The organism is Pedobacter sp. MC2016-24 (genome assembly GCF_015223055.1).
Taxonomy (GTDB): domain Bacteria; phylum Bacteroidota; class Bacteroidia; order Sphingobacteriales; family Sphingobacteriaceae; genus Pedobacter.
This window is the reverse complement of sequence record NZ_JADFBX010000011.1, coordinates 1-164,145: the sequence shown is the minus strand read 5'-3', so window position 1 is coordinate 164,145 and position 164,145 is coordinate 1. Positions and strand designations below refer to the sequence as shown.

At 42.4% G+C, this 164,145-nt stretch carries 130 protein-coding genes and 1 tRNA gene; 83 read left to right on the top strand and 48 right to left on the bottom strand.

Annotated features, from left to right (window positions below; all coding sequences use genetic code 11):
- Positions 1–162 precede the first annotated feature (162 nt).
- The 4 genes from hepB (at position 163) to IM797_RS21225 (ending at position 6,033) form a co-directional block, all read left to right on the top strand.
- Positions 163–2,478: a heparin/heparin-sulfate lyase HepB gene (hepB, locus tag IM797_RS21240; RefSeq protein ID WP_194129200.1), complete on the top strand. Its 2,316-nt coding sequence runs from the start codon at positions 163–165 to the stop codon at positions 2,476–2,478.
- Between the two features lie 229 nt (positions 2,479–2,707).
- Positions 2,708–3,304: a Crp/Fnr family transcriptional regulator gene (locus IM797_RS21235; protein WP_194129199.1), complete on the top strand. Its 597-nt coding sequence runs from the start codon at positions 2,708–2,710 to the stop codon at positions 3,302–3,304.
- Between the two features lie 95 nt (positions 3,305–3,399).
- Positions 3,400–4,206 carry a sterol desaturase family protein gene (locus IM797_RS21230; RefSeq protein WP_194129198.1) on the top strand — a complete coding sequence of 269 codons (807 nt, stop codon included), beginning with the start codon at positions 3,400–3,402 and terminating at the stop codon, positions 4,204–4,206.
- 72 nt (positions 4,207–4,278) lie between these two features.
- The gene (locus IM797_RS21225) at positions 4,279–6,033 is read left to right on the top strand and encodes a tetratricopeptide repeat protein (protein WP_194129197.1); all 1,755 of its coding nucleotides are present in this window, start codon (positions 4,279–4,281) and stop codon (positions 6,031–6,033) included.
- Here the strand turns inward: IM797_RS21225 and IM797_RS21220 are convergent.
- Both IM797_RS21220 and IM797_RS21215 read right to left on the bottom strand, forming a co-directional pair.
- The gene (locus IM797_RS21220; RefSeq protein ID WP_194129196.1) at positions 6,030–7,148 is read right to left on the bottom strand and encodes an FAD-dependent monooxygenase; all 1,119 of its coding nucleotides are present in this window, start codon (positions 7,146–7,148) and stop codon (positions 6,030–6,032) included. The genes IM797_RS21225 and IM797_RS21220 overlap by 4 nt on opposite strands.
- Positions 7,149–7,227: 79 nt before the next feature.
- Positions 7,228–8,100 (bottom strand): AraC family transcriptional regulator, encoded by an 873-nt coding sequence (locus tag IM797_RS21215; protein ID WP_194129195.1) that lies wholly within the window; start codon positions 8,098–8,100, stop codon positions 7,228–7,230.
- A gap of 183 nt (positions 8,101–8,283) precedes the next feature.
- Here IM797_RS21215 and IM797_RS21210 point away from each other — a divergent pair, with 183 nt between their 5' ends.
- From IM797_RS21210 to mgtE, 3 genes are all read left to right on the top strand, one after another.
- Positions 8,284–8,868, top strand: a complete 585-nt coding sequence (locus IM797_RS21210) for a DUF4136 domain-containing protein (RefSeq protein ID WP_194129194.1) — start codon at positions 8,284–8,286, stop codon at positions 8,866–8,868.
- Between the two features lie 151 nt (positions 8,869–9,019).
- Positions 9,020–10,789: an ATP-binding protein gene (locus IM797_RS21205; protein ID WP_194129193.1), complete on the top strand. Its 1,770-nt coding sequence runs from the start codon at positions 9,020–9,022 to the stop codon at positions 10,787–10,789.
- Between the two features lie 197 nt (positions 10,790–10,986).
- On the top strand, positions 10,987–12,360 hold the full coding sequence (gene mgtE, locus IM797_RS21200) for a magnesium transporter (protein WP_194129192.1): 1,374 nt from the start codon (positions 10,987–10,989) through the stop codon (positions 12,358–12,360).
- Positions 12,361–12,425: 65 nt separating this feature from the next.
- On the opposite strand, the gene ychF is transcribed toward mgtE, so the two are convergent.
- A complete protein-coding gene (gene ychF, locus IM797_RS21195) occupies positions 12,426–13,520 on the bottom strand; it encodes a redox-regulated ATPase YchF (protein WP_194129191.1) in 1,095 nt (364 codons plus the stop codon).
- A gap of 97 nt (positions 13,521–13,617) precedes the next feature.
- On the opposite strand from ychF, the gene IM797_RS21190 reads away from it, so the two are divergent.
- Complete coding sequence (locus tag IM797_RS21190) at positions 13,618–14,082, top strand: hypothetical protein (protein ID WP_194129190.1); 465 nt, start codon at positions 13,618–13,620, stop codon at positions 14,080–14,082.
- A 2-nt stretch (positions 14,083–14,084) separates the two neighbouring features.
- Here IM797_RS21190 and IM797_RS21185 read toward each other — a convergent pair whose 3' ends face one another.
- On the bottom strand, positions 14,085–14,777 hold the full coding sequence (locus tag IM797_RS21185; RefSeq protein WP_228099016.1) for an SRPBCC family protein: 693 nt from the start codon (positions 14,775–14,777) through the stop codon (positions 14,085–14,087).
- On the bottom strand, positions 14,774–15,022 hold the full coding sequence (locus tag IM797_RS21180) for a hypothetical protein (protein WP_194129189.1): 249 nt from the start codon (positions 15,020–15,022) through the stop codon (positions 14,774–14,776). Before IM797_RS21180 ends, IM797_RS21185 begins: the two co-directional genes overlap by 4 nt.
- Positions 15,023–15,194: 172 nt before the next feature.
- On the opposite strand from IM797_RS21180, the gene IM797_RS21175 reads away from it, so the two are divergent.
- Positions 15,195–15,941 carry a phosphatase PAP2 family protein gene (locus IM797_RS21175; protein WP_370583107.1) on the top strand — a complete coding sequence of 249 codons (747 nt, stop codon included), beginning with the start codon at positions 15,195–15,197 and terminating at the stop codon, positions 15,939–15,941.
- Here the strand turns inward: IM797_RS21175 and IM797_RS21170 are convergent.
- From IM797_RS21170 to IM797_RS21145, 6 genes are all read right to left on the bottom strand, one after another.
- Positions 15,938–19,075, bottom strand: a complete 3,138-nt coding sequence (locus IM797_RS21170) for an efflux RND transporter permease subunit (protein WP_194129188.1) — start codon at positions 19,073–19,075, stop codon at positions 15,938–15,940. The genes IM797_RS21175 and IM797_RS21170 overlap by 4 nt on opposite strands.
- 27 nt (positions 19,076–19,102) lie before the next feature.
- Positions 19,103–20,200, bottom strand: coding sequence for an efflux RND transporter periplasmic adaptor subunit (locus tag IM797_RS21165; protein WP_194129187.1), 1,098 nt, complete (start codon positions 20,198–20,200; stop codon positions 19,103–19,105).
- A 7-nt stretch (positions 20,201–20,207) separates the two neighbouring features.
- Positions 20,208–21,449, bottom strand: coding sequence for a TolC family protein (locus tag IM797_RS21160; RefSeq protein ID WP_228099014.1), 1,242 nt, complete (start codon positions 21,447–21,449; stop codon positions 20,208–20,210).
- Positions 21,450–21,568: 119 nt separating this feature from the next.
- Positions 21,569–22,927 (bottom strand): HAMP domain-containing sensor histidine kinase, encoded by a 1,359-nt coding sequence (locus IM797_RS21155; protein WP_194129185.1) that lies wholly within the window; start codon positions 22,925–22,927, stop codon positions 21,569–21,571.
- 7 nt (positions 22,928–22,934) lie between these two features.
- Positions 22,935–23,624, bottom strand: a complete 690-nt coding sequence (locus IM797_RS21150; RefSeq protein WP_194129184.1) for a response regulator transcription factor — start codon at positions 23,622–23,624, stop codon at positions 22,935–22,937.
- Positions 23,625–23,837: 213 nt separating this feature from the next.
- Positions 23,838–24,068: a hypothetical protein gene (locus IM797_RS21145; RefSeq protein ID WP_194129183.1), complete on the bottom strand. Its 231-nt coding sequence runs from the start codon at positions 24,066–24,068 to the stop codon at positions 23,838–23,840.
- Between the two features lie 167 nt (positions 24,069–24,235).
- Between IM797_RS21145 and IM797_RS21140 the strand changes: the two genes are divergently transcribed.
- The 13 genes from IM797_RS21140 to IM797_RS21080 all read left to right on the top strand — a co-directional run bounded on the left by IM797_RS21140 (position 24,236) and on the right by IM797_RS21080 (position 42,131).
- Positions 24,236–24,586 (top strand): hypothetical protein, encoded by a 351-nt coding sequence (locus tag IM797_RS21140; protein ID WP_194129182.1) that lies wholly within the window; start codon positions 24,236–24,238, stop codon positions 24,584–24,586.
- A 126-nt stretch (positions 24,587–24,712) separates the two neighbouring features.
- Entirely contained in the window at positions 24,713–26,950 is a 2,238-nt protein-coding gene (locus IM797_RS21135; protein ID WP_194129181.1) for a TonB-dependent receptor, read from the top strand.
- Between the two features lie 28 nt (positions 26,951–26,978).
- Positions 26,979–27,893: a DUF4625 domain-containing protein gene (locus tag IM797_RS21130; RefSeq protein ID WP_194129180.1), complete on the top strand. Its 915-nt coding sequence runs from the start codon at positions 26,979–26,981 to the stop codon at positions 27,891–27,893.
- Position 27,894: 1 nt separating this feature from the next.
- Positions 27,895–28,371 (top strand): DUF4625 domain-containing protein, encoded by a 477-nt coding sequence (locus tag IM797_RS21125; protein WP_194129179.1) that lies wholly within the window; start codon positions 27,895–27,897, stop codon positions 28,369–28,371.
- 113 nt (positions 28,372–28,484) lie between these two features.
- Positions 28,485–29,861: a hypothetical protein gene (locus IM797_RS21120; RefSeq protein WP_194129178.1), complete on the top strand. Its 1,377-nt coding sequence runs from the start codon at positions 28,485–28,487 to the stop codon at positions 29,859–29,861.
- 64 nt (positions 29,862–29,925) lie between these two features.
- Positions 29,926–31,254 (top strand): putative sensor domain DACNV-containing protein, encoded by a 1,329-nt coding sequence (locus tag IM797_RS21115; RefSeq protein ID WP_194129177.1) that lies wholly within the window; start codon positions 29,926–29,928, stop codon positions 31,252–31,254.
- A 72-nt stretch (positions 31,255–31,326) separates the two neighbouring features.
- Complete coding sequence (locus tag IM797_RS21110) at positions 31,327–31,920, top strand: RNA polymerase sigma factor (protein WP_194129176.1); 594 nt, start codon at positions 31,327–31,329, stop codon at positions 31,918–31,920.
- Positions 31,921–31,991: 71 nt separating this feature from the next.
- Entirely contained in the window at positions 31,992–33,152 is a 1,161-nt protein-coding gene (locus IM797_RS21105) for a FecR family protein (protein ID WP_194129175.1), read from the top strand.
- Positions 33,153–33,477: 325 nt separating this feature from the next.
- Positions 33,478–36,915: a TonB-dependent receptor gene (locus IM797_RS21100; RefSeq protein WP_194129174.1), complete on the top strand. Its 3,438-nt coding sequence runs from the start codon at positions 33,478–33,480 to the stop codon at positions 36,913–36,915.
- Positions 36,916–36,941: 26 nt separating this feature from the next.
- On the top strand, positions 36,942–38,384 hold the full coding sequence (locus tag IM797_RS21095; protein WP_194129173.1) for a RagB/SusD family nutrient uptake outer membrane protein: 1,443 nt from the start codon (positions 36,942–36,944) through the stop codon (positions 38,382–38,384).
- Between the two features lie 7 nt (positions 38,385–38,391).
- Positions 38,392–39,534, top strand: a complete 1,143-nt coding sequence (locus tag IM797_RS21090) for a TlpA disulfide reductase family protein (RefSeq protein ID WP_194129172.1) — start codon at positions 38,392–38,394, stop codon at positions 39,532–39,534.
- A gap of 488 nt (positions 39,535–40,022) precedes the next feature.
- Positions 40,023–40,469 (top strand): KTSC domain-containing protein, encoded by a 447-nt coding sequence (locus IM797_RS21085; RefSeq protein ID WP_194129171.1) that lies wholly within the window; start codon positions 40,023–40,025, stop codon positions 40,467–40,469.
- Between the two features lie 87 nt (positions 40,470–40,556).
- On the top strand, positions 40,557–42,131 hold the full coding sequence (locus IM797_RS21080) for a glycoside hydrolase family 10 protein (protein ID WP_228099013.1): 1,575 nt from the start codon (positions 40,557–40,559) through the stop codon (positions 42,129–42,131).
- Between the two features lie 73 nt (positions 42,132–42,204).
- Here the strand turns inward: IM797_RS21080 and IM797_RS21075 are convergent, their stop codons facing one another.
- Positions 42,205–42,672: an Lrp/AsnC family transcriptional regulator gene (locus tag IM797_RS21075; RefSeq protein WP_194129170.1), complete on the bottom strand. Its 468-nt coding sequence runs from the start codon at positions 42,670–42,672 to the stop codon at positions 42,205–42,207.
- 154 nt (positions 42,673–42,826) lie between these two features.
- Between IM797_RS21075 and IM797_RS21070 the strand changes: the two genes are divergently transcribed.
- The 6 genes from IM797_RS21070 (at position 42,827) to IM797_RS21045 (ending at position 49,926) form a co-directional block, all read left to right on the top strand.
- Positions 42,827–43,687 carry an RNA polymerase sigma factor RpoD/SigA gene (locus tag IM797_RS21070; protein WP_194129169.1) on the top strand — a complete coding sequence of 287 codons (861 nt, stop codon included), beginning with the start codon at positions 42,827–42,829 and terminating at the stop codon, positions 43,685–43,687.
- Positions 43,688–43,783: 96 nt separating this feature from the next.
- Positions 43,784–44,389 carry a TetR/AcrR family transcriptional regulator gene (locus tag IM797_RS21065; protein ID WP_194129168.1) on the top strand — a complete coding sequence of 202 codons (606 nt, stop codon included), beginning with the start codon at positions 43,784–43,786 and terminating at the stop codon, positions 44,387–44,389.
- Positions 44,390–44,438: 49 nt separating this feature from the next.
- Positions 44,439–44,873 (top strand): DoxX family protein, encoded by a 435-nt coding sequence (locus IM797_RS21060; RefSeq protein ID WP_228099009.1) that lies wholly within the window; start codon positions 44,439–44,441, stop codon positions 44,871–44,873.
- Positions 44,874–44,907: 34 nt separating this feature from the next.
- Positions 44,908–45,507 (top strand): hypothetical protein, encoded by a 600-nt coding sequence (locus tag IM797_RS21055; RefSeq protein ID WP_194129167.1) that lies wholly within the window; start codon positions 44,908–44,910, stop codon positions 45,505–45,507.
- Positions 45,508–45,638: 131 nt separating this feature from the next.
- Positions 45,639–48,089: a PIG-L family deacetylase gene (locus tag IM797_RS21050; RefSeq protein WP_194129166.1), complete on the top strand. Its 2,451-nt coding sequence runs from the start codon at positions 45,639–45,641 to the stop codon at positions 48,087–48,089.
- Between the two features lie 136 nt (positions 48,090–48,225).
- Complete coding sequence (locus IM797_RS21045; RefSeq protein ID WP_194129165.1) at positions 48,226–49,926, top strand: sodium:solute symporter; 1,701 nt, start codon at positions 48,226–48,228, stop codon at positions 49,924–49,926.
- Between the two features lie 54 nt (positions 49,927–49,980).
- Here the strand turns inward: IM797_RS21045 and IM797_RS21040 are convergent, their stop codons facing one another.
- Positions 49,981–50,829, bottom strand: coding sequence for a DUF2911 domain-containing protein (locus IM797_RS21040; RefSeq protein WP_194129164.1), 849 nt, complete (start codon positions 50,827–50,829; stop codon positions 49,981–49,983).
- Between the two features lie 115 nt (positions 50,830–50,944).
- Between IM797_RS21040 and IM797_RS21035 the strand changes: the two genes are divergently transcribed.
- Positions 50,945–53,512 (top strand): M1 family aminopeptidase, encoded by a 2,568-nt coding sequence (locus IM797_RS21035; RefSeq protein ID WP_194129163.1) that lies wholly within the window; start codon positions 50,945–50,947, stop codon positions 53,510–53,512.
- Position 53,513: 1 nt separating this feature from the next.
- On the opposite strand, the gene IM797_RS21030 is transcribed toward IM797_RS21035, so the two are convergent.
- Complete coding sequence (locus IM797_RS21030) at positions 53,514–54,317, bottom strand: hypothetical protein (RefSeq protein WP_194129162.1); 804 nt, start codon at positions 54,315–54,317, stop codon at positions 53,514–53,516.
- 329 nt (positions 54,318–54,646) lie between these two features.
- Here IM797_RS21030 and IM797_RS21025 point away from each other — a divergent pair, with 329 nt between their 5' ends.
- From IM797_RS21025 to IM797_RS20955, 15 genes are all read left to right on the top strand, one after another.
- Positions 54,647–55,975 (top strand): cytochrome ubiquinol oxidase subunit I, encoded by a 1,329-nt coding sequence (locus IM797_RS21025; RefSeq protein WP_194129161.1) that lies wholly within the window; start codon positions 54,647–54,649, stop codon positions 55,973–55,975.
- A gap of 4 nt (positions 55,976–55,979) precedes the next feature.
- Positions 55,980–57,002 carry a cytochrome d ubiquinol oxidase subunit II gene (locus tag IM797_RS21020; protein WP_194129160.1) on the top strand — a complete coding sequence of 341 codons (1,023 nt, stop codon included), beginning with the start codon at positions 55,980–55,982 and terminating at the stop codon, positions 57,000–57,002.
- Positions 57,003–57,234: 232 nt separating this feature from the next.
- Positions 57,235–58,128, top strand: coding sequence for a hypothetical protein (locus IM797_RS21015; protein WP_194129159.1), 894 nt, complete (start codon positions 57,235–57,237; stop codon positions 58,126–58,128).
- 96 nt (positions 58,129–58,224) lie between these two features.
- Positions 58,225–61,044: an outer membrane beta-barrel protein gene (locus IM797_RS21010; RefSeq protein WP_194129158.1), complete on the top strand. Its 2,820-nt coding sequence runs from the start codon at positions 58,225–58,227 to the stop codon at positions 61,042–61,044.
- A gap of 173 nt (positions 61,045–61,217) precedes the next feature.
- Positions 61,218–61,811 carry an RNA polymerase sigma factor gene (locus tag IM797_RS21005; protein WP_194129157.1) on the top strand — a complete coding sequence of 198 codons (594 nt, stop codon included), beginning with the start codon at positions 61,218–61,220 and terminating at the stop codon, positions 61,809–61,811.
- A 65-nt stretch (positions 61,812–61,876) separates the two neighbouring features.
- On the top strand, positions 61,877–63,079 hold the full coding sequence (locus IM797_RS21000) for a FecR family protein (protein WP_194129156.1): 1,203 nt from the start codon (positions 61,877–61,879) through the stop codon (positions 63,077–63,079).
- Positions 63,080–63,274: 195 nt separating this feature from the next.
- On the top strand, positions 63,275–66,787 hold the full coding sequence (locus IM797_RS20995) for a SusC/RagA family TonB-linked outer membrane protein (protein WP_194129155.1): 3,513 nt from the start codon (positions 63,275–63,277) through the stop codon (positions 66,785–66,787).
- Positions 66,788–66,798: 11 nt separating this feature from the next.
- Positions 66,799–68,256, top strand: coding sequence for a RagB/SusD family nutrient uptake outer membrane protein (locus tag IM797_RS20990; RefSeq protein ID WP_194129154.1), 1,458 nt, complete (start codon positions 66,799–66,801; stop codon positions 68,254–68,256).
- Between the two features lie 22 nt (positions 68,257–68,278).
- Entirely contained in the window at positions 68,279–69,199 is a 921-nt protein-coding gene (locus IM797_RS20985) for a hypothetical protein (RefSeq protein ID WP_194129153.1), read from the top strand.
- Between the two features lie 66 nt (positions 69,200–69,265).
- Positions 69,266–70,396 (top strand): redoxin domain-containing protein, encoded by a 1,131-nt coding sequence (locus tag IM797_RS20980; protein ID WP_194129152.1) that lies wholly within the window; start codon positions 69,266–69,268, stop codon positions 70,394–70,396.
- 59 nt (positions 70,397–70,455) lie between these two features.
- Entirely contained in the window at positions 70,456–71,121 is a 666-nt protein-coding gene (locus tag IM797_RS20975; RefSeq protein ID WP_228099007.1) for an RNA polymerase sigma factor, read from the top strand.
- Between the two features lie 80 nt (positions 71,122–71,201).
- A complete protein-coding gene (locus tag IM797_RS20970) occupies positions 71,202–72,377 on the top strand; it encodes a FecR family protein (protein WP_194129151.1) in 1,176 nt (391 codons plus the stop codon).
- A gap of 237 nt (positions 72,378–72,614) precedes the next feature.
- Positions 72,615–76,049 carry a TonB-dependent receptor gene (locus IM797_RS20965; RefSeq protein ID WP_194129150.1) on the top strand — a complete coding sequence of 1,145 codons (3,435 nt, stop codon included), beginning with the start codon at positions 72,615–72,617 and terminating at the stop codon, positions 76,047–76,049.
- A gap of 1 nt (position 76,050) precedes the next feature.
- A complete protein-coding gene (locus IM797_RS20960) occupies positions 76,051–77,448 on the top strand; it encodes a RagB/SusD family nutrient uptake outer membrane protein (RefSeq protein ID WP_194129149.1) in 1,398 nt (465 codons plus the stop codon).
- Entirely contained in the window at positions 77,441–78,640 is a 1,200-nt protein-coding gene (locus IM797_RS20955; protein WP_194129148.1) for a thioredoxin family protein, read from the top strand. The genes IM797_RS20960 and IM797_RS20955 overlap by 8 nt, the downstream gene beginning before the upstream one ends.
- A gap of 67 nt (positions 78,641–78,707) precedes the next feature.
- Here IM797_RS20955 and IM797_RS20950 read toward each other — a convergent pair whose 3' ends face one another.
- Together IM797_RS20950 and IM797_RS20945 are read right to left on the bottom strand one after the other, a co-directional pair.
- Positions 78,708–79,037, bottom strand: a complete 330-nt coding sequence (locus tag IM797_RS20950) for a DUF3276 family protein (protein WP_194129202.1) — start codon at positions 79,035–79,037, stop codon at positions 78,708–78,710.
- A 77-nt stretch (positions 79,038–79,114) separates the two neighbouring features.
- Positions 79,115–80,908, bottom strand: a complete 1,794-nt coding sequence (locus tag IM797_RS20945; protein WP_194129147.1) for an ABC transporter ATP-binding protein — start codon at positions 80,906–80,908, stop codon at positions 79,115–79,117.
- A 109-nt stretch (positions 80,909–81,017) separates the two neighbouring features.
- Here IM797_RS20945 and IM797_RS20940 point away from each other — a divergent pair, with 109 nt between their 5' ends.
- From IM797_RS20940 to IM797_RS20900, 9 genes are all read left to right on the top strand, one after another.
- Positions 81,018–82,106: a Glu/Leu/Phe/Val dehydrogenase gene (locus IM797_RS20940; RefSeq protein ID WP_194129146.1), complete on the top strand. Its 1,089-nt coding sequence runs from the start codon at positions 81,018–81,020 to the stop codon at positions 82,104–82,106.
- Positions 82,107–82,139: 33 nt separating this feature from the next.
- A complete protein-coding gene (gene nusB / locus IM797_RS20935) occupies positions 82,140–83,090 on the top strand; it encodes a transcription antitermination factor NusB (RefSeq protein WP_194129145.1) in 951 nt (316 codons plus the stop codon).
- Between the two features lie 4 nt (positions 83,091–83,094).
- Positions 83,095–83,556 carry a DUF1573 domain-containing protein gene (locus tag IM797_RS20930; protein ID WP_194129144.1) on the top strand — a complete coding sequence of 154 codons (462 nt, stop codon included), beginning with the start codon at positions 83,095–83,097 and terminating at the stop codon, positions 83,554–83,556.
- Between the two features lie 20 nt (positions 83,557–83,576).
- Positions 83,577–83,909 (top strand): preprotein translocase subunit YajC, encoded by a 333-nt coding sequence (yajC, locus tag IM797_RS20925; protein WP_194129143.1) that lies wholly within the window; start codon positions 83,577–83,579, stop codon positions 83,907–83,909.
- 101 nt (positions 83,910–84,010) lie between these two features.
- Positions 84,011–84,958, top strand: a complete 948-nt coding sequence (locus IM797_RS20920; protein ID WP_194129142.1) for a YbbR-like domain-containing protein — start codon at positions 84,011–84,013, stop codon at positions 84,956–84,958.
- Positions 84,958–85,554 carry a dephospho-CoA kinase gene (coaE, locus tag IM797_RS20915; RefSeq protein WP_194129141.1) on the top strand — a complete coding sequence of 199 codons (597 nt, stop codon included), beginning with the start codon at positions 84,958–84,960 and terminating at the stop codon, positions 85,552–85,554. The genes IM797_RS20920 and coaE overlap by 1 nt, the downstream gene beginning before the upstream one ends.
- Positions 85,551–86,492 (top strand): MBL fold metallo-hydrolase, encoded by a 942-nt coding sequence (locus IM797_RS20910; RefSeq protein WP_194129140.1) that lies wholly within the window; start codon positions 85,551–85,553, stop codon positions 86,490–86,492. Before coaE ends, IM797_RS20910 begins: the two co-directional genes overlap by 4 nt.
- Complete coding sequence (locus IM797_RS20905; protein WP_194129139.1) at positions 86,492–86,665, top strand: DUF5522 domain-containing protein; 174 nt, start codon at positions 86,492–86,494, stop codon at positions 86,663–86,665. Before IM797_RS20910 ends, IM797_RS20905 begins: the two co-directional genes overlap by 1 nt.
- The gene (locus tag IM797_RS20900) at positions 86,662–87,114 is read left to right on the top strand and encodes a MarR family winged helix-turn-helix transcriptional regulator (RefSeq protein WP_370583106.1); all 453 of its coding nucleotides are present in this window, start codon (positions 86,662–86,664) and stop codon (positions 87,112–87,114) included. Before IM797_RS20905 ends, IM797_RS20900 begins: the two co-directional genes overlap by 4 nt.
- Here IM797_RS20900 and IM797_RS20895 read toward each other — a convergent pair.
- The 3 genes from IM797_RS20895 to IM797_RS20885 are packed head-to-tail and all read right to left on the bottom strand — an operon-like array spanning position 87,111 to position 89,142.
- Positions 87,111–87,851, bottom strand: coding sequence for a ZIP family metal transporter (locus IM797_RS20895; RefSeq protein ID WP_194129138.1), 741 nt, complete (start codon positions 87,849–87,851; stop codon positions 87,111–87,113). The genes IM797_RS20900 and IM797_RS20895 overlap by 4 nt on opposite strands.
- Positions 87,851–88,414, bottom strand: coding sequence for a phosphatase PAP2 family protein (locus tag IM797_RS20890; RefSeq protein ID WP_194129137.1), 564 nt, complete (start codon positions 88,412–88,414; stop codon positions 87,851–87,853). Before IM797_RS20890 ends, IM797_RS20895 begins: the two co-directional genes overlap by 1 nt.
- Complete coding sequence (locus IM797_RS20885; protein WP_194129136.1) at positions 88,411–89,142, bottom strand: bifunctional 2-polyprenyl-6-hydroxyphenol methylase/3-demethylubiquinol 3-O-methyltransferase UbiG; 732 nt, start codon at positions 89,140–89,142, stop codon at positions 88,411–88,413. The genes IM797_RS20890 and IM797_RS20885 overlap by 4 nt, the downstream gene beginning before the upstream one ends.
- A 175-nt stretch (positions 89,143–89,317) precedes the next feature.
- Here IM797_RS20885 and glmM point away from each other — a divergent pair, with 175 nt between their 5' ends.
- Positions 89,318–90,706 carry a phosphoglucosamine mutase gene (glmM, locus tag IM797_RS20880; RefSeq protein WP_194129135.1) on the top strand — a complete coding sequence of 463 codons (1,389 nt, stop codon included), beginning with the start codon at positions 89,318–89,320 and terminating at the stop codon, positions 90,704–90,706.
- 22 nt (positions 90,707–90,728) lie between these two features.
- Entirely contained in the window at positions 90,729–91,877 is a 1,149-nt protein-coding gene (locus tag IM797_RS20875) for a cysteine desulfurase family protein (protein ID WP_194129134.1), read from the top strand.
- A 36-nt stretch (positions 91,878–91,913) separates the two neighbouring features.
- Here IM797_RS20875 and accD read toward each other — a convergent pair whose 3' ends face one another.
- The gene (accD, locus tag IM797_RS20870; protein WP_194129133.1) at positions 91,914–92,759 is read right to left on the bottom strand and encodes an acetyl-CoA carboxylase, carboxyltransferase subunit beta; all 846 of its coding nucleotides are present in this window, start codon (positions 92,757–92,759) and stop codon (positions 91,914–91,916) included.
- A gap of 128 nt (positions 92,760–92,887) precedes the next feature.
- On the opposite strand from accD, the gene fbaA reads away from it, so the two are divergent.
- Positions 92,888–93,967, top strand: a complete 1,080-nt coding sequence (gene fbaA / locus IM797_RS20865) for a class II fructose-bisphosphate aldolase (RefSeq protein ID WP_194129132.1) — start codon at positions 92,888–92,890, stop codon at positions 93,965–93,967.
- A 70-nt stretch (positions 93,968–94,037) separates the two neighbouring features.
- Positions 94,038–94,466 (top strand): GNAT family N-acetyltransferase, encoded by a 429-nt coding sequence (locus IM797_RS20860; protein WP_194129131.1) that lies wholly within the window; start codon positions 94,038–94,040, stop codon positions 94,464–94,466.
- Positions 94,467–94,472: 6 nt separating this feature from the next.
- Here IM797_RS20860 and IM797_RS20855 read toward each other — a convergent pair whose 3' ends face one another.
- From IM797_RS20855 to IM797_RS20830, 6 genes are all read right to left on the bottom strand, one after another.
- The gene (locus tag IM797_RS20855) at positions 94,473–95,348 is read right to left on the bottom strand and encodes a hydroxymethylglutaryl-CoA lyase (protein ID WP_194129130.1); all 876 of its coding nucleotides are present in this window, start codon (positions 95,346–95,348) and stop codon (positions 94,473–94,475) included.
- The gene (locus IM797_RS20850; protein ID WP_194129129.1) at positions 95,326–96,651 is read right to left on the bottom strand and encodes an NAD(P)/FAD-dependent oxidoreductase; all 1,326 of its coding nucleotides are present in this window, start codon (positions 96,649–96,651) and stop codon (positions 95,326–95,328) included. Before IM797_RS20850 ends, IM797_RS20855 begins: the two co-directional genes overlap by 23 nt.
- Before the next feature lie 106 nt (positions 96,652–96,757).
- The gene (gene secDF / locus IM797_RS20845) at positions 96,758–99,733 is read right to left on the bottom strand and encodes a protein translocase subunit SecDF (RefSeq protein ID WP_194129128.1); all 2,976 of its coding nucleotides are present in this window, start codon (positions 99,731–99,733) and stop codon (positions 96,758–96,760) included.
- Positions 99,734–99,847: 114 nt separating this feature from the next.
- The gene (locus IM797_RS20840) at positions 99,848–100,333 is read right to left on the bottom strand and encodes a dihydrofolate reductase (protein WP_194129127.1); all 486 of its coding nucleotides are present in this window, start codon (positions 100,331–100,333) and stop codon (positions 99,848–99,850) included.
- A complete protein-coding gene (locus IM797_RS20835; RefSeq protein WP_194129126.1) occupies positions 100,330–101,124 on the bottom strand; it encodes a thymidylate synthase in 795 nt (264 codons plus the stop codon). Before IM797_RS20835 ends, IM797_RS20840 begins: the two co-directional genes overlap by 4 nt.
- A gap of 86 nt (positions 101,125–101,210) precedes the next feature.
- Positions 101,211–102,017 carry a hypothetical protein gene (locus IM797_RS20830; protein ID WP_194129125.1) on the bottom strand — a complete coding sequence of 269 codons (807 nt, stop codon included), beginning with the start codon at positions 102,015–102,017 and terminating at the stop codon, positions 101,211–101,213.
- Between the two features lie 365 nt (positions 102,018–102,382).
- On the opposite strand from IM797_RS20830, the gene IM797_RS20825 reads away from it, so the two are divergent.
- The 3 genes from IM797_RS20825 to IM797_RS20815 are packed head-to-tail and all read left to right on the top strand — an operon-like array spanning position 102,383 to position 104,560.
- On the top strand, positions 102,383–103,324 hold the full coding sequence (locus tag IM797_RS20825; protein WP_194129124.1) for a hypothetical protein: 942 nt from the start codon (positions 102,383–102,385) through the stop codon (positions 103,322–103,324).
- Positions 103,325–103,329: 5 nt separating this feature from the next.
- Entirely contained in the window at positions 103,330–103,866 is a 537-nt protein-coding gene (locus IM797_RS20820) for an adenylyl-sulfate kinase (protein WP_194129123.1), read from the top strand.
- Position 103,867: 1 nt separating this feature from the next.
- Positions 103,868–104,560: an aspartyl/asparaginyl beta-hydroxylase domain-containing protein gene (locus tag IM797_RS20815; protein ID WP_194129122.1), complete on the top strand. Its 693-nt coding sequence runs from the start codon at positions 103,868–103,870 to the stop codon at positions 104,558–104,560.
- Between the two features lie 22 nt (positions 104,561–104,582).
- Here IM797_RS20815 and IM797_RS20810 read toward each other — a convergent pair whose 3' ends face one another.
- On the bottom strand, positions 104,583–105,104 hold the full coding sequence (locus tag IM797_RS20810) for a hypothetical protein (protein WP_194129121.1): 522 nt from the start codon (positions 105,102–105,104) through the stop codon (positions 104,583–104,585).
- A gap of 86 nt (positions 105,105–105,190) precedes the next feature.
- Between IM797_RS20810 and IM797_RS20805 the strand changes: the two genes are divergently transcribed.
- Complete coding sequence (locus IM797_RS20805) at positions 105,191–106,138, top strand: phytanoyl-CoA dioxygenase family protein (RefSeq protein ID WP_194129120.1); 948 nt, start codon at positions 105,191–105,193, stop codon at positions 106,136–106,138.
- Positions 106,139–106,159: 21 nt separating this feature from the next.
- On the opposite strand, the gene IM797_RS20800 is transcribed toward IM797_RS20805, so the two are convergent.
- Positions 106,160–107,113, bottom strand: coding sequence for a hypothetical protein (locus tag IM797_RS20800; RefSeq protein ID WP_194129119.1), 954 nt, complete (start codon positions 107,111–107,113; stop codon positions 106,160–106,162).
- 274 nt (positions 107,114–107,387) lie between these two features.
- On the opposite strand from IM797_RS20800, the gene IM797_RS20795 reads away from it, so the two are divergent.
- The 5 genes from IM797_RS20795 to IM797_RS20775 are packed head-to-tail and all read left to right on the top strand — an operon-like array spanning position 107,388 to position 111,293.
- On the top strand, positions 107,388–108,506 hold the full coding sequence (locus IM797_RS20795; RefSeq protein WP_194129118.1) for an ABC transporter substrate-binding protein: 1,119 nt from the start codon (positions 107,388–107,390) through the stop codon (positions 108,504–108,506).
- 15 nt (positions 108,507–108,521) lie between these two features.
- Positions 108,522–109,457, top strand: a complete 936-nt coding sequence (locus IM797_RS20790; protein ID WP_194129117.1) for a formyltransferase family protein — start codon at positions 108,522–108,524, stop codon at positions 109,455–109,457.
- Between the two features lie 11 nt (positions 109,458–109,468).
- Positions 109,469–110,065: a phage tail protein gene (locus IM797_RS20785; RefSeq protein WP_194129116.1), complete on the top strand. Its 597-nt coding sequence runs from the start codon at positions 109,469–109,471 to the stop codon at positions 110,063–110,065.
- Positions 110,066–110,080: 15 nt separating this feature from the next.
- Entirely contained in the window at positions 110,081–110,683 is a 603-nt protein-coding gene (locus tag IM797_RS20780; protein WP_194129115.1) for a phage tail protein, read from the top strand.
- 16 nt (positions 110,684–110,699) lie between these two features.
- Positions 110,700–111,293 carry a phage tail protein gene (locus IM797_RS20775; protein ID WP_194129114.1) on the top strand — a complete coding sequence of 198 codons (594 nt, stop codon included), beginning with the start codon at positions 110,700–110,702 and terminating at the stop codon, positions 111,291–111,293.
- On the opposite strand, the gene IM797_RS20770 is transcribed toward IM797_RS20775, so the two are convergent.
- Complete coding sequence (locus IM797_RS20770; RefSeq protein ID WP_194129113.1) at positions 111,294–112,295, bottom strand: hypothetical protein; 1,002 nt, start codon at positions 112,293–112,295, stop codon at positions 111,294–111,296.
- Between the two features lie 68 nt (positions 112,296–112,363).
- Here IM797_RS20770 and IM797_RS20765 point away from each other — a divergent pair, with 68 nt between their 5' ends.
- Together IM797_RS20765 and IM797_RS20760 are read left to right on the top strand one after the other, a co-directional pair.
- The gene (locus tag IM797_RS20765) at positions 112,364–120,091 is read left to right on the top strand and encodes an MBG domain-containing protein (protein WP_194129112.1); all 7,728 of its coding nucleotides are present in this window, start codon (positions 112,364–112,366) and stop codon (positions 120,089–120,091) included.
- Positions 120,092–120,168: 77 nt separating this feature from the next.
- A complete protein-coding gene (locus IM797_RS20760) occupies positions 120,169–121,077 on the top strand; it encodes a PorP/SprF family type IX secretion system membrane protein (RefSeq protein ID WP_194129111.1) in 909 nt (302 codons plus the stop codon).
- Positions 121,078–121,148: 71 nt separating this feature from the next.
- On the opposite strand, the gene IM797_RS20755 is transcribed toward IM797_RS20760, so the two are convergent.
- A complete protein-coding gene (locus IM797_RS20755) occupies positions 121,149–121,952 on the bottom strand; it encodes a hypothetical protein (protein ID WP_194129110.1) in 804 nt (267 codons plus the stop codon).
- 477 nt (positions 121,953–122,429) lie between these two features.
- Between IM797_RS20755 and IM797_RS20750 the strand changes: the two genes are divergently transcribed.
- The 4 genes from IM797_RS20750 to IM797_RS20735 are packed head-to-tail and all read left to right on the top strand — an operon-like array spanning position 122,430 to position 125,971.
- Positions 122,430–123,506, top strand: a complete 1,077-nt coding sequence (locus tag IM797_RS20750; RefSeq protein WP_194129109.1) for a PKD domain-containing protein — start codon at positions 122,430–122,432, stop codon at positions 123,504–123,506.
- Between the two features lie 46 nt (positions 123,507–123,552).
- A complete protein-coding gene (gene ispE / locus IM797_RS20745) occupies positions 123,553–124,356 on the top strand; it encodes a 4-(cytidine 5'-diphospho)-2-C-methyl-D-erythritol kinase (RefSeq protein ID WP_194129108.1) in 804 nt (267 codons plus the stop codon).
- A gap of 26 nt (positions 124,357–124,382) precedes the next feature.
- Positions 124,383–124,799, top strand: coding sequence for an OsmC family protein (locus IM797_RS20740; protein ID WP_194129107.1), 417 nt, complete (start codon positions 124,383–124,385; stop codon positions 124,797–124,799).
- 5 nt (positions 124,800–124,804) lie between these two features.
- Positions 124,805–125,971 (top strand): O-succinylhomoserine sulfhydrylase, encoded by a 1,167-nt coding sequence (locus IM797_RS20735; protein WP_194129106.1) that lies wholly within the window; start codon positions 124,805–124,807, stop codon positions 125,969–125,971.
- A 60-nt stretch (positions 125,972–126,031) separates the two neighbouring features.
- Here IM797_RS20735 and IM797_RS20730 read toward each other — a convergent pair whose 3' ends face one another.
- From IM797_RS20730 to IM797_RS20720, 3 genes are all read right to left on the bottom strand, one after another.
- Positions 126,032–128,533: a PIG-L family deacetylase gene (locus IM797_RS20730; RefSeq protein WP_194129105.1), complete on the bottom strand. Its 2,502-nt coding sequence runs from the start codon at positions 128,531–128,533 to the stop codon at positions 126,032–126,034.
- A 75-nt stretch (positions 128,534–128,608) separates the two neighbouring features.
- Complete coding sequence (locus IM797_RS20725; RefSeq protein ID WP_194129104.1) at positions 128,609–129,988, bottom strand: RagB/SusD family nutrient uptake outer membrane protein; 1,380 nt, start codon at positions 129,986–129,988, stop codon at positions 128,609–128,611.
- Between the two features lie 18 nt (positions 129,989–130,006).
- Complete coding sequence (locus IM797_RS20720; protein ID WP_194129103.1) at positions 130,007–133,312, bottom strand: TonB-dependent receptor; 3,306 nt, start codon at positions 133,310–133,312, stop codon at positions 130,007–130,009.
- Positions 133,313–133,477: 165 nt separating this feature from the next.
- Between IM797_RS20720 and solA the strand changes: the two genes are divergently transcribed.
- Entirely contained in the window at positions 133,478–134,611 is a 1,134-nt protein-coding gene (gene solA, locus IM797_RS20715) for an N-methyl-L-tryptophan oxidase (RefSeq protein ID WP_194129102.1), read from the top strand.
- On the opposite strand, the gene IM797_RS20710 is transcribed toward solA, so the two are convergent.
- Positions 134,601–134,939, bottom strand: coding sequence for a helix-turn-helix domain-containing protein (locus IM797_RS20710; RefSeq protein ID WP_194129101.1), 339 nt, complete (start codon positions 134,937–134,939; stop codon positions 134,601–134,603). The genes solA and IM797_RS20710 overlap by 11 nt on opposite strands.
- A 147-nt stretch (positions 134,940–135,086) precedes the next feature.
- On the opposite strand from IM797_RS20710, the gene IM797_RS20705 reads away from it, so the two are divergent.
- Positions 135,087–136,553, top strand: coding sequence for an APC family permease (locus IM797_RS20705; protein WP_194129100.1), 1,467 nt, complete (start codon positions 135,087–135,089; stop codon positions 136,551–136,553).
- Here the strand turns inward: IM797_RS20705 and IM797_RS20700 are convergent.
- From IM797_RS20700 to tgt, 5 genes are all read right to left on the bottom strand, one after another.
- Positions 136,543–136,824 carry a LapA family protein gene (locus IM797_RS20700; protein ID WP_194129099.1) on the bottom strand — a complete coding sequence of 94 codons (282 nt, stop codon included), beginning with the start codon at positions 136,822–136,824 and terminating at the stop codon, positions 136,543–136,545. The genes IM797_RS20705 and IM797_RS20700 overlap by 11 nt on opposite strands.
- Before the next feature lie 5 nt (positions 136,825–136,829).
- Positions 136,830–139,640, bottom strand: coding sequence for a hypothetical protein (locus IM797_RS20695; RefSeq protein ID WP_194129098.1), 2,811 nt, complete (start codon positions 139,638–139,640; stop codon positions 136,830–136,832).
- Positions 139,641–140,051: 411 nt separating this feature from the next.
- Complete coding sequence (locus tag IM797_RS20690; protein ID WP_194129097.1) at positions 140,052–140,942, bottom strand: DMT family transporter; 891 nt, start codon at positions 140,940–140,942, stop codon at positions 140,052–140,054.
- Positions 140,943–142,046: an LptF/LptG family permease gene (locus IM797_RS20685; protein WP_194129096.1), complete on the bottom strand. Its 1,104-nt coding sequence runs from the start codon at positions 142,044–142,046 to the stop codon at positions 140,943–140,945.
- On the bottom strand, positions 142,047–143,177 hold the full coding sequence (gene tgt / locus IM797_RS20680; protein ID WP_194129095.1) for a tRNA guanosine(34) transglycosylase Tgt: 1,131 nt from the start codon (positions 143,175–143,177) through the stop codon (positions 142,047–142,049).
- Between the two features lie 129 nt (positions 143,178–143,306).
- Between tgt and IM797_RS20675 the strand changes: the two genes are divergently transcribed.
- Together IM797_RS20675 and rsmG are read left to right on the top strand one after the other, a co-directional pair.
- A complete protein-coding gene (locus tag IM797_RS20675) occupies positions 143,307–144,428 on the top strand; it encodes a glycosyltransferase (RefSeq protein WP_194129094.1) in 1,122 nt (373 codons plus the stop codon).
- Positions 144,419–145,051 carry a 16S rRNA (guanine(527)-N(7))-methyltransferase RsmG gene (gene rsmG, locus IM797_RS20670; protein ID WP_194129093.1) on the top strand — a complete coding sequence of 211 codons (633 nt, stop codon included), beginning with the start codon at positions 144,419–144,421 and terminating at the stop codon, positions 145,049–145,051. Before IM797_RS20675 ends, rsmG begins: the two co-directional genes overlap by 10 nt.
- Positions 145,052–145,058: 7 nt before the next feature.
- Here the strand turns inward: rsmG and IM797_RS20665 are convergent, their stop codons facing one another.
- Both IM797_RS20665 and IM797_RS20660 read right to left on the bottom strand, forming a co-directional pair.
- Positions 145,059–146,408 carry a M56 family metallopeptidase gene (locus tag IM797_RS20665; RefSeq protein ID WP_194129092.1) on the bottom strand — a complete coding sequence of 450 codons (1,350 nt, stop codon included), beginning with the start codon at positions 146,406–146,408 and terminating at the stop codon, positions 145,059–145,061.
- Entirely contained in the window at positions 146,405–146,785 is a 381-nt protein-coding gene (locus IM797_RS20660) for a BlaI/MecI/CopY family transcriptional regulator (RefSeq protein WP_194129091.1), read from the bottom strand. The genes IM797_RS20665 and IM797_RS20660 overlap by 4 nt, the downstream gene beginning before the upstream one ends.
- Positions 146,786–146,921: 136 nt before the next feature.
- On the opposite strand from IM797_RS20660, the gene dprA reads away from it, so the two are divergent.
- Both dprA and IM797_RS20650 read left to right on the top strand, forming a co-directional pair.
- On the top strand, positions 146,922–148,013 hold the full coding sequence (gene dprA, locus IM797_RS20655; protein ID WP_194129090.1) for a DNA-processing protein DprA: 1,092 nt from the start codon (positions 146,922–146,924) through the stop codon (positions 148,011–148,013).
- A 151-nt stretch (positions 148,014–148,164) separates the two neighbouring features.
- On the top strand, positions 148,165–149,526 hold the full coding sequence (locus IM797_RS20650; protein ID WP_194129089.1) for a pyridoxal-phosphate dependent enzyme: 1,362 nt from the start codon (positions 148,165–148,167) through the stop codon (positions 149,524–149,526).
- Positions 149,527–149,616: 90 nt separating this feature from the next.
- Here IM797_RS20650 and murA read toward each other — a convergent pair whose 3' ends face one another.
- From murA to IM797_RS20615, 7 genes are all read right to left on the bottom strand, one after another.
- Positions 149,617–150,942, bottom strand: a complete 1,326-nt coding sequence (gene murA / locus IM797_RS20645; protein ID WP_194129088.1) for a UDP-N-acetylglucosamine 1-carboxyvinyltransferase — start codon at positions 150,940–150,942, stop codon at positions 149,617–149,619.
- A gap of 35 nt (positions 150,943–150,977) precedes the next feature.
- Positions 150,978–151,655: a DUF4290 domain-containing protein gene (locus tag IM797_RS20640; protein WP_194129087.1), complete on the bottom strand. Its 678-nt coding sequence runs from the start codon at positions 151,653–151,655 to the stop codon at positions 150,978–150,980.
- A gap of 136 nt (positions 151,656–151,791) precedes the next feature.
- Complete coding sequence (locus tag IM797_RS20635) at positions 151,792–154,104, bottom strand: ATP-dependent helicase (protein WP_194129086.1); 2,313 nt, start codon at positions 154,102–154,104, stop codon at positions 151,792–151,794.
- Between the two features lie 139 nt (positions 154,105–154,243).
- The gene (locus IM797_RS20630) at positions 154,244–155,734 is read right to left on the bottom strand and encodes a PH domain-containing protein (protein WP_194129085.1); all 1,491 of its coding nucleotides are present in this window, start codon (positions 155,732–155,734) and stop codon (positions 154,244–154,246) included.
- Positions 155,734–156,249, bottom strand: coding sequence for a PH domain-containing protein (locus tag IM797_RS20625; protein ID WP_194129084.1), 516 nt, complete (start codon positions 156,247–156,249; stop codon positions 155,734–155,736). Before IM797_RS20625 ends, IM797_RS20630 begins: the two co-directional genes overlap by 1 nt.
- A gap of 66 nt (positions 156,250–156,315) precedes the next feature.
- Positions 156,316–156,984, bottom strand: a complete 669-nt coding sequence (locus IM797_RS20620) for a hypothetical protein (protein ID WP_194129083.1) — start codon at positions 156,982–156,984, stop codon at positions 156,316–156,318.
- A 5-nt stretch (positions 156,985–156,989) separates the two neighbouring features.
- Positions 156,990–158,489, bottom strand: a complete 1,500-nt coding sequence (locus IM797_RS20615) for an acyl-CoA dehydrogenase family protein (RefSeq protein ID WP_194129082.1) — start codon at positions 158,487–158,489, stop codon at positions 156,990–156,992.
- Positions 158,490–158,779: 290 nt separating this feature from the next.
- Between IM797_RS20615 and IM797_RS20610 the strand changes: the two genes are divergently transcribed.
- The 5 genes from IM797_RS20610 (at position 158,780) to IM797_RS20590 (ending at position 164,107) form a co-directional block, all read left to right on the top strand.
- Entirely contained in the window at positions 158,780–160,261 is a 1,482-nt protein-coding gene (locus tag IM797_RS20610; RefSeq protein ID WP_194129081.1) for a hypothetical protein, read from the top strand.
- A gap of 209 nt (positions 160,262–160,470) precedes the next feature.
- Complete coding sequence (locus tag IM797_RS20605) at positions 160,471–161,841, top strand: dipeptidase (protein WP_194129080.1); 1,371 nt, start codon at positions 160,471–160,473, stop codon at positions 161,839–161,841.
- A gap of 140 nt (positions 161,842–161,981) precedes the next feature.
- The gene (locus IM797_RS20600) at positions 161,982–162,920 is read left to right on the top strand and encodes a glycoside hydrolase family 25 protein (protein ID WP_194129079.1); all 939 of its coding nucleotides are present in this window, start codon (positions 161,982–161,984) and stop codon (positions 162,918–162,920) included.
- Between the two features lie 445 nt (positions 162,921–163,365).
- Positions 163,366–163,932, top strand: coding sequence for a hypothetical protein (locus IM797_RS20595; protein ID WP_194129078.1), 567 nt, complete (start codon positions 163,366–163,368; stop codon positions 163,930–163,932).
- Between the two features lie 91 nt (positions 163,933–164,023).
- Positions 164,024–164,107, top strand: a tRNA-Leu gene (locus IM797_RS20590).
- The last annotated feature ends 38 nt before the right edge of the window (positions 164,108–164,145 follow it).

Below are 164,145 nucleotides of genomic sequence, written 5' to 3'. Positions count from 1 at the left end.
GGTCTATTTGCTCATTAAACTGCGGGTACTTTTAAAAATCAATAAATTCATTTCAATTATGTTGAAAATGGAAGCTGAAGTTTAAGGCTACGGCATAATCTTTTTACCTTGAAAATTATCAGGGTAGGACAAAACTACCCGGCCGAGTAAATAAACCAAAATATGAAAAAGCTTTACCTGTATGTTTTTGCTTTTGTTGTGCAACTTTTTGCTTTAACAACAAATGGCTATTCCCAGATCCAGACAGATGTGATTTGGAAAGATGTGGACGGTGTCTCCATGCCGATACCTCCTAAAACGCACCCAAGGTTATACCTTCGCGAACAACAAGTTCCTGATCTGAAGAATAGAATGAATGATCCGGAACTGAAAAAAGTCTGGGCGGATATGATCAGGATGCAGCAAGACTGGAAACCAGCGGATATTCCGGAAGTTAAAGATTTCCGTTTTTATTTTAATCAGAAAGGACTAACGGTGCGGGTTGAAATGATGGCCCTGAATTACCTCATGACCAAAGATCCCAAAATTGGAAGGGAAGCCATCACCTCCATCATCGATACCCTTGAAACGGCAACATTTAAAGAAGCTGGTGACATTTCAAGAGGGATTGGTCTCTTTATGGTAACTGGTGCCATTGTGTACGATTGGTGTTACGACCAGCTGAAACCTGAAGAGAAAACCCGTTTTGTAAAAGCTTTTGTCAGACTGGCTAAAATGCTGGAATGTGGTTATCCACCTGTAAAGGATAAATCTATCGTAGGACACGCTTCGGAATGGATGATCATGCGCGACCTGTTGTCGGTAGGTATTGCCATTTACGATGAGTTTCCGGAGATGTATAACCTGGCTGCCGGCCGATTTTTCAAAGAACACCTGGTGGCCCGAAACTGGTTTTACCCTTCGCACAATTATCACCAGGGGATGTCATACCTCAATGTGAGGTTTACCAATGACCTTTTTGCACTCTGGATTTTAGACCGCATGGGTGCAGGGAACGTGTTTCATCCCGGCCAACAGTTTGTGCTCTACGACATGATTTATAAACGTCGTCCCGATGGACAGATCATGGCCAGCGGCGACGTGGATTATTCCAGGAAAAAGCCAAAATATTATTCATTGCCGGCCATGCTTGCCAGCAGCTATTATAAAGATGAATACCTCAATTATGAATTCCTTAAGGATCCGAATGTGGAACCGCATTGCAAATTATTTGAGTTCTTATGGCGTGATACCAAACTGGGAAGTCGTAAACCCGACGACCTGCCGTTGTCCCGGTATTCCGGATCTCCTTTCGGATGGATGATTGCCCGTACGGGTTGGGGACCTGAAAGCGTGATCGCGGAGATGAAGATCAATGAGTATACCTTTCTCAACCACCAGCATCAGGATGCGGGAGCTTTTCAAATTTATTATAAAGGTCCTTTGGCCATTGATGCCGGTTCATATACAGGTTCTTCTGGCGGGTACAACAGTCCGCACAATAAAAACTTTTTCAAGCGTACCATCGCACACAACAGCTTGCTGGTTTATGATCCCAATGAGACTTTCAATATCTCGGGATATGGTGGGAAAGACCAAACCAAATTTGCAGCCAATGATGGGGGACAGCGTTTACCCGGAGATGGCTGGACTGCTCCGCGTGATCTGAAAGAGATGTTGGCCGGTGATTTTAAAACCGGGAAGGTCCTTGCCCAGGGCTTTGGTACGGATAGTCAGGCTCCGGATTATACCTATCTGAAAGGTGACATCACTGAAGCTTATTCCAAAAAAGTAAAAGAAGTGAAGCGTTCCTTTCTTTTCCTTAACCTCAAGGATGCTAAAGTACCGGCAGCGATGATCGTTTTTGATAAGGTGGTTTCATCCAATCCTGATTTTAAAAAGTTCTGGTTGCTGCACAGCATCGAGGAGCCGGAAATTAAAGGGAACCAGATCACCATAAAACGTACAAAAAATGGGGATAGCGGAATGCTGGTAAACACAGCTTTGCTGCCTGATGCCGCCAATTCCAACATTACATCTATTGGAGGCAAGGGTAAAGATTTCTGGGTATTTGGTACCAATTACACCAATGATCCCAAACCTGGTACCGATGAAGCATTGGAACGCGGGCAATGGCGTGTTGAGATTACACCCAAGAAGGCTGCACCGGAAGACTATTACCTCAATGTGATGCAGATTGCCGACAATACGCAGCAAAAGTTACATGAGGTTAAACGGATTGACGGTGATCAGGTTGTAGGTGTTCAACTTGCAGACCGGGTGGTTACTTTTAGTAAAAATTTAGAAACACTGGATCACCCGTTCAGCTTTACTATAGTTGGAAAAGGGACATTTAAACTCGTAATGACGGACCTTCTACCTGGTACCTGGCAAGTGTTGAAGAATGGCAAGGTATTGTATCCCGCCCTTGTGGCCAAAAGTGAGGATGCTGCCCTTTATTTTGAAGGAACTGAGGGAACATATCGCTTCCTGAGATAACAAAATGGAGTAGTAGCCGGCTCAGCCGGCCTACTGCTCCATTTTGCTGATCGGTTTCAGGATCGCAGACCAGGCACTCGGCCGGATTTGCCCAGGTGCTGGCCCCAGCAAGGCCCCAGCAACGCTCCTTTAAGGCCCCGGCAAGGCCCCAGTAATGACGAGCAAGATACGAGCAGGATGTGACTTTGATTTCCTTTTGTTTATCTTCGCACTGCGAACAAGATAAGGTATGTTAGAATCGATTGATACATTACAACAATTACTATTTGATTTGGCCGGGGTGCTGCCTGCGGATACAGAGCCATTGTTTGCAATGACCAGATGGGTACAGCTTGAGGCCAATGAAACTTATATCCGCAAAGGTGATGCCAGTCGGCGGCTCGCATTTATTGAGCAAGGCATTATGCGCGCGTATCTGATTAAGGATAATGGTGAGGAAGCTACCCTGTTTCTGCGTTGGGAAGGTCAGTTTATTGCCTCGCATGATACCATTATACATCAGCAACCCTCACGTTTTATTTATAAGGCCCTGGAGCCGATTAATTTACTGGAAATAGATTACGGTGTATTGGAAGATATTTTGAAACTGCACCCGGAATACGAACCCTTGCGCAATTTTTTCCTGATGCGTATGCTCGCAGATTCGCTGAAGACAATGGAGTCATTTGTAACCCAGTCTCCAGAAGAACGTTACCGCGAACTGGTAACCGAACAGTTTGATCTGATCAATCGGGTACCTGGAAAATATATTGCCTCTATGCTTGGCATCACACCTGTATCTTTAAGCCGTATCCGAAAACGGATGCATGCAAAAACAAAATCATAATGGAAATTAACTTTTGTTAAGCTGCGAAATTAACTTTTGTTAAGCAGGTCAGCATAAGCTACACGCTATTTTTGAGCCATATATTTTAGATCGTTATGGAAAAAATAATAGAAGAGATTTTCAAGATGTTTAGCATTTCTGCGCTTCGGTATTTTGTACTTGCTGGAATTCCGTTTGCATTGTTTTATATGATGATGCCTTCCAAATTGGGACGCTTTAAAATTCAGCAGAAGCAAGCATCAAAAAAAGATTTTCTACGTGAAGTATGGCATTCCATGCAGAGTAACCTGGTGTTCACCGTTATTGCGGTTGCCATTTTGTTTACACCACTAAAACAGTATACGCGGATTTACGATCACATCAGCGATTTTCCCGCCTGGTACCTGGGTTTCAGCGTGGTGTTGTGTCTCATTATCCACGATACTTATTTTTACTGGATGCATCGTTTGCTGCATCACAAGAAATTGTTTAAGCTGACGCATGTGGTACATCACCAGAGTACCAATCCATCGCCCTGGACTTCCTACAGTTTTCACCTGGCAGAGGCTGTAACTGAGGGGGCCATCTTGCTTGTCATTGCATTTTTAATCCCGGTACATCCGCTGGCCATCGTATTGTTTACCATTTCTGCTTTCATCATCAATGTTTATGGGCATCTTGGCTATGAGATTACGCCAAAATGGTTCCGTCATACCCTGGCATTCGAGGTATTCAACACTTCTGTTCATCACAATTTGCACCACAGTAAATTTAAAGGAAACTATGGATTGTATTTCCGGATCTGGGATCGGATAATGGGTACCGAACACCCGGATTATGTAAAGGAATATGATAAACTACAGCAGCAGCGTTTTGGCGAAGCGCCGAGTGAAGGCTCACTTGTAGCGGTCAAATCAAAATAATCTTTTGCTTGGGGACGATTATGTTTTCGAGATTCCTTATTTTGCGATCAAGTTTACTGAACTTGTATAGCTATGATTACCGATACGCATACCAGGAAGCTCCTGCTTTCCTTAGTTTTTATTTTACTACCCTGTTGTTTAATTGCGAGCATTTTTGAAGGTGGAGAAAAAACAGAGCGGAGGATCATAGAAAACATAGTTAAGCAATACCCGGCGGTTAAAAGTAATGCGGATCTGAAAAGATTACTTCAAGCTGAGCTTGGGAAATTGCCTGGGGACGAAAGCAAGTCGGCAGAAATAATTCACCATGTCTTTACCGCCAATAAAAATGCGGACGACCTGGACCGGCTTAATGACCAGAGTTCTGAGCTGTTTAAAAAAGCCCTGGTAAAGTCCAGGGAATTAAGTCGTACGGACCTTGAAATCTGGGTTTCTATACAGTATGGTTTTTACTTATATACCTATAGAAAATACGAAGATTCCTTTCCATTTTTTATGTACAGTATTAAAACTCTTGATGAAAGAGTTGCCGGAGAAGTCATCCAGCCCTGTGAAACGTATAAAAAAATCGCTTATTTTTTGAATACGGTTGGAGATTATGAAAAGTCGGATGAATATTTACAGCTGGCCAGAAAATATGCAGCGCCAAATGGTACTGAGCTGGCGAGTATCATTGATGTTTTGGGACAAAATTGTGTGAAAAGAAACGATCTGGTCAAAGCTGAGGCATATTTTAAGCAAGCTTTCGCTATTGCCAGAATAAGTAAAGATGAAATACGCTATGCTAAAGTGTTGGGTAATATTGCAGAAATCAAATTTAAACAAGGGCAGTACGACAAGGCTATTGAACTGCTCAATCAGGATATCACAATTTCTAAGCGGCTTTCCAGTACCCAAAATACCATTTATGCCCTGGTTTTACTGGGCAAGGTCTATCTAGCAAAAGGAAATGTTGACGAAGCCAATAGTCAGCTATGGCTTGCTCAGCAGTATGCCCGTTCTAAAACCTATTTCAAAAGCTCTGACTACGAAATCAATTCGCTTATTTTAGAAATAGCCAAATACACCGGCAACGATAAACAAGAACTGATGGCCAGGCGAAACCTGGAGGAGCTAAAAGGGAAGCTGAAAGGTATGGATGGTAGAGAGGTGATCATGAAGATGGGCTGGGAAATCGAAAAAAATAAGTTGAGCCTGAAATTAACAGCAGAGCAAAATAAGCGTCAGCGAGAGTCATATGTCAAAGTCGCTGCATTATTGGGCTGTATGATGTTAATGATTACCATTGGCTTTTTAGTCAAGATTTATAGAAATAAAATAAAGGTTGAAAAAACAGAACATGAAAAGAAGGTGCTTAGCCTTACTTTGGAGAAAGTCAATTCCGAGCAAAGATTAAATGCCAATCATCAGACACTGGAATCTTATAAAGCCTATCTTAAAGAGAAGAACAAACAGATTGAGGAATTAGAATTTGAAATCAGCAAAGCTCGGCAGTCTTCCGCCTCACATTTGGAAACGTATTCTGTCAATATGCAAAACCTACTCGATTCTCATTTGATGAGTAATGCCTCATGGATGGATTTCAAAAGATTTTTTATCCAGGCTTACCCTGACTATTACCAGTTTCTGCTCCGCAATTTTAGTGGATTGACAGATTCTCACCTCCGGATTATATTTCTAACCAAACTGGAAATGGACAATTCAGAAACCGCCCGGATCCTCGGTTTAACTGTAGAAGCCATCAAAAAAGCAAAGCAGAGGCTTAGAAAGAAGTATGGGGATGCATATGATTTGCTTTTTACACAAAATGAAATGGCACAAACTTAAAAACCTTCGGTATTTCGTTTGAGAATCGCTTCTTCTGTTCTTGGAATAAAATTCTCCCGGACATTTAATTCAGCCATGGCCTGAACTTCTTCAATAAAAGGGCGTAGGTTTTTATCGTAATCCTGAAATGCCAGGGTAAAATTGCCTTCGTATTTTTGTAAAGCATCAGCTAAAGCCGCTGCGCCCTCTATAGACAATGATGCGCCCATTCCGGCTGCCGGGGAAGCGCAATAAGCTGCATCGCCGACCAATGCTACCCGGCCTTTAGTCCAGCATGGCATTTTAATCTGACAAAATTTATCAAAGTAAAAGTTGTTTGCTTGCTGTACTTCTTCAAGTAGCTCGATCGTTCGCCAATCCAAACCGGCAAACTGTGCCAATATGATTTCTCTTTGCGCTTTCACATCTCGGTAATCGTAAGGGATTTCTTTTCCGGAATAGAAACAAAAAATAATATCGGTTTTATTGTTGTAGGCATTGAGCGTGATGGCTTTATCGGGGACATTGAACAACTGCATTGTTTTTTGTGGGATGATCAGTTTATTTACAGTGCTAATCGAGAAATAACCTTCCAGAAAATGTGCATACTCACTTTCCTCACCAAACCAGATTTTTCTGACACCGGAATGTGAGCCGTCGCAGCCAAGCAGTAAGTCAAAAGTCCTTTGCTGCCCATGTTTAAAAGAAACCTGGATGTCAGTTGTTGTTTCAGCCAGTGCCACAATGCTGTCGTTGAAAATAAATTCGACCTCATCTTGTAGTGCGTCCAATAAGATGTTCAAAAACTTATCCCGCTCTACTTCAATGTCATCGTCAGGGAGCTCAGTATCTTCTTTTTTTAGGGATATGCTGCCTGCTGTGGTATCGTCTGCATTTTTAAATTCGACCAGCTCTACCTGCAGGCGACTGGCGATCAGCTGCTCATAGATACCCATACGTTTAGCAATGTCTACGGTAGTTCCACGGATGTCAATGGCTGCGCCAGCTATTCTGGGTTCATTCGCAATTTCAATAACAGTTACCTGATAGCCCAATGTGTTCATCCAGTAAGCTGTTGATAATCCGGCTATACTTGCGCCAGAAATGAGTACTTTTTTTTCTTTTAATGTGTTCATGTGAATACGAGTTGAATTACACGACAAAGAAAAGCAGTACCGAAAGAAGAAAAAATGGCAATGCGAGGTAAGTATTGGACTAATCGAGGGTTTTTCTTCTGAAATCCAGGGCAGTCATTCCCGTGTTTTTTACAAAAAACCTGGAAAAATACGGATAATCCTCATAGCCTAATGCCATAGCAATTTCTTTGACAGATTTATCGGAATAATGGAGTAAGCGCTTTGCTTCTAAAACCACGCGTTGCTGAATGTGATGAGAAACGGTATAGCCTGTAGCAGTTTTTACACACTCGTTTAGGTAAGACGTAGAGATGTTTAGTTTTTGGGCGTAGGCCGTAGGGCGCTTATCTTTGGTGAAATCCGACTCCAATATTTCTCTGAAGGTTTTTGTGATCTCGTCAGATCGCGAAGGGGAGTCCAGGGATCTGGTTGATTCTAAATATAGTGAAAGGACTAAGGCCACCAGGGCGTTGCAGCTATCTTTAAGTCGGAAATGATAGAGCTTGTCTTTTTTACGTTCGGCGAATTTTAAACAAAGTGATACCGCTTCTGAGATCATGGCGAATGTTTCTTTCTCTAATGCCAGCGGTTTTGCCGGACTTAGATGATCCAGCAATTCCAGGTACGCTGCATTCAGACTTTCATCGGCCATTGCCAAGCTGCTAACGATCACATCGGCTGATGCCAAGGTTTGATGTACCTGGTTGGGGTGAACATATAGGATTGCGGGAGCAGTAATGGTATGGTGCTGAAAATCAATATCAAGCCTTACTGTTCCGGATTCGAGTAAGAAGAAAGTATGTGCGTCGTGCCGGTGTGATTCGTTTCCTCCTTCAAAGTGTTTTAAAGTGGCTCCATCTAAAGTGCCCAGATTTAATTTTTCTATAGAAATGCTCCTGCCATACAGGTCTAACATGCTATTTACAGGTATGGATAGTTTTTTTCTGGGCATTTGATGTAATTGATAGGCAAGATATTGAATTTTAACTGTTTTGTCCAACGATTAATCCTTTACAGGTTTTAACAGTCAAACAGGTAGATGAGTCACTGAACATCTGGCGACTGGTCATTTTTATCAAATCATTTAAAGGAACAGGCATGGGATTTTTTCTACTTCACACAAATAGAGAAAACAATGAAAAAGCAAATTTTAACAATGCTGGCACTAGTGGCTGTATTGTCGTCGTGCTCCAGCTACAGTTATTATGCTGTTAGCAACAAAAAGTTAACTGCAAATTATCGCACTTACGCCTGGCTTCCTGAGGGTAAATCGAAGGCTTCAAATATTTATGACAATGACATCGCAGCAGATAAAATTGTGGAAGCGGCAAGTACGGAATTGGAAAACAGGGGTTTTAAACTGGACAACAATAAGCCGGATTTGCTGCTGCGGTATACTGCGGTCGTAAATAGGGAAACCAAATCTTACAACGAACCGATGTATTATGATGCACCGGGAAGATTTGTGCCCCGCTTGGGTGTTCACCGTGGACGTGCGTTTTATTATTACGCTTATCGTGACCCTTTCCCGGTATATGTGGGTAGCGAACAGCGCACCCTACGTGTAAAACAAGGCAGTATTATGATTGATTTAATTGACCGAAAAACTTCTAAAGTGATCTGGAGGGGCTGGGCAGAAGGCGAGTTGGATAATCCTGAAAAAGCGATTGCGCAATTGCCTAAGGTGATTGAGCATATATTTAAAAAGCTTCCTGTCTGATCAGGAGGGATCTTTGTTTTTAACTTTAACCAGGATTTGGGATTACCCGGATCCTGGTTTTTTATAACCAGGACTTTCTTGTTCAAAATATAGGAACAGGAATGAACAACACAAAATGCATTGAATTGTGTTGTATGTTAAAACAAACATTATGTTTGACTTCCTGTCTAAACGATATAACGCTATTCTTAAATTAGAGGAAGGCTTGCTCAACAAGGCGAGGATTACTATTTTAATACAACTCCTTACTGCTTTTTCAGTCTTAAGTATCATTTTGTTTGGCGTCTATTATTTCCAGGAACGCAATATTTTACTATTCAGGATCAGTTTATTGATGGTCATGTTCATGGCCGGCCTGGTCATGATCTTTGTACATGTGCCATGGAGAATGGTAGGGCATTACTTTATCTTTTGCCTGACGGTTTTTATTTGGTCGAACCTGCTGATATTGATAGAAGGAATCAACATTGTTACGGTGCAATATGTTTTTATGATTGTATCGGGAGGGTATTATATATTGGGTTTGAGGTGGGGACTTATTTATTCGCTGATTAACACTTTGCCCATCGTATTTCTTTTCTCCTTACAACAGTTTTATGGGGTCGATATTTCGATCATGCACCAGGCTATAAATATATACGCTTATAATTTTTCTATTGTTGTCAATTTTCTGCTGCTGATTTTTATCCATTTCTACTTTTTTAGGGCTTTTAAAAAGACCAGCCGAAAAATGCAGAAGTTAACGTCAAATCTAAAACGTTCTTTAACTACTGCCAGAAAAACTGCAGAAGATAAAACGAACTTCCTGTCTACCATGTCACATGAACTACGGACACCACTAAATGCGGTAATTGGTATGACTAACGTTTTATTGGATGGTGACCCCAGACCTGATCAGAAAGAGAATCTTGAAATCCTGCATTTTTCTGCAGAGAACCTGATGGCAACCATCAATGATATCCTCAGTTTTAACCGGCTTGACGTGGGCATGGAGAAACTAGAATTGACCACTTTTCGCCTGGATACTTTGCTGAGCAATGTTTATGGTGCATTAAAGTTGAGGGCATCGGCAAAAGCCATTAAATTTGACCTGGTCATTGACGATAGCATCAAAGAAATCAATGTCCATGGCGATCAGAGCAGGCTTACGCAAATCTTGTTTAACCTTGTGGGCAATGCGATTAAATTTACCCGGGAAGGTTTCGTTAAGGTTAGGGCCAGTTTGAAGGAAGCAGAGAAGAATTCATTTGTGGTACAGTTTGAGGTAGCTGACTCAGGTATCGGGATACCGGAAAGTCAGATTACAAAAGTCTTTGAACCTTATTATCGTGCATCACACCGTACCAACAGGCAATACCATGGAACCGGACTAGGCCTCAGTATCGCGAGGCGATTGGTTGAACTTCATGGAGGCCGACTGGACATTGACAGTAAGGAAGGTGTTGGAACTACCTTCAATTTTGAAATAAGTTTCACCAGAATGGAAGCTACCGGGAATGAATTTTTAAATGAGACCCTTAATGATAAGGTTGACATTGCTGGCTTACGTATTTTATTTGCAGAAGATGACCTGATCAATGTGATGGTTTTACAAAAAACGCTGTCCAGATGGGGATTAAAGGCTGATGTTGCTGGCAATGGGCAGTTGGCAATAGATGCTGTCCTTGCAAATGATTATGATGTGGTATTTATGGACATCAACATGCCGGTCATGGATGGTTTTGAAGCTTCGAGATTAATCAGGGAAATTGACAATGAACAGAAAAGTGGTATTTACATCATTGCTTTAACCGCATCAATTGGTATTTCTATCGAAATGAACCCTGATTTTCAATATCTCGATGATTTTCTCTTCAAACCTTTCCGGCCTGAGGAGCTGCAAAATAAACTGGAATATGTCGCAACTTTAAAGCATAAATGATTAAAAAGATTTAACGGGCTTAAAATCGGTAACCGAAACCACGCCACAACTCGCTTTGAAGTACAATTCAGGGGCAATCGCTCATTACAGAAACAATTCTCATTTATTAACATAAAAAAGCATGTTTTTAAAAATAAAAAAGCACTTTTGCAAAACTATAATGGAATGAATTAAGATGTAAAAACAAACGCGTATTTATGGAAGAGGAAGTTGTTGAAGAAGTTGTCAAACTCATTGAAGAGAATAATGAAACGCAATTAAAAATTTACCTTGACGATCTAAACATCTCTGATGTTGAACATCTGATAGATGAGCTCCCTCAGTACGCCGTTAAGTTTATTGATACCCTTTCCATTAAGCGTGCCGTAAACGTTTTTCGCATTCTGGATTTTCCAACTCAGGAAAAAATCATTAAGAAATTACCTGGCAACAAACTGGCTGAACTGATCAACTTATTGCCTCCTGATGACCGGACGGCTTTGTTTAGTGAGTTGAAAGGCGATGCCGTTAAAAAACTGATCATTTTACTACCCGCAAAAGACAGAGTTGAAGCACTTTCTTTGCTTGGCTATGAAGAAGATAGTGTTGGCCGCTTGATGACGCCAGACTATGTAGCTGTTAAAAAAGACTGGACGGTAAGCCGGGTATTGGAACACATCAGACGCTATGGTAAGAATTCCGAAACGATTGACGTCGTTTACGTGATCGATAAAGACGGTACTTTGCTGGACGATATCCGGATCCGTGAAGTCCTGCTTGCAGACCCTGAGGCCAAAATAGGAGAACTGACAGACCATCGGCTGATTTCTTTAAAAGTTACCGATCCTCAGGAAGAGGCCATCAATGTATTCAGGATGAACAACAGGGTCGCGCTGCCTGTTGTGGATGACAATAATGTATTGCTGGGTATTGTAACTGTAGATGATATCCTTTGGATTGCCAACGAAGAGTATACGGAGGATATGCATAAAATAGGGGGTACCCAGGCCCTTGATGAGCCCTACCTGGATATGCCTATTTTTGGCTTGTTCCGGCGCAGGATTGGCTGGCTGGTGGTGCTCTTTTTAGGAGAGATGCTGACCGCAACAGCAATGGCGCATTTTGAGGCAGACATTGCCAAAGCCGTCATTTTAGCCATGTTTGTGCCCCTAATCATTTCAAGCGGGGGTAATAGTGGTTCTCAGGCCTCAACACTGATTATCCAGGCCATGGCACTAGGAGAAATTACCATTGGCGACTGGTGGCGGGTGATGCGCAGAGAGATCATATCCGGATTGATGCTTGGTATCGTACTGGGCTCTATTGGGTTTTTAAGAATCTTTGTCTGGACCTTTTTTACCGATATGTATGGACCGCATTGGATGTTGATTGGCGTAACAGTGGGTGTGGCATTAGTCGGTGTTGTCCTATGGGGATCGTTAGCCGGTTCGATGCTGCCTTTACTCCTGAAAAAACTCGGAGCTGACCCTGCAACCTCATCGGCTCCATTTGTAGCCACCCTGGTCGATGTAACGGGCTTAATTATTTACTTCTCGGTTGCAGTTGTATTCCTCACTGGAGTCCTACTCTGATCGCATAAAAAAATCATAGACATAAAAAAAGCGAACCATGTGGTTCGCTTTTTTTATGTCTATGATTAAACGTTGAATCTGAAGTGCATGATGTCTCCATCCTCCACAACATAAGTTTTGCCTTCAACACCTAATTTACCCGCATCTTTGCAAGCATTTTCAGATCCTAAAGTGACAAAATCGATATATTTAATTACTTCCGCACGGATAAACCCTTTTTCAAAATCGGTATGGATTACGCCAGCAGCCTGAGGTGCTGTAAATCCTTTGGTAATGGTCCAGGCTCTAACTTCCTGTACACCGGCAGTAAAGTAGGTATACAGATCTAACAAACGGTATGCTGCAACAATCAGTTTGTTTACGCCTGATTCAGTCAAACCCAGATCGGCCAGGAACTCCTGACGTTCCTCATAACTTTCCAATTCAGCAATTTCAGATTCTATCTTGGCAGAAATCACCAACACTTCCGCATTTTCATTTTTAACCGCTTCTTTAACGCGGTCAACATAAGCGTTGCCATTGATTACTGAATTTTCATCTACGTTACATACGTACAATACCGGTTTTTGAGTTAACAAACCCAGATCTTGAATAAATTCAAAATCTTCAGCAGAAACGGCTGCAGATCTTGCCGACTGTCCGCTTTCCAGATGGGTTTTGATCACACTTAGGATATCGAAAGTCCTTTTTGCTTCTTTATCCGTTTTGGCCATTTTCTCCACTTTCTGGATTCTTTTGGTTACGGTGTCCAGATCTTTCAGTTGCAATTCGGTGTCAATGATCTCTTTATCGCGAATAGGATCCACAGAGCCATCTACGTGGATGACGTTACCGTCATCAAAACAGCGCAACACATGGATAATTGCATTGGTTGCCCTGATGTTGCCTAAAAATTGGTTACCTAAACCTTCACCTTTAGATGCACCTTTCACTAAACCTGCAATATCTACGATTTCAATTGTGTTTGGAACGATACGATTCGGTTTTACCAACTCAGATAATTTGGTTAATCTTTCGTCAGGTACAGTAATTACACCTATATTTGGTTCAATGGTGCAAAAAGGAAAGTTAGCCGCCTGGGCCTTTGCGTTAGATAAACAGTTAAATAGTGTAGATTTTCCAACATTTGGTAAACCAACGATACCACATTGTAATGCCATGTATGATTTTTTTCTTGATTTGGCGCAAAGGTATCAATTTTTTAAAAATATTTTTTATGTTTAAGGTAGTTTAACCCGGTTTGGGATTTTGTGTATTATGGAAAATTTAGAAGAAGAACATTTTGAAGCGCAATTGGTAATTACGGAAGAGATTAGAAGCTATATTTATGAGACAGCAAAATGGACAAAATTTTTGTCAATTGTGGGACTCGTATTTGCTGCTTTTCTGGCTGTTCTTGCTTTAAGTGCCAATGGGATTATGCAGGGCTTAGCTACTGCAGCACCGGGAAATCCTTTAGTACAATTAGGCGCAACATTCCTGACGGTTTATTTTTTAGCCATTTCATTAATTTTGTTTTACCCAAGTTTCCTGATGTTTAAGTATTCAAATGCAGCAAACACCGCGGTATTGTATGCCGACCAGGAGAACTTAACGGTAGCGATGAAAAACATGAAATCTATATTTAAGTTTTGGGGAATCATTGCCATTGTGATTCTGACCTTAAATATATTGAGTGTGGTGCTGACTGTTGTGGCAAAAATTGGTGGCGGAGCCGCCTAACCTCAGTAAGAGGTTAGGGGAACATGTTGTTCAATGACATGTTTAAAGCTCTTGATTTCCTTTTTCAGCATGCTTTCAAAATAGGGATTGAGCAATCTGGCAAGGCCCATTCCCAAGCCTCCTGCAGGGGGGTGGTAGGATAAAACAACCTTTAAGGTTGTGGCGTTGCCGTTTTGTGTTTCTGAAAATTCAACACGGCCTACATGATGGATCAGCGTGCCTGATGCAGAACGCCAACCGATTAACCTTCCCGGTTCATCTTTGACGATTTCTGCTTTCCAGTCCAGTGAAAATAGGTTGCCCATGACATTCGCCTTCCACTTTGACAAGTGCTCATCGATCATTTCTACATTGAGCAAATGTTCAATACTGGCAGGCAGGTTATTTAAATTACGCCAGTAACTATATACTTCTGCGGCGGGTCTGTCGATCACGAATTCGCCTCTGATGTTTACTGCACGGGGTTTACTGCTGTCTATACCCAGTTTTTCATACAGTAAGCAGCGACCGGTAAAGCCACGGTAAGCCATATAGGCACCGTATAAAAAAGGCGCTTTAAAGGGCCTGGTAATTCCTCTTCCAATTAAAAGACCGCCCAAAAGCATAGATACGAGCCGCTCATTCAGACTGATGTTTTCGTAATGTTGCTTTTCGATGGAAAATTTTCCCGAGCGGAGTTTCAGATTTGTATTCATGATTTTGATTTGTTAATGGCTGCACCGATTTCGTCTATACTTTGTTGATCCAGCTCTCCCCACATTTGCTCCCATTTGTTGTGCTCATTGGCCCTGATCTGCGTGATTTTTTCTTCGTCTACAATACAATTGAAAAATTCAGCACCATCCGTAGTCTCGTCTGGATTGACAGTGACCTGTTGTTCAGTTCCATTTATTTTAGCACTAATCTCAAATTTTTGGGAATTTAACTCTAATTCTGCCATGATGTTTTGCTTCTTTAAAACTGGTAAAACAATAATTACGAATGTAAAACACCTGCAAGGGCAATCTGTTTTAAAATACTAGCATGCAGGAAAGGACCACCGGGAAAAATATGCTGAAAATGCTACAGAATTTCTTCAAAATTGTATCTTAGTTTTAATACCGAATTATTTTATGATGAAGAGATTGAAGTGTGTCGTCCTGATTGGCCTGTGTTTACCTTTATTTACGCTTGCCCAAAGGCAGGATTCGTTAAGTACAAAAAAGAATACATTTAAAGTAGCGCCTTTTATCATCCCGGTTGTTTTTCTGGGCTATGGTGCCATGGGGGGCGGAAATAACTTTGTAAATGACCTGGACCTGACTACACGTGCGGAGTTGCAGGAGGATCATCCCTTGTTTTCTGCACATGCAGATAATTATATGCAGTACGCACCTGCAGCAGCAGTTTATGCGTTGAACCTGGCAGGTGTAAAAGGCAAACACAGTTTACTGGATGCAACGGGGATCTATGCCATCTCTTTCAGTTTGATGAAAGCTTCTACATTCGCAGTTAAATCGGCCACCAAACGGCTTCGTCCGGATGGAAGTACCTACAATTCTTTTCCCTCAGGCCATACTGCAACCTCATTTGCTGCAGCAGAATTTTTAAAGCAGGAATATAAAGACATATCCCCCTGGTACGGTTATGCCGGCTATACGGTGGCTACTGCAACAGGGATCATGCGTTTGTATAACAACAGACACTGGGTAAGCGATGTGGTTGCTGGTGCTGGTTTCGGTATCATTTCAACCAAAGTAGCCTACCTGGTATATCCGACGGTAAAAAGATGGATAGCCGGCAAAAGTTCCGCCGACTTTAGCCTGGTACCTACGTATCAGGATAAAGCCATTGGTTTTTCTTTTGCCAGTCGGTTTTAATTGCTGCTATTGAGGATTGCTTTTAGCTGTTTTGCCTTTTTATGGTAAGACCAGTAAAAAACAATCGGATAAACAAATAAGCAGAACAGGGTATTGGTAATCAATCCGCCGATGACCACAATAGCCAAAGGTTTCGAGGCTTCTGAGCCGATTCCGGTGGATAATGCAGCAGGCATTAACCCGATTGCAGCCATCATCGCAGTCATAATGACCGGGCGTAAGCGGGTGGCCACACCATCCCGGATGGCATCAGCGAAAGTCCAGCTTGGATGATGTTTCAGCTCTGCCATATTACTTTTAAACCTGGTAATGAGGATGACCCCGTTCTGAACGCAGATGCCAAATAGTGCAATAAACCCAATACCTGCCGAGATGTTAAAGTTGACTTTCGCAATCAGTAAAGCGAGAATGCCGCCTACCATGGCAAAAGGTACATTGTTTAACACCAGGAGTGAGTCTTTGATATTGCCAAAGAGCACAAAAAGAATGAAGAAAATCAGCAGTAAACTAATCGGAACTGCGGTTGATAACCTGGACGTTGCCCTTTGCTGGTTCTCAAAATCTCCTGCCCATTCCAATTTATATTCTTTAGGAAGCTTAATTTGTTCCTTTACTTTTTGCTGTGCTTCGGCAATGGTACTGCCCATGTCTCTGCCCCGTATGGAGAACTTAATGGCGCCATATCTTTGGTGTTTATCGCGGTAAATGATGCTTGGTCCGGTAATTTTCCGGATGGTTGAGATTTCACTCAACGGAACTTTAGCTCCCGAAAGGGTCGGGATGCGCAGGGCACCAATAGCAGCTTCATCGTTTCTGAAATCTTCAGGATAACGAATCCTGAGGTCGAATTTACGTTCTCCCTCATAAATCTGGGTAGCTGCTTTTCCACCAATCGCCATTTCAATGATCGCATTGGCATCTTCTGTAGTTACGCCGTAAAGGGCCATTTTACTCTGGTTGAGGTTAATTTGTAATTCTGGTTGCCCCAGATTGCGTAAAATACCCAAATCTTCAATGCCGGGGACAGTTTTTAAAATCGCCTCTATTTTTTCTTCTTCCTGTTCGATAAAGCTGAAGTCGTTACCAAACATTTTAACCACAATGGAACCTTTTACCCCCGATACCGCTTCCTCCACGTTATCAGAAATGGGCTGCGAGAAATTCAGACTGATGCCAGGGTAGCCCTTCAGTTTTTGCTGCATCCGTTCTATCAGCTGTTCTTTGGTTTCTTTGCGTTTCCACGTTGATTTTGGATAAATGTCTACCAGGAACTCCATATTGTAAAAACCGGTAGCATCAGTGCCATCATTTGGTCTGCCGGTTTGTGACATCACCTGTTTGACCTCTTCAAAACTTAGGAAGATTTTGCGCATTTCATTGCTCAACTTTTTTGTTTCATTTAAAGAAACACTTAGGGGAGCACTGGCGCGAACATAAATCGAACCTTCGTCCAGCGAAGGCAGGAACTCCGTACCTAAAAATTTGAAACTGAAGAAACCCAGCACTAAAACGACCAGTGCGCCTATAAATACAAATTTTCTTGCTTTAAAGGCTGCATTGAAGGTCCCCATCACACCTTTGGTAAGGTATACCAGAAAGATGTTGTGCTTTTCCTTTACGTTTTTATTGAGCAGCACACTGGCCATTGCAGGTACCAGGGTAAAAGTCAGTAAAAGTGCGCCAAGTAAGGCGAAACTCAAAGTCCAGGCCAATGGCGAGAACATTTTGCCCTCTACCTTTTCGAAGGTGAAAATGGGCATCAGGCCGGTGATGATGATGAGCTTGGCAAAGAAGATTCCTTTTCCGTTTTCCAGACAGGCTTTTTTAATGATACCCAGCTTACTCATCCGGTTAAATTTCTCAGCACCGTTTTTATGCGAACTGTAATCCAGCGCGACAAAAATCCCTTCAACCATAACCACGGCACCGTCAATGATAATCCCGAAATCTATTGCACCCATCGATAGTAGATTTGCCGACATGCCTTTTAACTTTAAACAGATAAAGGCAAATAATAAGGCAAGCGGAATAATTAAGGATACGATTAAGGTGGTCCGCCAATCGGCCATAAATAAGAAGACGATCAGGGTTACAAAAATGATCCCTTCCATCATGTTGTGCATCACCGTTTTTGTAGCAAAATTAACCAGATCCTCGCGGTCATAGAAAGGGCTGATTTTAACATCTCCGGGAAGGATATGCTCATTTACATCCTTGATTTTTTCTTTAAGGGCGCTGATGACTTCGCTTGGATTTTCTCCCTTACGCATCACCACAATCCCTTCAACTACATCCTGATCCCGGTCCCTGCCCACCTGGCCTAAGCGTGGTAAGGCTGATTCTGTAACTTCTGCTATGGTTTTAACATAAACCGGTGTGCCGTTAAAGTTGTCTACCACGATGTTTTTAATCTCGCCAATGTTATTTAAAACACCGATACCACGCACCACGTAGGCTTGTCCGCTTTGTTCAATCACATCACCGCCCACATTGACATTACTTTTGGAAACGGCCTCAAAGAGTTCGGTTGCTGTTACGCCATATTGAAGTGCTTTTTGAGGATCGACGGTAATTTGATAGGTTTTAACTTCGCCACCAAAGCTAACTACATCGGCAATGCCGGGAACCGAAAGCAGCTCCCGCTGAACCACCCAGTCCTGCAGGGTTTTCAATTCCCTGACTGATTTTTGATCACTTTTTAAGGTATACCGGAAGATCTCTCCGGTAGGACCATAGGGCGGCTGTACCTCAGGTTTTGCACCTGAGGGTAAATCGGCCTCATCCAGGTGATTGTTGACCTGTACCCGGGCAAACTGATAATCGACATCATCTTCAAAAGTGATTTTTACGACAGACAGGCCAAATAGGGAAGAAGAGCGGATGCTCGTTCTTTTCTCGGTGGGGTTCATCGCAATTTCCAGCGGTCGGGTTACAAACTTTTCAACCTCCTCGGCGCTGCGGCCCGGCCATTGGGTAATGATGGTGATATTGGTATTGGTCACATCGGGAAAAGCTTCAATAGTGGTATGTTTGAAACTCAGATACCCCGCCAATACAAGAATAAAAGTGGCAAAGAAGATGAAGTATTTATTCTTCAGGGAGAAATTTATGATCGATTTAATGAATTTATTCATTATCGTTGGTCGTTAAAGGTGGAAAATTTAAGGTTTCAGACTGTCGTAAAGAAAAAGCTGTTTTGAAGCTATGACACGGTCGCCCGCCTGAAGTCCGTTACTTACATAGGCCTTGTCTTCAAATTTTCTGCTGATCTCAATTTCCTGAACCCTGATTTTCTTTGCCGGATCAAGTACCAGAACATAATATTTATTGTTATCGAATATCAGGCAGTTGGCATTGACAGAAGGTAAACTGATACCGCTTTTTGTGGCAATCTGTACTGTAGCCATCATGCCCGGTTTCAACAAGTATCCCGGATTTTTAATCACCACCCGTGCATTCATTACCTTGCTGTCATTGTCCAGCATATTGTAGATCTTGCTGATTTTTCCTTTAAAAGATTGATCTGGATAAGATAAGATCGAAAGGATGACATCATCGCCTTCTTTTACCCTGGATATATCACTCTCATAAATGTTGATCATGGCCCATACCTCAGAGAGGTCTGCTACGGTGAATAGGTTCTCGCTGTTGTCTGGTCTCACCTGCATGTTACTGGTTACATTTTTTTCGGTAATGAAACCTGCTAAGGGCGAAGTAAGTGTGTATACTCCGTTTTTACTGCCGCCATTTAGCTTTAAGATTGAACGGCTTCGTTTATCTTCTGCTTGCTTAACCAACAGGTCGTTTTTAGCTTGCTCCAGTTCTAAAGCTGAGGCCAGTCCGCTGTGGTAGAGGTCTTCTGTCAGTTTAGCTTGTCGTTTTGCATTATCGAGTTCCGCCGAGGAGCTGATGGCTTCTTTATCGAAACCAGCCATTTCTGCACTGGTCATCGTAGCCAGTAACTGGCCTTTATGTACTTTATCACCCAATTTTACAGGTGCATTTTGCACATGCCCGCTTACCATTGGATATATTTTAGCCATCTTTTCTTCGTTTGCTGTGATTTTGGCCGAGAAGTTCAGGTCTGTCTGGTTGTTTGCGCCTTTTACGGTATCAATGGCCAATCTTTTGATCAGGGAGTCGGTAATTTCAAACTTTTCATCTTTTGGTGTTTCCTTTACCTGTTCAGCGCAGGAAGATAAAAGAAGAATGGCAGAACAAGCCATTGCTATAGCGGTATTTTTTAATCTATTTTGCATGCGTGCGTTATTTAAAAATGGTCGATCCGGTTACGAAATTGATTTCTTCTTTGGCATTCATACGCTCATATTTAAGCGTATTCATTTGCAGGGTACTGGCTTTATAAGCATCGTAGAAATCAAGGAATTCAATGAGGCTGATGTTTCTGTTCTTGAAATTTTTAACCACCTCTGCAATCAATTTGTCAAAGTCTGCATGGAAGCCTTTGTCAAAACCCTGGTATAGATTTTCGATGCGTAAGGCTGAGGCGTAGCTGTTATACACTTCATTTTCCAACTGTGCATTTTGTTGCTGTACCTGGAGTTTTCCAGCATCAATGGCAATTCTTGCTTTTTTAATCTCACCCTGGTTGCGGTTAAATAGTGGGATGGGCATTTTGATTCCGATACCGGTATAATGATCCGGATAACTGCCTTTCAAGTCATAGCTCAGGCTGAGTTCTACATCAGGTACAGCATTTGCCTTTTGCAATTTCAAATTGTTCTCGGCATATGTCATTCCGGCTTTGGCCAACTGGAGATCTGAGCGATTATTGCGCGCCGAATCCAGCAGGTTGGTATATACCTGTTTGTTCAATTGATAGCTTTGTTCTTCTTCAGGTGATATCGTCAGCAAGAGATTGGCACCAGGATCTATATTGGTCATCAATTTAATCTGCGTTTGCGAATCTTCAATCTCGTTCATTAAACTGCTGTATTCGCCTTGCAGGTTATACAACAATGATTTGATCCGGATGATGTCTTTGACCGCTACATTACCGAGTTTTAACTGTTGCTCATTGGCACTTAGTAACAGCTTAAGCGAGTTGATTTGCTGCTCGTAAACTTTGGCCGACTGCTGGTCATAGTACGTTTTGTAAAAGCTGGCATGCAGACTGAAGCGCAGCGTCCGCATCAAATCGAAATACGCATACGCTGCTAGTTTTACACCTGAATTAGCCAGTTGAATGTTTTTGTTGCGTTTGCCGGCAAGTTTAATCATTTGCGACACAGAGGCCTGGTATTGACCTGTTGCCATGCTGGTGCCCAGAAATTTCCTGGTATCCGGGTTGTATAGCAGGTTCTCGTAATTAATTTCCGGATTGTCAAACAAACGGGCTGTAATCACTTCGGCCCGGGCCTGATCCGTTTGGTATTGCTGGGCAATCAATTGGTAATTGTTTTGAACAAAGCGCTTTTCAGCCTCAGGTAAACTGAGGGTAACTGTAATGCCGGTTTGGGCACTTGCTACATGGGCAGCAAAAGTCAAGGCAAGTACAGTGCAAAAGCAATTTAATTTTAGAGATATGCAGACCATTTGTGTTCTTGTGTTTGGTCAAACCTAGCTCAGTTGAATTAAATGCGAATTAAAGGGCGATTAAAATGAGATTAAAGTTTAGGGAAAACTACCTTGAATGTGGTTCCAAGCCCTTTTTGTGACGCTACAGTGATATTGCCTTTAAACAGGGTGATGATTTTATGCGCCATGTAAAGCCCCATGCCATTGCCGGTCTGATGGTGTGAGGGAGCGGTACTATAGAAGGGTTTGAAGATTTCACTGCGTTCATTTTCGTCAATACCAATACCTTGATCCTGAATGGCGATGCTGATCTCTGAGGGCTTAATGTCAAGTGTACAGGATACCATTTGCTGATTTGAGAATTTGAAAGCATTAGATAAGATATTGTTCAGGGCTATTTGCAACAAAATGGGATTGGCCTGTATACAGAGTTCATGTTCATCGGCGGGTAAATTGCCGGTGTTGACAAACAGGTCACAGTATTCTTTTTCTTTCCATTCTTTTTGTAAAGCCCAGATCAATTCGTCGATGCGAACAGGGCCTAATGGCGCTGATGCAAATTCCAGATCAGCCTGCGCCAGACTCATCAGACCGGTGATGGTATGTTCCATTTTTTCAGCATCTTCTAAAACAGAGAGCAGTGCTTTTTTATAATCGGCCTTTTCCCGCTCCTGCGACAAGCTGATTTCGGCTGCAATGGTCATCCGCGTTACCGGGGTCCTCAATTCATGGGATGCATTGGCAATGAAGGTTTTCTGTAATACGAAAGCCTGTTCCAGGTGTTCCATTAAATTGTTGAAATTTTGTGCAAGCAGGCTGATTTCATCTTTGTTTGTGCCTTCCTGTACACGGAAGTGTAGGTTGCTCGACTTAATCTGCTTCACTTCAGCGATAAACAGGTCCAGAGGCTTTAGTATCCTTTTGGCAATCCAGCGTCCGGATAGGAGCAAGCCAATAAAGATGATGATAAAAATCAGGACCATAATCTTTTGTAGCTTTTCAAGCCGGTAATGGGTGCTTTTGTCTAAAGCCGATGCCAGGATCACAAAGTCTCCCTGGTTGTCTTTATAAAAAATGCCGACCACCTGGCGGTTGCCGTCCCTGAAATTTAATTTCTTGAGTTTTCTGACTTTATCTATGGTTTCGTTGGTCCAGTATTGCTGGTCATCGCCAATAAATGCAGCACTGTTTTTTGAATTGTAAATTCGGATAACTTCGCCATTTAGTTTTTCCAGGTACTGGTTTCTCACTTTATCAAGTGAATCTGCCGAGATTTCATCTGCCTCCAGGTATAATTTAGCAGTCACCATGGTCCTGTCCGTGAGCCGCGCAAAGAAATCGGCTTCCATAAATTTGGCGAACATGAAATAAACTGAACAGAGTACGAGGAGCAGGATAAAGGTACTGATCAGGGTAAAATATAGAGACAGGCGGTCTTTTATTTTCATACCGCCTCTATTTTAAGATATACCCCATTCCAATTTTGGTGTGGATGAGTTTTCGGTTAAACCCTTTCTCAATTTTTTTGCGTAGGAAATTTACGTACACATCAATTACGTTTGTACCGGTGTCAAAGCTAATGTCCCAGGCATTTTCTGCAATGTATTGCCTGGACAATAACCGGTTTGGATTCCGTAAAAATAATTCGAGTAACGTATGCTCTTTCGCGGTAAGTTCAATGATTTTCCCGTCGCGTTTCACTTCTTTGCTATAGGTGTCCATGCTGATGTCGTCAAAGCAGAGCAAGTGATTCGCTACTGGGGGACTACTGGCTGTGTCACTGATTTTTCTCCTGAGTAAAGCTTCTATTCTGGCAAGCAACTCGCGGAAATGGAAAGGCTTTACCAGGTAATCGTCTGCACCGGCATTTAAACCAATTACTTTATCGTCGATAGTGCCCAATGCGGTAAGCATTAATATGGGCACTTCCTGCTGCGATGAACGAATGGCTTTGCAGATTTCGATGCCGTTGAGTCCGGGCATCATGATGTCCAGAATAAGCAGATCGAATTCAGTTTCCCGGAACGTTTGTAAGGCCTGCGTGCCATTGGGAACAATGGTTACGGTATAGCCCTGTTCTTCAAGCCCGGTTTTAATGAGGCTGGCAATTTTAAGGTCGTCTTCTGCTAGTCCGATTTTAAGCATAGTACTACAAATATAACGGAAAAAATAGGCGTTCTCTTCAAAGACTGGAATCTTTTGCCGGAAGAGGCAAGATTCCTGAGGTCTTTTCTGAGAAGCCAATTTTTTCTCCAAACCGGGTGGCCGGGGACAAGGGCCTGGTTTGTTTTAAGGCAAGAACCGTGCTTGTATAGCATGCAGGAGCTTGACCTGGGCAAAGTAAAGATTGTATTTTAATTACCGGTAGGTCACTTCAAACCCACCATATGCGAGCATATCGGCAGTATGTGTTACGGTAAGGTTCAACTTCATTTTTTCAATGAGGGCTTTTGCAAGACTCACATTTCTATGCATGTCGTTGACTCCCCTGATTTCTATTCCTTTAGTCATCATTTTAAATTTACTGGGCTCAAACTTGTCAATGAATTTTTGCAGGTCTGAACTGATTTGAATTTCCGTATGATTCATAGTGTATTGTTTTTATACCTTAATAAGCGCAAAGCTGGTCTTTTGTTTTAAAGTCAGTGTTATGCCAATGGCATGTTTAGGTTATGAAAGGCAGGGCAATGTGTTTTTAAAAATTAATTTCTGTTTGTCTTGATCGTTTAAATAATTAGATGCAACTTTGATGCATTGTGAAAAGCGGTAGAAAATCTTCAGGTATACAGTTACAACGGGCAGGTTCGTTCCTGTTGGTTTGGCTATTCCTTTTTATTTCAGCAGCCCAGGGTTTGCATGCACATGCCGACAGACATGGCGATGAGCATGAACAATGTGGAGACAAAGAGCAATTGCAAGGTTTAGATAAATGTGCAGTTTGCGATTATTATCACCACATTCAAGGCAAACAGATCTTTTCACATCAGCCCGTAATTGTTGTTGTTGCACTGCCCCAAACAAGAACCATCAATACCCGCGTGTTGATTGGGAATTATAAATTCAGTCTGCAGGGCTATACCAATAAAGGCCCGCCATTTGCAGTTTAAGTAAACTGTTCCGCCTCCGGCGTAAATTCTTCTCGTCTTAATTCTTGCTGTGGTATTCTAGATGCTGTTTTTTTACTGCATTCGGCATGTCATACTAATTCTGCTATTCCTGTATTTCAAATTTCAATGAAGAAATTCTATTCCCTCTGCTTTTGCATTTTTTTTATCAGTCCCTTACTTTCTGCACAGACCGGATCACCGGTTACTGATACGCTGATGAACAGAAAGCCGATCTCCAAACAGCTTAAAGAGGTCGTCATCAAAGACAAACGCCTAAAGTTGCGGAAGGAAGAAGAAGCCTTAAATGTAGAAACTGTAAACAGTGATTTTATCAAACGCCATTTGGGTGGCAGTTTGATGCAGTCGCTGGAGCGTTTGCCTGGTATCAAAACCATAGGCATAGGGTCTGGTCAATCTAAACCACTGATCCGCGGGATGGGATTTAACCGGGTAGTGGTGGTGGATAAAGGTCTGAAGCATGAAGGGCAGCAGTGGGGAGCAGATCACGGGCTGGAGATTGACCAGTTTGCTGCTGCAGAAGTAGAGCTGGTTAAAGGTGCGGCTTCATTTCGTTACGGCTCGGATGCCATTGCCGGAGTCATTGACTTGAAACCGCCAGCTTTGCCAATGGTAAATAGTCTGGGCGGTTCGGTAGATCTGATTGGTAAAAGCAACAATAGCCTGTATGGTACTTCTGTAAACCTTTTTGGCCGTACCCGTAATTGGTTCTTTGATTCCCGCTTTACTTACCAGAATTATGGTGATTACAGGGTTCCTGCAGATACGGTATTTGTGTACGACTATGCGGTAAGGTTGCATGAAAGGCAATTGCGAAATACTGCGGGCCGGGAGACTGCCATACATTTTACTTCCGGTTATGTACGGGAAAATTTCAGCACAGTTTTTTACCTGAGTAATGTATATAGCAACAGCGGTTTTTTTGCAAATGCCCACGGTTTGGAACCAAGAAGGGTTGATGTAGACATGCATGACGCTTCAGACCGGGATGTTCAGATGCCCAGTCAGCAGGTTAACCATTTCAAATTGATCAACCGCAGTCAGTATAAACTACCGGGACAGCAACTGGAAATGGAATTGGGGTACCAGCATAATTTCAGACAGGAGTTTAGCCAATACGTAAATCACGGTTATATGCCCCCGGTATTTCCAGATCATCTGGGCATTTCACCAGAATTGGAACGCCAGTTTGACAAAAAGGTTTATAGCCTGAATTTCAGGGATGAAATTTCCATTGGAGCTCATCAGCTGAACCTCGGTATAAATGCCGAACACCAACACAATGCCATTGCCGGCTGGACTTTTCTGGTACCGGCCTTTAATCAAAGTACGGCAGGAATGTTTGTATATGATAAATACAGGCTCAATGAAAAAGTATGGTTACATGCCGCTTTAAGGTATGATTTTGGTCACATCCGCATGTTCAAATATACCGATTGGTTTAATTCTGAGCAGACAATAAACGGCCGGCTCATTTCAGAAAAACTGGTTAGGGCGGATGATTTTAGCAAATCATTTCATAGTGCGGTCTGGTCTTTAGGCTTGAATTACAATCTGGATCAGTTTCAGCTCAAAGCCAATATCGGCAAGAGCTTTAGGATTCCTATTGCCAAAGAGCTGGGAGCCAATGGTGTAAATTATCATTACTTCAGTTATGAACGTGGTAATCCAAAACTGGATCCGGAGCAATCTTACCAGGGCGATCTGAGCTTCGGCTGGACGACGGAGAGGTGGTCTGTGTTACTAAGTCCTTTTTATAATTATTTCCCAAATTACATTTACCTGAACCCGACATCAGAACATGATTATTACTACGGTGCAGGCAATCAGATTTTTCAATATGCACAAAGCAGGGTGGCCCGCTATGGTGCAGAAATGCAAATCAAGCTTAAACTACTGGAAGGCTGGAGTACCAGCTTCCTCGGAGAATATTTACAGGCCAGGCAATTGTCTGGTGATAAAAAAGGCTATACCCTGCCTTTTTCTCCACCAGCATCGGGTTTGTTTAACCTCACCTGGTCGCCGCCCGCTGGCCGGATTTTTAAAGATGCTTACCTGTCTGCAGACTACAGACTCACGGCAAGTCAAAACCAAATCGTGCCTCCTGAAAAGAAAACTCCCGCGTATCAACTGATCAATGTACAGGCCGGAACAAAGATCAAATGCTATAGCCAGCCATTGATGCTCAGTTTGCAGGTGCAGAACCTGATGAATACTGCTTACCTGAACCATACCAGTTTTTACCGTTTGATTGAATTACCCGAATCAGGTCGAAACGTCATCCTGTCGTTAAAAATTCCATTCATCCTGTCTAAAAATAATATATCCGTAAATGAACACCATTAAAAATTTAAACAAAAACAACTCCATTAAAATGAAAACAACAAAATTTATGGCAGCTCTGCTGCTGCTGATTACCATTTTTTCTGCCTGTAAAAAAGACCAGGTAATTGAAGCCAATTCGCCGAAGGCCGAAAATATAGAGATCGGATCGGCGAATAACAAACAGGCGCTCAAAGGGCGTGACTTCCACTTCAATGCAGATGTTCTAGCTGGCGATAAAATTAAAGCCGTGCAGCTTAAAATCGTACAAAAAAGTTCAGAACAGTATACTGCAAACTGGAAGTTAGAGCTGGCATGGGATGAATATATCGGGGCGAAAAATACGAATGTGCATAAGCATTTTACCATTCCTGCTGAAGCTCCCGATGGAAAGTATGATTTCTATTTCATTGTGCTGGATGAAAATGGAACCAAACTGGAACTGAAGGAAGAACTGATTATTAGCGATCCGGCCAATATGCCGGTAGACCCTAAGATTGGCCGGGATATGATTTCCAGAAATGAGACCCTGATTTATTATATGGATACCTGGGTAGAGCAGGAACTGATCTTTAAAAAAGGGGATGAACTGACAGCTCATGCACAGATTAGCGAAATTAAAGGGGATGGAATTCTGTACACCGTACTGATCAGGAAAAGTGCAAATTACTATCCCGAGTCTATTGATAAGCTGGATTTCAGTAAGGCCATTGTGATTTCCAAAGTAGAACATAAGAACCTGCCGGCAGCATCAAAAATCACGACTTTGAAACAGGTGAATGGCGTGTATGGTGGCGAGAAAATTACCATAGGCGCAAGTCTGGATGGTAACGAGCCCGCAGCCAATCCGATAACTGGAGGAAAAGCATGGGAATCCGGAAAATACAACCTGGTTATTCTCTATAAAAATACCAGCTACAATATGAATGTGTTTAAGGTCATCCCGGTTACTATAAATTATCAATAAGATGAAGAAAATAGGTTTATTTTCCTTCGGGTTGTTGTTCGCATTGCTGCTGAGTAATTGCAGTAAAGAAAGTGCAGAGCCCATCGATACGGTTTATCCTGAGATTAATGTCGCTGGACAAAATGCATTTCCAAAACAATGTAGTGTCATCAAAAGAGGGGAGAAATTTGTATTTAAAGCGCTGGTTACTGACAATGTTCAACTGGGCTCATTGAATGTTGATATCCACCATAATTTTGACCACCATACACACAGCACGGAACTGGCAGCATGTGATCTTGCTCCGGTTAAGCAGGCCATAAAACCTTTTTTGCTGATTAAGAATGTCGCGATTCCTAATGGACTAAAGTCTTATGAGGTGAGTACTGAGATTGAGGTTCCTGCTGACGTAGATCCTGGTGATTACCATTTTATGATCAGACTGACTGATCAGGAAGGCTGGCAAACCATTAAAGGATTAAGTATTAAAATCAATTAAATGAATAGGGCGTTTAAATTGCAATGGTGCATTTTGAACGCTCTATTTTCCTGAAACAAGGGTTACCTAAAACTGTTTTCATGTATTAAGCTCCTATAAACGCGACAGCTGATATGAAAAAACAATTCAAGCCTTTATCGTCAATTTCTTTTGTCATTTGTTTACTACTGCTGTTATTGAATGATTTCTACTTCAAAGCTTATTTCCACAATTTTATAACAGGTAAATTATCTGATTTTTCTGGACTGTTTGTGTTTGCTGTTTTTTGGGCCACTTTATTCCCCGGTAAAAAGTTGTTCGTGTTTTTTTCAACAGCTTTATTCTTTATCTATTGGAAAAGTCCTTATTCCGAATCATTCATCAATTTTTTTAGCACGCATTTATTTGCCATTCAACGTGTTGTCGATGTCACTGATCTTATGGCTTTATTGGTGTTGCCTGTTGCCTGGTACATGATGGAACGGCCTTCAAAACAAATTTATCTGAACCCCTGGATTAGCGGGCTGGCTAGTCTTTTTTCATTTTGCGCAACCACAATGCCCAATACCATGCAAAGCTTTGAACAGCCTCAATATGTTTTGTTTAAAGGGGTAAGCAAGATTCCCGACAGCAACAGATACGATTATGATTTGAAGATCTATCCTTTGGATACACTTACTGTTATTGGTGTGACCAGTATCCATATTGGCCCTGAACCCGTAAAGGGAGATGATTTTCAAAAAACGAAGGTGTTAAAAGATTTGGATGTTCTGGTGCAGAATGAACTTGGAAATGACTCCAGCTACACAAAGGCGCAGGGCATCCGGCAATTGCAAATTGCTGGCGAGGGTTATGTAGATCAGCTGATGTTTAAAGACGGCAGACTTCATGGCCAGCTCATCAGAAAATCTAATGCCGGGGAAACCCTGATTGACGGACAATATAAAGATGGGATTGAAGATTCAGTGTGGACGATACGTGATCCCGGCAGTTCAACGGTGACGAAGAAAACCTTTAAAAATGGGGAGACGGTTCAGGTTGAACGTTATCAATCTGATCGATTAATTTCATCGCATAGTGTAAGCACAAGATCTGGGACAATCAATTTTAAATATTTTCAAATTATCCTGCTCTTGTTGATCGGTCTGGGCATGATTGTTCTGATTCGTAGAAATTATAAGAACATTTATCCGGAACAGGTGAAAATGCGCGTTTGGCAAAAGGTCTTGCTATGTTTTTCCTTACCCCTGTGGGTATTTTGCTTAAGTTTCCTCATCACTTTGCTGATTCCGGATCATTTCACTACGGCGTTTAAGTTTGCTGTCGACTTATTTTTCATCTACATATGCACGTTGCCAGTGTTTTTTCTGGTTGTGTTTGGATTTAAAATCAGGAAAAGTATAGATGTATTGTGGTACTGCATTTTATTTGCACTACTTTACGTGACGTTTTGGGAGATTGCCCAGGTTGCGCGATTGAAACAAGGGACTGAAATAAGTACGCGGGGTTAAAAAATCAAACCTTTGAAAAGTTAAATATTAATCGCTCATTTGTGCAGTGTTAAACCACGTTTGGATGATGAAATATTTTACACCTGCAGATCTCGCCACCTTTGTTTATACAGAATTGCAACGTTCGGAAATTACAGATTCCAAGCCAACTGAAAATATTCTAAAACAGCTGTTTAGTACACTTTATTACGCCAGTTTGCAAACTGAAGAATCTGAGCACATCAAGGTTACAGTTACGCTGTTTGATCATCAGAATTTTGAAAGAAAAGAGCTACTCAGTCATGATGCGCCTTGCTTTTTTGCTTTTGAATCTAAAATTCCCCTGACTGTAAAGAACCTGGTTAAATTGTCTAAAGCTGCGGATCCCTGGAGTGCCAGTCTTTCGGTGTATTACGATGAGCAGGAGGAGCTGTTTATTTATGGGATGATTGATCAGACGGTTCATTACCAGAGTTACCTGAATTATGAGGAGGATGATAAACCGCCCTATCCGGGAATCATTCAAACCATGATCAATGGTATCGGAATTTTAAATGTCATGCTGGATTACCATCCGATTGCGACCTTGAACCAGAATTTTCTGGTGAAGCTTTATCCTAACGTTTTTGAATACGGACCCGTATCAGATTTTATCCGTAAAAATACGGCGTATAGCAAAAGTTTTATTGAGCGTAAGGTCAGGCATGAGGTTACTGATCAGGATGCTGAGATTTACAATGAAATTGTTTTTGAATATGTGATTCAGTCCATTAGCAGGATCCTGTTGAAAATTAAAAGTTACAATCATGGTGGTGCAGTGCTGATTACTCAGGATTTTCACACTGATCTTACCATTAAATACCGATTACAATATGATCGGATGGAATCGGCAATATTACATATCCTAAGTACCATTACTGATGATAACTTACTGGAAGATGAGATCAATACCTTAAAGCGAAAAAAGGAAGATGTTCCCTGGGTTTTGCACGAAGAATTTATAGAGAACGAGCTCCGGATCAAAGATAGCTTTCATGAATTGATCGGTGCGGTTCATTTTGTTTCTGCTTTGAGTTGCGTAGATGGCTTGGTACTCATGTCGCCACATCTTGAAGTTAAAGGCTTTGGTGCAGTCATCAATGAGAAAGAATTGCCTGAGTTTGTAGCGGTAAACAGGTCGCCTAAGGTCTCGGCCAACCGTTTAAAGATCGATCCGAAACATTTCGGAACCCGACACCAATCGATGTTTGCTTACTGTTTGAAATATCCGGGAAGTCTAGGATTTGTAGTTTCCCAGGACGGTGAAATCCGCGCCATTAAAAATGTAGACGGAGAGGTGATGATGTGGGAAAACATTAAGGTATATCAGTTTGAGCGTAGTAACAAAATGCCCAAACAGGCGCCAAGAAAATAAACTGAGGACCACGATGCGGAAATAAATAATTAATATTGATTTGCTGTGGTTAAATTTAGGCAGAATTGATACATGAACTTGAATACGTCTTTGCATAATGAACAGGAACTGCTTCGGAAAATTTCGAAGGGTGATCATCATGCTTTTAGGATTATCTATGAAAAGTATCGCAAAAAGGTTTATTCAGTCGCCTTACAAATTTTGAAATCTAACGATCTGGCCGAAGAGGTGATGCAGGAGACCATGTTGAAGTTGTGGCAGGTTGCCGGCACATTAGCTGATGACACGGTGTTGGATGCTTATCTGCGCACAATAACCCGGAACCGAAGTTTCAATATACTCAGGCGCCAGGTACTGGAAGCCAAAGTGGCTGTAGAAATGGGCCGGGACTGGACCGAACTCCATGATGAAACTGCGGAAAAGATTTTGCTGGATGATACCAGGAAAGTATTGGAAGCTGCAATTGAGCAATTGCCGCCTCAACAAAAACTGGTTTATCAATTGTGCCAGCAACAAGGCTTAAAATATGAAGAAGCTGCGCTGCAATTAAACCTGTCGACCTTAACGGTACAATCTTATATGAAGCTTGCCCTACGTTTTGTACGAAAATACGTAAGTCAGCATACGGACATCGCAGCAGTGCTGATCATTTTTAAAATCTTGTAATTTATTTTATTTCCAATACCCCCGAAGTTTCAAATCACGGGTTAATATAAGTATAGGGCATATATTAAATTATGGATAACAGCAGAATTATATTCTTATATCAGCGTTTCAATGACCAGTCGGCCAGTCCGCAGGAGGTTGTCGAATTGCATACTTTATTGGCAGCGGAGAATTCAGAACTGACCATAAAAATGCTGATCGATGAAGCCTGGGACAGGATGGAGGAAGCACATCATGCTGATACCAGCCCTGAGCGGGTAAATGCAATTTTTGAGCGCATCGTAACGAGTCCGCAGTTTAAACCCCGTTTCTGGACAACCTGGAAAAGTATAGCTGCTGCAGCATTATTCTTTTTAACACTTGGAATTTGTTTTTATACCTACCAATATGGCATTAAAGACGATTGGGCTTCCAGTTTGCGCACCGATCATCCTGATATTTTGCCAGGTAAAAATAGGGCAATCCTGACGCTGGGAAATGGCAAGACCATCAATTTAAGTGACGCAAAAAAAGGCCTGGTCATCAATGCTGCACAATTGAACTATAGTGATGGCGCAGCTGTTTTAACCGATGGGCTTGATACAACAATAGAAAAAGCACTGTTGAGCGTGCATACGCCGGTAGGAGGCACGTACCAGGTCTTGTTGGCTGACGGCACGAAAGTCTGGTTAAATGCAGCTTCCGGCCTAAAATTTCCAACAAGTTTTACCGGTAATAAACGTAGCGTTGAATTAAGTGGCGAAGCATATTTTGAGGTAGCTAAGGATGCAAAACACCCATTTGAAGTAGTTTCTAATGAACAAACCCTCGAGGTGTTGGGAACCCATTTCAATTTGAACGCCTATGGCGATGAAGGCCGAACCAGCACGACTTTATTGGAAGGATCTGTAAGGCTGCAGAGCTTGAAAGGCCAGTCTCTGGTACTGAAACCGAATCAACAGGCTATCCTGGCAACAGGAACTTTATCCGCACATCAAGTAGATGGCCTGGAATCCATAGCCTGGAAAGACGGGAAATTTACTTTTGACCGGGAAGATATCCGGAGCATCATGCGTAAAGTAGCCCGTTGGTATAATGTTCAGGTGGTTTATGAAGGAAATCTGGATGGCATCAAACTAACCGGAAGTGTATCCAGATTTGAAAATATCGCTAAGCTGCTTCAGGTATTGGAAAATACGCAGGAAGTGCGTTTTAAAATCGATGGGCGTCGTATCATCGTGAAACCCTCATAAACCTACTGCTACTCACAATTAATTTTTAACCATCAACATAAAAACCAAAACCAACACACATGAAGAAAGATTTACGAAAGAAGTATTGACAAAAAAAGGGAACTCAGATCAGGGAACCTGCATGGCAGGTAAACATATAAAAAACCGTAAAGTGGTTCGAAGCACTTTACGGCTAAAAATTTGAGTTAACCCTTCTGGTAAAACCAGAAAAAAACAATTAGCTATCAACTTATCGTCTTAACCCAAACTGAACAAAAGTATGAATTTAAATGCTTTTAACCTAGGTAAGCCACGCCCGTGGCTTCCGCGAAAATTATTATTGATTATGAAGATGATCATCATGATAATGACCACCTGTTTGTTGCAGGTCAGCGCAGCTGGCTTTGCGCAACGGATCACCTTATCTGCTAAAAATACCGCCATGGCGCAGGTTCTGAAAAAAATCAAAATGCAAAGTGGCCTCGATGTGCTGTATGGCAGCGACTTGCTTGACCAGGTAAAACCGGTTAACGTGGATGTTGTCGATATGCCATTAACAGATGCCCTGGATAAAATTTTTGAAGGCCAGGATCTGACTTATGAACTGAATGAGAAAACAATTGTCATTACCAGGAAAAAGCCCTCGTTATTCGAACGTATTGTTAATGGTTTTAAAGCCATTGACATTAAGGGACATGTAACTGATGAATCGGGCCGTCCGCTTACTTCTGTAAATGTGCGGGTAAAAGGCACTAAAAAGAGCACTGTGACCGGAGAGTATGGTGAATTTATAATCAATGTACCCGATGAAAATGCGGTGCTGATCTTTTCATCGATTGGCTATGGCAGTCGGGAAGTTCCTGTAAAGAACAGCTTACTGGTGATATTGGTTGCAGAAACCAGTAAGCTGAATGAAATGGTGGTTGTAGGGTATGGCAGTACCCGAAGAAAGGATTTGACGGGATCTGTGGCATCAATCAGTATTGATGAGATTAAAAATGTTCCTTTTGCTACAGTCGACCAGGCTTTAAGTGGAAAAGCAGCTGGGGTACAGGTTGTGCAGGCGGATGGTTCTCCGGGTGGGGTTGCTAAAATCCGCATCCGCGGCGGTACTTCATTATTGGGCGGAAATGATCCCCTGTATATCATTGATGGTGTACAAATGCAGATACAGAACCGGTACATTCAAAGTGCTGCTGAAATTGTAAGTCCGGTAGAAGGTTTTGGACTTGACGGTGGCAGTGGTGGCAGTACCATTTCCGGATCTTTTGCTAGAGGTTTAAATAGTCTGGGCGGATTAAATATCAATGATATTGAAAGCATTGACATCCTGAAGGATGCATCGGCAACTGCCATATATGGCTCCAGGGCAGCAAATGGCGTGATTATCATCACCACCAAAAAAGGGAAATTTAATCAGAAAGCAACACTTGATGTGAATTATTATGTTGGGCAAAGTACCGCAGTAAAAGAAAAGCTTCTGGACAGGGACCAATACATCATGATTTTAAAGGAGGCTGCGAAAAACCTGAATGACGCGCGGGCAGCTTATACCCCGCCACGTGCACCAACTGCCCTTGCAAATAACATCCTCAACAATCCCGATTATTTTGGAACAGCAAATACCGATTGGCTTGACCTTGTTTTAAGGAAAAGCATCACCCAGAATGCTGACATTTCACTTCGCGGCGGTGGAGCTGGTTCACGCTATTATACCTCCGTTACCTATAACAAAAATAATGGGGTGGTAAAAGGTACAGACTATACCAGATTAGCGGGGAAATTAAGTCTGGATAATGAGATTAACCGGAAACTCAGATTTAATACCAACCTGGATTACGGCTACAGTAAAAATAACATCACCAATGGCATTTATACCCAGGCCTTATTTGCGCCGCCAACAATTGCAGCTTACAATTCGGATGGCAGTGTCAGGGCAATTACATCTACGGACAATGGCGATTTTGGCTATGAGGGATTTCAGAATCCCATGGGCTTGTTAACCGCAGTAAACCGTGCCAGCAGTTTTACATTGATTGGATCCCTTGCCGGTGAGTACGACATTTTGAAGACACTGAAATTTAGAAGTACAGTCTCTGTCAATTATAACAACTACCGTCAGACAAACTATCAGCCAAGTACAGCATTGATTGCCGCTTCTTTTGGTACGCAACAACTGAAAGGAATTGGTACGGAGTCTCAATCACAGGAATCGAACGTGTTTTATGAAAACACACTGACCTGGAATAAAGAATTCAATAAAGACCACCGGCTAAATGTTCTTGCGGGTACTTCATGGCAAATTAGCAGAAGCAGTTCTTTCTCTGCAAGCGGGCAGGGCTTTCCGGATGATACCTATCTGAATAACCTGTCTTCGGCGGCAACAACGCTTCCCAATACAGGTCTTTCTGCTCAAAACTCACTGCTCAGTTTCTACGCCAGGGCCAATTATGCCATGTTTGATAAGTATATCTTCACGTTTACCGGACGTTCAGATGCTTCATCTAAATTCCCTGAAAAAAATAGGGTGGGATATTTTCCTTCTGGTGGGGTAGCCTGGCGCATTTCGCAGGAAAATTTTCTAAAAGAAATCAAATGGATTGATGAAATCAAAATCAGGGCCAGTGCCGGACGTACAGGAACACAAAATATTGGTGATAATTTATTCTATACGCTGTATTCACCGGTTTCTTATGCCGGACTTAACGGACTTTCTCCCAGTCAGCTGGGCAATGACCAGATTAAATGGGAATCTACTTTACAAAAGGATCTCGGCCTGGAATTTCAGTTCTTTAAATCACGTATTCGTGGAGAATTTGGCTATTATGAAAAATCGACTTCTGGCATATTGTTTCCTGCAACGGTGGCAAGCAGTTCCGGATTTAAAGGTGTTACCGCTAACCTCGCTGATATCAATAACCGGGGATTGGAATTACAGATCGGCGGCGATTTTATCAGGAGTAAGAACTGGCAGTGGTCAGGAACTTTAAATATTTCAGGTAATCGCTCTAAAGTGATGGCCTTGTCTAATGATTTTGCTGACCCTACGAATCCTAAGACTTACAATTACGGAAGTACGGTGCTTAAAGTTGGTGAACCCGTAGGCCTGTTTTATGGGTACACCAATGACGGACTGATCAGAACACAGCAAGAGCTGGATAGCTATAAGGCAAGTTTCCCTAACTGGGCCTCCTATTTCACCTATCTAGGAATTGGCGACACAAAGTATGTCATCGATCCGCAAACCAAATTTATGAAAAGTAGCGTTATCGGACATGCTGAACCTAAGTATTATGGTGGCTATACCAATAGTCTGAGCTTTAAGAATTTTACACTGACTGCGTTGGCAACATTTTCTTATGGTGGTCAGATCTCTTACCTGGCCGACATTCAGAATGCCGATGTTTCGCAGCGGACAAACAAGGGAGTTAGAATTTTAAATAGATGGACACCTGAAAACCAATCCTCGGACAGACCGAGGTTGATACTGGGGCAGGGATATTCCTATGGCACCGCTTCGAGTCAGAATATTTATGATGCTTCCTTCATCAGGTTAAAATCAATGACTTTAAACTATCAGCTTTCCAAAACACTATTGAGCAGATTCAAATTGAACCAGGCCTCTGTATATGTCTCGGCAACCAATTTGTTTACCATTACAAACTATCCCGGAGCAGATCCTGAAACCAGCAATAACCCTTATAGTTTGATTGGCGGATACAATGATTCGGCTGGTTATCCTACAGTTAAACAACTGAGTTTTGGCCTGCGTTTGGGATTTTAATTTGTTAGACCGTAAAATATAAGGAGATGAAAACAAAAATATATCAATATATCGCATACAGTATCCTGATTTTGGCCTTTGGTGCGTGTAAAAAGGAACTTGGTGCCTTACCTAAAAACTCAAAAGTGGATGCCAATACGATCCTGGATCAAGGTACTGCGCAGATTGCCTTAAATGGTGCTTACTACACTTTTGCTAACGCAACGGCACTTAAAACCGGGTGGCAGCAACATCAGGTAGTACCAATGCGTTTGAGTGGATACCTGACTTTCGGTTCTGGCCCCGGATATGAAGATGAAAATAACAATGCCCGGATGCCCAATTATTACTGGGAAGAATCTTATAAAGTGTTGAATGCCGCCAATGGGGTGATTAAAGGAATCAGTGTGCTGGACGATGCGAAGTTTAGTGGCAACAGGAAAAAAGAGATCATTGCCGAAGCAAAATTTTTGCGGGCGTATGCGCACTTCAAATTGCTCAGTTATTTTGCCGAATGGTATAAACCTGAAAGCAGCCAGGGTGTATTGCTTAGAAATGAACTTTCTACGCTGTCAAATATTGTTAAGGCACGCAGTACTGTGAAGGAAAGTTATGATTTTATCATTGCAGACCTGAATGAGGTGATTGCCAATGCGCCCGCAACAAATCAAAGCTTTTATGTGACCAAGTGGGCAGGGATGGCGCTTAAAATGCGGGTGCTGATGTGCAGAGGCGGAAGTGGTGATTATGCCGAAATCATGAGCCTTGCGGATAACATTACACAAAATAGCACTTATGTCCTGGAAGCAAAAGCGGAGGATGTTTTCCATAAAAATGGATTGGCAAGTAAAGAGGTCATTCTTGGCATTACCCCCCAGGCAAATCAGGAAAAAGATTATTATAGCAAAAGTGCGCAATATTGGCCTGGAGCTTCCAGTTTGTATGTGGCAACAACAAATCTAAGGACGCTATTGAATAATGATCCACGGCAGGCATGGATGATTGGCACGGCTAATCCCGGTGTAAATGCACCCAATACATTCTTTTTTACGAAACACATGATTCAAAATACTACACCAACCAAGATTTCTGAAAGTGATTATGTGTTGAGGTTAACGGAAGTCTATTTGTTAAAAGCTGAGGCGATTATCCGATCGGGTGGTAGTCTGACTGATGCCAAAAACCTGGTCCATGTGATCCAAAGTAAAGCAGGCATCACGGCGACGGTAAATAATATGCCTTATCTTGCTATAGAAAATGCATCGACTCCGGACCTATTGCTTTTTGAGTTGTACAAAGAAACGGTAAAAAGTCTCCTTGCAGAAGATGGCATGGAATGGCTTTCGCTTCTTCGTTTGCCAATTACCAGGGTGCAGCAGATTAAGCCAACCATCCTCAGTCAGGTACAATATATACTTCCTGTTCCTTCCTCTGAATTTATATACAATCCAATATTTGGGGATCAGAATACAGGCTATAACAAAAACTAAAAGAAACATGAAACAGACGATAAAAATAAATGCCTTATTGGGGCTTATGGGATTGTTTTGCAATTATGCATCCGCCCAAAACACTGCTGCCTTTAGCATTCAGGGCAAGCTTTACAACGCTACTTCGGGAAAAGTAATGCTGATGAAAGCCAGTGCCGATGGCATAGGCTTCAAAGCCATAGACAGCGCAATCTTAAAAAATGGATCCTTCGAATTGAAAGGAAAAATTGCTGCTCCGGAAATGATGACCTTAAAAGTAAATGGAGGAGATTGGAGTATGCCGGTATTTGTAGAGCAGGGCATACTTAAAGTTACAGCTGATTTAAGCAACCAAAAGCTGAATAAAATTACCGGTTCAGCCAGTCAGGATCAGTACAATACTTATCTTAAGGACCAGCAGCAATTGAAAATGGATCAGGAACTTGCTGTTTTAAGGCAAAAGATCCGGGCCGAGAAAGATCCTGCAAAAATCCAGGAGCTGAAACAGCAAAGCGGTACCCTCGCTTTGGCTAAGAAATCAAGGGAAAAAACATGGTTGAAAACATATGTAGCGGCAAATCCAGCATCGGTAGCATCGGCATATGCTTTTTATAAGTATCATCAGTTTGATTATGAAATGTCTTTGGCTGAAACAGATGAAATCCTGAGTAAACTTACCGGGGAAGCAAAAGCATCTCTTTATTATAAGGTGGTAGAAAAGGAGGTGCTGGCTAAAAAGGCGCTGATGCCTGGTAAGCTGGCCCCTGATTTTAGTTTGTCAACAAAAGAAGGTAATAAAATTGCTTTGTCCTCTTTGAGAGGAAAATATGTATTGATTGATTTTTGGGCAAGCTGGTGTAAGCCTTGTCGCGCTGCCATTCCCCATTGGAAGGAAATCTATCCCAGATACAAAGACAAGGGTTTTGAGATTCTGGCTTTATCCGGTGATCGGAACCATGCCGATTGGATCAAAGCAATGGATGTAGAACAGATGCCCTGGCTTCAGGTGGTTGACGACTTCCCCCCTGGTCAGATGAATTCGGTTGTAGGGGGGATGTATCAGGTTAGTTTCATCCCATTTTATGTTTTACTAGATAAAGAAGGAAAAATCCTGGTTTTTTCCGGTGACAAAAAAGAAGTAGATGCAAAGTTAGCTGAGTTGCTGGACTAAAAACGATGCAGGTAAAACAAAAGGCCGCGTTTCTTTAAGGATCGCGGTTTTTTTGATGTTAAATTTGACCTCTGACGTATTGATTTTGATCCATACCTGGTGATTCTTCTGTCGAAGGTTCAGGCATGCAACTTCTAACAGCGTTGACAAGCCAGTCTGGAACGATATCAGACAATTCATTTAATGGAGTATAGACTGGGTAGTCCGCAATGGCGGGGAATTCTAGATAAATTGACATAGCATTTCTTTTTAATAACAATGACACCTGTGATATAAACATTTGTGACTGTCAAATAGTTTTAAAAAAAGGAGCTGGAACTAATCAGACTCCTGTCAGACAGATAGCGTGGCCCGGCGCCCGTTTTTTAATGTTAATTTATAAATAATTGAAACTTAACGTAATCTGAAGAAAAAATCCAGTATCTTTGCGCAAAATTTTGTGAAACCGTGTAAGGTTTCATGACCTCTAAAAAGAGAATTATACATTAATGAAGAAGATCACTGATTACAGAAAACTATTGGGTGTACAGAAGGATGCCGAATTGAAAGAGTTGAAAACCATATATAGGAATTTAATGAAAGACTGGCACCCTGATAAATTTCAGGATAGTGAGGAAGCAAAGCTGGAAGCAGAAGTGAAAAGTAAAGAGATTATCGAAGCCTATCATTTCCTGGTTAGCATTGCTCCGGAAACCTTAGCCCTTTCCATTGAAGAATATACACAAACTACAGCCACTTGTGGGATTGCAGACTACAATTGGGCAGGATTGGTACTTACTGTACATTTCCTTGATGGAAGTGCTTATGAGTATTTTGGTGTTCCAAAAGCAATCTATGTAAAACTGGTTAATGCGGATTCTCCAGGTCGATTTGCGCGTCGCCATATTTTCACTTCATTCCCTTATAGAAATATAGCTAAACTTCAAACAGCGTAACTGCGTTAGGGATTTTAGTTTTTTTATAGGTTAGCGTAAACAATAGTTCGTAGCTTTGTTTGTATCACACAACAAAACCACAAGATATTGAAATCATTAACCAAAAGTATTAAAAACAGGCTGCCAGCATTGTGCTGCAGTCTGTTTTTGTTTTATTCCTGCGGTACACGTAAGCCGGCTGTTACCAACAATCAAAATGCCATTCCCGGATCGATACCTGCCGCTGTTAGCCCCTATGTTGCTACAACTCCCGGTCAGCCCCAGGCAATGAAAGAGTTTCGTGCAGCCTGGATTGCATCAGTAGCCAATATCAATTGGCCTTCAAAACCCGGTCTCAGCACGGCTGATCAGCAAAAGGAAGCTATCGCCTTACTCGATTTTTTAAAAAATAACAATTTCAATGCCGTTGTTTTTCAGGTGCGGCCACAGGCAGACGCGCTTTATAAAAGTGATTTGGAACCCTGGTCTTATTTTCTGACCGGAACTCAGGGGAAAGCACCTGATCCTTATTATGATCCTTTACAATTCTGGATCGAAGCAGCGCACGACCGGGGACTGGAGCTGCATGTCTGGCTGAATCCATATCGCGCACATCACAGCTCAGGAAAAGTCATCTCTGATCAATCCATTGTTAAAAAGAGACCAGATCTAGTGGTCAAGCTGAAAGATGGCCAGTATTGGATGGATCCATCTAAGAAAGGTACTCAGGATCATGCCTCAGCAGTAGTTCGCGATATCGTCAAACGTTATGATATAGATGGGGTACATTTTGACGATTATTTTTATCCGTATGATTCTTACAATGGCGGAGCTGATTTCCCGGATACAGATAGCTGGACTGCTTACCAAAAATCCGGAGGTAAATTATCGAGAGGTGACTGGCGCAGAGAAAGTGTAAACACTTTTATTGAACGGGTTTATAAAGAGGTCAAGGCCGAAAAAAAATATGTGAAATTTGGTTTAAGTCCGTTTGGAATCTGGAGACCCGGTTTTCCGGCCTCTATTGAAGGGATGGATCAATATTCAACATTGTATGCAGATGCGAGGTTATGGTTAAACAAAGGCTGGATCGATTATTTTACGCCTCAACTGTATTGGAAAATCAATGATATCCGTCAAAGTTTCCCGGTTTTGCTGGGTTGGTGGGCTTCAGAGAATACCATGAACAGGCACCTTTGGCCGGGTATGAATGTTGGCCTGGGTGGTGATGATAAAAATGTAGATGAAATTGTAAATCAGATTATGGTCAGTCGTGGTATGTTGCCAAACAGTATGGGCGCTGTGCATTGGAGTATTGCCGGTTTAACAAAACACGATAAATTGATCAAAGGAATTTTAGAGGGGCCTTATAAACAGGCGGCATTGATTCCGCCAAGTCCATGGCTAGACAATCAGGCGCCAGCAGCACCCCAGGTTAATGCGGAATTGCAGGCAGATCAGGTTAAGATCAGCTGGGACCATACCGATGTGAAGGATGTTTTCAGGTGGGTGATTTATTATCAGTATGGAGATAAATGGAAATATACCATTCTGAATAGAAATGATCGTTTCCTGATGAAGAATGTAAAAGAGGGGAGTTTGAAATTGAATAAGATATCGGTTTCTGCAGTAGATCGGGTAGGTAATGAAGGTTTGCGCAGAGACATTGCCATTAAACTTTAAAGGTCATCAGCGTTAATTATTGAGGTCTCCTGATCCTGTATTCAGGAGACCTCAATAATTAACGCTGTTCTGTTTATAGGGGATAGGCTGTTTCACTTTTGATTTCAGACATCACAAAAAAGCTCTGTACAGTTCCAATGTTACTCAATTGTGCCAGTTTATTTCTTAAGAAACTGTGGTAAGCATCCATGTCAGAGATCACAATTCTTAAAATAAAATCGAAAGCTCCGGTCATGTGGTAACACTCCATCACCTCTGTAAATTTGACCACTTCTTTTTCAAAACCGCTCAGGGCCTGATCAGTATGTTCTTTAAGCTGTACCTGGGAATAGGCAATTAAACTTTTTCCGATTTTTTTACCATCTAATATGGCTACTGAACGTTTGATGTAGCCCTCTGATTTGAGCCGTCGTACCCGCTCGTGTATGGTTGCTGTGGATTTATTCAGCTCGAGTGCAAGCTGTTTATTGCTCAATAACGCATTCTGTTGTAAAAGCTTCAAAATGCCGGTGTCGGTTTTGTCCAGATCTGCTGTATTCATGGTGATATTTGATTTTCGAAATTAATAAAAAAAACTGGGCTTGTTTGTGGTAAAATCCGAATAAATTGTAAATAAAGTAACCTATTTCCGTAAAATATTCGGAAATAGTGGGTATCCGTTGATCTTATTCTCATTTCTTCTGACCTTGCTTTCAATGAGACAATTAAAGATAGAGCAGTCCATTACCAATAGGGACGGAGACTCCATAGAAAAATATCTGGGCGACATTGCAAGAATTGACCTTTTAAGTGTTCAGGAAGAGATTCTGCTAGCTCAAAAAATCCGTAAAGGTGATCAGTCTGCACAAGACAGATTGGTCAAAGGTAATTTGCGTTTTGTCGTTTCTGTGGCTAAAAAGTACCAGAACCAGGGTATGCGTTTATCTGATCTAATTGCTGAGGGAAATCTCGGACTCATTAAAGCTGCGCAGCGTTTTGACGAAACGAAGGGTTTTAAATTCATTTCTTTTGCCGTTTGGTGGATCAGGCAAAGCATCATGATGGCCATAGCCGAACAGAAACGCATGGTCCGTTTACCTGCAAACCAGGTAGGTGGGATTATGCGGATCAATAAAGCTATGGGTGAGCTTGAACAAAAACTGGAGCGTTTACCCAGTCTGCAGGAAGTGAGTGAATTTATTGAGCTACCCGAAGATAAAGTCGTTGATTTTTTACATCATGCACCCATGACCACCTCATTGGATTCTGTGATTGCAGAAGAATCTGGTTTTACACTGGCAGACACACTGGAAGATGGTAACATCGAAAAAACAGACAGTGTCATGCTTCAGGACTCTGTTCTTGTCGATGTAAAACGCCTGATGAGAAAATTGCCGCAAAGAGAAAAGGAAATTCTTTCTTTATTTTTCGGATTGGGAGGTCGTGCAGCAATCAGCTTAGATGAGATTGGTCATCAAATGAACCTGGGTAAAGAGCGTGTGCGACAAATTAAAGATAAGGCCTTAAAATCGCTGAGGGCAGAAAAACCGAAGGCGTATATGATGGAATACATTTAATTCATTGTTGTCTTTAAGTCAGGAAAGCAGAAATAATCCTTAAAAAATAATTTACCCATTACTTTTGTTAACACTGTTAATAAAATTAAATGGAGTATGGGAATTGCTGAAAGAAAAATCAGACAGAGAGAAGAATTTAGGGCAAGTATCCTCGAGGCTGCGTGGTTGCAGGTACTTACAGATGGCTGGCAGTCTCTTTCCATCCGCAAGATCGCCGATGCAATTGAATACAGCGTGCCCGTAATTTACAACCATTTCGAAAATAAAGAAGCCATTTTATTGGAGTTTACCAGGGAAGGCTTTCAAAAATTGGCTGAAACACTGGAGCAGGTAAAAAGCCATCATCGGGAACCCGCCTTGCAGTTGGAGGCCATTGCTAATGCCTACTGGGATTTCGCATTTGATCATAAAGAGTACTACCAATTGATGTTCGGTTTGGGGATTCCTGCATGTGAACGGGTCAATCAAATCGCCGAAATGAAAAGTATGACTACGGTGATGATTTCTACCATAGCGGCAGCTATCGCGGTCAGCAATGACAAACAAGCCAATCTGTTTTTAAAATATCATACCTATCTTTCTATTTTGCATGGACTGGTATCTATCCAGATGATTGAGAAAGCCGGGAAACCGGATGAAGACAAGCGCTTGATCCTCCAGGATGCCATATCGGGATTTATCAAATCATTGCTTGCCAGTTAATTCTTAATTTTGTTATATTTAACCATCTTTACAACCCTAACGAAATCAAATGATGAGAAGACTATTCAATACCAATTTTAATCAGGGAAGCCTTCATTTCGCCGTGCTTATTTTGCGTGTTTCTTTTGCCGTTTTTATGATGGTTCATGGCTACCAAAAATTGCAGACACTGATTGCTGGTGGAGAAATCCAGTTTGGAGACCCTATTGGTGTTGGTCCTTACGCATCTTTGGTGCTGGCTGTTTTTGCTGAATTTGTGTGTTCCATTTTGCTTCTAATTGGCTTGGGTACACGCTTAGCTGTCATTCCTTTGATCATCACCATGGTTGTTGCTGTATTTATTGTTCATGGCGCTGACGGCTTTGACAAAAAGGAAATGGCACTTCATTACCTGGTTGCCTATGTATTCCTGCTGATTTCTGGAAGTGGTAAATACAGCGTGGATCATTTGATCAGTAAGAGTAGCAATAGAAGAAGAAGATAGTCGTTATTATAGCGCATCACCAAATGAAATAGCAATGAAAAAAATCATATTATTTTGCTTAACCGCAATTGTATTACAAAGTTGTGGCGTTAACAGGCAGGCACAGCAGATTAAAGCGCTTGAAAAATGTACCTACCGCATTACTTCTGCTGACAACATTTCTTTGGCCGGAGCCAATGTTAAAAACTTGTTAGACGGGCAGAACATCAACCTTTCCAGTTTGCCGGGCTTGGCATTGGGTTTATTGAGAAGAGACATTCCATTGCGTGCCAAACTGAATCTGGAGATCAAAAATCCAACCAGTAACGCAGCCGCGATCAACGAGTTCGAATATAAAATCTTAATCAATAAAGTAGAATTGGTGAATGGTTTTGTGAACCAAAGTGTCAATGTTGATGCAGGACAATCTACTGTGGTGCCGATTGATATGGTTGCTAACCTGTATCCCTTCATCTCTGATGGTAAGGTCATGGATCAGATCACCGATTTCCTGAAAAGCAGCAAAGGCGGACTAGAGAAAAAGGGCATCCTGACTTTAAAAATCAAGCCAAGCTTTAAGGTTGCAGGTGCATTGGTCAAATACCCTGGATTTATCACGATAGACAAAGAAATCAGCAGCAAAATTCTCCTATAAAAAGAGTAGTATTTTTGCAGTATTGTTACTGAGATAAACAGATTAAAAAATTCAGATTGACGAAATTTCATTAATTTCGGATCATGGTGTCAGCGCAGCAATCGCGCTGAACTTATGATTAAGTTTTTTTTATGAAGTTTAATAAATCGCTGTTCTTTTTTCTGGCTGTTGCCCCCGTTTTTTTAAAAGCTCAAATGATTCCGCAGTTGAATGCTGCTGAGATCAAGCAGGGTTTGGACGGATTAAATGTTGTTGGTAGTGTGCTTTACATGGCTGCACATCCTGACGATGAAAATACCCGTTTGCTTGCCTATCTGGCGAAAGAAAAAAAGGTAAGGACCGGTTACCTGTCCTTAACCCGTGGCGACGGTGGGCAAAACCTGATTGGGAATGAACAAGCTGAACTATTAGGTCTGATACGAACGCAGGAACTATTGGCTGCCCGTAGAATGGACGGTGCTGAACAGTTCTTTACCCGAGCAAATGACTTTGGTTTCTCTAAAAACCCGGAAGAAAGCTTTAAAATCTGGGGTAAGGAACAAATTTTAGCGGATGCCGTTTGGGTCATCCGTAAGTTTCGTCCCGACGTCATCATCACCCGCTTCCCTGAAGATGCCCGTGCAGGTCACGGTCATCACTCCGGATCTGCAATTCTGGCCAGAGAAGCTTTTGTCGCAGCTGCCGATCCGAGACGCTTTCCAGAACAATTGAAATATCTGAAGCCATGGCAGGCCAAAAGAATACTCTGGAATACCTTCAATTTTGGTGGTAACAATACCACTGCAGCAGATCAGCTGAAGCTTGATATCGGTTTGTATAATAATTTACTGGGTAAAGGTTATGGCGAAATTGCCGCGGAAAGCCGTTCCAATCACCGCAGTCAGGGTTTCGGATCTGCCAGGCAACGTGGGCCGGCGCTTGAATATTTTTCTCCCGTAGCTGGTGAGGCAGCGAAATCAGATTTATTTGAAGGAATCGATCTGAGCTGGAACAGGATTAAAGGAGCTGATGGATTGACCCAATTGATCCAGAAAACGGCAGATGATTATCAGGTTTCAAATCCCGCAAAGTCCTTACCTCAATTGCTGAAAGTGCTCACTGCACTGGAAAATGTCAAAGACGAATATTGGAAAGCGGAAAAGACAGAAAAAGTAAAACAACTTATTGTAGCTGCTGCAGGATTGTGGTTTGAGAGTTATGCACCACAAGCTCAATATGCAGTAAACGCGCAGATACCAGTAACCGCTCAGGTATTGATGCGTAAAGGAACCAATGTCGCACTCACCAACGTAAGCCCTTTACAAGCCCCGCTGGAAGCCGCAATCCCTGCGGAAGGGAAGTTGTTAAGCTTTGAAGGGAAAATCAGTTCCGACAAACTTTCGCAACCTTATTGGTTAGCGGAAAAACATCCATTGGGGACCTATACGATCAACGATCCACTGTTGGTCGGTAATCCCGAAAACCCAGAACCTTTGTCTGCAACTTTTACGTTTACAATAGAAGGCAAGGCCATTGAGTTCAAGCGGCCAATTGTCTATAAATATACCGACCAGGTCCGGGGAGAACTTTACGAACCACTGGTTATAGCGCCTCCCGTTACGGCCAGCTTATCAGAAAAGGCATTTTTATTTAAGATTGCTGAAAGTAAGACGATCAGCACCAAATTAAAGAGTTTTAAAGACGATGCAAAAGGCGTACTTGAACCTCAGGTTCCAACAGGATGGAAAGTTGTTCCGCAAAAAGTGGAATTCAATATCGCCAGAAAAGGAGATGAGCAAACACAGGAATTCACCATTACGCCAGATAAAAATGCAGCAGGCGGAACGCTGTCTATGCATGTCCTTGTCGACGGTCAAACTTATGATAAAGGCTTGCGGGTGGTTGCGTATGAACACATCCCTGTACAAACCTTGTTTCCGGCAGCGGAGGCCAGACTGGACCAGGTAGATTTGAAAATGACAGGTAAACACATCGCATATATTGCCGGAGCAGGAGATCTGGTGCCAGAATCTTTGAAACAAATTGGATATGACGTAACCAGTCTGACCGACCTTCAGGTCATCAATACTGATCTCTCAGGCTACGATGCAATTGTTACGGGCGTGAGGTTATACAACGTTAACGATCAGATTAAATACATGCAGCCTAAACTGATGAAATATGTGGAAAACGGCGGGACGTTATTGGTTCAATACAATGTAAATACGCCTTTAAAAATAGACAATATAGGCCCGTACCCATTTAAGTTGAGCAGAGATCGCACTACTGAGGAGGATGCTTTGGTTACCGTTCTTCAGCCTCAAAACCCGGTTTTGAATTACCCCAATAAAATTACCGCCAAAGACTTTGATGGCTGGATACAGGAACGGGGTTTGTATTTCCTTACGGATATAGATTCGCATTACACACCGGTTTTAAGTATGCACGATCAGGGAGATGCAGAAAGGAATGGTTCATTGATTGTCACAAATTATGGTAAAGGCCGATATGTATATACCGGGATTTCCTTCTTCAGGCAACTGCCTGCCGGAGTACCAGGAGCATATCGTTTGTTTGTCAATCTGATTTCTGCACAGAAATAAGGTATAAAAAATAAGAAATGAAAGACCAGCAAGATTTGCCGCCGTTTGTTAAAACCTGGAAACAGTTTTATATTTTATTGATTTGCTGGCTGGTGTTTTTAATCCTGGCGTTTTACCTATTTACCAGATATTTCGGATGAGTGTTATCGATTGGACTGTTTTAATACTGACACTTGTTGTCATTGTGGTATACGGTGTATACAAAAGTCGCGGGGCGCATAACATACAGACCTATTTGCTGGGCAATCAATCCTTGCCCTGGTATCATGTCTGCCTGTCTGTGATGGCCACCCAGGCCAGTGCAATTACCTTTCTGTCTGCGCCAGGCCTGGCTTATTCTTCAGGAATGGGCTTTGTACAGTTTTATCTGGGTTTACCTTTGGCCATGATTGTGTTGTGTATCACCTTTGTGCCCATTTACCATAGGTTAAAGGTTTATACTGCTTATGAATATCTGGAACAACGTTTTGATTTGAAAACCCGTGCTTTAACAGCTTTTCTGTTTCTGATTCAGCGCGGATTGTCAACTGGCATTACCATTTACGCCCCTTCCATTATTTTATCAACCATATTGGATATCAACACGACATACACCACCTTGTTTATCGGTAGCCTGGTGATATTTTATACGGTATATGGAGGGACAAAGGCGGTGTCCTACACGCAAATGCTGCAAATGAGTATCATTTTCTGTGGATTATTCCTTGCCGGAATTATGGTCGTCCATTTACTGCCTTCCGATATTGGTTTTACCAAAGCCATCAGTATTGCTGGTAAAATGGGCAGGACCGATGCGATTGATCTGAAACTAGATTTAAACAACAAATATACCCTTTGGACAGGCTTGATTGGCGGATTTTTCCTCCAGTTGTCTTATTTCGGTACTGATCAGAGTCAGGTTGGCCGATATTTGTCAGGCGCCTCAGTTAGTCAATCGCGCTTAGGCTTATTGATGAATGGCCTGGTTAAAATACCCATGCAATTTTTAATTCTATTGATCGGTGTGCTGGTATTTACCTTTTATCAATACAATAAGCCGCCCATTTTTTTCAATAGTGTTGAATTGAATAAACTGGAAAAAAGCAGTTATTCAACAGCATTTAATGAGATCAAGAAAAACTATAATCAGGCTTTTGAAGAAAAGCAGGTGGAAGTACAACGGATGAATGCGCTTCTTGATCAGAAAGACCAGGCACCGGTGGATCAGCAAAGGTTAGTCTTGCAAGCTGCCGATCAAAAAGAAAAAGCCATCCGGAAACAGGTGACAGATCTGATGGTCAAAAATGATAAAGACGCGAATACGGACGATAACAATTATGTATTTCTGAGTTTTGTCACACAATACCTCCCGAAAGGACTGGTCGGATTACTGATCGCGATCATTTTCCTGGCTTCCATGGGATCAACGGCAAGCGCACTCAACTCCCTGGCTTCAACTACAGTGATCGATATATATAAGCGTCTGATCAAGAAGGATGGCTCAGATCAGCAATACCTGCAGGCTTCCAGACTGGCTACAGTATTCTGGGGTATTGTATGCATTGCAATGGCTTTGTATGCCAGCAAAATTGGCAATCTATTGGAAGCTGTAAATATTCTGGGGTCTTATATTTATGGTACAATCCTGGGGGTTTTCCTGGTCGCGTTTTATGTCAGACATGTGAACGGTCGGGCTGTTTTTTTTGCAGCCATTGCTGCGGAGATTGTCATCGTCATTATGGGGAAGTTGGAGTTTGTCGCTTACTTATGGCTCAACGTAATTGGTTGTGTCCTGGTGGTCCTTTTGGCTATCGGGATTCAGAAGATCCTGGATTTAGCTCCCGTTAAGGCCAAATAAAAAACCGGGTGTCCAATCAGACACCCGGTTTACTATGCGGATTGAAATCCGTAATTATTTTTTAGCCTCGTTCAATAAAGCGGTACATAAGCGTACATATTCCTGGTTTTTAGTTTCTGTAGCCAGTTGCAAGCCTGCAGCAGCTGTTTGAGCAGCGCCAGCTTTGTCGCCCATTTTCAATTGAATACGCCCTTTCCATAACCTGATGTATGGTGCTTTCGGGTTTTCAGCTTCAGCAGCATTTGCCCATTCTAAAGCTTTATTTAAATCTTTGCCATTTTCAAAATAATATTGAGCAGCCTGGAAATAAGGTTTTTTAGCACCTTTCATCGCTTCGTCAATGCCAGCCATTACTTTAGTGTCAACCTCTGTACCCAATGGTACACTTAATGCCGTATTTTCCCACATCAACTGTAATTTAGCAGTAGTTGGATAAACATCGGTAAACTGTATGGTAAAAGTTTCTACTTTATCTTTCAACTTATCCGCTTTTACTTTGATTCTCAATACATCTTCAGCTTCTTTGTACTCATAAGCACCCCATTGTTTGGCACCTTTGTTAAAGATCACTGTCCACTCATCTTTACCTGGAATGGTAAACAAACCATAGTCTCCTGCCGGAATTTCTTTGCCATCAATTTTAATAGGTTCAGTGAAGCTGATGATTGTTGCAGAATTGGCTCCTGTACGCCATACCGTGCCATATGGTTCCATAGCTCCGAAAATTTTACGGCCTTTTACGTTTGGACGAGCGTAACTCAGGGTGATTTTACCCAGGCCAAAGTTCTGAGTAATGGTTTGTGCAGTACTTGCCTGTGGCATTTTCAGACCTTGTGCCTGAATTTCTGTACTTAAAGCCACCGTTAACGCAAGCAGCAATACTGTTTTTAATGTTGATCTCATTTCAAATAAGTTTTGTTAGGCTAAAATACACTTCTCCGGTTGTATTATATATTAAAAAATACCTTTCCTGTAATCTTGACTCGGAAATTAGAAAAATAGGTATAAATTAGTCCCTATGGTAAATTATCGTATACTATCGCTGCTCTTTCTTGGCGTTTTGATGTCATGTTCTACTTTAAAACAGCAAAGTGATCCTGGTCTGGAAGATGGCGTTTCCAGGGAACTCGCGTTATACCGCAAAAATGTACTCAGTGATATCCATTATCATTTAGATTTTGATATCCCTAAAGAACGGGCACAGCCTATACCGACGAAAGAAAGTATCCATTTTAAATTGCGGGAAAATAAATATGGATTACAACTCGATTTTAGAGATCAGTCGGATAAATTAAAAAAGCTCAGCGTAAATGGTGTTGTATGTGCGCTTAAATACGATAAAGAACACATCCTGATTGCAGCTGAAAACCTTAAAAAGGGAACCAATGAGATAGAAATTGAGTTCTTAGCCGGCGAAGGTGCCTTAAACCGAAATGCAGATTATTTATATACACTATTTGTACCCGATCGTGCCAGAACAGTTTTTCCATGCTTTGATCAGCCCGATTTAAAAGCCGTATATACGCTTACTTTAAAAGTTCCTGCCAACTGGGCTGCTATGGCCAATGCAGCTTTAGTAGATTCTTCAATGGTCTCAGATCGCAAAACCTATCGTTTTAAAACCTCTGATACCCTGAGTACCTATTTGTTTTCTTTTGTTGCCGGAAGATTTGACCGCGTTAATGCAAAAGTAGGGAAATGGAATGCCGATTTTCTTTACCGGGAAACGGATACCGCGAAAATCAGGCAAAGTGTGGCTGAAGTTTTTAAAATTCACAGCAATTCCCTGAAATACTTTGAAGATTGGACCTCAATTCCCTATCCATTTCAAAAGTTTGGCTTTGCTGCAATTCCTGATTTCCAATTTGGAGGAATGGAACATGTAGGAGCCATTCAATATAAAGCCTCTTCGTTGTTTCTGGATGGAGGTGCAACAAAAGATCAATTGAATTCCAGAACGAATTTAATCGCACATGAAACTGCACATATGTGGTTTGGCGACCTGGTAACAATGTCATGGTTTACTGATGTATGGATGAAAGAAGTTTTCGCCAATTTCATGGCAGATAAAAGTACAGAGCGTGGAGGGAACCCGGCCGACTTTGATCAGAAATTTTTGATTGACCATTTTCCTGCGGCTTATGCGGTTGATCGCAGTACCGGCGCAAATCCCATCCGCCAGGATTTGGCTAACCTGAAAGATGCCGGAACCATGTATGGCAATATCATTTATCATAAAGCACCCATTATGATGCGGCAACTGGAGCGCCTGATGGGAAAGGAAAAGTTTCAGCAAGGGGTAAGGGAATATTTAAAAAAGTTTGCCAATAGCAATGCCTCCTGGCCAGATTTAATTGCTGTGCTGGATAAATATGCTGATGCAGATTTGCAGCAGTGGAATAAGGTTTGGGTAAACGAAAACGGACGACCGGTGATCGACTATACCTTAGGGAAAAAAGATGGAAAGATCAAAAACTTTAGCATAACCCAGCAAGCGGAGTATGGAAAAGAACGGGTATGGCCCCAGTATGTCGAACTGGCCTTGTATTATCCGGATCATGTAAAAGAATTGACCGTTAATTTAAATGCAGCCAAAGTAGAGGTTAAGGAGTTGCTTGACCAGGAAGTTCCGCTTTATATCCTGTTCAATTCAACAGGACAAGGCTATGGTTTATGGCCGGTAGATTCGGCAATGTTTGATAAGATTTACAGCATAACCAAACCTTTGAACCGAGCTTCTGCATACATATCCCTGTATGAAAACATGCTCAACGGGCGCTCAATTAAACCTCTGGACTTACTTAAGCTTTTTATGGAGGGCACAGCGCAGGAAAAAGACGAGTTGAACCTGAAATTAATCACCAATTATATCGGCTCAATTTATTGGGCGTTCATATCAAAAGATGAACGCCTGGCCATTAATCCTGTTTTGGAAGATAATTTATGGAAGGCAATCCAGCTTCAGGATCTGCCCAACCCTAAAAAAATGTTATTCAAAGCCTATCAGGATGTGTTTTTGAGTAAAGATGCTTATGCCAAACTAAATGACATCTGGAAAAGCCAGAAAGCACTGCCAGGACTGAAGCTTTTTGAAGATGATTATACCGCTTTGGCTTTTGCACTTGCACTCAGGGACGATCAGGATTCCGGAATTCTAAAAGCTCAATTGAACCGGATTACGAATGCAGATCGAAAGAAGCGGTTTGAATTCATTATGCCTGCGGTATCGGCAGATCTAAAGGATAGAGATGCCTTCTTTCAGCGTTTATCGTTGCGCGCCAACCGTGAAAAAGAAGCGAATGTAGGCACCGCGCTATATTACCTTCATCATCCCCTCAGGCAATCTGGATCTGTGAAATATCTCGGCAGCAGCCTGGAAATGCTGGAAGAAATCCAGACCACTGGCGACATATTTTTCCCGCAAAACTGGCTTCAATCTATACTCAGTTTGTATCAAAGTCAGGAGGCTGCGGGAATCGTTCAAACATTTTTAAAAGCAAACCCCGCTTATAATCCAAAACTAAAAGCGAAGATCTTACAAGCTGCAGATCCTCTTTTCAGGGCGCGCAAGCTGTTGGATAATTGATTTAACCCGCTTCAATATAGCTGATCTTGAAGCGTTGGGTCGTTTTATTCTGGCTTACAATCATCTGGATGGGATAGCCCTCCTGGTTGTACTCATACGTGTACGTGGTGTCTTCAACGCTGTTTTTCTGATTTGAAAAATTCAGTAAATTGTTGTTGCTGGAACTGAAAAAATAGTGCTCAAGTGCTATGGAGAAAAGCGCTGCGTAGGGTACGTGCTTATAAATACCGGTCTGCTGATCATAGGTATAGTTTAGTGTATTGTTACCTGTTTGAGCCGTCACCTCAACAACGCTTAGGTTTCCTGTACTGTTGTAAAGTAGGGTAAGCGCTTTAGTGAATTTATTTAAGTCGTCAAAGAATTTTAAATTGTTGATCTGCGCTTTGACATCGTAACCGATATTGATGTCGCCCAGGGGAATGTAGGTCCGGTTGATTGCATCGTAGTCAAATGAAGTACATTGCGTAATCTGTTGTTGTCCATCCTTATGATAATCGATCAGCTTAACCAATGTAGTCTGCTTGTATTTTTCAAGTTTTAACGGTATTTGTGCAGACGTATAGGTAATCAAAATGCGCTCTCCATCTGACCCGTTGATCTCTGTCAGTAATTTTGTCCCTTCTTTATATTTTAGATAAATATGCAATGAGCTGCTTTCAAACTTCACAGGGAGGTAGTTCTTTTTACCCGGACTTTCGTCGGGCGTTTCGATATCGTCTTTTGATTTCGGACGCTTGTTCTTTTTACAAGAGATTAGCGGCAACAATAACATTATAAATACGAGCGCAGTAAGTGTTTTCTTCATGTCTTTTGATTTATTTAAGGTCTGTTATTGTAAATATAATTTAAACTATTTTATTAAAACACTTTTTGTGCTTTTTAATTAAATTTAATATTTTTATAATTAATAATTATTCTTGTAGTGTTTGCCAGCATTTTGACCTTACTTGATTTGTCCGGATGAAAATAATCCGGTTGACGATTCCAAATAAAAAGGATATTCAGAATCTTTCTGTTTAACTGAAATGGGTAATTTATCCCGATAATAATCACTAAAAGATTGAAGCTGAACTGAATTTACGCGTACTTTTGCAGCAGTACTTCTTTAGCTCGCAACGTTTATTAAAATAGATTATGGACGATTTTTTAGCTGCCCGCCTTCAAATGGCCTTTTCTTTAGGCTTTCACATTGTATTTGCCTGTATCGGAATGGTGATGCCATTTTTTATGACTGTAGCCCATTTTTTCTGGCTCAGAACAAAAAATGTAGTATACCGTGACGTAACCAAAGCCTGGAGCAAGGGTGTTGCCATTTTTTTTGCAACCGGGGCAGTCTCGGGTACCGTACTTTCTTTTGAACTCGGGCTCCTCTGGCCCAAATTTATGGAACATGCGGGACCGATTTTCGGGATGCCCTTTTCCTTGGAAGGGACTGCGTTTTTCATTGAAGCCATAGCCTTAGGCTTTTATTTGTATGGCTGGAACAGAATTCATCCCTGGTTTCACTGGGCGACTGGTGTGGTGGTGGGGATTAGTGGCCTGCTTTCCGGCATTCTGGTTGTCGCCGCAAACGCCTGGATGAACAGTCCGGCAGGTTTTGATTATGTCAATGGACAATATTTAAATATAGACCCCATTAAAGCCATGTTTAATGAAGCCTGGTTTTCCCAGTCGTTACACATGTGTGTGGCCGCATTTGTGTCTACAGGTTTTGCCGTAGCCGGTGTTCATGCACTCATGATTTATCGGGGCAGCAATATAGCTTTTCACAGCAAAGCATTTAAGATCGCCGCGATATTTGGTACGGTAGCAGCCTGTCTGCAGCCTTTAAGTGGTGACATTTCTGCAAAAGATGTAGCCAAAAGGCAGCCGGAAAAACTAGCCGCGATGGAGGCTCATTTTCATACCGAACGTTTTGCACCGCTCATTATTGGCGGGATCCCTGACACGGCAAATCAAACTGTCAATTATGCCATAAAAATACCCGGACTACTTAGTTTTATGGCTACAGGTGATTTCAATGGAGAAGTGAAAGGTCTGGATCAGGTACCCAAACAAGATCAACCACCAGTCGCAGTCACCCATTATGCTTTCCAGATTATGGTGGGACTTGGCATGGCTATGGTATTGCTCGCCTTGCTTTATTTCATCGCCCTCTGGAAGAAAAAACAATGGCTAAAAAGCAAATGGTTGCTGAAGTTATTTATTGTGGCTACACCAATGGGGTTCATTGCACTTGAGGCGGGCTGGACGGTGACAGAAGTTGGCCGGCAGCCATGGATTATCCGAGGTGTGATGCGTACGGCAGAAGCCGTAACACCAATGCCGGGGATTGCCTATTCCTTCTACCTCTTTACTGCCGTATACATTTCACTTTCGATTATTGTGAGTTTGTTGTTGTACCGCCAGATCACCATGGTAGGTAAGCTTTATGACTCTTCTGCCGAACCTCTAAAAAAATAGCCTCATGATTTACGTCGTTATCGTTTTCCTTTGGACCGCCATCTTATTGTATATTCTGTTGGGAGGTGCCGATTTTGGTGCAGGAATTATTGAATTGTTAACCTCAAAAGCCAATAAATCCAGAACACGCAAAACCATGTACAATGCCATTGGTCCAATATGGGAAGCCAATCACATGTGGCTGATCATTGCGGTGGTTATTTTGTTTGTTGGTTTTCCTAAAATCTATACTACAGTATCTGTTTACCTGCATATTCCCTTAGTTTGTATGCTCCTGGGCATCATTGCACGTGGCACCGCCTTCGTTTTTAGAAATTATGATGCGGTAAAAGACGACATGCAAAAGATATATACACCCATCTTTGTGTATTCCAGTTTAATTACGCCTTTCTTTTTAGGAATTATTGCTGCCAGTGCGGTATCCGGCCAGATCGATCCACAGGCAAAGGATTTCCTGTCTGCCTATGTTTTTAGCTGGTTAAGCTGGTTTTCTGTAGCCGTTGGGATATTTACAGTGAGCATCTGTGGCTTCCTGGCAACCATTTTTATCATCGGACAAACGCATGAACCTGCAGATAAAGCACACTTTGTCGGAAAAGCAAAACGAACCATCTTCATTGTTATGTTTTGTGGGGCATTGGTTTTTGTAGCTGCATATTTTGAAAACATCCCATTGGGACAGTGGATTTTTGGTGATGCACCCGGGCTTGTGGCCATCATTGCAGCGAGTTTATCTTTATTGGTCATGTTTTATGCCCTGAACCAGGACAAACCGATATTGCTACGACTGCTGGCAGGTTTCCAGGTTACCATGATACTTTTCGCAGCTACATATACCCATTTTCCTGACATTGTATTGCTTAAAAATGGTGCGAATTTATCGCTTTTAACGCACCAGGGACAAGTCAAAACCATCGAGTCGCTGGGTTATGCTTTGCTCATTGGCAGTCTTTTTATTCTTCCAGCGCTGGTCTATCTCATTTACAGTTTTCAAAAGAAAAAGGACGCCTATCCAGATCATTTGTAGGGGTGTCCGTCAGTATTGAATTGTAACAATTTTAACGGTGTTTGCAGTATTGGACACTGCGGATATGCTGTCTTCTGTAACGAAATCAGGGTATTACAGATAAATCGTGAATTTTGTATTTAATTCGCGTCAGATATGTCTTGCAAAAACTTGAACAGGATATTAAACCTAAAGAGTTTTGTTCAGTCATATCAAAAAAAATAACCGAGATCTCAATTTTTTTAAACCAGGTATGAAAACACAACTCTTCAGAATTACACAATATACATTGTTGCTTTCCGGCTTAGCTTTTGGAGCCCAGGCGCAGAAAGTTACCGAATTACAGGAAGTCAGTATCCTGGCACCACACTCCATTAAAATTGATGGAAAGAACTTTGAATGGACTGATGCCAACTTCTCTACAAGTAAACGTACAAATCTGTCTTATATCATCAGTAATGACGATAAGAATTTATACCTGGTCATTAAATCTACTGATGTCATGAACAACTCCAAGATTATGGCTGGCGGAATTACGTTTTCAGTAAATGCTGATGGCAAAAAGAAAGAAAAGGAAAGCATCACTTTAACCTATCCCATTACTGCCCGTCCCAATTTCCGTGGCCAGGGTGGTGGTGGAATGAGACGTATGGGAATGGCGGCAATGGGCGGTGGCGGCGGCCAGCCAAATACCAAACAACGGGACTCCTTCATGACAGCCATGCAAAAAACTCAATTGGCTACCGCGAAAGAAATTAAGCTGAAAGGCTTCAAAAATACAACCGATACCCTGGTGTCAATCTACAACGAATACGGCATCAAAGCTTTTGCGAGCATTGATAAAGACAATGCTTTCTTTTACGAAGTTGGCATTCCATTAGAAGCATTGGGCCTTTCTGTAAATAGTCCGAAAGAATTTGCTTATAACATTAAAGTGAACGGCTTACAAATAGAGGGATTTGATGGTGGCGGTGGCGGCGGCGGCGGTCGTGGTGGATTTGGTGGCGGCGGTGGTCGTGGTGGATTTGGCGGTGGTGGCGGAGGCGGCGGCCGTGGAGGATTCGGTGGCGGCGGCGGAATGGATTTTCAAGCCATGATGAGCCCGACTGATTTTTGGGGAAAATATACATTAGCTAAAGATAAATAGGTTAGAGGTTAACGCTCTTTCTATGGTAATGCGGCAAGCTTAACACACACAGCCAATCATAACATACAAAACACAAAAACGAAACCAAACACACAAATGAATTATTTTTATCAAGTCACGGCCTTGAACTTTAGTCCGGCTTTTAGGTCTAAATATGTCCAGGGACTTAAGTCGGCTGCACTAATTTTGCTTCTTGCATTTCTTTTTTCTGATGCTTCCGCTCAGGAACCTAAAAAAACTACTGCACCACCACTTCCTACCAGACAAATTAGTGGTATCGTAAAAGACAGTACCGACCTGGGTGTGATTGGTGCCACAGTTAGCTTAACTTCCGACAAAGACACGCTAAAAACTTCTACAAATAACGACGGTATTTTTATTTTTAAAGATGTGAAGTCGGCAACCTATACCATTGTTGTACAAAGCATCGGTTACATGAAAACACCGCCCATGCGCTTCAAGCAAAATGACATGGTTCCCCGGATTGTGATGGACCCAATCCTTTTAAAAGAAGAAACCAATACACTGAATACGGTAACCATCAATGGTACCCCTTCCATTACTTATAAGACAGATACTGTTGAATATAAGGCCAGCGACTATGTCGTTAGAAAGAATGCGACAGTAGATGAGCTCCTGAAGAAAATGGAAGGCATGGAAGTCGGTGCCGATGGAAGCCTGGTTCACCAGGGAGAAACCGTGGCCAGGGCTAAACTGAATGGTAAAGAATACCTTGGGGGCGATATCGCAAATGCCATAAAAAACCTTCCCGCAGAGATTGTAGATAAAATTCAGATCGTCGACGATTATGGAGATCAGGCAGCCCGTACCGGAGTTAAGGACGGTGATCCCCAAAAGATATTGAACATCACAACCCGAACGGATAAATCTGTCGGTAATATGGTGAATTTGAATGCAGCCGCGGGCAACAACGAAAGAAAGGAAGCCGGGTTATTTGCTACACGGATTAACGGCAATCAGCAGATGGGGTTAAATGGCAATTACAAAGATGTTGTCAACCTAAACGCACTCAGTGGCTCCACAAAAAATGCAGATGCCAGATTTAGCATCCGGGATAAAATCGGAAAAAAGATAGATTACAATTTGAATTATCAATTTACGGATTCAAAAGGTGACAATCTCAATAAAACCGAATCACTGAGTATTTTAGGAAAAGATAGTACCTTGTTTTCCCGAAGTACAAGCAATTCTTTACAAAAAGCAAAGAATCATGATTTTAAACTGGAGGTTGAAGTAAACCTGGATTCAAGCAATTATCTTAAAGTGATCCCGACATTTAAATACGGGTCTACGGATAACAATAGTACCTCCATGTCAAGTCAGCAGGCGAGTACTAATGTAAAGGGCTTTGATGAGGATCGTAATATTACAAATTCCAATTCAAGAACTGCACCTGAATTTGGTCTTTCTGCTTTCTATCAGCATACTTTTAAAAAATATAGAAGGAATTTTTCGGCACAAATCGATTTGAATAAAAATAGTCAGGACAACGAGCAGAATAGATATAATTTGACCACATATTATCTCAATGGGGATACTACTAAAAACTTGATTAATCAGATCGTGGCACGTAAAAATCTACGTGACAACTATCGTGGAAGTATGACTTATGTGGAGCCTCTTGGCGTCAATACTCAATTTGAGGTCAATGCTCAATTGAATTATAATGGTTATGACAATACCGCGACCACGAGGGACATTTTAGCGAACGGTTTTTCTGGCGTCATCGATTCATTGAGTAACATTTATAATTATTCCTTTACACAAGGGCGGGTTGCCTTGAATTTTAGATATGGAATGGCCAGTACTTCTAAAGTTCGCTTTTCTATTGGTATAACAGGGGTACCGGCTTTATTAAGTGGAACTAAATTAAGTTTGGGAACCACAACAAATCGGAGTAGCTTTAATCTGATCCCTATTGCAAGATTCGAATATAGATGGACAAGGCAACAAAAAATGTCTTTAAATTATTCCGGAAGTGCAGTAGAACCAACTTTTGATCAGATTCAGCCGGTAAAGGATGTGACCAATCCAAATAATCCTGTGATTGGTAACCCCAATTTGCTGGCTACTTTTGTGCATACTTTAAGGGGTGATTACAATAACTATATTGCCAACTCGAAGCTTAATCTCTCTTTAAATGCCAATGGATCTTATACAGAAAATGCAGTAATCAGAAATACAGTAAATGTACCTAATTACACTCCAGGTGTCCCAGCTGGTAGTAAAATTAATGAAACATATTTTTTGAATGTTAGTGGCGTATATCGGTTGACCGGTAATTACAACATCAGTAAGCAGCTCAGCAACAGGAAATATAACTTGCAACTTAACGGTACCGCCAGTTTTAGCCATAATCTGAGTATGAGAGGTGGTTCATTGATTGCTACAGATCTTACCGTTTTAGATCAGCGATTTGGTCCTAAAATCAATCCTGTAGAATGGTTGGAGATCAATACAGATATCGGATATAAAACTGAAAAATCCCGTTCAACATTTAATGCTGTTAACAACAATATCAATACCCTCTCTCTCAATTTAGATGGCCGGGTTTATTTATGGGATGTATGGATGTTGGGGTACAATGGTAGCAAACAGTTCATCAAAGGTATAGTCGGAAATACAAACAATAGCCCATTGGTGATTAACGCCAGTTTGGAGCGTCAGTTGTTTAACCGAAGAGGTCAGATCACCTTCCAGGCATTCGATATCTTAAACCAGAATAATTTCCTGAGGTCAAACCAAGCGGATGATGGCAGTTATACCAATACCTTTGTAAATACGACAAGCCGGTATTTTATGCTTAAACTTAGCATGAGACTACAAAAATGGTCTGGCGCGCAAGGTCGTGGCGGCAGAGGCATTATGCGTAGGGGAGATGGAAGTTTCATGTAAAAGATGCCACTGATTTTATTGACGAAGATCAAAAAACGTTGTTGAAGCAAAGCTTCAACAACGTTTTTTGCATTAAAAACAAGCCCGGAATACTTGTTAGTTAACGGAAAATTTGATGGCATGCCAGTGAATTAAAATTATTTATATATAATTGGTGTAGATTTGAGCGTATCATGACACCAACAGGGACCAGAGAAGAGCAATTGCTATTGACGCAAATTGCTGAAGGCGATGAAAAAGCCTTTGCGGTACTTTTTTATCGTTACCTGCCTGTTCTGCATCCTTACGCGCTTAAGTTTACCAAATCAGAGGCAGCGGCCGAAGAAATCATCCAGGATACTTTTCTGAGGGTATGGCTCAACAGGGAAAAAATCGAAACTGTTGACAATGTAAAAGCCTGGTTGTACAAGTATGCATCCAATGAATGTTTGAATTACCTGAGAAAGCAATTGAAGCAGGTAAAGGCCATTGATCAACTGACTGCCGAACATCCCCTGCAAAGCAATGTAACAACAGATACCATCAACCTCAATGACATCAACCATCTGATTGCCCAGGTGGTGGATAAGCTTCCTGCACAACGCAAAAAAATATACCAGTTGAGTCGTTTGGAAGGTTTGTCCATCCCAGAGATTGCAGCATCACTTGACCTATCGCCCAATACAGTGAAAAATGCACTGGTGATTTCGTTGAAAACCATTCGTACGCACCTGAATAATCACGGTATTGCATTGTCTGTGCTTGCCTATATCGCCTTATTGAAATAAAAGAAAAAAAATGATCAGGCGATAGTCCTAAATCAAATTCCAGGTTTCTTAGTATCAAGAATCTCATGAAAGATAAAATAAACCATTTGCTGCTCAGGTTTGAAGAAGGGGATATGAGCAAAATTGAAACCGAAGAACTGCTGGAGCTCATCGATCAGGCAGAGGCTCAGGTTGGCCTGGCCATTGCTGAAGGCCTGGATCAGCAAATCCCAACAGATCATCTGAAAGCGGGCGAATGGGCCAATGTACTGGAAAAGATTATTTCCGTAGATCGGGTTGTGCCTAAGAAAAAATTGTTCTCCCCTTACTTACGCTGGGTTGCTGCGGCCGCTGTATTTTTAACTGTCGGTCTGGGCTACCATTACCTGCAGCTTGTACATCCCGAAAATACACAGCCTATCCCATATGCAAATGACATCAAACCCGGTAAAAATGATGCGGTCTTAACGCTGGCTGACGGATCTAAAATTTCCCTGACCGATGCCCGGCAAGGAGAACTCATCAAATCAAAAGGAATTAGTATCGTAAAGGCTGCAAACGGACAGCTGATTTATACCATCGATTCTTCTGCACTTAAAACAGGAACGGATCATCCTGAACTGGCTTACAATACCATTAGCACCCCTAAGGGCGGGGAATATCAAATCAATTTGCCCGATGGGACCAAAGTATGGCTCAATGCCGCATCATCGCTTAAGTTCCCCCAAACTTTTGCCAATCTTAATGCGCGTCGTGTTGAGCTTAGCGGCGAAGCGTACTTTGAGGTATTTAAGAATAAAAAACAACCATTTAAGGTGCTTACACCCGGTTTTGGTTCTGGTCGGGAGCAGGAAACTGAAGTGCTGGGGACACATTTTAACATCTCTGCCTATGCAGACGACGCCGAAACGAAAACCACTTTGTTAGAAGGATCTATCCGGGTCAAAGATCCGCAAAAAAGTAATAAACGGGATGCAATTATCCTGGTTCCGGGTCAGCAGGCAATACTGAATAACAATCAGTGGAATACGATCAATGTAGATACCGAAGAAGCGATAGCCTGGAAACGCGGAACTTTCATGTTTGCCAATGCAGATATTGAAACCATCATGCGTAAAATCTCCAGATGGTACAATGTTGAAGTCGTTTACCAGGGTAAAATTTCAGAAAGCAATTACCTCGGTACCGTCTCACGTTTCAGTAAGGTCTCCGACGTACTGGATATATTAGAAGCCACAAAAACAGTTCACTTTAAAATTGAAGGAAGGAGGATCACGGTTATGCCATAAATCTTTACGTATTCAACTGTAATCCAAAATAAAAAGCCAGACCCGACTGCCATCGGATCTGACAGAGGTTTGGGTTACTTAATAATTTGCAGAAACAGTCTATCAACAAACCAAACCAAAACAAATGTAATGAATTTTTACAACCTACTTAGGTGTAAGCTATCCGCTTACGCGCCTAACCAAATATTGCGGGTAATGAAGTTAATCGCCATTATTATGACTGCCTTTTTGTTTCAGGTCAGTGCAAATACGCTAGCTCAGAAAATTACGCTCTCACAAAATAACACCACATTAAACCGGATCTTTAAAGAACTGCAGGGGCAGAGCGGCTATAACTTTGTGTATACCGCCCAAATGCTTGAAGGCACCACACCGGTCAGCGTTAAGCTTAAAAATGCAAGCTTAAAAGAAGCCCTGGATGCCCTGTTTGAAAACCAGCCGCTTACGTATGTCATCAAACAAAATACCGTAGTTGTTCAAAAAAGGACTGATATCGATCAGCCAATACCACCAATTGAAATCAGAGGTACGGTAGTAGACGAAAAAGGCATTGGTTTTCCTGGGGTTAGTGTTAAGCTTAAAGGAAGCAAGATAACGGTAGTCACAGATGCCAACGGTAAGTTTGGCATTACTGTGCCCGATCAGGATGCGGTGTTGGTGTTTTCTTACATTGGTTATAAAGCCAAAGAGCAGACGCTGAATCAAAGCCGGGTATTGAATGTTAAAATGGAGCCAGCAGAAAATGCCCTGAATGATGTGGTGGTTACCGGTTATCAATCCTTGAATAAAAAGACCTTGACGGCTTCCATTACTACAATTCAATTGAAAGATTTACAATCTGTTTATCAGCCCAATATAGACAAGCTATTGCAGGGGCAGGTACCAGGATTAACCGTAATGAGTACATCCGGTGCTCCGGGAGCAATCCCTCAGATCCGGATTCGCGGAACATCTACCATTTCAGGTAACGTACAACCGCTTTGGGTGGTAGATGGGATTATTTTGGATGATGCCGTAAACGCTTCAGTTGATGACATTTTAACCAACCGCAACCTGATTGCTTCCGGTATCGGTGGGATCAATGTAGACGATATCGAATCCATCAATGTGTTGAAAGATGCGGCTGCAACAGCCATTTATGGTACCAAGGCAGCGAATGGGGTAATTGTCATTACCTCTAAAAAGGGTACTTCAGGAAAAACACGAATCAATTACAATAGTGGTTTCTCGCTTTCTGCCCGGCCAAGAATTGAAGATGCTTACATGATGAATGCTAAAGAACGCATCGATGTGAATATGGAAATGATAGGGAAAGGACTGTTAAATGCAAGTTCTCCTAGAACCGGCGAGTATGGTACAGCCACTGATTTTGAAAAATATTTTGTCGATGTGAATGATCGGAAAATCAGTTGGGCAGATTTTGAAAATAAAGTTAAAGGACTGGAAGTCGTAAATACAGATTGGTTTCAACATCTTTTCCGAAATGCCTTCACACAAAGGCACAGCATCAATATATCCGGAGGAAATGAAAGAACTACATTTTATACCTCTGGTAGCTTTATGGATGATAAAGCCACAGCAAAGGGTGTCGGGCAAAAAACATATACCGGATCAATAAAAGTAAATACACGTTTCGGTAACAACATCAGGCTGGGGCTTTCGCTCGATGTAAATGCAAGGGACAACAGTAGTTTTTTTGCGACCGATTCACGGGAAAATCCGTATGAATGGGCAATTTATACTACCCGGGCCCAACCTGCGTTTGACGAAACTGGCGGCTATAGTCATCTTTATTACAATAGTCTGAAGTATAATTTTCTGGAAAACAGGGATCAAAACTGGCGGACTTCCAGGAATTTTGGCATGCGCGGTAATGTCGATTTTGAATGGAAATTGTTAAAGGACCTGACCTATTCAAGTTTGTTTTCCTATGCTAAACAAAATACCACGGATGTAGACATTGCTAAAGAAGACAGCTATTTTGTTCGGGCCAGAAAAAAAGACGTTTATCAGGTTGTAAATTCTTCAGCAGTCTATCTTTGGTTGGATGGCGGTTATCGTAAAGATAAGAACAGCTATAATGGAAGCATCACTTTTAGAAATCAACTGGCCTATAATCCGGTGTTCAATAATGTCCATTACCTGAATGTAATGGCAGGCCAGGAAATTCGAACTTCAAAATTTGAAGACCAGACCACACAAATTTATGGCTATGCCCATGACAGGGGACATCAGCAAATTCCGCAATTTAAGTTAATGGAGTATTTAGGCGTACCACTTTGGAATGAAAATCTAAATGAAACAGCCTCCGTATCCTATTTTGGCGTAGCCAGCTATACGTACGACAATAGGTATTCGGTTAGCTTTAACGCACGTACAGATGGCTCTAACCGTTTTGGTTTGAAAACCAACCAGCTGTTTCAACCACTATGGGCCGTAGGTTTAAACTACCAGATTAAGGAAGAGGCTTTTCTTAGGGACAAAGACTGGTTGAGTTATTTAACCCTGAAGGGATCTTATGGCAGTCAGGGGAACGTGGCAGCCCAGGCTTACTCAGATCTGGTCGCAACAATTGGTAAAATTGATGTGATCAATAAAGAAGGCTATTTGAATATATCTGCGCCGAAAAATCCAAACCTCAAATGGGAAATGAATTATACCACGAATGCTGCTTTAGAGTTCGGTTTCTGGAAACGTAGATTAACAGGTAGTATTGAATATTATAATAAGAAGGCTGTCGATTTGCTGGGCAGCAAAGAGGTTTCACAGGTTACAGGATTTAGTAATATTCAGGTAAACTGGGCCTCGATGAGAAACCGGGGTGTAGAATTCTCCCTGAGTGCTATAAATATAGATTCCAGATCTTTCAGGTGGTCTACCAATGTCAACTTCGGCTATAATAAAAATGAGGTCCTTGAGGTTTACTCCCGACCAGGTGTTGCCGATTTAACCAATGCGCAGCGTTCCAATTACTCTGCGGCAGCAGTGGTTGGTAAGCCGATAAATGGATTGTGGTCTTACCGTTATGCCGGACTCAATGCGGATGGACGCGCTACTTTTTACACCCAGAACGAAGGTAAAACCTTAATTTCTGGAATGAGTAGCGTTGCTGGACTAGCTTATTCCGGAACCACCATGCCGCTGTTACAAGGAGGTTTCACCAATACCTTCTCCTATAAGAAATTCACCTTGTCAACTTTGTTTATCGGAAGTTTCGGTAATGTAATCCGCCTGCGTAACCTGTCAGCCGGTTATGGCCTTGGTTATCCTGATGCTACTCAAAATATGTCAAAAGAGTGGGTATATCGCTGGAGAAAGCCAGGGGATGAATTGACTACAAATATTCCTGTTTTGGAAAAAGACATGTATGACCCCGTTGTGTTTGGTGCAAGTCCGTACAATGGGACCATGTATGATAACAGTGACTTGCGTACCGTGAAGGGCGACTTTGTCAGATTGCAAAATCTTTCATTAAGTTATGATTTCTTCACACCCAGATTACGGGCAAATGGAATTCAGAACATTCGTTTCATGGTGCAGGGTAATAACCTGTACACCTGGAAAAATAGCAAACTTAAAGGCCAGGATCCGGAAGCTACAGGTTCGACCATGAAATACAGCGCAACCAATAATGCAAATGTGTCATTCGGAAATACCTATCTGCCGATTCCACGGTCCTATTCATTAACCTTATCCGTTCAGTTTTAACCATGATAGCCATGAAGAAAATATTGTATGTAAACCTGTTGGCATTGCTGCTGATCACTTTTAGCAGCTGTAAAAAGCTACTTGATATTAAACCGGTGAACAGCATGATGCCGGTTAGTGTGAAAGACTATGAATCACTGCTGATCGGCGCCTACCCGCGCACCGATTATTTTCTAAATACCGATTTAATGACCGACAATGCCTATGTCAATCTTAATTCCGGATCGGAGCCAGGTAAAACGCTTGAACCATGGTTTGTATGGTCCTCCAGTATGCTGGCCGATGGGGTAAAACAAGATCCTTATTGGGGACAACTTTACAAAACCGTATTTTATGCAAATACCATTTTAGATAATTTTTCAAGCAGGACACCTTTGCCTGAAGAAAAGCAGTTGTACGAAGTGGTGAAAGGGGAGGCTCATGCCCTTAGGGCCTACGCTTACTTTTACCTGGTAAATTGGTACGCAGATACCTATACGGCAGAAAATCTGCAAAAGCCAGGTGTGCCTATGCCCTTAACCGCGGTTGATGTCAATGTCAATGCCACAAATAATGTCAGGCAGCCTATCGAGGTGGTTTGGAAACAGATTGTCAAAGATATTGACGATGCATCCAAATTGCTGGCGGGGAAAACAGCAACCAGCAGGTTCAGGTTAAACGCCATGACCCTGCAATTGTTTAAAGCCCGCGTTGCTTTATTTATGGGCGACTACAATACCGCTATTGAGTCGGCCAAGGTGGTCATGGACGCAAGTCCGCTAACAGATCTCAATGGAATTCAAGCCAAAATCGATGAACTGGGAACAACGAGGGCTTTCACCTATGATTTCGGCTTCATTGATACAGATTACAATAAAGAAGTGTTGTTTTTTACTGGTGGCAAGGCAAATAACAACCTCTTTTATTATTCGGGTGCCCCATTTAAGCCGACCGAGGAATTATTGAATTTAACAAAACGCTATGGCGAACTGACGGATTATAGACAATATTTGTTCGATTCATTTGGTGTGCCAAATACTTCTGATGGCGTCACAAAAGGTAAAACAATGTATAAGATGTATGCTACGCAAAGCCGGGATTCTTACTATATCGGAATGAAGGCAAGTGAAGCTTATGTCATTTGTGCCGAAGCTTATGCCCGTACAAATAAACCTGAACTGGCCATCGCCAATCTAAACCTTATCTTACAAAAACGCATTAAAAAAGCCAGTTACGTGCCCTTAAAAAGTGTTGATTTTGCAGATCATGATGCGGTTCTAAAACGGGTTCTGGAAGAACGAAGGATTGAAATGGCTTTTGATGCTGGCCTGCGCTGGTTAGACCTACGCCGTTTGGGCAAGCCGGAGATTCGGCATAACTATAAAAATGGGGTCATTTATACGCTCAAAAAGGACGATCCCAAATACCTGTTGCAAATTCCACCTTCTGAGATCAGTAACAGTCCTGATATGCCCTTAAATCCAAGATAGTTATACCTAAAACAAGATGACCATGAAATTTAAAAACATATATGTGTTAACGCTCTGTTTAGCTGCATTTTTAGCCGCATGTAAAAAAGAGGAGCAGCCTGTTGCCTCAGAGAATCTTAATATTCCCCAGATGTTTGGGCCGGCTGCAGATGCAGATCCAACAGTAAAATCACTCTTCAATCAATATGGATTGTGGATCAGGATGGATTTTAAGGATGTTAAAGAGGTCACGAATGCCATCCTTTATTCAGATGTAAACAACAGGTTCGGTGCTACTAAAATAGATAATGATAAACGTGCCGAGGCAATCACCTTCACACAAAGTTTACTGTCCAATGTGTCTGATCAGTTTAGTAAAAGCTTTTTTCCTTTGGAGTTTTTTTATGTTAAAACCTATAATGGATCCTGGTGGGCGACAGATCTTCAAACCATTGGTCGTAGCAGGATTGTGATCACCTGGCCAAATAAAATGATTGGAGCGCTTCCGGTTGTTGATCCGGCAACACATTATTATAGAGATTCTGTGCTCACAAGGGCAATTTGGTCCAGTTTAGGAACAACGATTACCCCTAAAATGACTGCGCCTGTAGCAGGGTTTGAGTTGGCAGGTAAAGCTTATGATAACGGATTGGCTGTGGATAGAATCACAGATGACTATTATAAAGATTACGACCTGCAGAAGAGAGATGCTGCATACACCGAATTGGCCAACTCAGGTGGATTTATTACCGGGCAAGGTTCCCGTTCTTTCGATTCAGATTTTCCGCAATGGCTTGTCCTGCTCACAACCGAATCTTATCGCAATATCAAAAAGAACTACCTGGATAACAGCCCCAGAAGGGCTAAAAAATATGAAATTCTCATCAAATACTTCAATAGCTACGGTTGGGATATTCAAGCCTCAGGTAACCTGTACAGACAAAAATTAGACTTGTATAAATAATACGCTCCAGGAGTTGTCCGAAAAGCAAATTCGGACAACTCCTTGATTTTAAAATAACAAACACATATGAATAAATTCCTTTTAACATTGCTGTGCGCAGTTCCGGCTTTGGCCAATGCACAGAACGAAGCCTTTAAAATCAATGGCAAAATTGCAAATGCAGGCCCCAAAGCCAAAGTGTATTTAACCTACCGTGCAGCAGGATCTACTGTCAAAGATTCTACCCTCGTAAACCATGGTGCTTTTTCATTTCAGGGTGCTGTACCTAGTCCACTGGCTGCAAAACTAAGTTTTGATCATTCGGGTACCGGTATCAGTCCGGGTACTAAAAATCCGGATGTATTAACCATTTATCTGGACAAGGGAAACGTTAACGTTGCCGCCAAAGATTCCATTAAAAATGCTTTGGTATCCGGATCAAACATCAATACGGAATACCAGAAATACCAAAAATTCATTGCTGCGCCCGAAAAAATCATTACCGATTTGAATGCCGCCTGGGGGGCAGCTACTATGGAGCAAAAGCAAAACGAAGATTTTGTAAAAGGATTTCGCGATAAGCACAAACCTGCTGCGGAAGAGAAAGCCAGATTGCAACAATTGTTTATTGCTGCAAACCCCGACTCTTATTTTAGTTTAATGTCTTTAAAAGACATGTCAGCATACAATATGGATATTGCCAGGGTTGAACCAGCTTTCAATACATTGTCAGAAAGACTTAAAAAGAGTAAAGCAGGTGAGGATTTTGTTAAACTGATGAACATCGCAAAGTCAACAGCTATTGGTGCAATGGCTCCGGATTTTACGCAGAATGATGTAAATGATACACCCGTAAAATTGTCAGACTTCCGTGGAAAGTATGTACTGGTTGATTTCTGGGCTTCCTGGTGTGGTCCCTGCCGCGCTGAAAATCCCAACGTTGTTGCCGCGTATAACAAATTTAAAGACAAAAACTTTAGCGTATTGGGTGTTTCTCTGGATATGCCAGGTAAAAAAGACAATTGGTTAAATGCCATTAAAACAGATGGCCTAACCTGGACACAGGTAAGTGATTTAAAGGGATGGGCAAATGCTGCATCTCAAATGTACGGTGTTAAAGGAATTCCCCAGAACTATTTAATCGGGCCTGATGGTAAGATCATCGCTTCTAACTTAAGAGGCGAAGAGCTGCACAAAAAATTAGCTGAATTGCTATAGTATCATGCGATGCCAATGAAAAGGAAACACTACCGAAAGGTGGTGTTTTTTTATAGGCCTTGAACATCAACTCAGATTCCTGTACTTATGTTATCGATTCCTATTTACTATCTTTGCAGGGGGATTACGGTATGGCATCTAATTATGAATCTACTTCAGACACTGAACTTGTAGACTTGCTCAGGTCTGGAAATCGGTTGGCTTATACCGAAATTTATAATCGATATAAGATTGTGCTGCATACCCATGCCTATAAATGGATGCGTGACCGGGAAGAAGCCAGGGACATGATCCATGAACTTTTTACGTTTTTATGGGACAAACGGGCAGACATCCAATTTAATTCCAATCTCTCAGGTTATCTTTATGTATCCTTGAGGAATAAAATTTTCAATCGGGTATCACGTAAAAAAATAGAATCAGCATACGTCAGCTCTCTGCAAAGTTTCATAGATGAGGGCAACTGCGTCACCGATCACCTGGTACGGGGCAGATTGCTCGCCAAACTGATCGAAAAAGAAATTGCCGCACTGCCCCCTAAAATGCGCGAAGTTTTTGAACTGAGCCGGAAATATAACCTGAGCCATAAAGAAATTGCCGAACAATTGGGTTTATCCGATCAAACAGTAAGAAAACACATTCAGCATGCCCTTAAAATTTTACGTACAAGATTAGGGCTGTATATGTTTTTGGGGCAGATCATGATGGCAAAATATTTCCTGTAAAATTTTTTCATTTTTATTTACCCCATAAGCCCGGGCAGTTTGTCTTCCTGTATATAAGCACCATAGCGTTGCTTTAAATTATGGAAAGGATAGAAGCGAAAACGTTGTTGGCAAAATATGCGGCTGGAAAGTGTACGGAGCAGGAGATGGCTTTATTGGAAAGCTGGCACCTGAGCTATCCGCTTGATGAAGTTGAAAATCTAAGTATCGAAGCGCAAATGGATGATCTCGATCAGGTTTGGGCTTCCCTGCAACAAGAACAACAAGAACAACAACCAGCAAAGCCGGCAAATAAACCGGTTAAGTTATGGCCCAAAATTGCCATTGCAGCCGCTATTGTGCTGATTGGTGGACTTGCCCTGTTTTTCTATCTGCAACAATCAACTCAACAATCAACCAGGTTTGCATCTGATTTACCTCCTGGTAAAAACCATGCTGTATTGACGCTGTCCAACGGACAAAAAATAAGCCTTAGCGACACAACTCATGGATTGATCGCAGCGCAGGCTGGTGTATCCATTACAAAAGCCGAGGATGGAACGATTATTTACCACATCGAGCAGTCTGCCCACATCGCCGCCACACCAGCAGACAAGGCATTGCAGTACAATACCATCGCAACTCCCCGGGGAGGTAAATACCAGTTGAACCTGCCGGATGGGACTAAAGTCTGGCTAAATGCAGCCTCCGTATTAAAATACCCGGTAGTATTTGCGGCAAATGAACGGAGGGTAGAATTAACAGGCGAAGCTTATTTTGAAGTAACTAAAAATAAACACCACCCATTTCATGTTAAAACGGCGCAGCAAGATGTAGCAGTTTTAGGAACACATTTCAATGTAAATGCGTATAGCGATGAAAAAGAAGTTAAAACGACCTTACTGGAAGGCTCGGTTAAAGTAAGTGCCCTGAATACAAAACAGGCAACCGATGTGGTGTTGAAACCTGGTCAACAGGCTGCTTTAACAGCAAGCGGTTTTAATATTGCCAATGTAGACCTGGAAGAAGCAATAAGCTGGAAAAACGGAATGTTTGAATTTAACAACAGCGACTTGACCACCATCATGCGCCAGGCCTCCAGGTGGTATGATGTTGACGTAGTTTATGAAAATGGAATACCTGATGTGACGTTTAGTGGGGCAGTATCCAGAAATGTAAATGCATCAGCTTTTTTAGAGATGTTAAAATACCTGGATGTAAAATTCAGCATAGAAAAGAATGGGAATAACAGGCCTAAGCTTGTTGTTTCTAAATAATACAAATCAATGATAACCTTAAACCAAAACAAATGAAGAGACATTTACACCCAAAGTAACGCGCAAAGGGGTTAATGAATAAAAAACCGGGAAGCGTGTTGAAGCACCCTACCCGGTATAGACTTGGATTGCAGTCCTTGTCGCCGTTCAGTTAACCAGTTTAGCTTATCCCAATCAAAGCCGGGATAAAACATGTAGCAACAACGATTACTATCATCAACCAAACCTTACAAATGTATGTATTTTATTAATACTTCAAATGGTACGGGCAGGCCTGCCTTTGCGCCATATTTTAAACTTTTAAAAGGTGTAACTCAGCGTTTTTTGCTGATGAATACCTTAACCAGGAAACAGATTATTATGAGAATAAATCTCGTGGCTATTTTGATCACCATGTCCTTGATGCAGGCGGCAGCCAGTAGTTTTGGGCAGCTGGTAACCTTGCATAAAAGAGATGCAAGCCTTAATGACGTACTTAAAACCATACGTAATCAAACCAATTATACTTTTTTATACAACAGCGGCCTGCTTAAAAATGCACAGCCCGTATCTGTCAGTTTAGAAAAGGCAACATTGGAAGAGGCCTTAAAAGCTTGCTTTGAAAATCAGAACCTCACTTTTAAGATCATTGAAAAAACAGTCCTGGTTAAAAGAAAGGAGATCGGGTTTTTGGATAAAGTAGCCAGTTACCTGAATGCGATAGTCGTCAAAGGAAAAGTAACGGATGAGGGGGGCGGGCCATTGCCGGGAGCCACTGTACAAGTGAAAGGAACCAATAAAATGGCATTTACCAACAGTAAAGGAGAGTTTACCTTGAATGGCGTGGAAGAGGAATCGGTACTTGTCATTTCGTATGTAGGCTACGCGCCAAAAGAACTTAAGGCCAGAAAGGACCTGGGCGCTGTCGTTTTAAAAATGGCAGACGGTCAGTTGGAGGAAGTCAATGTCGCGGTAGGCTATGGGGCGGTTAGAAAACGCGATTTGACCGGAGCCGTTTCTTTGGTAAATGTAGAAGAGATGCAAAAACAACCTGCATTTAGCCTTGACGTTGCCTTAGCTGGTCGCGCGCCGGGTGTAATGGTGGTCAAATCATCGGGTGCCCCGGGTGCCGATGCTACCATCAGAATTCGTGGCGCATCTTCTGTGTTTGGTGTAAACGAACCTTTATATGTCATTGATGGTGTGCCCATTCAAATCGGACAAGGCAATGGATCGGATACGTACCGAAGTACCAAATCGTTTCAGATTTCTCCGCTGGCGGCGATCAATCCAGAAGACATTGAACGCATCGACATTCTTAAAGACGCTTCAGGAACTGCAATATATGGTTCTAGAGGAGCAAACGGGGTCATTTTAGTCACTACAAAAAAAGGAAAAGGCAAACCTTCACTGACACTCAGTTACCAGGGGATGACGGATCGGTTTGTCAAAGATTTTGACATGCTCACCTCAGATGAACTGTTTCAGGTCGCCTCAACAGCCTATAAAAATGCAGGTACGGTTTTTCCAGCTGATTTTTTACAATATAAAGGGGTGAGTACCGATTGGCGTAAGCTGGTTACCCGCAATAGTTATTCCAGTATGTTGAACCTGGGTTTACGTGGTGGCATTGGCAACGGGCAAACCAATTACGCATTCTCGGCCAGTATGAATAACCAGGCAGGCGTCATCAAACGCAGTAATATTGACCGCTATAACATTCGTGGTAATATCGAGTCGGAAATCGTGAAGACAGTCAAAGCCGGTGCAAATATAAATTACGCCAAAAACATCTCCAATGGTGCATCAAGCACTTATTATTATAACATCGCCAGTTACAGACCTGATATTCCTGTATTTGATGGCAATGGTAAATATGCAACAACCATTGATAGTGTTCAAGGCAATCCGGTAGCGAAATTGCTTTATACCGATAAACTTACCGGAGATAACCTGATGACCTCTTTGTTTGCCGAAGCAAGACCCTTTGAGTTTTTACGTTTAAGGTCTACCATTTCCTACAACCAAACGGACAACATCACGGTAAATTATACACCTGGATTCGATCCTTTCGAAATAAAAAATGGACGAAAAGGAAGCCGTAAAGATAACAACACCAAATTCAGTTCCTTAATTTTCGACAATACAGCTACGGTTGATAAATTCTTTGGAAAGCATTATTTAAATGCGATGATCGGTGCATCTTATACTTCCGATAAGAGTAATTCTACGAATTTAGAATCGGTTAATTTTCCTGATGATTTTGTCTTGAATAACCTGGGTTCTGCCGGCTCTATACAAGGTTATGGATCAGGAGGAAGCGTAAGCGGCTTGGAATCCTATTTTGCGCGCGCCAATTACAATTACAACGGCAAATATTATTTTACCTTTACCGCACGTAGTGATAAGTCGACCAAGTTCGGTCCCAATAACCAATGGGGATTCTTTCCTTCTGGTGCTTTCTCCTGGAGGATTTCAGAAGAACCCTTCCTGAAAAAATACCAATGGATATCGGATTTAAAATTCAGGGCTTCTACAGGTAAAACAGGTGCGGCAAATCTGGGCGATTTCCTTTACCGTACCTTCTTTTCTTCTACCGGTTCCAGCACATCATTCTACAATGGACAAAATGGTGTCATCCTCAATGGCGTGCCCAATCCGAGCATTCGCTGGGAATCAACCACGCAGACAGACATGGGCTTGGATTTCGCCTTTTTTAACAATAAACTTCGCGGAGCTGTGGATGTGTATCGCAAATACACCAGGGATTTGTTGTTGAATGTTGCCATTCCATTTGAAACAGGTGCAAGTACCCAAACCATAAATGTCGGTGACATTTCTAACAAGGGCTTTGAATTTGTAATCGGTGCCGATATCATCAACCAGGGTAAATTTAGATATACAACGGATATCAACTTTAACATGAATGTGGGGCGTTTAGAAAAACTAAATTCGGGGAAAGCTACGGCATTGAACGACTTTAAAGAAGGCGATGTACTGGGTAGCGTATTTGGCTATCGGGTGGCTGGAATTTTTCAGACACAAGACGAGATTAATGCTTTGAACCAGGCTTCTCCAACCAAGCTATATCAGGCAGCTAAAACAGCGCCCGGTGATTTTAAATTCGTGGATGTCAATGGAGACGGTCGTATTTCTGACAGTGATCGCGTGAAGCTGGGCAATGCCGAACCAAAATTCTTTGGCGGATGGAACCATGTGCTTCGTTATGGTGGATTGGAAGGTTCCTTCCTGTTCTATTTTGCCTGTGGTCAGAAACTACAAAATGCACCGAAAGCCAGCGCAGGAATTTATACCACCAATAAAAACTATTACCGGTCGCTCCTGAACGGATGGTCTGAGGATAATAAAAATACAGATCTGCCTAGAAATGTATTCGGAGATCCAAATCAAAATGCACGTACCTCTGATTACTTCATAGAGGACGGCTCCTTCCTGAAACTGAAAAACGTCCAGATCGCTTATTACATCAATCCTGCGAAATGGATGAAACAACAAGTCAACCAGATCAAATTATATGCAGGTGTATCCAATTTATTTATCCTGACCAGGTATGACGGGCCTGACCCGGAGAACAGTACCTCAACGGGTGCCGGACTGATAGCAGGGGGCTATGATTCTGGAATTTATCCTTCAACAAGAACATTCAATTTTGGTTTTAACATTATTTTCTAACATGAAAAAGAGCTATTTATCCTATGCAGTGGCATTTCTTTTTGCCTTATCGCTACAAGCATGTAGCCTGGTCGATGTAACCGATATTACGCCACCTTTCAAATTGAGCGAAGAAAACGTAATTACCGACATTCCATCCGCAAACAAAGTTTTAACGGGTACTTATGCACAATTGCATTCGTTTAGTTTGATTGTTGATCAACCCGGTGTTACGGGTTGCATGGGCTTGAGTTTTGACGTCAGCACCTCAGGCGGCAGTAGCTATCAGCAATTTGCAGACAACGATGTTAAACCTGATAACTCCGTTATTGGCGGTATTTATACCAGCTGGTACTACATCATTAACATGAGCAGTCACATCATCGAAAAGACCAGTGTTTTGACTACAAATGACCCCAGGAAAAATGAAATTATTGCCGAAGCCAGCTTTTTGAGGGCACTGGGTCATTTTTCATTGTTGAGGTTATACGGGCAGTTTTTTGACACCTCTTCTCCGTATGGAATTGTAACCTGGAATGCGCCGGCTAAAGATGTCGTTGCAAAACCCAGGTCTACCGTTAGTGATTCGTATGCTCAGATCGAGCAGGATTTAAAAATCGCGGTAGCAAATGCCCCCCAATATTCCACAGCAAAATTTGCGTCCAGACAAGCGGCCAATATGTTGCTTGCCAAAGTATACCTTTATAAAAAAGACTACGTCCAGGCTGCACAATATGCTGCTGCAACCATCGATCAACGCGGAAATGCAAAGCTGGAAGATAAATTTGCCGATGTGTTTAGCAAATGGTTCAATTCAAAAGAAGCCTTACTGGCGCCCCCTTTTGATGATAAAAATGAGCGTAACAACAAAGCCTTTGCTTTCAGGTCATACGTATTGCCTAAAATGTCTTATTTCAATTCGTTAGCAGGAGATCCAAGACAAACTGTTGTGGTTACTTTTACAACTACCACACCGGTTGCCACCAGGAACGGTAAATTTAGCAATACCACAATTAATGGTCAGGCTTTAACGGCCAATACAGAGTATTACCTAAGATTGTCAGAGGCGTATTTGATTTTAGCCGAAGCTTTAATCAGAACTGGAAATCCTGCTGATTTAGCTAAAGGCAGGGACATGATTAATGTGATCCGCGCCCGCGCTGGTGCAACTTTAATTCTACCTGCTGTGCAGACAAAGGCTGAATTGTTACAAATCGTCCTGAAAGAAAAACTAATGGAACTGGGTTGTGAGAGTGGGGAAGAATGGTACGATCTGGTTCGGTTTATGGTCGAAGGAGACCTCAATATCGCCAGCTATAAACCAAATGTGACCACCAAAACCAAATATATCATTCCCATTCCAATTGCTACTATAAAAGCTGCAAATGGTGTAGTTAAACAAAATCCCGGTTATGAATAGATTAAAATCCGTATTTACCTGTCTTTTCCTGTTTGTGGCCATAGGCTCACATGCACAGGAAGAAATCCAGTTCAACAATTCATGGACTGAAGCAAAAGAAAAAGCAATCCAATCCAGAAAACTCATTTTTATTGATTGTTATACCTCCTGGTGTGCACCATGTAAATGGATGGAAAAAAATGTATTTATCCTGCCTGTCGTTGCCAGATATTACAACGACAACTTTGTGAATTTGAAAGTTGACATGGAAAAAGGCGAGGGGATAGAAATGCGTAAAAAGTATAACGTGCAATCTTTTCCTACCTATTTGTTTGTCAACACCGCAGGCGATATCGTACACCGCACCGCGTCAAGGATGGAAGCCGACGCTTTTCTTGCGGAGGCAAAAAGAGCTGTAGATCCAAAAAGAAATACTGCGGCTTTGAAAGAGCAATACGACAAAGGGACTAGAGACCTGCCTTTTTTATTGGATTATTACCTGGCGCTGGAACGGGCAGATCGCAGTACAGCCGGTCAGCTTAGTGGAGAAATTGTAGCCAAAGTTACTGCGCAGGACTTGAACACTGAACTGGGCTGGAAAATTATCAAATCACTGGCCAGGACTGAAAATGATAAATTGGGCGCGCATTTTATGGCCAACCAGCAAGCTTACAACAATTGGAGTAAGGCCGAAGAAAGGGAACAGCTCAAAGACCGTCTAATTACCAGCACAATGTATGGATTGATCAGGACTGGTGATGAACAGACCTTTTTCGACAAGCTTGCTTATTTTAAGAAATCGGATAACATGGGCCGTAAAAAGCAAGGCGTCATGTTGGAAGCTGATTATTACCTGGAAAAGGGTAGGACTGACGATTATGTAAAATTGACTAGTGCGGCGCTGAAAAATGAATTAAAGGACGATGCAGATAAACTGAGCTTTCTGGCCAGAAGGGCTTCAGGAGGTAAAATGGGTAACGATCAGGCGTCGCCGGCTGTCATGCAGCAGGCTTATCAAATGGCTAAGCGTGCCGTATCGCTAGATCCGGAAGAATACAGCGTCCAGTCTACTTTTGCTTATGTATGCCTGGCGATGAAAAAGAAGTCCGAGGCACTTGCCGCAGCAAAAAAATCGAGAGCACTGGCAAATGCAGAGACCTCTAAAATTCAAAAACTTGCCCAGGAGTTATTGGATAAGGTAGAAGCACTCTAAAATTGTATATACCGACAAAAAAAGCCCCTGATTAAAAATCAGGGGCTTTTCAATATCTTATGTTTAATTAAAACGTGAAATCGTCATTGAGGTTTTTGCTACCAACACCTTCATGGTTTTCCGAATATTCATAGCGTTTTTCTACAACATCCTGGTGGTTCTTGATGTAGTCAACCGTTTCGTTTAATCCTTCAGCAAACTTCTCAAAATCTTCCTTATATAAAAAGATCTTATGCTTTACGAATACACCGTCTTCCAGTCTTTTTTTACTTTCGGTTAGAGTAAGGTAATAGTCTCCTGAACGCGTAGCTTTTACATCGAAAAAATAAGTTCTTTTACCAGCTCTTACTTTCTTAGAAAAAACCTCTTCTCTCTCTTTGTTGTCAAATTCTCCCATGGTTGGATTCATCTTAGTTTTGGTTCGGGTAAATATAAACTATTAATTATTAAACTTCAAAATAGAAATTCAATAGATTATGGGTTTACTGTACTTTCTTCTTCCAGGAGCTGGTTTTGGTACATCTCTGCATAAGCACCATTTAAGCCCATTAACTGCTTGTGATCGCCTTGCTCAATTATTTTCCCATCATCAAGTACCAAAATGATATCTGCATTTTTTATCGTAGAAATCCGGTGCGCAATCAAAATACTGGTGCATCCTTTCATGATCCGGTTCAAATTACCAAGGATTTCTTCTTCAGTTCGCGTGTCTACAGCCGATAAACAGTCGTCAAATATCAGAATCTTAGGCGATTTGATCAATGCACGCGCAATAGATACCCGTTGTTTCTGACCGCCCGAAAGGGTGATTCCACGCTCACCCAGCATCGTTTCAAACTTCAGGTCAAAGTCAATGATGTTGTGATAAACAGCAGCATTTTTGGCCGCCGTAGCTACAGCCTCATCGCTCACCTCATCCAGGCCAAATGCAATGTTATTTTTAATGGTATCAGAAAAAAGAAAAACTTCCTGCGGAACAAAACCAATCTGGTTCCGGTAATTGCTTAAATTAACAGCAGGCAAGGCTTGTCCGTCTATGCTGATCACTCCCGTATCCACATCATACATGCGCATGATCAAATTGGCCAGGGTTGATTTTCCCGAACCCGTACGCCCGATAACCGCTACAAACTGTCCGGCCTTAATGTCAAAACTCACATCTTTCAAAGCCTCAATTCCGGTATCCGGGTAAGTGAAACTTACATTTTTAAACTGGATATCTCCTTGAATTACCGGTTGCTCTGTATTTACCGATACAATTTCAGGTTCCAGTTGTAAAAACTCGTTGATGCGTTTTTGTGAAGCCGAAGCACGCTGGATCAACGTAGTAACCCAGCCCAGCATGGTCACCGGGAAAGTAAGCTGATTCACATAAACAATAAATTCTGCAATGTTACCCGGTGTAATTGAACCCTCAATCACTTGCTTCCCGCCAATGTATACGGTTAGTATGGTGCTCAAGCCAACCAGCAAAAGCATGGTGGGGTAAAATAGTGCCTGAACTTTAACCAGGCCCATCGCGCTATCTTTATAGTTTTGGCTCTGGTCTGCAAAAACATCCCGCGTATGGCCTTCCCGTACGTACGATTTAATTACCCGGATACCTGAAAACCTTTCCTGTACAAAACTGGATAAGGAAGAAAGCTGGTGCTGAATCTGCTCGCTTTTCTGATTAATTAAGGTGTTTACCAGGTAAATGATCACGACCAGCACTGGCAGGGGCAATAGGCACCAGATTGCCAGCGTCGCATTTACTGCAAACATGGCATAAATCACCAGCAAAAATAAAACTGCAGTATTAATGGTATACATGATCGCCGGTCCCACATACATCCTTACCCGGTTCACATCTTCCGTAGCGCGGTTCATCAGGTCGCCGGTGTTGTTGCGGCGGTAAAAACCCAGACTCAATTTCTGATAATGCGCATAAATTTCATTCTTCATGTCGAACTCAATGTGGCGCGACATTAAAATGATGGTCTGCCGCATGAAAAACAGGAAAAGTCCACGCAACAGGTACAGCACCAGGACCAGCATCCCGAAGTAAAATAAGCTGGTGCTAAAGATATCATATACCACCTGGGCACGGTCAAAGCCATGAAAAAGCCTGTAAACCTCAATATTTTCAGTGATCAGGTTAAAGGCATGACCAATAACCTGGGCCGGAATTACGCCAAATATGTTGGAAATCACAACGAAGAAGACCCCGGGGATAATCCACCATTTGTATTTATAGAAATATTTGTTTAAAAACCGGAGGTGTTTCATCGGGAGTAAAGTTAGCCAAACGAAGGTAATTTTTTCAAAGACTTTGGTTAATACAATGTAATTAATGTTTTTTTAGCTAGTTTTGCGACATATCTGATAACAAAATTATATGTCTGGTAATAGTTCTCTTACAAATTCAATTTTAGATCAACTGAGTGCTTCGGGTCACAAGAAAGTAGTTTTTTGTAATGATCCGGATACTGGTTTGAAAGCAATTATTGCCATTCACGATACCACACTTGGGCCTGCATTGGGCGGTACCCGCATGTGGAGTTACGCGACAGAAAGCGAAGCTTTGGAAGATGTACTGCGTTTATCTAGTGCAATGACCTATAAAGCAGCAATCACCGGATTGAATTTGGGCGGGGGTAAAGCAGTCATCATCGGGGATTCCAGAAAAGGAAAATCTGAAGCCATGATGCGCAGCTATGGTCGTTTCATCAAAAACTTAAACGGAGAGTTCATTACAGCTGAGGATGTAGGTACAACCACCAAAGACATGGAGTATATCCGTATGGAAACCACCCATGTTACCGGTGTTCCTGAATCTTTAGGTGGTGCAGGCAATCCAGCGCCAACTACTGCCCAGGGGGTGTTTTTAGGGATCAAAGCTTGTGTAAAAGAAGTCTTTGGAACCGATATGCTGGCCGGCCGTTCTGTAGTGGTACAAGGAATTGGTAACGTTGGTGAGCACCTTGTGGCCCTGCTTAGAGCAGAAAATGTAGAAGTTTACATCAGCGATATCAACGAAGAACGGTTACAACATGTAGCACGTACGTATAAAGCAAAGCCGATCAGTGCCGATAAAATATTTGCCATGGATGCTGATATTTATGCGCCATGTGCTTTAGGAGCAACCGTTAATGACAAAACCATTCACAAAATGAAGTTTGCCATCATTGCCGGTTCAGCGAACAACCAGCTTGCTGATGAAAACATCCACGGACAGCTGTTGCTGGACAAAGGCATCCTGTTTGCTCCAGATTACCTGATCAATGCCGGTGGCTTGATCAGTTGTTACTCAGAACTGACTGGTTTCGGCAGAAAAAGAACCATGCAGCTGACAGAAAATATTTACAATGCAACCCGCGATGTGATCCGGATGTCTAAAAAAGAAAACATCCCAACCGTACAAGCCGCCAACCGCATTGCAGAACAAAGAATCATCGACATCAAAAAAATAAAATCATCATTTTAATCACCAGGTAATTTACCACTCGTTCTTACATTCATGTTAAACAGAAGGCACTTAAGAATTAAAGCTATGCAGAACATTTTCGCATGGCACATGACAGACAAAAGAGATTTAGCCGCTTCCAAGAAAGCGCTAATGAAAAGTATTGATGATGTATACGAAATGTACATCGGCATGCTATCCCTATTGGTTGAGGTTACGGAATACACCAGTATTGACGCAATCGAACGCTCCAACAAACACCTGCCAACAGCAGAAGATCTCAATCCAAATATGAAACTGCTAAACAATAAGTTTGCGGTAACATTAAAGGCCAATCCTGATTTTAGTGCTGCGGTACATAAATACAAGATCAACTGGATGGCAGATCCGGAGTTTGTGAAAGCCATTTTCAATACCCTCAAAGTAACGCCGGAATATGCGGCTTACCTGGCGGATGAAGACAACAGCCTGGAAGGATCCAAAACCATTATCAAATACATTTTCCGCAAAATCATTCTGAAAAGTCACAACATCATTCAGGATTTTGAAGATAAATTTATCAACTGGTCGGTTGATAAAGAAGTAATGCAAGGTATGGTGGCAAAAACCATTAAAAACTTTACCTCTGAAGATCCCTTTAAAAACAAACTGACACCGATTAGCCAGGACTGGGCAGAAGACAGCAAGTTTGTTGAAGACCTGTTTGCGTATACACTGCGCAACAATAAAGAATATCATGAGCTGATCGCTGAGCGGACCAAGAACTGGGAATCTGAGCGTATCGCATTAATGGATACCATTTTAATGAAAATGGCCATCTGTGAACTGATGAACTTCCCTTCAATACCGGTTAAAGTAACCATTAACGAATACCTGGATTTATCAAAAGATTACAGTACACCGAAAAGTAATTCTTTTATTAACGGTATATTGGACAAAATTTTAGGCGATTTGAAAAGAACGGATAGTATCCATAAAATTGGCCGCGGACTTATTGACGAATAAAAATATGAAACGAATTTTTTTAATGGCAACGGTTGCTATAGCCCTTGCTTCCTGTCAGCAAAATGCTGGAAAAAAAGCTGATGCTGTTAGCGACACCACCACAGCGGCAACTGCTGCAACTGCCGCTACCGTTCCTGCTGCTGATGCAGCGGTAATTAGTTTTGAAAAAGACAGTTACAACTTCGGGAATGTGACGCAGGGAGAAAAGGTTTATTACAGCTACAAATTCAAAAACACAGGTAAAAGCCCTTTAATTGTACTCAATGCTACAGCAACTTGTGGTTGTACAGTACCAGAGGTTCCAAAAGAGCCGGTTAAACCAGGTGACGAAGGTGTAATTAAAGTAGTTTTTGACAGCAATGGAAAACAAGGTTTGCAGGATAAAGTAATTACGGTTACTTCAAATGCCAATCCTGCAATTGCCGAATTACATTTAACCGGTGAGGTTAAGGAACAAACGAAATAAAATAACTTATATTCAACAACATGATTTCAACAGTAATTTTACAAGCCGCCGCTGGCGGAAGCAGTATGGTCAGCACATTGATACCCATGGTATTAATTATGGTCGTATTTTATTTCTTTATGATCAGACCACAGGTTAAAAAAGCAAAAGATCATAAAAAACTAGTTGAAGAACTAAAAAAAGGTGATAAAATCGTAACCACAGCAGGTATTCATGGTCGCATTGCCGACATGAACGACACTACGTTCTTAATCGAAGTAGAAGGTGGTACCAAAATCCGTTTTGATAAAACTGCCGTTTCTTTAGAAGCAACTAAAGCTGCAGCACCTAAAATAGACACTACAAAAGCCTAGTTTTCGGATACGCATAAAAAAATGCCTCTTTACATGAATTTGTGGAGAGGCATTTTTTATGCATTTGTGCTTACTGGCATATTATTCGTATTTTTACAGCAATGCCGTTTATTAAACTCACTAAAATAGAGCGGAAGCGATTCCTGGTGATACTGACCTGCTTGCTCGTTGCAATTGCGGCATGGCTGTTTATGGCCCTCGACAATAAGTATGTATATACAGCCAAAACGGTTTTAAAATACAATAACATTCCACAAAAGAAAGCTTTTCATCCTTTGCAGTCCGATACTGTTGATTTACAGGTAGAAGGCTCTGGCTGGCAGCTGCTTTTTGCCAGGCTCAGGATCAATCCCCAGTCCATCGCCATCAGTCTGGAAAAATTAAACAACCGCAACTTCATCCTCTTTTCTGAACAACTGTTTAACGTGAACAGGCAGCTTGAAACCTCTCAGAAAATCATATCGGTGCGGCCAGACACCTTATATTTCGACTTCTCGGAAAAAACCGTGAAACGGGTTCCCGTTCAATTGGTGTCCGACATCAGTTTCATCAAACAATATGGCATTTCTAATCCGGTTGAAATTACGCCAGAATACGTCACCATTTCCGGCCCGGAGCAGGAATTGAAAAAGTTTCAAAACTGGGACACAGATTCCTTAAAATTGGAAAATGTGCAGCGGACAACCAAAACTGTGCTGGCCATGACCCAGAGCAAACTCAAAAACGTAACCATTTTTCCGGCCAGCGTAGAAGTGAAAATACCCGTTGATGAGTTTACCGAAAAAGAACTGGAAATTCCGGTTAAAGTCATCAACAACAGTGCCTACTACAACATCAGGCTTTATCCCAAAAAAGTTAAAATCAACTTTATGGTAGCCCTTTCCAAATACAAAACCGTTAACGAAGATTTCATGGAAGCCGTAGTGGACCTGGACGATTGGAAAATACGCAACCACGGCCAGCTCAATGTTAAAATGACCCGCTTTCCGGAATATTGCAAACTGCTGAGCATCATTCCCGCAAAAATCGATTTTATAATAGAAAAGTAATGCTTAAGATAGGAATTACAGGAGGCATCGGTAGTGGTAAAACTACGGTCTGCAGAATATTTGAAACACTTGGTATTCCGGTCTTTTACGCCGATACCGTAGCCAAACAGATTATGGTGACCGATCCAATCCTGGTTGCTGGTGTAAAACAAGCCTTCGGTGAGGATAGCTATTTGGCCGATGGTACACTCAACAACAAACACATCGCTGGCATTGTATTCAACAATGCCTTAGAACTGGAGAAATTGAATGGTCTGGTACATCCCGCTGTTTTCAGGGCCTTTGATTCCTGGATTCAACAGGTACCTGATACCGTTCCCTATACCCTCAAAGAGGCTGCGCTTTTATTTGAAAGCGATTCCTATAAAATGTGTGACCAGACCGTATTGGTCATTGCACCAATAGAAACGCGCTTACAGCGCGTAATGGCGCGTGATGGTGTCTCTGAAGCACAAGTCAGGGCCCGGATGGATAAACAACTTTCCGACGAGCAAAAAATGAAAATGGCAGATCACCTCATCTACAACAACGAAACCGATTCCTTAATCGCGCAGGTTCTGAAATTGCATCAGCAATTTCTAAACACAACCATATGATATTAGACGACTTTATAATACTGAACAAAACCGGACTGTTTTGCAGCTACGGTGATTTTTACCTCGACCCAAAAGAGCCTGTTAAACATGCCGTAATTTCTCATGCCCATGGCGATCATGCCATTGGAGGCAACTTAAACGTATATTGTACCGAAGCTACCGCCTTGTTCATGAAACACCGCTACCGGAAATTTGCCGGTGGGGAGTTTTTCCTGAAAACCTATCATGAAACTTTCAATTTAAATGGCGTTAAGATCACTTTCATCTCTGCCGGACATATCCTCGGCTCTGCGCAGGTTTTAATGGAGTATGCGGGCGTAAAATACCTGTATACGGGAGATTATAAGTTGCAACCTGACGATACCTGCGAACCGATTGAATTTGCACAGGCCGATGTCCTGATTACAGAGACAACCTTTGCCGATCCTGCTACACAACACCCAGATGCAGAAACCGAGATCTTAAAGCTCAATACCACGCAAACCAATATCATGCTGGGGGCTTATGCTTTGGGTAAATGTCAGCGTTTAATTGCGCTGATCAATGCACATTGTACTGAAAAAAGGATATTGCTGCACCACAGTATGGTTCCTTTCGTTAAAATCTATGAGCAAATGGGAATCAATATGGGCAGGTACGAGGTTTACGATCGTAAAGTCATGAAGAATAACCCCGCCAATATGATCTATATGGTGCCGCCAATGGTCTACAGAAGTTATTTTAAGGCCATTAATGTAATCCGGATCTTTGCTACGGGATGGAAACACCTGCAAAATAACAATGAAATCCAGTTGTATGTATCCGATCATGCCGACTGGAATGACATTTTGCTTACGGTAAAAAATGTAAATCCCAGCCAGGTCTGGACCAATCATGGCGACGGACTGCAGCTGAAAAATCATTTCGAAAAAAGTTTGGTCGTTAAATTGCTAAGCTGATGGAAGAAGGCGTAGACTACTATTTCAACGAAGATGGATTCATGGTTTTTACCAGGGAGTACCATCTGAAACGGGGTTCCTGCTGTAAAAATAAATGTAAACACTGTCCCTGGGGTTATGGACGAAAAAAGCCAGGGGATACAGATAAGGACGATAACAAAGAGAATGGATGATGCAGTTGCAAAAAGAAATTAAAATCTCAGGCTTCGAAAGTGTATTTCAGCAAGCTGTGGTCAATGTGGTGTTTAGCTCGGGCTGGTGCAATGAACAAATCAAACAAATCCTTGCACCCTATGATATTACCAATCAACAATTTAATATATTAAGAATTTTAAGGGGACAACATCCTGTACCAGCTACCATTAACCTGTTGAAATCAAGGATGCTGGATAAAATGTGTGATGCCTCACGTATTGTGGATCGCCTGGTTCAAAAAGGCCTGGTCATCAAAAAAATAAACCCTGCGGATAAGCGTGCAGTAGACATCATCATCAGCAGCAAAGGATTGGAATTGCTGGATCAAATGGACCAGGAGTTAGACTTATCGGCCATGGTATCGGCTAACCTCACTGAAGAAGAAGCCGGGCAATTGAATGAGCTGCTTGATAAAATGCGTGGCTAATGCACATGCACTTCATGGCTGTGTCCGGAAGTATAATAACCAATTAAGGCAATGGCAACACCGGCAATTACCGCAATCATTTTACGCTTGCTCACTTTATGATCTACACCGGATTCAAACAAAATCGTGGTAGAGATGTGTAAGAATATACCGATCACGATACCCATCATTTTGTTGAAATAAGCTTCTACACCACCAATGCTGCCATTGCTGATGCCATAACTCACGCAAAAACCCAATGGCGCCATAATGGCAAATACGCCAATATAAAACAAAATGCTGCTGCGTTTAAAATGACTCTGAAGCAGGATACTGGCCAGTGCAAAGGCGGCTGGAATGTGGTGTAAGGAAATCCCGAAAATTAAAGCGTTGTGCTGATCTTTGGCCAAAGGCATGCCTTCTAAAAAAGCATGCAGACATAAACTGATCATAATTCCATAAGGAAACAAATGCTTGTCGTCGTGCTTATGGATATGCCCGTGTTCCACACCTTCAGAAAATTGCTCCAGAAAAATCTGCAACAGGAAACCAATCAGGATATAAATGCCAATTTCACGGCTGTCTGTACCGCTGTACGCATCCGGAATCAGGTGCAATACGGTGATGGCAAATAAATATGCCCCGCTAAAAGATAAAATTAATTTTAAGAGCTGTGATTTATCACTTTTAACCAGAAAGATGGCCGAACCACCTAAAAAAGCGCTAAAGAATAAAATGAGCAATTTCCAGATTTCCATTATAATTGCGGTTGAAGTGTTTTATATATCCTGGCAGTGATCAAGCCAATTGTCGTGCCCAGTACGGCACCCACCATGGTGTCAATAGGGTAGTGGACCCCTACATAAATTTGAGAAAATGAAATGATGAATGCCCAGAACAGACCAAGGGGTAAAACAGGCTTCCATTTATCGTAAAAAACGAAGATCAGAAAAACAGCAATGGCAAAATGGTTGGTGGCATGTGCTGATGGAAAACTATAGCCACTTCCGCAAGGTACCCGGTGTATGATGTCATGGATCAGTGTTGGTTCGTTACAAGGCCTGAGACGTGCAACCAGGGGCTTGATCACCCTCGACGCGATCAAATCGCCCATGGCAAAAGTGACCAGCAACATGCCGATGATATACCCGCCTTTTTTCTTGTATTCTACGAAACAGAAAACGAAGATAAAAAGGTATAACGGCGACCAGAAAAAACGATTCCGCATCAATGGCAGCAGCCAGTCAAAAAACGGATTAGACAGCCCTCTATGTATTTTTAGAAAGAGTTCAACATCAAATTGCTGTAAGCTTTCGATCATACTTTTTTGCAGATTAAAATTAGCCGGTCAGATTTGATCTCGTCAAATGGCTCCAGTCCGTAACTGCCAAACATAGCCTCGATCCGCAAACCGCTTTTCTCCAGCATCCGTTCAAAATCAGCGCGGCTAAAAGCCTGGACACGCTCTTCAAATGCGAAGCTTTTGTCCCGGTGCTCAAAATTAATGTGCTTGATGATCTTACCCTCCGACACAAATTTATTCAGATGAAACTCTATGCCATCGACCACTTTCGTCTCCTTATGCGTCAGGTTCTTCAGGATTTTCTCTGTATTGAAATAGTCAATGACTACCGTACCATCGTCTTTAATGCTTTTGCGGAATGATTTTAAAGCATTTACATGATCCTTTTCCGTATCAAAATAGCCAAAACTGGTAAACAGGTTCATCGCAATGTCAAAGTAATTGATATAACACAGCTTCCGCATGTCATGTACATAAAAATGCAGGTGTTTTTGCTCAAATTGCTGCGCAAATTTGATACTTTGCTCAGACAGGTCAATCCCGGTTACATCGTATCCCTTCTTATTCAGGTAAATGGAATGACGGCCACGGCCACAGGCAATATCCAGTATTTTGGAATGCGCCGCAGGTTTTAAATAAGCCGATAAATTATCGATTAAGAACTCTGCTTCAGCATCATTACGTTGACTGTATAAAATATGGTAATAAGGAGAATTGAACCAATATTGAAACCATTTGCGCTGCATAAAGCCGGTATTTTGATGTTTAGAAAAAGACAAATATAGTTATTTGCCATGCAACCGACAGGATTATTTAGTTTGTGTGTGAAAAATCTGCCCATCAAATGACATAATGCGTATAAGTTAAGCTAAAGCATTCGCCGATTTTTCTTAATTTTGAAAAAAGAAAAAACTCAGCAACTTGACACTTATAAAATCGATCTCCGGAATTAGAGGCACCATAGGCGGCATTGCCGGCAATGGTTTAACGCCTATTGACATTGTAAAATTTACTGCAGCCTACGGTTCGTGGGTAGTTAACAAAACAAACCTGAAAAAGATTGTACTGGGCCGTGATGCGCGCATTTCTGGTGAAATGGTGAATAACCTGGTCATTGGTACTCTGCAGGGACTTGGCATTGAAGTGATCGACCTTGGTTTATCAACCACGCCAACTGTTGAAATTGCAGTTCCGATGGAAAATGCCGGTGGTGGTATCATTTTAACAGCCAGCCACAATCCAAAACAATGGAATGCCTTAAAATTACTGAACGAGAAAGGCGAATTTATCAGCGATGCAGATGGAAAAGAAGTGCTGGATATTGCAGAGCGTGCGGAGTTTGAATTTGCTGATGTGGATAGTCTGGGTAAAGTAATCAGCAACGATACTTACTTACAAAAACACATTGACATCATCCTGGCCTTACCGCTGGTAGATGTTGAAGCCATTAAAAAGGCGAACTTTAAAATAGCGATCGACTGTGTAAATTCTACCGGTGGTATTTTCGTTCCGGCTTTATTAAGAGCATTGGGTGTAGAAACCGTATATGAATTGTATTGTGAGCCTGATGGCCATTTTCCACATAACCCGGAACCGCTTCCGGAAAACCTGACTGAAATTGCTAAAGTGGTACAGAGCAAGCAGGCAGATCTTGGAATTGTTGTTGATCCGGATGTTGACCGCCTATGCTTCGTTTGCGAAGACGGAGAAATGTTTGGTGAAGAATATACCCTGGTGGCTGTAGCCGATTATATCCTGAAAAATACAACTGGAAATACGGTGTCCAATTTGTCCTCAACCCGTGCATTGCGCGATGTGACTGAACAGGCAGGTGCTGTATACAATGCTTCTGCAGTAGGCGAGGTGAATGTAGTGAATCAAATGAAAGCTACAAATGCAGTGATTGGAGGCGAAGGTAATGGCGGGATCATTTACCCTGAATTACATTACGGCCGTGATGCATTGGTTGGAATCGCTTTGTTTTTAACCCACCTGGCCAAATACGGAAAGTCGATCTCGATCCTGCGCCGCAGTTATCCCGAGTATCACATTTCTAAAAATAAAATTACACTTACCCCGGAAATGGACATCGATGCCCTGCTGATCAAGGTACAGGACAGGTATAAAAACCAGCCCAACAGTACCATTGATGGACTGAAAATCGAATTCGACCAGTCCTGGGTACATTTGCGCCGGTCAAATACAGAACCGATCATCCGCATTTACAGCGAAGCAGGTACAGAAACTGCAGCTGAAAATCTGGCTTCCAAGATCATTTCTGACATCAAAGAAATATTAAAACTGACTTAAAAAAACTAACTAACTTATTAACATGGAACGGGTTTATCTGGATAATGCCGCCACCACGCCTTTAGATCAAGACGTGATGGCGGAGATGGTAAACGTAATGAGCAATTATTACGGAAATCCATCTTCAATTCACGCGCAGGGTCGCGAGGTTCGTACGCTGATTGAAAAAGCAAGAAAAACAGTTGCCGGATTGCTCAATGCTACCCCGGCAGAGGTGTTTTTCACCTCTGGAGGTACAGAGGCCGACAATACTGCCATTCGCTGCGGTATTGCGGCCTATAACATCAAACATGCCATTACCTCTAAAATAGAGCACCATGCAGTAGAGCATACCTTAAATATGCTCTTAAAGCAAGGGGTAATTGATAAGCTCAGTTTTGTGAATATAGACAGCAAAGGCAATGTAGATTACGATCATCTGGAAGAACTGCTGAAAAACAATGAACGTTCATTTGTTTCCTTAATGCATGCCAATAACGAACTTGGTACCTTGACAGATCTGGAAAGGGTGGGTGATCTTTGCGAAACCTATGATGCCATTTACCATTGCGATACCGTACAAACGATGGGCCATTATGTACACGATGTACGTAAACTCAAAGCGCATTTCATTGTATGTGCTGCACATAAATTGCATGGGCCAAAAGGGGTCGGTTTCTTATTTGTGAACCACAACATCAAGATCAGTCCGATGATTTTTGGTGGCGCGCAGGAAAGAAACATGCGTGGCGGTACTGAAAACGTATATGGTATTGTTGGTTTGGCGAAGGCTTTGGAAATTGCCTACGCAGAAATGGAACAGCACCAGAACCACATTCAGGAATTGAAAACCTATATGAAGGAAAAACTTGTGGCAGAAATACCCGGGATTTCTTTTAACGGGGAAACCGATGCCGATAAAAGTTTGTATACCGTACTGAATGTGTCTTTCCCGGAGATGGACATGGCAGATATGTTGTTGTTCAACCTCGACATCAATGGCGTTTCAGCATCTGGTGGCAGTGCCTGTTCTTCCGGCTCAAACATTGGTTCGCATGTGCTTACCGGTATCGGCGCAGATCCAAACCGTCCTTCCATCCGTTTCTCCTTCAGTAAATACAATACCAAAGCAGAATTGGATTACGTAGTAGAGAAAGTAAAAGATATTGTTGAAAAGAATGTAGTGGTTTAACATGATAAAGGCCTGCTCATCGCAGGCCTTTATCATTTAGTTCTTCATCATTTTAAGGAATGAAGCCAGTTTAGCCTTCATCGCCCTGCGGTCTACAATAAAGTCAAGGAAGCCGTGCTCCAAAACAAATTCTGCAGTCTGGAAGCCCTTAGGCAAATCCTTTTTAATCGTTTCTTTAATTACCCTCGGACCAGCAAAACCGATCAATGAGCCCGGCTCAGAGATGTTAATGTCGCCCAGCATGGCATAAGAAGCCGTTACACCACCCGTAGTCGGATCTGTCAGCAAAGAAATATATGGAATTTTAGCCTGGCTCAATAAAGCCAGTTTGGCTGATGTTTTGGCCATCTGCATCAATGAAAATGCAGCTTCCATCATCCGGGCACCGCCAGATTTGGAAATCATCAGGAATGGGATTTTATGTTTAATGCTATAATCAATAGAGCGGGCAATCTTTTCACCAACTACCGAACCCATTGATCCGCCAATGAAATTAAAGTCCATACAGGCAATCACCAGGTCTTCACCTTCAATTTTACCTACACCTGCTCTGATGGCGTCTTTTAAGCCGGTTTTAGCCATGCTCTCTACCAAACGCTCCGTATAAGGTTTGCTGTCTGTAAATTTCAACGGATCACCTGAAGTCAGGTTAGGGAAAAGTTCAGTAAACTTATTGTCGTCAAACAGGACCTCAAAATACTCTTTCGAGCCAACCCTTAAATGATAGTCACAATATTGGCAAACGTATTTATTTTCTACCTGATCGGCGGAGTGTAATGCCTTCTTACAATTCGGACATTTATTCCATAAGCCATCTGGAGCTTCTTTTTTTTCTTCTGTTAGCGTACTAATGCCTTTTTTTTCTCTCTTAAACCAAGCCATGTTATTTCTTGAAAAATGCGAGTACAAAGAAACGAAAAAAAATTAGAACACGTTGCGCTAGTTTGCATAACTTTAATTTGGCCAAATCTATATTTTTCCTAACTTCGGCGTATCTAAAACCAATCATAATGAGTTTAAAAGGCTATAAAGGCGTAATTTACGGAGATGCTGTTCAGGAATTATTTGAACAGGCTAAAAAACATCAGTTCGCATTGCCAGCGGTGAATGTTACAGGTACCAATACCATCAATGCAGTTATGGAAACTGCAAAAGCGGTGAATTCACCAGTGATGATCCAGCTGTCTAACGGTGGTGCTCAGTTCTACGCAGGTAAAACATTAAATAACGATAACTTAAATGCTTGCGTATTGGGCGCAGTTTCTGCAGCCAAGCACGTGCATCTGCTGGCCGAACATTACGGCGTTGCAGTAGTTTTACATACCGACCATGCTGCTAAAAAATTATTGCCATGGATCGACGGATTATTGGATCACGGTGAGAAATTCTTTGCTGAACACGGCAAACCTTTGTTCTCTTCACACATGCTTGACCTTTCTGAGGAGCCAATCGAAGAAAACATGGAGATCTCTGCCAAATATTTAGCCCGTATGGCTAAAATGGGCATGACCATTGAAATTGAATTGGGTGTAACCGGTGGTGAAGAAGATGGTGTAGACAATAGTGATGTGGACAGTTCTAAATTGTATACACAACCTTCTGAAGTAGCTTATGCTTATGAAGAATTGAGTAAAGTGAGCGATAAATTTACAGTTGCTGCCGCATTTGGTAACGTACATGGTGTATACAAACCAGGTAACGTAAAATTGCAACCGGTAATTTTGAAAAACTCGCAGGACTTTATCAAAGAGAAATTTAACCTGACTGCCGAAAAACCAATCAACTTCGTATTCCACGGTGGTTCTGGTTCTTCTCAGGAAGAGATCCGTGAGGCGATTTCTTATGGTGCCATCAAAATGAATATCGATACCGATATGCAATGGGCATTCTGGGAAGGTATCCTGGATTATTATAAAGCGAATGAAGCTTATCTTCAGGGCCAGATCGGTAATCCGGACGGAGAAGATAAACCAAACAAGAAATATTATGATCCACGCGTATGGTTACGTAAAGGCGAAGAACAATTTGTGAAACGCTTAACCCAGGCTTTTGAAGATCTAAACTGCAGAAACGCCAGCGATAAATTGTAATATCCGGATATAAAATATAAAAAGCGCTGCAAGATTGATCTTGTGGCGCTTTTTTTGTTGCATGAAACCTATGGAAACAACACTTCAGGTAAATAAAGTAAGGAATCAGGACGATCTGGAAAAGGCATTTGCAATCCGGAAAATTGTTTTTGTGGATGAACAGCATTGTCCGCCGGAACTGGAATGGGAAAATGAAGAAGAATCCATTCACTTCCTGGCAGAGCTGAACGGGGAGCCCTGCGGCGCCTGCCGCTGGCGTAAAACCGATAAAGGTTACAAACTGGAACGCTTTGCCGTACTTAAAGAGTTCAGAGGTAAAAGGATCGGACAGGCCCTGGTGGCAGCAGCCTTAGCTGATTTGCCCGCAGATGCGCATTACATTTACCTCAATGCACAACTTGATGCCATGCGTCTGTATTCCAGATTTGGCTTTATGGCCGAAGGTGACCAGTTTGAAGAAGCCGGTATCCAGCATTTTAAAATGGTAAAACAAAGCTAAAATACTTTATTGGAATACCTTTGAGGAAAACTGCATGGCTTCCCTGAATTTATTCATATCCAGTCCCAGGTGTTCATCTTTGTGCTCCAGGTAGCCGATCAGGCCCTCTGTGGCCATGTTACCCGTTAAATCATCAGCCGCCATAGGGCAACCGCCAAGGCCCTTTATGGCACTGTCAAATCGTCTGCATCCGCTTTCGTAAGCTGCATTGATCTTTTCAAACCGGGTGTCAGGCCTGCTGTGGAGATGGAGACCAATTTCAACCTGATGAGGATGCCCTTCAAAGCGACTGAGCAGGGGCGGAACAATTTCTTTTATGCTTTCAGGATTGGACATGCCAGTGGTATCTGATAAAGCAAGTATCCGGGCACCCTGATGAACCAGCGCATCCGCCCATTGTTCCACAATTTCAACATTCCATACATCTCCATATGGGTTTCCAAAACCCATGGACAGATAGATCACTGCTTCTTTATCGTGCTGATCACACAATTCCAGCATGCTTTTTACTGTTTCCATGGACTGTGCTATGCTGGAGTTCGTATTGCGCTGTTGAAAGGTTTCTGAGATCGAAAAAGGAAAACCGAGGTAACTGATCTCCGGATGGGCTACAGCCGCCTCAGCACCCCTTAAATTGGCTACAATAGCCAGCAATTTAGATCTGGCATTGTCCAGATCCAGTAATGAAAGCACTTCTGCCGTATCCCGCAATTGCGGAATGGCCTTCGGCGATACGAAACTGCCAAAATCAATGGTGTCGAAGCCAACCTGTAACAGGAGGTTGAGGTAAGCAGCTTTCAGCTCCGTCGGTATAAAATCGTGAATGCCTTGCATGGCATCCCTTGGGCATTCAATCAGTTTAATGGCTTGTTCCGCTTTCATTGGGTACTGCTGTTTGTTTTACGTCTTTAGATCGGTGAAAAGGCCGGATGATTAAACGCGTGCCCCGGTCGTAGCTAAAATAGCTCCATACCCAGTTCACAAATACCACCAGCTTGTTTCTGAAACCAACTAAAGTCATCAAATGTACAAACATCCAGGTAAACCACGCAAATACACCCTGAAATCTAATTTTGTGCAAGTCTACCACCGCCCTGTTGCGGCCTACAGTAGCCATCGCACCTTTATCGAAATATTTGAAGTTTTCCGTAGGCTGTTTCGCGATGATACGGAGCAGGTTTTTGGCCAAAAGTTTTCCCTGTTGGATGGCCGCAGGTGCAACACCGGGGTGCCCGTTTGGAAATTCTTCGGTAATCATGGCAGCCACATCGCCAATGGCGTAAATATTCTGATAGCCGTCTACCAGGTTAATCTCGTTTACTTTTAAGCGGTTGCCCCGCACCACATGTTCTGTATTTAAGCCCTCAATAACTACACCTTTAACGCCGGCCGACCAGATGACGGTAGAGGAGGGGATCTTTTGTTCATCTCCTAAAGTAAGTACCTTACCATCGTAACCCAATACACGCGTATTTTTCATAATGGTTACACCCAGTTCATGTAAAAAATCCGCGGCTTTTTGCTGTGCCTGTGATGACATGGCTGCCAGCAATGCCGGAGAACCTTCTACCAGGTAAATGTTGACATCATTAATCTCCAGGTCAGGATAATCGCTTTTCAATACGTGTTTTTTCAGTTCTGCTAAAGCTCCCGCAGTTTCAACACCTGTGGGGCCACCACCAACCACCACAAAATTCAACAATTCTGCCCGTTGCTGCGCATCTTCTGCAATCTGTGCCGCTTCCAGATTTTGTAAAATTAAACTTCTGAGGTTAAGTGCTTCGGGGATCGACTTCATCGGCATGGCATTGCCTTCAATTTCTGTCTGACCAAAAAAGTTGCTGGTTGATCCGGTAGCAAGTACCAGGTAATCGTATTCAATCGTACCGATCGTAGTTTCAATTACATTTTGTGCTGCCAGTACTTTCTTTACTTCTGTAACCCTGAAAGTCAGGTTTTTCTGACCTTTGAAGATCTTTCTTAAAGGGAAGGCAATGGAGTCTGCTTCCAAACCACCGGTAGCCACCTGGTAAAGTAAAGGCTGGAAAGTATGGTAATTGTGTTTATCTACCATCAATACATCTACAGCCTGGTTGCGTAGTTTTTTTGCCAGCTCAATGCCACCAAATCCACCACCTATAATGACAATTCTGGGTTGGGTACCTTTAGGGAAATGTTGATCCATAATCTTTGGGTTCAATAAGTATCTAACAATATGTAAAACTACTTATAACAACAAAAGGCATCCCAAAAAGGATGCCTTTATTTATCAGATCAATGTAATTCTTGAATTACGCTGTTTTTTTGTCTTTTACTTTAGCTTCACCCAAGTCAAGTACAATTGGAGTAGAGATACATAATGATGAATATGTACCGATGATACGACCAATTAACAAGGCAAAGATAAATCCGCGGATACTTGCACCACCAAAGATGAAGATCACCAACAATACGAAGAATACGGTTAATGAAGTCAGGATGGTACGACTCAATGTACTGTTCAACGCAAAGTTGATCAAAGTTTCTCTTTCTTTTCCATGCAGGTCTTCTTTACCAGACTCGGCCAGTTTCTCACGGATCCTGTCAAATACAACCACCGTTTCAGTCATGGTATAACCCATTACCGTTAAAATCGCCGCGATGAAATCCTGACCAATCTCTAAAGAGAATGGAAGTACACCGTCTAAGATCGTATAGAATGAAAGTACCAATAATACGTCGTGGAACAAGGCGATTACCGCACCTAAACCGTAGTTTAATTTTTTAAACCTCACTACGATATAGATAAACATCACCAGGCAAGAGAACAGGATTGCACCGTAAGCACTGTACAAAATGTCACTCGCAATGATCGGACCTACTTTTTCATTACTTTCAATGGTATATTTTACACCAGTTTTAGTTAAACCTTTGTGTAAAGCATCTTCCACCAATTTATCCGCCTGCGTATCTACATCTGCAATGTGGAAAGTTGTGGTAATTTTTAATTCATTATCTGCACCTGCAGTTTTAACAATGGTTTCAGACTCAGGGAATACATCGGTTAAAGTTGCTCTCACATCTTCAGTCTGCATACCTTTATCAAAGTGAACGATATACGTTCTACCACCTTTAAAGTCGATACCTAAGTTTAAACCACCATGTTTGATATAGAAACCAATACCTAAAACAATGATTGCCGTAGAAATCATGTAATACAATTTACGGTGACCAACAAAGTTGAAGGCAATGTTTTTGAAGGCGTGAATGGTGTATTTATTACCGAAAGTGATGTTTGCTTTTTTGTCTAATAAAGTATCGAACACCAAACGTGAGATCAATACCGCACAGAATAATGAAGATAAGATACCGATACAAAGTGTAGTTGCAAAACCCTGAACAGGACCGCTACCAAATACGTACAGGATCACACCCAATACCAATACCGTAACGTTACTGTCTATGATTGAAGACATGGCGTGTTTAAAACCTTCTTTAATTGCAACCGGAGTTGATTTACCATGGTTCAGTTCTTCCCTTACACGTTCAAAGATCAGGATGTTCGCATCAACCGATAAACCGATTACCAATACGATACCAGCGATACCAGGCAAGGTTAATACAGCACCCAGTGAAACCAGGATACCCATGATGAAGAACAAGTTGATCACCAACGCCAGGTTAGCTACCCAACCCGCTTTGTTGTAATACAGGGCCATGAAGATCAGGATCACTACGAATGCCAATACAAACGACAACAGACCATCGTGAATTGCAGCCTGACCCAATGATGGACCAACCACAAACTCACCAACGATTCTTGCAGGAGCAGGTAATTTACCAGCTTTCAGAATGTTTGCTAAATCTTGTGTGTCGTTGATGGTGAAGTTACCAGTGATCGAAGAACTACCATTAGGAATTTCGTTTTGAACAGTAGGGGCAGAGTAAACGGTATTGTCCAATACAATGGCAATTGCTTTTTTATTGTTTGGATCAGCAGAAGCTTCAGCAGTGATTTTTTTCCATTTTGCAGCACCTTCACCAGTCATAGACATGGTTACTTCCGGTCTGCCTTTCTGGTCAAAATCATGACGGGCATCGCTGATCGCCTCACCACCTAAATCTGGTTTGCCATCAAATGAAGTTACTTTAATTGCATAAAGTTCAAAAACTTTAGCAGTATTGGTTGTACCCAGATCAGCTGGTTTAGAGCTCCACATGAATTTATAGCTCTGTGGAATGATGGCTTTAACCTCTGCTCTTTTGAAAAATGAATTTACTTTAGCGGTATCTTTTTGAACCACATAACCTACAACTGGTCCCGGGCGCAAAGCTTGCTGACCGTTTTCAGCCTGGTAAGTAGGTGGCTGTAATACTGCAAATAAAGGATTAGATTTTGCGGCTTCGCTTTTTACAGCAGCAGTATCTTTAGTATCTGTCTTTTTAGCCAGACCAGCCAGTTTACTGCCAGACTTAGCTGTCGTATCGTTAGCAACACCTGCTACAGCAGCTGTATCTTTTAACGTTAAAGCCAGTGTTTTGTTGATGCTTTCCAAAATCGGATAAACCTCATCATTTTGGTACACTTGCCAGAACTGTAGTTCAGCAGAACCTTGTAATAATTTATGGATACGTTCTTTGTCCTGCACACCTGGCATCTCAATCAGGATCCTGTTGGTACCTTCTTGTTTTTGCATGTTCGGGCTCACCACACCAAAACCGTCAATACGGCTTCTGATGATAAAGAATGAACGATCAATTGCGCTGGTTGCCTGTTTAGACAAATACGTTTTTACTTCAGAATTGCTCGCATTAGGCTTCAGCTCTTTAGCATTATCCTGGTTGGAGAAGAAATCAGCAAGCTTAACGTTTGGAGAAAGTTTCTCAAATTCGTTAACAAATAAGCTTACGTAGTCTTTACCACCAGCATTTAACTGTTGCTGTGCCGTTGCCAATGCTTTGTTAAAATTAACGTCATCGGTATTGTTAGCTAAAGATTTAACCAATTCACCTAACGATATTTCCATCGTTACGTTCATACCACCTTTAAGGTCCAAACCTAAATTGATCTCTTTAGTTTTACAGAACTGATAATTAAATCCAAACAACGGATAAACCGGCACGGTAGCCATCGAATCTAAATAAGCCTTTTCTTTAGCTACATCCCCTTTAGCATAAGCTTTTGCGTCTTTTTCAACCTTTGAGGTAACAAAGTTGAATGAGAGAGAATACACACAGACAATACCTAATAGTATTGCCATAAATTTAATAAAACCTTTACCCTGCATTTGTTTTGTAATTATTAGTCTATATATGCTATATATTTTTTTAACAAGTCGGCAAATCTAATTATTTTTTTAATTAATAGACCACCTTATTGATTTTTTATTATAGAGGCTCAACTATTTACGCAAAAGCGTTGAAAACGTATAAGCCAGCTTGTTTTTTTCATCGGGCAAATGTTTTTCAATTTCCGTCTCCCGCCATTGGTCCCGGTCAATTTCCGGAAAATACGCATCCGCCTCAAAACTGTCATGAACCGTAGTCAGGTAAATGCGGTCTGTGCGTTCCAGGGCCGATTTATAGATTTCGGCACCCCCTATAATAAAGACTTCAGGCTCACCACTGCAAAGTAGCAAAGCTTCATCAATACCATTGGTGATTTCAACTCCCGGAATCAGCAGGTCTTTTTTGCGGGTAACGACAACATTACGTCGGTTGGGGAGTGGCTTACCGATAGATTCATAGGTCTTGCGACCCATAATTACCGTATGGCCAGAAGTCACCGCTTTAAAATGTTTCAAATCGGCTGGTAAATACCAGAGCAATTCATTGTTTTTGCCGATCGCATAGTTTTCTGCGATGGCGACAACGGCAGATACGATCATACAGCTACAGCTCCTTTAATATGCGGATGCGGTTCATAATTCTTCAACGTAAAATCTTCAAATTTGAAGTCGAAGATGTTTTTAACCTCCGGGTTGATTTCCATAACCGGTAAAGGCCTGGCATCCCTGCTCAATTGCAACCTGGCCTGTTCAATGTGGTTGTTGTACAAATGGGCATCGCCAAGGGTATGGATAAAATCGCCGTATTGCAATCCGCAAACCTGGGCCACCATCATGGTCAGCAGGGCATACGAAGCAATGTTAAAGGGTACGCCTAAAAAGATATCGGCACTGCGCTGGTACAGCTGGCAGCTCAGTTTTCCGTCAGCTACATAAAACTGGAAGAAGGCATGGCATGGCGGTAAAGCCATATTTTCAATTTCAGCTACATTCCATGCAGAGACGATGATCCTTCGTGAATCCGGATTCTTTTTGATGGTTTCAATGATCTGGCTGATCTGGTCGATGTGCCCGCCATCAGGCTTTGGCCAGGAGCGCCATTGCGATCCGTAAACCGGACCCAGGTTGCCATCCGCATCTGCCCATTCGTCCCATATTTTTACGCCATTGTCTTTCAGGTATTTGATATTGGTGTCCCCACTCAAAAACCAGATCAGTTCATGGATGATCGATTTCAGGTGTAACTTCTTGGTGGTCACCATTGGAAAGCCTTCCTGCAGGTTAAAACGCATCTGGTAACCGAAAACGCTGATGGTTCCGGTACCGGTACGGTCATGCTTTTGTGCCCCCTCATCCAGCACATGCTGCATCAGGTCTAAATATTGCTTCATTGATCTATATAATTTTTGTCACCTGTTAAGATGAATATTTTAAGCGGTTTTACTGCATACAAAAGTACATATTTAATAGCATAAATTTAAAGTTGAAGGTTGTCAAGCTCCGACCATCCGGAACCTTGGACACGGTTGGCCGATTTTATTGGTTGTGGTATGTTGAAGTGTCCAGGTTTGAAAATCGCATCAATAATTCCTGCAGGATGAAACTTCTCCGAATTTAAAGGCTTTTTGATGTTCTTGTATAGCGAGAAATATTTCAATCCTATGGCGGCAACAGCAAGGCAACCTTCAGGAAGTTCCAGTTCCCAGGACTGTGCAGGTACAGCTGTTTGATTTTTAGCAATTTCTATGGTAGCCCGGTAGGGCGTTTTACCGTAGCAGGGCTGTAAAGAAAAAATGGCCACCTCCAGTTCCAGGTCGCATAGATTTGCATTTACCGGGAATTTGAGTTGCTGCGGGATTGCTATGGCCGGTAAACGGATCTGCAACATGTTGTTGAGCAGGCTCATTTCTGGTTCCACCCATAAACTGTTGGCCAGTGGCGATCGGGTATTGAATTCAAAACCTGCCAGTTTACTGAAACTATCGGCTGTAAAAATGAATGTTTGTGTTTCTGCTTGCAGGCATTGTGCCAGCAGTACGCGGTTTAAGGTGGTTAACCGGTTGATCATACCCATGTCGCCGTTCTCATCATAAGTTTGCCGAAGGTTTGTCCGTATGTATTTGGAAAGCGTACTCGCCTGGCCAAATAACCTGGCCGATTTTTTAGTGTTTACAGTTTGCCGGACATTCTCCGGTTTGGATTGTATGATCTGGCCGTTAGGCCCTGTTTTGACAACTGAATTGCCGATAACTCCCCTTACATGTTTTCCATCAAATTTTGCCATTTTTTTTAAGTTTTAAGAAACCCATGTGCTTTTGTCAAAGTAGGGGAATGGTTCGGAATGAATACACCGTCTGAGCATTCTTAATCCAGCGTGAGTCCACGTATTTCCTGAAAAAACGTGGACTCACCGTGGACTCACTGTGGACTCACCGTGGACTCAGGCCGAACCAGATCCCTATGACTACACTGCGCACATCAGGATTCTGATTGTTTTATTCTGAATCATTAAGTTACGAAAATTTCTGCTGAGTTTAAAGTTTATGGTGTTGAATTTTAGTGTTTTAAGTGTTTTTTTTGCTTGAACGATCTGCGGTATGGTGTAGAATTAACTAAAATCACTACTTTAGAAGTATCAGGTATAGCCTTATGAACAAATTATCCCCTTTAGCCAATTGGATTCCGTTTCGTTTAGAAAAGAACCGGGAGGGCTGGTTATTAAAATGGCTACACCTTGGTGGAAAAAGAATCACTGAGCCCTTTTTTGACGATACGATAAACTATTGCAGGTCGATACAAAAAAGAGTGTCCAGATTTGAGAGTTGCAGCGGTCCGGCATTGCTGGAGGCTGTGACGGATCACGTCACAGCGCTCCATCCCAGTGCATTTGTTTTTCACGTTTCAAGATGCGGGTCTACTTTATTAAGTCAGGCATTTGCGGAATCCGAATCCTGTATCAGCATTGCGGAGGCACCTTTGCTGGATGAAATTTTAAGATGTACGGAGCATGATCCCAGTATTGACAATGCACAGCGTGAAGATTGGTTTAAAGCTGCACTAAGTTGGATGGGACAAATCCGGACAGGACGGGAGTCGACTTATATTGTTAAGCTCGACAGCTGGCACATTCATTTTTATACAGTGCTTCGGGCCTGGTTCCCCGAAGTTCCTTTTTTCTTTTTAACCCGTCGACCGGGTGAAATTTTGGCTTCCCATGCAAAAATAAGGGGTATTCACATGATCCCTGGTATGGTGAATCCATTGCTGCTGAAAATGGGTAAATTACCTGAATTTAAAGGGGACTTCAGTTCTTTTGGCTCTGATGTGTTGAAACATTACTACCAGGAATTACAGGTTATTTTAGCGCTCGATTGCAGATTTAACCGTTTTTTTGATTACAGCAAAGGGGGCAGGGAAATGCTGGAATCTTTTGCTGAATTTACAGGAATTGAACTGGAAGAAAAAATGTATGAACGGTTAAAATTTCACAGCAAATCAGTTGGTCTTGATTTTGAAACCGAGCCGGAGCTGCCAGATCTTTCTTCAAAAGCCTGCCAGGGTGCTTATCAGCAATTCATTAACGCTTTTTAACTTTTATGGGACTGATCTTTCAATTTTGTGGCCTCTCGGGAGCAGGAAAAACAACGCTGGCCAATGCTTTGTCTGATGAATTGCAGGGCAAAGGATATCGGGTGAAAATTATTGACGGAGACGTGTACAGGCAGACGCTATGTAAGGACCTGGGTTTTAGCAGGGCAGACCGGATCGAAAATGTAAGCAGATTGGGTAGGTATGCAATATCTCTGCGTGAGGAGTTTGACTTTATCTTGATTGCAGTGATCAATCCCTATCTGGAGGGGCGGGAAATGCTCAGGTTGACATGTAATGCCAAGCTGGTTTGGATAAAATGTGATATAGGCGTGCTGATCAACAGAGATACCAAAGGGCTTTATCAAAAAGCATTGCTCCCGGATGGTCATCCGGATAAAATTTATAACCTTACTGGCTTGAACGATGTTTTTGAAACTCCTGTTGCTGCAGATCTGGTGGTCTGTACCGACTTGTTGAGTACTGAAGAAGGTTTGCGTGTTGCTGCTGACTTTATGGTTGGCGAATTAATGTTACATTTATAATATGGCTTCATCACATTTAAAATTTGCGCTGACTTATGATGTGCAGCAACTTCAGCAGGAACTGAACCATAGCCTGAATAAAAAATGGCCGTTGCATTTTAATAATTTTGACTTTGAGGGCGATTGGAGAAGTATTTCCCTGCGCTCGGCAAGTGGCCGCACGGAGGATATTTTTGCGCATTCCGGAGATATTACTTATGTGGATACCCCTTTGATGGCTGAGCTGGATTACATCAAATCGATTGTCGATTCCTGGAAGTGTAAAAAAGAATCGGTGCGTTTACTGGCGCTTTCTCCGGGTAGCTTCATCAAGCCGCATAAAGACATGGGGTGTTCTTATCAGGATGGAAGCTTTAGGATTCACATCCCGATCATGACAAATAAAGCGGTGAAATTTACCGTTGATGGCATAGAATTGTTTCTGGAAGAAGGATCTTGCTGGTATATGGATTTCGGTAAGACGCATCATATTGAAAATAATGGGGACTGCAACAGGGTGCATTTAATTATGGACTGCCTCAGGAATGAATGGACAGATGATTTTTTTGGTCAGAATGGTTATCAGTTTGAGGCAGATCCGATCGAAAAAGCACAGGCTGAAGTAACCCGGAAGCTGGTTATTGAGGAACTGGAAAGAATGGACAATGATGTGGCCAGGGCGCTGATTGCCAAAATGAAGAGCGGGCAGGTTTAAAGCGTTGATATTAAGTCGAGAGCTATTTTAAACGAAGCCAGTTTACCATGTGAGGAAAAGGCTGGACACCCAGACGTTGGGCGTTTTTTTCGTCATAGGCCATTTCACAATACTGCAACATGGGCAGCCCGATAGCCCGGCCATTTTCAAAATTATCAATCAGATTTTGGCTGCCACCTTTATAGCCCTGTTCATGAAAAACAACAGTCGGGGGGATTTTTAAATACAGGGCTGCAGCATAACTCCAGGCCAGGGTCATCAACTCCGCGCCACGGTGCATATCGATATCCGGCAATTTGCCGTTTAACTCAGCTCTGATCTGAGGAGGGACCGCGGCCAGGTGTCCGGCCTCATGTAAAATGTCACCTGGATACAATACTTGTTCAGGATCAATACTCAATCCACCATTTTTAATGTGTATCCCGGGTAGAAATCCGGGCTCTTCTTCAGTAGCACAGGTGATGCTTAATCCGATTTCTTCTAAAAAATTAACCAAAAGCTCAATTAGCCTTTCCTTTTCTTTGGGGATTGATGTAGCTTGCAATTCAAATTTAATTGTAAAGGTTTATAAACTAAATATAGTTAGATTTAAATCAATATTCGGTTTTTAAAAAAGATTTACCCCCGCAAATGAAATCAAACGCTTTTCTACAGGTTTTTTACGAGATCCATCAGGCTAAAAAACGTCGGGAACTTACGCCCCGGTATCCGAATTTTGATGTGCTTGAGGATATTTTCCTATGTACTTACGGGTTGGGGAAGTACGAGACCTATTTTTTCCTGTATGCGGAATGCGAAAATTTTGAGCATTTCAATACCTGGCTGGCTGAGCTTAAGGGGCTTGATTTTTTAGCACAAGCCGGAGATCAGTTTAAGGAATGGTTAAACCGGGAGGAGCGTCCGGAAATTAGGCCTGAGCAGAAGGTGCTTCATCAGGAACAATTGCAATTCTGGGAGGAACACGGATACTTGAAGGTCAGTGGCCTCATTGAGCCGTCACTTTGTGAGGATGTGAAAGCGATGATCTGTAAACATATGGACGTTAGTTTGTCAGATCCGGATACCTGGTACAGGTCTCATGCGGACTGGCATGGGCTGATGCTGCAGGTTTATCAGGATGCGAGCCTGGAAGCCATCAGGAAACATCCGCATGTTTATCAGTTATTTTCTGAGCTTTATGGCAGCCGGGATATCATTGCCAATACCGAAAAGGTTAGCTTTAATCCGCCGGTTACCGAAAACTGGAAATTTAGCAGCGGAGCACTTCATTGGGATATAGACATCAGCAAGCCTCTGGGCTATTATATACAAGGCTTGATTTACCTGGATGATGTTCCTGCAGACCGTGGGCCATTAACGCTGGTGCCGGGTGTGCATCTGGAATTTGACAAATGGATCAGGCCTTACTCCACATTGGATGAGGCGCACAATGCGATGCGAAATCAGATGAAAGCTGTGCCTGTTCCGGGAAAAAAGGGGGATATCATTGTCTGGCGCAATACCCTTCCGCATGCGGCAAGTGCAAACCATTCTGTACTGCCAAGGTTTGTACAATACCTTAGCTTTTCAAAATTGTAAACACCTGCTATCTGTTTTTACTTAGCTGTTGCGCTTTTGGGCTGCGGCTAATTTTCCGAGTACTAAATGTGCATCTGTAGCTTGCTCCCTATGGGTTAAACCTGGAATAAGGTATTTGTGATGGAAATCATTTTTACGGTTAGCTGCATCAAAACCAAAGGTTGTTTTGCCTAAAATCATGCCATGCTGACCAGTCTGACTTAACGCAACATCATGTTTGTTTTTGTTTCTTAAGATCATCGCCCCGCTCAACACTTTGTTGTTGTGGCCGCCAGCGATAAAATCAATTTGTTCAGATGCTTCTGCCAGTCCTTTATTGCTATATCCATCTGTTTCAAATCCCAAATGAGATAAACAGATCACAAAATCACAGTTCAGGTTGTTTTTAAGGTGATTGGCGGTGCGGTTGGCTGCCTGGTAAGGATTTTCAAAGTCAATACCGGGTATAGCTAAGGAACGACCCACGCCGGTTATGCCAATCTTTAAATTTTTATTTTTAAGTACGATATAAGGTTTTACGCTGGAAGATAATCCGGTATGGCTGAAGGTATAATTGCAATTAACCAGGGGGAAATCCATTTGCGAAACCATTTTCGCAAAAGCTTCCTGGCCCATCGCCAGTTCATTTGCACCTGGTGTTACGGCGTGATAGCCGATTTTATTCATTAAATATATGGTCCTTTCCTGGAGGTTCTGGGATCCATCCTGTGCCAGGAAATTCCCTGCATCTACAGTTAAACCAGATACCTGCTGCATTTTAATCAATTCAGCAATGTTTTTAATTCCGCCTAAGCTATTGGTATTGCTTTCAATCGTACCATTCAGATCGTTGGTATGAAAGATGGTCATGCGCTCGCTGTTGAGCGTATTGATTTTTTTAGTAATACCAGCTAATGCGTCCAAATGACTGCTAAACAAAGCTGCACTGGTTAGGATACTTGATTTTCTTAGAAAAGATCGTCTGGCCTGGGTCATAAAAAATAATTTAATGAAGTAATAATAAAGAAAAGTTCGTTAACGAACAAATTTTATGAATATTATATTTTAATTGAAAAAAAAATAAAAAAAAACAGGGTTTATATGTTTTTAATGAAAAAATATTTGGAATTAGGTATAATGTTTCATTACATTTATAATCGTATTGTAAACTACGTAAGTGATTTACAATGTCTTTATCGGGAGGCGAATTACAATCTGGTAATTTGCTGTTCTTATGAAGATAAAATTAACGAGTAAAATAGCGCTTATCATGAATAAATTAACCATCGGTTTATTGTTGCCTGTATCTACCATTGTTCCGATGTCCAGAGATTTTGAACAGGGATTGAAGCAGGCATTAAAAGACCAGGTTGATCAGGACTGCTGGGAAGTGGAGTTCATTCCAGAATTTATCGGTCAGGGCAGCAGATTGAGGGTGGAAGAATCCATCGATAAGCTCTTTTCTTATTACCATGCAGATGTAGTTACGGGGATAGTTTCGAATATGACCGGCATGGCGGTAGCACCTAAATTTGAACGCTATAAAAAGCCATTCATCATGAATAATATTGGGGAACATACACCCAATCCGGAATGGTTTAACCCTTATATTTTTATCAATTCTACCCATACCTGGCAGCAGATCTGGTCGCTTGGTTACTGGGCGGTTAAGACATTTGGAAATAAAGGGATGTTTGTGGGCAGTGTATATGACGCGGGGTATTCCTTTAACAATATGCTGAGGCTGGGTATGCAGGCGGCGAGTGCGGAAAGCAACCTGTCTTTTTCCATTGCACAAATTACACCGGGCGCAAAAACTGCTGATCCCAAAACTGTATTTGAGCATGTTGAATTGTTTCAGCCGGATTTTATTTTTAGTGCGTTTTGCGGAGAAGAAGCTACGGCTTTCCAGGAAGCCTATACAAATGCTGATGCTAAAAATATTCCGCTCCTGGCCTTGCCTTTTCTGCTTCAGAATTTTGATGCTAAGGATCATGAGCTGGAAATCTATACGGCATTGAGCAGTACTGCGCTGCTTTCTAATGGAGAAAGCGGGGAGGTTTTTCAGGATCAGACTTTTTATCAATTGGGTAAAGAGACGGGAATGATACTCGCCGATGCTTTAAAAATAGTAAAAGATGGAGATTGGGTTGAGGCGCTGAACCAGGTGAAAGTGGATTCTGAACGTGGCGTTCTGCACATCAACTCACAAAAACCGGGCGAGGACAACCAGGTTTACCTGGTGAAAAATACCCACACCGGAAATAGAAAGCACATGAGAAGAGCGGTGATCCGCAGGCTGGAAACTGTGGCCATCGACGATCAAGCTTTAAGCGATTCGCTCCAGGAGCTTTCTTCAGGTTGGGAAAATCCTTATTTAGGTATATAATATGGTACAGTGGATATGAAAATAGCAGTGGTTTGCAATTCGGATACTTTGGCTATGCCCTCTGTTCAGTTTCTGAAAGAGCGGAATCTCCTTGCGGGGATAGGTATTCCTGAAAAAAGCAAGGCTGTTATGCTGAATGCACTGCAGATCATTGGTGTAATGCCTGATGAAGTGGCACTTTTTCCTGCTGGTTCCTGGCAGGAAAGCATGGAAAACTGGTTGCATCAGCTGAACGGCGGACGCATAGATGCTGTATTTGTTTTTGCATTTCCCTGGAAAATACCTGCGGCTATATTGAGCATCCCGCTAAAAGGTTTTTTCAATTTTCATTTTGGGGTATTGCCAAAGTACAAGGGGGCAGATCCTATTTTCTGGCAAATCAGGAACAGGGAAAATAAAGGTGGTTTGTTTATTCATAAAATGACTGCTGAAATTGATGCCGGACCGATTGTCTGGCAGAAAGAGATGCTGATTTTTCAGGGAGAAACTTACACCATGCATGCTGGACGTATAGGTAATGAGGCTGTTGAAGAACTTAAGCTTTTGCTGGACCAGATGGATCGGGACGAGCTTAGGGAAAGTACGCAGCAGGATCATGAGGGTTTATTTTATCAGAAACCCAATACTACGCACTTTAAAATAGACTGGGAAAAACAGTCGGCCAGTGAAATTGAATACCTGGTCAATGCCTGCAATCAAAAGTATGGTGGGGCATCCACATCTTTGAGAAAGCGGGAAATCAGAATACTGGAGGTGAGTCCTGTAGACATGCCGCCCATCCCTGAACAGTTACCTGGTGCTGTGGTTCATGCTGATGCATTGTACGGACTGGTGATTGCATGCAGGAACCAGGAATTTTTAAAAATAAATGTTGTCCATATGCAGGAAGGTTATTTGTCTGGTGCAAAGCTTTTTAGTATGGGTGTTGGAATAGGTGAACAATTAATTTAAAATAAAGAACTATGGAAGGAACTATATCGGAAATCCGCATGTTTGCAGGGGACTTTGCTCCAAAAAACTGGAGCTTTTGCCGCGGGCAAATATTGGCGATCTCTACAAACCAGGCACTTTTTTCCCTTTTGGGGACGACCTATGGAGGAAATGGTATACAAACTTTTGCACTGCCCAACCTGAGTAGCAGGGTTGCTATAGGCGCGGGGGCTAGTGGTCCTGGTGTAAGCACTCGGGTTCTTGGTGAAATCGGGGGATCAGAAACGGTGACACTTGGGATAAATGAAATTCCACTACATACGCACACCAGTAATTTGTCGGGCTCAGGCAAATTGTCTGTAAGTTCTGCCGAGGCCAGTTTAACCGCTCCAGTTGCCGGATCAACAATAGCAAGTCCCGTTAAAGCGACGGGGAGGTCATCTACCCCCTTGTTAGGCTTTAACAATGCCCAGCCCAATGTGGCTTTGGGAAGCAGCTCATTAAATACCGGACAACTGACTGTGACAAACAATCCGACCGGGGGAAATGCAGCACATAGTAACATGCAGCCTTATGTGGGTATGCATTTTATCATCTGTTTGTACGGAATATATCCATCAAGAAACTAAATAAAACTCATCAATATGGAGGGAACTATAGGAGAAATCAGATATTTTGCTGGTAATTTTGCACCACGTGGCTGGGCCTTATGCCAGGGTCAGCTGATGCCTATCACAAATTATGAAGCTGTATACGCCATTATGGGCACCACTTATGGCGGAGATGGTGTAAACACATTTGGTCTGCCGAATTTTAGTGGCCGGGTTGCTGTGGGCACCGGACAAGGTGGGGGGCTATCGCCGGTTGCATTGGGTGTTGTCGCCGGTAGTGAAAATGTAAGCCTGACTCAGTCAAATTTACCTCCTCACACGCATGCGAATACAACCACACCAATAAATCCTGCAATTGCAGTGTCGGTTAATAGTGCGCAGGCCATTACCCATACCCCTGCTAATGCTTTATCAATTGCATCTGCAGGCTATATGGCTTCAGGTTCTTTTGTTCCGAATCTGGGGTTTAATACCTCGACTCCGGCTGTGGCATTAAATCCGGGAACGGTTGATCTGAGTTCAGTTACCGTGAACAATTCAGTCGCAGGTAGTTCAGCCCCGCACAACAACATGCAGCCCTACCTGGCTGTCAATTTTATCATTTGTCTGGAAGGTATTTTTCCATCCAGAAATTAATTAAAATCTCATCGACATGGAAGGAACTATAGGAGAAATAAGAATATTTGCTGCCAATTATGCACCCAGAGACTGGGCTTTTTGCCAGGGTCAGATAATCCAAATCCGAAATAATACCGCATTATTTTCAATTCTGGGCACCACATATGGTGGAAATGGTACAACTACTTTTATGCTGCCCGATTTCAGAGGCCGGGTAGCTTTGGGTGTAGGACAATTGCCTGGTGGTAGTGATTTTGTGCTTGGGCAAGCTTCCGGAGCAGAGGTGCATACACTAAGCTTAGCTGAAATGGCAGCACACACCCATGTTGGCACGGTATCCGGATCTGCGAGTTTAATGGTCAGTTCCGCTGATTCCACTTTAGCTGTAGCTACGGCAGGTTCGGTAATTTCCAGTCCGGGCTATACGGCTACCGGCGGTTTGGCAAAAACACTTGGTTTCAATAATGCCACACCCAATGTCCCATTGCATTCGGACTCGGTTAAGGTGAGTCCTACTCCGCTGACTTTGGCTGCTGCGGGAGGGAATGCTGCGCACAATAACATGCAGCCATATCTTGCCTTGAACCACATCATTTGTATGTATGGTATTTTTCCGTCGAGGAATTAATTACTTCAACTGATAGGACCAGGAAGGTATATCACTGAAATTATAAATAAACCTGATGAAAGCGCCCGGATGTAAATTTAGCATGGAAACCAGGCAATATGGATTGGTAATGAGAGATTCTGCCAATCCCAACTCCAGCGTTTTGAAAATTTTGACCCGGGTAAAAATGCAGATGTCGGGTTCGGATTTTTTTAAGGCTGGGATTTTAAACCAGGGACTGTGAAATGCCTGGTTTATAAAAAATGAAGATTGACCCAGGTCTTTATTTAAAGAAAATAGCATCGCGAATGCTGAACGTTTATAATCTGCCGAAACAAGTGGAACCGAAGCTGTAGTCAGAAAAGGTTCCCGAGCAAAAGAAGTGAGCTGCACCTCAACAGACACTTCTTCAGGGATGAAGATCCCGCCTTCTGCCAGTTGAGGAGCCAGGTTTGTCGTAATTGCGACCTGAGGCTCGGTAAGAAGCGCATGGAACATGGTCTCAGTGATGACCATATGAAGATCAGGAGATGAATGACGATAAGAGATTGCATCCTGGACAGCGATGCTTTCTGCAAAAGATGAAAGATTTAGTGTGAGAAAAAGTTCTTTGACGAATTTAACGGATTCGAAATGAATGTCAATTAAAGTAACCTGTAATTGATCAGCCTTAAACAGCGGTAAAACAGGGAGCAGGATGGTGGCAAATGGGCCACAACCCGCGTACAGGACATTTATTTTTTGATCAGGAAAGCGAAGCATCAATTCCTGGATGGCCTGGTATACGCCCTTTATGAAACGGGCAGTCCTCAGGCGATCCTGAAGGCAATCGGCCGCGTGATCAAATGAAAGCGCAATTCCGCCCTGGAGTGGCAACTCTATCTGATCAGAAGGATGGGGAGTACGCTTTGCCAGGAAAGTTAAATAGAAATCTGAGAGTAATTTGACGGCATGTGCCTCTTCATCTGCGGTGTGTGATTGAAGAATAAGGTTGGCAATGGCACTAAGTTTTGAAACAGTCATTTTAGCATGAATATAAGAAACACAATATATAGAATAAATGATATCAAAAAATACTAAATAAGCGGCATATGAAAATAAAACTACTCGTATTGTTTCTAACCCTCTGCATGCCTTTCATGGTCAATGCACAGTTTGTAGAAGCATTTGAAAGTGCTACAGCAGGTAGCTCTACTTTCACCAGTAATGGCCAGGCCTTTACCATCACCAGCGTGACTGGTGGCGTTTTTAAGGTCGACGGAAGCTATCCGGGGACCGGTTGGAACGGAACCGGACCAGATGATCGATACATCGATAATGATGGATCTGCCACTACTTTACCCACAAGTTTCAAAATAAGCAGTGCCACTGCTTTTAGGGTCAATAGTTTTTGGATATACCTGTCAGACATTGTGAATGATGTAAATGTGACCGGCGTACTGACCGTTACAGGTTCTTACAATGGTGTTACACAATTTACAGCGACTTCAACTGCTGGTTTTAACAATACATCTGCAGTAACAAATAACGGTTTTACATCGATCGATCTGTCTACTTTCGGTGGTGCAGATAATTCAGTGAAAAATGTTGATGCCATCACCATTTCTACCACAGGAAATTTTAATTATTTAGCACTTGACGCGTTAAAATGGTCGGGTGCTCTTGCACCTTCAATTACGGCACAGCCTGTGAACAGCGCAATCTGTCCGGCAGGTAGTACCAGCTTTTCAATAACGACCACCAATGCCTATACCTATCAATGGCAGGTCGATACCGGAAGTGGTTTTACCAATATTACAAATGGAGGCGTATATAGTAATGCGACAACAGCTACCTTACTGATTACGGGAGCGACAACAGGTATGGATAACTATAAGTATAGATGTCTTGCTACCGGAGTTCCGGCATTTGCCGCGGCTACTTCAAATGCAGCTACGCTGACGATCAATCCTACACCTACCATTACCACTGAACCCGCTAATACAACAGTTTTAACTGGAAATAATACCACCATAACAGCCGTGGCCGCTAATGCGACAAGCTATCAATGGCAGGTAAATACGGGGTCAGGGTTTAGTAATGTTGCAAATGCTGCTCCTTATTCCGGGGCTACAACAACTACATTAACCATAACCAATGCGGTACTGAGCATGAACGGTTATCTTTATCGCATTGTGGCAACAGGGGCATGTGCCCCGCCTAAGACATCCAATAGTGCGACATTGACGGTTAGCAATTCTTCCATTAGTGCCACAGGAACACTGGGCACGATGTCTACTACTTTTGGAACGAGTTCTTCATCTCAGCAAATTTCAGTTTCCGGATCTAATTTAACAGCAGGTGTATTGGTTACGCCGCCGACTGGTTTTGAGGTGAGTACCGACAATACCACTTTTACGCCAACTGTAACGGTAGGTGCAGCAGGTACTTTACCTTCAACGCCTGTGTATGTACGGTTAAGCAGCACTGCTGCTGCAGGTACTTATCCTGGAAATGTTCAGCTGAGCAGTACCGGAGCGGCAACTGTAAACGTATCAACCACTACCAGTGGCGCAAATGTAATCAGTCCTGCACCATTAACCATTACAGCTAATGCTGCAAGCAAAACTTATGGCCAGGTATTGACTGGCGCGGCCGGCTCAGCCGCTTTCACGCTTTCCAGCGGAAGTCTGAAAAATGGAAATACATTAAATACGGTAACACTGGCTTATACCAATGGTGCTGTAGCCACTTCGGCTGTAAACACTTATGCCGGAGTAATCGTTCCTTCAGCTTTGACAGGAGCTAATGGATTTCTGGCCAGTAATTATGCCATCACCTATGTGGCTGGCGATTTAACGGTAAACCAGGCAACGCTTACGATAGCAGCTAATAATGCTACGAAAACTTACGGACAAAGTCTGACCACTGTAACAGGGGCTACAACATTTAGTCCTACCGGTTTGCAAAATTCGGAAACGATTGGAAGTGTGTCCATCAGCTATGGAGCAGGCGCTGCTGCAACAGCTGGTGCCGATAATTATGTTGGATCGGTAACTGCCAGTGCGGCAACCGGGGGAACTTTTAATGCGGCCAACTATTCGATTACTTATACTGCTGGCAACATTGTCGTGAGCCCAGCGCTTTTAACAATAACCGCGACAGGGCCTGTTAAACATTTTGGTGAAGCATTAAGTGCGGGTTCGAGTACCTCTAATTTTAGCACAAGCACATTGCAAAATGGAGAAACGATCGCAAGCGTAACTTTAACCCCTGATGTTGCTGGTCAGACTGCAAGCACACCGGCAGGAAGTGCCTACGTAGTTACACCTTCATTGGCAGTTGGTGCAAACGGATTTTTAGCAAATAATTATACGATAACCTATGTACCTTACCTGGGTACAGTTGCAAAAGCATCACAGACCATCACCTTGTCGGCTTTTAGTCCGGCTGTATATGGCGATGCAGATATTGATCCGGGGGCGACAAGTAGCAGTACATTACCTGTAACTTACAGCAGCAGCGATCCATTAGTGGCAACCATTGTTTCCGGGAAAGTACACATCGTTGCAAAAGGTACAGTTACGATTTCTGCAAACCAGGCTGGAAATGCCAATTATGACGCTGCTCCACAAGTTCAGCAGGTTTTAACCATTGCGACAAAACCAATTACGGTTACTGCTTCTGCCAGAACCAAGACTTACGGTGACGCAGTGACTTTTGCAGGTACTGAATTTACAGCTCCTGGTTTAATCAATGGCAATACCATTACTGGTGTTACTTTAAACAGTACAGGTGCAGCTGCAACGGCTACTGTTGCCGGTTCGACTTATCCGATCGTAGCCTCGGCAGCGGTTGGTACTGGTTTGAGTAATTACGCAATTACTTATGCAGATGGCGCGTTAACTGTAACACCTAGAGCCCTGGTTGTAGTGAATACCGACCGCTCTAAAGCTTATGGCGATGTACTGACCAATACTGACTTTACAGGAAGCATCACCGGAATTCAAAATGGTGATAACATTACATTGAGCCGTAACAGTACAGGCGCAGTAGCTACTGCAGTTGCAGGCGCAACTTATCCGATTGTAGCTACGCTTGCGGATCCTGATGGTAAACTGGGTAATTATACGGTAAGTAACCCTAATGGGGTGTTGACCGTAACTCAGAAAACACTGACCATTACGGCTGCTGCAAGAACCAAAACTTATGGCGATGCAGTGACTTTTGACGGTACTGAATTTACAGCGACTGGCTTGATCAATGGCAATACCGTTACTGGTGTTACTTTAAGCAGTACAGGCGCAGCTGCAACAGCTACAGTTGCCGGTTCGACTTATCCGATTGTGGCTTCGGCGGCTGTTGGTACTGGTCTGACAAACTATGCGATTACTTATGCTGATGGTGCTTTAACAGTAACGCCTAAAGCCCTGGTTGTGGTCAATACCGACCGCTCCAAAGTTTATGGTGATGTATTGACCAACACCGACTTTACAGGCAGCATCACCGGTATTGTCAACAGCGACAACATTACCCTGACCCGTAACAGTACGGGAGCGGTAGCTACTGCTGCTATAGGTTCAACTTACCCGATTGTGGCTACGCTTGCGGATCCTGATGGTAAACTGGGTAACTATACGGTAAGTAACCCAAATGGAGTTTTGACCGTTACTCAGAAAACACTGACCATTACCGCTGCTGCCAGAACCAAAACTTATGGCGATGCCGTAACTTTTGCAGGTACTGAATTTACAGCATCCGGTTTGATCAATGGCAATACCATTACCGGAGTAACTTTAAGCAGTACAGGTGCAGCTGCAACAGCGACAGTTGCAGGTTCAACTTATCCGATTGTGGCCTCGGCCGCTGCGGGTACTGGTTTGAACAATTATAACATTACTTATGTTGATGGTGCTTTAACAGTAACGCCTAGAGCCCTGGTTGTGGTGAATAACAACCGTTCCAAAGCTTATGGCGATGTACTGACCAATGCCGACTTTACAGGTAGCATCACCGGAATTCAAAATAGCGACAACATTACCTTAAGCCGTAACAGTACAGGGGCAGCAGCAACGGCAGTTGCAGGCACACCGTATCCGATTGTGGCTACGCTTGTGGATCCTGATGGTAAACTGGGTAATTATACGGTAAGTAACCCAGATGGGGTATTGACCGTGACTCAAAAAACACTGACCATTACCGCTGCTGCAAGAACCAAAATTTATGGCGATGCCGTAACTTTTGCAGGTACTGAATTTACAGCGACCGGTTTGATCAATGGCAATACCGTTACTGGTGTTACTTTAAGCAGTACAGGTGCTGCGGCAACAGCTACGGTTGCAGGTTCAACTTATCCAATTGTAGCCTCGGCTGCTGCGGGTACTGGGTTGAACAACTACACCATCACTTATGTCGATGGCGCTTTAACGGTAACGCCTAGAGCCCTGGTTGTAGTGAATACCGACCGCTCAAAAGTTTATGGCGATGTGTTAAGCAATGCTGACTTCGCAGGAAGCATCACCGGAACTCAAAATGGTGATAACATTACCCTGACCCGTAACAGTACAGGAGCGGTAGCAACTGCAGTTGCAGGCGCAACGTATCCGATTGTGGCTACGCTTGCGGATCCTGATGGTAAACTGGGTAATTATACGGTAAGTAACCCAAATGGGGTTTTGACCGTAACTCAGAAAACATTGACTATTACCGCTGCTGCAAGAACCAAAACGTATGGTGATGCAGTAACTTTTGCCGGTACTGAATTTACAGCGACCGGTTTAATTAATGGCAATACGGTTACCGGTGTTACTTTAAGTAGTACAGGTGCTGCTGCCACAGCAACAGTTGCAGGTTCAACTTATCCGATCGTGGCCTCGGCTGCTGCGGGTACTGGTTTGACTAATTATAACATTACTTATGTGGATGGTGCTTTAACCGTAACACCTAAAGCACTGGCTGTGGTGAATAACAACCGCTCCAAAGTTTATGGCGATGTACTGACCAATACCGACTTTACAGGTAGCATCACCGGTATTGTCAACAGCGACAACATTACCCTGACCCGTAACAGTACAGGAGCGGTAGCTACTGCAGCTATAGGCTCTACTTACCCGATTGTGGCTACGCTTGCCGATCCTGATGGTAAGCTGGGCAATTATACGCTGAGCAATCCAAATGGTGTATTGACCGTGACTCAGAAAACACTGACCATTACTGCTGCTGCCAGAACCAAAACTTACGGCGATGGGGTAACTTTTGCAGGTACTGAATTTACATCGACCGGTTTGATCAATGGCAATACCATTACCGGAGTTACCTTAACGAGTACGGGTGCTGTGGCAACAGCCACAGTTGCTGGTTCAACTTATCCGATCGTAGCCTCGGCTGCTGCGGGTACCGGTTTGAACAATTATAACATTACTTATGTTAATGGCGCTTTAACGGTAACGCCTAGAGCCCTGATTGTAGTGAATACCGACCGCTCGAAAGTTTATGGCGACGTATTGACCAATGCTGACTTCGCGGGAAGCATTACAGGAATCCAAAATGGTGATAACATTACCCTGACCCGTAACAGTACAGGAGCTGTGGCAACTGCAGCTGTGGGTGCAACGTATCCGATTGTAGCTACGCTTGCCGATCCTGATGGTAAACTGGGTAATTATACGGTAAGTAACCCAAATGGGGTTTTGACCGTTACTCAGAAAACACTGACGGTTACTGCTGCTGCAAGAACCAAAACTTATGGTGATGCAGTGACTTTTGCCGGTACTGAATTTACAGCGACCGGTTTGATCAACGGCAATACGGTTACCGGCGTTACTTTAAACAGTACGGGTGCTGCGGCAACAGCTACGGTTGCAGGTTCGACTTATCCAATCGTTCCATCAGCAGCTACTGGTACTGGTCTGGCCAACTATGCTGTTACTTATGTAAATGGTGCTTTAACTGTAACACCTAAAGCCCTGGCTGTTGTCAACAACAACCGCGCTAAAGTTTATGGTGACGTGCTGACCAATGCCGACTTTACAGGTAGCATCACAGGTATTGTCAACAGCGACAACATTACGCTGACCCGTAACAGTACAGGAGCAGTAGCAACCGCAGTTACCGGAACTACTTATCCAATTGTAGCTACGCTTGCAGATCCTGATGGTAAACTGGCTAACTATTCACTCAGCAATCCAAATGGTGTGTTAACCGTGACTCAAAAAGCCCTGAGCATTGCTGCTACGGCAAGAACCAAAACTTATGGTGATGCTGTGGTCTTTGCGGGTACTGAGTTTACAGCTACAGGCCTGATCAATGGCAATACCGTTACAGGCGTTACGCTAACCAGTACAGGTGCTGCGGCAACTGCAACAGTTGCAGGCTCTACTTATCCAATTGTTGTTTCGGCAGCGACCGGTAACGGGCTTAGCAATTATGTCATCAGTTATACCAACAGTGTGTTAACTGTAAACAGAAAAGCGCTGGTCATCACCGCAGATAACAAAGAGAAATTTGCAGGTACGGTTAACCCGGCATTAACGGTTAGCTATTCTGGATTTGTGAATGCTGAAGGTGCCGCTGTATTAACTACATTACCAACCATTACAACTACCGCATTGACAAGCAGTCCGATTGGCGATTATCCGATTAAAGCGACTGGAGCTGCGGCAGCAAATTACACCATCAGCTATGTGGATGGTATACTGAAAATTAAACCTGGAGCACCAACCAGTGTGAACCTGGCGGCTGTAACTTTGTTTGAAAACAGCCCGATCGGAACAAACGCTGGTACATTGAGCAGCACCTCTGACGATCCTGCAGCAACCTTTACTTATACCCTGGTTGCCGGAACGGGAGATACTGACAATGCTTCATTTGCGATTTCAGGAACGGCTGTTAATTCTGCTGCAGTTTTAGATTACGAAACTAAAGCAAGCTATAGCATCCGCGTGAGAAGCACTACACAATACGGATTCTCACTGGATAAAGTGATTACCATCAATCTGACGGATGTAAATGAGATTCCGACACTGGCGGCAATTGCCAATCAAACCATTTGCTATACCCGCAGCAATCAAAACGTGGCGCTGACAGGTATCAGTGCTGGTCCTGAGACCTCGCAAACGACTACTTTATCGGTAAGCAGCAGCAATGCAAACTTGTTTGACCGTTTAACAGTATCGGGTACCGGTGCAACAGGAACCCTGGTTTATCAGGCCAAAACCGGTGCTGCAGGAACTGCTACAGTTACCGTAACGGTTAAAGACAATGGCGGTACAGCAAATGGCGGTGTAGATACTTACAGCCGTACTTTTGTGATTACGGTGAATGCATTGCCTGTATTGAGCATCAACAGTGATAAAGGCATAGAGATCAGTAAAGGTGAAACGGTGTTCTTAACCGCTACCGGTGCTGCTACTTATGCATGGGCGACAGACAATAGCGTAATTGGTGCGGTGAATGCTGCAACCTTACAGGTTAGGCCAAGACAAACCACTACTTATACCGTTACAGGTACCAATGCGAGTGGTTGCAGCGAAACGAAAAGCTTTACCATTACTGTACTGGATGATTTGGCCAAGATTAAAGCGACCAATATCCTGACCCCGAATGGTGATGGTTATAATGACAAGTGGATCATTGACAACATCGATTTCTATCCAAATAATGAAGTGAAAGTGTTTGACAAGGCCGGACGTTTGGTGTTTGCTAAGAAAAGCTATGACAATAGCTGGGATGGAACATATAACGGTACCGCATTGTCAGAAGGTACTTATTATTACATCATTGATTTTGGAACAGGCAGACAAGTGTTTAAAGGTTTCATCACTGTAGTTAGAGATAATTAAAAAGTAGTTAAATAATACGATCGTCATCCTGAATGTATTTCAGGATGACAAACTAAATAGAAACATATAAAAGACATATGAAAACTACATATAAAATATTTGCCTTAATTGCTGGTGTGACCTTATTGGGGATGTCGGCGAAAGCACAACTTAATCCGTTGTCGGCTCAATATTATAACAACCAATACCTGATTAATCCGGCTTTTGCGGGTGCTAAAGAAGATTCGAAAGCCATGCAGGGTTTAAAGGTAAACGCCGCGTACCGCAAACTCTGGAGCAATGTACCTGGAGCACCTTTAACCCAGAACCTGACGGTTGATTATGGCACTGGCCGGGTTGGTTTGGGTTTAACAGTGAATAATGAAAGTGCGGGGTTGCAAAGGCAGACCCGTGTGCTGGGAAGTTATGCTTACCACCTGCCTTTAAGCAGTGGCAATCAGCAATTGCATTTTGGCGTGTCATTGGGTTTTATGAGTCAGCGCTTAGAGAATGCAGATATTTACGGTAATCCAAGTGATCCGATGGTGGGGCAGTACAATGACCGCAAAACCTATCTGGATGGTGATTTTGGTGTGGCTTATACGTCTGATCATTTGAGTGTACAGGCTTCCATTCCGAACCTTAAAAGCGTATTGAAGAAAGATGTGATCAAACTGGCCGACGTGGCTACATTTTATTCGGCGATTAGTTACCGGATCGGAATTTCTGAAGGTGCTGAAGGGATTGAGGCAGAACCTAAGGTTACTTACCGTGGGGTGAAAGGTTTTGATAACATCTGGGATGCCGGTGCGCAGGTGAGTATCGCCGACAGGCAGGCTTTTCTTATGGCCATGTACCACAGTACAGAGAATGCTACTTTTGGTTTGGGTATGAATTTTAAGCGCAGGTACCTGATCAGTGGAACTTATACCACGCAGACTTCCGCTTTGAGCAGCTATACCAATGGTAGTTTTGAATTGAATTTAAGAGTAGGTTTCGGTAAGTAAACTGGAAACATGACATAAAAAAAAGGTCAGTGCATTTGCACTGACCTTTTTTTTATGTTTTTATACCGGGTTTATTTAAATTCCTTAATGTCGACAATCCGGTTGCTGTCGCTGAATTTTAAAAAGTTAATGCCTTTTTTATTCTTTGCCCATCGAAAGTTGCTGGCAATCCAACTGTTTCTTTCGGCGTCTGACTGAGGTGCGGGTTTGGAGAATTTTTCATCGGAAACCTCATCACTTGGATAATTTACCTGGTATAAAGATGATGGGGTCAGGAAAACTAAAGTTGATTTATCCGGTGAATTCAGGATAAACTCGCCCTGTATTCTTTCTTCAGGATTTTGTCTTTTGATGAGGTAAACGTTTGCGTTGACATTGGTGATGAAGAAATCATTGTTCACCAGGTAACCTGTTCTGCCCATTTTGTTGATGCCTGTGGTATATTTTGTATCTTCTTTTCCTTTTGATGGTCTGTACAGACTCACCACGTCCAGTTTGCCATTTTTTAAAGCAATTAAATAAGCTGGAGCTGTCAAGCCTGAGTTGTCGGCCAGCTGGACCAGGATTGCTGTTCTCTGGGTGTTTACAAATTGAGCAGAGGAAAACTGATCAGCTGCTGAATTGGCATCGGCCTTATTGATTTGAATTTTTACTAGCGTGTCTTTGAATTTTACGTTAAACGCTTCTTTGGCTTCGCTGGTATTCTTGTCTTTTTTTGAAAGGATCGTAAAAAGGCTGTCCTTGCCTTCAATGGATTCATTGAATTTTTCATTGGCTGTTAATACCCTTGGGGTATAGGTGGCAGTAATTTCTTGTTGCTGGCAACTGAATAAAAGTACGGATAGACCGAGGGTATACAATAATTGCTTCATCATATTGGTTAGGGTATGTTTTGTTTTTTTTTGCAAAAGTAAACACATCAGTTCAACTTTTAATATAAAAATCCAAACAACCACAATGGAATTTTGTGCGCATGACCAATTTCTATTTCATCAGCTGCAACAAAAGATTTTTCTAAGTGCTTTACTTGTTTATTGGTCTTATTTTTACCTCCAATTTCAAAAGTGTATCCTTTAAAGCTAAAATCACCTTCTTCGGCATAATTGAGCGGTACCAGGTAACCAACCTGGTTGATGAAGAAACTCTCGCGCCTATTCCCTTTGTATCTGGATATAAATTTTTAATCATCCGCAAATCTGCGAGGTAGTGTATAAATTGCATCAGGCTATTAAAATTGTTATTTGTAAACAGCATTTTTACAAATCGCCGGATTTCCGGAGAGCGGGCAGACAGTTCAGGTTGCGGGAAATAAAAGGATATTTTATGTTAGCTTCCCATAAAAAAACAATGTGATGAGGTGTCTGTTTAATGGTTTGCTGCTTTCTTTTTTGCTGACTGCTGCTGGCGTTGCTGCCCAGGAAACGCGGTCTTACCAGGTATTTCAATTTCCGGCAGACCGGATTCCGGGCATTGACGGGAAAACTGACGATTGGAAGATTGTGCCGGATAGCTATACTGTAGGGATGGATCAGTTGTGGGACGACAGTAAGAAACATCCGGTGGCTGATCCTGCCAATCTGAATGTTAAAGTTAAAGTGGGCTGGGTGAAAGGCATGAACCGGCTTTACTTTTTGTACGAGGCCTACGACAATTACTGGGATTTTTCTTTGCCCGACTTGCACAACGATATTTTTGAAGTGGTGGTAGATGGAGACCGGTCTGGCGGGCCATTTATTGATCGTTTTCATCCCAACAAAGAATTGAGCCTGATGGAGGCTTATTTTTCTTTTCATGGGGTACACGCGCAGAATTACCACATTTTTACACCTGCCGAGGGCAAGGATTGGGCCATGCTCTGGGGGCCGCAATCCTGGCTTAAAGATCTGCCTTATGCCAATTCGGCTTCAAATTATAAGTTTAAACCTGGAGAAGGGGGCAAATACACCCTGGAATTTTGGATCACTCCTTTTGATTATGCGAGTGCCAGGGGCCCTGCTTGTTCTACGGAATCTCTACTAACTGAAGGCAAGGATATTGGCCTGAGCTGGGCCGTGATTGATTACGATGATGTAAACGCCAAGGCGCATAAGGGGTTTTGGAATTTGTCCAAAGAACATACCATGTATGGTAATGCTTCGTATCTGCTGCCTTTTCGGCTGATGCCTTTGGAGCCGCAGTTTAAAAAGCAGCTGGAAGCAAACTGGTCGTTTAAGGTCCTGGATATGGATCGCCGTATGGTGGCTTTTAAAGATGAATCTACCGGTAAGGTCAATTCCTGGAAATGGGATTTTGGTGATGGTACAACTTCTGAGGAACAGCATCCGGTTCACAGTTACCAGTTGCCCGATCATTATGTGGTGACTCTTTGGGTTAGCGGGCCTGATGGGAAGGCAAAACGCACAAAAGTATGGGATGTAGCTGTTAAATAGTCTGCTGATTTAGTAAGTTTGCCGCAGAACGATAAACTCTGCACACATGCTTGCATTTGCCAATGCCAAGATTAACCTTGGCTTACATGTTACCGAAAAAAGGGCCGACGGCTATCACAATCTGGAAACCGTATTTTATCCGGTTAAATTGTACGATGTGCTGGAGCTTACAGATGCGGCAGTGACCAGTTGTGTTGTGGGTGGTACTGCGGTTCCCGGAAATCCGGAAGATAACATTTGCCTGAAAGCTTATCATTTGCTTCAAAAAGATTTCGATCTTCCTGCACAGCAGATTTCCCTGTTGAAAAATATTCCGGTCGGGGCGGGCCTGGGGGGCGGCTCTGCTGATGCCGCTTTTTTGATCAGGTTGCTGAACGATAAATTTAAACTGGGAATCCCTGTAGCCGGAATGGAGGATTATGCGCGGCAGCTTGGCGCCGACTGTGCTTTCTTTATTCAGAATAAACCGGTTTATGCATTTGGTAAGGGCGATGAGTTTTCGGAAATTTCACTGGATCTGTCAGCCTATTGTCTGGTTTTGGTAAAACCTGATATCCACGTTTCTACAGCAGATGCTTATGCCGGAATAAAGCCTATAATTCCTAGTAGATCGGTAAAAGATTTAATACATTTGCCATTGAAAGACTGGGAATTGAATTTGAAGAACGATTTTGAAAAAACGGTGTTTTCTAAATATCCGCAGATTGAACAAATCAAAATGAAGCTTTACCAGGCAGGTGCAATATATGCCGCGATGAGCGGTAGCGGTTCTGCTGTTTTTGCGATTTTTGAACAGCAGGTCAGTTTGCCGGACCTGGAAAAAGACCATCAGGTGTTTTACAACGTTTAATTCCTTTAACACAATAGATACTGATCATGGAGATTAATTTAGTACGTAAAAGCGGGAAATTTAATTTTGAAGCAGAGAACTCAGGTGGCTTTACTGTAGACCTGGATGCTAAACCGGAAATAGGTGGCGAAGGTAAGGGGTTCAGACCTATGGAGATGTTGCTGATTGGCCTTGGTGGCTGCAGTGGCATTGATATGGTCAATGTGCTGACCAAACAAAAAGAACCACTTGACGATGTGAAAATCAGCATCAAAGCGACACGTAAAGACCAGGAAATGCCGCCAATATTTGATGTAATCAATATACATTTTGATTTGTACGGTGCTTTAAGCGTACAAAAAGTAGAACGCGCCCTGGCCATGACTTTCGAGAAATATTGTTCTGTTTCCAATATTCTGGAGCGTTCGGCAACCCTTAACTATACCTATACCATTCATCAATAATAAAAATGCAAGAAGACCATTTCGAAACCCTGGCTATCCGTTTACAAGCCGAAAGAACCCAATTTAAAGAGCATTCTGTGCCTTTGTACTTAACCTCAAGTTATAAGTTTGATGACGCGGAGGACATGCGTGCTTTGTTTGCCAATGAAAAAGAAGGCAATGTGTACAGCCGTTATGCCAATCCGAATACTACAGAATTAATTGATAAAATGGCTGTACTGGAAGGTGCGGAGAGTGGCTGGGCAACAGCTTCGGGAATGGCTGCCATATTTACAACGTTTGCCGCTTTTTTGAAATCGGGAGATCACGTGGTGTCCAGTCGTTCGGTTTTTGGTTCTACACATCAGCTGCTAAGCAATGTTTTCTCCAAATGGGGCGTAACCTATACGTATGCTGATCTGGATAAACCGGAACAGTGGGAGCAGGCGATTCAGCCAAATACTAAAATGATTTTTGTTGAAACGCCTTCTAATCCGGGAATTGATATTATTGACCTGGAGTGGCTGGCTAATCTCTCCAAAAAACACAACCAGCTGCTGGTGGTGGATAACTGCTTTGCAACGCCTTACCTGCAGCAACCCATTAAACTGGGCGCTGATATTTCCATTCACTCGGCTACCAAGTTTATTGACGGACAGGGCAGGACCCTTGGGGGGATAATTTTAGGTTCTAAAAATTTAATTTTAGAGATTGAAGGCTTTGCCCGTCATAGCGGACCGGCAATGTCACCTTTCAATGCCTGGTTGTTATCGAAGAGTTTAGAGACGCTGGCTGTGCGCATGGACAGGCATTGTGAAAATGCTTTAAAAGTAGCTGAGTTTTTAGAAGGGCATTCCAGCATCAAAAAGGTAATGTATCCGTTTTTGCCTTCTCATCCGCAGTATGCGATTGCTAAAAAACAAATGAAACAGGGTGGCGGTATTGTAACCCTGGTGATTGAAGGTGGTGTTGCAGCTGCAAGCCGGTTTATGGACAAGTTGAAAATGTTCTCCATTTCGGCGAACCTGGGAGATACCCGTTCCATTGCCACACATCCTGCAACGAGCACACATTCCAAGCTGACCGAAGAACAACGTTTGGAAGTCGGTATTGAGCAGGGTACAATTCGCTTGTCCATCGGATTGGAACATGTCGACGATATCCTTGCTGACATCACCCAGGCCCTGGCTTAATTGATCCTTTCAGCATAAAGAAAAGCGCCGTGTCATTTTGTTGATACGGCGCTTTTTTAGTTATTTACCGAGGCCAAGCAGGTTGGCGAATAGCCGGTAAGCTCCTGGTACCCCTGCGGGGAGTTGCCTGAACCAGGCCAATGAAGTATAAATGTAATGTCCTTTTCCATAGTCGGCTACCAATATGCCGCCATGTAGTGGAGGCTCTGCCGGATCGTTAAATGATACCAATGGTTGATATCTTTGATCCCAGTTATCGGCAAAATAAGCCCCGCGTTCCTGAACCCAGCCTTCAAAATCCTGCGGGCTAATTTGATTTGGTCTGTTGAGTAAGGGATGGGTTTTATTGAGCAGGGTGACCGGAGCGTGTTCATCTGTAACTCTTTTGCCTGAAATATGAAAGGGATAAGGGCCAATATCATAATTGGGGAGGTCGAAATCTGTATTGTATTGCACGATTAAATTACCTCCGTTTTTAACATAGTTGAGTAATTCGTCTTTGTGGAAATTGAGGCGTTCATTCACGTTGTATGCACGGATGCCTATAACCACAGCATCGTACCTGGCCAGGTTTGCTGTAGTGATCTCCTGGTCTTTAAGCAAAGTCAGTTCATAACCTGCCTGTTGCAGGCTTTCGGGTACCCTGTCGCCTGCTCCAGGAATATAAGCTATTTTATTGCCAGTTTTTTTAAGTGCTATTTTTACCACTTTGGCAATGGCTTCCGGAAAATAAGCTTGTACCGGAACGTGTGGATACCTGATGATTTTTAATTCATTATGGTAAGATTTTCCATCATCAAGGCATGCGCTTGCCTGTAATGTGAACTGTCCGGCGCCGGGCGGTGGTGATAAAGTGAAAGCCAGCAGTTGTTCATCGCCCTTTTTTTGTAGGTTAAAAGGCAGGTCCTGTGGCTCAACGTGCCATTGTGCAGGGATGTTGAGCTTAACTTTTCCCTGAATATGAGCTGTGCCCGATTTGATCTTAACGTAAATTGTTTGCGGGCCGTTGTCGGAGAAAACGTATACGTCTTTGCTGAGGGCCACAAAAACCGGCGGGGTGATTTGCAGGGGCTGGTAAACTTCGCCTGCTTTTGGGTCTGTGTATTTATAGCTCAGTGGTATGGTATAAGATACCGGGTAGCCAGCAATGAGGAGGTTAAAGATGGCAGATACTTCAGGCTTGTTTTCCGCTAATCCGATGTTTTGCTGATCTTTTACCTGGAAAAGCCCCAGGCTGGCTTTTTCTTTTAGCCAATAGGGTTGGGAATAGGGGGTGCCGGGATCTAAAGTTGTTTCGAAGTTCAGGTAGTTGGGAAGGTTGTTTTTCAGCGCCAGGTTCAATGCTGTGTCTTTGCCGGCATAGGGAAGCCAGATGTTTTTTAACCGGATTTCTGCATCAGATCTGTTGATGACTTCTATTTTTATTTTTGCCATTTTTCCTGGCGTTACACTGTCCTCGTTGGTGGTTGCGTCTAACACAAGACCAGCCAGTTCGGCAATGATGGTTTTTATCGCATTTGTTTTAACTTCTTTCCAGTAGCTATCGGGTAATTTATCTATTTCAGATAAGGCAGCAATTAAGTCCGGGATAAGGAGAGCAGGTTTTTGCGGGTTGTAAGTGTCAATTGCTTTGGTGATCAGCTGTGCAATTTTTTCTGTTTTTGGGATTCTGTTCCAGGAGGTGTCAATGCCTTCAAAAATCCCGGAGCTGGATTCGACTCCTTTTACTTGCCTGAACAGCTCCAGCTCATTGCCTCTTTGCGGCTTGATTCCCATTCCCTGGCATTTATGCATACTCCTGCTTTCGGCAGCAATTTCCCCGTAAGATTTGCCAAGCAGCACATTGTACTGTCCAACGTTTACCTGGATTAACTTTTTTTTATCTGTGGTGTCTCCGGGTATGTAGAACCCGGGGCCTGTGTTCCACAGCAGTCTTGTGGCCTGCCAGGGCCTTACATATTTAAGCTGTTCAGGAAAACGTTTCGGATCGGCTGCTGCATCAAATGCTTCATAAGCCAGTATGGCCGATGCGGTATGGTGTCCGTGTGTATCGGCAGGTAAGCGCGAATATCGCGTAATCAATACGTCGGGCCTCGTTTTACGGATCATCCAGACCATGTCTGCCAGTAGTTTTTCTTTGTTCCAGATGCTGAATGTTTCTTCTGGATTTTTTGAAAATCCAAAGTCATTTGCCGTGGCAAAATATTGATTGCCACCATCTACGCGGCGTGCGGCCAGGAGTTCCTGGGTTCGCAGGATGCCCAGCTCTTCTCTTATTTCAGGACCGATGAGATTTTGCCCGCCATCGCCTCGGGTTAGTGACAGATAACCCACATTGGCCAGCTTTTCATTGGCCAGGTAGGCAATAAGCGTGTTGTTCTCATCGTCTGGATGTGCAGCGATATAAAGTACGGATGACAGCACATTCAGCTTTTTTAACCCTTGCAATATTTTTCCGGATGTGCAGTTGTTACTGGTTTGCGCATGGCTGAATATACTGAGGCAGCACAAAAGAATTGTTGTGCTCAGGCAAGTAGCTGTGGTTTTTTCTGGTGTTGTCATTTTATTGAATGAATAAAGTGATCAATGGCAATCCGGGTCACTTCGGTTGGCGATCCCCGGATTGCTGAAAGCATATTATAGGGGATTTTGCGTAAACTGTTTGTTAATGTCCAGCTCTCTTTGTGGAATAAGGAAAAGCAGACGGGCTTTCTTTCCCTGCGCCTGCAATACGGCGCTGGCTTTACCAAACCTCAGCAGGTCGGGCCAGCGCTGATTTTCAAAAGCAAATTCAACCTGTCTTTCATGCAATAACTTATCTTCAAATGTGCCGGGTGTGGCAGCGCTGATATTTCCAAGTCCGCCATGTTTTAAACGGACTTCATTAATCAGGCCATATGCCTCTGTTCCTTCGCCCAAAGCTTCTGCAAGGAGCAGGTAGACATCTGAATAGCGGAAGACAGGGAAATTATAGTCTGCATCAAATTCCGTAAATGCATTGGTTGTACCATATTTCAAGATGAATCTTGCTGGATTTAAAGGGCCGTTAATTGGATTGAAAGAAGCGGCAATGCGTTTGTCATTGGTTTCAAATGCAGCTTCAAGTGATGCGGTAGGCCTGTTTTTGTAGCCGCCTGAAGTTTGGCGAAGCAAGGGGGAGAACGCATTGGTAAACAGGTTTCCGGTTCCAAAATTGCCGCCTTTAAACTGCACTTCAAATATGGATTCTGCATTGTTTTTATTGGCGATGCCCCATAGTTTGGAATAGTCCGTCAATAAGGTATATCCATAGGTATTGATGATTCTGCGCAATACCGGGATGGCTGCGGTCTTGTCTCCGGTAGTCAGGTAAATTTTGGCCAGCAAAGTTGCGGCAGCACCTTTGGTCGCTCTGCCAACATCCAGTCCGGTATATTTTACAGGCAGGTAATTCTCTGCAAGTATCAAATCAGCAATCAATTGCTTGTAGACTTCTGAAGCGGGCACCTGTAAATAATTTTTACCTTCCTCTACGGATATTTCTTTCAATACCAGGGGAAGTTTTCCGAAGTTAACAGCAAGGTTGTAATAAAATAAGGACCGTAAGAATAGTGCTTCCCCTTTTAACCGGTTCTTGGTGATTTCTGCGATGGGTACAGGTTCAATTCTGCTGAGCACAATGTTTGCCCTGGCAATGCCGACATAGCTGTCGAAGTAAACATCCCTGATGACCTCGGTTGTTGCATCTTCATTGAAATTGTCAATTGCGTTTAAAAATGGGCCAACACCTCCGCCGATATCATTTCCGGCATCGGTATTGTCTGATCGCAATTCGTTGGCAATCCAATACCCCTGATTGTAGGTTCCTGTGAGTTGCAGGCCTTTATATGTTGCATTGACTGCGGTAATCAAATCTCCTTCGGTTTTGTAGTAAACATCCACATTGCGCTGAGACAATGGGCTCAGGTCTGTGAACTGGTCGCTGCAGGAGCTTAAAGCACCGGACAGCAACAATAGATAGGTAATTTTTAGCTTCATTATTTCTATGGAATAATATTATTTGAAAGTAAGATTGACACCGAAGGTGTAGTTTTTGATGAGCGGGTAAGCTCCATAATCTTCTCCTGGGGTGTTGTTGCTGGTCGATTGGTTGTTTACTTCCGGATTGTAACCCTCGTATTTGGTGAAGGTCAGTAAATTGGTTCCGGATAGATAAACGCGCAATGCCGGGAATTTTTTACCCAAGGTATTGGCCGCAAATGTGTAGGCTAATGTTACATTTCTGAGGCGCAGGTACGAGCCATCTTCGATCTGGAAGGTAGATGGTCTGTTGTTGTTGTTATGTACTGTTCCCTGTTTATCTGCACGGGGTATTTTACCGTTGCCCGGCTGACTTGGCGAGATCCACCTGTCGTTTTCAAAGGCATAAGAGTTGGTGAGGGCTTCTCCGTTGGCCAGGTGCCGTCTGGTTAAATTGAGAATTTCTGAACCTTGTACACCCTGGATGAGGAAGCTGAGTTCCAGTCCCCTGTATCCAAACCGGTTGGTTATGCCATAAGTGAAATCCGGCTGATAATTGCCGATTACGGTACGGTCATTCGCATCGATCACCCCATCGCCATTCACATCTTTAAATCTGAAATCACCTGGAGATGCTTTGACTGCTATTTTATCTTTTGGTGCACTGTCAATTTCGGCCTGCGATTGATAAATGCCCTCAACCACATAGCCATAATAGCTTCCTATGGCATCACCAATCCGGGTAACGTGCCTGGTGTCATTGGCGCTGGCACCAAAAATAGGATCGCCGGTGATGCCTAATTTTAAGACTTTGTTTTTATTGGCAGAAAAGTTCAAATCTGTATTCCAGGTAAAGCTGCCCACCAGGTTGCGGGTGGAAAGTGAGATCTCAATGCCCTTGTTTTCTACTTTACCTATGTTTTGAAGTGGGTTTAAAGTTCCGAATCCAACACCGGCAGGGACCTGTACATTTAAGAGCAGGTCTGAGGTTATTTTTTTATAAATATCGACGGTGGCAAAGATTCTGTTTTTCAGAAAGCCCAGTTCAAGGCCAAGGTCGGTCTGGGTGTTTTTTTCCCAGGTAAGTGCATTGTTACTTGGGGTAGAAGGCGCTATACCATTGGCAATGGCATTTCCGAATACATAATTTGCTGGATTGAGGAGGCCAATGGAGGCATAGTTTGGAATCAGAAAGTTTCCGGTCTTTCCCCAGCTGGCCCTGAGCTTAAGGTCGCTAAGAAAGGAGACGTCTTTTAAAAAGGGTTCGTCAATGATGCGCCATCCGGCAGAAAATGAGGGGAATACCCCAGTCCGGTTTCCTTTACCAAAGCGTGAGGCTTTATCTGAACGTACGCTCGCCGAGAACAGGTAACGGTCTTTAAATGCATAATTTGCCCTGGCCAGGTAGGAAACTAAAGCCCATTCTTCTTTGGCAGAGGTACCGCCTGTAACTTGTCCGCCACTAACGGTTTGAACAAGATCATCTGGGTAATTCTCTGCCTGTACCTGGTTCAGACTGATTTTGTCTTTTTGTGCAGTATAACCTGCCAATGCAGAGAAAGCATGGTCGCCCAGTTTTTTCTCATAGAAAAGCGTATGCTCTACCAGCCAGTTTGTTTCTAAAGAAGCATTGGATTGCCCAAAGGGAACACCAACGGTAGCATCCCTGTCTATAAATGCTTTCTGTCTGTAATAATCTTTGTTGTAAGAATTGATGTCTGCTCCGGCGTACAATTTGTATTTAAGACCGCTTAGAATTTCATATTCCGCAAATCCACTGGAGGTGGTTCTGAATTGGTTCAGGTTGTCGTGAATGTAATTGATGACCGCCAGTGGATTGCTGGAGGCTGTCATATTTGCCGAGCGCCCGTCTTCTGTAAATAAATGACTCTGGTTGTCGGATTGGTTGATGGAGCCGTCAGGCAGATAAGGTGATACCGTAGGAGAGGTTACCAATGCGGTGTACACTGCTCCCGGAGGATCTGCAAAGTAGGGCGCGCTTGTAGATCCGCGTTGCTGGTCTGTAAATGATGGATTTGCGTTGAAGCCTACTTTCAGTCGCTTGAAGGGCTGGGCATCCAGGTTGATCCTGAGGCTGTATCGCTTAAAGCCGGTTTGGTCGATGATGCCATTTTGATCGTAATAGTTACCAGAAACGTAGTAAGCCAATTTCTCTGAACCGCCGGATACAGCGACCGTGGTGTTGTGTACTGCTGCGGTTTTAAATATGACATCCTGCCAATCGGTATCAGTTCCGGTAGGATTGACAAAATCGTCCGGGATAAAATAGTTTGCTGCCTGTAAGGATGGGATGGCCGATACTTTGGTCAGACGGACGGAATTCGGATCTGAGGCGAGAGCACCTGGAACGTCCTGCAGGTATGCATTATTTCTGGCGTCTTTTAGGTAAGCAGTTAATTCTGCCGAATTCATGAGTTTTACCCGGCGGGCAGGGTTTTGAATGCCTGTGTAGGTGTCTACTGTGATGTTCGGTTTACCGTCTTTACTGCCTCTTTTTGTGGTGATGAGCACAACTCCATTTGAGCCTCTGGAGCCATAAATGGCGGCGGCAGCTGCATCTTTCAATACTTCTATAGATTCGATGTCGCCCGGACTGATGGTTGCCAAAGGGTTTGCCGGTTGCGGACGAAAGGCTACAGTTCTTCTTACAGGATCTCCCTGAACCCCTGGTTCAACGTTTTTAGAAATTGGGAAACCATCTACAACATACAAAGGTTCGTTTCCTGCAGAAATTGAACCTACCCCACGGATGCGGATGGTAGGGGCTGACCCGGGTTCGCCGCTTGGCTCCTGTACCTGTACGCCTGGTATCTGACCCACTATGGCATTTTCAAACGAGGTTATGGAGAGGTCTTTGATGTTGCGTGCGGTTAATGATGCCACCGCCCCGGTAATGCTTCTTTTTTGTTGGGTACCGTAACCAACTACCAGGACTTCATTTAAACCAGAAGCATCTGGCTTAAGCTGCACATTTAAGACAGGGCCGCTTACGGGGATTTCCCTGGTCACATAGCCCACAAATGAGAATACGAGTATGTCATTTTCATTGGCGCTTAAGCTGTAGTTTCCTTTGGCGTTGGTGCTGGTGCCTGCATTGCGTCCTTTGATGGTGACAGATACGCCCGGAATGGTTGTCTGGGTTTCCTGATCAGTTACTGTACCCGAAATTTTAATGGCTGCTTTATTCGGGGTTTGCAGGCTTGTGGTTGCCAGGTATGGGCCTGACTGAGCGAAGGCATATCCGGTAGAAGCGAAACCGGCTGTAGTAAATACAAGTCCGAGTAGGATCGGGATACCGTTTAATGGTAAAGGTTTAAACATATGATGTGGTTTTTGAGGTTAAAAAATAGCCGCAATAAAAGTATACTAAATTAGTAGACTATTTAAATCCTTTTACTTACCTCGAGGTAACCTAAATTTTAAACCCTCTGGTATGCTCGGGAAATTGGATTGCTTATATTGGGCATAAATCATTGAGGAGCGGAAGTGGACACAAATTTTGACGTTATCATTATTGGCCTGGGCGCTGCAGGATCGGCTGCTGCTTATCATTTGGCCCGCGGAAACAAACGGGTGCTGGGCATAGACCGGTTTAGGCCTCCACATGTGTTTGGGTCTTCGCATGGGGAAAGCCGCATCATCCGGCAGGCCTATTTTGAATCGCCTATGTATGTCCCATTTGTGCAGGCTGCAATGGGTGCCTGGTTGGAGCTTGAGCAGATTTCGGGTGAAAAGTTGTTTGTTAAAAGTAAGAGTCTGACCTTGGGAAATGCAGCGAGTACAGTAATCCAGGGTGTTTTATATAGTGCGGAGCAGTACAATCTGAAGCACCAATATTTGGACTGCGGGCAAATCAGGCAGATTTTTCCCGCTCTGAAACCAACAGCAGATACAGTTGCCGTACTGGAGGAAGAGGCCGGATTGCTTTTACCTGAAGCCTGCATTCGGACACATTTAGATCTGGCAGCGAGGGCAGGTGCTGTTTTACATTTTGATGAGCAGGTGATGTCTATAAAAGCAAATGGCAGTGGTGTTGATGTGACGACAAGTACGGGCAGGTATGGTGCCGGACAGGTTATTGTAAGTGCAGGTGCATGGGTTTCGGAATTGTTGCCCGACTTGAAGCTTCCTTTATCCGTAGAGCGGAGGGTGGTACATTGGTTTAAAAACACGAAGGCCGATGACCTGCGTTTTTTGCCTGACAAGCTACCTGTTTACATTTGGGAGTACAAACCGGGGCAAATGTTTTATGGTTTTCCTGATCTTGGCAATGGGATTAAAATTGCAAGCACAAAAAAAGGAGCAACAGGTAATCCGGATCAGCTTAACCGTAAAGTAGATCCGGCAGAAGTTGAAGCTTTGGCGGAAATTGTACGCAACTATTTTAATCTGGATGCCATCCATGCCCAGGCTTCGGTTTGTATGTATACGAATACCCCTGATGAGCACTTTATCATTGACCGGCATCCTTTTCATGAAAATATCATTGTTGCGAGCCCTTGTTCCGGACATGGTTTTAAGTTTTCCAGTATGGTTGGGCAACTTTTGTCGCAAATGGCAAGTGGCGTTGATCCGGATATTGATTTGCAACCTTTCAGGCTGGACAGGTTTAATTCCTGATGATCACATTTCTATGCTTTTGTCCCCATTTTAAAATCTCATCTATCAGGGGAACCAGACTTCTTCCGTGATCCGTTAGGCTATATTGCACAATCTGATGTCCGCAGTTGACATTCTTTTTTTCAATCAGAAAGTTTTCTTCCAGATTTTGTAATTCCCTGGATAACACTTTAGAGGAAATGCCCGTGATGGTATTGTTCAGGTCCTTGTATCTTTTCCCATTTTGTACAAGTGTCAGAATGATCGGTAATTTCCATTTTCCACTGATCACATCAATGGCATCTCGTAATGGTAAGAGGTTTCGGTTAATTTCTATAGGCTGGTCCATGTTGTGGTGTTGAATAAGCGTTAGGTTTGTTGCTGACCGGTAAGGTCTTGGTTACCTAAAGGTAAGTAGAATAATTTAAATAGTCTACTGATTTAGTATACTTTTATTTTATCAACCAATCATGGTTGCTTTCGAAGCTTTTAATTGATGGAGATAAAGGAAACAAAATTAGGTTTTAAGCCAAGTCTGGGCTTGTTTGATGCAACAATGATTGTTGCCGGCAGCATGGTTGGTTCTGGTATTTTTATTGTGGGCTCCTTGATGGTACAGGATGTTGGTAGTGCGGGTTGGCTCATTGCGGCCTGGGTATTGACTGCGCTCATTACCATTTCAGCCGCATTGAGTTGCATAGAGCTGACTGCGCTGTATCCAAAGGCTGGTGGCATGTATGTGTATTTAAAGGAAGCTTATAATCCACTGGTTGCTTTTTTATATGGCTGGAGTTTTTTTAGTGTGATTCAAACCGGGATGATCGCTGCGGTAGCGATCGCGTTTAGCAAATTTGCAGCCTTTATTTTTCCTGTGTTTAGCGAAGATCATGTCCTGGCTGATCTGGGAATACTGCAAATTTCAGCTTCCAAGTTATTGGCTATTTCCAGTATTGTCTTGTTAACCTATATCAATACGAAAGGTATTGAACTGGGGAAGATCATTCAAAACTTTTTTACAGTTACCAAGTTGCTTACTTTATTGGGCTTGATTGTTTTTGGCTTTTTACTGGCGTTTGACCAAAAGGTGTGGGACGACAATTGGTCGCATCCTTTTGAATTGCTGAGGTATTCTGAACGTGCGGGTGACGAGGGGGGCCATGTCAAGGTGTGGAAGCATGTTCGCGGACTGGCGAGTTTTGGTGCGGTAGCTGCCGCGATGGTGGGTGCGATTTTGACCAGTGATGCCTGGTACAATATCACTTTTATTGCAGGAGAGGTGAAAAATCCAAAACGTAATGTGGGGCTCAGCCTGTTTTTAGGGACTTTGATTGTCAGTGTGCTGTATGTGCTTTGTAATCTGATGTACCTGGCTGTGTTGCCTATTGGTAAAGTGCCCGGGGACCTGGGGAGTATTGCCTTTGCGCCTGAAAACCGGGTGGCTATTGCAGCTGCCCTAAAGATTTTTGGAAATACAGGAACACTGGTTGTAGCATTTTTGATTATGCTTTCGGCGTTTGGCTGTAATAACGGATTAATTATTTCTGGTGCAAGGGTGTTTTATGCGATGGCTAAAGATGGTTTGTTTTTTAAGAAAATCGCGCGGTTAAATAAAAATGCCGTTCCGGAGAACGGCTTGTGGATTCAGTGCCTGGTTGCAATTTTACTTTGTACCAGTGGCAGGTACGGCGATCTGTTTGATTATATTTCATTTGTAGTGATGGCTTTTTACATCATCACTGTTGCCGGTATTTTCATTCTGAGGAAAAAGCAACCTGATTTACCAAGGGATTATAAAGCTTTTGGTTATCCGTACCTCACCGTTATTTACATTTTAGTAGCAGCTGTTTTTTGCGTATCGTTGATTGTGTATAAGCCGCAATTTGCCGCCCGCGGCTTATTTATTGTGCTTTTGGGCATACCCATATATTATTTTGCACTTGCCAGGCAAACGGTTAAGGATTGATGTAATCCCGGTCTTCATCGCTCAGCGTGCTTTTACTGGTTACCGGGCCACGGTCGTCGGTCTCCCTGTCGTAAGTACTGATTGTTGTTTTTGGCCGGCCGGTCATGTATCCCAATATAAAGCCTACAAAAGTACACACCCCAATCACCAAAAGTTTGGAAACGTCTTTTTTGAAAATGATGAAATTAAATTCAACAGCATCGGTATTGATCATTAGGAAAATGGTGATGATGACAGTGAAAATGATGATGATGACCGTTTTAGTACGCATGGTAGTTAGAAGCTATAGTTTAAAATTAATTCTAAGATAGGGTTTTGATGGTATATTTTGTTTACAAAGACAAATCTCGTACCTAAATCGACAAAGGCCTGGTAACGGAGGGCATTGAGACTGGTGCGCAGTTCAAAGCCATAGGTTTTTGGTTCGCCCAGGTTTGTTTCTGAACCAATGTTTTCATAATTGCAGAATACTCCGCCCCTTAAATTTCTGACATAGGCCAGCGGACCAAGCTCTGCATCAGGAAAGGCGATTGGGAAACGGTAGTTGAGCAGGAGGGTGTTGGATAGTTTGCTGCGGGCAGGAATGTTGTTGTAGCCGTAAACGGTCGGTATTTCCTGATCATATCTTCGGATGCCGCTGGTGGTTTGATAATTGTAATTCATCAGGAAGGAGTGGTTTTTTGCGAGGCCTGGTACATACAGGTAAGCTTCAGCGGCAAACAGTTCTCCGGCCAATTGTTTATCGAAGGGCTGGTTGAGGTAGGTTAGTCTCAGGATTTGTCCCCATCTCGGGGCGATGTCACGTTCGGCCTGACGCACGTTGTGGTTTAGGGTAATGCCATATTCCATTGGGAATTTCAAGGTGCTGATGAAATTTTTAGGCAGGTTCTCAGGCATGTAACGTTGGGTGTAGCTGGTGGCAATCCGGCCGGACAGGCCAAAGTTGTCGTTGAGTGCATTCAGGTTGATGGGAACTGCAGCCTGGACTTTGATCGTGTTCTCACGCCAGTCGCCTTGTTGGATGGTTTGTCCCGAGCTGTAGAAAGTTCTTCGCGGCCGGTTGCGGTAGGTCGCACTAAAGACCGGGTAAAAACTTTTCAGCGTAAAGCCGCTACTGTATTCGAAACGCCTCAGGTCGCTGTGGTAATCTGCTGCAGCGAAAACGTTGAGGGTGTTGAGCAGGTTGTCTGAGCTGAGTTGCAGGCCGCCCTGGTTGTCATCGGTAATGGTCGGTGTGATGCTGTGGAAATTGAACAGGTTGCTGAAGGCCCGGTAGGGTTTGGAGCTGTACACGGTGTCCGGGATGTGTTCAAATACATTGCCTGTGTTTTCCTGTTTTTCTGCTGCTGCACCAAAATACACAAAGTGATTAGCTGACAGTGGTTCTGCTTGTATTGCGGTTGCAGCGATGTTATAGCCCGTACTTCCGAAATTGTTGAAAAGAATGCTGTCTTTGTTTGCATTGGGGGTCGCGTTGAAGGCGCCGTATTTAGACGCGCTCAGTGCGCTTATTTTTTTAGACCGGATGTCAACGCTGTAAATGTTGTCAATGCCGCTATAATGGGCGTTAAAAGCGATCTGCTGCTTCATGAATACCGGTCTGCTGAGTTGTTGTGCAGATTCGCTGATCAGCTGGGTGGTTTTGCCTGTTTGGTCCATTGTCCACAAAGCTTTGCCTTTTTCAGTGACGCTGATAAACGCAATTAGAAGCCCTGTATCGTCATATGACGGCGTTTGAAGGATCAGGTTGTCCGGGTTGGAGAAAGTGCGTAGGATCGCCCCATTTTCAGCGTCCAGTTCAACGAGGTTGCTTTGGTTATCCAGTCCGATTTTTACGGCTACAATCTTTTTTCCATCTGCCGATAGGGAAGGGGAGAAGATCCGGCTTTTCGCGCTCAGTTTGCTCGTGTGGCCGGTTTTTAAATCGTAACTGCAGATGACACTGTAATTTCGCTGACGAAATCTGGGGTCATATCTTACCTCGTCCCAGACGATTTTTCCATGTGCATAGCTGAACCATGGCTGTTCCTGATAGGCGATGTGAAGCAGGTTGGATTCTTTGCCGTTTTGATCAATGGTGATGAAATGTGCGGTCTCAGATTTACTTTGCTTTAAAGTTAATATTTTGCCGTTCTCCAATTTTACCGGAAAGTAGTAATTGGTGTTGATTTTTGCCGGGCTGTTGATCGGGGTATAAGTTTTGGAAGGGCTTGATGCAGCCTGGGCAAGCCAGCTTTTTTTGATCGAGTCTTGTGTGTCTTTGAACCATTGCTGTGTTCCCTTGCCTGTGAACTTTTTTAAACTGTTGGAAAAAGGGTAGAGGCGGAAGGGTCTTTTTTGAATGTCCGTTAACACCTCGTCAAAAATTTCTTTACCGTACTGTTGGCGGATGTTTGAAGCAATGAGGTAGCCGAGTTGGTAGTATCCCGGCGTGATGTCTTTTTCTGATCCGAAGTAAGCTTTCGAATAGCTGAGTTTTTTTCCTTCGAGCAGGCTGGTCCGGTAAGGCATGATCCAGGATGGCTGACGTCCGCGACCGGCTTTGGTCAGGGAGGTTTCAGTGCTCACCGCATCACCTTCAAAAAACCAGGTTGGGATACTTACGCCAAACCAGGCGAGGTAGACTTGTTCCGGAAAAGGGTAGAGTCTCCCGGCACTGAGTTTGTCGAACTGGGCTACGTGCCGGAGCTCGTGAACCGCGAGGTTGTTTAGCCAATCCTGGCTGTCGAATTGTTGTGGGGGAGTGGCGTAAAATTCTGACTTCTTCGGGCCGAGCTGGACGAAGCCATTGGCGATCACACCCTGGTTTTGGAGCAGGATTGGAATGCTCGTTTTTTGTCGCCCTAAACTGTTTCCGATCTGTGGGTAAATATGGCTTACCGTGTTGGCCATTCGCTGTGCCTCACGCTCAAGTTCTGTTGGGTAAATCAACCGGAATCCGGACACGCTTATCTGACGCCATTTTACACTAAGTGGGTTTTGTTCTGCATTGAATATCTGTGCAAAACTACCATGTGATGTTAAGGTTAAGCTTATTGTTATTATAGATTTGATTATCAGTTTTTTAATTTCTTTATTTTGCGTCATATTTTATGTTTGCTAAAATAATTAGTATTTCATATTTTTTTAACTTGATTTTATTTAATCTTTTATTTGATATTGACTGATTTTTTTGATTGATTTTCAGTATTTTAATGTTTTATTTTTACAAGCTTGTTTCGTGTTTTTTGTGGTTTATTTATTGGTTTTTAGCTGTGGTTTTACATTTCTGTGTCCATTCTGTTTTGCAGGGCTTAATCCTCGATTAAGGTACACTATTTGCTTCGCAAATTCAAATAAAATTTAGGCCTTGCTTTTTGGAAAAGTGTAGGGATGTAGTTGAAGTTAAGGTTGAACTCACCTGGATTTCAGGGCATGGTTTTCGCCCTTGGGATGTGATTTTTGGAGCTGGTTTTACAGTTGGATCCCCATCCCCTACCCCTTGTTTTTAGGCATTGGTCAGGACTTGTTTTTGTGCTTTTTGTACACCGGATAGAGGAAGACTGTTCCAAGAATTATGACTGCACCCAGGTAAAATCCGGTCGACATAGCCTCTTTCGTACCAAAGAAAATGAAGGCTAAAAAGATGCCGTATACCGGTTCAAGATTGGTGACGAGTGCTACCCGGAAAGCGGACAAAGTACGCATCACAGAGACGCCGGCAACATAGGCTACTGCCGTGCAAATGGTGCCGAGCAGGAGCAGGTAAGTCCAGTCTGTTGCGCTTAAATCGAAGCGCTCAGTGGCCAGTGTTCCATCGAAAATCCGGTACAGGGTAATCCAGAAAAAGGCTCCTGAAATCTCATAAAAACCAATGGTTATTGGGTTGGTTTTTTGTACCAATATTGAATTTATGGCGCCGAAAAGACTCGAGGCAAGGGCTGCACTGAGGCCTAAAATGATGCCTAAAGTATAGTTTGATTCGAATTTAAAGATGAGGTAAATCCCGAAAATGATGATTAAACCAACGATAACATCACCCATTTCTATGCGTTTTCTTTTGATTAAAGGCTCTATTATGGCGGTAAAAAGGGTAAAAGAAGAGAGGCAAACGAGGGTTACGGAGACGGTTGAGACTTTAATGGCATGGAAGAAGAGGATCCAGTGTAAGGCCACGATGCTTCCTGTGAAAAAGAAGGCTAAAAACTGCTTTCTGCTTACTTTAAGGCTGTTTTTGCTCAGTTTGAAATAGATGAAAAGGCTGATGGATGCAATGAGTACGCGATACCATACCAACTGAACTGCATCAACGGATATGACAGCGCCAAGGATGCCTGTGAAGCCCCAAATAAATACTGTAAAGTGTAAGATCAGTAGATTTTTATTGGTGCTTGCAGGTTGTTGGTTCATTTATTTTGGTGCTTTTCTAAGCAGGTAAAGTCCGAGTAAGCCGAAGAATATGGTCGGCGCAAGTACTGCGAGTAAAGGTGGCATGCCGCCTTTTAGCGAAAACATTTTAGCGAACTGGTTAAAAACGATGTAACCAAAACTTAATAGAATTCCGATCCCTAAAGGCAATCCGACCCCTCCGCGAACCTTTCTGGAGGATAATGCGACACCAATCAGTGTCAGAACGAAGGCTGACAGGGGGTGTAAATAACGTTTATATTGCTCAAATAAAAGGTCATTCATGATACCGGAGCCCCTTATTTTTTCCTTCTTAATTTTATCTGAAAGTTCCTTGTTACTCAGGTTTTCAAAGATGTTGTCATATGCTGAAAAATCATCCGGGCGCATATCCAATACCGTGTCCTTGGTTAAGGAAGCCCCGCTGATAAAGGTTTCTTTGAGGCCTTTTACATTCCTTACAGAGTAGTTTCTTAAGGTCCAGGAGCGCTTTAAGGAATCCCATTTGATCTCATCAGCCACCAGCTTTTTAGTCAGCTCATCGCCATTAAAATTATCCAGAGAGAACCTGGTGCCTGTTTTGGTCTTGTTGTCAAAGTTATCCATGTAAATAAAGGTATGGTCATCCAGCTTCATGTGGATATTGCTCTTGCTGGACGGGTCATTTTTCTTTACATAGTTGTTTTCAAAGCTGTTTTTAAGCTGGTTGGTATAGGGTAATATGTAGAGATTCGATGCCAGGTTGGCCGCGAATATGATGAAAGCGGAGATGAAATAGGGTAAAAGAAAGCGGTTAAAGCTTACTCCTCCACTTAAAATAGGTACGATCTCGGTCTGGTCGGCCATCTTTGCCGTAAAAAAAATCACGGCAATAAAATTGATCAGGGGAGAGAGCATGTTGACATAGAAAGGAATCGAACCTGCGTAATATAAGGAGATGACCTGCCAAAAGGTTAGGTTTGCACCCAGGAAATCATCCAGTTTCTCGGAAAGATCAAAAATAATGATGATCACAATAAATAAGGTTAGGGTATATATAAATGTACCCAGGTATTTACTGATGATGTACCAATCGATGATTTTGATCCTGCCTTTAATGATATTCATTTATAATTTATTACCTAATATAGTCACCATTTTGTTCTTCCAGGCGTAAAATTCGCCGCTGATGATCTTTTCCCGGGCTTGTTTAACCAGCCACAAGTAAAAATGCAGGTTGTGTAAAGTTGCAATTTGCGCACCCAGCATCTCTTTAGAGTGCATCAGATGCCTCAAATAGGCTTTAGTATACACCCTGTCGGCATACAGATCACTGTCCGCTTCAATTGGTGTAAAGTCATTTGCCCATTTCTTATTGCCAATATTTATAATGCCGTTTTTAGTAAAAAGCATGCCATTTCTCGCATTTCGGGTAGGCATTACGCAATCGAACATGTCAACGCCTAAAGCAATGTTTTCCAGGATATTGATCGGTGTGCCTACGCCCATTAGATAACGCGGTTTTTCTACAGGTAGTACATTACATACCACTTCGGTCATTCCATACATCTCTTCAGCAGGTTCTCCTACGGATAAACCGCCGATTGCATTGCCTTCGCGATCCATGGACGCGATAAATTCAGCAGATTTTACCCTGAGGTCTTTATATACAGAGCCTTGTACAATTGGAAAAAGCGTTTGATTGAAGCCATATTTTGGTTCTGTAGTATCAAAACGATTGCAGCAACGCTTTAACCAGCGATGGGTCATATTGATCGAATTGGCCGCATACCGGTAATCGCAGGGGTATGGTGTACATTCGTCAAAGGCCATGATGATATCTGCACCAATGGTACGTTGAATATCCATGGCATACTCCGGTGTAAATAAATGTTTGGAGCCGTCAATGTGTGAGCGAAAAGTTACACCTTCCTCCTTTATTTTTCTCACTTTACTTAGAGAATAGACCTGGTAGCCACCGCTATCTGTTAAAATCGGGCGGTCCCAGCCAATAAATTTATGTAAGCCACCGGCAGGTTCGATGATGTCGAGACCTGGCCTGAGGTATAAATGGTAGGTATTTCCCAAGATGATCTGAGCGTTGATGTCATTTTCCAGTTCGCGCTGGTGAACGGCTTTAACCGTTCCTGCGGTACCTACAGGCATGAAAATCGGGGTTTGGATGTCACCGTGATCGGTGGTAATCGTTCCGGCTCTTGCCTTGGAATGTATATCGCTTGCTTCTAAATTAAACTTCATAAATCTGCCCTTCAAAAAATCTGCGCAAAAATAGCAAAAATCGGGCTATTAATGGGCTAAATTTTTTATCAACATAAACGAACATTACAGATTAAAAATCAGAAATTTGACCCTTTTCAAAAATACATCGTGGAATTAACCTTTTTAGAGATAAGCCTGCTCGGCGCATTAGTTTTTTGTTTTTTGATTCAGTTGTATTTCAGCTTGTTTGTACATCTGAAATTAGCTGTGGTTCCTATAGCAGAATTGCCCCGAAATGGCCATAAGCCGCTCAGCGTAGTGCTTTGTGCCCGCAATGAACTCGAGAATTTAAAGACCTATCTTCCGGCTGTGCTGGAACAGGATTATCCTGATTTTGAGGTGGTTGTTGTAGATGACCGCTCCTGGGATGGTACCGCGCAACTCCTGGAAACATTTGCGAAGCAATACAAGCGACTTAAGGTGGTTACCGTTAGTGAAGGCAGTAAGTTTATTGCAGGTAAGAAATTCGCGGTAACCATGGGAATTAAAGCCGCTGCTAATGAATGGCTGGTATTTACGGATGCAGATTGTTTGCCAGCGTCAAAAAACTGGTTGATTGGCATGCAACAACCTGAAGATCAGGATGTAGAGATCCTTTTAGGCTATTCGCCCTATTTGAAAAGAAGAGGGATTCTGAACAGTTTGATCCGTTTTGAAACCTTTTTTACTGCGGTGAATTATCTTTCTTTCGCGTTGAAAGGGAATCCTTATATGGGAGTTGGCAGAAATATGGCGTATAAAAAAACCTTGTTTTTTAAGCATAAAGGTTTTGCAGCGCACATGCATATTCCTTCAGGAGACGATGATTTGTTTGTCAATGCACACGCAAACAGCCACAATACAGCGATCTGTATCCACCCCGATACACAGGTCTGGAGCGAACCCAATACAACGTTGAAAGGCTATTTGCGCCAAAAGAAGAGACATTTTGGGGCCGGTAAATTGTATAAAGCGAAACATCGATTTGTACTGTCCGTTCAGGCGATATTTCAATTCCTGTTCTATGTATTGTTGGCAGCGCTGTTTTGTTTTAAAGCAACGCTTTACCCCGCTTTAGGTGTATTGGGATTGAGTATATTGATACGCTGCTTTGTGTATCCTAAATTATTAAAAAGGTTAAATTATGCAGACTTAAGGTGGTGGTTCCCGGTATTGGACATTCTATTGTTCATTTTTCTGGTGATTAATGGCTTTCTGTCTATATTTGTTAAAAAAGTACAGTGGAAATAAAATCAACGTTAATACAGGAATATTTTAAGGATCTAACAGAAAAGCAAATCGCCCAGTTTGATCAGTTGTATGATTTATACAGCTTTTGGAATGCGCAGATCAATGTGATTTCGAGAAAAGACATTGAAGAATTGTATGAGCGCCACATTTTACATTCCTTAGGAATAGCCAAGTTTTGCACGTTTAAGCCTGCTGAAAAGGTGCTTGATGTTGGGACTGGTGGTGGTTTTCCAGGTATCCCTTTAGCCATTTTATTTCCGGAAACACAGTTTCACCTGGTGGATTCTATTGGTAAAAAGATTAAAGTAGTGACAGAAGTTGCGCTTGCTTTGGGGCTAAAAAATGTGAAAGCAAGCCATTTGAGAGCGGAGCAGGTGACCGATAAATATGATTTTGTGGTTTCCCGGGCAGTTACGCGTCTGATCGACTTTTATCCCTGGGTAAAAGGTAAGTTCAATAAAGAATCAAAAAATGCAATTCCGAATGGCATTTTATATTTGAAAGGCGGGGATTTAAAAGAGGAGCTGGCCGAATCACGACTAAAAGCGGAACTATATCCGCTTTCAGCCTACTTTAAAGAAGACTTTTTTGAAACTAAATACGTGGTTTATATTCCTCAGTAAGGAATTTCTAATTGACTTTTAATACATGCTTTTCTATAGTCTTGCTTGTTCTTGATCCTTTACCTTTTTCGGTTTTTACTGGAGGAACAGGCGGAGCAGGTGGGACAGGAGGTGATTTTGGAGGAGGTGGTGGCGTTTGCGGTGCTACAGGTGGCGGTGGTACAGCATAGGTTTTGATGTGCTTTCCGTGGAACTCCAGTGCACCATTAGCCCCTGCAGCTCCATATTTTGCTTTTGCGGCAGGGCCTTTCAGTTCATCGATGTAATCCATGTCTTCAATCATCGTAACCTTTGTTTTTTCGGCTATTTTTCCATTGATAACCAGTAATCTTTTTTCGAGGATGCTTACGGTTTCGGTTTTTGGATCGTATTCCTGTAATACGTAAAACTCTTTTTTTGATTCTAGTCGCACCGGTTTCTCAGTTCCTTTACTATTGTTCTTTTTAACCGGTTCCTGTCTGATTGTCGCCGTTTTTTGAGGATAAAGGTCGATTACCGCATAATCTTTGGTAAAAGCCAGGCTGGATACACAGAGCATACCCGTAACAAGGGGCACTGCAAGTAATAACCTGAGTTTTGCCCTTTGTGGTGATTTTTCTTTGTTTAACATTTGGATTCTTTTTTTTAAGATGGGTGGATTGAAAATTTGATTGCTAAGCTGGCTTTGGATGGGGCCAAAAGAATTGTTTATCAGAAACATGGCGTAGTCATGCCTGGGTAAGTCGGGATTTAAAGTTGCTTGATCTGCGATGTACTCGTGAACGAGTTTGATGTCATTCAGCAAGATCCAGCTCAGGGGATTGATCCAGTTTAAAGCCCTGACTATTTCAAAAAATAGTATGTCAAAGCTGTGTTTTTGGCGGATATGAACCATTTCATGCCTGATTATAGTCGCTTTTTCTTCGATGTTTGGCTGGATGAAAAGTAAATTGAAGAAGGAAAAAGCGGTAGATTGACCCTCCAGACTTGCAAAAATAACCTTTCCTTTCCGTTGTATTTGTGCTCTGAAGTACAGCCTGGCTAATTTATATAGGTTGAAAAGTAAGGAAAGCAGCAAGGTAGCCGTGATGCTTAAGTACCCATATTTTAACAGTTGAGTAAGCAGATCCGGGTTGCTGACTGATGTTATAGGTAACAGGTCGGATTTCATGTCCACAGCGACTAAGTTAGTCGGCATCCGCTTCAAATTCCCCAATATGCTGACCTGGCACAGTGGCAGAACAAAGGCGATTACCGTGCTGCAGATCAGGTAATAGCGGTTCAAGCTGTAAAATGTCTCCTGATGTAAGAATATCCGGTAAAGCGCGTAGAACAGGCTTAGATAGATATTTGCTTCCAATACATACAGCCAGTTCATGGTTTTTTGCTTTTGAGTTGTTCAGCGAGTTGAATCAGTTCATCCAGCTCATTGACATCCATGTTTTTCTCTTTTACCAGAAAAGAAACCAGGCTCTGGTAAGAGTTTTCAAAGTAATTGCTCATGACTTTGTCGAAAGCGAACTTCCTGTATTCCGATTCTGTAATCAGGGGGAAATAGATGTGCGTATTTCCGATCGCTTTATGATCGATAAAGCCCTTGCCTTCCAATACCCGGATGACCGTAGAAACCGTATTGTAGGCTGGTTTTGGAGCGGACATCTTATCCAGTACGTCCTTGACTAAACCTTCTTTAATTTCCCACAAGATCAACATGATCTGTTCTTCTGCTTTGGTGAGTTCTCTGATTGTTGTCATAAATAACTTGCTTATTTAAAGTTACTACTATTTTTATAGTTTGCAAACTATTTTTGTAGTTTGTTTTTATTTTGTTGTTATTCAGTGTGTTATTATGTTTTGTGGTTATAAGAGAATTTATTCTATAGTTTAGCCTATGAGTTTATTACATCAAATCGGACTTACATTTATTGGTAGTGTTGGTCATGTTACTGCCAGACATTTGCTGGAACATTTTGGAAGTGCTGAAGCTGTTTTTAAAGCGAATCTGAAACAATTGCGGGAAATTCCGGGAGTGGGTCCCATTATTGCAGGCCAGATCAAAAACACCGACGCTCTGGTGCAGGCTGCAAAACAGCTGCATTTTATAGAAAAGCACCAGGTTCAGGTATTGTTTTATACCGATTCGAGTTATCCATACCGATTGAGAAATTGTGCAGATGCTCCTGTGTTGCTCTATTACAAAGGTACTGCGGATTTAAATCATCCCCGGGTGATCAGTGTGGTGGGCAGCAGGAAGGCTACAGCCTATGGCCGGATGCTTTGTGCAGAGCTGGCAGAAAACCTCGCAGCTTACGATGTATTGATTGTAAGTGGTTTGGCTTATGGAATTGATGTGGCTGCGCATAAAGAGAGTTTGTTGCAGCAAATTCCAACAGTAGGTGTACTTGCGCACGGACTGGACCGCATTTATCCGGCTGTACATCAACCTGTCGCTCATAAAATGGTACTTCATGGTGGTCTGCTGACTGAATTTCCATTAAATACCATACCGGATAAAGAGAACTTTCCAAAGCGAAACCGCATCATTGCGGGCATTGCAGATGCGACGATTGTAGTGGAGGCGACAGAAAAAGGCGGTGCTTTGATTACTGCTGAACTGGCCAATTCGTATAACCGGGATGTTTATGCCTTTCCCGGAAGGACGACTGATGCTTGTTCTCAGGGCTGTAATTTCCTGATTAAAACCAATCGTGCCGGATTGATCAATCATGCCCGGGATCTGGTTTATCAGTTGGGCTGGGAACCGGTTAAACCCCGGCAGCAATTGCAGCAATTGCAGTTGCCGGTCAATTTGTCAACCGATGAAGGCAAGATTGTAGAGATCCTGAAAGATTCAGCTATGGCAATTGATAAGCTCGCCATACAATCGGGCATCCAACAAAGTAAACTGACCATGCACTTATTAAATCTTGAAATGCGGGGAATTTTAACTTCTTTACCAGGAAAAACATATCAGCTGATTTAAGTTATTTTTGAATTGCCCTTATTATTGATTGTTTGTAAGTCTATTGGATTAGTAGAATAAAATAATATTCTATTTAATTTTATTTTTCGATATTTTATTGTGATTTTTTATTTATAGGTAAAATTCCAATCTTCAATTGTATTTTTGTAACATGTGGTACAACAATATTTTAGAGACGATTGGCAATACACCCCTGGTGAAATTGAACAACATTACAAAGGAAATTCCGGCTACTGTATTGGCTAAAATCGAAACGACAAACCCTGGTAATTCCATTAAGGACAGGATGGCTGTGAAAATGATTGAGGATGCTGAGAAAAGTGGAAAGTTGAAGCCGGGTGGAACAATCATTGAAGGTACATCAGGTAATACCGGGATGGGACTGGCTATGGCAGCGATCATTAAAGGCTATAAATGTATATTTACTACAACCGATAAGCAATCTAAGGAGAAGGTTGATGCTTTACGTGCTTTTGGCGCTGAGGTGATCGTGTGTCCGACTAACGTTGAGCCGGAGGATCCACGTTCTTATTACTCCGTTTCTTCCCGTTTAGAACGCGAGGTTCCCAACTCCTGGAAACCCAATCAATACGATAACCTGTCTAATTCTCAGGCACATTATGAGCAGACCGGACCGGAGATCTGGGCACAGACTGAAGGTAAAATCACACATCTTGTGGTTGGTGTAGGTACGGGAGGTACGATTTCGGGAACTGGAAAATACCTGAAAGAGCAAAACCCAAACATTAAAATCTGGGGAATTGATACTTACGGATCTGTGTTTAAAAAATATAAAGAAACTGGTATTCTGGATAAAAACGAGATCTATCCTTACATTACAGAAGGAATCGGAGAGGATTTCTTACCAAAAAATGTAAACTTTGACCTGATTGATCTTTTTGAAAAAGTAACGGATAAAGACGCAGCCCTGATGACCCGTGATATTGCACGCAAAGAAGGGATTTTCGTAGGTAACTCAGCAGGTTCTGCCATTGCAGGGCTATTGCAATTGAAAGATAAACTGAAGCCCGAAGACGTAGTGGTGGTGATTTTTCACGATCATGGAAGTCGATATATGGGTAAAATGTACAATGAGGATTGGCTGCGTGAACGTGGCTTTTTAAAAGATGAAAAGCTTACCGCGAAAAGCATCCTGGACAAAAAAGAGCGTACAGAGATTGTGACGATAGATTGTGAGAAGACAATTCTGGAAGCCATTAACAACATGAATACCTTGAACATTTCGCAGATTCCAGTTACCCAGCAGGGTATGGTGGTTGGGAAATTAGCCGAAGGTGATATTTTAAAAGCTTTATTGGAAAATCCATCTTTAAAATCAGCGCCAGTACAGCAAATCATGTCGGCAGGTTTCCCGTTCGTAGATATGAATACTTCTATCGACCGCATTTCTTCATTAATAAATAAAGAAAATAGTGCTGTTCTGGTTGAAGACGAGCAGGGTAAAATTGAAATTATCACACAGTACGACATCATCAATGCCATTTCCGGATAGTCATTCCTGATATAAATTGCACCGAGACAATACCTGTTATATTAAAAAAGGCCCCGATTGGGGCCTTTTTCTGTGATGTTTTTTTATGTTTTAATGCGATGGGGCAGAGGCTTCAACACGCTTAATTTGTGCGCCCAAAGCACGCAAGCGGGTATCAATGTCCTGGTAACCACGCTCAATTTGCTCAATATTGAAAATAGTCGATTTTCCTTCCGCCGATAACGCTGCAATAAGCAAGGAAACTCCGGCACGGATATCAGGTGAAGTCATGCTGATTCCCCTTAATTTATATTTTTTGTCTATTCCGTTAACAGAAGCTCTATGTGGATCGCAAAGAATGATCTGTGCACCCATATCGATCAGTTTGTCGACAAAGAACAAGCGGCTTTCGAACATTTTTTGATGGATCAATACATTCCCTCTGGCCTGGGTAGCGACAACCAATACGATACTCAGTAAGTCAGGTGTGAAGCCTGGCCATGGAGAATCTGCAATGGTCAACATCGAACCGTCTATAAATGATTCAATGACGTAGTGCTTTTGTGATGGGATATAGATGTCATCACCTTTCAGTTCAAATTTAATTCCCAGTTTTTTGAACACTTCAGGAATTACACCAAGCTCCGAATAGCACACATTTTTGATGGTGATTTCAGATTCAGTCATGGCTGCAAGACCGATAAAAGAACCGATTTCGATCATGTCTGGAAGCATTCTGTGATCTGTTCCTCCCAATTGATCAACACCTTCAATGGTCAGTAAATTAGATCCGACACCTGATATTTTAGCGCCCATACGGTTCAGCATTTTACACAATTGCTGCAAATAGGGTTCACAAGCGGCGTTGTAAATGGTTGTCACGCCTTTAGCCAATACGGCTGCCATGACAATATTTGCCGTTCCGGTAACTGAAGCCTCATCCAATAGGATATAGGCACCTTTTAAATCGGTAGCATCTACGTTGAAAAACTCTTTTTTACTGTCGTACACAAATTTAGCACCCAGTTTTTCAAAGCCTATAAAATGTGTGTCTAGCCTTCTGCGACCAATTTTATCACCACCTGGTTTAGGAATTGCGGCTTTACCAAAGCGTCCCAATAGCGGGCCGACAATCATAATTGATCCCCTTAGTCCGCCGCCTTTAGTCTTAAATACTTCCGATTGAAAGAAATCCAGGTTGATGTTTTTTGCTTCAAAGGTATAGGTGTCTTTCGTAAGACGCTCGATTGCAACCCCCATATCTCCAAGTAACTCAATGAGTTTATTCACATCTTTGATGTCCGGGATATTCGAAATGGTCACTTTTTGGTCCGTTAGCAAAACGGCCGATATAATTTGCAGCGCTTCATTTTTTGCGCCCTGCGGTTGAATTTCTCCCTTTAATTTTTTTCCACCAATTATTTCAAATGCATTCATGTTATTAATAAGCTGTAATATATATAATGGAAAAACTAGTGTCTGGGTTTACCGTTATTGTTGCGGGCAGGACGGTTGTTGTTATTGTTGTTTTGTCTGCCTTTATTGTTGTTATTGCGACCGCGGTTATTGTTGTTGTTCTGTGGTCTTGCAGCTACTGGTTTAAACTCAACCTTTGCCAGGTTTACGTTTTCATCCAGTTCCAGTTGACCGCCGGATAGCTCACGCAGGTTCTTTAAAATGGTTTCATCTGCTACACTGTCTTTATTCCAGGTTACATAAGCCATTTTCATGAAGTTGGCAATACCTTGTACCATTGCAGCTCTGCGCTCAGGCTCTTCTACAGCTTTGGCACGTTCGATCATGACTTCAACTGTTTTACCGTAATGTTTATAGGTTATTTTTTGTTGCGGATAGCCAATGTGTTGTGGTTTTACCAGCGCCGCTTCCGGTGTTGGTTTTGGATAGGGGCTGTCTACTTCAATTTTGTATCCCGAAATGATGTGTAAATGATCCCAAAGCTTATGTTTGAAATCTGCTACATCGCGCAGGTGCGGGTTTAAGAAGCCCATCAGATCAATTACTGCCTGGGCGTATTTATTGCGTTCTTCAAGATCTTCAAGTTCAATAATGTACTTCACCATGTTTTGTACATTACGGCCATATTCGGCCAATATCAACTCATTTCTTGTGGTATTATATTCGAAACTCATCTATAATATTTTTCTATTTTTTTATGTCAGACTGGGTTTATAAGCCTGGCTTATTTCTTTCTGTGGTCTATTGTAGTAGAAATATACGGCTAATCCTAACGTTTTCAAGCCGATCCAGATTGTGTAAATATAAATTTTATTTTACAATTCGCAATTTAGCAAATTTTAACAACAATTGCTTATTTCCAAGGCCTTGAAAAAACACAGTGGCTTTCACGTCTGGTAAGGTGCCTTCCAGACTGATGATTTTACCGAAGCCGAACTTCTCGTGCTCTACATCCATGCCATTTTGAAATGCATTGGCCGGATCAGGTGCGAAACCCGGGGTAGGAACGTGTGCTTTCGGCAACATGGAGGTTGTTTTTGGTCGTGGTGGCGCGGAACTTGTCGTCGAGGAGCTGCTTGGTGACGACATTTTTGGCTTACTGAACGAATCACGCTGCTGTGTCCAACTCCGTCTTTCATCGTTAAAGCTGTCTTCGCCAAGGCTACTTTTCGCCGGTTTTACCACTTCAATTTCCAGGTATCGGGCATTGATTTCGTCGATAAAGCGACTTGGCTCGCAATTGGTCAACGTTCCCCATCTGTAGCGTGAAGTGGCATAAGTCAGGGTAAGTTTCTTTTCCGCACGCGTTACTGCCACATAAAATAGCCTTCGTTCTTCCTCCAGATCGGTTCTGGAATTTAACGACATTTGTGAAGGGAAGAGGTTTTCTTCCAGCCCGACTACAAATACATTTTTGAATTCCAGTCCTTTAGAAGAGTGTATGGTCATCAGGGACACGGTATCCAGGCTCTTATCGTCCTTTTTATCATCATTGGTTAACAAAGCAATGTCCTGCATAAATACAGCCAGACTCCGGTCTTCAATGTCTTCACGTTCACCGAATTCTTTGATACCATTTAACAATTCCTGGATATTTTCATGACGTCCGCGACCTTCTTCAGTATTGTCCGAATGCAACTCTTTTAATATACCAGAATGTTGTGCAATATAAAGTGCTGTTTCATAAGCATCCAGTTTCTTAGCTTCTGCAGCAAAACTCTGGATCATCATGGCAAAGTCGTTCAATTGATTGGCAATGCGGCCTTCGATGTATTGTTGCGGATTACAGATCACCTGCCACATGGTGGTATCGTGTTTATCGGCTGCAACCAGTATTTTTTCTACAGTCGTATCTCCAAGTCCTCTTTTAGGGTAATTGATGACCCTTTTGATGGCTTCTTCATCGGCCGGGTTAAAGGTTAACCTGAAATAAGCGATTAAATCTTTGATCTCCTTGCGTTGATAGAAAGAAAGCCCGCCGTATATTTTATATGGAATGTTTAATTTTCTTAAGGCCTCCTCCATGGCCCTGGATTGAGCATTGGTGCGGTATAAAATGGCAAAGTCGTGATAGGTATAACCTTTTGAACTTCTTTCCTGCACAATGGCTTCGGCAACAATTTTACCTTCTTCATTGTCTGTAAAAGCGCGCTGTACCTTGATCCTGTCGCCCGCCTCATTGTCAGAGAAAACGTTTTTCTCGAGCTGGTTCTTGTTGTTGGCAATGATGCTGTTGGCAACCTCTACAATATTCTGTGTTGAACGGTAGTTTTGCTCCAGTTTGTACACTTTCAAATCCGGATAATCACGTTCAAAATTTAAGATATTCTGAATATTAGCACCCCTGAAGGCATAAATACTCTGTGCATCATCGCCCACCACGCAGATGTTCTGATAAGCGGCAGCCAGTTTTTTAACAATGGTATATTGTGAAAAGTTGGTATCCTGGTACTCATCTACCATCAGGTATTTGAATTTTTGCTGGTATTTATTCAATACATCCGGATGTGTTTTTAGCAATACATTGGTTTTGAACAGCAAATCATCAAAATCCATGGCGCCTGCCTTGAAACAACGTTTGGTATACGTCTCGTAAATTACGCCGATTAAAGGGCGTTTATTGCTGATGTCTTCGGCCTGGATTTCTGCGTTTTCCATATATTCTGTATAGGAAACCAGGTTGTTTTTAGCCGATGAGATCCGGTTGTAAACGAAATTGGCATTATATAGTTTATCATCCAGCTGCATTTCGCGCAAAATGGCACGGATCAGACTTTTGCTATCATCGGTATCGTAAATCGTGAAATTGGAAGGGTAGCCAATCTTTTCGGCTTCCACCCTCAGGATTTTGGCAAATACAGAGTGAAAGGTACCCATCCAGATGTTTTTAGCTTCTGAACCAATTACCTTTGAGATCCGCTCACGCATGTCTTTAGAGGCCTTATTGGTAAAGGTTAACACCAGGATGTTAAAAGCGTCCACGCCTTTTTCAATCAGGTGTGCCACCCTGTAGGTGATCACCCTGGTTTTTCCAGAGCCAGCACCTGCAACAATCATTGCCGGTCCTTGTGTGTTTTCTACTGCTGCGCGTTGTTGGGGGTTTAAACCTGCTAAATAATCCAAAATACGTTTCTGTCTGCTGTTTAAGATGATGTATGCTAATTAAAAAGTAAGTTTTACTTTTTAGATTACAAATCTACGTCTTTTACCAATTGTTTCAAAAAGGTATCTGTGACAGATTGAACTACAGCCAATAACTTCCTTAAATCCAGTCTTTTTTTGTACGTTCTAACTGATAGAGCCAATAATTAACCAGGTTATTGATCTGGCTGTAATTGCCGTATTTAAAGTGGATGACGCCGGCAGCGGTATGGAGCAGCAGGTGACCAACATCGGCCTTTTTATGCCAGAAATATTGTTTTGAAGTTATGGCCTGGATCTTATGTATTTCAATAATTTCCTCGGTTATGTCCCAGATGCCACTTTTTTTAATGATAAAACCCTGACTTGCATACAAACGGTGGTGTTTGTACTCAAAGTACAACAAGATCAATACCAGGATGGCATAGGGGATAAGTAATGCGAGGTAAGGCTGTAAAGGTTGATAAACGGAAAATGCAAAAAAACAAGATAGCACCGAAGGGCCAACTATTTTGAGCATGATCTGTAAAAAAAGGAAACGATAATTGGGAATCAGTGCTTTGCCTTTTTGGGGAATCTGGTCATAAATCATTTTCAAAATGTCCTGGCGTTCCAGTTCATTACATCCAGGTATCTCTATATGAGATTTTTTGCTTTCTTCCTCATCGGCAGTGCCATAAGCTGCTTGTTTGACCTTAATATTCAGTATACCCAATTTTTTTTGAAAGTAATTCTGGCTATAAGCACTGAGCTGGACTTTTTTTGGCGTCAGCAGGGTGTTTTTGCGCGTCAGTAATCCGGAACTGATGGCCAATGCCCCTGTTTGCCGGATGATCTGGAATTGGAAATAACGGATAAAAGTGCGTATGATATTGGTGCCAAGCACCACAATGAGTGCAAATCCAATAAAGAAACAGATCGAGATGAATCCAAAACCCTGGCTTAATTCCGCATAAATTTCCGTGGTCTCCACTTCAAATAACGCGGTATAGTCCTTGAAAAATTGAATCAGTCCGAATATAAAACCCATCAATAATAGGATACTGGCTCCGTAGTTGGAAGTGATGCCAACTTTTAACAAGGTGGCATTGCTGAGTTTTAGCATGGGTTTTGGCGTTGCCACGGCCACTGTTGCTGTAATGGGATCGCGTTCGCTCAAAAGCCGCTGTTTAAGTCTCGTGGCAGTCAAATGGTCAATCGCTTTAATGCTGGCCTCTTTTTTTTCTGAGCCTGCAGTGTCAATGTCCAGGCTGTACACGCCAATAATTTGCTGGAGTAAGGACTGGTTAATATTAACCTGCTGGATTTTATTGAGCTGAATGGTTAGCGTACTTTTATTGAAAATACCTTCATTAATGACAAACTCCTGCTTGTCTTCGTCCAGGAAGAAGCTGAATTGCTGATAGCTAAACCAGGCGTAAATAGCCAGCAACAGCAGAAACAGGAACGATATGCCCAGGATGAGCTCAATGCCATAATTACCTTTGGACTTTAAGACTATAAAGATCAGCGGTAGTGCAACGGCCCTGATTACCTTTTGCAGGTTATTGGCGAACATGATGATGACGCCAGTAGCCGATTGCTTTTGAGGTTTAGAAAAATCCTGATCCATCAATCTTGCAGGCTAATCTGTCTCATCAGCAGTTCTTTAATCTGCCTGGCCTCCTCAATCTCTATTCCAGGGATATGCAGGCTTCCCGAATTGCCACCAGCTGTAAAAATGCGAAGCTGACCCAGTTGATACATTCTGGAAAATAGCCCCTCATCGAGTGCGATGTGCTGAATTCTTGAAAAAGGGATAATGGTGGTAGATATCGCAATCAGCCCGTGACGATAAATGATGTCTTTTTCGCGTACTGCAAAGCCCCTGCGGTTTACATCCGCACGGTAAAGAAGGAACATCAATACCATCAAAAACAGGTAAGCGCCTATGATGAGGCCGGTATATTTCTTGATTTCGGCATTAAAAAGCAGGAGAAAAATGATGCCGATCGTTGTAACGGCAATGAATATGCCCATGTTGATGACCACGATTTTCCAGTATTTCGGGCTTAAACCATTTAATGGAACCTCCTGGAATTGGGGAAGCAGATTGATGTCAATCGGATCATTTGTAAATTCCTGCATAGCTTGTTGGTACTTTTCAGGCTAAAGGTATTCATAATCTGTTTAAAGCGAATGCTTCAATAGCGTTTAGCGTGTGGTATTGGCCTTTTGATTGAATTTTTTAGTTTTAGGATCGTATATGAAGACGTTGACCGGAGTTTTTGAAGGTTTGTAGATGTGATAAGAAAAACCAATATCGTCCAGGCCATCCGCATTATAATCCTTGATGAGGCAGTATCTGGAGCCCTCTTTAGTCAATTTAGGAAGCTGGATGTTTTGGCTTTCGCCATTGCCGTATTTAATTGTCAACAGGTCATTGTATGATGTATTGTAGTCAAACTGTACACCATGTAATAAAGCAATATTCTTGCCGTCATACTGCCCTTTTTCTTCCACATACTCAAAACTGAATTTTTTCTGGTCACTATAACGGAGGTAGTACATCTCATATACATTCCTCAGCATCACTTTTACCCCGTATTCACCGGTAATCTTACCCTTGTAAACCTCTAGCCACTTGTAAGTGTCCTCATCCGGGCTACCATTCCCACGTTCAGAAGAGTCTACCGCAAAAGATTTCACTTTTAAAGTAATCCATTCGCTTTTCCCTTTATACAATACACCGGCCCCTTTGCCCATATTGTGCCAGGCCAGTGTAAGTTCAATGGGTTTAGCAGTCCCTGTAGATTTGAATTTGAAAGGCTGGGCATAACCTGCAAGGGGAAAAAGCAAAGCCAGTAATATTTTCAGTTTCATTTTGTTTAAGCAAAGCTGAACCAGTTACTACCTGCAGCATAATCGTCGATCACGCTGTTTGAATTTTCAAATTGTAAATTAGATACCAGTACTGCAACTTCCTGTCTGATGGTCAGGATGCTGTTTTCTGCCAGGTCAGACCTGAATCCTTTTTGCTGCAGGCCGATCACATAACCCGCGCAAACAATCCTGGCTATGATTTTACCCAGATCAACCAGCTTTCTTTGCGGCAGATTGGCATTCAGACTAAAGGACAGTTCCGTTTTAAATTGAACTACAGGAATGGCTGTTGCACCAAATGCTTTAAGGAAACCATACAGGTCTGTTTCTTTTTGTTTTTTCATTAAACGGATAACCATTTCGGCAATCTGGGCGTACAACATTTCGTTAGAGCCTTCAAAGATTTGAAATGGCCTGCTGTCCATAATTCCGCGTCCGCCGATATGGCTTGTTCTGTAGCCATTTGCACCTGACAATTGCACCAGCAGGTGTGCACATTCCTGCATCAGGTCTGTAACTACCGCTTTCATGGTATTGGCTTCTAAACCTTCCATGGCCAGATTGTGGTCAATACCACTAATGTCACTACTGTGTGCGCACATGGCAGAGCAGATGGTATAAGCCGATTGCATTCTGCTGATCTGGTATTGCACGTTGTCTATCGAAATGAGCTTACAGGTACCTACAGTTCTGTTGCTGCAATGCGCAATTGCTTCATCCAGCATGCGCTTAATAAAGCCCATGCCCATGCCTGGAAACTGCATTCTGCTTCGGTGCAGGATATCCAGCATCATTTTGATACCCGTACTTTCCGGTATCAGTTTATGGCTTTTCGGAACGGTAATGTCTAGTTCGTTCAACCCATAAGGGATCATATATAAGCCCGGATTGTCATACAGTTCAGTTACCTTAATCTGTTGTCCGGTTTGTGTATTGTCGGAAAGGAAGAAATCGATATCACGGCCAAGTTCGCCATTTTCATTCTCTTTTCTGGAAGCGATTAACCAGTAATCTGCCATGCCGGTGAGTCCCTGCCAGTGTTTTGTACCTTTAAGATGGTAGCCTTCCGGAGTTTCTTTATTGCTGGTCTTCATGTTCAATGCATCACTGCCGTAATCAGGCTCAGTGATCATCAGTCCGCCCATATTTCTTCTTTCCAGAAAGCCATTCAATACTGCTGCTTTCGCAGATTCTTCGCCATATTTAGAAATCGGCTCTAAAAATAATGCGATGTTGATTCCGAAAGTTAGGGATAAAGGGAGCGATTCGTAAGAAGCCGCCGCCAGAACAGCTAAACACTCTTTAACAATACTGCCACGACCACCATATGCTGTTGGAATGGCAACCGAAAGGGGATGCATATCCATAATCGATTTTAAAAGCTCAGGAGGTAAGCCTCTTTCTAAACTCAGCTGATCGATATTGTATTGATCGTGAAAAAGATGTTTTAAATTTTGTTCGAAGTGGGTGATGAATTCAGCGAATTTAGGGTTACTAGAGGTCATATGTATGCTTTTACCTGTCAATCTTGCAAAAATAGGTGATCTGTGTTAAAAAAAAATGATGCTAGTCACACATTGAGTAGATGGGTAATCGGCGACCGCAAGTTACACATTTCCGGTGATTGGAAGAATTCAGTGGCATTTAATCTGGAATTGCGTAACATTTTTATGAAAAAATAATGTTCTGAAAATTTTCTTGCAGCAATCAATTATTTGAATGGATTTTATTGGATTTCTGTACTTTAAGTTAATGTAATTTGCTTATTATTGCTTTAAACTATAACCAATTGTATATGACTATGAGAATAGCGCTCTTCCTCATCATTTTTTTTACCTCTGCTACGGCTTTTGGGCAAACACAGATCGGAATGATCAAAGACCCTAAATGGAATTTAGTGGCCGCTTATGACAACAAGTTTAAAAACACAATCAACCTATCGGATAACAGTATGGCTATGGTGGTTGGTGTTCCGAACACCGATTTCGCTGTTGTAAACATCGATCACAAGCTAATTCAAAAATGGCTTACTCCACTTAGTGGATATCCGCTCACAATTGGGAAATTTAAAAACAACATTTTAATAGTCGCCGCAAACGATAAGAATTTCATCAAGACGTTTGGAGGCGCTTACAAGGCCTATCTTTTGGAAGAGAAAACCGGAAAGTTATTGGCGGAAAAGGTAATTTACGAGGGAAATAAAGACTATATTGAAGAACCGGATTTTTTCTTTGCTACGGATGGTTCTTATTTTAGGATGTCCGTACGTCTGACGATGATGAAGCGTAAAACGGGAATTTTAGCCTTGTACCAATCGGATAAATCTTATCCGAAGACGCAGGACTTTAACATTATTAATTATGATGATAACCTGAATCAGCGAGAGATTATTCGTCCCCAAATGCCGGATGGAGAGCAGTGGACAATGTCAAATGGTGCAGATGGAAGCTTATTTATTGCTACTGTTGATAATAATGCAGGTAAAATCTCCGCCGCAACTTATACCGCCAGTAGTGCAGATCCATTAAAGATTGTAAGCATTCCAATGGACATTAGGAAAAATAGAAAGATCACATCGATATTGAGTACCGCGGGATCTAATCCATTGATCAATTATTTAGCGGTAGTTTATGAAAATGCAGAGAAAGAAACGACTTTAATTACCGCTAGAATAGATTTTAAAGACGGAACTTCGAAAGTGGCCAGGGAAGTTTTTGACAATAAACATGTTAAGGAACTGCAAAAATCATTTGTACCTGTCAATAAAACTTTCGATGATTTACAGTTCAGTAAAATAGAGTTTTTAGGGGTAAAGCACATTGCAGAATACGGCGGTAAGTTATTGGTAGGCGTAGGGCCTAGTTTTTTACAGACATCAAAATATGGAACTGTTACTTTTGACGGCTCAGTACTCCTGAAAGTTTATGATTCGGACGTAAAACAGTTGTACCACCAGTTTATTCCCCGGACCTACATGAGTTTAGATGGTGAAGGATCGAAGGTAGCCTATGCTCTTAAAGACAATACCTTAAGAATGATTGCCAACCTGAGATCAGGGGGCTTTAGCTCAGTTTATTCGTTATATGCTGAAATGGATTTTATAACGGGAAAGATGCTGGTTACCAACAAGGTTGCCGATAAAGATATCAAAAGGGGATTTTATGTAAATACAGAATCTGTTACCTGGTTAAATGACTCATTTATTCTGGCTTATTATGATAAACAACGTATTTTTAGAACTACTCTTGATGCTCAGATGCAATTGTTGAGTTATTAATACTTGAAAATGTTGTAAATAAGATTGAAACTGTATTTACCGCCGACTAGGATATTTTAATTAGTTTTGCTGAACTAAAATGAAGGTGTTTTTGTAGTGGGTACAATAAGGAAATGGCTTTTAATGTGTTCAATTGAGGCTTTTTACCTGTAACATTACTGAAAACACTTTTGAGCTAACTTAAATTATTTTGTAAATAATAATTTTTCATGGAAGAAATCAAAAAATATGTAGAAGAACACAAGCAGCGTTTTTTAGATGAGCTGTTTGAATTGCTGCGTTTCCCATCGGTAAGTGCTGATCCTCAGTATAAAAATGATGTGCTTAAAACTGCTGATTATGTAGCCCAGAAATTGAAGGATGCCGGTGCTGATCAGGTTGAGATTTGTCAGACTGCCGGTTATCCGATTGTATATGGAGAAAAAATTATTGATGATCAACTGCCTACCGTTTTAATTTACGGGCATTATGATGTGCAGCCTGCAGATCCGATTGAGCTGTGGAAAACTCCTCCTTTTGAACCAACAGTACGTGACGGTAAGATTTATGCCCGTGGTGCCTGCGATGATAAAGGACAGTTTTATATGCATGTTAAAGCATTTGAACTGATGATGAAAACCAATACTTTGGCTTGTAATGTGAAGTTCATGATCGAAGGTGAAGAAGAAGTCGGTTCTGCAAACCTGGGTACTTTTGTAAAAGCAAATGTAGAACGCTTAAAAGCTGATGTGGTATTGATCTCTGATACGTCAATGATCAGCATGGAAAACCCTTCTATCGAAACAGGTTTACGTGGACTTGCCTATATGGAAGTAGAAGTGGTTGGACCAAACAGAGACTTGCATTCTGGAGTTTACGGCGGTGCAGTAGCCAATCCGGCAACCATTTTATGTAAAATGATTGCTTCTTTACATGATGAAAATAACCACATTACCATTCCGGCATTTTACGATAAAGTAGTCGAATTGACTGATGAGGAAAAGAAAGCCTTAAATTCAGCGCCTTTTGACCTGGATGACTATAAAACAGACCTGGATATCAATGCTGAGTGGGGGGAAAAAGGTTATTCTACATTGGAGCGCACCGGAACCAGACCTACATTAGAGGTTAACGGCATCTGGAGCGGTTATATCGGCGAGGGTGCAAAAACCGTATTGCCATCTAAAGCAAATGCTAAAATATCGATGCGTTTGGTGCCAAATCAGACTTCTGAAGAGATTTCAGCAATATTTGCCAAACACTTTGAAAGCATCGCGCCGGATGATGTGAAAGTTAAAGTGACTGCACATCATGGTGGTGAACCTGTAGTTACACCGACGGATAGCGTGGCTTATCGTGCGGCTGAACAAGCTATTGTTGATTCTTTCGGTAAAAAGCCAATTCCTACAAGGGGTGGTGGCAGTATTCCAATTGTGGCTTTGTTTGAAAGTGCGCTGGGCATTAAATCTGTGTTATTCGGCTTTGGTTTAGACAGTGATGCATTGCATTCGCCAAATGAGAAATATGACATTTATAACTATTACAAGGGGATTGAGACTTTACCTTTGTTTCACAAGTATTTTGCGGAATTGAGCAAATAGCCTGGTTTTTCATATACTTAATTGATAAAAACACCGATGTTCCTGCTCACATTCGGATTCTAATTCTGAATCCGCGGAGATTGGGAACATTGGTGTTTTTATTTTGGATGCCTACCTGAAAGCTGTATTTTTGTAACATCATGCCACCAGCACCTAGAAAAACACCTGCTATAAGAAAACCTGCTACTTTCCGACAAACCTACGAATCGGATGCCTCCGGTCTTCCAATTAAAAAAAAGGTTCCAGCTAAAAAGATCGTGTCAAGAAAGAGAAAGGTAAAGAAAAAGCCCTGGCCAATAGGGCTTAAGTTTTTAATAGCTGCGGTTGTATTGGTATTGCTTTCACCTTTCTATTATGGGTATATCTTAAAAGGGTTTACCTCAACATGGAGCTGGCTGCGGGATTTGGGTAAAGATCCAAACTACCGCACTTACCATAGCTTTGACATCCGCATTCCAAGGAATTATCACATCCATGGCATTGATGTATCTTATTATCAGGGTAAAATAGACTGGCCAAAGGTTAAAGCGATGAAGGAAGATGATGTACAGGTTCATTTTGCCTTCATTAAGGCAACTGAGGGGCTGTTTAACGTAGATCCTTATTTTCAGCGCAATTGGCGTGAGGCACCTAAGGCTGGTATTGTTTGTGGTGCCTATCATTTTTTCAGGCCGCAGAAATCGGGCGCCTGGCAAGCGAAGTTCTTTTTGCAAACAGTTAAATTTGAGGCCGGTGATTTACCGCCTGTGGTTGATATTGAGGAACTGAATGGGGTTTCTCCAGCTAAAATGCGGATAGAGCTGAAAGATTTTGTTCAACATATTGAAAAGAAAACAGGGGTTAAGCCGATCATTTATACTGGTCTCTCTTTTTATAAGGATTATATGAGGGGACATTTTGATGATTATCCGTTATGGATTGCCCACTACCATCAGCCTAAACTCCGGGTTAGTAACAGCACAGTTTGGGCATTCTGGCAGCATTCTGATAAAGCCAGGATTTCTGGGATCAATCATGTCGTTGATTTTAATGCTTTTAATGGAGATAGTACAGCTTTTCAACAGCTGTTGATTAAGTAGAGGAAGCGTTCAATAGCAGCCTGAATTTTAAAATGTGGAATTGTTTATAATTATTTTTTAGTTCAAACTAAGAAATGCGTAAATTGTTATAACAATAGAAAAATCCTCATTTTGAAAAAAAGTCCTGTGAGTGGGCGATCCGCGTAGGGCAGGCAAAGCATACATCATTTTATAAAGCCTCTGAAAAAAACAGGGGCTTTTTGCATTTATCAGGCTCAATATGTCCTGTTTTTTTAGTAGGGTTGTTGGCATTTCTTAAATTTTTCTCAAAAAAGGGACATTGTTTTTCTGGTTTCAAAAGCTCCTCGTCGGTGTGTTTGTGCCGCTCATCGATCCTGTTGACTTGTATTTCGTTTCCACATTTGCATTCAAGATATTGGCATTTCAATTGACTTATACTTGCCAGATAAGCGCTTAGTTAGCACAATAAAATAAACACACACACATGAAAAAAATATTAACCGCTGTATTATTTGGAGTAGCTTCAATGTTCAGCATCAATCACGCAAGTGCCCAGATCAGTTTAAATGTAAATATCGGTTCACAGCCTTTATGGGGACCAACCGGATATGATCACGTAGATTATTACTATCTGCCAGAAATAGATGCCTATTATAATGTACCTGCTAACCAATATGTATACATGGCAAACGGGGCCTGGGTAAGAAGAAGCACCCTGCCGGCAAAATATCGTAACGTTGATTTGTACAGAACCTATAAAGTGGTCATGAATGGAGACCGGCCTTATTTAAACCATACTGTCAATTACAATAAATATAAAAGCTACAGGACTTCTTATAACAGGCAATCTCCGATCAGGGATAGTAGGGACAAAAAATACGATGTGGTACGCAACCGCCCGAATGTGCCTGGACCACAGAGGGAAGTAAACAGGCCAAGCAGACAACAACAAAGCCGCCCGGTAAGAAATGACAATAAAGGAAAAGGGAAAGTGGAAAATCATGGCAGACCACAGCGTGGGGATGGCAATGAACAAAAGGGCAGACATTAGGTGTTAAAGAACTTTTAATTAATTATTGGGATTTAATAAATAATCCTATATTTGCGGCCACATAAGGATTTCTTCTGAAATAAATGTCAATGCCCGGATGGCGAAATTGGTAAACGTTGCGGTCTCAGAAGCCGTTGGAGTAAGATCCTTGAGAGTTCGAGTCTCTCTTCGGGCACAATGCTAAAAAAGCCTGCAGTTCTTTGATCTGCAGGC

What these genes read in the sequence shown, in the direction of transcription:
- IM797_RS20705 (WP_194129100.1), top strand. Translation starts at nt 135,087, where the DNA reads ATGGAGATAAAGGAAACAAAATTAGGTTTTAAGCCAAGTCTGGGCTTG.
- IM797_RS20700 (WP_194129099.1), bottom strand. Translation starts at nt 136,824, where the DNA reads ATGCGTACTAAAACGGTCATCATCATCATTTTCACTGTCATCATCACC.
- IM797_RS20805 (WP_194129120.1), top strand. Translation starts at nt 105,191, where the DNA reads ATGAAATCAAACGCTTTTCTACAGGTTTTTTACGAGATCCATCAGGCT.
- IM797_RS20730 (WP_194129105.1), bottom strand. Translation starts at nt 128,533, where the DNA reads ATGACAACACCAGAAAAAACCACAGCTACTTGCCTGAGCACAACAATT.
- tgt (WP_194129095.1), bottom strand. Translation starts at nt 143,177, where the DNA reads ATGAAGTTTAATTTAGAAGCAAGCGATATACATTCCAAGGCAAGAGCC.
- IM797_RS21065 (WP_194129168.1), top strand. Translation starts at nt 43,784, where the DNA reads ATGGGAATTGCTGAAAGAAAAATCAGACAGAGAGAAGAATTTAGGGCA.
- IM797_RS21170 (WP_194129188.1), bottom strand. Translation starts at nt 19,075, where the DNA reads ATGAATAAATTCATTAAATCGATCATAAATTTCTCCCTGAAGAATAAA.
- IM797_RS20910 (WP_194129140.1), top strand. Translation starts at nt 85,551, where the DNA reads ATGATATTAGACGACTTTATAATACTGAACAAAACCGGACTGTTTTGC.
- IM797_RS20800 (WP_194129119.1), bottom strand. Translation starts at nt 107,113, where the DNA reads ATGACCCAGGCCAGACGATCTTTTCTAAGAAAATCAAGTATCCTAACC.
- IM797_RS21230 (WP_194129198.1), top strand. Translation starts at nt 3,400, where the DNA reads ATGGAAAAAATAATAGAAGAGATTTTCAAGATGTTTAGCATTTCTGCG.
- IM797_RS21210 (WP_194129194.1), top strand. Translation starts at nt 8,284, where the DNA reads ATGAAAAAGCAAATTTTAACAATGCTGGCACTAGTGGCTGTATTGTCG.
- murA (WP_194129088.1), bottom strand. Translation starts at nt 150,942, where the DNA reads ATGAATGCATTTGAAATAATTGGTGGAAAAAAATTAAAGGGAGAAATT.
- IM797_RS21055 (WP_194129167.1), top strand. Translation starts at nt 44,908, where the DNA reads ATGAAAAAAATCATATTATTTTGCTTAACCGCAATTGTATTACAAAGT.
- fbaA (WP_194129132.1), top strand. Translation starts at nt 92,888, where the DNA reads ATGAGTTTAAAAGGCTATAAAGGCGTAATTTACGGAGATGCTGTTCAG.
- IM797_RS20950 (WP_194129202.1), bottom strand. Translation starts at nt 79,037, where the DNA reads ATGGGAGAATTTGACAACAAAGAGAGAGAAGAGGTTTTTTCTAAGAAA.
- IM797_RS21075 (WP_194129170.1), bottom strand. Translation starts at nt 42,672, where the DNA reads ATGAATACAGCAGATCTGGACAAAACCGACACCGGCATTTTGAAGCTT.
- IM797_RS20940 (WP_194129146.1), top strand. Translation starts at nt 81,018, where the DNA reads ATGTCTGGTAATAGTTCTCTTACAAATTCAATTTTAGATCAACTGAGT.
- IM797_RS21010 (WP_194129158.1), top strand. Translation starts at nt 58,225, where the DNA reads ATGAATTATTTTTATCAAGTCACGGCCTTGAACTTTAGTCCGGCTTTT.
- IM797_RS21120 (WP_194129178.1), top strand. Translation starts at nt 28,485, where the DNA reads ATGAAAAAACAATTCAAGCCTTTATCGTCAATTTCTTTTGTCATTTGT.
- IM797_RS20980 (WP_194129152.1), top strand. Translation starts at nt 69,266, where the DNA reads ATGAATAAATTCCTTTTAACATTGCTGTGCGCAGTTCCGGCTTTGGCC.
- IM797_RS20885 (WP_194129136.1), bottom strand. Translation starts at nt 89,142, where the DNA reads ATGCAGCGCAAATGGTTTCAATATTGGTTCAATTCTCCTTATTACCAT.
- IM797_RS21130 (WP_194129180.1), top strand. Translation starts at nt 26,979, where the DNA reads ATGAAAACAACAAAATTTATGGCAGCTCTGCTGCTGCTGATTACCATT.
- IM797_RS20875 (WP_194129134.1), top strand. Translation starts at nt 90,729, where the DNA reads ATGGAACGGGTTTATCTGGATAATGCCGCCACCACGCCTTTAGATCAA.
- IM797_RS20825 (WP_194129124.1), top strand. Translation starts at nt 102,383, where the DNA reads ATGAACAAATTATCCCCTTTAGCCAATTGGATTCCGTTTCGTTTAGAA.
- IM797_RS21105 (WP_194129175.1), top strand. Translation starts at nt 31,992, where the DNA reads ATGGATAACAGCAGAATTATATTCTTATATCAGCGTTTCAATGACCAG.
- IM797_RS21110 (WP_194129176.1), top strand. Translation starts at nt 31,327, where the DNA reads ATGAACTTGAATACGTCTTTGCATAATGAACAGGAACTGCTTCGGAAA.
- IM797_RS21115 (WP_194129177.1), top strand. Translation starts at nt 29,926, where the DNA reads ATGATGAAATATTTTACACCTGCAGATCTCGCCACCTTTGTTTATACA.
- IM797_RS21215 (WP_194129195.1), bottom strand. Translation starts at nt 8,100, where the DNA reads ATGCCCAGAAAAAAACTATCCATACCTGTAAATAGCATGTTAGACCTG.
- IM797_RS20985 (WP_194129153.1), top strand. Translation starts at nt 68,279, where the DNA reads ATGAAATTTAAAAACATATATGTGTTAACGCTCTGTTTAGCTGCATTT.
- IM797_RS21000 (WP_194129156.1), top strand. Translation starts at nt 61,877, where the DNA reads ATGAAAGATAAAATAAACCATTTGCTGCTCAGGTTTGAAGAAGGGGAT.
- IM797_RS21035 (WP_194129163.1), top strand. Translation starts at nt 50,945, where the DNA reads ATGGTAAATTATCGTATACTATCGCTGCTCTTTCTTGGCGTTTTGATG.
- IM797_RS20855 (WP_194129130.1), bottom strand. Translation starts at nt 95,348, where the DNA reads ATGAAAGCGGAACAAGCCATTAAACTGATTGAATGCCCAAGGGATGCC.
- ychF (WP_194129191.1), bottom strand. Translation starts at nt 13,520, where the DNA reads ATGGCATTACAATGTGGTATCGTTGGTTTACCAAATGTTGGAAAATCT.
- IM797_RS20690 (WP_194129097.1), bottom strand. Translation starts at nt 140,942, where the DNA reads ATGAACCAACAACCTGCAAGCACCAATAAAAATCTACTGATCTTACAC.
- IM797_RS20595 (WP_194129078.1), top strand. Translation starts at nt 163,366, where the DNA reads ATGAAAAAAATATTAACCGCTGTATTATTTGGAGTAGCTTCAATGTTC.
- ispE (WP_194129108.1), top strand. Translation starts at nt 123,553, where the DNA reads ATGCTTGCATTTGCCAATGCCAAGATTAACCTTGGCTTACATGTTACC.
- IM797_RS21180 (WP_194129189.1), bottom strand. Translation starts at nt 15,022, where the DNA reads ATGGCAGAATTAGAGTTAAATTCCCAAAAATTTGAGATTAGTGCTAAA.
- IM797_RS20625 (WP_194129084.1), bottom strand. Translation starts at nt 156,249, where the DNA reads ATGCAGGAATTTACAAATGATCCGATTGACATCAATCTGCTTCCCCAA.
- IM797_RS21085 (WP_194129171.1), top strand. Translation starts at nt 40,023, where the DNA reads ATGAAGAAGATCACTGATTACAGAAAACTATTGGGTGTACAGAAGGAT.
- IM797_RS20650 (WP_194129089.1), top strand. Translation starts at nt 148,165, where the DNA reads ATGTGGTACAACAATATTTTAGAGACGATTGGCAATACACCCCTGGTG.
- IM797_RS20955 (WP_194129148.1), top strand. Translation starts at nt 77,441, where the DNA reads ATGAATAGATTAAAATCCGTATTTACCTGTCTTTTCCTGTTTGTGGCC.
- IM797_RS20760 (WP_194129111.1), top strand. Translation starts at nt 120,169, where the DNA reads ATGAAAACTACATATAAAATATTTGCCTTAATTGCTGGTGTGACCTTA.
- IM797_RS21225 (WP_194129197.1), top strand. Translation starts at nt 4,279, where the DNA reads ATGATTACCGATACGCATACCAGGAAGCTCCTGCTTTCCTTAGTTTTT.
- IM797_RS21185 (WP_228099016.1), bottom strand. Translation starts at nt 14,777, where the DNA reads ATGAATACAAATCTGAAACTCCGCTCGGGAAAATTTTCCATCGAAAAG.
- IM797_RS21205 (WP_194129193.1), top strand. Translation starts at nt 9,020, where the DNA reads ATGTTTGACTTCCTGTCTAAACGATATAACGCTATTCTTAAATTAGAG.
- IM797_RS20795 (WP_194129118.1), top strand. Translation starts at nt 107,388, where the DNA reads ATGAATAAATTAACCATCGGTTTATTGTTGCCTGTATCTACCATTGTT.
- IM797_RS20630 (WP_194129085.1), bottom strand. Translation starts at nt 155,734, where the DNA reads ATGGATCAGGATTTTTCTAAACCTCAAAAGCAATCGGCTACTGGCGTC.
- IM797_RS20780 (WP_194129115.1), top strand. Translation starts at nt 110,081, where the DNA reads ATGGAGGGAACTATAGGAGAAATCAGATATTTTGCTGGTAATTTTGCA.
- accD (WP_194129133.1), bottom strand. Translation starts at nt 92,759, where the DNA reads ATGGCTTGGTTTAAGAGAGAAAAAAAAGGCATTAGTACGCTAACAGAA.
- IM797_RS21235 (WP_194129199.1), top strand. Translation starts at nt 2,708, where the DNA reads ATGTTAGAATCGATTGATACATTACAACAATTACTATTTGATTTGGCC.
- IM797_RS20615 (WP_194129082.1), bottom strand. Translation starts at nt 158,489, where the DNA reads ATGACCTCTAGTAACCCTAAATTCGCTGAATTCATCACCCACTTCGAA.
- IM797_RS20960 (WP_194129149.1), top strand. Translation starts at nt 76,051, where the DNA reads ATGAAAAAGAGCTATTTATCCTATGCAGTGGCATTTCTTTTTGCCTTA.
- dprA (WP_194129090.1), top strand. Translation starts at nt 146,922, where the DNA reads ATGAGTTTATTACATCAAATCGGACTTACATTTATTGGTAGTGTTGGT.
- IM797_RS21220 (WP_194129196.1), bottom strand. Translation starts at nt 7,148, where the DNA reads ATGAACACATTAAAAGAAAAAAAAGTACTCATTTCTGGCGCAAGTATA.
- IM797_RS20970 (WP_194129151.1), top strand. Translation starts at nt 71,202, where the DNA reads ATGGAAAGGATAGAAGCGAAAACGTTGTTGGCAAAATATGCGGCTGGA.
- IM797_RS20895 (WP_194129138.1), bottom strand. Translation starts at nt 87,851, where the DNA reads ATGGAAATCTGGAAATTGCTCATTTTATTCTTTAGCGCTTTTTTAGGT.
- IM797_RS20990 (WP_194129154.1), top strand. Translation starts at nt 66,799, where the DNA reads ATGAAGAAAATATTGTATGTAAACCTGTTGGCATTGCTGCTGATCACT.
- IM797_RS20790 (WP_194129117.1), top strand. Translation starts at nt 108,522, where the DNA reads ATGAAAATAGCAGTGGTTTGCAATTCGGATACTTTGGCTATGCCCTCT.
- IM797_RS21175 (WP_370583107.1), top strand. Translation starts at nt 15,195, where the DNA reads ATGATGAAGAGATTGAAGTGTGTCGTCCTGATTGGCCTGTGTTTACCT.
- IM797_RS20755 (WP_194129110.1), bottom strand. Translation starts at nt 121,952, where the DNA reads ATGATGAAGCAATTATTGTATACCCTCGGTCTATCCGTACTTTTATTC.
- IM797_RS21005 (WP_194129157.1), top strand. Translation starts at nt 61,218, where the DNA reads ATGACACCAACAGGGACCAGAGAAGAGCAATTGCTATTGACGCAAATT.
- IM797_RS20995 (WP_194129155.1), top strand. Translation starts at nt 63,275, where the DNA reads ATGAAGTTAATCGCCATTATTATGACTGCCTTTTTGTTTCAGGTCAGT.
- IM797_RS20605 (WP_194129080.1), top strand. Translation starts at nt 160,471, where the DNA reads ATGGAAGAAATCAAAAAATATGTAGAAGAACACAAGCAGCGTTTTTTA.
- IM797_RS21040 (WP_194129164.1), bottom strand. Translation starts at nt 50,829, where the DNA reads ATGAGATCAACATTAAAAACAGTATTGCTGCTTGCGTTAACGGTGGCT.
- IM797_RS20815 (WP_194129122.1), top strand. Translation starts at nt 103,868, where the DNA reads ATGGCTTCATCACATTTAAAATTTGCGCTGACTTATGATGTGCAGCAA.
- secDF (WP_194129128.1), bottom strand. Translation starts at nt 99,733, where the DNA reads ATGCAGGGTAAAGGTTTTATTAAATTTATGGCAATACTATTAGGTATT.
- IM797_RS21100 (WP_194129174.1), top strand. Translation starts at nt 33,478, where the DNA reads ATGAAGATGATCATCATGATAATGACCACCTGTTTGTTGCAGGTCAGC.
- IM797_RS20775 (WP_194129114.1), top strand. Translation starts at nt 110,700, where the DNA reads ATGGAAGGAACTATAGGAGAAATAAGAATATTTGCTGCCAATTATGCA.
- IM797_RS20765 (WP_194129112.1), top strand. Translation starts at nt 112,364, where the DNA reads ATGAAAATAAAACTACTCGTATTGTTTCTAACCCTCTGCATGCCTTTC.
- IM797_RS21015 (WP_194129159.1), top strand. Translation starts at nt 57,235, where the DNA reads ATGAAAACACAACTCTTCAGAATTACACAATATACATTGTTGCTTTCC.
- IM797_RS20735 (WP_194129106.1), top strand. Translation starts at nt 124,805, where the DNA reads ATGCAAGAAGACCATTTCGAAACCCTGGCTATCCGTTTACAAGCCGAA.
- IM797_RS20740 (WP_194129107.1), top strand. Translation starts at nt 124,383, where the DNA reads ATGGAGATTAATTTAGTACGTAAAAGCGGGAAATTTAATTTTGAAGCA.
- IM797_RS20965 (WP_194129150.1), top strand. Translation starts at nt 72,615, where the DNA reads ATGTATTTTATTAATACTTCAAATGGTACGGGCAGGCCTGCCTTTGCG.
- IM797_RS20720 (WP_194129103.1), bottom strand. Translation starts at nt 133,312, where the DNA reads ATGTTTAAACCTTTACCATTAAACGGTATCCCGATCCTACTCGGACTT.
- IM797_RS20900 (WP_370583106.1), top strand. Translation starts at nt 86,662, where the DNA reads ATGATGCAGTTGCAAAAAGAAATTAAAATCTCAGGCTTCGAAAGTGTA.
- yajC (WP_194129143.1), top strand. Translation starts at nt 83,577, where the DNA reads ATGATTTCAACAGTAATTTTACAAGCCGCCGCTGGCGGAAGCAGTATG.
- IM797_RS21045 (WP_194129165.1), top strand. Translation starts at nt 48,226, where the DNA reads ATGAGTGTTATCGATTGGACTGTTTTAATACTGACACTTGTTGTCATT.
- coaE (WP_194129141.1), top strand. Translation starts at nt 84,958, where the DNA reads ATGCTTAAGATAGGAATTACAGGAGGCATCGGTAGTGGTAAAACTACG.
- IM797_RS20840 (WP_194129127.1), bottom strand. Translation starts at nt 100,333, where the DNA reads ATGATCGTATCTGCCGTTGTCGCCATCGCAGAAAACTATGCGATCGGC.
- IM797_RS21030 (WP_194129162.1), bottom strand. Translation starts at nt 54,317, where the DNA reads ATGAAGAAAACACTTACTGCGCTCGTATTTATAATGTTATTGTTGCCG.
- IM797_RS20920 (WP_194129142.1), top strand. Translation starts at nt 84,011, where the DNA reads ATGCCGTTTATTAAACTCACTAAAATAGAGCGGAAGCGATTCCTGGTG.
- IM797_RS20785 (WP_194129116.1), top strand. Translation starts at nt 109,469, where the DNA reads ATGGAAGGAACTATATCGGAAATCCGCATGTTTGCAGGGGACTTTGCT.
- IM797_RS20930 (WP_194129144.1), top strand. Translation starts at nt 83,095, where the DNA reads ATGAAACGAATTTTTTTAATGGCAACGGTTGCTATAGCCCTTGCTTCC.
- IM797_RS20860 (WP_194129131.1), top strand. Translation starts at nt 94,038, where the DNA reads ATGGAAACAACACTTCAGGTAAATAAAGTAAGGAATCAGGACGATCTG.
- IM797_RS20750 (WP_194129109.1), top strand. Translation starts at nt 122,430, where the DNA reads ATGAGGTGTCTGTTTAATGGTTTGCTGCTTTCTTTTTTGCTGACTGCT.
- IM797_RS21145 (WP_194129183.1), bottom strand. Translation starts at nt 24,068, where the DNA reads ATGAATCATACGGAAATTCAAATCAGTTCAGACCTGCAAAAATTCATT.
- IM797_RS21060 (WP_228099009.1), top strand. Translation starts at nt 44,439, where the DNA reads ATGATGAGAAGACTATTCAATACCAATTTTAATCAGGGAAGCCTTCAT.
- IM797_RS20610 (WP_194129081.1), top strand. Translation starts at nt 158,780, where the DNA reads ATGACTATGAGAATAGCGCTCTTCCTCATCATTTTTTTTACCTCTGCT.
- IM797_RS21050 (WP_194129166.1), top strand. Translation starts at nt 45,639, where the DNA reads ATGAAGTTTAATAAATCGCTGTTCTTTTTTCTGGCTGTTGCCCCCGTT.
- IM797_RS20620 (WP_194129083.1), bottom strand. Translation starts at nt 156,984, where the DNA reads ATGAAACTGAAAATATTACTGGCTTTGCTTTTTCCCCTTGCAGGTTAT.
- IM797_RS20850 (WP_194129129.1), bottom strand. Translation starts at nt 96,651, where the DNA reads ATGGATCAACATTTCCCTAAAGGTACCCAACCCAGAATTGTCATTATA.
- IM797_RS20660 (WP_194129091.1), bottom strand. Translation starts at nt 146,785, where the DNA reads ATGACAACAATCAGAGAACTCACCAAAGCAGAAGAACAGATCATGTTG.
- IM797_RS21190 (WP_194129190.1), top strand. Translation starts at nt 13,618, where the DNA reads ATGGAAAATTTAGAAGAAGAACATTTTGAAGCGCAATTGGTAATTACG.
- IM797_RS20710 (WP_194129101.1), bottom strand. Translation starts at nt 134,939, where the DNA reads ATGGACCAGCCTATAGAAATTAACCGAAACCTCTTACCATTACGAGAT.
- IM797_RS20695 (WP_194129098.1), bottom strand. Translation starts at nt 139,640, where the DNA reads ATGACGCAAAATAAAGAAATTAAAAAACTGATAATCAAATCTATAATA.
- nusB (WP_194129145.1), top strand. Translation starts at nt 82,140, where the DNA reads ATGTTAAACAGAAGGCACTTAAGAATTAAAGCTATGCAGAACATTTTC.
- mgtE (WP_194129192.1), top strand. Translation starts at nt 10,987, where the DNA reads ATGGAAGAGGAAGTTGTTGAAGAAGTTGTCAAACTCATTGAAGAGAAT.
- IM797_RS20665 (WP_194129092.1), bottom strand. Translation starts at nt 146,408, where the DNA reads ATGAACTGGCTGTATGTATTGGAAGCAAATATCTATCTAAGCCTGTTC.
- IM797_RS21150 (WP_194129184.1), bottom strand. Translation starts at nt 23,624, where the DNA reads ATGCTTAAAATCGGACTAGCAGAAGACGACCTTAAAATTGCCAGCCTC.
- IM797_RS20725 (WP_194129104.1), bottom strand. Translation starts at nt 129,988, where the DNA reads ATGAAGCTAAAAATTACCTATCTATTGTTGCTGTCCGGTGCTTTAAGC.
- IM797_RS21095 (WP_194129173.1), top strand. Translation starts at nt 36,942, where the DNA reads ATGAAAACAAAAATATATCAATATATCGCATACAGTATCCTGATTTTG.
- IM797_RS21165 (WP_194129187.1), bottom strand. Translation starts at nt 20,200, where the DNA reads ATGCAAAATAGATTAAAAAATACCGCTATAGCAATGGCTTGTTCTGCC.
- IM797_RS20820 (WP_194129123.1), top strand. Translation starts at nt 103,330, where the DNA reads ATGGGACTGATCTTTCAATTTTGTGGCCTCTCGGGAGCAGGAAAAACA.
- IM797_RS21025 (WP_194129161.1), top strand. Translation starts at nt 54,647, where the DNA reads ATGGACGATTTTTTAGCTGCCCGCCTTCAAATGGCCTTTTCTTTAGGC.
- IM797_RS20835 (WP_194129126.1), bottom strand. Translation starts at nt 101,124, where the DNA reads ATGAAGCAATATTTAGACCTGATGCAGCATGTGCTGGATGAGGGGGCA.
- IM797_RS21155 (WP_194129185.1), bottom strand. Translation starts at nt 22,927, where the DNA reads ATGAAAATAAAAGACCGCCTGTCTCTATATTTTACCCTGATCAGTACC.
- IM797_RS21090 (WP_194129172.1), top strand. Translation starts at nt 38,392, where the DNA reads ATGAAACAGACGATAAAAATAAATGCCTTATTGGGGCTTATGGGATTG.
- IM797_RS21020 (WP_194129160.1), top strand. Translation starts at nt 55,980, where the DNA reads ATGATTTACGTCGTTATCGTTTTCCTTTGGACCGCCATCTTATTGTAT.
- IM797_RS20890 (WP_194129137.1), bottom strand. Translation starts at nt 88,414, where the DNA reads ATGATCGAAAGCTTACAGCAATTTGATGTTGAACTCTTTCTAAAAATA.
- IM797_RS21125 (WP_194129179.1), top strand. Translation starts at nt 27,895, where the DNA reads ATGAAGAAAATAGGTTTATTTTCCTTCGGGTTGTTGTTCGCATTGCTG.
- hepB (WP_194129200.1), top strand. Translation starts at nt 163, where the DNA reads ATGAAAAAGCTTTACCTGTATGTTTTTGCTTTTGTTGTGCAACTTTTT.
- IM797_RS20600 (WP_194129079.1), top strand. Translation starts at nt 161,982, where the DNA reads ATGCCACCAGCACCTAGAAAAACACCTGCTATAAGAAAACCTGCTACT.
- IM797_RS21135 (WP_194129181.1), top strand. Translation starts at nt 24,713, where the DNA reads ATGAAGAAATTCTATTCCCTCTGCTTTTGCATTTTTTTTATCAGTCCC.
- IM797_RS20685 (WP_194129096.1), bottom strand. Translation starts at nt 142,046, where the DNA reads ATGAATATCATTAAAGGCAGGATCAAAATCATCGATTGGTACATCATC.
- IM797_RS20770 (WP_194129113.1), bottom strand. Translation starts at nt 112,295, where the DNA reads ATGACTGTTTCAAAACTTAGTGCCATTGCCAACCTTATTCTTCAATCA.
- IM797_RS20640 (WP_194129087.1), bottom strand. Translation starts at nt 151,655, where the DNA reads ATGAGTTTCGAATATAATACCACAAGAAATGAGTTGATATTGGCCGAA.
- IM797_RS20830 (WP_194129125.1), bottom strand. Translation starts at nt 102,017, where the DNA reads ATGGCAAAATTTGATGGAAAACATGTAAGGGGAGTTATCGGCAATTCA.
- IM797_RS20905 (WP_194129139.1), top strand. Translation starts at nt 86,492, where the DNA reads ATGGAAGAAGGCGTAGACTACTATTTCAACGAAGATGGATTCATGGTT.
- IM797_RS20945 (WP_194129147.1), bottom strand. Translation starts at nt 80,908, where the DNA reads ATGAAACACCTCCGGTTTTTAAACAAATATTTCTATAAATACAAATGG.
- IM797_RS21070 (WP_194129169.1), top strand. Translation starts at nt 42,827, where the DNA reads ATGAGACAATTAAAGATAGAGCAGTCCATTACCAATAGGGACGGAGAC.